The organism is Streptomyces sp. CB03234 (genome assembly GCF_001905885.1).
GTDB lineage: Bacteria > Actinomycetota > Actinomycetes > Streptomycetales > Streptomycetaceae > Streptomyces.
Genome location: NZ_LIYH01000007.1, coordinates 1 through 227536 on the forward strand (window position 1 = coordinate 1; position 227536 = coordinate 227536).

A 227536-nucleotide genomic window follows, 5' to 3' on the forward strand; every position below is an offset into this window, starting at 1 on the left:
CACAGCGTCCTCGCTGTGTTTTCTTCAAAGGAACCTCGACCATCCGAAGATGGACGGGGTATCAACTAATCTGGCGTTGATTTTTGGCACGCTGTTGAGTTCTCAAGGAACGGACGCTTCCTTCGTACTCACCCTCTCGGGCTTTCCTCCGGGCGCTTCCCTTCGGTATTTCGTGTTTCCAGCTTAGCAGATCCGTTTTCCGTTTCTGCCACCCGCCGGAGCGGGCTGCCGGACTGTTCTTCGCTTTCGCGTTTCCCTTTCCGGCGGTTCCGACTCTATCAGCCTTTTTCCGGCCTCCTGACCGCCACCTGCGGGACACAGAGGTGTAGTCCACAGGTGTAGACCAGTTAGGATCTCGGCTTGACAGTCGCTGCCGACCTACGACTCAGAGTCGCGTCGGGGTCAGGCAGGGATACGACCCTACCCGCCGTTGGTAGTTGAGGCAAATCGTTTCCGGTGGTCCCTAGGTCCGCCAACCCGGACCTCTCGTGCGGAACCCGGACTTCTTATGACATACGCTTCTGATCAGTACGCCGTCCAGGACAGGTAGTGACGGCGACGCAGAATCTCCACCCCTGGGAGGCCCCCCATGACCACCGTGACGTCGCCGCTCGAGGGCCGCGCCATCGGACTTGCCGCTGTACCCGACCCGGTTTTCTCCGGGGCGATGGTCGGCCCGGGTACCGCCATTGATCCCGTGCGCGAGCCCTCCACGGCTGTGTCTCCGGTCGACGGCATCGTCGTTTCTCTGCACCCGCACGCCTTCGTGGTCGTCGACGGCGACGGGCACGGCGTGCTGACGCACCTGGGGATCGACACCGTTCAGCTCAATGGCGAGGGCTTCGAGCTGCTGGTGAACAAGGGGGACACCGTGACGCGCGGGCAGGCCGTCGTGCGGTGGAACCCCGCTGCCGTCGAGGCGGCCGGCAAGTCGGCGGTCTGCCCGATCGTGGCCCTGGAGGCCACCCCCGAGTCCCTGAGCGAGCTCGTCGAGGACGGCGACGTGAAGGCCGGCGACGCGCTCTTCTCCTGGCGGTGATGTCAGTGCCGTCGTATTGACGGCAGCGGGTCGGGACATTCAACGTGGCGGCTCCGGCCGCCACTCAATCGGAGACAGGTGTAATGGAGACAACGCTGCGGGGCGTCGGCGTGAGCCACGGTGTGGCGATCGGCGAGGTGCGCCACATGGGCACGGCGGTCCTGGAGCCGCCGGCCAAGCAGATCCCGGCCGAGGAGGCGGAGCGCGAACAGGGGCGTGCTCGCCAGGCCGTCGAGGCTGTGGCGGCCGATCTGATCGCTCGTGGCAATCTGGCCGGTGGCGAGGCACAGCACGTGCTCGAGGCGCAGGCCATGATGGCTCAGGACCCCGAGCTGATGGCCGACGTGGACCGTCGTATCGCTGTGGGCAGCACGGCCGAGCGGGCCGTGTACGACGCGTTCGCCGCCTACCGGGCGCTGCTGGCCGGTGCCGGGGAGTACCTGGCGGGGCGGGTCGCGGACCTGGACGACGTGCGGAACCGGATCGTGGCGCGGCTGCTGGGTGTGCCGATGCCGGGCGTTCCGGACAGCGACGAGCCGTATGTACTGATCGCGCGGGACCTCGCTCCGGCGGACACGGCGCTGCTGGACCCGACGCTGGTGCTCGGTTTCGTGACCGAGGAGGGCGGGCCGACCAGCCATAGCGCCATCCTGGCGCGGGCGCTGGGTGTGCCCGCCGTGGTGGCGCTGCCGGGAGCCGGTGAGCTCGCCGAGGGCACCGTGATCGCGGTGGACGGCAGCACGGGTGAGATCTTCGTGGAGCCGAGCGCCGAGAAGCGGACCGAGATGGAGCGGGCCGCTGCCGAGCGCAAGGCGGCGCTGTCCGCGGCGACCGGCCCCGGTGCGACGTCGGACGGGCACAAGGTGCCGTTGCTGGCGAACGTGGGCGGGCCCGCGGATGTGCCGGCGGCGGTGGAGGCGGGGGCCGAGGGTGTCGGTCTGTTCCGTACCGAGTTCCTGTTCCTGGACGACAGCAAGCAGGCGCCGTCGGAGGCCAAGCAGGTCGAGGCGTACCGCAAGGTGCTGGAGGCGTTCCCCGAGGGCCGGGTGGTCGTGCGGGTGCTGGACGCGGGTGCGGACAAGCCTCTGGACTTCCTGACACCGGCCGATGAGCCGAATCCGGCGCTCGGCGTGCGGGGCCTGCGGACGCTGCTGGACCACCCGGAGGTGCTGCGGACGCAGTTGACGGCGCTGTCGAAGGCGGCCGAGGGGCTGCCGGTGTACCTCGAGGTCATGGCGCCGATGGTGGCGGACCGTACGGATGCGAAGGCGTTCGCGGACGCGTGCCGTCAGGCGGGGCTCCAGGCGAAGTTCGGTGCGATGGTGGAGATCCCGTCGGCCGCGCTGCGGGCGCGTTCGATCCTGCAGGAGGTGGAGTTCCTGTCGCTGGGTACGAACGACCTGGCGCAGTACACCTTCGCCGCCGACCGGCAGGTGGGTGCGGTGTCGAGGTTGCAGGACCCGTGGCAGCCCGCGTTGCTGGATCTGGTGGCACTGGCGGCGGAGGCGGCCAGGGCCGAGGGCAAGAGCTGTGGCGTGTGTGGTGAGGCCGCGTCGGATCCGCTGCTCGCGTGTGTGCTGACGGGTCTGGGTGTCACCTCCCTGTCGATGGGTGCCGCGTCGATTCCGTATGTGCGGGCGACGCTGGCCAAGCACACGCTGGCGCAGTGCGAGCGGGCGGCGGCTGCCGCGCGGGCCACGGATACCGCCGAGGAGGCGCGGCTGGCCGCGCAGGCGGTTCTGTCTGGCGAGTAGTGCCTGGTGAAGGCTGTGAGAGGGGCTTTCCCGCCGGTGGGCGGGGAAGCCCCTTTTGCTGGTTGCTCAGTGGTGGGTGGGCCAGGGGTCGTCGGGGGTGATGTCGAAGCCGGCGCGGTAGTCGACGTTGGGTTCGGGTGAGAGGGGTTCTCCGGTGTCGGCGTCGGTGCAGTAGGCGTTGAAGACCTCGGCCGCGGTGAGCGGGATGAGCCGGCCGTGGTCGAGGCGCCAGCCGTGGACACGGTCGGGTGCGGCGGGTGTGGTGGTGCGGAGGACGAGTCCTCCGGGCCTTTCGAGGGCGATGCCGGCCGCGAGGACGGTGACGAATTCGGCGCCTTCGGTGGGGTCGAGGAGGGCCGGGCCGGTGGGGGGCCGTTCGGCGTGGAGGACGGCGAGGAGCTGTTCGTCGGCGGGGACGCTGCAGACGAGGTGGTGGGTGCCGGGGCCGGCTTCTTCGAGGAGGCGCGTCAGCAGGTGCGAGGCCTGGTCGAATGCGGCGCGGCCGATGTCCTGCCCGCAGGTGGCGCACGCGCCCATGTCGGTGAGGAGCATCGTCGCGTACTGCCAGGTGGCGTGTCGTACCGCTCGGTGGATGAGGAGCGGGACGAGTCGGTCGATGGGCTGTCCCGTATAGGGGACGCAGGCGCCGGTGGCGGCGATCTCGGCGGTGAAGCGGCTGCGGCTGGCCGGGGTGTCCGGGTCGAGGCCGGTTTCGGTGCAGTACTCCGCGTAGTCCTCCGGGTCGAAGAGGGCGACGGTGGTGTGTCCGCCCTGGGTGGCGAGGGCTTTCAGGAGCTGCTCGACCTGGCGGAGGTAGATGTCGTGGTCGGCGAAGGTGAAGGTGCGGTAGCGGCTGCGCATCGCCGCGAAGTCCTGTTCGTCGGCGAGGACGCCGACGGTGCTCGGTACTTCGCGGCGGAGTGCGCGTCGCATGGTCGTGGTGTTCCTGGTGTGTGCCATGAATCCCCCTTGTTCATCAGTGCTCACTCAGAGTAATCGGCGGCACTGACAACGGGGGGCGGTCTCTCATTGGGTGCCTTGGGCGCGCCGACGGGCCAGGTCCTCGTAGAAGCGGAGCAGGTCGAGGTTGTCGACCGAGCCGGGGTTGACGGCCTTGGACAGGTCGGTGCCTTGGAGAAGACGCTTGACGGGGACCTCGATGCGCTTGCCGGTGAGGGTGTGCGGGACGCCGGGGACCTCAATGATCTCGTCGGGGACGTGGCGTGGGGACAGCTGCGTACGGATGGTCTGCTTGATGCGGGTGATCAGGTCGTCGTCCAGGGTGGCGCCTTCGGTGAGGTGGACGAAGAGGGGCATCCAGTAGCCGCCGTCGGGTTCCTCCAGGCCGATGACGAGGGATTCGCGGATCTCCGGGAGGCGTTCGACGGCCTCGTAGATGTCGGCGCTCCCCATACGGACGCCTTGGCGGTTCAGGGTGGAGTCCGAGCGGCCGTGGATGACGACCGACCCGCGGTCGGTGATGGTGATCCAGTCACCGTGGCGCCACACGCCCGGGTACATGTCGAAGTAGCTGTCGTGGTAGCGGCTGCCGTCGGGGTCGTTCCAGAAGTGGATGGGCATGGAGGGCATGGGGTTGGTGACCACCAGCTCCCCCACCTCTCCGACGACGGGCTTGCCCTGTGGGTCCCAGGCCTGGAGGTCGGTGCCCAGGCAGGGCGCCTGGAGTTCGCCGATGTGTACGGGGAGGGTGGGGACCGCGCCGGCGAAGCAGCTGCATACGTCGGTGCCTCCGCTGACGGAGGCGATCCACAGGTCGTCCCGTACCTCGTCGTGGAGCCAGCGGAAGCCGTCCGGGGGGAGCGGGGAGCCGGTGGTGGCGACGCAGGTGATGCGGGACAGGTCGTAATCGCGGGACGGATGGACGCCGGCCTTGCGGCAGGCCATGACGTAGGCGGCGGACGTGCCGTAGAGGGTGGCTCCGGTGAGTTCGGCGACACGCCACTGGGCGCCGGTGTCGGGGTGGCCGGGGCTGCCGTCGTACACGACGACCGTGGTTCCGGTGAGCAGGCCGGAGACGAGGAAGTTCCACATCATCCAGCCGGTGGAGGTGTACCAGAAGAACCGGTCCTCGGGGCCGAGGTCGCAGTGGAGGCCGAGCTGCTTGAAGTGTTCGAGGAGGATGCCGCCCTGGGACTGGACGATCGCCTTGGGCAGGCCTGTGGTGCCGGAGGAGTACAGCACCCACAGGGGGTGGTCGAAGGGGACCTGCTCGAAGACCGGCTCTGTGTCCCCCGCTGTGAGGGCGGACCATTCGAGGGTGCCTTCGGGGGCCTCCGTACCGAGGAGCGGGATGTGGACGACCGCGCGGAGGGTGGGCAGTTCGCGGCGGAGTTCGGCGACGGTGTCGCGGCGGTCGTGTTCCTTGCCGCCGTAGCGGTAGCCGTCGATGGTGAACAGGACGACCGGCTCGACCTGTTGGAAGCGGTCGAGGACGCTGCGGGCGCCGAAGTCGGGGGCGCAGGAGGTCCATACGGCGCCGACGGCGGCGGTGGCGAGGAGGGCGGCGGTGGCCTGCGGGATGTTGGGCAGGTAGCCGCTGACGCGGTCGCCGGGGCGTACGCCGAGGGCGCGCAGCTCGGCGGCGAGGGCGCCGACCTGGCGGCGCAGCTCGGCCCAGCTGACGGGGGTCACCTCGTGCGTCTCGTCGACGTGCAGCAGGGCGGGCGCGTCGGGGCGGTCGGCGGCGGCTCGGAGGGCGTGTTCGGCGTAGTTGAGGGTGGCGCCGGGGAACCATTGGGCGCCGGGCATGGAGCGGTCGCCGAGGACGCGCTCGTACGGTGTGGAGAAGCGGATGTCGAACCACTCGGCCACCGCCTGCCAGAAGGTGTCGAGGTGGTCGACCGACCAGCGGTGCAGTGCCGGGTAGCCGCCGTCGGCGGGTGCGCCGTGCCGCTGCGCCGCCCAGGCCTGGAAGCGGGTGACCGCGGCCGTGTCGACGCGGTCCTGGTCGGGCTGCCAGAGCGGCTCGGGCTGGGCGTGCTCTGTGGTCATGGGGCTGCTCCCTGGCTGTGCGTCCCTGTACGCGGGTGTGCGTGGGTCGCGCGCACGTGCGGGGGTGTGCGCGTGACGCGGCTGAGCAGGACGATGCCATGTGATCGTTGTTCGCACCAGGGTTCGCCGCCCATGGTCGGCGGGATGAATATGTGGTCTCACCACGGGTGAACGGCAGCTGAACGGGCCCTGCGGACCCTTGGGCGGGTGGCAGGGTGATCGGCATGGACGGTCGTGATCTGGTGCGTTCGGTGAGGATCTTCGGCACGGTGCGGGGGCTGCGGGCGATGCGGTCGGCGTGGCGGCAGCGGCGTACGGACGCCTGGGGGCTGCGGCCGCGGGGGGCGGAGCGGGCGCGGGTGCCGGGGCCGGTGGAGGGGGTCGAGCGGCTGCCGGGCGGGGGGATCGTCCGGTTCGCCCGGTCTCAGGTGCGGGTGTGCGTCTCCAGTGGCGGCACGGTGTTCCTGGGCTGGGACGGGGCGGAGCCGCTGCCCTCGTACGCGCTGGCGGGCCGGCCTCCGGAGCCCGATCCGCGGGCGGAGCTGGAGCCCGACAAGGGCGGTGGCTGGCGGGTGGTGTCGGAGCGGGTGACGGTCGCGGTGTCTCGCAACGGTGCCGTGGAGGTCCGTACGCCGGGCGGCGTCGTGTTGCGGCGGGACCTCCCGCCCAGGTGGTGGGAGCCGGTCGCCGGGGGTCCCTCGCGGTGGGTGCAGCGGTCGGAGGTGCCGGCCGACGCCCGGTTTTTCGGGCTGGGCGGGCGGGCGGCGGGGCCGCGGCTGCGCAGTGGGACGTACCGGCTGTGGAACACCGATCCGCGGGGCAGTTTCGCGCCCGGTGACGATCCGCTCTACATCACGATGCCGGTGCAGGTGGTGGTGTCGGACGCGGGTACGCACCTGGCGTTCCACGACAACTCCTGGGACGGGCAGGTGACGCTGCGGGAGGGCGAGGAGGGTGCGGGTTCCGGGCACGACCGGCCGGGCGCGAGCGAGGTGCGCGTCAGTGGCGGGCCGTTGCGGTGCTGGGTGATCGTCGGCACCCCCGCGCGCGTGCTGCACGGTTGGGCGGCGCTGACGGGTGCGCCCGCGCTGCCGCCGTCGTGGGCGCTGGGGCCGCAGCACGCGCGGTGGGGGTTCGGCAGCGAGGAGGAGGTGCGGCGGGTGGTGGCCGGCTACCGGGAGCGGGACCTGCCGCTGTCGGTGCTGCACCTGGACATCGACCACTACGACCGGCACCAGGTGTTCACGGTGGACAAGGAGCGGTTTCCGGACCTGCCCGGGCTCGCGCGGGAGCTGCGTGAGGAGGGGGTGCGGCTGGTGTCGATCGTCGACCCGGGGGTGAAGGCGGAACCGGGAAACCCGCTCTATGAGAGCGGTGCCGACGTCGGGTCCCATGGGGCGTTCGTACGGGATCCGAGGGGCGGTGAGGTGCGGGGCGTGGTGTGGCCGGGTGAGTGCGTGTACCCGGATTTCACGGATCCGGCGGTACGGGAGTGGTGGGGCGGGTTGTACGAGGAGCGGCTCGCGCAGGGGTTTTCGGGGGTGTGGCACGACATGAATGAGCCGGTTTCCTTCACGCCGTTCGGTGACATGACGCTGCCGCGCTCGGCGCGGCACGTACTGGAGGGCCGGGGCGGGGACCACCGGGAGGCCCACAATGTGTACGGGCTGGCGATGGCGAGGGCGGGGTACGAGGGGCTGCGGCGGCTGCGCCCGGACGAGCGTCCGTTTCTGTTCTCGCGCTCCGGCTGGGTGGGGATGCAGCGGTATGGCGGGACGTGGTCGGGCGATGTGTCGACCGGGTGGCCGGGGCTGCGTGCGTCGCTGTCGCTGGTGCTGGGGCTGGGTCTGTGCGGGGTGCCGTATTCGGGCCCGGATGTGGGCGGGTTCGACGGGAGTCCGTCGCCGGAGCTGTTCCTGCGGTGGTTCCAGCTGGGTGCCTGGCTGCCGCTGTTCCGTACGCACGCGGCGATCGACGCGGGGCGGCGCGAGCCGTGGGAGTTCGGTCCCGAGGTGCTGGAGTGCGCCCGTGCGGCGCTGGCCGAACGGGAGCGGCTGCGGCCCTATTTCGTGACCCTGGCGCAGTTGGCGCGGTTTACGGGGGCGCCTTATGTGCGGCCTCTTTGGTGGGGTTCCCCGGAGGACCGGGCGCTGCGGGACTGCGAGGATGCTTTCCTGCTGGGCGACGCGTTGCTGGTGGCGCCGGTGCTCGCGCGGGGGACGGACCGGCGGGCCGTGCGGCTGCCGCGCGGGCGGTGGTACGACACGGCGACGGGTGCGGCGTACGAGGGGCCCGGGCAGGTGCTGGTGGACGCGCCGCTGTCGCGTATTCCGGTGCTCGTGCGGGCGGGTGCAGTGATCCCGGTCCGGGACGGGGACGGTGGGGACGCGCTGGAGGTGTGGGCCCCGGCCGTGGGGCGCACTGGGGGCGGGCTGGTGGTGCGGGACGTCGGTGACGGCTGGGCGGAGGCGGAGATCGAGCGGTACACGTCCCGGCTGGTGGACGGGCGGGTGGTGGTGGAGCGGGTGACGGACGACGGGGCGGTGGAGGTGGGGGGAAGGGTCCGGGTGCGGGGGCTGGGCGCCGGGTGACGGCGGTCGCGGGTCAGGGGGTGTAGCGGCCCGCGAACCAGTGGGCGACCGCCGCCGTGTGGAGGGGGAAGGCCAGCTCTGCCGGCGCGTACAGCAGGTGGTGGCCGGCCGTTTCGTCCGTGGGGGCGGAGGGCGGGAGGGTGGCGGCCGGGCGTGCGGGCAGGAGGCCGAAGAGCAGCAGGTGGCCGGCGGGTGAGCTCATCGCGTCGGCCAGGCGTACGTCGGCGGCGGAGGCCTCGATGCCGGTCTCCTCCTTCAGTTCCCGTACCACCGCGTCCCGCCAGTCCTCGGCGTGGTCGATGAACCCTCCGGGCAGGGCGATGCCGCCGCGCTGCGGCTCGATGGCGCGGGTGATGACGACGAGCCCGGTGCCGTGCTCGCCGGTCACGGGCAGCAGGGCGACGGCGACCGGGAGCGGGTTGCGGTGGGCGACGGCGCCACAGGCCGGGCATGTGCGGGGCCATCCGGAGCCGGCCGGGTAGCGGGTGCCGCAGCTCGTGCAGTGGGAGTCCTTCACGGGGCGGACTGTACCGACCCGGCGGGGACCTGTAAGACGGTGCGCATGACAGGACTTGCTTCCGCTCCCCGCCTCCGCCGTGCCCTGGCTGCCATCGCCACGGCGCTCCTGCCGGCTGTTGCGGTGCCGCCCGCCGCGCAGGCCGCGCCCGAGCCGAAGGCTCCGAAGGAGTTCGTGGCGCTGCGCTCCGTCGACCCGACGATCACCCAGGAGATGCGCTACACCACCGAGCACAACTTCGTGGGCGAGCCGGTGGACGGCTACCGCCAGCCGGTGTGCATCCTGACCCGGCCGGCCGCGCAGGCGCTGCACCGGGCTCAGACGAAGCTGCTGCGGCAGGGCTATGCGTTGAAGGTGTACGACTGTTACCGGCCGCAGCGGGCCGTGGACCACTTCGTACGGTGGGCGAAAGACCTTCAGGACGAGGAGATGAAAGCGGAGTTCTATCCGCTTGTGGCCAAGTCTCGGCTCTTCGCTGACGGGTACATCGCGGAGAAGTCCGGACACAGCCGGGGTTCCACGGTCGACCTGACGATCGTGAAGCTGCCCGCTGCGCCGACCCGCCCCTATGTGCCGGGTGAGAAGCTGGTCCCTTGTTACGCCCCGCAGCACGAGCGGTTCCCCGACAATTCCGTGGACATGGGGACGGGTTTCGACTGCTTCGACACACTGTCCCATACGGACGACCCGCGCATCCAGGGTGCGCAGCGGTCGAACCGGCAGCTGTTGAAGGGCACGCTCGGCGCGGAGGGGTTCGTCAACCTTCCCGAGGAGTGGTGGCACTTCACGTACAAGCCGGAACTCTTCCCCGGCACGTACTTCGACTTCCCGGTCTCCCGGCGGTCGGTGGCGGGGCACTGACGCCGGGTGTCTCGCTTAGCGCCGCCGACGCGTGGCACACTTCTGACGTTCCGTCAGATCTGCTCGCTGGGGAGGGGCCTTGACGCGTACGCGCACACCTGTGGTGGCCGGGTGGTTCACCGATGACGGTGACGGGGCCGGCTTCCGGCTGCTGGGGACCCGCTGCTCGGCCTGTACGGCGGTCTTCTTCCCGCGCGAGGACGCCTTTTGCCGCAACCCGGCCTGCGGGGGCGGGGGCGAGCTGCGGGAGGTACCGCTGTCGAAGCGCGGGCGCGTCTGGTCGTACACGGACGGCCGCTACCGGCCGCCCGCGCCGTACGTCTCGGACCCGGCGGCGGTGTGGGAGCCCTACGTCCTGGTTGCCGTCGAACTGGCGGCGGAGGCCATGGTCGTGCTGGGACAGGCCGCCCCCGGGGTGGGCGTCGCCGACCTGGCCGTCGGCATGGAGGTGGAGGTGGTGCCGGGCGTCCTGGACGAGGACGGGGACACGGTGTGGACGACCTGGCACTGGCGGCCGGTGGTGACCCGGTGAAGGACGTCGCCGTACTGGGTGTGGGCATGCACGCGTGGGGGAAGTGGGGCCGCTCCTTCGTCGAGTACGGGACGGTCGCGGCCCGGGCCGCGCTCGCCGACGCCGGGGTCGACTGGCGGGACGTGGGGTCGGTGGTCGGCGCCGACACGGTGCGGGGCGGCTATCCCGGGTACGTGGCGGGCGCGACGTTCGCACGGGCGCTCGGCTGGCAGGGCGCGCGGGTGAGCAGCGTGTACGCGGCGTGCGCCTCGGGCGCCCAGGCCATCGCCACCGCGCGGGCACAGATCCTGGCCGGGCTGACGGACGTGGTGCTGGTGGTCGGCGCGGACGCGGCACCCAAGGGGTTCTTCGCGCCGGCCGGCGGCGACCGGCCGGACGACCCCGACTGGCTCCGGTTCCGGGTGCTGGGGGCGACGAACCCGGCGTACTTCGCGCTCTACGCCCGGCGCCGGATGGCCGTGTACGGGGACACGCCGGAGGACTTCGCGCTGGTGAAGGTGAAGAACGCGGCGGCGGGCGCGCTCAACGCGTACGCCCGCTACCGGAGGCCGGTGACCTCCGACGAGGTGGCCGCCTCGGCCGTGGTCGCCGACCCCTTGCGGCTGCTCGACATCTGCGCGACCTCGGACGGCGGCGCGGCGCTGGTGCTGTCGTCGATGGCGTACGCGCGCGTGCACGGGGCCACGGACCCCGTCCGTATCCGGGCGGTGTCGACCGTGACGCCCACCTATCCGCGCACAGTGCTCGATCTGCCGGACATCGCCACCGACTCGGCGGCCGGTGCACCCCCTGCGGCCCCCTTCCGGGAGTCGATCGCGGCCGCCGCGTACGAGGAGGCGGGCATCGGGCCCGAAGACCTGTCCCTGGCGGAGGTGTACGACCTGTCCACCGCGCTGGAGCTGGAGTGGTACGAGGACATCGGGCTGTGCGGCCGGGGCGAGGGCGCGGGGCTCGTACGGGAGGGCGCCACGGCGCTCGGCGGCCGGGTTCCGGTGAACGCGAGCGGCGGCCTCGCCTCCTTCGGCGAGGCGGTGCCGGCCCAGGCCATCGCCCAGGTCTGCGAGCTGACGTGGCAGCTGCGCGGTGCGGCGGGGGCGCGGCAGGTGCCGGGCGCCCGGTCCGGGATCACGGCGAACCAGGGCCTTTTCGGCCACGGGTCGGCGGTCGTGGCCGTGCGCTGAGCGGCGGCGCCCGGGCGGGGCGCCGGGCTTTACGTGTCGTACGGGCGTGTCCAGTGGCGCTGCGGAGGGCCGGTGCTGCCGGCGACCTTGACGCCCCCTCACAGCCGGAGAACACTGCCTGTTCGTCGACATCTCCGGTTCGCCTGTAACAGCACGCCATGCCCGTTCGGCACGCCGTGAAGCCATGGAGCCCAGGAGCCGCCATGAGCAATGGAGACATTTTCGCCGGTGAGGTCATCGGCACCGCGATCCTCATCCTCTTCGGTGCGGGCGTCTGCGCCGCCGTCACCCTCAACTTCTCCAAGGCGAAAGCCGCCGGCTGGGTCGTCATCGCCTTCGGCTGGGGCTTCGGCGTCATGGCCGGGGCGTACACCGCCGCTCCGCTCTCCGGAGGGCACCTCAACCCGGCCGTGACGGTGGGGGTCGCCGTCGACACGGGCGAGTGGGGCAAGGTACCGCTGTACCTGCTCGCGCAGATGGTCGGCGCGGTGCTGGGAGCCGTACTGGCCTGGCTGGTCTATTACGCCCAGTTCCGGGCGAACGCCGACGTGAAGACCGCCCAGCCCACGCTCGGGATCTTCTCCACCGCGCCCGAGATCCGCAATCCGGCCGCCAACCTCACGACCGAGATCATCGCGACCGTCGCGCTCGTCCTGCCGATCCTCGCGTTCGGGAAGAACGACGGCATCGGCGTCGGGCAGATCCCCGGCGAAAACGCGGGCATCTATGGGTCGGGTATTTCCATCCTCCTGGTGTCGCTCCTGGTGGTGGGCATCGGCATGTCACTCGGCGGGCCGACGGGTTACGCCATCAACCCGGCCCGGGACCTCGGGCCGCGCATCGCCCACGCGCTGCTGCCGATACCCAACAAGGGGACGTCCGACTGGGGTTACGCCTGGGTGCCGGTGGCCGGCCCGCTGATCGGGGGCGTGCTCGCAGGCGTCGTCTTCAACGGGGTCTACTGACACGGTTTACGGGTGCCGGCCTGTAGGTGCGGGCCTGCCAATGGGCGTGGCCTATGAACGTGGCCTATGGGAGCGGCTTGTGGGCGCGGCTTGTGGGCGCGGCCCATTGACTCCTCTCACTGAGGCGGCTCGGAGGCGGCTCGTCGGGCGTCTCGACCACGCGGCTCACCCGCACGGCTCTACTCACGCGGCTCTACTCACGCGGCTCTTACTCGCGACAAGGGGTTTCGTCATGACGGACAGGTTCGTCGCCGCAATCGACCAGGGCACCACCTCCAGTCGCTGCATCATCTTCAACCAGGACGGTGCCATCGTCGCCGTCGATCAGCGCGAGCACCGGCAGATCTTCCCCAAGCCGGGCTGGGTGGAACATGACGCCACGGAAATCTGGTCCAAGGTCCAAGCCGTGGTGGCGGGCGCTCTCGCCAGGGGAGGGCTGCGGGCGGAGCAACTGAGCGCACTCGGCATCACCAACCAGCGCGAGACGACCGTCCTGTGGGACCGGGCCACCGGAAAGCCCGTGCACAACGCGATCGTCTGGCAGGACACCCGTACCTCCGCGCTGTGCACGGAACTCGGGGGCGCGGACGGCCAGGACCGTTTCCGGGACACCACCGGGCTGCCGCTGGCCAGCTACTTCTCCGGGCCCAAGGCGGCCTGGCTGCTGGACAACGTGCCCGGGCTGCGCAGCCGCGCCGAGCGGGGCGAGATCGCCTTCGGCACCATCGATTCGTGGCTCATCTGGAACCTCACGGGAGGTGTCGACGGCGGCGTCCACGTCACCGACGTCACCAACGCCTCCCGGACCATGCTGATGAGCCTGGAGTCCCTGGACTGGGACCGCTCCATCCTCGAGGCGATGAACGTGCCGGAGGTGATGCTGCCGCGCATCCGCTCGTCGGCGGAGGTGTACGGCACCGCTGTCGGGCAGCTTGAGGGCGTGCCCGTCGCGTCGGCGCTCGGCGACCAACAGGCCGCGGTTTTCGGACAGGCCTGCTACGACACGGGCACCGCCAAGAACACGTACGGCACGGGAAGTTTCCTCCTGCTCAACACCGGGGAGCGGCCGGTTGCCTCGAAGAGCGGGCTGATCACCACGATCGGGTACAAGATCGGTGACCGGGCGCCGGTCTACTGCCTGGAGGGGTCGATCGCGATCACCGGCGCGCTGGTGCAGTGGTTCCGGGACCAGCTCGGCATCATCCGCAGCGCGGACGAGATCGAGACGCTCGCGGCGAGCGTGGAGGACAACGGCGGCGCGTACATCGTGCCCGCGTTCTCCGGGCTGTTCGCGCCGTACTGGCGCTCCGACGCCCGCGGTGTCGTCACCGGCCTGACCCGGTACGTCACCAAGGCACACCTGGCGCGTGCCGTCCTGGAGGCGACGAGCTGGCAGACGCGAGAGGTCGTGGACGCCATGTACCAGGACTCGGGCGTCCGGATCACGTCCCTGAAGGTGGACGGCGGGATGACCGTCAACGGCCTGCTGATGCAGCACCAGGCGGATGTGCTGGGCGTGCCCGTGATCCGGCCCAAGGTCTCGGAAACCACCTGCCTGGGCGCGGCCTACGCGGCCGGGCTCGCCACGGGCGTGTGGGCCGGCCTGGACGAGCTGAAGTCCCACTGGCAGCGCGACGCGGCCTGGGAACCGCGCATGGAGGCCGCCGTGCGGGAGCGCGAGTACGGCAACTGGCGCAAGGCGGTGGAGCGGAGCTTGGGCTGGGAGGGGGGCGACTGACGGGGGCGCCCTGCGGGAGCCGGCCTGCGGGCGATGGCCTGCGGGCGGATGGCCTGCGGGCGGATGGCCAGGACCGGCCTGGCGGGCCGGGCGTCGCAGCACGGCGCGTAGGAGCCGGGCCCCGTGGCGGGGGCCTGGCACTGGCCTGGGGCGGTGCCCTACGGCGGTGCCGTACAGGCGGGTGCCTGGAGGCGCGGCGATCCAGGCGGAGGCGTAAGCGCGTTGCCTGCGCGGGCCCAGGCGGTGGCGTACAGGCGGTGCCTGGAGGGGCGGGCCCGGGGCGGTCCGTATGCATGGTGCCTGGCGCGGGCCTCCGGGGGGATGTAGAGGGCCGCGTGAGGGCCCGCGGCCCGTGACCGTCCGTGGGGGCACGGGCCGCTGGTCGGTCAGGTGGTGACCGGCTCGCGGGTGCGGGCGGCGATGGTCAGGGCGTGTTCGACCACGGCGACCAAGACCTCCTTGACCGACTCCCGTTCGCGGGCGTCGCACATCAGCAGCGGCACCTCCGGGTCGAGGTCGAGTGCCGCCCGTACCGTCGCGGCAGGGAAGCGGGCCGCGCCCTCGAAGCAGTTGATGGCCACCGCGAAGGGGATGCCGCGCCGCTCGAAGTAGTCGATCGCAGCGAAGCTGTCCTCCAGGCGGCGGGTGTCGCACAACACCACCGCCCCCAGGGCCCCTTGTGCCAGCTCGTCCCAGAGGAACCAGAACCGGCCCTGTCCCGGCGTACCGAACAGGTACAGCACCAGGTCCTCGCGGAGCGTGATGCGTCCGAAGTCCATGGCGACCGTGGTGGTGGACTTGGCTTCGACGCCGTGCAGGTCGTCGACCGGACGGCCCGCCTCGCTGAGGGTCTCCTCGGTGCGCAGCGGCCGGATCTCGCTGACCGCGCCCACCAGCGTGGTCTTGCCCACCCCGAACCCGCCCGCGACCAGGATCTTCAGGGTCACCGGCTCGACCGGTCGCTTCTTGCGGCCGGTGCTAGAGCGCCCGAAGGCCATTGATCACCTCACGGAGGATGCTGACGTCCGGCAGTTCGGCCGGCGGAACGGGACGGGTCACATGGACGAGTTCGTCCTCGACGAGGTCACCGACCAGGACACGGACCACCCCTACGGGGAGGTCCAGCCCGGCGGCCAGCTCGGCGATCGACTGGGGGAAGTCGCTGCACCGCTCGACGATCTCCACGTGCTCCGGTGAGAGCGTCTGGTCGCGGCCGGGGTCGTCGGCCGCGGGTTCGGGGACGACGACCGCGATCAGGTCGAGGCGGTGGCGGGTGGCGCTGCTGGTACGGCCGCGTGTCATCGCGTACGGGCGGACCACCGGGCCCGCATCGTCGTCGAACCAGTGGTGCGGCTCCTGGCGGTCCCGGCGTCTGTGCCGGCTCTGCTGCCGTGCTGCGTCGCTCATCGCATCCCCCCTCACCCTCCTGCGGGCAGTCCGGTCCGAGGTGCTGTCGCGAGGTGGGCCCCGACGCGCTTGACCATCAGCGTCATCTCGTACGCGACGAGCCCGACGTCGGAGTCGGCGTCGGCGAGCACGGCGAGGCAGCTGCCGTCGCCCGCCGCGGTGACGAAGAGGAAGGCGTCCTCCAGTTCGACGACGGTCTGGCGGACGCGGCCCGCGTCGAAGTGGCGGCCGACGCCCTTGGCGAGGCTGTGGAACCCGGAGGCCACGGCCGCCATGTGCTCGCTGTCCTCGCGACTGAGGTCCTTGGACGCGCCCGTGGCCAGGCCGTCGCTGGAGAGCACCAGTGCCTTGCGGATGGAGCCGACCCGGTCGACCAGTTCGTCGAGGAGCCAGTTCAGCTCGCCTGTCGAGCCGGTCGAGTTGGGTGCTGCGGCGTTCGGTGCGGTCATCGACCGTCCCCCTCCGGTGTCGTTCCTGGTGCTGTTTCGCCGCGGCGGGCGTGCGGGGTGCTTTCGGCGTTCTGCCGGCGCCCTCGCTGCCAGCCGCGCTGTATCGCCGCCATACGGCTGCGTACTTCTTCCGCCTCGCGTTCGGTGTCGAGACCGGTGTCCTTGTCCACCACCACCGGCTGTCCGGCCGCCTCCCTCAGTTGGGGGGCGAGGCTCGCCTGGCGTACGCGGCGGGGAAGGCCGCGCAGCAGCATGGTCGCGTCGTCGGCGGGCGGCGCGGGGTCGGTGGGGGCGGCGGCACGCGTCGGCCTGGCTCCGGGCGCCGGGTGCGCGCGGCCGCGTTCGTCCAGGCGCCTGCCGCGGTCCGCGACGAGCGTGGGGGGTTTGCGGCGGGGCAGTGGGACGAGGCCGCCGGACGGGCGCCCGGGTGGCTGGTTGTCCGCGGCCTGCTGGTGCTGCTCGTGGTCGGTGTGGGGGCCGGCGACGGGGCGCAGTGGTGGCCGGGCGCGGAACAGTCCGCCGCGCTCGCTCTCCGTCTCTTCCAGGTCGCCGAGCCGGTCGTCGAGGTCGGAGAGGTCGGCGAGCCGGTCGTCGAGGCCGAGGGCGCCGACCGGGGCCTCCAGTTCGACCGGTCCGTCGAGGACGGACGGGCCGGTGGCGGCGGAGAGGCCGGAGTGCGCCTTGGAGAGCGCCGCGCGCCGGTGCGGGGCGTCCTTGCCGCCCTTGCGGTCCAGCCGGAAACCGGCGCCCTGGGTCTCGGGTGCGTCGGTGAGCAGCGCGGCCGGTATGAACACGACCGCGGTGGTCCCTCCGTACGGGGAGGGCTGGAGCGAGACGCGGACGTTCTGGCGCTGGGCGAGGCGGCTGACGACGAAGAGGCCGAGGCGGTCGGTGTCGGAGAGCTCGAACTCGGGGGTCTCCGCGAGGCGCAGGTTGGCGTCGAGGAGGGCCTCCGGGGCCATGCCGAGGCCACGGTCGTCTATCTCCAGGGTGAAGCCGTTGGCGACCCGTTCACCGTGGACGTGGACGGCGGTGTGCGGTGGGGAGAACACGGTGGCGTTCTCCAGGAGTTCGGCGATGAGGTGGGTCAGGTCGGCGACCGCGGGGCCGCCGACGCCGATGCGCGGCAGGCGCCGCACTTCTACGCGCTCGTAGTCCTCGACCTCCGCAACTGCGGCGCGTACGACGTCCATCAATTGCACCGGCTTGCGCCACTGCCGTGAGGGGGCCGCTCCGGAGAGGATCACCAGGCCCTCGGCGTGGCGGCGCATACGGGTGGTGAGGTGGTCCAGGCGGAAGAGGTCGGCGAGTTCCTCGGTGTCCTCGGTGCGCCGCTCCATGGTGTCCAGGAGGGTGAGCTGGCGGTGGAGCAGCACCTGGTTGCGGCGGGCGAGGTTGACGAAGACCTCCGACACGCCGCGGCGCATGTCGGCCTGTTTGACGGCGGCTTCCACGGCTGCCCTCTGGAGGGTGTTGAGGGCATGGCCGACCTCGCCCACCTCGTCCTTCTCGTACTTCAGGCGGGGCACTTCGGTCTCGACGTCGACGTGTTCGCCGGCGGCGAGGCGGCGCATCACGCTCGGCAGCCGTACGCCGGAGACTTCCTGGGCCTCCTTGCGCAGCCGCCGCAGGTCGCGCACGAGGCCGCGCCCGATGCGTACGGAGACGACGACCGAGACGAGCAGGGCGAGGAAGCCGAGCACTCCGGCGACGCCCGCCTTGAGCAGGACGCTGTGGGCGGCGGGTTCGACGCGGTCCTGGTAGCGGTTGCCGGCCTCGGTGTTCTCGCGGGCGAGCTCCTCGAGGACGGGGTTCGTCAGTTCCTGCCAGCGCGCGGCGTCGAGCGCGCGGGGGTCGTCGGTGGCGCCGGCGGCGAGCAGTTCGTCCTCGGCGTCACGCAGGGGTTCGGTGTCGTGGCTGCGCCAATAGGCCTGGAAAACCTCGCGTTCGGAGCCGGGCATGAGCTCCAGGTTGACCTCGTAGAGCAGTTCGCGGTGGGCGACGAGGTCGGAGATCGCGCGGATCTCCTGGGCGGTGATCCTCTTGCTGATGAGCGAGGACACCACCAGGGCGTCCTCGCGGGACAGCATCTCGCGGGCACGCACGATGCCGACGAGGGCGCGGCCCTGCTTGTCCATCTCCACGTTCTCCAGGGCGTGGAGATTGGTGAGGAAGCTGTAGCAGGGGTCCACGAGGCGGTTGTAGAAATCCAGCGCCTGGATGCGGCCGACAGCGCGGTTCTCCACGGAGCGGCGCAGTGAGGTGAGGTCGTCGAGGGCTTCGAGGAGGCGGGTGAGCCTGCCGGCCGCCTGGGTGTTCAGGGCGTCGACGACACCGGGGTCGTTGGCGTTCGCGCGGATCCTGGCGATGGCCCGGTCGGTGGCGGCGCGGTCGCGGCGGAGCGTGGGGAGGGCGTCGGAGGCGCGGGGGTCGGCCAGGTAGACGAGGGTCTGGCGGCGTTCCTTCTGGATGACGCGGACGGTTTCCTCGAGGGGGTGGCCCACCTTGTCGACGATATAGCCGACGTCCAGGAGTTGGCCGGCCTCGCGGCCGGTGATGAGTGTCGCGAATCCCCATAGGCCGGTGAGGGAGAGGAGCGGCACCAGGAGCAACGCCACGATCTTCCTGCGGATCGACTTCCCGCGAAAGCGCATGGCCTCCCCCACTCGCACCCGCCCTGCCGTCCGGCGTGGGTGAACACATCAACACATCAATAAACGGCGTGAGCCTACTACTGCATCACGGACAACTCGAAGGGACGTCCGGGCGATTTTCAGCCGGACCGTGCGGCGCAGATCATGAGTTGTCCTGGTATTCGGGGAGTTGACAATTGGCGGTGTGGTGGATGACACCTGGCAGAGCGTCACTGCGGACTGGGCGGCGGTTGGCTGGAATTGCCCGTTCCGGGGGAATCTTCACCGTCGGTCGTTCGTCTTTCTGTACGGGGAGGCAAGAACTGTCGGCGTAAAGCGGCTCAAGACGGGCAGCCACCCTGAAGACGGTCAGTGGTGGGGAGTGGCGGTTCGATGGAGACGGCACGGCGCGAACTGTGGGTGGAAGAGCCGGTGGGGAGGAGCAGGCTCCCCGACCCGGTGCGTACGGCGGCGGTGCGTGCCGTGATCATCGCGGCGCTGACGCTGATACAGGCGGTGGTGGCGTTCTTCTGCACGCTCACGGCGTCCTGGCTGGCTTTCCCGATGGTGCTGTGCAGTGTCGGCAGCACGGTGGTGGCGACGTGGGCCGTGCTGGATGTGTGGGTGACCCGGCAGGTGTGGAACCAGCGCCACGGTGTCGTGTCGACGCCCAGCAGTACGGCGCGCCAACTGCGGCGGGAGCGGCGCCGGGCGCGGCGGGTGGCCCGGGCTGAGGCCCGGGCGGAGGCTCGCGAGGCGGCGCGTATACGGGGCCGGCGGGGCGCGGGCGACAACCGGCTGTCGCGAGCCTGAGGCGCGACACCCGGGGGCTCTCGGGCCCGATGTCGGGCTCGTTGTGGGGGCGGCGGGCGAGCGGCGCCGGTGCTCACGAGCCGGCTCCCCGATGGGGCGCGTGCGCGGCGGTCTGCTCGCGTCGCGCCGTTTGAGGGGCTCGGCGGCCGCACCGCTCGCGAGGGCCCGCTCGCGGGGGACCGCTCGTACACCGGCGCGCGGGCGGGGCCCGCGGGCGCTGCGGCCCCGCCGCGCCGGTCACCTAGTCGGCGATCGCCGCCTCCGGGTCCGGGGTGCGCTTGAACATGCGGGTGGCGGTGATCTCGCCGTGGACCACCGTTTCGCCGTCGGCGGGCGGCTGCGGCAGTCCGGGGCGCAGGTGCTCCTCCACGCTGATGTACTTCAGGCCCGCCCGCAGGTCCGCGTCGTTGCGCAGCCGGATGACCAGCGGGAACTCGGCGAGCGCGGTCGTGTCGAAGAGGCCGGTGGTGTAGAGCAGCTGCACGCCCAGCGCGTCCGAGACCGCCCGCTGGAGTTCCAGCAGGTACGTGGCGTTGGCGCGGCCGATGGGGTTGTCGAGGAACAGCGTGCCGGCGTGCCGGTGCTTGTCGCGGCCCCGGTCGTTGCTGCGGAGGGCGGCCATCGTGCAGTACAGGGCGATGGCGGCGGTGAGCAGCTGGCCGCCGGAGAAGACGTCGCCCATCTGCCCGACCGGGACCCGCTCGGCGCGCAGCACCGCGTCGGGCTTGAGGATCTCCACGGCCACGCCCCTGGGCTGGAGGGCGGCCTGGACGCCGCGCAGCAGCAGGGACATGCCGTCGCGGCGCAGGTCGGAGTTCTTCTTCACGGCGGCGCGGGTCGCCTCGTCGATGACCTCGCCGAGCCGCTCGACGAGCGTGGCCTGGTCGGGCTCCTCGAAGCGGATCCGCAGGAACTCCTGCCCCGACCATTCGCCGAGGCCCTCGGGGAGCCGGGACAGGCGCTGTGCCGAGCGGAGAGTGGTCAGCGCGGACTCGACCAGGCCGCGCAGCCGGTCGACGATCGAGTCGCGGTTGCGCTCCAGCTGCGCCAGTTCGTCGGTGAGGACGCGCAGCCGGGGCGCGAAGGCATCGGCCCACTTGGCGGCGTGCTCCGGCAGGGCCGAGGCGGGCAGTTCGCGGATCTGCTGCCGGGCGGGCGTGCGGACCTGCTCGTAGCGGGTGGAGTTGGCGTGCCGTACGAGGATGTCGCAGGCTTCGCGTACGGCGGCGTCGGCGGCCGACAGGTCGGCGGAGCAGCCGCGCAGGGAACGCCGCGCCTCGGCGGCGGACTGGCGCGCCTCGTCCAGGCTGCCGGGGTACGTCTCGGGGGTCTCCTGGTCCTCGTCGGTGTGCTCCCTGAGCAGGTCGCGGAGGAGGGCGGCCGTCTCGTCGAAGCCGCCCGCCGCGTCCTCGGCGGCGCGGTGGGCATGGAGGAGCCGGGCGTGGACGGCGCGGGCGGTTTCCAGCGCGTCGGTGCGGGTGGCCAGTTCGGTGGTGGCCGTGCGGAGGAGCGACTGGGCGTGGTCGGCGTCGGCCGGCACCAGTTCCTCGGGCAGGTCGGTGTGCGACTCGCCGTCCACGGGGGCCAGGCGCTCGGCCTCGCCACGCAGCCGGCCGAGCTTCTCGCTGGCCTCCGAGGCGCGGGACTCCAGCATCTGGACCAGGGACTCGGCGCGGGCGGCGGCGGCCTGGCGGGACGGGCCGTCGGCGCCGTCGGGGCTCTCCAGGAGCTGGGCGGCGCGGGTACGGACCTTGTTGGTGAGCCGGTCCAGCTCGGCGAGGGCGGCGCTCTCGTCGCTCTCGGCTCGGGCCTGCTCGGCGCGCAGGTCGGCGCCGACGCCGACCTTCTCGTACAGCTGGGAGGCGGCGCGGTATGCCTCGCGGAGGGCGGCGAGCGGTACGCGCGGGGCGTCGGCGTCCTCCTCCGGAAGGTTTTCGGGGGCGCCGGCGATCTCGGCGCGCTCGGCGCGCAGCGCGCGGGCGGTGCGGTGCGCGTCGTCGGCGGCGCGCTGGGCGGCGCGGCGGTCCTCGTCGGCGGCGCGGGCGCGCTCCAGGCAGGTCTGGGCGCGGGCCTCGTACTCGGCGGCCTCGTCGGCCAGTTCGCGGAGCCTGGCCTGCCAGCCGGCCCGCTCGCGGAGCCGGAACGCCAGGCCCGCGAGGGCGTCGGCGACGCGGCGGGCCCGCTGGGCGGCTTCCTGCCGCTCGTCACGCACGCGGGCGGTGTCGGCCGCCGCCTCGTCCGCCTCGGCACGTACGGTGCGGGCTTCGGCGAGCGTGGCCTCGGCGGCTTCGGCGGCCACGCGCGCGGTGGCGGCGGCTTCCGCGAGTTCGGTCAGCATGCCGGGTGGGCAGTCGGCGCGCCAGGAGCCGATGCGGGCGGCGAGCGACCGGTCGCCGGTGAGCCGGGCGGCGAGGGTACGGATCTCCTCGTCGCGGGCCGCGGCACGGGCGCGCAGGGCCTGGCGCTCCTCGTCGGCGGCGTGCTCGTCGTGCATGGCCGGGTTCGGCGGGACGAGGAACACGTCCGTGTCCGTGTCCGTGCCGGCCGACCTCGGTACGGGCGCCAGGAGTGCGGCGGCGGTGCCGACGGCCACGGCGGAGCGCGGCAGCAGGGCGGCGCCGGCGAGGGCCTCGCGGGCCCTGGCGTAGGAGACGGGGTCGGTGATGACGACACCGTCGACCAGCTCGGGGCGGGCGGCGAGCACGGCGGCGTGGTCGGCGGGGTCGACGGCCTGGGCGAGGTAGCGCCAGCCGGGGAGGGCGGGGATGCCCTGCTCGCCGAGGTACTCGACGGTGGCGAGGACGTCGGGGCCGGGTGGCAGGAGCCCGCCGTCGCCGAGGGCGCCGAGGATGCGGGAGTCGTCGGCGGCGGCGGTGCGCAGCTCGAAGAGCTTGCGTTCGGCGGAGGCGATGCCCTGGTCGAGGAGGTCGCGCAGTTCGTCCGCGTACCGGTCGAACTCCTCGACCGTGAGGGGGCCCTGGGCCGCCCGTACGGGCGCGGCCGCCGCCTCGTCCGGCTCCCCGCCGTGGCGGGGCTGGGGCACGGCGGGCTTGGCGGCGCCCGGCAGGCTCAGCAGCTCGGCGAGGCGTTCCTCGGCGGCGAGGGACTCGGCGGCGCGACGCTCGGCCTGGTAGGCGTTCTCGGCGGCCTGGGCGGCGTCGGCGGCGCGGGCGGCGGCCAGTTCGGCGCGGGACTCGGCGGCGGCGGCCTCGCGGGCGCGCTCTGCCGCCGCGCGGGCGGCGTCGCGGGCCGCGTCCCAGGCGGCGACGGTGGTCTTCTCGGCGTCGCTGGCGGCGAGCGCGGCGCGGGCCGGGTCGGCGTCCGGGGCGGTGTCGTCGAGCCAGCCGGCCCGTACCGCTTCGGCGGTCTCCTGCTCCACCTCGGCGAGACGCTGGCGCAGGTGGCCGGCCTCGCTTCGGGCGCGCTGGGCCTCGGTGGCGGCGGCGGTTGCGTCGCGGTGGGCGGTCTCGCCGGCCTCCTGGAGGGCGGCGGAACGCTCCTCCTCCTCGCCCGCGTGCCGCTCGCCCTCCTCGGCGGCCGCGTGCAGCGCCCGCACGAGGTCGGCGGCGGCCTTGGCGCGGGCGGCGAGCGCGGGGGCGGCGTCCCGCTCGGCCTCGCGGATGGCGGCGGCCACGCGCGCGGAGCGGTCGGCTGCGGCGCGGTGCCTGAGGACCGCCTCGGCGGCCTGCCACGCGGCATGGAGGGTGCGGGCGTCGGACAGCTCGCGGCGCTGGGCGGCGGCGCCCTTCTCGGCGGCGGTGAGGGCCAGGGAGGCGTGTCGGTAGGCGAGTTCGGCGGCGATCAGTGAGGCGCGGGCGCGGGCCTGCTCGGCCTCGGTGACGGTGTGGGCGGCGGCGGTGACCTGCTGGGCCAGTTCGGCGGTACGGCCGCGTTCCTCGGCGGCGCGGGCGGAGAGGCGGCGGGCCAGGGTGCGGGTGCGGCGCTCGGCGCCGGCGTGGATGTCGCGGGCACGCGCGCGCGTGTCGGCCGCTTCGACGATCCGTCCGAGGAGGTCGACGGAGCCGGCGGTGAAGTCCCGTTCGGCGGTCAGTTCGGCGCGGCGGCCGAGCTTGTTGCCGAAGCCGCTGACCAGGTCGGCGAGGCCGTCCGTGTCCCGGGTGTCGGTGACGGCGCGCAGCAGCAGGTCGGTGAAGTCGGAGTCCTTCTTGACCGCGAAGAGGCCGGCGGCCTCACCCTCGTCGGCGTTCATCTCCCGCTGGTAGCGGAACAGTTCGGGGTCCAGCCCCAGGTCCCCGAGGTGTTCGTTCCAGCGGTCGTGGATCTCCTCCCAGTACACCTCCAGGTGCGGGTACGCCTTGCCGGCCTCCGTGATGGCGTCGCGAAAGCCCTTCATGGTGCGGCGGCGGCCCTGGGCTCCGGAGATGCCTTCGGCGGGCGGGCGTACGGAGGTGGCCTCGGCGACGGGCAGGTTGTCCAGGCTCAGCCCTGGCCCCGGCCGGAAGGAGTACCACGCCTCGGCGAACTTGCGCGGGTCGTTGGAGACCTGCCTCCCCCGCCATTCGCTCACCTTGCCGACGACGACGAGTTCGCCGGTCAGCGTGTGCTGCCACTCCAGAGCGACGTGCCCGCAGTCGTCCGCGAGCAGGAACTTCCGCAGCACACCGGAGCTGGCGCCACCCAGCGTGTTCCGGTGACCCGGCAGCATCACCGAGAAGATCAGCTTGAGCAGGACGGACTTGCCGCCGCCGTTCTCCAGGAACAGCACGCCCGCGGGCGCGGGGCGGCGCGGCGGACCGACCGGCTCCTCCTCGAAGAACTCCGCCTGGGTGGGGGCGGGGTTGGGCACGGGCGCACCCACTCCGCGCAGGTCCAGCACGGTGTCGGCGTAACGCGCACCGGCGGGCCCGATGGAGTAGAGGCGGACCCGGGACAGCTCGTACATGGCGGCGGACTCTCAGTCGTGTTCTGTCGTACTTACGCGTGGAAGGGCAGGCCCGCGTCGGCGGCCAGCTCCAGGTCGTCGCCCTCGGGCGGCGGCAGGAGGGTGGCGGAGCCGTCGGTGACGGGGACGACACCCAGCTCCAGCAGCTCGGCCATGGCGGCGCTGCCCGCCATGTCACGGACCTGCAGCTGATAGCGGGCGGTGGTGCGGTACGAGCCGCCGCCCTCGTCGCCGGTGCGCTGGAGGAACCCCGAGTCGGTGAGGAAGGCGACGGCCTTGCCGATGATGCCGGTGGTGGACCCGGCGAGCCGGCGGGCGTCCTTGGTGGCGCCGGTCGCGCTGCGCCGCGCGTAGATGCGCCAGGCGGCCTCCAGCCCGGGGGCGTCGGTCACGGGGTCGGTGTTCTCCCCCTGCTCCTCCGCGCGCTCTTCCAGCCTCCGGCAGGCCTGGCGTACGAAGGCGTCGACACCGTTCACGGTGATGCGGCCGATGTACCCGTCGTCGGCCAGGTCCTCGGGGCGCGGGAACGCCATGGCGGCGACCGCGAGGTGGGCCAGACCGTGCAGGAACCGGTCGCCGGAGTCGGTGGATGCGCGGCGGGCGTAGTCGCCCATGCGGACGGCGAAGACCGAGTCCTCGGCGGCGGTGACGGCCATCCCCGCGCGCGGGGACACCTCCAGGACGATGAGGCCCAGGCCGGTGGCGACGGCGTCGGCGACGCGCGCGAAGGCGGGTTCCTCTCGGTAGCGGCGGAGCAGGTCGGCGTACTCGGCGTCCCGTGCGGGCAGCAGCTTGGGCTGGAGCCCGAAGGCGACCAGGCGTGCGGCGTCGGCCGCGTCGGCGGGCGTGACGGTGCCCGACGCGGCCGGCTGGGGCGCGTCCGGCTCGCTCCACGCGTCGGTGTGCTCGGCGTGGTGGTCGCTCACGGCTGGGGCTCCTTGGTACGGGTGGGGATGGTGTGGACGGTCCGCGTCACGCGGGGCATCAGGGACTCGCCGCCCGCGCCCGGCATCCGGCCGGGGTGGGGCAGTGCAGGGTCGCCCCCGCACAGGTTGGCGGCGAGGTTTGGGCTCCCCGACTCGAAACCCAAGGCCACCGGCCTCGAGGAGGTGAGCCCGGAGGGGCCCCGCCCCCACCACCGGGCATGGCCGCCCGCCCCGGCCGGGCGCCGCCGCCGCCCGGGGCGAACCCGGAACGGCACGGCCCCGAACCCGGAACGGCACGGCCCCAGGGCGAACCGGGAAAGGGCACCGCCCCGGTCCCGTTGTGACCACCCTGCCCCGAGCTCTCGGCTTCGCTCGAGCAGGGGACCCCCACGCCGTGCGGGACGACTGCCCACAACGGGCCCCGAGCGGGCCGACTGCCCCACAACGAGGGGACGCGCGCCATAGCCGGACGACTGGCCACAACGCGAAACGGCGTACGACGGACCCGGCCGCAAGAACCGACGTGTCCCAGGGCTGGCGGGCGCGGGCGGCGAGCGGGCCCATGCTCCCGCCGGCCCGCACGGGCGGCCGCGCGCGTCATGCCGCGTCCGTGCGGTCGGCGGCCATGCCTGCCGCGTCCAGCAGGGCGGTGCCGACGATCAGGTCGGCACCGCCGAACTCCGGGTCGTCCAGTTCGGTGCCGTCGTCGACGGCGAACAGCAGGCGCTCCTCGCCCTGCCGGTAGGCCGTACCGACCGGCGGGCTGGCCGCGTGTACGGCCAGCAGGGCGACCAGGTAGGGCAGTTCGGGGTCGCGGCGGCGGGCCTCGGCGAGCAGGCCGGAGAGCCGGCGGGGCGCGTCGTGCTCCAGGTCGAGCAGCTCCATGGCGCTCGCCAGCTGCTCCTCGCTGAACCGGCTGTCGTCGGGTGTCGCGATCAGGTCGGGCTCGGGCATCTCGGCGCCCAGGTGTTCCCGCTCCACCGGCGGGGTCAGCAGCAGGTCGACCAGGTCTCCCATCCGTACCGCTCCGGGGGTACGCAGGCCCGTGCCGTGGGCGAAATACGCGTCGGTGACCTTGATCGCCCGCTCCACCGGCAGCGGCAGGACGGGGGCGACCAGCTGGCCGTACAGGTCGAGTCCCGCGCGGGCGGTGGGCTGAGCGAAGGCCTGCCGGTCCTGTTCGGCCCGGAACAGCGGTCCGGCTTCCAGGAGCCGGGACTGGAGCTGGGTGTGGCGGCGGATGCAGTCCTTGACGATGTCGACGAGCTCGGCCGCGCGCCGCTTGTGTTCGTGGTCCTCGGCCTCGTCGCGCGCCTTGCGGATGTTGGTGAGGATGGCGTTCTCGTGGCGGTAGCGGTCGGCGACGTGGTCGAGCGCCTCGTCGATCATGTCGGGGACGGCGCTGAGCCAGTCGACGGCGCGGACATTGCGCCGGGTGGCTTCCAGGGTCTTGCGGAGCGTTTCCGCGTACTGCACGGTGCGGTACCGGGCCTGTTCGGCGGCGAGCTGGGCGTCGGCGAGCCGGCCGCGGCTGATGAGCACCTCCAGCTTCACCTCGGCGGCGATCTGGGCGCTGGTGACATCGGTGTCGAGGGCGCCGACGAGGACGTTGACCGCCTCGTCCGTCGTACGGAGGTAGACGGCGCCGCCGTACCCGGGGACTTCCTCGATGAGCTTGAAGTCGTAGTCACGACGCACGTACACACCGTCGGTGCCGAACGTGCCGTACACGGCGCGGAAGCCGCGGTCGACGCTGCCGACGTTGATCAGGTTCTCCAGCACCCAGCGGGCCACCCGCTCGTGTTCGGCGGCGGGCCGCTGCGGGGCCTGGGCGGCGACCCTGGGCAGCAGCCGGGCGACGATCTGCTCGTGGTCGGCGCCCGTGTCGAAGTCCATGTTGAGCGTGACGAGGTCGATCGCGGCGAGGGCGACCTCCGCCATGGCGTACGTCGAGTACTCCCCCGCCAGGTTCGCCTTGCGCGCGTCCAGGTCGTGCAGGGGCGCGGTGCACGCGAGCGCGCGCAGCCGCCGCGCGAGCCCTTCGTCGGCGGCCGGGCCCTGTGCGGGCCGCGGCCCCGCGCTGAGCTGGGGCGGAACGAATTCCGTCGAGGCAGGCGAAGTCACGCTGCACAGATTAGGTCCTCGCACTGACAACGGTCGAAACGGCGCAGATGGCCCCCTTGGGCCTGCCGGCCGGCCCTCGCACGGGGCGGTCGTGTGTCAGCCGGTGTCAGCCAGTGACCGTCGGTGGGTCGGTTTCGACCAGATGAGCATAAACCTGGACCAACTGCTCGCGGGAGTCGTCCAGGTAGTCCGCGAGCAGCCGTTCGGCCTTGGTCCGCTCCCCCGCCCGCAGAGCGTCCAGAATCTCCCGGTTTCGAATGAGATAGGGCTCATGCAGCGCGTGCGGGTCGTCCACCACGTGGAAGACGAGGCGGAGTTCGGCGAGGACGCCGCGCATCAGCTCGTCCATGCGGGCGCTGCCGGCGAGCGCCACCAGCTCCCGGTGGAAGTGGATATTGGCGGTGGAGACGCCCTTCCAGTCACCCTCGCGCGCGTCCCGCTCCCCGTCGGCCACCGCCCGGGTCAGCCCGTCGAGCGGGAACGGCGGCTCGCCCAGGTCGTGCACGACGGAGCACTCGACGAGCCGCCGCGTGCGGTAGATGTCAACGACGTCGTCGACGGCGAGGACGCGTACGAACACCCCGCGGTTCAGCTCGTGGACGAGCAGCCGCTCGTGCGTGAGCAGCCGGAACGCCTCGCGCAACGTATTGCGCGACACCCCCAGCGCGCCGCCGATGCTGTCCTCCGAGAGCCGCGTGCCGGGCCGGAAGAAACCCTCGGCGATACGGGTGCGCAGGATGTCCGCGACCCGCTCCGCGGTGCTCGTACGCCCCAGCAGCGCCCGGTCGTCCGCCAGTCCGCCGCCCCGCTCGCTCTCGGAGCCCGTCGTGCCCACAACGCCCTCTTCCCGTCCGTCCGCTGCCACCCCGCTCATCGTAGAAGAAACCGTGGAAGCAAGAACGAGGGAACGAATCCCTTGTCGGATCGTTCAACAATCCTTACCGTGGGGACACCGTACGGTTCCCGCTCTCCTCTGCGAGGTGCAGATGAGCACGACCCAGACCCCCCGGACCTCCCCCGACGAAGTGCCCGAAGACACCGGCGCGTTCGCCTGGCTGCGTGCGCTCGGCCCGCGCGGCCGGCGCGCCTTCGGCGGCGCGTTCGGCGGCTACGCCCTGGACTCCTACGACTTCTTCACCCTGCCCCTGAGCATGGTGGCGATCTCCGCCTACTTCAGCCTCAACAGCGGCCAGACCGGCCTGCTCACCACCGTCACACTCGTCGTGTCGGCCGTCGGCGGCATCCTCGCGGGCATCCTCGCCGACCGGATCGGCCGCGTGAAGGCGCTGATGATCACGGTCATCACGTACGCGCTCTTCACCGTTCTGTGCGGCTTCGCGCCCAACTACGAGACGCTGCTGGTCTTCCGTGCCCTTCAGGGCGTCGGCTTCGGCGGCGAGTGGGCGGTCGGCGCGATCCTCGTCGCCGAGTACGCCTCCGCCAAGCACCGCGGCCGTACGCTCGGCGGCATCCAGAGCGCCTGGGCGGCCGGCTGGGCGCTCGCCGTCATCGTCTACACGCTGGTGTTCCACTTCCTCGACCCCGACACCGCGTGGCGCGTGATGTTCTGGACCGGCGCCCTGCCGGCCCTGCTCGTGATCTGGGTCCGCCGGAACGTCGAGGACGCGCCGCACGCCGCCGAGGTACGCAAGTCGAGCAGCGAACGAGGCTCCTTCACGGCCATCTTCCGGCCTGGCCTGCTGCGGACGACGCTGTTCGCGACGCTGCTCTCCACCGGGGTCCAGGGCGGCTACTACACGCTCGCCACCTGGGTGCCGACGTACCTGAAGACCGACCGAGGGCTGACCGTCATCGGTACGGGCGGCTACCTGACGTTCCTGATATCCGGGGCGTTCCTCGGGTACCTGACGGGTGGTTACCTCACGGACCGGCTGGGCCGGAAGCGCAACATCGTCATCTTCGCGTTCCTGTCGGCGGTGTGCATCCTCGCGTACACGAACATCCCCGCCGGGGCGAACGGTCTCGTCCTCGTCCTGGGCTTCCCCCTCGGCTTCTGCATGTCGGCCATCTTCAGCGGGTTCGGCTCCTTCCTCGCCGAGCTCTACCCGACGGCGGTACGCGGCACGGGCCAGGGATTCACGTACAACACCGGCCGGGCGGTCGGGGCGTTCTTCCCGACCCTGGTCGGCTTCCTCGCGGACAGCTGGGGCGTGGGCGGCGCGCTGGTCTTCGGCGCGGTCGGCTACGGCATCGCCGTCCTGGCCCTGCTCGGCCTGCCCGAGACACGCGGCCGCGAGCTCGCGTAACGCATGCGGAAGGAGACACCACCATGACCTGGGCCTCGATCGACCTGAACGCCGACCTTGGAGAGGGTTTCGGGCGCTGGCAATTGACGGACGACGAACAGCTCCTGTCGGTCGTCACCAGCGCCAATGTGGCCTGCGGCTTCCACGCCGGGGACGCCGTCACCATGCGGCGCGTCTGCGCGCTGGCCGCCGAGCGCGGGGTACGGATCGGTGCCCAGGTCTCCTACCGGGACCTGGCGGGCTTCGGACGGCGCTCCATGGACGTGCCGTACGACGAGCTGGCCGCGGAGGTGGCGTACCAGATCGGCGCCCTGGAGGTGTTCGCCAGGGCGGCCGGTGTACGGGTGTCGTACGTGAAGCCGCACGGGGCGCTCTACAACCGTGTCGTCCACGACGAGGGGCAGGCGCAGGCGGTGGTGGACGGCGTGCTGCTGACCGGCGAGCGGCTCCCACTGCTGGGCCTGCCCGGCTCCCGGCTGCACGAGGTGGCCGAGAAGGCCGGGCTCCCGGTCGTCACCGAGGCCTTCGCGGACCGCGCGTACATCGCCGACGGCACGCTCGTGCCGCGCCGCGAGGAGGGCGCCGTCGTCACCGACCCGGCGGCCGTCGTGGAACGGTCCGTGTCCATGGCCCGGTTCGGCGTGGTCACCTCCCGCTGCGGACGCTCGGTGGCCGTGCGCGCCCGCTCACTGTGCCTGCACGGCGACACACCGGGTGCGGTGGACCTGGCCCGGCGCGTCCGGGCCGAGCTGGAGGCCTCGGGCGTCCGCGTGGGGGCCTTCGTATGAGGACCCTGGCGGTGGGCGAGCGGGCGCTGCTCGTCGAGCTCGACAGCGGCGAGGAGACCGAGGCCTTCCACGCCGAGTTGCTGCGCCGCCGGGCGGCCGGTGCCCTGCCCGCCGTGACGGAGATCGTTCCGGCGGCACGGACGGTGCTGCTCGACGGCGTGGAGGAGCCCGGGCGGCTGGCGGCGCTCGTCTCCGGGTGGGAGGTCGAGCCGCTCCACGCGCGCGTGGAACCGGCCGTCGAGATACCTGTCCGGTACGACGGGCCCGATCTGCCGGATGTGGCGGCCCTGTGGGGCGTGACGCCGGAGGAGGTGGCGCGGATCCACTCGGCGGCCGGTTTCCGGGTGGCGTTCTGCGGGTTCGCGCCCGGCTTCGGCTATCTGACGGGCCTTCCGGCGGCGTACGAGGTGCCCCGGCGGGCCACTCCCCGCACGGCCGTCCCGGTGGGCTCGGTGGCGATGGCCGGCCCGTACACGGGCGTGTACCCACGTGCGTCGCCCGGCGGGTGGCAGCTGATCGGGACGACGGACGCGGTGCTGTGGGACCCCGCGAGGGAGCCCGCCGCACTGCTGTCCCCGGGGACGCGGGTGCGGTTCGTGCCGCAGGGCGTGGAGTGCCGATGACCGACCGGGCCTTCGCCGTCGTACGGGCCGGGGCGCTGACGACCGTGCAGGACCGGGGCCGTTTCGGTCACGCGCACCTGGGCGTGCCCCGCTCCGGCGCCCTCGATCCGTACGCGAGCGGCCTCGTCAACCGGCTGGTCGGCAACCCGGTGGACGCCGCCGTGCTGGAGACGACCGTCAACGGGTGCGCGGTGCGCCCGCGCCGCGCGGTGACCGTCGCGGTGGGCGGCGCGCCGTGCCGGGTGACGGTGGACGGACGGCCGGTGGCGTGGGGCGCTGCGGTACGCGTGCCCGCGGGCGCCGTGCTGGAGGTGGGCGCCGCGGTGCGCGGCCTGCGCTCGTACGTGGCGTTCGCCGGGGGTGTCGCCGCCGAGCCGGTGCTGGGCAGCCGCTCCACGGACCTGCTGTCGGGGCTCGGGCCGGCGCCCCTGACCGACGGCGCCGTGCTGCCGCTGGGGCCGGAACCGTCCCGAAGGGCGCCCGCGTGCGACACCGTGCCCTGGCCGGGGCCGCCCGGCGAGCTGGTGCTCCACGTCCGACTGGGCCCGCGCGACGACTGGTTCACCAGGTCGGCGCTCCGTACCTTCGCCACGCGCGCGTACCGGGTGTCACCGGCGAGCAACCGCATAGGGCTGCGCACCGAAGGCCCACCCCTGGAGCGGGGCGTGGCGGGCGAGCTGCCCAGCGAGGGCATGGTCCTGGGCGCCGTCCAGGTGCCGCCGGACGGGCGCCCGGTGGTGTTCCTCGCGGACCATCCCACGACCGGCGGCTATCCGGTGGTGGCCGTCGTCCGGGAGCGGGACCTGGCGGCGGCCGCCCAGGCCGTGCCGGGGACGCCCGTCCGGTTCATCCCGATCCGGTAGATCCGGTAGTCCCGGTAGGACCGGCGGAACCGGCAGGGCGCCCGTAACCGCCGCCCCCCGGAGTCATGACGACCAGGACGTCTCCGGGGCCGACGTCCACCACGTCCACTCCGTCCAGCCTCTGGACGGTGCCGTCCGCCCGCTCCACCGCGTTCTCGCCGAGCGCCCCCGGAGCGCCGCCCGCCATGCCGTACGGGGGGATCCTCCGGTGCCCGGTCAGCAGGGCCACCGTCATGGGCTCCAGGAACCGGATACGCCGTACGACGCCGTCGCCGCCCCGCCACCGGCCGCGTCCGCCGCTGCCGTCCCGTACCGCGAAGGCGTCCACCCGGACCGGGTGGCGCCACTCCAGGATCTCGGGGTCGGTGAGCCGCGAGTTGGTCATATGGGTCTGTACGGCGTCGGCCCCGTCGAAGCCGTCCCCGGCGCCCGAGCCGCTCGCCACGGTCTCGTAGTACTGCACACGCTCGTTACCGAAGGTGACGTTGTTCATGGTGCCCGAGCCCTCCGCCTGGACGCCCAGGGCGGCGTACAGGGCCCCGGTGACGGCCTGCGAGGTCTCGACGTTGCCCGCGACCGTGGCGGCCGGGTAGGCGGGGGCGAGCATCGAGCCGTCCGGCACCCGTACGTCCAGTGGCTCCAGGCAGCCGCTGTTGAGGGGGATGTCGTCGTCGACGAGCGTGCGGAACACGTACAGTACGGCCGCCATGACCACGGACGTGGGCGCGTTCGCGTTCCCGGGCTGCTGCGGTGAGGTGCCGGTGAAGTCCAGGACGGCGCCGCGGCGCTCGCGGTCGACGCGGACGGCCACCTGGATGACCGCGCCGCCGTCCGTCTCGTACCGGTAGGAGCCGTCGTGGAGGGTGGCGACGATCCGGCGTACGGACTCCTCGGCGTTGTTCCGGACGTGCCGCATATAGGCGTGGACGACGTCGAGACCGAACTGGTCGACCATGCGGCGCAGTTCTTCGATGCCCTTCTCGTTGGCGGCGATCTGGGCGCGGAGGTCGGCCAGGTTGGTGCCGGGGTCACGGGACGGGTACGGGGCCTCGGTGAGCAGCCTCCTGGTCTCGGCCTCGCGCAGCCGTCCGTCCCGGACGAGCAGCCAGTTGTCGAAGAGGACGCCCTCCTCGTGGATCGTGCGGCTGAAGGCGGGCATGGAGCCGGGGGTGATGCCGCCGATCTCGGCGTGGTGGCCCCGTGAGGCGACCAGGAAGCGGAGGTCGCCGGACGGTCCGAAGACGGGCGTCACGACCGTCACATCGGGCAGGTGGGTGCCCCCGTGGTAGGGGTCGTTGATCGCGTACACGTCGCCGGGGCGCATGGTGCCCTCGTTGCGCCGCAGTACCTCCTTGATGGATTCCCCCATGGAGCCGAGGTGGACGGGGATGTGGGGCGCGTTGGCGATCAGGTTGCCATCCGCGTCGAACAGGGCGCAGGAGAAGTCGAGCCGTTCCTTGATGTTGACGGAGTGGGCGGTGTTCTCCAGCCGTACGCCCATCTGTTCGGCGATCGCCATGAAGAGGTTGTTGAACACCTCCAGGAGGACCGGGTCGACGTCCGTGCCGACGGCGCTACGGCTCGGCCTGGGGCGGGCCCGGGTCAGGAGCAGGTGGCCGGTGCGGGCCGCGACGGCCTGCCATCCGTCGTCGACGACGGTCGTGGCGTCGGCCTCGGCGATGATGGCGGGCCCCGGCACGGTGTCGGAGGGCCAAAGGTCCTCCCTCCGGTAGAGCGGGGTGTCCCTGGGCTCGCCGTCCACGACCATCGCCACGGTCGCGCGTGGCCGCAATCCCTCTTCCCTGGGCGGTGGTTCGGCGCCGACGGGTCCGTGCGGCCCGGCGCGGCCCACCGCCTCGACCGTTACGGCCTCCACCACCAGGGGCTTGTCCATGGTGAAGCCGTACCGCGCGCGGTGGGCGGCCGTGAACGCCTCGCTCATCGCCTGGGCGGAGGCGAGCGGTACGGGCAGGCTCGCGTCCGTCCCGGCGTAACGGATGAGCACGCGCGCGTGAGTGCCGATGGCGCTGTCGGGCAGCCCGTCGGCGCGCAGTTCGTCACTGGTGCGGGTGGCGAGCCGGTCGCACAGATCCGCCACGCGCGCGTGGAGGGTGCCGTCCAGTTCCGCCTCGACCGACTGCTCCCGCATGGCGGTGGCATCGGCGAGCCCGATGCCGTACGCGGAGAGCACACCGGCCAGCGGCGGCACCAGGACCGTGTCGACGCCGAGGGCGTCGGCGACCGCGCACGCGTGCTGGCCGCCGGCGCCGCCGAAGCCGGTCAGGGCGTAGCGCGTGATGTCGTGGCCGCGCTGTACGGAGATCTTCTTGACGGCGTTCGCCATGTTGAGGACGGCGATCTCCAGGAAACCGGCGGCGACTTCTTCCGGCGTGCGCGCCGTGCCGGTGTGCTGCCGCACCTCCTCGGCGAGCGCCGTGAAGCGGGTGCGCACCACCTCCGTGTCGAGCGGCTGGTCCCCGTCCGGCCCGAACACGGCGGGGAAGTGTTCCGGCTGTACGCGCCCGAGCATCACATTGGCGTCGGTCACCGTCAGCGGCCCGCCGCGCCGGTAGCAGGCGGGCCCCGGGTCCGCGCCGGCCGAATCGGGGCCGACCCGGTAGCGCCGGCCGTCGAAGTGGAGGACCGAGCCGCCGCCCGCCGCCACGGTGTGGATGTTCATCATCGGCGCGCGCATCCGCACGCCCGCCACCTGCGTGCCCAGCTCCCGCTCGAACTCGCCCGCGTAGTGCGACACATCGGTGGACGTGCCGCCCATGTCGAAGCCGATCACCCGCCCGAAGCCGGCCTGCTCCGACGTACGCGCCATGCCGACGACCCCGCCCGCGGGTCCGGACAGTACGGCGTCCTTGCCGCGGAAGTGGGCGGCCTCGCGCAGTCCGCCGTTGGACTGCATGAACATCAGCCGTACCCCGGCGAGTTCGCCGGCGACCTCGTCGACGTACCGCCGCAGGATCGGCGAGAGGTACGCGTCGACGACCGTGGTGTCGCCGCGCGGCACCAGCTTGATCAGCGGGCTGACCTCGTGCGAGCAGCTGACCTGTGTGAACCCTGCCACGCGGGCGGCCTCGGCGACGCGCAGTTCGTGGCCGGGGTGGCGGTAGCCGTGCATGAGGACGACGGCGGCGCTGCGGAAGCCGTCGCCATGAGCGGCTTTCAACCGCTCCTCCACGGTGACCGGGTCGAGCGGCCGGACGACGGTGCCATGGGCGTCGATACGCTCGGGCACTTCGACGACCCGGTCGTAGACCGCTTCAGGGAGCAGGATGCGGCGGTCGAAGATCCGTGGCCGGTTCTGGTAGGCGATGCGCAGCGCGTCGCGGAAGCCGGCGGTGATCACCAGGACGGTGGGTTCTCCGCGCCGCTCCAGGAGGGCGTTGGTGGCGACGGTGGTGCCCATCTTGACGGAGGCGATCCGGTCCGCCGGTACGGGTTCGTCCGGCGCGAGCCCGAGGAGGAGCCGGATGCCCGCGACGGCCGCGTCCCGGTAGCGCGCGGGGTCGTGGGAGAGCAGCTTGCGGGTGACCAGGCGCCCGTCGGGCCGCCGGGCCACGATGTCGGTGAAGGTGCCGCCACGGTCGATCCAGAACTCCCAGCGCCCTGTCATTCCCCCATTCTGGCAAGGGGAACCTCCGGGGACACGGCGGCGAGCGCGGCGGACAGGGCGTGTTCGGCGCACTGGTCGAGCCGTGCGCTGGTGCCGCGTGCCCAGTGCCGTACCTCCGCCCCGGCGAGCCGGAGCAGTTGGGGCAGCAGGTCGTGGCAGCGCCGCACCACCCAGCCGGTACCGGCCGTGGCCAGCCACAGCAGCGCGTCGGCGCGGCTCGGCGGCGGCTGTTGTGGCTCACGGGCCGGTGGGGTGCCGGTCGCGAGGCCGCGTTCGGCGAGCAGCGCGTGGAACCGGGCCGCGATAGTCCGGTGCCCGCGCTCGCCGGGGTGCAGCCGGTCGGCGCTCCACAGGGTGCGGTCGGCGACCCAGGCGGCGTCCGCCATGTGCAGGTGGACCGCGCCGTACCGGGCGGACAGGGCGTGCACGACGGCGTTGACCGCCCGCTGGCGGCGGGCGAGGGGCCGCGCGAGCGGCGGAGGAAGGCCCAGCATGGCGCCCGGGTCGGGCAGGCAGGCTGTCAGGAGTACGGCGCCCTGGGCGGACAGCAGCGCGCAGACCCGGTCCAGGGCGAGGGCGAGGGCGGCGATGTCGAAGGTGCGGCGCAGGGTGTCGTTGACGCCGACGACGACGGAGACGACGTCCGGGCGGTACGCGAGGGCCAGGGGCAGCTGCGATTCGGCGACGTCCCTGGTCAGGGCGCCGCTGACGGCGAAGTTACGGAACTCCACGGCTCCCGCGGCCCCCGCGGCGCCCTCGGCCCCCACGTCCCCCTCGGCGTCCACGGCTCCGTCGGCCGCGAGCCCGCCCGTGAGCCCGCCCGCGAGCAGCGCCGCCCACCCGCGCCCGACCCCGCCGACGGGGTCCCCGACTCCCGCGGTCAGCGAGTCCCCCAGCGCGGCGAACCGCCGCACCACCGTCGCCCCGGCGCGCCTGGGACCGGGACCGAGTCCGCCCACCGTCCCGTGCTCGTCGGCGCGCCCGTCACCGGCCGGCGGCGCCGCCGGATCGGGCCGCGCTTCCGCCGGGACCCGGAGCCCATCGGGCGGGCCGGGTCTGCGGACCGGGCCGGGAAGCGGCGCCACGCGCGCGTGGAGCGCCCGCGGCAGCGGGGCCTCTGTGGCGGGGCCTTCCAAGGCGTCCGTAGCGAGGCCCTCGGGGGCGTCGGGAGCGGGGACCGCCACGGTGGTCATGCCGGGACCTCCGGTCCGGGGGTGCGGGCCGGGTGTACGGGGGCGTCGTGGGCCGTGAGGAACGCCGCCACCGCCCGGTCCCAGCCGAAGAGTTCCGCCCGCGCGCGGGCCGCGGCGCGGCGGTGCTCCTCGGGACGGGCCAGGACGTCCGTCACGGCGTCGGCGAACGCGGCCGGCGTGTCCTGGGCGGCCGCACCGGCGTCGCCGATGACCTCGGGGAGCGCGGAGGTGGCGCTCGCGACGACCGGGGTGCCGGAGGCCAGCGCCTCCAGGGCGGACAGCCCGAACGTCTCCGCCGGTCCCGGCGCCAGGCACAGGTCCGCCGACGCCTGGAGGGCGGCGAGTTCCTCGCGGTCCGGGACGTGCCCGAGGAACCGGACGGGAAGCCCCCGCGCCCGCCGCTCCAGGCCGCCGCGCAGCGGCCCGTCCCCGGCGACCACCAGGGCCGCCCGGACGCCCCGTGCGCGCAGCTCCGCGAGGGCCTCCAGGGCCGTGCCGGGCCGCTTCTCGACCGACAGCCGTGAGCAGAGCAGGAGCAGCACGCCGGCGCCGGGCGGCGCGTACCGGGCACGTAGGGCCGCGCTGCGCCGGCCGGGCCGGAACCGGCGCAGGTCCACACCGAGCGGCGCGCGCACCACGTTGCGCGCCCCGATCCGTACGAACTCGCGCTCCGCCCACTCGGTGGTGCACACGATCCGGGTGTACGCCCACGCGCTGCGGCGGTTGAGCCGGTCGGCCGCCCGCGCGGCCAGGCCGGACGGCACCCCCCAGGTACGCAGGACCCCGTCCGCCGTCTCGTGGGACACCATCACGGCGGGCACCCTGGCGCGCCGGGCCCACTCGCCCGTCCAGCGCAGGGTGGTGCGGTCGGAGACCTCCAGACGGTCGGGGGCCAGTTCCTCCAGGAGCCGCCGCAGCCGCCGCCGGTCGGCCAGGACGCGGTAGCCGCCCGTACCGGGCAGGACGGGCCCGGGCAGGGTGATGACGCGGCCCTGCGGGGTGGTCCGGTCGCTGTCGTCCTCCCCCGGCATCACCAGGACGGGTTCGTGACCGGCGGCGAGATAGCCGCGCCCGAGCTCGTCGAGCGCGGTGCGCAGACCGCCGGACGAGGGGGTGACGAAGTTCGTCAGCCGTACGATGCGCAGGCTCATGCCGCCACCACCGTCCGCTCCCCCAGCACCTCGCCGTAGTGGGCGATGAGCTGGTCGCCCACGGCGGCCCAGGTCCTGTCCCGGACCGCGGCCCGCGCGGCGCGCCCGTACGCGGCACGCAGGGCGGGGTCGGCGGCCAGGGTGGCCACGGCGGTACGCAGGGCACCCGTGTCGTGCGGGGGCACAAGGAGGCCGGTCCGGCCGTGGCCGACCAGGTCCAGGGGGCCGCCGGCGGCCGGGGCTATCACGGGTACTCCGCCGGCCATCGCTTCCTGGACGGTCTGGCAGAACGTCTCATAGGGGCCGGTGTGCGCGAACACGTCCAGGGAGGCGAAGATCCGGGCCAGTTCGTCGCCCGTACGGCGCCCCAGGAAGACCGCGCCGGGCAGGGCGGCCCGCAGCGCGCCCTCGCTCGGCCCGTCGCCGACGACGACCACCCGTACGCCGGGCAGGCCGCAGACCCCGGCCAGGAGCTCCACCCGCTTCTCGGGCGCGAGCCGCCCCACGTACCCGACGAGCACCTCTCCGCCGGGCGCCAGCTCCCGGCGGAGCGCCGCGTCCCGCAGCTCGGGCCTGAAGCGCAGGGTGTCGACGCCGCGCGGCCAGAGCCGTACCCGCGCCACGCCGTGTTCCTCCAGGTCACGGACGGCGGCCGTGGAGGGGGCCAGGGTCCGGTCGGCCGCGCCGTGCACGGCGCGCAGCCGCCGCCATGCGGCGCCCTCGCCCGCCCCCATGTAGGTGCGGGCGTAGCCGGCGAGGTCGGTCTGGTAGACCGCGACGGCCGGCAGCCCGAGCCGCGTGGCGGCCGCCATGCCGCGTACCCCGAGCACGAAGGGGCTCGCCAGGTGGACGAGGTCGGCCCGGTGGGCGGCGATCGCGGCGGCCACCCGCCTGCTGGGCAGCGCCACCCGGACCTGGGGGTAGCCGGGCAGCGGCAGGGAGGGGACGCGTACGACCGGGCAGGGGGCGTCCGCGTCGACGGCGCCCGGGGGGACGGTGGGGACGGTGGGGACGGCCGGGGCTATGACGAGCGGGTCATGGCCGCGTGCGGCGAGGTGCCGGGCGGTCTGCAGGGCGCAGTGCGCCACACCGTTGATGTCGGGAGGGAAGGATTCGGTGACGATGACGACACGCATACGGGTGTTGTCGTCGCGCCCGGCGTGGCTCCGCCGACTTGGATCTTTCCGTGCGGGGAACGTCCCATGAGCGTTTGCCCGCACGTGCCCCGAGCGGCGTCAGATCGCGGGCAGGTCCGGTCCGATCCTGCTCCGTACGGCGGTCTGCACCTCGTCCTCCTCGGCGGGGTCGGCGGCGAGGCGGCGCAGCCGCTCGGCCACGCGTACGTCACCGGTCTCGGCGTGCAGGGCGGCGATCTCCCTGGTGGTCTCCTCGCAGTCCCACAGGCACTCGACGGCGAAACCGGTCGGGAAGGAGGGGTCCGTGGCGGCGAGGGCACGGGCCGTGCGCCCGCGCAGCTGGGAGGAGGCGGTTTCGCGGTAGATGTGGCGCAGTACGGGCGCGGCGCAGGAGACGCCCAGCCTGCCCGTGCCGTCGACGAGCGCGTAGAGCGACGGCGCGTCGGGGCCGTCGGCCCGTACCGCCTCGCGCAGCGCGCCCAGCACGAGCCCCGCGTCTCGGGCGTCGCCCCGGCAGGCGAGCACGCCCGCCGCGGAGGCGCCGAGCGCGTCGGGGCGGTGCACCCAGCCCCGCGCGCGGTCGACGGCCTCGTCGCCGCACATGCGCTCGAAGGCGGCGACGGCGGCTTCGGCGACGGTACGGGAGTCACCGGTCGCCGCGGCCTCGATGAGGTCCAGCACGGCGGGGTCGCGCGCTTCGGCGAGGTAGTGCAGTGCGGCGCAGCGGGCGCCGTCCGGGCCGCCGCGGGCCGCCTCGACGATCAGCGAGCGGTCGCCGGGGCCGGCGACGGCGGTCAGGCAGCGCGCGGCCGGCACATGGAGCGGGGAGCCGCGGTCCAGGCCCTCCTGTGCCCACTCGAAGACAGCCTGGACGCTCCAGCCGGGGCGGGGCCCGGTGGGACGCAGCTGGCGCTGCCAGCGGTCGAACGAGCCCTGCTCCCGGGCCGCGCGCACGCGGCCGCCGATCGTCTCCCGCCGGTCCTCGGCCCACAGCCGCCATGGGCGCGGCTCGAAGGCGTCCCGTACGGCGGCGGCCAGCTCGGCGTCGCCCTCCGGGGTGGCGGGGAACCTGGCCAGGATCGGGGCGGCGAGGCCGCGCAGCGCGGAGTCGTCGTCGCGCAGGGCGAGCTCGTCGAGGGCCCAGGCCCAGTTGGCTCCGGTCGTGGCGTACCTGCGCAGCAGGACGAGGGCGTCCCCGCGGCCGTACGCGGCGAGGTGGCCGAGGACGGCGAGGGCGAGGCCGGTGCGTGACTCCTCGGTGTCGAGGATGTCCTCGGCGCCGAACAGGTGGGCCTCGATCTCCTCGAGTCCGCCGTGCAGATCCAGGTAGAGGCGTGCGTAGTAGAGGGAGCGGTTCTCGACCTGCCAGTCCTGGCGGGGGTCGTGGAGAACACAGTGGTTGAGGGCCGCGAGGGCTTCCGCCCGTGGCGCGGCGAGCGCGTGCAGCGTGCCGTCGCCGCGACCCCTCTGCAGCAGGCCGAGCAAGGTACCGCTCGGCGCTATGACTGGATCGAACATGGAAAATGCCTCACATCAAGCTGTCGACGCACCCGGAGGACACCGGGGATCCCGGGGTGACCGGGGAACGGTGATGACCTAGGCCGCGCAGCAACATGTGGAGCCGCCCGTCGTCTTCCGCTTGGTGTTGACCATCTTCCTCTGCCTCTCGTCGGTGGCCCCCTGCGGGCCCGACGTCATGATGACCCAGCCATTTCGCCACCGCGACCACATTTACGGCGCCGCTCTCACCTGGCGTTCAGCACGCGTTCACCGGGACTCGAACAGCTCCAGGAGATGTGCCTTCCCAAACATCCTCGCGGTATCCGCCGCGGACGGAGTTCCGGCTTCCGGATCGGCGCCGGCGGCGAGGAGGGCGCGGACGATGGCGTCCTCGCCCTTGAAGACGGCTCCGGCGATCGGGGTCTGGCCCCGGTCGTTGACGCGGTTGGGGTCGGCACCGCGCTGGAGGAGGGCCGCCACCGCCTGCTCGTGGCCGTGGTAGGCGGCGAGCATCACCAGGGAGTCGCCCTTGTCGTTGGTGAGGTTCGGGGGCACACCGGCGTCGAGGTAGGCGGCGAGGGTGTCGGCGTCGCCCTGCCGTGCCAGATCGAAGACCTTGGACGCCAGCTCGATCACCTCGGGGTCCGGGGTTTCACTCATCGGACGTACCGCCTCTCGCTTCGTTGACGCGCCATGGGCACATGGACGCGCGCGGCCACGACAGCCGCGTTGACCTGCATGGACCCGGTTGTACCGGTACGCACGGCGAGGGCCGCCGTACGAGTGAACCGACAGGGTACTGCCCGGGCGCGCACATGACCCGGTCCGGCGGTGGCAAGGGATGTGCCGCGGCCGACGGACGGGCCGCCACGCGGGCACCCTGTCCGCCAGTGAAGTGAAAAGAGCATAATTTCACCCATTTGCACCTTTTATCACATAGATACTTGCTGTGAGGCTGGAAGTACTGAAGGTGACTGTCCCCTCACCCAGGAGATCCCCTCATGATCCTGTCCATCTCAGGCGTGGTACTGCTCGGCATCATCGTCTTCCTCTTCTTCAGGAAGGACGGGCTCAAGGCCTCCCACGCCCTCGTCTGCGCACTCTTCGGCTTCTACCTCGCGGGTACCGCGATCGCACCCAGCATCACGGCGGGCGGCGCGAGCCTGGCCAGCCTGCTGGGCGGGATCAAGTTCTGACGCCCCGCGGCCCCTTCCACGACCTCAGGATCAGGAGTACGACGTGGCCCGGCGCCCCCTTCTGCGCATCCCGCACCTTCCGAGCATCCCGAGCAGCCGGAGCATCCGCAGTATCCGGAGCCTTCCGAGCAGCGCCGGTGCCCGGATCGCCCGCGGTCGGGAGATCGCACGGACGGCGGCCGACGGCGCCACGGACGTCCTCCATCCGCTGATCACGATCACCCGTGGCCTGCGGAAGCTGGCCGGGGCCGGGCGCGCCAAGTGGGCCGCGACCCCCAAGGAACGGCGCGGTCCCGCGCTGTTCCTGGTCGCGGCCTGCGTGCTGGTCGTCGCGCTCATCCCCTACGGGCCGATGCTGGCCCTGGTGTCGCTGATGGGCGCGGCGGCCTGGCAGGGACGCGAACGCCCGGCCGTGAAGACGGGGCCCGACGAGGCGGAGGCCGAGCGGCTGCGGGCGCTGTACGAGGCGCTGGTGCCCTACTTCTCCGTCGCGGAGGACCCGAGCCCGTTGTTCACCCACGGCGGCGACTGGGCGAAGGCCTTCAGCGACTTCGAGTTCGACGGCGACGGGCGGCCGACGCGGCTGCGGATCACCTACCCGGCGTACTTCACCGACGGCGAAGCCGCGTCCCGCGCGAGGATCGAGCAACTGCTGCACACCAAGTCCGGGCGGGGCCGGGAGTACCTCTTCGACTGGGACGAAGAGGGAAACCAGCTCCTTATGCGGGTGCTCGCGCCCCTCTCCACTGAGGTGGCCGCCCAGCGTTTCGTCACCGTACCGGGCGAGACGGTGCTGGGTTTCACGGACCCCGAGGCGGTACAGCGGACCGTCCCGGTGCGGGACGGGGACGAGACGCGGGACGCGCCGCCCGTGGTGTGGCGCACGGGGCCGCGCTCGACGGAGCCGCACCTGCTGGCGGTCGGACAGCCCGGCAGCGGCACCACCACACTGCTGCGGTCGGTCGCGCTCCAGGCGCTCCAGCACGGTGACGTACTGATCGTCGAGGGCAGCGGGACCGGGGAGTACGCCTGCCTCACCGGGCGCGCCGGCGTCCTGGCGGTCGAATGCGGGCTGGCGGGGGCGCTGGCGAGCCTGGAGTGGGCGGCGCACGAGACCGAACGGCGGCTGATCGCGGCGAACCGGGCCCGGCAGGCCGGGCACCCGGCGCCCGAGGACACCAGGCGGCCACTGTGGATCCTGCTGGACCGGCCCAGCGTCCTGGGCCACCTGGCGGCGGCGGACGGGCGGACGGACCCGCAGTCGCTGCTCCAGATCCCGCTGCGGCACGGCCGGGCGGCCCATGTGACCGTGGTGGTGGCCGAGCAGTTCGACAGCCTGGACACGCTCAGCGAGGCGGTCTGGGCGCACACCCGCGCCAGGGTCGTGCTCGGACCCGCCACGGCGGACCAGGTGCGGTGCGTCCTGGACGCCGCCCCGCACACCACGCCCATCCCGTACGTCCCGCCCGGGCGCGGTTACGCCCGGCTGGGCACGGGACCGGTGCTCCGGCTCCAGGTCCCGGCGACGCCCGACCCGTACGACGACGCGACGGCGGAAGCGCACCGGCAGGCCGTCCTGGACCTGCTTCCGGAGCGCCACACTCCGCCCATGCCGCCCGGGCCGGCCGCGCCACCGGCCGTCGCCGTCGAGCCCGGCCCGGACGCGGCCGGGCTGCCGGTGGCCCCGGGGCCCGGCCCCGTCGGGGAGACCGGCCCGCTCCCCGGGCCGGCGCTCGGGCCCGCCCCGGGACCACAGCCGGCTCCCGACCCGGCACCGGACCCGGCGGCGTCGGCCCCGGCACCGGGTTCCCCGGCCGGCCGCCCGCAGGCCGCGCCGGCCGGCAGCTGAACCAGCGGCCCCCACCCTGCCCCCAGCCCCGGACGCCTACGCCTACGCCTACGCCTACGCCACGAACGTCCTCGGCGCCTCGCCCGAACCGGCGCTCGCGCCCGCCCTCACCAGCCGCGCCGCCGCCGCGAGCCGTACCGCGGCCTCGTCGGCGACCGGGCCGGCGACGGTGAACGGCAGCCTTACGTACCCCTCGAAGGCACCGTCCACACCGAAGCGCGGCCCCGAGGGCACCCGTACGCCGACCCGTTCGCCCACCTCGGCCAGCCGGGAGCCGGACAGGCCGCCGGTGCGCACCCACAGGGTCAGGCCGCCGCGCGGGACGTCGAACTCCCAGTCGGGCAGCTCCCTGCGTACCGCGGCGACCAGCGCGTCACGGTTCTCCCGCGCCTGGGCACGCCGCAGGGCGACCGCCTCTTCCCAGCCGCCGGTGCGCATCAGCCAGTTGACGCCGAGCTGCTCCAGTACGGGCGTCCCCAGGTCGGCGTACGCGCGGGCGGCGACCAGCGAGCGGATCACGTCGGGCGCCGCCCGCACCCACCCGATGCGCATGCCCGCCCAGAAGGCCTTGCTCGCCGAACCGACGGTGAGCACGGTGCTCCCGGCCGGGTCGAAGGCGCACACCGGCCGGGGCATGTCGAGCCCCTCCTCCAGGTACAGCTCGGTCATGGTCTCGTCGACGACGAGCACCGTCCCGGCCGAGCGGGACGCGTCGACCAGCGCGCGCCGCCGGTCATCGTCCGCGAGGGCGCCGGTCGGGTTGTGGAAGTCCGCGACGACGTACGCGAGCCGGGGCGCGGCGTCCCGCAGCACCTGACGCCAGCGCGCGATGTCCCACCCCTCCAGCCCCTCCGCCATCGCGACGGGCACCAGGCGGGCGCCGGCCTCCCGCATCAGCTGGAGTATGTTGGCGTACGACGGCGACTCCACGGCGATGCGTTCACCGCGACCGGCGAACAGGTGGCAGATGGCGTCGATCGCGCCCATCGCGCCGGTCGTCACCATGATCTGCTCGGGCATCGTCGGGATGCCCCGTTCCGTGTACCGGTCGGCGAGCATCTGGCGCAGCGCGGGAAGACCGGCCGGGTAGTCCCCATGCGTGTGGGCGTAGGGCGGCAGCTCTTCGAGAGCGCCCTGGAAGCCCCGGGTCAGCCAGGGTTCGGGCGCGGGCAGGGAGGCGCAGCCCAGGTCGATCATGGAGCCGAGGGACTCCGGGGGGAGCGGTTCGAGGCCGCGCGCGGGCAGCGGGTTCCCGGCGGGCACGGCCGTCCAGCTTCCGGCGCCCCGCCGCGACTCCAGGAACCCTTCGGCGCGCAGCGCCTCGTACGCCGCCGCGACCGTCGTGCGGCTCACGGACAGGGCGAGGGCCAGCTCCCGCTCGGCGGGGAGCCGGGCGGCGACCGGGACACGCCCCTCCAGCACCAGCAGCCGGATGCCGTCGGCGAGCGCGCGGTAGGCGGGTGGCTTGCGGGTGCCGGGGCCGGCCGGCCGGGGCTGCTGCGCTTTCAGCTGCCGGGCAAGCTGGGCGGGGCCCACTGCCGAAGTCCATTCAGCCATGGAACTCAGTCCACCTTCCTCGAATTGGACCTGGTTGGAGTCCAAATCCCTGCCACAGAGTGACATGAGTCAGTCCACCACCACCACTTCGGGGGGCACAACGTGTCGACGACATCCGGCACACCGGATACGCGTTCGCACCGCACGCAGCGTCGGCTCGGCCGCCGGCTGCTCCAGCTCTACAGCGGCCTGACCCTGTACGGCGTGAGTTCGGCCCTGCTCGTCCGCAGCGGTCTGGGACTGGAGCCGTGGAACGTCCTGCACCAGGGCCTGGCCGAGCTGACCGGCCTGACGATCGGTGTCGTCTCGATCGTCGTCGGCGCCGCCGTGCTCCTCCTGTGGATCCCGATCAGGCAGAAGCCGGGCCTGGGCACCGTCTCCAACGTGTTCGTCGTCGGTGTCGCGATGGACGCCACCCTGTGGCTCGTCCCGGACGCGCGAGGACTGATCGCGCGGATCTCCCTGATGGCCGCCGGAATCCTCCTCAATGGGGTGGCGACCGGCCTCTACATCGCCGCCCGCTTCGGCCCCGGCCCGCGCGACGGGCTGATGACGGGCCTGCACCGGCTCACCGGCCGCTCCGTCCGTCTGGTCCGCACGACGATCGAGGTCGCCGTCGTCGCCGGCGGATTCCTCCTGGGCGGCTCCCTGGGGGTGGGGACCGTGCTGTACGCCCTGGCGATCGGCCCGCTCGCCCAGGTCTTCCTGCGTGTCTTCGCCATCCCCGGTCCGGGCGGCGGCAGCACCGTGGTCGCTTCCGGGAAACCCGGGCAGGCCATACTGCGGCGGTGACTCGCGTACGCCATCCCTATCTGGACCACCCGTCCCCCCTCATACCCTTCGCCCATCGCGGCGGGGCGGCGGACGGGCTGGAGAACACGGTGGCCGCCTTCCGGCGCGCCGCCACGGCCGGTTACCGCTACTTCGAGACGGACGTGCACACCACCGCCGACGGCCGGCTGGTCGCGTTCCACGACGCCACGCTGGACCGTGTGACGGACTCCCGCGGCCGGATCCGGGATCTGCCGTGGAGCGAGGTGCGCCACGCGCGCGTGGCGGGCAAGGAGCCGCTGCCGCTCTTCGAGGAGCTGCTGGAGGAGTTCCCGGACGCCCGCTGGAACGTGGACATCAAGGCGGAGCCCGCCCTGGAACCGCTCGTCGAGGCCGTGCGCAAGGCGGGCGCCTGGGACCGGGTGTGTGTCGGCTCGTTCAACGAGGGCCGGGTGGCACGGGCGCTGCGGCTCGCGGGCCCGCGCCTGGCCACCTCGTACGGGGTGCGCGGGGTACTGGGCCTGCGGCTGCGTTCGTACGGGATCCCGGCGGCGCTGCGCGCGGGCGCGGTGGCGGCCCAGGTGCCGGAGGCCCAGAGCGGTATCCGGGTGGTGGACCGGCGCTTCGTGAGGGCCGCGCACGAACGGGGTCTCCAGGTCCATGTGTGGACCGTGAATGATCCGGACCGGATGGCCGCGCTCCTCGACCTCGGGGTGGATGGCATCATGACCGATCATCTGGAGACGTTGCGCACGGTACTGACCGACCGGGGTGTCTGGGTCTGAACGTGCCCCCGTCTCCCACCACGGGGACGAACGAGGGGGCGGGCGTGAGCGACGCCGAAACCGCCGACAGGACCGCCGGTGAAGCCGGGCCGCCCGACCGCCGACGTGAGCAACGCGGCTGGTATTTCTACGACTTCGCGTGCTCCGTCTACTCCACGAGCGTGCTGACGGTGTTCGTCGGGCCGTATCTGACATCGGTCGCCAGGGCCGCCGCGGACGCCGACGGCTTTGTGCACCCCCTCGGAATCCCGATCCGCGCGGGATCGGTTTTCGCGTACGCGGTGTCCCTTTCCGTCGTCCTGGCGGTACTGGTGATGCCGCTGGCGGGGGCGGCGGCCGACCGTACGGGCCGCAAGAAGCCGCTGCTGGCGGCGGCCGCGTACCTGGGGGCGGCAGCGACGGCCGGCATGTTCTTCCTCGACGGGGACCGCTATCTCCTGGGCGCCTTCCTCCTGATCGTGGCGAACGCCTCACTCGCGGTGTCCATGGCGCTGTACAACGCCTATCTGCCGCAGATCGCCGAGCCGGAGGAACGCGACGCCGTGTCCTCGCGCGGCTGGGCGTTCGGCTATACGTCGGGTGCGCTCGTCCTCCTCCTGGACCTGGCCCTGTACACGGGCCATGAGTCGTTCGGGCTCTCCGAATCGGAGGCGGTACGGATCTGCCTGGCCTCGGCCGGTTTGTGGTGGGGCGCCTTCACCCTCGTACCGCTGCGGCGCCTGCGTGACCGGAAGGTGGCGCCCGGTGGCGAGGGCGCGGTCGGTTCGGGCTGGCGTCAGTTGCTGGCGACGCTGCGCGACATGCGCCGGCATCCGCTGACGCTCTCCTTCCTCCTCGCGTACCTCGTCTACAACGACGGCGTACAGACGGTGATTTCACAGGCGTCCATCTACGGCTCCGAGGAGCTGGGCCTGGAGCAGGCCACGCTCATCACGGCCGTGCTGCTGGTCCAGGTGCTGGCGGTCGCGGGGGCGCTGGGCATGGGGCGGCTGGCGCGTACGTACGGCGCGAAGCGCACGATCCTCGGTTCGCTGGCCGTGTGGACGCTGATCCTCGCGGCCGGGTACTTCCTCCCCGCCGGGGCGCCGGTGTGGTTCTACGCGCTGGCGGCGGCGATCGGGCTGGTTCTGGGCGGCAGCCAGGCGCTGTCGCGTTCGCTGTTCTCGCACCTGGTGCCGCGCGGCAAGGAGGCCGAGTACTTCTCGGCGTACGAGATGAGCGACCGCGGGCTGAGCTGGCTGGGACCCCTGGTGTTCGGGCTGGGGTACCAGCTGACCGGCAGCTACCGGGACGCCATCCTCTCGCTCGTGGTCTTCTTCGTGCTCGGGTTCGTCCTGCTGGCGCGGATACCCGTTCGCCGCGCGGTGGCCGCCGCGGGCAACCCGGTACCGGACCGGATTTAGACGCGGAAGTGAAAGGCCGGTAGTGTACGCCTTTGGCCTGCCAGGCGGACCGTTACTGCGTGCTCTGTAAGCAAAGACGCTGGGTGACATCTGCTGCCAGATGTGACAAACCGGGCACTGGTGGGTACAAAAAGGGGCGGCACGACGGGCGACGCATGACCCGCAACGGGAATCTTTACCGCCGACCGGACGTTGACCGGATGACGACGACAGCGACACCTGTCCTGTGGGCGACAAGCCCGGGAGGCACGATTCATGAGTGAGCGAGCTCTTCGCGGCACGCGCCTCGTGGTGACCAGCTACGAGACCGACCGCGGCATCGATCTGGCCCCGCGCCAGGCGGTGGAGTACGCATGCGAGAAGGGGCATCGGTTCGAGATGCCGTTCTCGGTCGAGGCGGAGATTCCGCCGGAGTGGGAGTGCAAGGTCTGCGGAAGCCAGGCACTCCTCGTTGACGGGGACGGCCCCGAGGAGAAGAAGGGCAAGCCGGCGCGTACGCACTGGGACATGCTCATGGAGCGGCGCACCCGCGAGGAGCTCGAGGAAGTGCTGGCCGAGAGGCTGGCGGTCCTGCGTTCCGGCGCCATGAACATCGCCGTGCATCCGCGCGACAGCCGGAAGTCCGCGTAAGCGCACAACACGGGCGCGTGCGCCTGAAGCAGAAGCCGCGGGGCGGCGGTACACCTGGTGTACCGCCGCCCCGCGGCTTTCGCGTCAGCGGGGTCAGTGGGGTCAGCGGGTCAGTGGCGGGCGGGGGCCCTCGTCGTCGTACGGACCCGGCCGGCCGGGCGAGTCGTCGCGGACGACCTCACCCCGCACGACCTTGCCGTCGGGGCGGTGCATACGAGCCTGCTGGAAGGCGTCGCCCAGGGAACCGTAACCGGGCACGGCCACGGCCCGCATACGCCGCTCCAGGGCCCTCTCCGCGTACCGCCCGGCCATGGCGCGCACGCCGGGGACGAGGAGCAGCAGACCCGCCACGTCGGAGATCAGGCCCGGCAGCATCAGCAGCAGCCCGCCCAGCATCAGGAAGCCGTTTCCGGTGCTCGCCCGGTCAGGAGCGGGCGAGGGCACCGCACCCGCGCCCTGTTGCTGTTGCTGTTGCTGTTGCTGTTGCTGTTGCTGTTGCTGTTGCTGGAGCGTCTCGGTCAGCGTACGGAAGGCCCGCCGCCCCGCACGCTTGATCACCGCGGCACCGAGCACGCCGCCGCCGACGAGCAGGGCGAACACGGTGAATCCGCCGGCCGCACCCGCCACGAGGGTCAGCAGCCAGATCTCGAGCACCAGCCAGGCGGCGATGGCGAGAGGAGCGAGGGTGCGAGCGCGTGAGCGTGTTCTGGGGGCAGGAGGAGGCGGTGCGCCGGTCATCATGCTCCCAGTGTGCCTGGGAGCGTGCCAGGGCGGCGTAAAGGGCCGCGCAGGCGGACGGGACGCCCCGACGCCCAGGAGGCCGCCGCGGGACCGACGAGCGAGAACGCTGCGTACCGGGGCCCAAGGGACCTGAGGCCCCGGAGGGCTCCGGAGCGGCCCGCAGGGTCCGGCGTGCCGGAGGGCGTCACGCACCAGCGCTGCCCGACGCTCGACGAACCCGAGGACCTCAGGCTCCGGACGGGCCAGACGGGTCGGAGGACCCGGAGGCCCCCGACGGGTGGGACGAGTCCGACGGGGCCGAGGGACCCGGGCCGGCGGCGGGTTTGCGGTTGAGGAGGCGGCCTGCGCGGGAGCCGACGCCCCAGGCGGTGACCCGCCACAGCGCCTCGACGACGATGTCCCGGCTCATCTTGGAGTCGCCGAGCTCCCGCTCGACGAAGGTGATGGGCACCTCGACGACGTGGTACCCGGCGGCGACGGCGCGGCGGGCGAGGTCGACCTGGAAGCAGTAGCCCTGCGACGCGACCTCGTCGAGCCCGAGGCCCTCCAGGGTCTCCGTGCGGAAGGCGCGGAAGCCGCCGGTGACGTCCCGGATGGGGACGTCGAGAAGGAGCCGCGAGTAGGTGCTGCCGCCCCGGGAGAGGAACTCGCGGGACTTGGGCCAGTTGACGACCCGGCCGCCGGGCACCCAGCGGGAGCCGAGGACGAGGTCGGCGCCCTTGAGGGCGGTCAGCAGCCGGGGCAGTTCCTCGGGCTGGTGGGAGCCGTCGGCGTCCATCTCGACGAGGACGCCGTAGCCGTGCTCGATGCCCCAGCGGAAGCCCGCCAGGTAGGCGGCGCCGAGCCCTTCCTTGCCCTTGCGGTGCAGGACGTGGACGTGGTCGTCCTCGGCGGCCAGTTCGTCGGCCAGCTTGCCGGTGCCGTCCGGGCTGTTGTCGTCGGCGACGAGGACGTCGACATCGGGCACGGCGGCGCGCACCCGGGACACGATCGGCTTGATGTTCTCGGCCTCGTTGTAGGTCGGGATGATCACCAAGGCTCTGCCGAGCGGGCCGTAGCGCCTCTGGCCACCGTCGTTCACTGCTGCCCCTTACGTCCGTACACGGATCACCACCATAGCGAGCCCCGGTTGGAGCCCGTCGCGGCGGCGGTACGGAACGGGGCCTGACCGGCGGGAACCGGCACAGGCGCGAGTGGGGGCCCGACGTCCTTCGGGCCGACCTGGGGCCCGCTGGCTGCGGGTCGACCGAGAGCCGTTGTCTACTGAACGTCCGGGCCCCACCCGGGTCGCACCTCCCCCGAGCTCCTGTGGAGCAGGCGGGGACCTCCAGCCGGCAAAAACCTTCCCTCGCCCCCGAGGCGCGGGCGCTGAACCTGGCTCCCAGTGGTGGTGCGCCGGTGCGGCACACCGCCCCATGACCCAGCGGCGGTCGACGACTGCGTGAAGGTCGACCCGGTCGGACGTCCTGTGGTGGACCCGCCGAACCTACCGGCCGCCGACCGCTCGCTGTCAACAGTCGCCCCACCTGCGGCGATTGACAGAAACAGCAGGTCAGAGGGGAAGATCCGCAGGTCGCGGGCGACCCTCCGGGAGCCCGGCGGGGATGCGGAATGTCCTTACGTCACTCGTTCGGTCGTACGAAGACCGTGCGTCCGGAGACGACGGTCCGCAGGCAGACGGGCAAGTCGGCACCGGGAGTGAGATCGGGCAGGCCGGGCGTCCCGGAGCGCGGGTCGGTGGACCAGCGGGCGACGCGGTCGTCGGGCGCCTGGACGACCAGTTCGGCGGCGCGCCAGACCGCGTAGTCGGCGGGAGCCCCCGGTACGAGGGTCCCCGCGTCGTCCCGGCCGGTGGCCCGCCAGCCGCCCCGCGTGTGGGCCGTGAAGCCCGCCCGTACCGAGATCCGGTGCTCCGGCGTGCGGTGGAAGGCGGCGGCCCGGACCGTGCCCCAGGGGTCCAGCGGGGTGACGGGGCTGTCGGAGCCGAAGGCCAGGGGTACGCCGGCGCGCAGCATGGCGGCGTACGGGTTGAGCGTGCGCGCCCGCTCGGCGCCCAGGCGCTGGGCGTACATACCGTCCTCGCCGCCCCAGGCCGCGTCGAAGGCGGGCTGTACGGAGGCGGTGAGGCCGAGCTCGGCGAAGGCGGCGATGGTCTCGGGGGTGAGCATCTCGGCGTGCTCGACGCGGTGGCGGGCGGCACGCACGCGTGCCAGGCCGACCGTCTCGGCGGCCGCCCGTACGCCCTCGACGACCGTACTGACGGCGGCGTCCCCGATGGCGTGGAACCCGGCCTGGAGCCCGGCCTCGGTGCAGGCGGTGACGTGCGCGGCGACGGCGGCCGCGTCGAGGTGGGCGGTGCCGGTGTGGCCGGCGTCGGCGTACGGCTCGTGCAGGAAGGCGGTGTGGGAGCCGAGGGAGCCGTCGACGAAGAGGTCCCCGGCCGCGCCGATCGCGCCCAGCTCGCGGATGCGCCGGACGTCCTTCTCCCCGGTCACGGCCTCGGCCCAGTAGCCGACGACCCGGGGGCCGGGCTCCTCGGCGGCGAGCGCCAGCAGGGCGGTGAAGTCGTCCTCGTCGGAGATCTCGGGACCGGCGCACTCGTGGACGGTGCCGATGCCGAGGGAGGCGGCCCGGCGGAGCGCGGCGCGCTGGGCCTCGGCCCGCTGGCGGGGCGTGACGGCGGCGTGGGCGGCCGCCCGTACGGCGTGGTGGGCGGCGGCGGTGAGCGGCTGGTCCGGGTGGTACCCGGGCAGGTCGGTGACGCCGGGGACGAGGTCCAGGAGGGCGGTGGTGACGACCGCGGAGTGGACGTCGACGCGCGGCAGGTAGAGCGGGCGCCCTCCGGTGGCCTCGTCGAGTTCGGTACGCGACGGAGGGCGCTGTTCCGGCCAGCGGGCGGCGTCCCACCCGTGGCCGAGGAGGACCCGGTCGGCGGGCCGGGCGGCGCTGTGCGCCCGTACCCGCTCCAGGGCTTCGGCGAGCGTACGGGCGTCCGACAGGTCGAGGCCGGTGAGGGCGAGCCCGGTGGCCGTGGTGTGGACGTGCGCGTCGGTGAAGGCGGGGGTCACCAGGGCGCCTTCGAGGTCGATCACCTCGTCCACGCCGGAGGCGAAGGCGTCGGCGGCGCCTTCGGATCCCACCCAGGCGACATGGCCTCGTTCGACGACCATCGCGGTGGCGAAGGGGTCGGCGGGGCTGTGGACGTCTCCACCGCGCAGGAGCACGGTGCGGTGTTCGCTCTCGGTCATGGTGACCAGCCTAGATACGGCGTCACACCCGTGGTGGCCGGGCCTCGTACGGGGTGGAGAGCACCACGGTGGTACGGGTGGAGACGCCGGACTGCGAACGGATCCGGGTGAGCAGGTGCTCCAGCTCCAGGGGGGTCGCCACCCGCACCTTGAGGATGTAGTTCTCCTCGCCGGCGACGCTGTGGCAGGCCTCGATCTCGGGGATGTCGGCGAGCCGGTCCGCGATGTCGTCGGGGGCGCTGGGGTCGAACGGTTTCACCGAGATGAACGCGGTCAGCGGCAGGCCGACCGCCTCGGGGTCGACGACGGCGGCGTAGCCGCGGATGACTCCGCGCTGCTCGAGGCGCCGGACGCGCTGATGCACCGCCGACGTGGACAGGCCCGTGGCCTTGCCCAGGTCGGTGTAGCTCATGCGCCCGTCCTTGACGAGCAACTCGACGATCTGACGATCCAGCTCCTCCATGCGGTCAACCTATTGCCCCCGGTGCCTCGCGGCACAGTCAGAGGCACCTCGGAGGGGCACCTGCGGGCGGCATGTGACGAAGACCACAGGTTTGCGACCGGGGTCGGCCGTGACCGGATGGTTATTCGGCCGGGCGGAAGGGAATTGCTTGCTGTGGTCGAGGCCGCAAGAGCCTGGTCGGCCCACCCGAGGGGGAGATTCTCCATGCAGGAGCCTGTTGATTCGGTCGTATCCCACGAGGACGACGAACTCGACGCATACGACACTTTCGAGATGGTCCGGGTGATCTGCCCGGACTGCGCGCAGCCCATCGCGCTGCTGGCGGACGAGGATGTGCTGCCGGAGCACGCGCTGTGCCCCACGCCGTGGAACCCGTTCGTACTGACGGTGTGCACCGGCACGGGGCGGGCGGCGTCGGACGCGCGCCCCGCCGACGAGTCGCTGGAGCTTCAGGAGCAGGACACGGCCCTGCTGCTGACCCTCCCGCAGGGGCTCGACTGGCGCACGCAGCCCTTCTCCCATGTGGGCGGCCCCGGCTCGCGGCCCATCAAGGTGCCGCGCCCGGCCCCCCGCAAGGTGTCGAGGGTGCGCCGCGCGGCCTGACACACCGCCCGACCCACCGATCATCGGCACCGATCACCAGTAACGGTCCTGCACCATCGCCCTGAGCGTGGCGTGGTGCAGGATCAGGGTGTCCGGGTCGCCCGGCATGTCCGCCTCGCCGAAGTGCACCTGCCGGTAGGCGATGCGGAGCATCACGATGGCGTGGCGCAGTGCGGCGTAGAGGGTGTGGAAGTCCATGTCGCGCGGTGTGTGGCCGGTGAGTTCGGCATAGCGCCGCTCCACGGCGTCGCGGCGCAGGAAGTCCGGCAGACCCGGCTGGCCGAAGCTCACGGTCAGGTCCTGGAAGAACCGGTGCAGGTAGATGGTCCAGCCCAGGTCGACCTCGCGCGGGGCGCAGCCGGCCATTTCCCAGTCGAGCACGGCGGCGGGTTCGAAGCCGTCGTAGACGATGTTCCCGATGCGCGCGTCGCCCCAGTTGAGCACGGCCGGGCCTTCGTCGGCGGGCCAGGTGGCTTCCAGCCGGTCGAAGGCCGACTCGATCAGCGGCGAACGGGGCCGCCCGTCGGTCACCCAGGCGTAGTAGGCGCGTTGGGCGTCGACATGGCGGCGCAGCGGGCTGCCACCGCGGCCCGCCGGCATCAGGAACTCGGCCTCGGCCACCGGGAACTGGTCATGGAGCCGGGCCAGCACGGAGACGCTGGCGGCTTCCAGCCGGGCGCGCTCGGCGTCGGTGGCGGCGTGCAGCCAGTTGCCTTCGTACGTGTACGGCATGACGTCCGGCGGTACGCGTCCGTCGGCGCGCGCCATGACGAAGAAGGGCGCGCCGAGCGGCGCGGGGTCCCGCTCCAGCCACAGGACGCGGGGCACGGGCACGTCGGTGTGTTCCGCCACCAGACGCATCACGCGGTACTGCCGCGCCATGTCGTAGACGGGGAAGACCGTGTACGCGGCGGGGTCGGCCGCCAGGCGCAGCGCGCAGGCGCGGACGGGCGCGTGCGGGTGGTCGATGGTGAAGAGGAGCGTCTCGCTGGACATGCCGTTCGACGTCGGTACGGCGACGTCGGCGACGCGTGCGCCGGGCAGCCGGGCGCCGAGCCAGACGGTGAGGCGGCGGGCGAGTTCCCCGGGGTCTCGGGTGGTGGTGCGGGGGCGTGGCGCCGTGGTCATGACGGTGCTCCTCATTCCGGTACGGGGCGGGGGGCACGGCTACGAACGCGTCAGCGGAAGCAGAAGCGGACAGCGCCCGGGGCGGGGGCCGGGGGCGGGTCGGGGCGGGGGCGGGGCCGAGACCGGGGCCGGGGCCGGGGGGCCAGGCCGGGGCCGGGGGGGGCAGACCGAGGCCGGGGGGCCAGGCCGGGTTCAGCGGTCGGGCAGCCGGCCGGCGACCGAGTCGTAACCGGTGAAGCCGCTCGGGTCGTGTCGGCCGAAGCTTCCGTGTTCGAAGATCCCGTAGCCGGTGCGGCCGTCGAGGGTGAAGCGGGCGGCATGGTCGGTGACCCCGAAGGCGGCCACCGGGTGGGCGGCCGGATCGGACAGGTCGTAGCCCCGCCGGTCGGTCCAGCCCCTGCCCTGCCAGGTGCCGTGCTGCCAGTCGGTCGCCGGGGGATAGCCGGCGCCCAGGGCGAGAGGGGAGGAGGTGAGGACGTCGACGCCGATCTCCAGGGGCTTGCGTGCGGGGTCCGTGAGGTGGATGACGGCTCGCTCGGGGTGGCGGGTTCCGGGTCGGTAGGTGATGTCGGTGTGGGACCGGCCGAGCTGGGTGTCGCGCCGGTCGTTGCGTACGAGCAGGGCTTCGTCGAGGCTGCGGTAGCCGTCGGCGTCCTCCTGGGCGATGACCATCACGAAACGGTCGTCGAACCGCATGGGGATCCAGAGCCAGTGGAAGCCCTCGGGGCGGAACTCGTCGGCGCGGCCCGGCTCCTCGCCGGGGATGGGGCGCACGCCCCAGCTGCGGTCGCGGGTCCCGGTCCACTCCCCCGCCGTCACGGGTATCTCCTCGCCGGCGACGCGGATGACGCCGGTGCAGTGGCCGGCCTGGACGTAACGGCGGGCTTCGAGGGTGAGTCGGCCGCCGCGGCGCTGCGTGTGGTGCGGTTCCCAGACGGCGGGGAAGTCGGCGGTCCAGGTGATGTCGTACGAGAAGGAGTCGGGGTCGGCCGGATCGGGGGCGCAGTGCAGGGTCAGGCGGCGCAGCGGTTCGTCGACGGTGATGCGCAGCGGGCCGACCGAGAGGGCGAGGCGGTCGTCGGTCAGGGCGTCGGAGGCGCGGACGGCGCGCAGCCGGTCGCCGGTGCGGAGGGTGGCATACGCGTCGATGACCCCGGTGTTGGGATAGACGCCGAGTCCGGTGATCAGCAGAGCCCGGCCCCGGTGGTCCAGGACGTGGAAGATGCAGCGGTCGTAGGCGTTGCGGTCACCGCTGATGTGGTGCTTCATCGACAGCGGCGCCTGGTGGACGGGGTACTCGTCGAGTGCGATCGGTCGGTCGTCGGGCGACACGCTGACCTCCGGTGACGGCGACGGGATTTGACGGTACGTCAGTTGTCGTGCCGTGGCCAGACGCGTGCCGGCACCGGGGCCGGGCGGGCGGGCGGGGCGGGTAGCCCGGCGAACTGGCGCCCGAATCCGGAGGGGGGTGACCAGGCCGGGCCGCCCCGCGTTGGCCGGGCATGACCTCGACGTACTCGACGTACTCGACGTACCCGACGAGCGGCTACGGCGTGAGCCGGATGTTTCCCGGCTCGGCAGAATCGGTTCCGCAGCCGGTCGACCCGCCCATCTACCAGGCGCTGGTCCGCCACTGGGCCAGCAGCGGCAGGACCGTGCCGGGCCGCCGCGACCAGGAGTGGATCAGGCTCACGGCGGCTCCGGCGTGGACGTTCCCCGGGGCGATCTCCGGCGAGACCCCCGGGCAGATCCCCGGACAGTTCGGCGGGCAGATCAGCGGCTCTCGGGGCCCACGATTCGACGGGCGATGACCATCCGCTGGATCTGGTTGGTGCCCTCGACGATCTGCAGCACCTTGGCGTCGCGCATATAGCGCTCGACCGGGAAGTCGGTGGTGTAGCCGTAGCCGCCCAGCACCTGCACCGCGTCGGTGGTGACCTTCATCGCCGCGTCCGAGCAGAACAGCTTGGCCATCGCCGCCTCCCGGGAGAACGGCCGGCCGGCGTCGCGCAGCCGGGCGGCGGCCAGGTACAGGGCACGCCCCGCCTCGATCTGGGTGGCCATGTCGGCCAGCATGAAGCGCAGCCCCTGGAAGTCGGCGATGGGACGGCCGAACTGCTGCCGCTGAGCGGCGTACGCGACGGCCTCGTCCAGCGCCGCCTGCGCGACGCCGACCGCGCACGCCGCGATGCCCAGACGACCGGAGTCCAGCGCGGACAGGGCGATCGCGAAGCCCTGCCCCTCGTCGCCGATACGGCGCGCGTCGGGGACGCGTACGCCGTCGAAGTGCACCTGGGCGGTGGGCGAGCCCTTCATGCCCATCTTCTTCTCGGGCGCCGCGGCCGAGAGCCCCTCGGCGTCACCCGGCACCAGGAAGGCGGTGATGCCCCGGGCGCCCTCGCCGCCCGTCCGGGCCAGGACCGTGTAGAAGTCGGCGACCCCGCCGTGGGTGATCCACGCCTTCGTACCGGTGATGACCCAGTCGTCGCCGTCGCGGACCGCCTTGGTGCGCAGGGAGGCGGCGTCGGAGCCGGACGAGGGCTCGGAGAGGCAGTACGCGCCGAGGAGACCGCCGCTCAGCATGGCCGGCAGGTGCTCGGCCCGCTGCTCCTTGGTGCCGTACCCGGCCAGGGCGTGGCAGGCCAGCGAGTGGACGCTGGTGCCGAGGCCCACGGTGAGGCGGCAGGCGGCGAGCTCTTCGATCACCTGGAGGTAGACCTCGTACGGCTGGTCGCCGCCGCCGAAACCGGAGTCGTACGGCAGGCCGAGCAGGCCGGATTCGGAGAGCAGGGAGAAGACCTCGCGCGGGAAGCGGCCGGCGTCCTCCTCCTCCGCCGCGCGCGGAGCGATCTCCCGCTGGACGATGTCACGCACCAGGGCGATCAGATCCCTGGATTCCTCGGTGGGCAGCTGACGTTCCACCGGCTGCGGGGCGCGGTCGGGCATGGGGGCGCTCTCCTCCCTGTCGGGCGCTGCGGCGGACGCGCGCGAACGGGTGGGCGGCGCCGCCGGGTCTCACTGCTTCGCCGATGCTGCCTTCCCGGATCACGGAACCGGCTGACCAGCGGCTGTGGCGGGTTGAGTATGCCCGATCGGGGGGCTCCCGTCACGGGGTGCCAGTGATCGTTCCTTCACGGACCAGCCGCTGCGCGGCAATTTCAACCCGGCCGATGTGTTCGACGCCATCGACATCGTCTGGGAGTACCCCAACGCCTGTGGCCTGACCTGCGACAGCAGCGGCCGGGACGCCTTCATCGCCCTCACGTCGATGACGTACGACCCGTCCCGCAAGCTGCTCCCGGTCGGCGGGACGGTCGGCGTGACGGTCTGAGGGACCGCGTACGCGCACTGCGGCACCGAGTGGTGGAGCTACGACACCCCCGCCACCCTCGCCGGGAAGATGGCCTACAGGACGCGGCGGGGCGAGCCCAGCGGCGACACCGCCAACGGCGAGCTGATCAAGGCGATCAGGTAGTCGCCAGAACCCAGGGACGTGTCACAGCAGGCCGACCTGCGTGACGAGCATCGCGAAGACGACGACGAGCACCCAGCCCAGGACGTGTTCCAGCAGCTGGGGGCCGTCGTCCTTCGGGCCTCCGGTACGGACACGGGGGGCGGCGGCAGCGGCGGCGTTCGTGGTCATGGCTTCTCGCTCTGCGGTCTGGTCGACGGACGTCCCCCCCGGGTGACCAGACCACAGTGCCAGCACGGACGGGCCCCGGGGTAGAGACGTTCATCACGCCCGCCGACCGCTCACCGGGCGCTCAGTGGATGCCGACCGCCGCCAGAGCCGTGCGCTGCGCGGTCGTGGGGTGGGCGGGCCAGTACAGGTAGCAGACACCGCCTGTGCCGGAGACCACTTTGCCGGAGGCGTTGTAGCGCTTGGTCCGCAGCCAGATGTTCTCCCACTCGCGGCGCCGGTAGACCCGGCGTACGGCCTCGTTGCTCGGGGACGCCGGGTCGTTGGCGATCACATCGCCGTCGGCCGTGAACCCGATCACGGTCATCAGGTGCCCGGCCGTGCCGTATCCCGCGCCCGTCAGCTCCTCCGCCCGGAAGGACTGCGACGTGATGGCCGGGATTCCGGCCCGGATCAGGGTCTCCAGCTCGGTCAGCGACCGCAGCCGGGTCACGACCGCGCTCAGGTCGTCGTACGTGGCGGCGTAGGCGGCGTTGAAGGGCCAGTTGCCGCAGCCGTCGTACTGGAAGTCGAACGTGAAGCGCGCGGCGTGGCAGACCTGGGGGTCGGCGAAGGCGGGGTTGACCCAGGCCAGGTCCTCGGCGGTCGGCTTGCGGCCCCAGTACTCGATGATCATCTGGGAGGAGGTGGGGCTGCACCAGGCCTCGCCGCCGTTGTCGTACTCGGGGTACTGCCCGATGTGCGTGTTCTGCGAGTAGCGCGGGACGATCAGTTCGCGGGCGAGGCCGGGCTCGGAGGCGGGCACCGTGAAGCGGTCCGGAATGTCCGACGCCATCGCGCCCACCCGCCACACGGCCGGCGTGAGCCGGGTGCCGGGCCTGCGGTGGAGGGTGAGCCGCAGCCGGTACGAGGCCAGGCGGAGCCCGCTCGCGGTGTCGTCGATCGCGAAGGTGTCGGTCCAGACCGTGCTGCGGCCGTCCTTCTGGCCGTCGACCGACGTGCGCCGGATGTCGCCGTCGCCGGCCGCCCAGCGGCCCATCACGTACCAGGGCGTCTCGGCGCCGTCCGTGTAACGGCCCTTCAGCTCGACCGCGATCCAGGTGCCGGCCGGGGTGTGGGCGTTCCAGGAGGCGACGACCTCGGTCGCCGAGACGGTGGAGACGTGCTCGGGCGAGGTCCAGGTCCCGTACTCCCAGGTGGCCTTGGTGCCGGTGTGCGGATCGGTGTAGTCGGTACGCCCGGCGGGGGCGTCGATCGTCAGCGCGGGGCGGTGGCCGGAGACGGCGCGGGTGCCGGCGCAGGTGCCGGAGCGCCAGTCGGTGTACGAGGTCCAGAAGCGGTTGTCGACGAGGCCGCTCGCCCGCTGCTCCGGGCCGGCGGTCGCGGGCGCGGAGGTGGCGGCGGTGCCGGCGGCCGCGGCGGTGGCGGCTGTCGCCGGCGGAGCGGTCCCCGGCGCGGCGGCGACCGTGGCGGAGGGCGCCACCGCGCTCCCCGCGACGCCGAGCACGGCCGCGAGCACGGTCCGGCGAGGCGTGGACGGCGGCGCGGACTGCGGCGCGGACGGCGCGGACTGCGGCGGCGCGGATGAGGGGGTGGGCGGCGGCGTGGAGTCGGTCATGGCGGTGTGACCCCCAGACGGGTGTACGGACGGGGCGACAAGTGCACGACGGGTGCGCCCACTATCCCGGTCCGGGCGCGCCCCGGCCAGCAACCCGGCGTCGCGTCGCCCCACCAATATTGGTCTCCACCTGTGGCTTTGTAGGGTGGTCGGCATGAACGACCTCGACCGCCACGCCGCCGCGCTGCGCGCGCTGCCGCCCTCGTGCGGCCCCGTCCGGCTGGTCGCGGTCGACGGCCACGCCGGTTCGGGCAAGTCCACCTTCGCGGGCCGGCTCGCGAGGGCGCTCGGCGGCGCCCCGGTGCTCCACCTCGATGACATCGCCACGCACGACGAGCTGTTCTCCTGGACGGACCGGCTCAGGGCGGAGGTACTCGAACCGCTGAGCCGTGGCGAGGTCGCGCACTTTCACCCGTACGACTGGAATCTCCGCCGCTTCGACCCGCCCCGGCCGCTCCCCCCGGCCCCGGTCGTCCTCATCGAGGGTGTGGGCGCCGGCCGCCGTGCGCTGCGGCCCCATCTGGCCCGGCTGCTGTGGATGGAGCGGGGCGCCGAGGAGTCCTGGGAGCGGGGGCGTCACCGGGACGGACCTGCGCAGTACGCGTTCTGGGACGGATGGACGGCGGCGGAGACTCGCCATTTCGCGGCGGACCCTTCCCGGCCCTTCGCCGACGTGCTGGTACGGGAGTGCCCATCGGGATACGAGTGGCTCCCGGGCTCTCCTGCGACAGCAGGCCCGAACCAGATCATCACCTAGCGTGACCGACTTTCGCCCCCGTCCCGGCCCCCCTACTGAGCAGTCGGAAATCAGCCTTCAGAGTGCCCCAACTTCGCTTGACCGACGGGGCGTACAGGTCTTACGTTCTCAATGTGCGGCTTTCCGGAGCCGCCGCATACGCGAAGCCCCCGGTTGTTCCCCCGTGATCGGGGGCTTCGTTCTGCCCTCACGCACCTCCCCCAGCGCCGCTCGAGCACCCGACGCTCACCGTCGGTCACCGTCCCCGGAACGCTCGCGGATCGCTCGCGGCACCTCGCGGCACCCTTAAGCGCACACTCCCCGTGCAGGTACGATGCCTCTCGGTGCGGTCAAATCCCGTTCATGAGAGGGCGATTGGGAACGCTTCCGGCGGGCGGCCGCCCGGCGGACAGGTACGGGGCACGGTTTGTGGGGGACCCGATGGACATCGGCACGCAGGGCACGCACGCCCCGGCCGACCTCGCCTGGCTGCGCGGCGTGGACGCCTACACCATGGGCGCATATCCGCAGGCGGAGGAGGAGTTCCGGGCGGCGGTGCGGATCGATCCCGGAATGGCCGACGGCTGGCTCGGACTGCACGCGCTGCGCGTCGACACGACGACCGCGCTGCTGCGGATGTACCGCAACCGGGACCGCTTCGGTGAGCAGCGCGCCCGCTACCGCCACACGCTGAACTCCTGGTACTGGCTCGGCTGGTGGGTCCAGCCCGTGCTGGAGAGCCCGCGCGACCTGCTGCTCGCGCACGCCTCGCACTGGCTCGACGGCCGGCACGTGCCGGAACTGGACCGGGCACTGGCCGGTCTGCCGCCCGTCGACACCGACCCGCAGGTCCGCTTCCTGCACGCCTGCCGGGCCTACCTGGTCAAGGACTGGGACCAGCTCGTGCGCCACACCGAGCCGCTCGTGAACGATCCGCTGCTCGGCATCGAGGCCGGGCTGTTCGGGGGCATGGCACGGGTACGGCTGGAGATGTACGGGCAGGCCGAGCCGCTGCTGTCCGCCGCCCTGATGCGCTGCCGCAGCGAGCAGCCACAGCGCAAGGAGCTGCGCTACTGGCTGGCCCGCGCCCGTGAGGGCACCGGCCGCAGCGCCGCCGCGCTCCCCCTGTACCGGGCCGTGCACCGGATCGACCCGGCCTTCATGGACACCGCCGCGCGGCTCGCGGCGATCGCCGAGTACGACGGGTTCGACGGCTCCGACGATCCGGCGGCGGACCTGGCCTCGGCCTCCGTGACCTTGGCCGGCGTCGGTCAGGACACCATGGACCTCCCCGACGTCCCGGAAACCCCGCCCGGCGACGGGCTCCGCCTGGGCGGCGAGCCGCAGCCGCCGGCTCAGCCCCCGCCTGTCGTCCCCCATGGCGTACGGGAGAAGGCGCCCGGGCCCGGCCGCCGGTCGCGCCCCGCGGCGTTCCCCGCCGGTCCCACCGACCCGGCGCTGCTGGCGGAGGCGCTCGCCGAGCTGGAGCGCATGGTGGGCCTGGAACCGGTGAAGCGGCAGGTCAAGGCGCTCTCGGCACAGCTGGAGATGGCGCGGTTGCGCGCCGGGCAGGGCCTTCCGGTGCAGCCGCCGAAACGTCACTTTGTCTTCTCCGGTCCCTCCGGCACCGGTAAGACGACGGTCGCCAGGATCCTCGGCCGGGTCTTCTACGCCCTCGGGCTGCTCGGTGGCGACCATCTCGTGGAGGCCCAGCGCTCCGATCTGGTCGGGGAGTTCCTCGGCCAGACCGCCGTGAAGGCCAACGAGCTGATCGACTCGGCGCTGGGCGGGGTGCTGTTCGTCGACGAGGCGTACTCCCTGTCCAACTCCGGATACAGCAAGGGTGACGCGTACGGCGACGAGGCGCTTCAGGTGCTGCTCAAGCGTGCCGAGGACAACCGTGACCACCTGGTGGTCATCCTCGCCGGCTACCCGGAGGGCATGGACCGGCTGCTGGCTGCCAACCCGGGCCTGTCGTCCCGCTTCACCACGCGGGTCGACTTCCCCTCGTACCGGCCGCTCGAACTGACCGCGATCGGCGAGGTGCTGGCCGCGGCGAACGACGACGTGTGGGACGAGGAGGCCCTGGAGGAGCTGCGGTCCATCAGCGGCCACGTGGTGGACCAGGGCTGGATCGACGAGCTGGGCAACGGCCGGTTCCTGCGCACGCTGTACGAGAAGTCGTGCGCGTACCGCGACCTGCGGCTGTCCGGCTACGCCGTGACGCCCACCCGCGAGGACCTCGCCACGCTGCGCCTGCCGGACCTGATGCAGGCGTACGGCGAGGTCCTCTCGGGCCGCGGCCCCACCCCGCGCGGCCCCCAGGACCCCCCGGGCGCGCCCGGCTCCCCCGGCCCGACGGGCTACTGACCGCACGGAGGAACCCCACCCGGGCCGGCCCATGACCCGACGCCCGACGGGCGGCGCGCCACGACACGCCCCGGCCCGGGCACCCCACGACACGGCGTGCCCCCGGCTGCACGGCCCCGCCCGACCGGCAAACCGACACAAGCGCGGCATGGCGCGAGCGCGTCACGGGCACGCCACGGGCACGGCACAGGTGCGCGCGCGGGCGCGGCACGGCGCAGGTGCGGGCGCGGCCCAGTGCGGCACGGAAGCCGGCGCGGCACGGGCACGGGCACGGCGCGGGCGCCGCACGGTCCAGTGCGGCGCGGGCGCGGCACGGCGCGGGCACAGCGCGGGCGCAGGCACAGCGCGGGCGCAGGCACAGCGCGGGCGCAGGCACAGCGCGGGTGCGGGGCACACCGCGGGTGCGGGGCACACCGCGGGCGTGCGGTGAGTGCCGCAGGGTGCGCACCGGTTGCGGCGGCGCCGGGCCGGCCGGTGGTGACCGGCGGCCCGGGCCGATCGGCGCGGCGCCCGGGCAGGAGCCGCGCCGCCGGTCAGGCGGTGAGGACGCCCTGGGCCGGGCCCGGGTCGGCGGTCGGCTCACGGATACCGGCCGGGGCGGCAGCGGTGGACCGGTCCGTGGCCGGGCCCGCGGCGGGCGGGGTGACCGCGGGGGCCAGGGGCGTGGCCGCGCGGTGCGCGGGGTCGCGGACCTCGCCGACCAGCATTTCCAGGACGTCCTCCAGCGCGACCAGGCCCAGGACCCGCCCCGACGCGTCGGCGACCTGGGCCAGGTGCGTGGCCGCACGGCGCATGACCGTAAGGGCGTCGTCGAGCGGCAGCTCGGCCCGCAGCGTGGCCATCGGGCGCCACACGTGCTGCGGTACGGCCCGGTCGGCGTCCTCCAGGTCCAGCACGTCCTTGACGTGCACGAAGCCCATGAAGACGCCGCCCCCGCCCTCCGCGCACACCGGGAAGCGGGAGTACCCGGTGCGGACGGTGAGCTCCTCGACCTCGGCCGGGGTGACCGACGGGGTGACCGTCACCAGGGACGTACGGGGGATGAGGACGTCGGAGACGGGGCGGCTGCCCAGTTCCAGGGCGTCCTCCAGCCGCTCCTGCTCGGCCGGGTCGAGCAGCCCGGCCTGGCCCGCGTCCTCGACGAGCCGGCCGAGCTGGGCGCTGGTGAACACCGCCTCCACCTCGTCCTTCGGCTCCACCCCGAAGGCCTTCAGCACCAGCCGGGAGCACGCGCCGAGCGCCGCCGTCACCGGGCGGCACAGCCGGGCGAAGCCGACGAGCCCGGGGCTGAGCCACAGCGCGGTCTTCTCCGGCGCCGCCATGGCGAGGTTCTTCGGCAGCATCTCGCCGATGACGAGGTGCAGGAAGACCACCACGGCCAGCGCGATGACGTAGCCCAGTGGATGGATCAGGCCCTCGGGCAGGTGCACGGCGTGGAAGACGGGTTCCAGCAGGTGCGCCACCGTCGGTTCGGCGACCGCGCCGAGGGTGAGGGAGCAGACGGTGATGCCGAACTGCGCGGCGGCCATCATCTGCGGCAGGTTCTCCAGGCCGTACAGGACCTGGCGGGCCCGCTTGGATCCGGGGCCGAGCGGCTCGATCTGGCTGCGGCGTACGGAGACGAGGGCGAACTCGGCGCCCACGAAGAAGCCGTTCGCGAGCACCAGCAGCCCCGCGAAGAGCAGTTGGAGGACGCTCACCGGGCCGCCTCCAGCACGGCGTCGGCCGTACGGACCAGGCGGACGCGCTCGGCGCGGTACCGGTCCACCTGGCGTACGGAGAGACGCCAGCCGGGCAGTTCGGCGCGGTCGCCCGGGGCCGGGATGCGGCCGAGCAGGTCGGCGACGAGCCCGGCGACGGTCTCGTACGGCCCGTCGGGGACGTCGAGGCCTATCCGCTTCAGGGTGTGGACGCGGCAGCTGCCGTCGGCCTCCCACGCGGGGTGGCCGTCCTCGGCGGCGACGGCGGCCAGTTCGGGCAGGTCGTCGCCCTCGGCGTCGTGCTCGTCGCGGACCTCGCCGACGAGCTCCTCGACGATGTCCTCCAGGGTGACCACGCCGGCCGTGCCGCCGTACTCGTCGACGACGACGGCGATCGGCTGCTCGCTGCGCAGCCGCTCCAGGAGCGCCTGGGCGGGCAGCGTCTCGGGGACGAGCAGCGGCGGGACGGCGACCCGGCCCACCGGCGTACGCAGCCGCTCGTGCGCGGGCACGGCGAGCGCGTCCTTCAGGTGGACCATGCCGACGATCTCGTCGATGCGTTCCCGGTACACCGGGAAGCGGGAAAGGCCGGTGGCCCGGGTCAGGTTGACGACGTCGGCGGCGGTGGCGTCGGTCCGCAGCGCGTTGACCTTCACGCGCGGGGTCATCACGTGCTGCGCGGTCAGCCCGCCCAGAGACAGTGTCCGTACGAAGAGGTCGGCCGTGTCCTGTTCGAGGGCGCCGGCCCGCGCCGAGTGCCGGGCGAGCGAGACCAGCTCGCCGGGCGTACGGGCGGAGGCGAGCTCCTCGGTGGGCTCGACGCCCAAGCGCCGCACGAGACGGTTGGCGGCGGCGTTGAGCAGGGTGATGACCGGCCGGAAGGCGGACGAGAACAGGGTTTGCGGCCCGGCGACGAACCGCGCGACCTGCAGGGGCCGGGAGACGGCCCAGTTCTTGGGGACCAGCTCGCCGATCACCATCTGGACGGCGGACGCGCCCAGCATGCCGATGGCCACCGCGACGCCGGAGACGGCCCCTTCGGGCAGTCCGGTCGCGGTGAGGGGCCCGTCGAGGAGCTGCGCGAGCGCGGGCTCGGCGAGCATGCCGACGACGAGTGAGGTGATGGTGATGCCCAGCTGGGTGCCGGACAGCTGGAACGACAGCTCCCGCAGGGCCTTGACGACCGTACGGGCCCGGCGGTCGCCCTCGGCGGCGGCGCGTTCGGCGTCCGCCCGCTCCACGGTGACGAGCCCGAACTCTGCCGCCACGAAGAAGCCGTTGGCGAGGATCAGGAGGAATGCCGCGGTGAGCAGCAGGAGGGGGGTGGTCATGCCGCCGCCTCCTCGGAGGGGGCGGCGCAGGTACTACCGGACGATCCGTCCATTGCTGGAGGGAATCACTCCTCGGGTCGCAGGTGCCTCGCCGGCCTGGTGGTGCGTGTGCTGCCGTATGCGCGAGGCGGTGGCGCGCTCGGCGCCACCGCCATAAGAGTAATCACGCCTGCCCCTGGTGGGGCAGAGGGTCGGCGCCCGAACGGGCGACATGCCCGGTCGTGGGACCGCCCGCTCAGGCGGCGTCGGTGCCGGTGCCGCGGGCCTCCGCGAGCGCGCGCAGCGCCCGTGCGTCACGGATGGCCTGCTGCTTGCCGATGCCGGGCTGGATGCCCAGCGCGGGCATGCTGGTGCCGTCGCTCAGGTCGAGGAAGACCCAGGGGTCGCCCTCGCGCAGGTTCACCTGGAGGATCTCGGCCCATGCCAGGCGGCGCGTCCGGGTGAGGTTGACGACGGTGACGCCCTCGTCGTCGGCGACGACCTTGGGGCGGCTGAGGAGCGCCAGGACGCCGAAGAAGAGCGCCGCGGTGAAGACGAAGCTCACGCGCTCCCCCGCGCCGAGCTTCTCCAGCATCAGGGCGACGGCCGTGATGGTCACGAACATCACCGTGCCCACGGTCAGCAGGACGGCCCGGGTCCGGGTCGGCCGGAAGGTGACCGGCAGGGCGGGGACGTGGGGGTCGGACATCTGTCGGTACCGATTCCGCTTCTGGTTCTGGCTCTGGCTCTGGCTCTGGTACGGGCTCTGGTTCTGGCTCTGGCTCTGGCTCTGGTACGGGCTCTGGTTCTGGCTCTGGTTCTGGCTCTGGTTCGGGCTTGGGAGCCGGGTCCTAGAGGCGGCAGGCGTGGATCTCGGTCGTCAGGATGGCGCGCGCCCCCAGGGCGTACAGGTCGTCCATGATCCGCTGTGCCTCCCTGGCGGGGACCATCGCGCGGACGGCGACCCAGCCCTCGTTGTGCAGCGGCGAGACGGTCGGGGACTCCAGGCCGGGGGTGAGGGCGACGGCCTGCTCCAGGTGCTCGGCGCGGCAGTCGTAGTCCATCATCACGTACGAACGGGCCACCAGGACGCCCTGGAGGCGGCGCAGGAACTGCTGCACCTTCGGGTCGTCGGCGGGGGCGCCGGTGCGGCGGATGACGACGGCCTCGGACTTGAGGATCGGCTCGCCGATGACCTCCAGGCCCGCGTTGCGCAGCGAGGTGCCGGTCTCCACGACGTCGGCGATGATCTGGGCGACGCCGAGTTCGATGGCGGTCTCGACCGCGCCGTCGAGGTGGACGACGGACGCGTCGATCCCCTGGTCGGCGAGGTGCTTGGCGACGATGCCCTCGTAGGAGGTGGCGATCGTCATGCCGCCGAAGTCGGCGGGGCCGCTCGCGGTGCCGGGCTTGGTGGCGTACCGGAAGGTGGAGCGGGCGAAGCCGAGCTGGAGGATCTCCTCGGCGTTGGCGCCGGAGTCCAGCAGCAGGTCGCGGCCGGTGATGCCGATGTCGAGCTTGCCGGAGCTGACGTAGATGGCGATGTCGCGGGGGCGGAGGTAGAAGAACTCGACCTCGTTCTCCGGGTCGACCATCACCAGCTCTTTGGACTCCTTGCGCTGCTGGTAGCCGGCCTCATGGAGCATCGCCGACGCAGGTCCGGACAGTGAACCCTTGTTGGGGACGGCGATGCGCAGCATGGGGTGGGCTTCCTAACTGTGAAAAGGAGGTTCTGGGTGGAAGGGGGTGGGCTCAGAGGTGGGCGTAGACGTCGTCGAGCGAGATCCCGCGGGCGACCATCATCACCTGGACGTGGTACAGCAGCTGCGAGATCTCCTCGGCGGCGGCTTCCTTGCCCTCGTACTCGGCGGCCATCCAGACCTCGGCGGCCTCCTCGACGACCTTCTTGCCGATGGCATGGACGCCCTTGTCCACCAGCTCGGCGGTGCGGGAGGTGGCGGGGTCGCCGGTCTTGGCCTTGAGCTCCAGCTCGGCGAAGAGCTCTTCGAAGGTTTTGTTCGCCATGATGGTCCTAAGAGTACGGGGTGGGGCGTGCCCACTCAGCGCCAGGGTTCGCTGACCGTGCGCAGTGTGGTGGCGGTGGCGACGGCGGCGGTGACCGCCTCGTGGCCCTTGTCCTCGTTCGAGCCCTCCAGGCCGGCCCGGTCCAGGGCCTGCTCCTCGGTGTCGCAGGTGAGGACGCCGAAGCCGACGGGGACGCCGGTGTCGACGGAGACCTGGACGAGGCCCTGGGTGACGCCCTGGCACACGTACTCGAAGTGGGGGGTGCCGCCCCGGATGACGACGCCGAGCGCGACGATCGCGTCGTAGCCGCGGCCGGCGAGGACCTTGGCGACGACCGGGAGCTCGAAGCTGCCGGGGACCCGGAGCAGGGTCGGCTCGTCGATGCCGAGCTCGTGCAGGGCGCGCAGGGCACCGTCGACGAGGCCGTCCATGATCTTCTCGTGCCACTGCGCCGCGATCACGGCGACCCGGAGGTCGCCGCAGTTCTTCACGCTCAGTTCGGGTGCGCCCTTGCCGCTCACGTGCGTACTCTCCTCGGTGCTCTTGCTTGCTCGGACTTACTGGTTGTTGCAGGGCGACGCGCCGGCGACGGCGTCGAGCCAGGGAAGGTCGTGGCCCATCCGGTCGCGCTTGGTGCGCAGGTAGCGGAGGTTGTGCTCGCCCGCCTGGACGGGCATGGGCTCGCGGCCGGTCACGTCCAGTCCGTACCGGACCAGCGCGGCGACCTTGTCGGGGTTGTTGGTCATCAGCCTCAGGCTGCGTACGCCGAGGTCGGCGAGCATCTGGGCGCCGGCGGCGTAGTCGCGGGCGTCGGCGGGCAGGCCGAGCTCCAGGTTGGCGTCGAGGGTGTCGTGGCCGCGCTCCTGGAGTTCGTAGGCGCGCAGCTTGGACAGCAGGCCGATGCCGCGGCCCTCGTGGCCCCGGAGGTAGACGACGACGCCGCGGCCGGCCTCGGTGATCCGCTCCATGGAGGCCTGGAGCTGGGGGCCGCAGTCGCAGCGCAGGGAGTGGAAGATGTCGCCGGTCAGGCACTCGGAGTGGACGCGGACGAGGACGTCCTCGCCGTCGCCGATGTCGCCGTGGACGAGCGCGATGTGCTCGACGCCGTCGACGGTGGAGCGGTAGCCGTACGCGGTGTACTCGCCGTGCGCGGTCGGCAGCCGCACCTCGGCCTCGCGGCGGACGGTGGGCTCGCTGCTGCGCCGGTAGGCGATGAGGTCCTCGATCGAGATGATCGTCAGGCCGTGCTTGCGGGCGAAGGGGACCAGTTCGGGCAGCCGCAGCATGACGCCGTCCTCGCCGGCGATCTCGACGATCGCGCCGGCCGGGCGGAGCCCGGCGAGCCGGGCCAGGTCGACGGCGGCCTCGGTGTGGCCGTTGCGCACGAGGACGCCGCCGGGCTGGGCGCGCAGCGGGAAGACGTGGCCGGGGCGGACGAAGTCGGTGGGCTCGGCGTCGCCGCTCGCGAGGAGCTGGAGGGTGGTGGCGCGGTCGGCGGCGGAGATGCCGGTGGTGACGCCGTGGGCGGGGGCGGCGTCGACGGAGACGGTGAAGGCCGTCTTCATGGACTCGGTGTTGTCGCCGACCATCTGCGGGAGCTGGAGGCGGTCCAGTTCGTCGCCCTCCATGGGGGCGCAGATCAGGCCGCGGCACTCGCTCATCATGAAGGCGACGATCTCGGGGGTGGCCTTCTCGGCGGCGATGACGAGGTCGCCCTCGTTCTCGCGGTCCTCGTCGTCGACGACCACGACGGGGCGGCCGGCGGCGATGTCGCGGATGGCCTGCTCGACGGGGTCGAGGGCGAGGTCCGTGGCGTCCCAGATGGGGAGGGCGGTCATGCGGGTGCTCCTTCCAGGGCGGACTCGCTCGCGCGGGAGCGCAGCCACCAGTCGCGCAGGCCCCACAGGACGAGCGCACCGTAGATGACGTAGACGAAGCCGGAGAAGGCGTAGCCGTTGGCGAAGTTGAGCGGTACGCCGACGAGGTCGACGAGCAGCCAGGCGAACCAGAACTCGACCATGCCGCGGGCCTGGGCGTACATGGCGACCAGCGTGCCGACGAAGATGTACGCGTCGGGCCACGGGTCCCAGGACAGCGTCGGGTAGGCGGTGAACAGGCCGCCGACGGCGAGGGTGCCGAGGAGGGCGCCGCCCGCCATGATGCCGCGCTCGCGCCAGGTGGCGAAGCGTACGGTGATCGAGCCGTCGTCGTCCTTCTGCCGGCCGCGGGTCCACTGCCACCAGCCCCAGGCGGCGACCGCCATGACCACGACCTGCTTGCCCGCGCTGCCGGTGAGGTGGCCGGCGAAGGCGGCGAAGAGGATGAGACCGGCGGCGAACTGCGCGGGCCAGGTGAGGACGGAGCGGCGCCAGCCGAGGGCGAGGGCGATCAGGCCGATCGTGTTGCCGATCATGTCGGACCAGATGATGTGCTGGCCGAACGCGGTGAAGGCCTCGGAGTTGAGCCAGTTCACTTGGCCGTCTCCCCGGTCCGGTCGCCGAGCAGGCGCTCGACGTACTTGGCGATCACGTCGACCTCCAGGTTGACCGGGGCGCCGGGCTCCTTGGTGCCGAGGGTGGTCAGGGCGAGGGTGGTGGGGATGAGGCTGACGGTGAAGTAGTCGGGGCCGGCGTCGACGACGGTGAGGCTGACGCCGTCCACCGTGATGGAGCCCTTCTCGACGACGTACCGGCGCAGGGTGTCGGGGAGGGAGACCGTGACGATCTCCCAGTTCTCGGAGGGCGTGCGCGCCAGGATGGTGCCGGTCCCGTCGACGTGGCCCTGGACGATGTGGCCGCCGAGCCGGTCGCCGACCGCCATGGGCCGTTCCAGGTTGACCCTGGAGCCGGTGGTGAGCGCGCCCAGGCTGGAGCGGTTCAGCGTCTCGGCCATCACGTCGGCGGTGAACTCGCCGTCGGCGGTCTCCACGACCGTGAGGCACACGCCGTTGACGGCGATCGAGTCGCCGTGCTTGGCGCCTTCGGTGACGAGGGGGCCGCGCAGGCGGAAGCGGGAGGCGTCACCGAGGGTCTCGACGGCGGTGACCTCGCCCAGCTCTTCGACGATTCCGGTGAACACGCTCAGCGCTCCTTGTCGGGGGTGGTGGGGACGGCGGTGATACGGAGATCGGGGCCGATGCGTACGGTCTCGGTGATGTCGAGCCGCAGCGCTTCGGTGAGGGTGGTGATCCCGGCGTCGGCGAGGGCGGCGGGGCCCGCGCCGAGGACCACCGGGGCCAGATAGCCGACGACCTTGTCGACGGCTCCGGCGGCGACGAAGGTCCCGGCGAGGGCCGGGCCGCCTTCGAGGAGCACGGAGCGGACGCCGCGCTCGTGCAGGGCGGCGAGCAGGGCGGGTACGGACAGGCCGCGGTCCGCCCTCGGCAGGCGTACGACGCCGGGCAGGTCCGTCTCGGCGTCCTCGGCGACCGCGATCAGGGTCGGCGCGGCGTCGTCCAGGACGCGGGCGCCGGGCCGGACGGCGGTGGCCTCGGTGTCGACGACGACGCGCAGCGGCTGGACGGCGCCTTCGATGCCGCGTACGGCGAGGTGCGGGTCGTCCGTACGGGCGGTGCCGGAGCCGACGATCACGGCGTCGGCCTCGGCGCGCAGCCGGTGGACGTCGGCGCGGGACTCGGGGGAGCTGATCCAGCGGCTGGTGCCGTCCTGGGCGGCGACGCGGCCGTCGAGGGTGGCGGCGTACTTCCACAGGACGTAGGGGCGGCCGAGGCGTACGGAGGTGAGCCAGGCGGCGTTGCCGGCCTCGGCCTCCGCCTCCAGGACTCCGGCGACGACCTCGACGCCGGCCGCCCGGAGGGTGTCGGCGCCGCCGGTTGCCTGCGGGTTCGGGTCGCCGACCGCGTACACGACGCGGGCGATCCCGGCCTCGATGAGTGCCTGGGCGCAGGGGCCGGTGCGGCCGGTGTGGTTGCAGGGTTCGAGGGTGACGTAGGCGGAGCCGCCGCGGGCGAGGACGCCGGCCTGGCGCAGGGCGTGGACCTCGGCGTGCGGGCCGCCGGCACGCTCGTGCCAGCCGGCGCCGACCTCGTGTCCGGAGGCGTCGAGGACGACGCACCCGACGACCGGGTTGGGGCTGGTGGAGCCGAGGCCGCGGGCGGCGAGCGCGACGGCGCGGCGCATGGCGGCGATGTCGGCCGCGGCTGCCGTGCCGGGGGTGTCCGCTGCGGTGGCCACCGGGTCCTCCTGCCTCTTCGGGCGCGGACTCCGGGGCCTGTCGATGACGACAGGGAGCGGGAACGACACCACCGCACAGGGGGACGCGAGGCCGACGGCACCGGTCGCCGGACGTCGGCGACCAGCGGACATACGGCCGGTCGCCCCATGGAGGGGTCACCCGCCGCGCACTGCCTCCCATCCGGACTTTCACCGTCGGTCCAGGAATTTCACCTGGTCAACCGGCCACTGGATGCGGCCGGGTCGCGGACTGTAACCGCCGGTTCGGAATTACACCGACCCCGGAGTGCGCTGCTGCTGATACAGGGCCAGTGTGCCACGCCCGATCGTCACCCATGCGGGCGAAGAATGTGTCCTGCCTCACACGCCGACCGGACACCCGGCCTGGTCCGGACCTAGTGGTCCAGACCTATTGACCACTTGGTCTAGTCCTTTTAATGTCTGCGTCACCTCCACGGAGTCGGCCCGAGGGTGTGCGCACACCAGGGCCAACACGACCCATGCCCTTGCCAGTTGTGTGCCCCTCAGCCTCCCCAGGAGGAACCGACCGTGCTGTCCCCCACACACAGACGAGCCACCCTGCTCGCGTCCGGCGCCGCCGTCGCCGGTCTGCTGCTCGGCTCGCTCTCCGGTGGCGTCTCGCACGCCGCCACCGACCACCAGGCCTGTCGCCCCGACGGTCTCCACACGACGCCCGGTGTCGGCGTCCCGTACTGCTCGGTCTACGACACCGAGGGCCGCGAGAAGATGGGCGCGGACCATCAGCGCCGCGTCATCGGCTACTTCACCGGCTGGCGCACCGGCAAGGACGGGACGCCCGCCTACCTCGCCCCGAACATCCCGTGGGACAAGGTCACCCACATCAATTACGCCTTCGGGCACATCGACTCCGCGAACAAGCTCTCGGTGGGCACGGACGGCCCGGCCAACGCCGCCACCGGGATGACGTGGCCCGGCGTCGCGGGCGCCGAGATGGACCCCTCGTACACGTACAAGGGGCATTTCAATCTGCTGAACAAGTTCAAGAAGCAGCATCCGGACGTCAAGACGCTGATCTCGGTGGGCGGCTGGGCGGAGACCGGCGGATACTTCGACGACAGCGGCAAGCGGGTCGACTCCGGGGGCTTCTACACGATGGCCACCAACGCCGACGGCTCGGTCAACCAGGCGGGGATCAACACCTTCGCCGACTCGGCGGTCGCCTTCATCAAGAAGTACGGCTTCAACGGCGTCGACATCGACTACGAGTACCCGACCTCGATGAAGGACGCGGGCAACCCGCTCGACTACCCGGTCGCCAACGCCCGCCGCGCGGGGCTCGTCAAGGGGTACGCGGCCCTGATGAAGACCCTGCGCGAAAAGCTGGACCGGGCGGGCGCGGCCGACGGCAGGCACTACCTGCTCACCGTCGCGGCCCCCTCCTCCGGCTACCTGCTGCGCGGCATGGAGACCTTCCAGGTCCAGAAGTACCTGGACTACGTCAACATCATGTCCTACGACCTGCACGGCGCCTGGAACGAGTACGTCGGCCCGAACGCCTCCCTCTTCGACGACGGCAAGGACGCCGAACTGGCGGCGGCGAACGTCTACGGCAGCCAGCAGTACGGCGGCATCGGCTACCTCAACACCGACTGGGCGTACCACTACTTCCGCGGCTCCATGCCGGCCGGCCGGATCAACATCGGCCTGCCCTACTACACGCGCGGCCACAAGAACGTGCAGGGCGGCACGGACGGACTGTGGGGCAAGGCGGCCGCGACCACCTGCCCGGCCGGCTCCGGCCTGACCAAGTGCGGTGACGGCGCGGTCGGCATCGACAACCTGTGGCACGACAAGGACGACAACGGCAAGGAGTCCCCGGCCGGCTCCAACCCCATGTGGCACGCCAAGAACCTGGAGAAGGGCGTCGCCGGCGACTACCTGACGAAGTACGGCTTCGCCGCCGGGACCAGGCTGACCGGCACGTACGCCCGCCGTTACGACTCCACCCTGGTCGCGCCCTGGCTGTGGAACGCGGAGAAGAAGGTCTTCCTGTCGACGGAGGACGAGCAGTCGGTGGCCCGCAAGGCCGACTACGTGGTCGACAAGGGCATCGGCGGCACGATGGTGTGGGAACTGGCCGGTGACTACGGCTGGAACGCGGCCAAGGGGCAGTACGAGGCCGGCTCCACCCTGACCTCACTGATGTACGACAAGTTCAAGGCGGCCACGCCGTACGGCGCGAAGGTCTCGAACAAGGCACTGCCCACCAAGGCGGTGAACATCGGCGTGGAGTTCGGCGACTTCAAGCTCGGTGACTCCAACTACCCGATCACCCCGAAGGTGAAGATCACCAACAATACGAGGACGACGCTGCCGGGCGGTACGGAGTTCCAGTTCGACTACTCCACGGCCGCGCCGGGCAATGCCTCGGACCAGTCCGGCTTCGGTACGAAGGTGATCAGCAGCGACCACACCGGAAGCAATGTGGGCGGCCTCAAGGGCGACTTCCACCGCGTCTCGCTGAAGCTGCCGGCCTGGCAGAGCCTGGCCCCGGGTGCATCGGTGGACCTGTCGTTCAACTACTACCTGCCGGTGTCGACGCCGTGGAACTGGACGGTGAACATCGGCGGCACGACGTACGCGCTCGCCGGTGACCTGGCGCGGGGCGTGACCGTGGTGGAGCCGGGCTCGGGTACGAACCCGACGCCGACCCCGACGAACCCGACGCCCACGCCCACGCCCACGCCCACGCCGGGTGCGTGCACCGCGCCCGCGTGGAGCGCGTCGGCCGAGTACGGCGGCGGTTCCACGGTGTCCCATGCGTCCCGTACCTGGAAGGCGAAGTGGTGGACCAAGGGCGAGGAGCCCGGCACCACCGGCGAGTGGGGTGTCTGGCAGGACCTCGGCGCCTGCTGACCTTGTGACGGGACGGAGCCCGGCGGTGGAAAACGGCCCTTGCCACCGCCGGGCCTCTCGGCGTGTTGTGCCAGGCTGTGCGCGTGACGACCGCGCTTGCCGATGAGGCCGATGAGTTCGAGAGCCACCGCCGCCGCATGTTCGGGCTCGCCTACCGGATGCTCGGCTCCGCCGAGGAGGCCGAGGACACCGTGCAGGACGCGTACGTCCGCTGGAGCGGCGCGGACCGGGCGGCGATCGGGCACCCGGCGGCCTGGCTCGCCAAGGTCGTCACCAACCTGTGCCTCAACCGGCTCACCTCCGCCCGTGCCACCCGCGAGGCATACCCGGGGCCATGGCTGCCGGAGCCGGTGGTCACGGCGGACGGGGCGCTCGGTCCGCTGGAGTCGGCCGAGCAGCGCGACGCGGTGTCGACGGCGCTGCTGGTGCTGCTGGAGCGGCTGACGCCGACGGAGCGGGCGGTGTACGTGCTGCGCGAGGCGTTCGCGTACAGCCATCGTGAGATCGCCGGGGTGCTGGAGCTGACCGAGGCCAACTGCCGCCAGCTGTACCGGAGGGCGGCGGGGCGCATCGCCGCTCCGGAGAACCGTTTCCCGGCCGGACCCGAAGAGCATCGGGTGCTGGTCGAGTCCTTCATCGCCGCCGCCCGGGAGGGCGACCTGGCCGGACTGGAGAAGCTGCTGGCGGCGGACGTGACGTGGTCGTCCGACGGCGGTGGTGTGGTGACGGCTGCCCAAAGGCCCATTCTGGGGCGGGAGAAGGTGCTGCGGTTCCTGGCAGGGGCGTTCCAGGGCTTCGCGGCCTCGCTGCGCCTCACGGTCGTGGAGGTGAACGGCACGCCGGCGCTGGCCGCGTGGGACGGTCCCTCGCTGGTCTCCCTCGCCTCGTTCGAGGTCCGGGACGGGGCCGTCCGCCACGTACGGGCGGTGGCCAATCCGCACAAGCTCGCGTTCGCGGCGCGGCAGCTGTCACATTGCGGGAGGCTCGCCGGTTCTTTGCGCATGACTACGTCATGAGGAGCTGAGGATGACCACGATTCTGGTGACCGGTGGGACCGGCACGCTCGGCAGGCACGTCGTCGCGCTGCTGCGGGCGGACGGGCACGAGGTGCGGGGCTTGAGCCGGCACGCGGAGCCGTACGCCGTCGATCTGCGCGAGGGCGGTACGGGGCTCGACACGGCCCTCGCGGGCGTGGACACCGTCGTGCACTGCGCGTCCTCGCTGCGCGGGGGCGACGAGCGGGCGGCACGGAACCTGATCGACGCGGCGAGGCGGGCCGGAGTCGCGCATCTGGTCCACATCTCCATCGTCGGCGTGGACCGGGTGCCGCTGGGCTACTACCGGTCGAAGCTGGCCGTGGAACGGCTGGTCGAGGAGTCGGGGCTCGGCTGGACGGTGCTGCGGGCCACGCAGTTCCACGACCTGGTGCTGACGCTGCTGGAGGCGGTGGCCAAGCTGCCGGTGATGCTGCTGCCGGCGGGCGTGAGCGATCAGCCCGTCGAGGTCACGGAGGTCGCCGCCCGCCTCGCCGAGCTGGCGGTGGGCGCGCCTGCCGGCCGGGTCGCGGACATGGGCGGCCCCGAGGTGCGGACGTTCCCGGAGCTGGCCCGCGCCTACCTGCGGGCGTCGGGCCGCCGGCGCCCGGTGGTGGGCGTGCCGCTGGCGGGCAAGGCGTACCGGGGCATGCGGGCGGGCGGGCATCTGACGCCGGAGCGCGCGGTGGGCAAGGGTACGTTCGAGGAGTTCCTGGACCGGCGCTTCAGCGGGGCGTAGGGGCGGTCGGCGCGAACAGCTCGTCCTGGGCCACGTCGCGGGCCGTCAGCAGCGCCCCGCGCAGCACCGCCGCGCCGCCCAGCGCGCTGGCCCGTACCTCCGTGCGCAGCGGGGACAGCCCGGCCAGCCGGGCCTCGACGCGGGCCGCCAGCCCGGGGCCGCCCGCGTGGCCGACTTCGCCGCCCAGGACGACGCAGCCGGGGTCGAGTACGGCGCTGACGGCGGCCGTCCCGAGGGCGAGGCGGTCGGCGAGGACGTCCAGGAAGTCCTCCGCCCCGGTGGCCGCCGCCGTCCGCACCGCCACCGCGCCGGCCGGCTCCTCGCCCTGGTCGGCGGCCTCGATGCCGTACCCCGCCGCCAGGGAGCGGATCGCCGCCGACCCGGCCAGGGCGTGGAACCCGCCGTCGCAGCCGGTCGCCGACGGCAGGCCGCCCGTCCCCGGCACCGGCAGGAACCCGATCTCGCCGGCGCCGCCCGACGCGCCGCGCCGCAGCCTGCCGTCCAGGACGACGGCGGCGCCGACGCCATGGCCGAGCCACAGCAGTACGAACGTGTCGCGGTCGCGCGCCGCGCCCTCGCGCTGTTCCGCCACGGCCGCGAGGTTGGTCTCGTTCTCGACGAGGACGGTCGCGGGCAGCCGTTCCTGCAGGACGGTGACGAGCCGCCGGTGCCAGGTGGGCAGGCCCGTCGAGTCGCGCAGCTCGCCCGTGGCGGGGTCGATCAGGCCGGGCGCCCCGATGCCGACCGTGTGCAGCCGTCGCGTACCGGCCTCATCCACCGTCCGCTCCAGCAGTGCCACCGCGCGCTCCACGGCCGGGCCGTCGCTGAGGCCGTCCATGGGCAGCGACGCCTCAGCGAGCGTGGCACCGAGCAGGTCGCTGACGACGACGGAGACGCTGGTGGTGCGGACGTCGAGGGCGGCCAGGTGCGCGCGATCGGCGACGATCCCGTACAGCCGGGCGTTGGGACCACGCCGTTCGGCGCCCGCCTCCCCGACCACCTGGATCAGTCCGGCGCTCTGGAGCCGTTCGACGAGGTCGGCGACGGTGGGCCGGGAGAGACCGGTGAGGTTCTTGAGCTGACCGGCCGTCAACGGGCCCTGCTCCTGGAGGAGTCGCAGGGCGAGCCGGTCGTTGATGGCCCGTGCGGTGCTGGGCGATGCGGGCATGCCGTGATCCTCTCAGAACTCGTCTTGTGGCAGCTTACTATCAGGCAGGGTTCCTGATAATTTACGGATCGCCGGTACGACGAGACCAGGGAGGGCCCGTGACGTCGCACGACGTGGTGTTCGGCAAGGAGCGGCTGAGGCGGGCCCGGTTCGCCGTGGCCGCCGTGTTCTGCGTGCACGGCGCCGTGACCGGCAGCTTCGCCACCCGCATTCCGTGGATCCAGGACCATGCCGGCGTCAGTGCGGGCCAGTTGGGCCTCGCGCTCGCCTTCCCCGCCCTGGGCGCGTCGGCGGCGATGCCGCTCGCGGGCGCGATCAGCCACCGCTTCGGCGCCCGCGGCGCGCTGCGCGGGCTGCTCGCGCTGTGGACGCTGTCGCTGGTCCTGCCCGCCCTCGCGCCCAACGTCTACACGCTGTGCGGCGCGCTCTTCGTGTACGGGGCCACCGCCGGGATGTCCGACGTGGCCATGAACGCGCTGGGCGTCGAGGTCGAGAACCGGCTCGACAAGTCGATCATGTCGAGCCTGCACGGCATGTGGAGCGCCGGCGCCCTGATCGGCTCGGCCTCCGGCACGCTCGCCGCGCACCTGGGCAGCGACGCCCGGCTGCACCACGTGATCGCGGCGCTCGTGCTCACCGTCGTGGGCGCGCTCGCCTGCCAGGGCGTGCTGGACCTGCGCAGCGCGCCGGACGAGGAGCCTCCGCCCCGGTTCGCGCTGCCGCCCAGGTCGGCACTGGTGATCGGGGCGATCGGGTTCTGCGGGGTGTTCGCGGAGGGCGCGAGCCTGGACTGGTCGGCGGTGTACCTGCGCGACCAGCTCGGTACGTCGCCGGGCCTCGCGGCCGCCTCGACCACCGCGTTCGCCCTGACGATGGCGGTGGCGCGGCTGGTGGGCGACAAGGTCGTGGACCGGTTCGGCGCGGTGCGTACGGTACGGGTCGGCGGCGTCGCGGCGACGGCGGGCGGCGCCCTAGTGGTCGTCGCGCCGCACCCGGCGACCGCGATGGCGGGCTTCGGGCTGATCGGGCTGGGCGTCGCCGTCGTCGTACCACTGGCCTTCGCGGCGGCCGGGCGCAGCGGCCCGAACCCGAGCCAGGCGATCGCGGGCGTCGCCACCATCACGTACACCTCGGGCCTCATCGCGCCGTCGGCGATCGGCGGAGTGGCCGACGTGACGTCCCTCACGGTCTCCTTCGGACTGGTCACCCTGCTGGCCTTCGGCCTGGTACTGGGCGCGAGCGTCCTGCGCACGGGCGACCGGACGACGCGCACGGCAGCGGGCGCGGAGGCCGCGGAGGCCACGGAGAAGAGCCGGCGCTGAGCCCCGCGCCCGCCGCACCGGCGCGTGTTGGGCCGGCTCCGCCCCCTCCCCGAACGGACGCGCCCGCCACGCGGGGCAGCCCCGGCACAGGCGTACAGGGCGCTCACCCGGGCGGATCGTTCCCCCGTTTCGGGGAAGCCCGGCGCGATGACGCCACCGGGAGCCCGTCTACTGGAACGCTGCCCCCATGGCGCAGATCGAGCAGTTCCCGTCGGCCCCGTCGGCGGTCGACCCGGTCGTGGCGCGGATGCGCGCGTTCCGGTCGCTGTGGCCGGCGACGGACGGGGTGGCGGTCTTCAACCGGATCTACCTCACCGTCACGGAGGAGATCGACCGGCGCATCGACGCGGGCGAGTTCGCCGACCGGCGGGCGGCCGCCACGCTGGACGTCCGGTTCGCGGAGCGCTACCTCGCGGCGGTCGACGCGGTCGCCGCGGGCGGGCGCCCGCCGGCGTGCTGGCGGCCGCTGTTCCAGTACCGGCGCCATCCCGGCGTACGGCCGCTGCAGTTCGCCCTGGCCGGTGTCAACGCGCACATCGGGCACGACCTGGCGCTGGCGGTGGTGGACACCTGTCGTACGCTCGGCTGCGAACCGGCCGACCTGGAGGGGGAGTTCGACCGGGTGGGCGACATCCTCACGCTGCTGGAGGAGCGCGTCCGCGAGGAGCTGATGCCGGGGCCGGACCTGCTGGAGATCGCCGACCCGCTGACGCATCTGCTGGGCTGCTGGAGCCTGGAGCGGGCCCGGGACGGGGCGTGGCTCGCGGCCCGCTCACTGTGGCAGCTGCACCGGCTGGGGAACCTGCTCCCGGAGCTGGCCGAGGAGTTCACCGAACGCCTCGACCGCTCCGTGGGCCTGGTGGGCCGGATGCTGCTCACCCCGCTGGTGGGTCAGTCCTCCGGGAGTTCCACCGGGGCGATCTCGTCGTAGACGTCACCCGGGCCGGGGTTCGTCGCGTCCGTGCCGCCGCCGAAGTGGTGCATGACGCCCCACACCGCGTTCAGCGCGGTCTGGACGGCGCCCTCGGCCCAGCCCGCCGTCCAGGAGATGTCGTCACCCGCGAGGAAGATGCCCCGCTTGTCCTCGGGCAGCCGGTCCTGCATGAAGTGGGTGAACAGGCGCCGCTGGTAGCGGTAGTGGCCCGGCAGGTTGGCCTTGAACGCGCCCATGAAGTAGGGCTCGTTCTCCCAGGACACGGTCACCGGGTTGCCGATGATGTGCTTGCGGATGTCGACCTTCGGGTAGATCTCGCCGAGCGACTTGAGCATGACCTCCATACGCTCGTTCGCCGACAGCGGCAGCCACTTCAGGCTGTCGTCGCACCACGTGTACGACAGGCAGATGACGGCCGGCTTGTCCGGGCCGTCGTCCAGCAGGTACGTGCCGCGGGTCATCCGGTCGGTGAGCGTCATCGACATGACGTCACGGCCGGTCTCCTCGTCCTTGTCCAGCCAGAAGGGCCGGTCGACCGGGACGAACAGCTTGGACGACTCCATGTAGTGGGTGCGCTCCATCGCCGTCCAGTGGTCGATGGGGAACAGCGAGTCGTCACACGCGATCTTGGACAGCAGCATCCACGACTGCGCGGTGAAGATCGCCGCCTGGTACGTACGGATGTCGCCGTTCGCGTCGGTGACGGTGATGCGGTTGCCGGCGGTGCGGTGCAGGCGGGTCACGGCGGGCTTGGGCTCGCCGCCCTCGTGCAGCGACTTCAGCGACGTACCGAGCGGCCAGTGGACGATCTTCTCCGGCTCCCGCTCCCACAGGCGCAGCGGCAGCTGCTGGGAGCCGCCGACGATGCCGCGGTGGTGGTCGTCGGCCTCGGTGTAGACGACGCGGAGGATCTCCAGGATGGAGTTGGGGAAGTCGGTGTCCCAGCCGCCGGTGCCGAAGCCGACCTGGCCGAAGATCTCGCGGTGCCGGAAGGACTTGAACGCCTCGGACTCGCACAGGAAGCCGTAGAAGGTCTGGTTGTCGAGCTTCTCGACGAGCTTGGCCCAGATCTCGCGGATGCGCGGGACGTCACGCTCGCGCATGGCGCGGTTCATGTCGGAGAAGTCCGCGCCCTCCTCCAGGCACTCGTTCCACGCCTTGGCGACGTCGCGGTAGACCTGCGGCAGGTCGTCGATCGTCTCCGCGTAGTGCGACTCGCCCTTCAGGTCGACGACGGTCGACGGGGTGGCCTCGGCCAGCGGGTTCGGGAACGGCCGGGTCTCCAGGCCCACGAGGTCGATGTAGTGCTGGAGCGCGGTCGAGGAGGGCGGGAAGCGCATGGCTCCCATCTCGGCGGTCAGGCCCTCCGTACCCGTGCCCTCGAAGCCGACGGTCCGCAGCCGGCCGCCGATCTGGTCGGCCTCGTACACGACGGGCTTGAGGCCCATCTTCATCAGCTCGTACGCGGCGACGATGCCCGACAGCCCGCCACCGATGACGGCGACCTCGGTGCCTTGCTCGGTCGCGGGTATCTGGCCGAGCCCGGCCGGGTGGGCCAGGTAGTCGTCGTAGGCGTACGGGAAGTCCGGTCCGAACATGGTGATCGGCGGCTGCGCGTCGGTGTGCTGGACGGCGGTGGGCACCGTGGACGTCATGGGGTACGGACTCCTTGCGGGGAAAGCTGGTGAGGGGAGGCTCAGGTCAGGGAGGTGTAGAGGCCGGGGCGGCGATCGCGCAGGTACGGGTTCGCCTCGCGCGAGGCGGTCAGCAGCTCCGGGTCGGCGTCGCCGACGACCAGTTCCTCGCCGCGTCCGGCGCGGGCGCGGGCGGTGCCGTCGGGGCCGGCCAGGGCGGACAGGCCGACGAACTCGAAGTCGCCCTCCTGCCCGGTGCGGTTGGCGTAGGCGACGTAGATCTGGTTCTCGAAGGCGCGCACCGGTACGACGGACTCGGCGACGACCTCGGCGGGGTGCATCAGCGCGGTGGGCACCAGCAGGAGCTGGGTGCCGGCCAGGGCGTGCGCCCGGACGTTCTCGGGGAATTCGACGTCGTAGCAGATCATCAGGCCCACGCGCAGCCCGCCGAGCTCGGCCTGGACGACCGGCTGGTCGCCGGGGGTGAACGAGTCGGTCTCGAAGCCGCCGTAGAGGTGGGTCTTGCGGTAGTTGGCGAGCCGGGCGCCGTCGGGGCCGATGAGCTGGGCCGCGTTGTAGACGGTTTCACCGTCGCGCTCCGGGTAGCCGTACGCGATGCCGAGGCCGTGGCGTACGGCGATGTCGGCGACGGCGTCGGCGCAGTCACCGTCCGCGGGCTCGGCGAGCCGGGCGACGTCGTCCCCGATCGCGTACCCGGTCAGGAACATCTCGGGGGCGACCAGCAGGCCGGCGCCGGTGGCGGCGGCGCGGGCGGCGGCCTCGTCGAGGACCTTGAGGTTGGCGGCGACGTCACCGGGCTGTCCGGAGCTTTGGAGCAGGGCGGTGCGCATCGGCGGCATCGGCAGACCTCTGTCGGGGTGCGTGACGGGGCGGGGAAGGCGTCGAGAAGACGTTCAAAACGGTACGGTCCGGTGTTCTTCCGGGACAAGGCGTGACCGTTGCGGACCGACGAGTGATCCGTTGCGCGAAGAACCCTCTTGGCGGCGATTCGTTGCGCGGCCCTGCCTCCGGGGCCGTACGGGCCTCCACATCACCCGCGGGAGGGTGGACGCGCCGCGGTGCGAGGTTGCGGGAGGGGCCGGGCGGAACAGTGGTGGGCGCCGGCACGGCCCTGCTGTTCACCGCGGGGGCGGCGGGCTCAGCCGTCGCTGCGGGGCCGGGCCGGGCCGGGCGCCGGCGGGTACCGGGTCCCGCCGTGGCAGCCGGAAGTACCCGAAGGGCCGGCTAGGCCGGCGAGCCGGACGAGAAGCGCCGCAGCAGCGGCGAGAGCACCAGCACCGACTTGGTGCGCTCCACGAACGGCTCGCCCGCGATCCGCTCCAGCACGCGCTCGAAGTGGCGCATGTCGGAGGCGAAGACCTGGACGATCGCGTCCGCGTCACCGGTGACGGTGGACGCGGACGCGACTTCCGGGTACCGCTCGAGGCCACGCTGGATGGTCTCGGGCGACGTGTTGCCGCGTGCGTAGATCTCGATGAAGCCCTCGGTCTCCCAGCCGAGCGCCGCCGGGTCCACCCGGACGGTGAACCCGGTGATGGCGCCCTCCGCCCGCAGCCGGTCCACGCGCCGCTTGACGGCGGGCGCGGACAGACCGACGAGCGAGCCGATGTCGGCGTAGGAACGGCGGGCGTCCTCGGCGAGGGCGTGGACGATGCGTTCGTCGAGATCGTTCAGTCGCACTACGGGTGGGTCACTTCTCTGCTGTGGCCAGTCGGGAGCGGCTCATGCCGTACAGGAAGTAGACCACGAGACCCACGGCCATCCAGACACCGAAGTAGACCCAGGTGACGGTGTCGAGCTTGTACATGCTGTAGCCGCAGCAGAGGAAGCCCAGCACCGCGAACACCGGGCCGAACGGCACCTTGAAGCTGCGCTCCATGTCCGGCTTGGTGAACCGCAGCACCACGACCGCGACGTTGACCAGGGCGAAGGCGAAGAGCGTGCCGATGCTGGTGGCGTTGACCAGCTCGCCGAGCGGGACGGCCGCGGCGAGGACACCGCAGAACAGCGACACGATCACGGTGTTGGCGCGCGGCGTGCCCGTCTTGGGGTTCACCTTGCGGAACACCTTGGGGACCAGGCCGTCGCGGGACATCGCGAAGAGGATGCGGGTCTGGCCGTAGAGCACGGTGAGGACGACGCTGGCGATGGAGATGACCGCGCCGGCGGCGAGGAGGGTGCCCCAGAAGCTCTGGCCGGTGACATCGTTCATGATCGCGGCGAGCGACGCCTCCGAGCCCTCGAACTTCTTCCAGTCCCAGGCGCCCACGGCGACGGCCGCGACCAGCACGTACAGCGCGGTGACGATGACCAGCGAGAGCATGATCGCCCGCGGCAGGTCCTTCTTGGGGTTCTTGGCCTCCTCACCGGCGGTGGAGGCGGCGTCGAAGCCGATGTACGAGAAGAACAGGATGGCGCCCGCGGCGCCGATGCTGCCGACGCCGAGCGGCATGAAGTCCGCGTAGTTGCCGGACTTGAAGCCCATGAAGCCCACGGCGCAGAACAGCACGAGCGCGGCGATCTTGACGCCCACCATGATCGTGTTGGCGCGGGCCGACTCCTTGGCTCCGCCGAGCAGGAAGACCATCGCCAGCACGACGACGATGAGGGCGGGCAGGTTGAATATGCCGCCGTCGCCGGGGGGCGCGCTGAGCGCCTCGGGGAGGGTCACCCCGATGGTGCCGTCGAGGAGCTCGTTGAGGTAGTCGCCCCAGCCGACCGCCACGGCGGCGACGGACACGCCGTACTCCAGGAGCAGACACCAGCCGCACACCCAGGCGACGAGTTCACCCATCGTTGCGTACGCGTACGAGTACGAGGAGCCGGCGACGGGGATGGTGCCGGCCAGCTCGGCGTAGGAGAGGGCCGAGAAGAGCGCCGTCAGTCCGGCGAAGACGAAGGCGAGCGTGACGGCCGGGCCGGCCAGCGGGACGGCTTCGCCGAGGACGACGAAAATGCCCGTGCCGAGCGTGGCGCCGATGCTGATCATGGTCAGCTGCCACATGGAGAGCGAGCGGCGGAGCGAACCGCCCTCACCCTGCCCACCCTCTGCGACCAGCACATCTACCGGCTTACGCCGGGTGAGAGCGGAGAGCCCGGACGCCTTGGGCGCGGACGGTTCGGTGGCGGGAGGGGCTGTGCCTTGGTCCAGCACTGCGGGGGCTCCTTCATCGCTGCGGGTCGGACGGAGGGCGACCTGCGGCGGCTCGTGGGCGTCGGGGACAGCCCACGGGGGAAGGTGAAACCGCCGAGCAGGCGGTCACCGCCACTCCTGGTACGGGGCACGAGCCTAAAGGTCGCGCTTCGCGCTCGTAATGCAGGGTTGTTGCGCATCCGCGAATGATCATTGCGCTCTTGGGGCACAGACGGGGAAACATTGCGCCCCGCCGCACGAATCGACACATTGGGGGCCCCGAGCAGCTTTTTCACCGACCGGAGGAGACCCGTATGACCTGGCAGGACCCGGTGCCTTTTCTGCGCGGTACGGCCTGGCTCGACGCCCACGGCCGCGCCGTGCGCGCGGACCCGGCGGACCTGGCCCGGCTGCCGTGGGACACCGCCGAGCGGGCCGCGCTGCCGATCGGCGTACGGCTGGAGTTCACGGCGTCACCGGGCACCCGCGCCGTGCAGATCCGCTACCGCGCCGCCGTCCCGGACGGGACCGAGCCACTGCGTGAGCTGGCTCACTGCTTCGCCCTGTGGGCGGGCGACCGCTGCGTCCACGAGGCGTTCACCCACCCCGCCGAGGAGACGATCATCACCCTCCCGCTGCCGGGAGGCGGGCGGTGGGGTGCGCGGGCACACCGGTGGGCGGGGGCGGAGGCGCGTGCGGGGTCGCGTGAGGCGCGTGCGGAGGCGCGTGCGGTCGCCGGCATGGTCCCGGCGACGGGCGCGGGGGCGACCGGCGGCACGGCAGGCGCGGCCGGGGTCGCGGGTCCGGGCATGGGCACGGGCCCAGCCGTCGCCCCCGCCGGCGCTGCTCCGAGCCCGACGGGCACGGAGGCGGGCACGGCGGGTGGGGGGTTCGGTGGGCCGTTCAGCGTGCATCCGCCGGAGAGCCAGGCGCCCGTGGTCCTCGGGCTGCGGGGCGTCGGCGGCACCCTCTTCCCCGCTCCCCCGCGACCTCGCTGGCTGGTGCACGGCGACTCCATCACGGAGGGCTGGTGGTCCACCCGACCCGCCCACTCCTGGCCGGCCGTCGCGGGACGGGCCCTCGGGCTGGACACGGTCAACCTCGGCTACGCGGGCTCGGCGCGGGGCGAGCTCGCCATCGCACAGCAGCTTGCCGCCCTCCCCGCCGACCTGCTCACCCTCGCCTTCGGCACGAACTGCTGGTCCGGCGTCCCGCACACCGCGCCACTGCTCTACGAGACGACACGGGCCTTCATCACCCTCGTGCGCCAGGGCCATCCGGACACGCCCCTGCTGCTGGTGTCTCCCCTGCTGCGCCCGGAGGCGGAGGCCACGGCCAACGACCTGGGCGCGACGCTCGCCGAGCTGCGGACGGCCATGGAGGAGGCCGCCCGGGACCTGATCGCGGCCGGTGACGCACGGCTGTCGCTGCTGCCCGGCCGGGACCTGCTCGGGCCGGGGCATCTCGCGGACGGCCTGCACCCGGACGACGCGGGCCACGCGCGGGTCGCGGCGGCGGTCGTGGCGGCGGTCGCGGCAGCCGTACGCGACGCGCCGTCGCCCCTCGCTCGGCCGGCGACCTCGACCTGACGGGGAGGAATGTCCTGGCGAAGGCGGGGTAGGGGCGCCTCGGTCGGTGACATCGTTCCGAGTTCCGAAGGAGGTTCTGTCGTGCTGATGGCGCACCCGTCGATGCTGCGCAAGCTCGTGGCCAGGTATGAGGAACTGGCCGCGCACGGTGCGGAATCGGTGGACCCGAAGATCGTGCGTCAACGGGAGGACACCGCCTACACCCTCTGCGTGTCCACCGGTACGCGTGACATACGCGACGCGTTGCGGGTGGCCAGACACGCCATCGCGGCCGCCGGAGAACCGGCGGCCGTTTCGGCGGCGTCGGCCTCGGCATAAGCGGACGGGGAGGGCGGCGACCGGCACTCTCCGGTCGCCGCCCTCGGCGTCCGCACGGCGGCATACCGTGGAGTCACGTTTCTTCCCGGTCCCGTGCGGCCATTACGATCCAACCGCCGTTGAACATGAGAAACCGGCCGGGCGGTCAACTCGACGATGTTTCCGGCGCCTTGCCTCGGAAACCCGCCCGTCCAGTTTCCGATTGCGAGAGGTGCTTGTGAACACCAGCGAATCGAGCGTGCGGGACCGCCTCTGCGAGGCCCTGCGGGAGCGCGAGGAGGAGATCGCGGACCGGTGGGTCCGGCTCCAGCTGGAGCAGGCGGTGCTCAGTACCGACATGAGTGAGCACGAGGTGCGCGAGGAAGCCGACCTGCTGATCTCCGCCCTCGCCGCGGGCCTGGCCAGCGACGTGCCGGTGGAACGGCTGGTGGCGTCCCGCAACGAACTGCGGCAGACGGTGATAGAGCTGTCGCTGCGCCGCGCGCGGGCGGGCGCCTCGCCGACCGCCACGTCGATGGCCGTGCTGTCGCTCAAGGAGGCGCTGCTGTCCGCCGTACAGCACACCACCCGCGACTCGGCGGAGCTGTTCTCCGCCGCCATCCTGGTCAACCGGTTGCTGGACGCGGCCGGGGTGCTCTCGTTCGAGACGTACGTGGAGGGGCGCGAGGAGATCATCCAGCGGCAGAGCCGTCAGCTGCTCGAAGTCTCCACGCCCGTGGTCCGGTTGTGGCGGCACGTCCTGGCCGTACCGCTGATCGGCACGCTGGACACCGCGCGTACGCAGGTGGTCATGGAGAGCCTGTTGCAGGCGATCCAGGACAATGAGGCACAGGTCGCCATCATCGACATCACCGGCGTGCCTGCCGTCGACACCGCGGTCGCCCAGCATCTGATGCACACCGTCAACGCGGTACGGCTGATGGGCGCCGACTGCGTCATCAGCGGGATCCGGCCGCCCATCGCCCAGACCATCGCGCAGCTGGGCATCGACCTGTCGACCATCCTGACCCGGGCGACGCTGGCGGACGCCCTGGCGGCCGCCATCCAGCTGACCGACCAGCCCGCCGTCGGCCAGGACGCCGGCGCGGCTCGGCCGGTGACCGCTCGGCCGGTGACCGCGTGACGGCCCCTCGCGCCACCGGCGTTCCCATCCTGCGGCTCGGCGACGTACTGATCACCGGGCTGCTCAACGAGCTGGACGACCAGTCGGCCGTGGCCTTCACCGACGAGCTCACCGAGCGGATCGCCGGTGACGGCGCCCGGGGCGTCCTGATCGACATCTCCCGGCTGGAGATCATCGACTCGTTCGTGGCGCGCACGCTGATGGAGCTGACCACCATGGCCCGCCTCCTCGGAGCCCGGGTGATCGTGGCCGGGATGCGGCCGGCGGTCGCCATCACCCTGGTCGAGCTGGGGCTGCAGCTGACCGGCGTGGAAACCGCCCTCAACGCGGAGCAGGGCCTGACCGCGCTCGGCTGGCACCGCATGCCCCAACCCGCGGGGGAGGTCCGACGTGACGCTCCACGGTGAACGGGTGGCGACGCCGGGCTCCGAGCTCATCGCCCAGCGCTCCCCCGCGACCGGCGGCGGCCCCTACGGCGTGCCCGCCTCCTCCGGCACAACGGGCACGACGGGCACGACGGGCACGACGGGCGCATCGAGCACATTGAGCACGTCCGGCCGGTCCGGCGTCCGGTCCGGCACGTCCGGCGACGCGTACGGGGACCCCGAAAGGCACCCCGACGGCCACGGCGGCGGCTCCCGCTACGCCGTCGCCTCGGAGGAGGACCTGCTGACGGTACGTCATGCCGTACGGGCCGCCACCGTGGAAGCCGGCTTCGGGCTCGTCGACCAGACCAGGATCGTGACCGCCGCCAGTGAACTCGCCCGCAACGCCTACGTCCACGGCGGAGGCGGCGCCCTGGAGATCCGGATACTGACCCGGTCCGGGCGCAAGGGGCTGCGGCTCACCGTCCGGGACGACGGCCCCGGCATCCCCGACGTGGAGGAGGCCCTCACCGACGGGTACACCACCGGCACGGGGCTCGGCCACGGACTGGGCGGAGCCCGGCGGCTGATGCACGAGTTCCAGGTCCACAGCGCACCCGGCCAGGGCACCACCGTGGCGCCCTGCCCGACCAGGCCGCCGTGCTGGCCAGCGAACTGGCCGGCAACGTCGCCAAGTACGCCCTGAACGGCTCGCTCTACATCCAGCCGCTGCCGCTGCGCACCGGCGTGGAGATCCTCGCCGTGGACCGGGGACCGGGCATGGCCGACCTGGAGCGGTGCCTCACCGACGGGTACACCACCAGCAGCACGCTGGGCTCCGGCCTCGGCGCGGTACGCCGCATCGCGGACGAGTTCACCGTACGTACGAAGGAGGGCGCGGGCACCGTCGTCTCCGCCCGCCTGGGCACACCGGGAGACAGCCCCGGCGAGGGGACGCCGGGCGTCGGCGCGGTACGCGTCCCCGCCGACGGGGAGAGCGCCTGCGGGGACTCCTGGGGCCTCGCCGTCACCGGGGACGTACGCACCGCCCTCGTCGTGGACGGGCTCGGTCACGGCGGGCCCGCGTCCGAGGCGGCCGAGCTGGCCGTGCGCGCGTTCCACCGCGACCCCGCTCAGCCACTGCCCCAGCTGCTGCGCGCGATGCACCGCGCGCTGCGCCGCAGCCGGGGCGCGGCGGTCGGGCTGCTGCGGCTGTCGGCCGACGGCATCGAGCAGTGCTCGGTGGGCAATGTGCGCACCCTGCTGCTGGCGCACGACGGCGTCCGGCAGCGCTTCGGCGGCCAGCCGGGTGTCGTCGGCTGGAACATGCCCGAGCCGCGGGTGCAGCGCGTACCCGCCGAGCCGGACGCCGTCGCCCTGCTCCACAGCGACGGCATCGACGCCCGCTGGACGCACACCCTGACCCCGTTCCTGACCGGGCTGCCCGCGCCGCTGCTCGCCGGAGCCCTCGCCCACGAACACCGGCGCAGCCGGGACGACGCCACCGTCCTCGCCCTCGGTCCGGTGCGGAGAGAGCCATGAAACCGCAGATCACGACCCTGCACTCGCTCGCCGGACTGCGCAGCGCCCTGCGTCGCCTGGCCCACCGGGCGGGCCTGCCCGTCGAACTGCGCTACCGGCTCGCGCTGTCGGCGACCCGGGTGGCCCGCGCCGAGCTCGCCGCCGGCCGGCCGGTTCTGCTGGAGACGGTGCCGCCGCAGCCGGCCGGCGGGGCGGACGGCCGGCTGACCGTACGGCTCCACCTCCCGCACGCGCCGCGCCGGCCGTCCCTCGAAGGGCTCCCGCTGCCGGCGGAGCGGCTGCCCGGCACGGCCGCCGTGTGGCGGGTGCCCGCGCCCGTCCCGCCCGCCACGGACGCGGGCGGGGACGATCCGCCCGGCCTGGTGGAGCTGCTGGAGGAGGAACTGAGCGCGGCGGTCGACCGGATGGACGCGCTCTCCGAGGACCACCAGCGGCTCAAGCACGAGCTGGCCGAGACGAACAGCGGCGTGCTGGCCCTCTACGTACAGCTGGAGGAGCGCGACGAGCAGCTGCGCCAGGCCCACGGCCGGATACTGCGCCAACTGGAGGACGCCCTGCGCCCGCCGCCGGTCCGGGTCCCGGGCCTGGAGATGGCCGTCCACTACGAGCCGGCGGAGAAGCACGCCCCGACGGGCGGCGACCTGTACGACTGGTTCGTCCTGCCGGACGGCACCGTGCACATCACGGTGGTCGACGCGCTCGGGCACGGGCTGACCAGTACGCGCAGCGCGCTCAACGTCACCCACGCCGTACGCACCCTCGCTCTGGAGGGCCATCCGCTGGAGTCGATCGTCGCCCGCACGGACGAGGTGCTGGCGACCTTCGACCACGAGCTGATGGCCACCGTGCAGCTCGTCCGGCTCGACCCGGACAGCGGAGAGCTGGTCCTGGCGAACGGCAGCCACCCGCCCGCCCTCCTCGTACGGGAGGACGGGGAATCGTGCCTGCTGGAGGTGCGCGGCCGGGGCATCGGCTTCCCGCTGCCCGGCAGCGAGCGGCTGCTGCGCGACCGCCTCGGCCCCGGCGATCTGCTGGTGCTCTACACGGACGGGCTGACCGAGAGCCGCCGCGACCCGCGCGAGGGCGAACAGCGGCTGGCGCGTGCGGCACGCCGGCACCGGCACCGTCCGATAGAGGAGATCCCGGCGGCCATCGCGGACGACATGCACACGGTCATCCTCCACCCGGACGACACCGTGGCCCTGACCGTACGCCGGGTCCGCGGCTGATCCTCGCCACATCGATGGTTAATGCACGAGGGCTGGGTATGCGAGCGGTGATGACTGAAGGAGCCGCTCGTGGTTGTCATGATTTCGCCGTACGCCGACTGCGCCTCGGCCCGTGACACGGCCGCCCGCTTCGTGGCCGAGCACTGCCCGTGGGCGGACCTGGACGCCGTCCAGGTGGTCGTCACCGAGCTGACGGCCAACGCCCTGCGCCACACCGACGGCTGGTGGCGGCTGCGGCTGCGCGCCGAGCGCGGGGAGCTGACGGTGGAGCTGGACGACTCCAGCCCGGCCCTCCCCGAGGCGCGCACCCCTGACTTCACGGGCGGTGGCGGCGGCTTCGGCTGGCCCATGGTCCTGAGCCTCGCGGGCCGCGTGGAGGTCCACCGGACCGGGACGGGCAAGACGGTACGAGCGTCCTGGTCACGCCGACCGGAAGCAGCCTGAGACGCGTCCGCCGGCAGCGGCCCGCCCCGTAGCCACCGACGCCCCGTAGCCGCCGACGCGCGGCGGTTGCCCCGGCCCCCGGTCCGCGCGCCCGGTCCGCGCGACGCCCGGGGCGGTGAGCCCCGGGCGTCGCTTCGAGCAGTCGGCTTGCGCCGGGCGGCGGGCTCACTCCACCGCCAGTAGGCCTTCCCTCAGCCGCGCGGTGATCCGTGACAGCAGCCGGGACACGTGCATCTGGGACACGCCCAGCTCCGCACCGATCTCGGACTGGGTCATCTCGTCCACGTACCGCATCTGCAGAATGCGCCGGTCGCGCTCGTCGAACTCCTCGATGAGCGGCTTCAGCGCCTGGACGTTCTCGACGATCTCCAGCTCGCGGTCCGGTTCGCCCAGCCGGTCCACGAGGGTCTCGGAGGAGCTGTCGCCGCCGCTGTCGTCGAGCGGCAGGTCGATGGAGCCGGCGGTGTACCCGTTCGCGGCGACGAGCCCTTCGACGATCTCGTCCTCCTCCATGCCGAGGTGTTCGGCGAGTTCGGCGGGGGTCGGGGAGCGGTCCAGGCGCTGGAAGAGTTCGTCGGTCGCGCGGGCGATGTCGATGCGCAGCTCCTGGAGCCGCCGGGGCACGTGCACCGACCAGCTCGTGTCGCGGAAGAAGCGCTTGATCTCGCCGATCACGCACGGCATCGCGAAGGTCGTGAACTCGACCTCGCGGCTCAGGTCGAACCGGTCGATCGCCTTGATCAGGCCGATGGTGCCGACCTGGATGATGTCCTCCATCTGGTCGGACCGATTGCGGAAGCGCGTGGCCGCGTACTTGACGAGGGAGAGGTTGAGTTCGATGAGGGTGTTGCGTACGTACTGGTATTCCGCAGTCCCCTCCTCGAGCACAGCCAGCCGGTCGAAGAACTGCTTCGAGAGCTCCTTCGCGTCCTTCGGAGCCACCTCGCCGGGGTTCCGGACCTCCGGCAGATCAGCCGTCGTCTGCGGGGTGGTACCGGTCGAGATCGTGGTCGCCATGGACACTGCACCCTCCCTTTCATTTCCGTACGTTCGCAAGGGCGCGTGTACCCGTCTCGTCCCGGAGCACGCGTGGGAACGCGGACTGGCTTGAAAAATGCGGAGGGACCGCTTCCCGCGCACGGCGGGAAAACGGCCCCTTCGGCGGCCTTGGCCTGACGAGGCGTCAGCTCCAGCTGGCGTGCAGCGGCTTGCCCTCGGCGTAACCGGCGGCGCTCTGGATGCCGACGATGGCCTTCTCGGCGAACTCCTCCAGGGAGCCCGCACCGGCGTACGTGCAGGACGAACGGACGCCCGCGATGATCGAGTCGATCAGGTCCTCCACGCCCGGGCGGGCCGGGTCGAGGAACATCCGCGAGTGCGAGATGCCCTCCTCGAAGATCGCCTTGCGGGCCCGGTCGTACGCGGACTCCTCGCTCGTACGGTTGCGGACGGCGCGCGCGGAGGCCATGCCGAACGACTCCTTGTAGAGCCGGCCGTTGGCGTCCTGCTGGAGGTCGCCCGGGGACTCGTACGTACCGGCGAACCACGAGCCGATCATCACGTTGGACGCGCCGGCGGCGAGCGCCATGGCGACGTCGCGCGGGTGACGGACACCGCCGTCGGCCCAGACGTGTTTGCCGTACTTCTTCGCCTCGGCGGCGCACTCCAGGACGGCGGAGAACTGCGGGCGGCCCACACCGGTCATCATGCGGGTGGTGCACATGGCGCCGGGGCCCACACCGACCTTGATGATGTCCGCGCCGGCCTCGACGAGGTCGCGTACGCCCTCGGCGGCGACGATGTTGCCGGCGACGATCGGCACGTGCGGGTCCAGGCCCCGGACGGTCTTGATCGCGGCGATCATCGACTCCTGGTGGCCGTGCGCGGTGTCGATGACGAGCGTGTCGACGCCCGCGTCCAGCAGCTGCTTGGCCTTGCCCGCCACGTCGCCGTTGATGCCGACGGCGGCGGCGATGCGCAGCTTGCCATTGGCGTCGACGGCCGGGGAGTAGAGGGTCGCGCGCAGGGCGCCCTTGCGGGTCAGGATGCCGGCGAGGCGGCCGTCGGCGTCCACGGCGGGCGCGTACCGGCGGTTGTGGTGGTCGAGGGTGTTGAACGCCTCGCGCGGGTCCATGTCCGCGTCGAGGAGCAGCAGGTCCGTGGACATGACCTCGGACAGCTGCGTGAAGCGGTCCACCCCGTTCAGGTCCGCGTCGGTGACGACACCGACCGGCCGCTGGTCGGCGTCGACGACGACGCCCGCGTTGTGCGCGCGCTTGGGCAGCAGCGACAGCGCGTCGGCGACGGTCTGGTGGGGGTCGAGCACGATCGGGGTGTCGAGCACGTGATGACGGCTCTTGACCCAGGTGATGACGTCGGTGACGACCTCGATCGGGATGTCCTGCGGGATGACGACGAGGCCACCGCGCCGGGCGACGGTCTCGGCCATCCGGCGGCCCGCGATGGCGGTCATGTTCGCCACGACGAGCGGGATGGTGGTCCCGGTGCCGTCGGGGGAGGACAGGTCGACGCCCTGGCGGGAGCCCACGGCCGAGCGGCTAGGCACCATGAATACGTCGTCGTACGTGAGGTCGTACGGCGGCTTCAGGTCATTGAGGAAACGCACGTGCTGAACATCCCAGTCGTTCGGAGTTGGCCCCCGGGCATTTCAGCCGGGGGGAAAACGCACGTACTTCATTGTCCCATGCCCGCACACACGTACGCCCCAGGCGAAACGCACAGGCCGCGGAGGACTCACTCGTAGATTCCTCCAACCAAGCCCTGGGGCCACGCCGCGACCCTCCGTGCGCCCCGGCACCGGGCCGTGGCCGAGGCACTGAACCCCTTCGGCGGTGGATTGGGCGGGGGCCGGTTACTCGTCCGGGTCCGCGCGGTCCAGGGCCGGGCGGGGGCCCGGGGTGAACTCGGTGAGGAGGTAGTCCGCCGCCATGGTGTCCGTGACCAGGCTCGTGACGAGCCCCGACCGCAGCACCGCACCGATCGCCGCCGCCTTGCGCGCGCCGCCCGCGATGGCCACGACCTCGGGGATACGCCGCAGCCGGTCGGCCTCGACCGTGATGCACCGCTCGCCGAGGTCGCGCCCCACCCGGCGGCCGTTCGCGTCGAACAGGTGGGCCGACATCTCGGCCGCGACGCCCAGCGAGGCGTAGTGCGCCCGCTCCTCGTCCGTGAGCATGTCGTGGACGGTGGAGATGCCCGGCTCCCAGGAGCCGATGGACACCGCCGCGACCGTCACCTTGTCGAAGTACTCGAAGGCGCGGGCGATCCCGGTCTGGCTGCGCAGCGCCGCCGCCGTCGCCGGGTCGGGCAACAGCATCGGCGCGTAGATGGGGTGCGCCTCGCCCCCGGAGACCTGGGCGGCACGCCGTACCGCCTCCACCGAGCCGCGCTCGGCCGTGCCCGCGTCGTAGACGCCCGTGAGCTGGACGACCGTGCAGGGCGGCAGCCGGTCGAGGGCGGCCGCCATGTGGATGGTGGAGCGGCCCCACGCCAGGCCCAGGACGTCCCCCTCGGCCACGAGCTCGCCGAGCAGGTCGGCCGCGACCTCGCCCAGGTTCTCGGGGTCGGGCGAGGCGTCCTCGCCCTCCGGCGGGGACTCGACGACGACGGCGTGACGCAGCCCGTAGCGGGCGCGGAGCGCGTCGGAGCGCTCGGCGTCGAGCTCGGCGGGTACGCGGATCTCGATGCGTACGAGGTCACGCTCCAGAGCGGTTTCCAGGACCCGCGCGACCTTGAAGCGGCTGACGCCGAACTCCTCCGCGATCTGGATCTTGGACTTGCCCTCGAGATAGAAGCGACGGGCCATGGCCGCCGCCTGCACGAGCTCCGCGGGTCCCATCCGCAGGGCTGGCCGTCCCGCCGACATAGCAGACACCGCGATCTCCTCACTGCTGTTCACACTTCGGATCGCCATCCTCGCAGATGTGGCGGTCCTTGATCGGTCCTGTTGGGCTGCGTTCATCTGCCCGTGGTTCACCCGTGGCTCAGTGGCCGCACGCCCAGGCGGCCGTGGCGGTCGCCGCGGTGGCCTGTTCGCGCAGGGCCCGCACCGCGGCGGCCGGGTCCTCCGCTCCGTACACGGCGGAGCCGGCGACGAAGACGTCGGCGCCCGCCTCCGCGCACCGCTCGATCGTGGACGCCGAGACACCGCCGTCGACCTGGAGCCACAGCTGGAGGCCGTGCTTGGAGATCAGCTCCCGGGTGCGGCGGATCTTCGGCAGCATGATGTCGAGGAAGGCCTGGCCGCCGAAGCCCGGCTCCACGGTCATGATCAGCAGCATGTCCAGCTCGGGGAGCAGGTCCTCGTACGGCTCGATGGGGGTGGCGGGCTTCAGTGCCATCGAGGCCCGCGCCCCCTTGGCCCGGATCTCGCGGGCCAGCCTGACCGGGGCGGCGGCCGCCTCGACGTGGAAGGTGACCGAGCCGGCCCCCGCCTCCACGTACTGCGGGGCCCAGCGGTCGGGGTCCTCGATCATCAGGTGGCAGTCCAGCGGGGTGTCCGTCGCCCGCGCGAGCGACTCCACGACGGGCACGCCCAGGGTGAGGTTGGGCACGAAGTGGTTGTCCATGACATCGACGTGCAGCCAGTCGGCACCGTCGACGGCCTTCGCCTCCTCGGCGAGCCGGGCGAAATCGGCGGACAGAATGCTGGGGTTGATCTGGGCCATGAGCCAAGCCTGCCATGCCCCATGGGGTTTCTTTTACCCGATGCCCGCTTGACCTTCGCCGGACCCGGCACACTTGCCGCATTCCCGGCCTATCACGCCGTCCGCCGCAGCAGCGCCAGGTACATCGCGTCCGTGCCGTGCAGATGCGGCCACAGCTGTACGTCGGGCCCGTCGCCGAGCGCCGGGACGCCCGGCATCAGGGGTCTGGCGTCGATCAGCTCCGCGCCGCCGTGCTTCTTGAGGACGTCGTCGACGACGACCCGGGTCTCCGCCAGGTGCGGCGAGCAGGTCGCGTACCCGACGATCCCGCCCACCCGGACGGCCTTCAACGCCTCGGTGAGCAGGGCGCGTTGGAGCGGGCCGAAGCTCTCCAGGTCCTCCGGGCGGCGGCGCCAGCGGGCCTCGGGTCGGCGGCGCAGCGCGCCCAGGCCGGAGCACGGGACGTCCACCAGGGCGCGGTCGAAGGAGCCGGGGCGCCAGGGCGGGCGGGTGCCGTCGGCGGTGATGACCTGGTACGGGCCGGGGTTGCCGGCCAGCGCCCGGTCGACCAGCCGGGCGCGGTGCGGCTGCTTCTCGGAGGCGAGCAGGGCGGCGCCGCGCTCGGCGGCCAGCGCGCCCAGGAGGGCCGCCTTGCCGCCGGGGCCCGCGCAGCCGTCGAGCCAGCGCGCGTCGGGGCCGTCGAGCGGGGCATTGGCGAGGGCGATCGCGACGAGCTGGCTGCCCTCGTCCTGGACGCCCGCCCTGCCCTCGCGTACGGCGTCGATGGCGCCCGGCTCGCCGCCCTCGGCCAGCCGTACGGCGTAGGGGGACCAGCGGCCCGGCAGGCCGGCCTCGTCGCCCAGCACGTCCAGCAGCTCGCCCGTGCTGGACCGACCGGGGCGGGCCACCAGCGTGACCTCGGGCCGCTCGTTGTCGGCCTCCAGGAGGTCCTCGATCCCGGCGCGGCCGCCGCCGAGCGCGTCCCACAGCGCGGAGACGATCCAGCGCGGGTGCGAGTGCACGACCGCCAGGTGGTCCTCGGCGTCCTCGTCGTAGGGCGGGGCCACCTGCCGCACCCAGGCGTCGAGGTCCTGCTGCGCGATCTTGCGGAGTACGGCGTTGACGAACTTGGCCCGCCCGTCGCCGAGCACCACCCGCGCCAGCTCCACGCTCGCCGAGACGGCCGCGTGCGTGGGGATCCGCGTCCCGAGCAGCTGGTGCGCGCCCAGCGCGAGCACGTCGAGCACCGGCGGGTCGACCTCGCGCAGCGGCCGGTCGATGCACGCCGCGATGATCGCGTCGTACGTGCCCTGGCGGCGCAGCGTGCCGTACACCAGCTCGGTGGCGAGGGCCGCGTCCCGGTTGTCGAACCCCTCCTTCTCCCGCGCCTTCTTCAGCAGCGGCGGCAGGACGAGGTTGGCGTACGCGTCCCGCTCGTCGACGGCGCGCAGCGCCTCGAACGCCAGGATCCGCACCGGGTCCTTCTTGGGGCGGCGGTACGGCGTGGGGGGACGGCGACGGGACTGCTCGCTCACAAGGTGCTCCGCTTTTCGGTGAGGCTCGTACCCTTTCAGCCTACGTCGGCCCCGCCGGCCTTCTCGCCGGGGGCGATCCGCACGCCCCGCGCCCAGTCGGCGCCGCGCATCGGCTTCTTGCCCTGCGGCTGGACCCACAGCAGCTCCACCGCGTGCGACCCGGTGCCGACGTACACGTTGTTCTTGGCCGCCGCGAGCTCCCCGGGGGCGAGATCCGTACGGTCCGGGACGAGGGCCGCCTGGATGACTTTCAGCCGCTCGCCGCGGAAGACGGTCCAGGCGCCGGGGGCGGGGGTGCAGCCGCGGACGACACGGTCGACGCGCAGCGCCGGGGCCTTCCAGTCGATGTGCGCGTCCTCGACGGTGATCTTGGGGGCGAGGGTGACGCCTTCGGTGGGCTGCGGTACGGCCTTGAGGGTGCCGTCCTCGATGCCGTCCATCGTCGCGGCGAGCAGGCCCGCGCCGGCGAAGGCGAGCCGGGTGAGCAGGTCGCCGCTGGTGTCGGTGGGCCGCACCTGCTCGGTGATGACGCCGTACACCGGGCCGGAGTCCAGGCCCTCCTCGATCTGGAAGGTCGACGCGCCGGTCACCTCGTCCCCGGCCATGATCGCGTGCTGCACGGGCGCGGCGCCGCGCCAGGCGGGCAGCAGGGAGAAGTGCAGGTTCACCCAGCCGTGGGCGGGGACGTCGAGGGCCACGCGCGGCAGCAGGGCGCCGTACGCGACGACGGGGCAGCAGTCGGGGGCGATCTCGCGCAGCCGGGCCAGGAAGTCCTCGTCCCGGGGCTTCGCCGGCTTGAGGACCTCGATCCCGGCCTCCTCGGCGCGCTGGGCGACGGGGCTGGCGACGAGCCTGCGGCCCCGCCCGGCGGGGGCGTCGGGCCGGGTGACGACGGCGGCCACCTCATGCCGGTCCGAGGCGATCAGGGCGTCCAGGGCGGGTACGGCGACCTCGGGGGTGCCTGCGAAGACGAGCTTCATCAGTGGCTGACTGCCTGTCTGTTCGGTGGCGGTGGCGGGCGACGCACCAGTTTAGGGGCCGGTGGGGAGCGGGGGCGTACGTCGCCTTGCGCGCCCTGCGCATATGCGGATACGCCCCCGCAGCGTGACCCCGACCACGGGTGGCGCGTTGGTCAAGGCAGATTGACCGAAACGGGCCGCCGCCTCGGAGCGGCCCACCCCTTTCAACGCCGGTTCGAGAGGCTTGTAAATGGCCGACCACGCAACCCACGACGCCCAAGCCCGGGCGAGCCTGCACCTGCTGGTGCGGGACATCGAGCGGGTCCGCCGGCAGGTGGACGCGCTGCGCACGCTCACCGCCCAGCTCGGCAATGTGTACCGCCCGCGGCGATCCGGCCCGTCCACGGGCTTCGTCGTCTACGGCAGGGCCCCGGCCCCCACCGTCCGGCTGGCGCAGGAGCTGCGGGACAGCGTCGAGACCCTGGTGACCGCGGCGGTGGACTTCGACCGTTCGCTGGGCTTCTCGTGGGACGCGGTGGGCTCGGCCCTCGGGGTCACCAAGCAGGCGGTCCACCGCCGGTACGGCGCCCGGAGGGCGGCGGCCCAGCAGACGGCCACCACGGAGGCGGACCACGTCGTCGAGCCGGGCGGCGGTACGCGGACGGTGCCCTCGGTCCCGGCCGCGCGCTCGATGCCGCCCCAGCCCACCTCCGGCTCCCAGACCCTCCGCGACGAGGTCCGCCCGAGCGCCTTCCCCGGCCCGCGCAACGGCTGACCCCCACGCGGCCGCCCGGCCCCCTCGCCGCAGGGAAAGCCGGGCGGCCGCCCCGTGCGGCACCCCCGTGTCCGCCAAGCCCCGAAGCCTCCCGCAGCGCCCGGCCCGAACCGCGCCGCACCAGGACGCCCGCCCCAGCCGCTGCGACACCGGCCCTTCCGGTCGGCCCGGAAGCCCCCGCGAGTGCGCAGCCGCCCGTGCCCAGGGCGGCCCGTACCGGCCCGCGAATCCGCCCCGCCCTCGGGTTCCGCGCAGCACGCAGCCGCCCGCGCCCAGCCCCGGTGAACCGCCCCGCCCCGAGGGGCCCGCGTGGCACCAAGCTGCCGCGTTCCGGGGGCGGGGGGCGTCGGCCCCCGTGGGACTCCCGGGGGTCCGGGGGCGGAGCCCCCGGTTTCGGGGAGGGGCGGCCCCACACGCACCCTCAGCCGATGTCCGGCGGGTCCACCCGCACCCGCACCGGTTCCGTGCCTCCGCGCGCCAGCCGCGCCGCCTGCGCCGCCTTCAGCGCGGCCGCCAGCGCCGCCCCGCTCCCCGGCGGGACCCGCAGCAGCGCGCGCTCCCAGACCTCACCCGGTGGGGCGTCCCCGGGGCGGCGCGGCGCGCCCGGGGGTGGGGGCGGGAGCGGCACGGGGCCGAGGACCTCGGCGGTCGGCGGCAGCTCGGCGGCGGCCAGGAACGCCGCGACCGCCTCCGCCCGCCCGGTCACCGACGCCATCCGGGAGACCGGGGGGAAGCCCAGCTCCGCCCGCTCGGCGAGCTCGCGCTGGGCGTGGCCGACCGGGTCCCACCGCACCAGTGCCTGCACGGGCCGCAGCGTCGGCTCGGCGACGATCACGACGGTGCCGCCCTCGTCCTGGCCGCGCACCAGCGACGCGGCGTCCATCCAGCGCCGCAGCGCCTCCTCGCCCGCCCGCAGGTCGGCCCGCCCGAGCATCGCCCAGCCGTCCAGCAGCAGCGCTGCCGCGTACCCGCCCTCGGCGACCGGCTCGGCGCCCGGGGTGCTCACCACCAGCGCGGGGCGCCCCGGCACGGTGTCCAGGACGTGGTCCCGCCCCGACGTCCGTACCGGCACGGCCGGGAACGCCCGCCCCAGCTCCTCCGCCGTGCGCCGCGCGCCCACCACCTGGGCCCGCAGCCGGACGGACCCGCACTCGGCGCAGTGCCAGTCGGGCGCGCCCCGCCCGCACCAGCCGCACCGCAGCTCCCGCTGCTCCGGCGCCTCCAGCGGCCCCGCGCAGTGCCGGCACCGCGCGGGCGTCCGGCACCGCTCGCACGCCAGCCGGGGTACGTACCCCCGCCGGGGCACCTGGACCAGCACCGGCCCGGACTTGAGGCCCTCCCGTGCCGCCTGCCAGGCCAGCGACGGCAGCCGGGCCGCCCGCGCCGCCTCGTCACGGGCCAGTTCCCCGTCCCCCACGGTCCGTACCAGCGGCGCGGCGGCCCTGACCCGCTCCCGGGGCGCCACCAGCGGCCGTGCCCAGCCGGTCTCGACGAGCTGGGCGGCCTCGACCGTGCAGCTCGTACCGCCCAGCAGGAAGCCGCACTTGTCGTGTGCGGCGCGCAGCAGCAGCACCTCGCGCGCGTGCGGCAGGGGCGCGTGCTGTTCGCTGTGGCTGGAGTCACCGTCGTCCCAGATGGCGACGAGCCCCAGGTCCCGCACCGGGGCGAACATCGCCGCCCGCGTCCCGACGACCGCGCGTACGGCCCCGCGCCGCACGGCGAGCCACTGCCCGTACCGCTTCTCGGGCCCGGCCTCGGCGGTCAGCACCGCGTGCCGCCCCTCCCCCAGCACGGCGGTCAGCGCCGCGTCCACCCGCCCGGCCGCCCGCCCGTCGGGCACCACGACGAGCGCGCCGCGCCCCGACGCGAGCGTGGCGCCCACCGCCCTGGCCAGCTCCTCCGCCCAGTACGGCCCGGGCAGCGCGTTCCACACGGCCCGCGGCGACCGGCCGCCCGCGAGCGCCGCCAGGAACGCCGGCCCCTGTGCGTACCGCTCCCACGTCCCGGGCTCCGGCGCGGCGGGCGGCGGCAGCGGCTCGGGCGACGGCTTCCGCTCGGCCTTCACGTTGCGCGGCGGGACGGCCAGCTGGAGCACATCGGCAAGGCTCCCGGCGTACCGATCGGCCACCGCCCGCGCCAGGTCCAGCAGCTCGGCGCTGAGCACCGGCTCCGGCGACACCACGTCGGCGAGCGCCGCCAGTGGCCCCGAGTAGTCCGACTCGGCGCGGCGCTCCACCAGGAACCCGTCTATGAGGCGCCCGCCCTCGCGCCGCCCGTCCCGCACCTGGTGCGCCCCGGCCCCGAACCGCACCCGCACCCGCACCCCCGGCTGCGCGGCGGCGTCGAGCTCCTCGGGCACGGCATAGTCGAAGAACTGGTCCAGGTGCAGCACGCCCTTGTTCACGACGACCCGCGCGACCGGCAGCTCCTTGGCCAGCGCGGCTCCCCGCCACGTCCGTGGCTTGGCGCGGGGCACCTTCGCCTTGCGCACGGTCTCCCGTATGAGCGCGAGCTGCTCGGGCGGCTCGGCCCCCCGGCCGCCGCCACCCTCCGGCTTCCCGTTCTCGCTGCTCACAGCCCCATTCCTACCAGAGCCCACTGACAACGCCCGCGGTCGGCGGCGGGACATCGTGGCCGTCCGCCATCCCGGCCACGGCTGCTGAAACGCCGAAGTCCGGCGCCCCGGAAAAGGGCGCCGGACTTCGGAAGAACACAGGGCGGCTTACAGCCCCGCGGCCTTGCGCAGCGCGTCGACGCGGTCGGTGCGCTCCCAGGTGAAGTCGGGGAGTTCGCGGCCGAAGTGGCCGTAGGCGGCCGTCTGGCCGTAGATGGGGCGCAGCAGGTCGAGGTCGCGGATGATGGCGGCCGGGCGGAGGTCGAAGACCTCGCTGATCGCCGTCTCGATCTTCTCCACCTCGACCTTGGCGGTGCCGAAGGTCTCCACGAACAGGCCGACCGGCTCGGCCTTGCCGATGGCGTACGCGACCTGGACCTCGCAGCGCGAGGCGAGCCCGGCCGCGACGACGTTCTTCGCCACCCAGCGCATCGCGTAGGCGGCCGAGCGGTCCACCTTGGAGGGGTCCTTGCCGGAGAACGCGCCGCCGCCGTGACGGGCCATACCGCCGTACGTGTCGATGATGATCTTGCGGCCGGTCAGGCCGGCGTCACCCATCGGGCCGCCGATCTCGAACCGCCCCGTCGGGTTGACCAGCAGCCGGTAGCCCTCCGTGTCCAGCTTGATGCCGTCGTCCAGGAGCTGCCCCAGCACATGCTCGACGACGAACTCGCGGATGTCGGGCGCCAGCAGCGACTCCAGATCGATGTCCGAGGCGTGCTGCGAGGAGACCACCACCGTGTCCAGGCGGACGGCCTTGTCACCGTCGTACTCGATGGTGACCTGGGTCTTGCCGTCCGGGCGCAGGTAGGGGATCGTGCCGTTCTTGCGGACCTCGGTCAGACGCTTGGACAGCCGGTGCGCCAGGTGGATCGGCAGCGGCATCAGCTCGGGCGTCTCGTCCGACGCGTACCCGAACATCAGACCCTGGTCGCCCGCGCCCTGCTTGTCCAGCTCGTCCTCGTCGCCCTCGACACGCTTCTCGTACGCCGTGTCGACGCCCTGCGCGATGTCCGGCGACTGCGCGCCGATCGAGACGGAGACTCCGCAGGACGCGCCGTCGAAGCCCTTCTTCGACGAGTCGTAACCGATCTCCAGAATCTTGTTGCGCACCAGCGTGGGGATGTCGGCGTACGCCTTGGTCGTCACCTCGCCGGCCACATGCACCAGGCCGGTGGTGATCAACGTCTCCACGGCCACACGGGAGGTGGGGTCCTCCCGCAGCAGCGCATCGAGAATCGTGTCGCTGATCTGGTCAGCGATCTTGTCGGGGTGACCCTCGGTCACGGACTCCGAGGTGAACAGACGACGGGACACAACGCTCCCTGGGTTTGCAGCGGCTGCTGGCTGATCATTTGCGGACCGGCAGGGGGCTGCGCCCCGCGTCGTTCCGAGGACAGTTTATCGGGCGCTCTCGGCCGTTGGACCAGGTGTCTCGCACGTTGGGAGCCGGATCGGCCACATCTGCCGTATCGGCGGTAGGACGATCAGCTCTCCCCGCGGACCGGAACGCCGGTTTTCCTGGGGTTTCATCCGCCCAAAGGGCGAAATGAGAGATTCATCCAGATGTATCCGAGTCGGTGGTGTCCGAGGCCCGCAGCCGGGGTGCGACGAGGTCCCACACAGTCTCCGCGAGGGCCTCCTTGGGCCCGTACGGTACGGGGGTTTCCGCGCCGTCGGCGGCCAGCACCACGGCCTCGTTCTCCTCCGAGCCGAAGGTCTTGCGCTCCCCCACCTCGTTCACCACGAGCAGGTCACACCCCTTGCGGCGGAGCTTCTCCCGACCATTGGCCAAAACATCATCGGTCTCGGCGGCGAAGCCGACGATCACCTGCTCCGGACGGGCGCGTTCCGCGGAGATCTCGGCCAGGACGTCCGGGTTGCGGACCAGCACGATGGGCGCCGGCTCCTGGCCGTCCTTCTTCTTGATCTTGCCTTCGGCGTACGTGGCGGGGCGGAAGTCCGCGACGGCCGCGGCCATCACCACGGCGTCCGCGTCGGCCGCCGCCTTGAGCACCGCCTCACGCAGCTGGACGGCGGTGCCCACGTGGACCACGTCGACGCCCGCCGGGTCCGGCATGCCGGTGTTGGCCTCGATCAGCGTCACCCGGGCACCCCGGGCGGCGGCGATCCTGGCGAGGGCGTACCCCTGCTTGCCGGAGGAACGGTTCCCCAGGTACCGCACCGGGTCCAGCGGCTCGCGCGTGCCGCCCGCGCTGACCACGACATGGCGGCCCGCGAGGTCGGGCTCGGCGGCGGCGCCGCGTGCGAGGACCCGGCGGCAGATCTCGAAGATCTCGTCCGGGTCGGGCAGCCGGCCCTTGCCGGTGTCGACGCCGGTGAGGCGGCCGACGGCCGGCTCGATCACCACGGCGCCCCGGCGGCGCAGCGTGGCGACGTTCTCCTGGGTGGCGGGGTGCTCCCACATCTCGGTGTGCATGGCGGGCGCGAAGACCACCGGACAGCGGGCGGTGAGCAGCGTGTTGGTCAGCAGGTCGTCGGCGAGGCCGTGGGCGGCCTTGGCCAGCATGTCGGCGGTGGCCGGGGCGACGACCACGAGGTCGGCGTGCTGCCCGATGCGTACGTGCGGGACCTCGTGGACGTCCGACCAGACCTCGGTCGAGACGGGGTTCCCGGAGAGCGCGGACCAGGTGGCGGCGCCCACGAAGTGCAGGGCGGCGCCGGTCGGGACGACCCGTACGTCATGGCCGGACTCGGTCAGCCGCCGCAGCAGCTCGCACGCCTTGTAGGCGGCGATGCCACCGCTGACTCCGAGGACGACCTTCGGCTTGTCCACTCAATGCCTCCCGGCTCCGGCCCGTTGCTGTCGCTACTACGGTCTCCATGACACACCACAGGCCCGGCGGAGTGTCCACCGGGCCTGTCATGACTTGTGCAGTGGGGCGCCTACTGGGCCGGGCCCTCGATGGCCTCGGAGGTCAGCAGACCCGCGTTGATCTCACGCAGGGCGATCGAGAGCGGCTTCTCGTGGACGTGGGTGTCCACCAGCGGACCGACGTACTCCAGCAGGCCCTCACCGAGCTGCGAGTAGTACGCGTTGATCTGACGCGCACGCTTGGCCGCGTAGATCACGAGGCTGTACTTCGAGTCAGTGGCCTCGAGCAGCTCGTCGATCGGCGGGTTGATGATGCCCTCGGGCGCGGTGATGGAAGAGGACACGCTCTACCTTCCGAAAAACTTCTGGAAAATGGGACAAAGATCAAACAACTTGCATCAAGGCTAGCAGCTCACGGGCTACGTCCTCGACGGAGGTGTTGACGAGGGTGGTGTCGAACTCGGATTCCGCCGCGAGTTCGATCTTGGCTGTTTCGAGGCGCCGCTCGATGACCTCCGGCGGCTCCGTGCCGCGGCCGGTCAGCCGGCGGACCAGCTCCTCCCAGCTCGGCGGGGCCAGGAAGACCAGCTGGGCCTCCGGCATCGACTCGCGGACCAGCCGCGCGCCCTGGAGGTCGATCTCCAGCAGCACGGGCTCGCCCGCCTCGATCCGCTCCAGCACCGCACGGCGCGGGGTGCCGTAGCGGTTGCCGGCGAACTCGGCCCACTCCAGCAGTTCGCCGTTGGCGACCAGCTTGTCGAACTCGTCGTCGCCGACGAAGTAGTACTGCACGCCGTCCCGCTCGCCGGGTCGCGGCTTGCGGGTCGTGGCGGACACCGACAGCCAGACCTCGGGGTGGACCTTGCGCATATGAGCGACGACCGTGCTCTTGCCGACCCCGGAGGGGCCGGAGAGCACGGTCAGTCGCGGACGTACGTCCGGGGGCTCGGGGGCGGTCCCCCGGGATGTTGCAGCCATGGGGCGATTATTCCAGGTTTACTCCGGTGCCCCGGACGTCAGGCCCCGGTGCTGCCGAACTCGCGCTCCAGGGACGCGATCTGGTTGGAGCCGAGACCCCGCACACGACGGCTCTCGGAGATGCCGAGCCGCTCCATGATCTGCTTGGCGCGGACCTTGCCCACGCCGGGCAGGGACTCCAGGAGTGCGGAGACCTTCATCTTGCCGATGACCTCGTTCTCCTGGCCCTGCTTGATGACCTCCTGGAGCGAGGCGCCGGAGTGCTTGAGTCGATTCTTGACCTCGGCCCGCTCCCGGCGAGCCGCGGCGGCCTTTTCGAGCGCGGCTGCGCGCTGTTCAGGGGTAAGGGGCGGAAGAGCCACGCCTACGTCACCTCGGATGTCGAACTGTCGGATACGGACCGGTGAGGAACCTAGTCGGCCCACACCAGGGGAGCAACGAGCAACGCAGTGCACGTTGGCTCTGCGACGGAGACTAGCGGCCATGGCCGCCAGAGTCAGCGAGAACGAAGGAAAAGTCCTGGTCAGCATCGACCTACCCAGACATTTAAGACATAACGACTCCGTTTTGCGCGCAGATTCCGACGGTGGCGAGCACAGGCCGCTCGAACGTGAGCCGCATCACACCTCGAAGCCGCCCCGAACGCCGGAACCCACGGTCACCTCGGGGTGACCGTGGGCTCCGGCCGTACGGGTGGCGTGCGGCGTCAGGCGCCGACCGCCGCCCGCACCTCGTCCGCGTACCGCCGCGCCGCCTCGCGCAGCGCCGCAGCGTCCGGACCGTGGCGCAGCACGCCACGGCTGACGCTGGGCACGACATTGCGCACGGCCGCGCCGAAGACGCCCGGCAGATCGGCCGGGGTCGCGCCCTGGGCACCGATGCCGGGGGCGAGCAGCGGGCCGTTGATGTCCAGGTCGTACGAGGAGAGGTCGCCGAGCGTGGCGCCGACGACCGCGCCGAAGGAGCCCAGGGGGCTCTCCCCCGCGTTGTCCTCGGCGAGGTGGGCCAGCATGGTCGCGGCGATGGTCCGGCCGTCCTCACGGCGCGCGCCCTGCACCTCCGCGCCCTCCGGGTTGGACGTGAGGGCGAGGACGAACAGCCCGGCGCCGCTCTCGCGGGCCAGGTCGACGGCCGGCTTGAGCGAGCCGTAACCGAGGTACGGGGAGACCGTCAGCGCGTCGGAGAAGAGCGGGGAGTCCTTGCGCAGGTACGTCTCGGCGTAGGCGGCCATGGTGGAGCCGATGTCGCCGCGCTTGGCGTCCATCACGACCAGCGCGCCCGCGTCCCGCAGGTCCGCCACGGCCCGCTCCAGGACGGCGATCCCGCGCGAGCCGAACCGCTCGAAGAAGGCGCTCTGCGGCTTGAAGACGGCCACCCGGTCGGCCAGCGCGTCCACGACCGTACGGGTGAAGCGCTCCAGGCCCGCCACGTCGTCGTTCAGGCCCCAGGCGGACAGCAGGGAGCCGTGCGGGTCGATACCGACGCACAGCGGGCCCCGGGCGTCCATGGCGTGCCGCAGACGGGCACCGAAGGGTTCCAGCGGGCTCATACGGCGGCCTTTCGGGTGTCGGCGCCGACGGCCTCGGCGAGGGTGGCGTACGGGGAGGCGTTCAGCCGGGCGGCGAGGCCCTTGTGGATGGCGCGGGCGTAGCAGGGGCCCTCGTAGATGAAGGCGCTGTAGCCCTGGACCAGGGTGGCGCCGGCGAGGATGCGCTGCCAGGCGTCCTCGGCGTTCTCGATGCCGCCGACGCCGACGAGCGTGATGCGGTCGCCCACGCGCGCGTAGAGGCGGCGCAGCACCTCCAGGGAGCGCTCCTTGAGCGGCGCCCCGGACAGGCCGCCGGTCTCGGCCACCAGGGCGGGGGCGGACTTCAGGCCCTCGCGGGCAATGGTGGTGTTGGTGGCGATGATGCCGTCCAGGCCCAGCTCCACGGCCAGGTCGGCGACCGCGTCGACGTCCTCGTCGGCCAGGTCGGGCGCGATCTTGACGAGGAGCGGGACGCGGCGGTCGGTGACCGTGCGGTCGGCGGCCTCGCGGACGGCCGTGAGGAGGGGCCGGAGGGACTCGGTGGCCTGGAGGTTGCGGAGGCCTGGGGTGTTCGGCGAGGAGACGTTGACGACCAGGTAGTCGGCGTGGCGGGCGAGCCGCTCGGTCGACTTCACGTAGTCGGCGGCGGCGTCGGCCTCCGGGACGACCTTGGTCTTGCCGATGTTGACGCCCACGACCGTCCTGAAGACCGGCACGCGCGCGTGGAGGCGGGCGGCGACGGCCGCCGAGCCGTCGTTGTTGAAGCCCATGCGGTTGATCAGGGCGCGGTCCGCGACGAGGCGGAAGAGGCGCTTCTTGGGGTTGCCGGGCTGCGGCTCGCCCGTGACCGTACCGATCTCGACGTGGTCGAAGCCGAGCATCGCCATGCCGTCGATGGCGACGGCGTTCTTGTCGAAGCCGGCGGCGAGCCCGAAGGGGCCGTGCATGCGCAGGCCGAAGGCCTCGGTGCGCAGCTCCTTGTAGCGGGGGGCCAGGGCGGCGGCGACGAACGTGCGCAGCACCGGGATGCGGGCGGCCAGACGGATCCAGCGGAAGGCCAGGTAGTGGGCCTGCTCCGGGTCCATCCGGGAGAAGAACAGCCGGAAGAAGAGCTTGTACATGGTGGTGGTGTCCTCATGAGGAGGGGGACACCGTTCGACGGTGTCCCCCTCGTGGGCTGCTAGTCGCGGGCCGCGATCAGGTGTTCCGCGTGTTCCTGGAGGGAACGTACGCCCACTCCGCCATGGTTGAGCGCGTCGATGCCCTGGACGGCGGCGGCGAGCGCCTGGACCGTCGTCAGGCACGGGACGCCACGGGAGACGGCCGCGGTGCGGATCTCGTAGCCGTCGAGGCGGCCACCGGTGCCGTACGGGGTGTTGACGATGAGGTCCACCTCGCCGTCGTGGATGAGGCGCACGATGGTCTTCTCGCCGCCCGGGCCCTCGCCCTCGGACTGCTTGCGCACGACGGTGGCGTTGATGCCGTTGCGCTTGAGGACCTCGGCGGTGCCGGAGGTGGCCAGCAGCTCGAAGCCGTGGGCGACCAGCTCGCGCGCCGGGAAGATCATCGAGCGCTTGTCGCGGTTGGCGACCGAGATGAAGGCACGCCCCTTGGTGGGCAGCGGGCCGTAGGCGCCGGCCTGCGACTTGGCGTAGGCCGTGCCGAAGACAGCGTCGATGCCCATGACCTCGCCGGTGGAGCGCATCTCCGGTCCGAGGACGGTGTCCACGCCACGCCCGTGCACGTCGCGGAAGCGCGACCACGGCATGACGGCCTCCTTGACGGAGATCGGCGCGTCCAGCGGCAGGGTGCCGCCGTCGCCGTTCTTCGGCAGCAGGCCCTCGGCGCGCAGCTCGGCGATGGTGGCGCCCAGCGAGATGCGGGCGGCGGCCTTCGCCAGCGGCACGGCGGTCGCCTTGGAGGTGAAGGGAACCGTACGGCTGGCGCGCGGGTTGGCCTCCAGGACGTACAGGATGTCGCCGGCCATCGCGAACTGGATGTTGATCAGGCCGCGGACACCGACGCCGCGCGCGATCGCCTCGGTGGAGGCGCGCAGCCGCTTGATGTCGTGGCCGCCGAGCGTGATCGGGGGCAGGGCGCACGCCGAGTCGCCGGAGTGGATGCCGGCCTCCTCGATGTGCTCCATGACGCCGCCGAGGTAGAGCTCGGTGCCGTCGTACAGCGCGTCGACGTCGATCTCGATGGCGTCGTCGAGGAACCGGTCGACGAGGACCGGGCGGGTCGGGGAGATCTCGGTGGACTCGGCGATGTACGCCTCCAGGCGCGCCTCGTCGTACACGATCTCCATGCCCCGGCCGCCGAGCACGTACGACGGGCGTACGAGGACCGGGTAGCCGATCTCGTCGGCGATGGCCTTGGCGCCGGCGAAGGTGGTCGCGGTGCCGTGCTTGGGGGCGGGCAGCCCGGCCTCGGCGAGGACCTGGCCGAAGGCGCCACGGTCCTCGGCGGCGTGGATGGCCTCCGGGGAGGTGCCGACGACCGTCACACCGTTGTCCTTGAGCGCCTGGGCGAGGCCCAGCGGGGTCTGGCCGCCGAGCTGGACGACGACACCCGCGATGGGGCCGGCCAGGGACTCGGCGTGGACGATCTCCAGCACGTCCTCGAGCGTCAGCGGCTCGAAGTACAGGCGGTCGGAGGTGTCGTAGTCCGTCGAGACGGTCTCCGGGTTGCAGTTGACCATCACGGTCTCGTAGCCCGCCTCGCTGAGCGCGAAGGAGGCGTGGACGCACGAGTAGTCGAACTCGATGCCCTGGCCGATGCGGTTCGGGCCGGAGCCGAGAATGATCACCGCGGGCTTCTCGCGCGGCGCGACCTCGCTCTCCTCGTCGTACGAGGAGTAGAAGTACGGGGTCTTGGCGGCGAACTCGGCGGCGCAGGTGTCGACCGTCTTGTAGACCGGGCGGACGCCGAGGGCGTGCCGGACCTCACGTACGACGTCCTCGCGCAGGCCCCGGATCTCGGCGATCTGGACGTCGGAGAAGCCGTGGCGCTTGGCCTCGGCGAGCAGCTCGGGCTCGAGCTTCTCGGCGGCGGCCAGCTCGTCGGCGATCTCCTTGATCAGGAAGAGCTGGTCGACGAACCAAGGGTCGATCTTCGTCGCGTCGAAGACCTCCTGGGGCGTCGCGCCGGCGCGGATGGCCTGCATGACGGTGTTGATGCGGCCGTCGGTGGGGCGCACGGCCTCGCGCAGCAGCTCGTCCTTGTCGCCGGGCTCGCCGGTGAAGGTGAACTGGCTGCCCTTCTTCTCCAGGGAGCGCAGCGCCTTCTGCAGGGCCTCGGTGAAGTTCCGGCCGATGGCCATGGCCTCGCCGACCGACTTCATGGTGGTGGTCAGCGTGGAGTCGGCGGAGGGGAACTTCTCGAAGGCGAAGCGCGGCGCCTTGACGACGACGTAGTCGAGGGTCGGCTCGAAGGAGGCCGGGGTCTTCTCGGTGATGTCGTTGGGGATCTCGTCGAGCGTGTAGCCGACGGCGAGGCGGGCCGCGATCTTCGCGATCGGGAAGCCGGTGGCCTTGGACGCGAGCGCCGAGGACCGGGAGACGCGGGGGTTCATCTCAATGACGATGACCCGGCCGTCCTCGGGGTTGACCGCGAACTGGATGTTGCAGCCACCGGTGTCGACGCCGACCTCGCGGATGATCGCGATGCCGACGTCACGGAGGATCTGGTACTCGCGGTCGGTGAGCGTCATGGCCGGGGCGACGGTGATCGAGTCACCGGTGTGGACGCCCATCGGGTCGAAGTTCTCGATCGAGCAGACGACCACGACGTTGTCGTGCTTGTCGCGCATCAGCTCCAGCTCGTACTCCTTCCAGCCGAGGATGGACTCCTCCAGGAGCACCTCGGTGGTCGGAGACAGCGTCAGGCCCTGGCCGGCGATGCGGCGCAGCTCCTCCTCGTCGTGCGCGAAGCCGGAGCCGGCGCCGCCCATGGTGAAGGAGGGACGGACGACGACGGGGTAGCCGCCGAGCGTCTCGACGCCCTTGAGGACGTCGTCCATGGAGTGGCAGATGACCGAGCGGGCGGACTCGCCGTGCCCGATCTTCTTGCGGACCTCCTCCACGACGCCCTTGAACAGGTCGCGGTCCTCGCCCTTGTGGATGGCCTCGACGTTGGCGCCGATCAGCTCCACGCCGTACTTCTCCAGCACACCCTGCTCGTGCATGGAGATGGCGGTGTTGAGCGCGGTCTGGCCGCCGAGGGTGGGCAGGAGCGCGTCGGGGCGCTCCTTGGCGATGATCTTCTCGACGAACTCGGGGGTGATCGGCTCGACGTACGTGGCGTCGGCGATCTCCGGGTCGGTCATGATCGTCGCCGGGTTGGAGTTCACCAGGATGACGCGCAGGCCCTCGGACTTGAGGACGCGGCACGCCTGGGTGCCGGAGTAGTCGAACTCGGCGGCCTGGCCGATGACGATCGGGCCGGAGCCGATGACCAGGACGGACTGGATATCGGTGCGCTTAGGCACGCTCGGCCTCCATCAGGGATACGAAGCGGTCGAAGAGGTACGCGGCGTCGTGCGGGCCGGCGGCTGCTTCGGGGTGGTACTGGACGCTGAAGGCCGGCTGGTCGAGCAGCTGGAGGCCCTCCACCACGTTGTCGTTGAGGCAGACGTGGGAGACCTCGGCGCGGCCGTAGGGGGTGTCGGACACCTTGTCGAGGGGAGCGTCGACGGCGAAGCCGTGGTTGTGCGCGGTGACCTCGACCTTGCCGGTCGTACGGTCCTGCACGGGCTGGTTGATGCCGCGGTGGCCGTACTTGAGCTTGTAGGTGCCGAAGCCCAGCGCGCGGCCCAGGATCTGGTTGCCGAAGCAGATGCCGAACAGGGGCGTCTTGCGCTCCAGGACGGCCTGCATGACGGCCACGGGGCCGTCGGCGGTGGCGGGGTCGCCGGGGCCGTTGGAGAAGAACACGCCGTCGGGGTTGACGGCGTAGACGTCCTCGGCGGTGGCGGTGGCGGGCAGCACGTGCACCTCGATGCCGCGCTCGGCCATCCGGTGCGGGGTCATGCCCTTGATGCCGAGGTCGACGGCGGCGACGGTGAACTTCTTGCTCCCGATCGCGGGGACGACGTACGGCTCCCTGGTCGCCACCTCGGCGGCCAGGTTCGCGCCCTTCATCTGCGGGGCGGCCTGGACCTTGGCGAGCAGGGTCGTTTCGTCGGCGATCGCGTCGCCGGAGAAGATGCCGACGCGCATGGCGCCGCGCTCGCGGAGGTGGCGGGTGAGCGCGCGGGTGTCGATGCCGCTGATGCCGACGACGCCCTGGGCGGCCAGCTCGTCGTCCAGGGTGCGGCGGGAGCGCCAGTTGGACGGGATGCGGGCGGGGTCGCGGACCACGTACCCGGAGACCCAGATCTTCTTGGACTCGGGGTCCTCGTCGTTGACGCCGGTGTTGCCGACGTGCGGCGCGGTCATCACGACGACCTGGCGGTGGTACGACGGGTCGGTCAGGGTCTCCTGGTAGCCGGTCATGCCGGTGGAGAACACGGCCTCGCCGAAGGTCTCCCCCACGGCCCCGTAGGCACGGCCGCGGAAGGTGCGGCCGTCCTCCAGGACGAGTACGGCGGGAGTCTTGGCGGCTCCCCTGGTGGAGGTCGTCATCGTGCGGCGCCTTCCGTCGTAGTGATCATGGTGTTCAGGTTGTCGACCCAGGCGGGGTGCTCCGCCGCCCGGTCGGAGCGGAAGCCGGAGTCGATCAGGGTGTCGCCGTGCTTCCAGGTGACGACCAGCAGGCCGCCCTCGGTGAGGACCTTGCCCGCGATGCCCTTGTCGAGCCGGGCGCCGCGCAGCCGCTCGGCCGGGACGAAGAAGTCGGTGGCCCCGGGGCGTACGACTTCCAGGCCCTCGTCGGTGAGCGTCAGCTCGGCGCGGCTGCGGGTACCCAGGCCGTGGGCGACGATCCGGTCGAGCCACTGCCCGGCGGTGGTGGACCCGTGGTAGCGGCCGGTCATGGTCAGTTTGGCCGTGCCGGAGCTTTCCGGCATTCCCGGCAGATCGGGCAGGTCCGACTGGAGGCTGCCGCGCCACTTCCATCCCTGGCGCATCAGCCAGTAGACGAGCGCGACGAAGAGCAGCAGCCCGGCGACCCAGCCGAGCCGGGCGGCCCAGTCGGTCACCTCGGCGGATTTCTGCTCCACAGCAAGTTCGATGAGTGTCACGCCAGCTTCCCGTCCATGAGCGTCGCCCGGCCCCGCAGGAAGGTGTGGGTGACGCGCCCCGGCAGCTCACGGCCCTCGTAGGGGGTGTTGCGGCTGCGGGAGGCGAAGCCCGCGGGGTCCACGGGACCACGGTATGCCGGATCGACGAGGGTGAGGTTGGCGGGCTCACCAGCCGAGACGGGGCGGCCGTGGCCGGTGGCGCGGCCGATCTTCGCGGGCTTGAAGGACATCCGGTCGGCGACGCCGGCCCAGTCCAGCAGCCCGGTCTCGACCATCGTGTGCTGGACGACGGAGAGCGCGGTCTCCAGGCCGACCATGCCCATGGCGGCGGCGGCCCACTCGCAGTCCTTGTCCTCGTGCGGGTGCGGGGCGTGGTCGGTGGCGACGATGTCGATCGTGCCGTCGGCCAGCGCCTCGCGCAGCGCCATCACGTCGCGCTCGGTGCGCAGCGGCGGGTTGACCTTGTAGACCGGGTTGTACGAGCGGACCAGCTCGTCCGTCAGGAGGAGGTGGTGCGGGGTGACCTCGGCGGTGACGTCGATGCCGCGCGACTTGGCCCAGCGGACGATCTCGACGGACCCGGCGGTCGACAGGTGGCAGATGTGCACGCGGGAGCCGACGTGCTCGGCGAGCAGCACGTCACGGGCGATGATCGACTCCTCGGCGACGGCCGGCCAGCCGCCCAGGCCCAGCTCGGCGGAGACGACGCCCTCGTTCATCTGGGCGCCCTCGGTGAGGCGGGGCTCCTGGGCGTGCTGGGCGACGACGCCGCCGAAGGCCTTCACGTACTCCAGGGCGCGGCGCATCATCACGGCGTCGTCGACGCACTTGCCGTCGTCGGAGAAGACGGTGACGCCGGCGGCGGACTCGTGCATGGCGCCCAGCTCGGCGAGCTTCTTGCCCTCCAGGCCGACGGTGACGGCGCCGATGGGCTGGACGTCGCAGTAGCCGTGCTCCTGGCCGAGCCGGTAGACCTGCTCCACGACGCCGGCGGTGTCGGCGACCGGGAAGGTGTTGGCCATGGCGAACACGGACGTGTAGCCGCCGGAGGCGGCCGCACGGGTACCGGTGAGGACCGTCTCGGAGTCCTCGCGGCCCGGCTCGCGGAGGTGGGTGTGGAGGTCGACCAGGCCGGGCAGCAGGATCTGCCCCTCGGCCTCGACGACGGTCGCGCCGTCGGCCGACAGGCCCGTACCCACCTGGGCGATGGTCTCACCGTCGATCAGAACGTCCTGGGCCTCGCCGCCGAGCACCTTCGCACCACGGATCAGGATCTTGCTCATGCTTACTTGCTCTCCTCGGTACGGGTCTGGCTGACGGCGGACTCATTGCCGCCCAGGAGCAGGTACAGGACGGCCATGCGGATGGAGACGCCGTTGGCGACCTGCTCGACGACCGTGCAGCGGTCGGAGTCGGCGACCTCGGCGGTGATCTCCATGCCACGCACCATCGGGCCGGGGTGCATCACTATGGCGTGCTCGGGCATCTTCGCCATGCGGTCGCCGTCCAGGCCGTAGCGGCGCGAGTACTCCCGCTCGGTCGGGAAGAACGCGGCGTTCATACGCTCGCGCTGGACGCGCAGCATCATCACGGCGTCGGACTTCGGCAGGGTGCTGTCGAGGTCGTAGGAGATCTCGCACGGCCACGTCTCGACGCCGACCGGGACCAGGGTCGGCGGGGCGACCAGGGTGACCTCGGCGCCGAGGGTGTGCAGCAGGTCGACGTTGGAGCGGGCGACCCGGCTGTGCAGGACGTCCCCGACGATCGTGATGCGCTTGCCGGCGAGGTCCTGGCCGAGCCCGGCGTCCCGGCCGACCAGGCGGCGGCGCATGGTGAAGGCGTCCAGCAGCGCCTGCGTGGGGTGCTGGTGGGTGCCGTCACCGGCGTTGATGACGGCGGCGTCGATCCAGCCGGAGGTGGCCAGGCGGTACGGGGCGCCCGAGGCGCCGTGCCGGATGACGACGGCGTCGACGCCCATCGCCTCCAGGGTCTGGGCCGTGTCCTTGAGGGACTCGCCCTTGGAGACCGAGGAGCCCTTGGCGCTGAAGTTGATGACGTCGGCGGAGAGGCGCTTCTCGGCGGCCTCGAAGGAGATGCGGGTACGGGTCGAGTCCTCGAAGAAGAGGTTGACGACGGTGCGGCCGCGGAGGGTGGGCAGCTTCTTGATCGGCCGGTCGGCGACCCTGGCCATCTCCTCGGCGGTGTCGAGGATGAGGACGGCGTCGTCGCGGGTGAGGTCGGCGGCCGAGATGAGGTGGCGCATCATCGGGGGGTGTTTCTCCGGTTTTGTGGAGGTCGGGGGCCGGGAGATGACCTGTTCGCGGACAGGCCCAGCAGGCGTGCGGGCGTGCGGCGGCGGCACTCCGTACGAAGGGGGCGTACGGCGGTGCTACTGCCCGCCCGCCGGGGCGGTGGGGGCGGTCTCCCGGACACCGAGCAGCACGGTGTCGCGACCGTCCTCCTCGGCGAGCTGGACCTTGACCGTCTCCCGCAGCGACGTGGGGAGGTTCTTGCCGACGTAGTCGGCGCGGATGGGGAGTTCGCGGTGGCCGCGGTCGACCAGGACCGCGAGCTGGACGGCGCGCGGGCGGCCGATGTCGCCGAGCGCGTCGAGGGCGGCGCGGATGGTGCGGCCGGAGAAGAGCACGTCGTCGACGAGGACGACGAGGCGCCCGTCGATGCCGTCGCCGGGGATCTCGGTGCGGGCGAGCGCGCGGGCGGGCCGCATCCGGAGATCGTCGCGGTACATGGTGATGTCGAGCGAGCCGACCGGCACCTTGCGGCCGGTGATCTGCTCGAGCTTGTCGGCGAGGCGGCGGGCGAGGAACACGCCACGCGTGGGAATGCCGAGGAGGACCACGTCGTCGGCGCCCTTGGCGCGCTCGACGATCTCATGGGCGATGCGGGTCAGTACCCGCGCGATGTCGGGGCCCTCGAGGACGGGGCGCGCGGCATCGGACTGCTGAATGGCGTCCATACGAAACGGACCTCCTTCTCCGCCTCACGGGACGGACCTTAAAGGACGTCGGAATTGCGCCACCCACGGTACCAGGCCCCGGCGGCTGCTCCGGTCCGGGATGTGGAAGACCGTCGGTACGGACCATTCGGCTTGACGCAGCCAAGTAACGCTGCGTAACCTCACAGTGAGTTACCAGCCTTCGTCCCGGGAGCTATATGTCCAGCGAATACGCAAAACAGCTCGGGGCCAAGCTCCGTGCCATCCGCACCCAGCAGGGCCTCTCCCTCCACGGTGTGGAGGAGAAGTCCCAGGGCCGCTGGAAGGCCGTGGTGGTCGGTTCGTACGAGCGCGGCGACCGTGCCGTGACCGTACAGCGCCTCGCCGAGCTGGCCGACTTCTACGGCGTCCCGGTGCAGGAGCTGCTGCCGGGCACCACGCCGGGCGGGGCCGCCGAGCCGCCGCCGAAGCTCGTCCTGGACCTGGAGCGCCTGGCTCACGTCCCCGCGGAGAAGGCGGGCCCGCTGCAGCGGTACGCCGCGACGATCCAGTCGCAGCGCGGTGACTACAACGGCAAGGTGCTGTCGATCCGGCAGGACGACCTGCGCACACTGGCGGTCATCTACGACCAGTCGCCCTCGGTGCTGACCGAGCAGCTGATCAGCTGGGGCGTGCTGGACGCGGACGCGCGCCGCGCGGTGGCGCACGAAGAGGCCTGATCTCCGGGCCTGCCACAGCAGAAACGTTGCCGCCGCCGGGTGCGGGGCCGCCCCCGGGCGCCCCACCGCACCCGGCGGTTTCACGTACGGGGCGGTTCGCGTGCCAGGCGGTTTCGCGTACGGAGCGGCTCGCGCACCGGCCGGTCCTCGTACGGGGCGGTTTCGCGTACGAAGCGGCTCGCGTACCGGACGCTCGCGGTCGGCTTCCCTGCTCGGCAGGGCCGGGCGGCTCGGCGCGGGCATGCCGAAGGGCCCGCCGCGCGGGGGCGCTGCGGGCCCTTCGTACAGGCTCGGTCAGTCTCGGCGGAGCTTCGGCTTGAGGTCCTTGAAGCGGGCCAGCATGCCGTTGACGAACGACGGGGACTCGTCGGTGGAGAACTCCTTGGCGAGCTGTACCGCCTCGTCGATCGCCACCGCGTCCGGGGTGCCGTCCACCCACACCAGCTCGTACGTACCCAGGCGCAGGATGTTCCGGTCGACGACCGGCATCCGGTCGAGCGCCCAGCCCTCCGCGTAGGTGGCGATGAGCTCGTCGATCCGGCCGGCGTACTGCGCGTACCCCTCGACGAGCTCCATCGTGTAGTCGCTGACCGGCGGCTGCCGATCGTCGGACCGGGCGTGCCGGACCCAGTCCGCAAGGACCTCCTGCGTGGGCACCCCACGCTGGTCGGCCTCGAAGAGGATCTGGAAGGCGCGCTTACGGGCCTTGTTCCGGGCAGCCACGGTTAGCTGTTCACCCGGCCGAGGTAGTCGCTCGAGCGGGTGTCGACCTTGATCTTCTCACCGGTGGTGATGAAGAGCGGGACCTGGATCTGGTGGCCGGTCTCCAGGGTGGCCGGCTTGGTGCCGCCGGTGGAGCGGTCGCCCTGGACGCCCGGCTCGGTCTCCTGGACGGTCAGCTCGACGGCGGCCGGGAGCTCGACGTAGAGCACCTCGCCCTCGTGCGTGGCGACGGTGGCGGTGAAGCCCTCGACCAGGAAGTTCGCGGCGTCGCCGACGGCCGCCTTGGAGACGAGCAGCTGGTCGTAGGTCTGCATGTCCATGAAGACGAAGTACTCGCCGTCCATGTACGAGAACTGCATGTCGCGGCGGTCGACGGTGGCCGTCTCGACCTTCACACCGGCGTTGAACGTCTTGTCGACGATCTTGCCGGAGAGCACGTTCTTGAGCTTGGTGCGCACGAAGGCCGGGCCCTTGCCGGGCTTGACGTGCTGGAACTCGACCACGGACCAGAGCTGGTCGTTGTCGAGCTTGAGCACCATGCCGTTCTTGAGGTCGTTCGTGGAAGCCACGGTTGCGGAATCTCCTGGACTGACGCTGGTGGACGACCGAGGCGTGGTGCGTCACGCGCTACAGCGCGAGCAGCTCCTTGGTCGTGATGGTGAGTAGCTCGGGTCCGCCGTCCGCCTCCTGGCGTACGACGAGCGTGTCATCGATCCGGACGCCGCCCCGGCCCGGGAGGTGGACCCCCGGTTCGACGGTGACCGGCACACAAGCGTCCAGTTTACCCATGGCGCCGGGTGCCAACTGCGGGTCCTCCTCGATTTCGAGCCCGACGCCGTGTCCGAGGAAGGGCGCGACGCACTCGCCGTACCCCGCAGCGTCGAGGATCTGCCGGGCCGCGCGGTCCACGTCGCGGTACGCGGTGCCGGGGGCCAGGGACTCGCGGGCGGCGCGCTGAGCGGCGAAGACGAGGTCGTACAGCTCGATCTGCCAGTCGGCGGGCGAGGTGCCGATGACGAAGGTGCGGCCGATCTCGCAGCGGTAGCCCCGGTAGTTGGCGCCCAGGCAGACGGAGAGGAAATCGCCTTCCTCAACCCGGCGGTCGGAGGGCCGGTGGCCGCCGCGGCCCGCGTTGGGGCCGGTGGCGACGGAGGTGGTGAACGCCGGGCCGTCGGCGCCGTGGTCAACCAGGCGGCGTTCCAGTTCAAGGGCGAGGTGGCGTTCGGTACGGCCGACGAGGATCGATTCGAGGAGCTCGCCGAGCGCCTGGTCGGTGATCTCCGCCGCGATCCGGAGGCAAGTGATCTCGTCCTCGTCCTTGACGATCCGCTCCTGCTCGATGGCGGTGCCCAGGTCCGCCAGGCGTACGTGTGGGGCGACCGAGCCCATGGCGCGGTGGCGGGTGACGGTGAGGTGGTGCTCCTCCACCGCGAGGGTGTCCGCTCCCTCCTTGCCGGCGATGTCGACGGCCGCGACCGCCGGGTCACCACCGGACGCGGGGAGGACCAGCTGGCGCAGCTGCTCGTCGAGGCGGCCCTCGACCGGGTCGCCGGAGGGCGGGCGGGGGCAGAGCAGGACGTCGTCGCCCGCGCCCAGCAGCAGGACGGCGCCCGGGGGCGCGCCGCCCGCGAGATACCGGACGTTGGCGGGGCGGGAGACCAGGGCCGCCGCAGAGCCGGACGCCGCGCACCGGTCACGCAGCCGCCCTCGGCGGTCCGCAAACACCTCTGACATGCCCCGAGCCTACGAGCGTGCGCGCCTACCGGCAGTTCGGGCAGGTCCGGACGGGGTCGCCGACGGCCTTGAGCCACATTGCGGGCCCCGCGGTGCGGGGGGAACGCCCTACGCGCTGGTCTTCGCCGTCCGATCGCCGCGCATGGCGCGGGCAGCCAGGGCGCGGAGGAATCGGACGTACGGCGACCATCGGGCCGGGCGGGCCACTGTGCCGGTGCAGGCGAGTTCGGCGCGGTCCAAGCTGTCCTCCATACAGGCGTCGTGCATCGGGCGCCAGACCAGGGGCCAGGTGACGCGGGCCAGGCCGCTGGTGGACATCGTGAGGGTGTGGTGGAGCAGGGTGCGTTCCGGGCCGACGGGCAGTACGACCATCTCGTGGAAGCCGTGGAAGCCCCGTGGGCCGGTGAACCGGAAGCGGATCCAGCGGCTCGGCGCGTACCCGGAGACGCTGTAGCGCACCGGTCCGTGTCCACCCACCGCGCCGGCTCCCAGCGGACGGTCGAACTCCATGGCCCCCCAGTCGGCACCGGGCCACAGCAGGTCGCCGTCCCCGCTCGCCAAGGTGTCGAGGAGCGCGCCCACCTCGCTCTCCCTCACCGGCAGCAGGCGCTCGTGCACGTTGTAGACGCCCATGGCGTCCTCCTCCCCATCGTATTGGAGACCACTCTCCAATAAATTGGAGGGTACTCTCTGATTCATGGCGAGACCACCCCGCTTCACCACCGATCAGCTCCTCGACGCCGCCGTACGCCTCGCGGCCGCGGGCGGACCGGCCGCCGTGACCATGTCGGCGGTCGCCCAGGCCGTCGGCGCGCCGAGCGGCTCGGTCTACCACCGCTTCCCCGGGCGCACGGCGCTGCTGGCGGAGGTGTGGCTGCGGAGCGTGGAGCGCTTCCAGGAGGGTTACTTCGCCACCCTGACCAGCGGCGCCGAGCCACGTCGGGCGGCGCGCGCCGCCGCCCGGCACGTCGTGGCCTGGAGCCGGGAGAACCCCGATGAAGCCGCCGTCCTCCTGTACGGCCCGGCTGAATTCGGCCGCGCCGAATGGTCCGAGGAGCACACCCGGCGCGCGGACGCCGGCAACGAGCGGGTGTTCGCCTCCCTGAGCGCCCTCGCCGGGGCCCTCGGCGCCACGGACGAGCAGGCCCGGGACCGCGTCACCCTGGCCCTGATCGATCTGCCGCTATCCGTGGTCCGCCGCCACCTGCGCGCCGGCGCGCCGCTGCCGCCGCACGCCGAGGACATGACCGAGGAATGCACGGCCGCCCTGCTGGGCGACGGCCACAGCGGGGCGGCGTAGGAGGAGGTATCCGTCGAAACGGCCCTACAGCCCCTAGTAGGCCGGGGGGCTCGCGATGGCGCGGGCCAGGACGTCGTCCAGCGCGCGGGCGGTGGTTTCCACGTCGTACGTCGAGTTGTCGATGATCGGCAGGCCGGAGCCGTACCAGCCGGCCATCCGGCCGTGGATGCCGGCGACCTCCTCGTCGGAGAGGCGGCGGTTGCCGGTGCGTTCGGCGTTGCGCTCCAGGACGATTTCGAGTCCGGGGAGCAGCACGACGGGGAGGAGGCCGGGGCCCACGTGGCGTTTCCAGCCGCCGAGGCCGACGACGGGGCGGTCGGGGAACACCGCGTCGTCGAGGATGCAGGAGATGCCGTTGGCGAGGAAGTTCCGCGCGGCGAAGCCGCAGGTGCGGCGGGCCAGGCGGTACTGCGCCTCGGACTGGTCGTTCCAGCCGGACTGGGGGTCGGCGAAGCCGGCGCAGACCCATTCGCGTACGTCGTCCAGGCTGATGTGCGCGGTGGGTACGCGGCGGCTTTGCGCCCAGTGCCGGGCGACCGTGGTCTTGCCGGCGCCCGCCGGGCCGATGAGGAGGACGGCGAGCGTCGCGGTCCCGGTGCCGTGTTCGGCGGGCGGCGGCGGGGCCGGGGCGGCGACCGGGCCGCCGGGCGGGAGGTGGATGTGGCCGGTGGTGTCGCGCGGGGGCGGGGCGGCGGACGGGTGGTGCGGACCGGGCGCGGCCCAGCCGGGCGCGGGCGGGGGGCCCTGCGGCGGCGGGCCCGGGTGGTGGGCGGCCTGGTTCATCCACCCGGTGGCTGCGTGCCCCGGCTGGTGGGGCGGCGGCAGCGGAGCCCCCACTGCGTGCTGCATCCGGTGCCACTCCGTCTCGTGCGACTGTCACTGGTCGGGCGCCCGTTCGGGCCGCCCGTTACCGAACCGTACCCTCCCCGGCCGGTTGTATGGGAACGGCCGGGGACGGTACGGAGTGCCCGTCAGCCGAGTTCGTCGGCGAGGGCGCGCAGGGCGAGCCGGTAGGAGCCGATGCCGAAGCCCGCGATGGTGCCGCTGGCGACCGCCGCGACGACGGAGGTGTGACGGAACTCCTCGCGCGTGTACGGGTTCGAGATGTGCACCTCGATCAGAGGGGCCGTGCGCTGGGCGGCGGCGTCGCGCATCCCGTACGAGTAGTGGGTGAACGCGCCGGGGTTGAGGACGACCGGCAGCTGTCCGTCGGCCGCCTCGTGGAGCCAGCGGATCATCTCGCCCTCGTCGTTCGTCTCGCGTACGTCGACGTCGAAGCCGAGCTCCTTGCCGAGGGACTGGCAGGCGGTGACGAGCCCGGTGTAGGAGGTGGAGCCGTAGACGTCCGGTTCGCGGGAGCCGAGGCGGCCGAGGTTGGGGCCGTTGAGGACCAGGACCTTGCGGGTCACGCGGAGACCTCCCCGTACGCCGCGACGAGGACGGCCGGGTCGGGTCCCTCCAGGACGGTCGGCTTGGCGAGGCCGTCGAGGACGATGAAGCGCAGCAGGTCGCCGCGGGACTTCTTGTCGACCTTCATGGTCTCCAGCAGCTTGGGCCACTGGTCGCCGCGGTAGGTGAGGGGCAGGCCGACGGCCTCCAGGACGGTGCGGTGCCGGTCGGCGGTGGCGTCGTCCAAGCGGCCCGCGAGGCGGCCGAGTTCGGCGGCGAAGACCATGCCGACGGAGACGGCCGCGCCGTGGCGCCACTTGTAGCGCTCGTTCTTCTCGATGGCGTGGGCGAGGGTGTGGCCGTAGTTGAGGATCTCGCGGAGGCCGGACTCCTTGAGATCGGACGAGACGACGTCGGCCTTGACGCGGATCGCCCGTTCGATCAGCTCCTGGGTGTGGGGGCCGGTCGGGGTGCGGGCCGCGGCCGGGTCCTGCTCGATCAGGTCGAGGATGACGGGGTCGGCGATGAAGCCCGCCTTGATGACCTCGGCCAGCCCGCTGACGTAGTCGTGGACCGGGAGGGAGTCGAGGGCGGCGAGGTCGCACAGGACACCGGCCGGGGGGTGGAAGGCGCCGACGAGGTTCTTGCCCTCGGCGGTGTTGATGCCGGTCTTGCCGCCGACGGCCGCGTCCACCATGGCCAGGACCGTGGTGGGCACCGCGATCCAGCGCACGCCGCGCAGCCAGGTGGCCGCGACGAAGCCGGCGAGGTCGGTGGTGGCGCCGCCGCCGACGCCGACGATCACGTCGGTGCGGGTGAAGCCGGACTGGCCGAGCGCCTTCCAGCAGTAGGCGGCGACCTCGGCGGTCTTGGCCTCCTCCGCGTTGGGCACCTGGATCGCGACGGCCTCGTAGCCCTGCTCGGCGAGGTCGGCGCGCAGCGCCTCGCCGGTCTCGGCGAGCGCCTCGGGGTGGATGACGGCCACGCGCTTGGCCCGGTCGCCGACGAGGCCGGGCAGCTCGGCGAGCAGCTGCCGGCCGACCAGCACCTCGTACGGGTCAGTGCCGGCCGAGCCGCCGACCTGGATACGGGTCACTGCCTGGTCAGTCACTTCTTCAGCTCCAGTGCGTCGAGGACCGCCTCGGCGACCTCTTCGGGGGTCTTGTCGTCGGTGGCCACGACCACCCGGGCGACTTCGGTGTACAGGTGGCGCCGGGCCTCCATCAGCTCGCGCCACTGGCGGCGCGGGTTGACGGCGAGCAGCGGGCGGGCGGTGTTGAGGCCGACGCGGCGGACCGCTTCCTCGACGTCCATCGAGAGGTAGGCGACCGGCAGCCCGCTGAGCAGCTGCCGGGTGCCGTCGTCGAGGACGGCACCGCCGCCCAGGGCGAGGACGCCCGGGTGCTCGGCGACGGCGGCCCGTACGGCCGCGCGCTCCAGGGCACGGAAGTGCTCCTCGCCGTCCTCTATGAAGATGTCGGAGATCTCGCGCCCCTCGGCGGCCACGATGTCGGCGTCCGTGTCCCGGTAGGGCACGCCGAGCCGCTCGGCGAGCAGCGTGCCCACGGTGGACTTGCCGGAGCCCATCGGCCCGACCAGGACGATCAGGGGGCCGGTGCTCACCGGATGTGGAGGTTGTCGAGGTACGAGCGGACGTTGCGGCGGGTCTCGGTGACGCTGTCGCCGCCGAACTTCTCCGCGACCGCGTCCGCGAGGACGAGGGCCACCATGGCCTCGGCGACGATGCCGGCGGCCGGGACCGCGCACACGTCGGAGCGCTGGTGGTGCGCGGCGGCGGCCTCGCCGGTGACGACGTCGACGGTCCTGAGCGCCCGGGGCACGGTCGCGATGGGCTTCATGGCGGCGCGTACCCGCAGCAGCTCGCCCGTGGTCAGGCCGCCCTCGGTGCCGCCGGAGCGGCCGGAGGTGCGCTTGATGCCCTCGTCGGTGGCGACGATCTCGTCGTGCGCCTTGGAGCCGGGTACGCGGGCCAGGTCGAAGCCGTCGCCGACCTCGACGCCCTTGATGGCCTGGATGCCCATGAGGGCGGCGGCCAGGCGGGCGTCCAGGCGCCGGTCCCAGTGGACGTGGGAGCCGAGGCCGACGGGTACGCCGTACGCGAGGACCTCGACGACGCCGCCGAGGGTGTCGCCGTCCTTGTGGGCCTGGTCGATCTCGGCGACCATCGCCTTCGACGCGTCCGCGTCCAGGCAGCGCACCGGGTCGGCGTCCAGCTTCTCGACGTCGGCCGGGGTCGGGTAGACGCCGTACGGGGCCTTGGCGCTCGCCAGCTCGATCACATGGCTGACGATCTCGATGCCGGCCGTCTCCTTCAGGTACGAGCGGGCGACGGCACCGAGCGCGACGCGCGCGGCGGTCTCGCGGGCGCTGGCCCGCTCCAGGATCGGACGGGCCTCGTCGAACCCGTACTTCTGCATGCCGGCCAGGTCCGCGTGGCCGGGCCGGGGCCGGGTCAGCGGGGCGTTACGGGCCAGTTCGGCGAGCTCGGCCGGGTCGACCGGGTCGGCCGCCATGACCTTCTCCCACTTGGGCCACTCGGTGTTGCCGACCATCACGGCGACCGGCGATCCCATGGTCAGGCCGTGGCGTACGCCACCGAGGAAGGTCACCTCGTCGCGCTCGAACTTCATGCGGGCGCCGCGCCCATAGCCGAGGCGCCGACGGGCCAGGTGGTCCGCCACCATCTCCGTGGTGATCGGCACACCGGCGGGAAGACCCTCCAGCGTCGCCACCAGTGCGGGGCCGTGCGACTCCCCGGCGGTCAGCCAGCGCAACCTGCTCAACGGTGCTCCTCATGCTCGCGCCTCGACTGCGACGGCGCGACCGGGTGCGCGGCCCTGGCCCGCCTCATCACGATCCTCCCACGACCTGCTACTGGACCGGTCGACCGGTCCAGTAGTCGGACTCGCGAGGTGTCAGGTCGGGTGCGCGCCGCACCTTCCCGGCGAAGCGGTTCTATCCGGCGGCGAGGGCCCGCTCCCCGGCGGCCCGCATCACGGCGAGCGGCGCCGGAGTGCGGCCGGTCATCTGTTCCACCTGGAGGACGGCCTGGTGGACGAGCAGGTCGAGCCCGCCCACGACCGCCCCGCCGCGCGCCGACCAGGCGGCCGCCAGGGCGGTCGGCCAGGGGTCGTACAGCACGTCGAAGAGGGTGCCCGGCCGGTCGGGGACCGCGCCGGCGAGCGCGTCGGTCGTCCCGGCGGGCGTCGTGGCGATGGCCAGCGGCGCCCGTAGCCCCTCGGCCGCGTCCGCCCAGTCGGCGGTGCGCACCTGGACGCCGAGCCGCTCGCCCCAGCCGCGCATCTCGGCGGCGCGGGCCTCGCTGCGTACGTATGCGGTGACGGGCCCCGCGCAGACGTGGGCCAGCGCGGCGAGCGCGGAGGAGGCGGTGGCGCCCGCGCCGAGCACGGCGGCGGTCTCGACCTTCTCCACGCCCCGCTCCCGCAGCGCGGCGATCATGCCGGGGATGTCGGTGTTGTCGCCGACGCGGCGGCCGTCCCCGGTGAAGACGACCGTGTTGACGGCCTCGACGGAGGCGGCCGTGTCGGTGATCTCGTCGAGCAGCGGGATGACGGCCCGCTTGAGCGGCATGGTCAGCGACAGTCCGGCCCAGGACGCGTCGAGCCCCTCCAGGAACCCGGGGAGCCGGGCCTCGTCCACCTCGTACCGGTCGTACGACCAGTCGGTGAGGCCGAGCTCCGCGTAGGCGGCCCGGTGCAGCACCGGGGAGAGGGAGTGGTCGATCGGCGACCCGAGCACGGCGGCCTTGCGGGCGCCGGACCCGGGGGCGTCAGTCGCTGCCCTTGCTGTCATTGAACTTGTCCTTCAGTTTCAGGAATTCGTCGTGCGTCTTGGCGAATTCCGTCTTGTGCATTCCGTCGGTCGCGACGAAGTACATCCAGCCGTCGCTCGTCGGTTTCAGGGCGGCTTCCAGGGCCACATGGCCCGGGTTGCCGATCGGTCCCGGCGGGAGACCCTTCTGGGTGTACGTGTTGTACGGGTCCTGGTTGCTGTTGATCTCGGATTCGCTGATGTCGATGTTGCTCTGGCCCTTGAGGTAATTGAAGGCCGAGTCGAACTGGAGCAGCTGGTTGGTCTCCGTGTTGGTGGGCTTGAGGCGGTTGTAGACCACTTCGCCCATCTTGCGGAAGTCGTCGGGGGTCTTGCCCTCGGCGTTCACCAGGCTCGCGACGGTGAGCAGCTCCCAAGGGCCCTTCAGGCCCAGGGTCTTGGCCTTGCCTTCGAGGTCGAGCTTCTCGTATTCGGCGTTGGCCCGGGTGACCATGTCCTTGAGGATGTCTTCGGGCTTCGCGTTCTTGGAGAGCGGATAGGTCGCCGGGTAGAGGAAACCTTCGAGCGGGTCCTTGAGATCGGGGTGACCGGTCGCCCAGGCGGGCAGGCCGAGATTCTTCGCATTGGCCTTGGCCACCGCCTCGGTGGCCCCCGGCTTCAGTTTGAGTTTCTTGTCGATCTGCTCGTAGACGTACGCGTTCCGCTTGCCCTCGGGAATGGTGAGGTTGTTGCGGCTGGCCGGACTGAGCATGGCCTTGACGGCATTGGCCGCCGACATCTGCTTCTTGAGGACGTAGACGCCGTCCTGAATGGCTTTGCCGTCGGGGTTGTCCTGGAGGGCCGAGACGAACGCCTCGGCGCTCTTCACCACGCCGGCCTGGGCGAGGATGGAGCCGATCTCGCCGCCGCCGGCGCCCTTGGGGATGGTGACCTCTGTCGTCTCGGCGATGCCCGCGCCCTCGAAGTCGGGGGCGGGGCCGAACTGCCCCTGCCAGAACTGGTAGCCGAAGTAGCCGACGCCTCCGGCGCCGCCCGCCAGGACGAGGGCGACGACCAGGCAGGCGAGCCCGTTGCGGCTCTTGCGCTTCTTCTGCTGCTTGCCGCCCCGGCGGCTCTGTCCGCCGCCGCGCCTGGAGGTGGGTCCCTCGTCGTCGTAGCCGTCGTCCCCGTCGTCGTCCGCGCCGCCCGCGCCGCCCGAGAAGAACGGGTGGCTCTCCTCCTCCGGCTCCGGCTCCTGGCGCACCGGCTCCGGCTGGTGCTGGGGCTCGGGCCGCCGCTGGCCCGGGGGCTGCGGCGGCGGGTACGCCTCGGGGGTGCCGTAGAGGTCGGGCGCCTGGTTGCCGTACGGGTCGGCCGGGGCCGGCGCCCCGTAGGGCATCGCCGCTTGCTGACCGGTGTCCCAGCCACCGGTGTCGTACGGCTGCCCGGCATAGGTCTGCTGGGCATAGTGCTGCTGGACGTGGTAGTCCTGCGCGGCCTGGTACTGCTGGTCGCCGTACCCCTGCTGCGGCTGCTGCTGGTACGGGTCCTGCTCGTTCCCGTACTGCGTCTGCTGGTAGTAGGCCTGCTGACCTTCCCACCCCTGGTTCCCGTGCGCCGGGTCCTCGGGGTGCCACGGTTCGGAGCCGGGGCTCCGGCCATACTCAGTCATCGATCCCCAAACAGCCGCGAGGCGTCCGGACGATCCGCCTCTACGTAGCGCGACGACTGTTCGAACACCGCCGCGTAGCGGGGAACGTTACCGTATCGCGATCAGATGACCACTTCGACGCTCTCTCCGGGCGGATTACCCGATACCCGTTCGGACTCAAGAGCGTTCTGAAGGATGATCACAGCGGCTGCCTGATCGATGACAGAGCGGCCCTTTCTGGACTTCACGCCCGACGCGCGCAGCCCCTGAGTGGCCGTCACTGTGGTCATCCTCTCGTCCACGAGCCGTACGGGGACGGGGGCGACGCCCCGGGCGAGCTCCTGGGCGAAGGCGCGGACCTTGACCGCGGCCGGGCCCTCGCCCCCGCTGAGGGAGCGAGGGAGCCCGACCACGATCTCGATCGGTTCGTACTCCTCGGTGATCTGCTTCAACCGTCGGTGGGCGGCCGGGACATCACGTCCCGGCACGGTCTCCACCGGTGTGGCGAGGACCCCGTCGGGGTCGCACGAGGCGACCCCGATCCGGGCGTCCCCGACGTCGATCGCGAGCCGGCGGCCCCGTCTCATCAGACGGTGTCCGCGACGAGCCGCTCGACGGCGGCGATGGCCTCGCCGATGGCCTCGGGGTTCTGGCCACCGCCCTGGGCGACGTCCGGCTTGCCGCCACCGCCGCCGCCGAGGGTCTTGGCGGCCGTACGGACCAGCTCGCCGGCCTTCAGGCCCCGCTCGCGGGCGGCCTCGTTGGTGGCGATCACCGTCAGCGGACGGCCGTTCGCCGTGGTGAACAGGGCGACGACGGCCGGACGGTCACTCGGGATGCGGCCGCGTACGTCGAGGACCAGCTTGCGCAGGTCGTCGGCGGAGGTGCCGTCGGGGACCTGTCCGGTCACCAGGGCCACACCGCGTACGTCCTGGGCGCCCTGGGCGAGACCGGCGGCGGCCTGGAGCACCTTCTCGGCGCGGAACTTCTCGATCTCCTTCTCGGCGTCCTTCAGCTTGCCGAGCATGGCGGAGATCTTGTCCGGCAGCTCCTCGGGACGGCCCTTGACCAGCTCCTGGAGCTGGGCGACGACCGTGTGCTCCTTGGCCAGGAAGTTGTACGCGTCGACGCCGACGAGGGCCTCGATACGGCGCACACCGGAGCCGATCGACGACTCGCCGAGCAGCTTCACCAGGCCCAGCTGGGCGGTGTTGTGGACGTGCGTACCGCCGCACAGCTCCTTGGAGAAGTCGCCGATGGTGACGACACGGACCTTCTCGCCGTACTTCTCGCCGAACTCGGCGATGGCGCCCTGCCGCTTGGCCTCGTCGATCGGCATCACCTCGGCGTGCACGTCCAGTTCGCGGGCGAGCACCTCGTTGATCTTCTGCTCGACGTCGGTCATGACCGTCTGCGGCACGGCGGACGGCGAACCGAAGTCGAAGCGGAAGCGACCGGGCTGGTTCTCCGAACCGGCCTGGGCGGCCGTCGGGCCGAGGGCGTCGCGCAGCGCCTGGTGGGTGAGGTGGGTGGCGCTGTGGGCGCGGGCGATGGCGCGGCGGCGCCTGACGTCGATCGTGGCGTACGCCGTGGAGCCGATCGTCACCTCGCCGACCTGGACGGAGCCCTTGTGGACGGAGACGCCCGGAACCGGCTGCTGGACGTCGCGCACCTCGATGACGGCGCCGCTGTGCAGCTTGATGCGGCCGGTGTCGGCGATCTGGCCGCCGCCCTCGGCGTAGAACGGCGTGCGGTCGAGGACGACCTCGACCTCGTCGCCCTCGGTGGCGGCGGGCGAGGACACACCGTTGACGAGCAGGCCGACGACGGTCGTCTCGCCCTCGGTGTTGGTGTAGCCCACGAACTCCGTGGCGCCGGAGGTGTCGGCGATCTCGCGGTAGGCGGAGACGTCGGCGTGGCCGGTCTTCTTGGCCCGGGCGTCCGCCTTGGCGCGCTCCCGCTGCTCCTTCATCAGGCGGCGGAAGCCGTCCTCGTCCACGGACAGCCCCTGCTCGGCGGCCATCTCCAGGGTGAGGTCGATCGGGAAGCCCCAGGTGTCGTGGAGCAGGAACGCCTTGTCGCCTGGCAGGACCTTGGCTCCGGAGGCCTTGGCCTCGGTGACGGCGCTGTCGAGGATGTTGGTGCCGGCCTTCAGCGTCTTGAGGAAGGCGGCCTCCTCGGCGAGCGCGACGGTCTCGATGCGCTTGCGGTCGGTCTCCAGCTCCGGGTACTGCTCGCCCATGGTCGTGATGACCGTGTCGACGAGCTCGCCGACGACCGGGCCGGAGGCGCCGAGCAGGCGCATGTTGCGGATGGCACGGCGCATGATGCGGCGCAGCACATAGCCACGGCCCTCGTTGCCGGGGGTGACGCCGTCGCCGATGAGCATCACGGACGTACGCATGTGGTCGGCGACCACGCGGAGCGAGACGTCGCTCTCGTGGGCCTGGCCGTAGCGCACACCGGTCAGTTCGGTGGCCTTGTCGATGACGACCTTCAGGGTGTCGGTCTCGTACATGTTCTGTACGCCCTGGAGGATCATCGCCAGGCGCTCCAGACCGAGGCCCGTGTCGATGTTCTTGCTCGGCAGGTCACCGAGGATCTCGAAGTCCTCCTTGGAGGTGCCCTCGCCGCGCTCGTACTGCATGAAGACCAGGTTCCAGATCTCCACGTACCGCTCGTCGTTGACGGCCGGGCCGCCCTCGACGCCGAACTCGGGGCCGCGGTCGTAGTTGATCTCCGAGCAGGGGCCGCAGGGGCCGGGGACGCCCATGGACCAGAAGTTGTCCTTCTTGCCCAGGCGCTGGATGCGCTCGGCCGGGACGCCGACGACGTCACGCCAGATCTGCTCGGCCTCGTCGTCGTCCTGGTAGACCGTGATCCAGAGCTTCTCGGGCTCCAGGCCGTAGCCGCCGTGCTCGACGGAGCCGGTCAGCAGCTCCCAGGCGAGCTTGATGGCGCCTTCCTTGAAGTAGTCGCCGAAGGAGAAGTTGCCGCACATCTGGAAGAACGTGCCGTGGCGGGTGGTCTTGCCGACCTCTTCGATGTCCGGCGTGCGCACGCACTTCTGGACGCTGGAGGCACGCTTGTACGGCGGCTTCTCCTCGCCGAGGAAGTAAGGCTTGAACGGCACCATGCCGGCGTTGACCAGCAGCAGAGTCGGGTCGTCCGCGATGAGCGACGCCGAAGGGACGACGGTGTGCCCGCGCTCCTCGAAGAAGCTCAGCCAGCGGCGGCGGATTTCAGCCGACTCCATCAGTGGTCCTCATTCCGGTTGTACGAGTGGTTGTTGGGGTGCGGGGGGCGGGGCGCCCCGCCGTCCAGGGCGGCCGCGCGCCGCGGTGCCGGCAGGGCGGGGTCGTCGACCGGTGCCTCCAGGCCCAGTGCCTCGCCCAGTTCGGCCTCGCGCTGGAGCATGCCCGCCCGGACGTCGAGCGCGAACTCCTTGAGCCGGTGGCCGGTTTCGACCGCCTTGTCGGCGGCCTGGGCGGCGAGGCTCTCGGGGGTCAGCTGCTTGAGCTTGCGGTTGACCTTGGTGGTGGCCCACACGCCGGCTGCGGCGCCCGCGGTGAACCAGAAAGCACGGCGGAACATCCCTTGCGTCAGCCCTTCCGCTTCCGGCCCCTGGCTCCCGGCACCGTACGGCCGACGATCACCGTACGCCGGGGCTGCTCGGCCGGCCTGTCGTTCTTGTTCCGGCTCATCGCCCGGCGTACGCCGTAGCCGAACGCCGCGACCTTGACGAGCGGTCCGCCGAAGGTGGAGGCGACCGTCGTGGAGAGCGCGGAGGCGTTCGACGTGACTTCCTGGACGTCCGACGCGATGGCGTCGACCCGGTCGAGCTGCGTCTGCGCGGAGCGCACGGTCGCGGACGCGTCGGCCAGCAGTGGGACCGCCTGCTCGGTCACCTCGGCCACGAGCCGGGTGGTCGCCCTGAGCGTCTGGGCCAGCCTCACCAGCACCACGGCCAGGAAGGAGACCAGGATCGCCCAGAAGACGGCGACCAGAATCCCGGCAACCTCTCCACCGGTCACTGCGCACCGCTCTCTGCTCGTCGGTCGTCGTATGTCGAACGCCTTGAAAAGTCGTCCTCCGAGCCTATCGCGCCGACGCTCGCTCCCCGTACCGCATTACGCGTGCGGGGCGCGACGCCCGCCGCCGGTGTGCCTCGGGCCCCGGCGGGGGCAGGCAGTGGGTGGGGGGCGTGACCCCTCCGGGCTCGTCTCTCCCCCAGAGGAGGAACCCCCCACGAGGCCGGCGGCCTTGGGTACGTGAGGTGGGAGCCCTTCCGTTTTCCGTCGCCGCCAACCTCTGCGGGGGCGACCCTGCACGGCCCCACCCCGGCCGTACGCCGGGTGCGGGCCGGTTCGCCGGCCGGGGCCCGGGGCGGTGCCCCGATAACGCGGAAGCCCGCCGGCTCCCTGCCCGGGAGGGCGGGGAACGGCGGGCTGGAAGCCGCGTGAGGGCTACGCCAGGGTCAGCGGGCGTAGTACTCGACGACCAGCTGCTCGTCGCAGATGACCGGGATTTCCTTGCGGTTCGGCTCGCGGTCGAGGCGGAAGGCCAGGGCCTTCAGGTTGACCTGCAGGTAGCGGGGGGTCTCGCCGTCGGGGGCGAAGCCGCCCTCACGCGCGACCTGGAACAGGGTCTTGGCGCGGCTGCGCTCGCGGACCATCACGACGTCGTCGGGACGGACGCGGAACGACGGCTTGTCGACCTTCTGGCCGTTGACCTCGATGTGGCCGTGGACGACCATCTGGCGGGCCTGGTAGATGGTGCGGGCGATGCCCGAACGCAGGACCAAGGCGTCGAGGCGGCGCTCGAGCTCGACGACCAGCGCCTCGCCCGTCTTGCCCTCGGCCTTCTTGGCGCGGTCGTAGGCGCGCGCCATCTGGCGCTCGCTGATGTCGTACTGCGCACGCAGACGCTGCTTCTCGAGCAGACGGACCTTGTAGTCCGAGTTCTGCTTGCGGCCACGGCCGTGCTCGCCCGGCGGGTAGGGGCGGGCCTCGAAGTACTTGACGGCCTTCGGCGTCAGCGCGATACCGAGCGCGCGAGACTTCTTGACCTTGGGACGCGACTGGTTAGGCACGTTCTCCAGACCTCCGATATAGGTTAGGTTAGGCTTACCTTAATCAAGGAGATCGCATGTCGAGCCCTGGGAACACCACGCGCATCACAGACAGCAGCACAAAGAGCGACGCTCCTGCTTCGCAGAGCATCGATGTGACGGAGGTCCGATCAGCTCATGGTCAGCCGCGTCCCAGCGGGCTTGAAACCGCCCGGATGCCGTCAGCAGCCGAGCGCACACGAACTCTCGTACAGAGTACATGCTCCGCGGTGCTCATCATCCCGGGGGCGGACGAGGCCGGTCCGGACGAGCTGATGCCGGAGGCCCGGACCGTGGGAACCGACGGCGCGGTCTTCCTGCTGTTCCCGGCCGGCGCCCCGCCCGTGCGGGCCGCCACCCACGCCCAGGACGACGAGCTGCCCGTGGTGCTGGAGCTCACCGATGTGGCCCCTGTTGCCGTGCCGCACCGCATCCGCGGGCGGGCGTGGGTCTCCGGGTGGCTGACATGCGCTCCCGGGGTCGCCGAGCCCGGGTACATGATGCTGCGGCTGGAGGTCGGCGAGGTGTACCTCGACGACCTGTGGGGCGATGCCACGGTCGGTCCCGAGGACTTCGCCGAGGCCGTGCCGGACCCTCTCACCGCGTACGAGACCGAACTGCTGCAGCACCTCGCCGCCGTGCACGACGACCATGTGCAGGGGCTGAGCGGCCTGCTCGGGCAGCGCACCGACGTACGGCGTGTGGTGCCGCTGGCGCTGGACCGGTTCGGGCTGCGGGTGCGCTGCCGGGACGCGGCGGGGTGTTCGTTCGACGCGCGCTTCGACTTCCCGGAGCCGGTGGGGGACATCCACGGGCTGCGGCGCGCGATGCACGCGCTCTTCGAGGCGGCCGGGCCGGCCGACTAGGTGGCCTCGCCGCCGCGCAGCCGCTCGCGTACCTTCTCGACCACGTCCGCGTACCTGGCCTCGGCGCCGTACCGCGTGGGTTGGTAGTACTGCTTGCCGTGGACCTCGTCCGGGGCGTACTGCTGGGCCGCGATACCGCCCGGGACGTCGTGCGGGTACACATAGCCCTGGGCGTGGCCCAGCTTGGCCGCCCCCTTGTAGTGCCCGTCGCGGAGATGGGGAGGAACGGGGCCTGCGAGGCCGTTCCGTATGTCCGCCTGGGCGGCCGCGATCGCCATGGTGGCGGCGTTGGACTTGGGCGCCAGTGCGAGCGCGATGGTGGCGTGGCTGAGGGTGAGGGCCGCCTCCGGAAAGCCGATCATGGCCACTGCCTGGGCGGCCGCGACAGCGAGGGGCAGTGCCGTCGGGTCCGCGAGGCCGATGTCCTCGCTGGCGGAGATCATCAGCCGGCGGGCGATGAAGCGGGGGTCCTCGCCGGCCTCGATCATCCTGGCCAGGTAGTGCAGGGCGGCGTCGACGTCGGAGCCTCGGATCGACTTGATCAGCGCGCTGGCGACGTCGTAGTGCTGGTCGCCGTCCCGGTCGTACTTCACGGCCGCCCGGTCGACCGTCTCCTCCAGTGTGGCGAGGGTGATCTCCGGCTCGTTCTTGGCGAGGGCCGCGCCGGCCGCCGCCTCCAGGGCGGTGAGCGCCCGGCGGGCGTCGCCGCCGGCGATCCGGAGGAGGTGGGCTTCGGCGTCCTCCGGGAGGGTGACCGCGCCGTTGAGACCGCGCTCGTCGACCAGCGCCCGCTTCAGCAGCCCGCGGATGTCGTCGTCGGTGAGCGGCTCCAGGGTGAGCAGGAGCGAGCGGGAGAGCAGCGGGGAGATCACCGAGAAGTAGGGGTTCTCGGTGGTGGCGGCGATGAGGGTGACCCAGCGGTTCTCCACGGCGGGCAGGAGGGAGTCCTGCTGTGCCTTGCTGAAGCGGTGGATCTCGTCGAGGAAGAGGACCGTCTCCTTGCCGAAGCCTCCGGTGGCACGGCGGGCGCCGTCGATGACCGCGCGGACCTCCTTGACGCCCGCGGTGATCGCGGACAGCTCCACGAAGCGCTTGTTGGTCGCCTTGGAGACGACGTACGCCAGTGTCGTCTTGCCCGTGCCGGGCGGGCCCCACAGGATCACGGACGAGGCGCCGGCCGGGCCGCCCGCGCCTTCGCCGACCAGTCGGCGCAGCGGTGAGCCGGGCTTGAGCAGGTGCTGCTGGCCGACGACTTCGTCCAGGGTGCGCGGACGCATCCGTACCGCCAGGGGACTGCTGGACGGGTCCTTTTCCTGGCGTTCTTCGGCTGCGGCGGTAAAGAGGTCGGGCTCCACATCGTGAAGCCTATGTCAGCCCACTGACAGTCCCGGCGGGGCCGGTCAGCCGGTCCAGAAATCCCACCAGCGGGTCAGGATGAGCATCCCGATGATCCCGATGTGCAGGACGGGAAGAACCCAGGTGAACTCGTCGAGGAAGTCACGGACCGGGCGGGGGGCGGGCAGCAGGCCGTTGCGCACGTTGTGCGAGGTGACGTACCAGAACATGACGATCGTGGCGACCCAGGCCAGGGAGCACCACAGGCAGAGCGCGTTGATCGTGTAGAGCGACTGGTACATGAGCCACATGCAGAAGCCCACGCCGAAGAGCGTTCCCGCGTTCAGCCCCAGCCAGTACCAGCGGCGGTAGCGCGCGCCCGCGAGGAGGGCCACGCCGATGGCGATCACCATGCCGTACGTGACCAGACCGAGCATCGGGTTGGGGAACCCGAGGGCGGAGGCCTGCTCGCTCTTCATGATGTTGCCGCACGAGACGATGGGGTTCAGGCTGCAGCCCGGGGTGAAGTTCGGGTCCTCCAGCAGCTTGAACTTGTCGAGCGTGATCACCCAGGCCGCGAGCAGCCCTGCCGCGCCGGTGACCACCAGCATCCACGCGAACGCCCGGCTGCTGCCGACCGTCGTCGCGCCAGGGCCGGAGGACACGTCGTCAACCGCTGCAGTCGTCATGTGGGCCGTTCCATCGCTCGGTCGGTGCGTGAGGCAGTGGTCATTCTGCCGCATGGGGGCCGCTGTCCGCCGTTCGGTGGACATAAGGACACCCCGGCCGGGGCCGGGGTGTCCGGAGGTCACGCGAGGCGCGAGCTCAGCTTCTCGACGATCCCGTCGAGCGCGACCGGCTCCTGCTCGCCGGACTCCATGTCCTTCAGCTGGGCCACGCCCTCGGCCAGGTCCCGCTCGCCCAGGACGAGCGCGTACCGCGCCCCGCTGCGGTTGGCGGCCTTCATAGAGGCCTTCAGGCCCCTGCCCCCGTACGCGAAGTCCGTCGCGACGCCCGCCTTGCGCAGCTCGGTGACCACGCCGAACAGCCGGCGCCGGGCCTCCTCGCCGATCGGTACCGCGAAGACGCTGGTGGTGGCCGGCAGGTCGAGCGTCACGCCCTCGGCCTCCAAGGCCAGGACCGTGCGGTCCACGCCCAGGGCCCAGCCCACCGACGGCAGGGCGGGGCCACCGATCATCTCGGACAGGCCGTCGTAGCGGCCGCCGCCGCCCACCGCGGACTGCGAGCCGAGGCCGTCGTGGACGAACTCGAAGGTGGTGCGGGTGTAGTAGTCCAGGCCGCGCACCAGCTTCTCGTCGTCCTCGAACGCCACCCCGGCCGCGGTCAGCAGCTCGCGCACCTCGGAGTGGTACGCCTTGCAGGCGTCGCACAGGTGGTCGCGCAGCAGCGGCGCGCCCACCAGCTGCTTCTGGACGTCGGCGCGCTTGTCGTCGAGGACCCGCAGCGGGTTGATGTCGACGCGGCGGCGGGTGTCCTCGTCCAGGTCGAGCCCGCGCAGGAAGCCCTGGAGGGCCTCGCGGTAGAGGGGGCGGCACTCCTTGTCGCCCAGCGAGTTCAGCAGGATGCGGAAGTTCCGCAGGCCGAGCGAGCGGTACGCCTGGTCGGCCAGGATGATCAGCTCGGCGTCCAGCGCGGGGTCCTCGGCGCCGATCGCCTCGGCGCCGACCTGCGAGAAGTGGCGGTAGCGGCCCTTCTGCGGGCGCTCGTAGCGGTAGTACGAGCCCGAGTACCAGAGCTTGACGGGGAGGTTGCCCGCCTTGTGGAGGTTGGCCTCCAGCGCGGCGCGCAGCACGGACGCGGTGCCCTCGGGGCGCAGGGCGAGCCTGTCGCCGCCCTTGGTCTCGAAGGCGTACATCTCCTTGGTGACGATGTCGGTGGACTCGCCGACACCGCGGGCGAACAGTTCGACGTTCTCGAAGCCGGGGGTCTCGACGTAGCCGTAGCCGGAGTTCTTCAGCGGCGCGGAGATCGCCTCGCGGACGGCGAGGTACGTCGCGGAACTCGGCGGCAGCAGGTCGTACGTGCCCTTGGGGGCCTGGAAGGTACTCACGGGACTTCTCTCGTCACATTCCTCGTCGGGGGGCGGGAGCCGCTCCCTGGCCGGTCGCCACCTCGCGGAGGTACGGGTTGGTGGCGCGCTCGCGGCCGATGGTCGTCTGGGGGCCGTGGCCGGACAGGACCACGGTCGAGTCGTCGAGCGGCAGGCACACGCGGGCCAGCGATTCGAGCATCTCGGCCATGTCACCGCCCGGCAGGTCGGTGCGTCCGATGGAGCCGGCGAAGAGCAGGTCGCCCGAGAAGAACACCGGCGGGATGTCCGCGGCCTCGGGCATGCTGAAGGTCACCGACCCCTTGGTATGGCCGGGCGCGTGCGACACGGTCAGCTCCAGGCCCGCGAGGCTCAGCTTGGCCCCGTCGGTCAGCTCGTGGACGTCGTCCGGCTCCCCCACGGTCAGCTCGCCCATCAGCGGCATGCCGATGGAGCGGCCGAGGGCCTTCTCCGGGTCGCTCATCATGTACCGGTCGGCGGGGTGGATCCACGCGGGTACGTCATGGGCACCACAGACCGGGACGACGGAGGCGACGTGGTCGATGTGGCCATGGGTGAGGACGACGGCCACGGGCTTGAGCCGATGCTTCTTGAGCGTCTCCTCGACACCCTGGGTGGCCTGGTGGCCCGGGTCGATGATCACGCACTCCTCGCCTGCGGCGGGGGCGACCAGGTAGCAGTTGGTCCCCCAGGCCCCGGCGGGGAACCCGGCAATGAGCACGATCGTCCTTAAAGAGTCGTCCGGCACGCGTGGTCCGGCGGAGGAATGCAGCAGATCAGAGCCTACCGGCGCTGCTCATTCCACAGCCAACCCGTATACGGTACGGGCACACTCGGCCAGGACAGGAACAGACGACCTACAAGGAGTAGACCCGGTGGTCACCAGCGATCAGCGGCGGCGCCAGCTCGCCCGGGAGAAGTTCGAGCGGCAGCAGAGGCGTCGTGAGGAGGCCCGTAAGAAGGCCAAGCGCCGCAATACGATCATCATCGCCTCGGTCGCCGTGGCGCTGGTGCTGGGAGCCGGCGCGTACACGAATCTCCGCACCGAGTCCGCGGCGGACGCGAAGAAGCCCATCGAATTCCCCTCGTCGTCGCCGGGCGCCGACTCCTCGCCGGAGCCGAAGGCGGACGAGCCGAAGATGGCGATCGACGCCAAGGCGAAGTACACGATGGCGCTGACCACCAACCACGGGGCCGTCTCGATCGCGATGGACGCCGCGAAGACGCCCCGTACGGTGAACTCGTTCAAGCACCTCGCCGACAAGAAGTACTTCGACAACACCAAGTGCCACCGGCTCACCACGCAGGGCATCTTCGTGCTGCAGTGCGGCGACCCCAAGGGCGACGGCACCGGTGGCCCCGGCTACACCATCCCGGACGAGAACCTGGGAGCGCTCGGCAAGGCGGGTGCGGACGGTGCGGTGACGTATCCGGCCGGGACGGTGGCGATGGCCAACACCGGGCAGCCCGGCACCGGCGGCAGCCAGTTCTTCCTCGTCTACAAGGACACCAAGCTGCCCCCGCAGTACACGCCCTTCGGCACGATGGACGCGGCCGGTCTGAAGGTCGTCCAGGACGTGGCCAAGGACGGGGTCGCGGGCGGCGCCACGGACGGTGCCCCCAAGAAGGCCGTCACCATGGAGAAGGCCACCGTCGACAAGGTGTGACACGGGGCGTGAACCGCGGAATTCGGTCGCGCTGAGTGCGGACAGCCGGGCGGCCGGTCGCCTAGATTGGCGTTGTGCAGCGCGACCTCGACTGTCGCGTTGTGGAGGGCGGGCGAGGCCCGTCAGGGAACTGTGGACGATGCCCGGGGGCCGACCGCCCTCGTCGGCATCATGTGGAGGAGGCGCTGTGAGCAGCGACCCGTGGGGCCGCGTCGACGAGACGGGCACCGTGTACGTGCGTACAGCCGACGGCGAGAAGGTCGTCGGATCGTGGCAGGCCGGATCTCCCGAGGAGGCACTGGCCTACTTCGAGCGCAAGTACGAGGGCTTGGTTGTCGAGATCGGCCTCCTCGAGAAGCGGGTGAAGACCACCGACCTGTCGGCCAAGGACGCCATGGCCGCGATCGACCACATCCGTCATCAGGTGGACGAGCACCACGCCGTGGGCGACCTCGACGCGCTGCGCAAGCGGCTCGACAAGCTGGTCGAGACGGTGGAGGCGCGGCGCGAGGAGCGCAAGGCCCAGAAGGCCAAGCAGACCGACGAGGCGCGGCACGCCAAGGAGGCGCTGGTCAAGGAGGCCGAGGAGCTGGCCCAGAGCGAGCAGTGGCGGGCCGCGGGCGAGCGGCTGCGGGCGCTGGTGGACACCTGGAAGGGCCTGCCGCGGCTCGACCGGAAGTCCGACGACGAGCTGTGGCACCGCTTCTCGCACGCCCGGTCGGCGTTCTCCAAGCGTCGCAAGGCGCACTTCGCGTCGCTGGACGCGCAGCGCGAGGAGGCCCGCAAGGTCAAGGAGAAGCTGGTCGCGGAGGCCGAGGCGCTGTCCGGTTCCACCGACTGGGGCGCGACGGCCGCCCGGTACCGCGAGCTGATGGCGGAGTGGAAGGCGGCGGGCCGGGCCCAGCGCGAGCACGAGGACGACCTGTGGAACCGTTTCCGCGGCGCCCAGGACGTCTTCTTCGCGGCGCGCAGCGAGGTCTTCGCGGAGCGTGACGCCGAGCAGGCGGAGAACCTCAAGCTGAAGGAGGAGCTCGCCGGCGAGGCCGAGAAGCTGCTCCCGGTGAAGGACCTCAAGGCGGCCCGTGCGGCCTTCCGGTCCATCAACGAGCGCTGGGAGGCGATCGGGCACGTACCGCGTGACGCCCGCCCGAAGGTCGAGGGCCGGATGCACACCGTGGAGCGGGCGATCCAGGAGGCCGAGGAGGCCGAGTGGCGTCGTACGAACCCGGAGGCACGCGCGCGTGCGGCGGGCCTGACGGGCCAGCTCCAGGACGCGGTCGACAAGCTGCACAAGCAGATCGACGCGGCCCGTGCGGCGGGCAACGACGCCAAGGCGGACAAGCTGGCGCGTGAGCTGGAGGGCCGGCAGGCGCTGCTGGACCAGGCGCTGAAGGGGCTGCAGGAGTTCGGCGGCTGACTCAAGCCATGCGAAAAGGGCCTCCCCTCGAAGGGAGGCCCTTTTCCGTGCGCCGTTACGGCCGGCGGGCCGAGGTCACGCGGTAGACGTCGTAGACGCCCTCCACGCCCCGCACCGCCTTCAGGACGTGCCCCAGGTGCTTGGGGTCGCCCATCTCGAAGGTGAAGCGGGAGGTGGCCACCCGGTCGCGGGAGGTCTGGACGGCCGCCGACAGGATGTTGACGTGCTGGTCGGACAGGACCCGGGTGACGTCCGACAGGAGCCGGGAGCGGTCCAGGGCCTCGACCTGGATGGCGACCAGGAAGACCGAGGACTGGGTGGGCGCCCATTCGACGTCGAGGATCCGCTCGGGCTGCTGGGAGAGCGAGTCGACGTTGACGCAGTCGGCGCGGTGGACCGATACACCGCTGCCGCGGGTGACGAAGCCGATGATCGGGTCGCCCGGCACCGGCGTACAGCAGCGGGCGAGCTTGACCCACACGTCCTCGACGCCCTTGACGACCACACCCGGGTCGGCCTTGGTGCGGCGCTTGCCGCGGCCGCGCGACGGCGGGGCGGACTCGGCGATGTCCTCGCTGGCGGCCTCCTCGCCGCCGAGGGCCTGCACCAGCTTCTGGACGACGCCCTGGGCGGCGACATGGCCCTCGCCGATCGCCGCGTACAGCGACGAGATGTCGGGGTAGCGCATCTCGTGCGCCAGCGTGACCAGGGAGTCGCCGGTGAGGATGCGCTGGATCGGCAGGTTCTGCTTGCGCATGGCGCGCGCGATGGCGTCCTTGCCCTGCTCGATCGCCTCGTCGCGGCGCTCCTTGGAGAACCAGGCGCGGATCTTGTTCCTCGCCCGCGGCGACTTGACGAAGCCGAGCCAGTCGCGGGACGGGCCCGCGCCCGCGGCCTTGGAGGTGAAGACCTCCACCAGGTCGCCGTTGTCGAGGGTCGATTCGAGCGGTACGAGCCGCCCGTTGACCCGCGCTCCTATGGTGCGGTGGCCGACCTCGGTGTGGACGGCGTACGCGAAGTCCACGGGAGTGGCACCCGCGGGCAGCGCTATGACATCACCCTTCGGGGTGAAGACGAAGACCTCGTTGCGGGACAGGTCGAAGCGCAGCGACTCCAGGAACTCGCTGGGGTCCTCGGTCTCCTTCTGCCAGTCCAGCAGCTGGCGCAGCCACGCCATGTCGTTGATGTGGTCGTCCTTGCCGGCCTTCTTCGGTACGTCGGTGCGCACCTTGGAGGCGCCGGCGACGGCCTCCTGCTTGTACTTCCAGTGCGCGGCGATGCCGTACTCGGCGCGGCGGTGCATGTCGAAGGTGCGGATCTGCAGCTCGACGGGCTTGCCGTTGGGGCCGATGACCGTCGTGTGCAGCGACTGGTACATGTTGAACTTCGGCATCGCGATGTAGTCCTTGAACCGGCCGGGGACCGGGTTCCATCGCGCGTGGACGGTGCCGAGGGCGGCGTAGCAGTCGCGGACCGTGTCGACGAGGACGCGGATGCCCACCAGGTCGTAGATCTCCGCGAAGTCCCGGCCGCGGACGATCATCTTCTGGTAGACGCTGTAGTAGTGCTTCGGCCGGCCGGTGACGGTGGCCTTGATGCGGGCGGCGCGCAGGTCGGCCTGGACCTCGTCGGTCACTATGGCGAGGTACTCGTCCCGCTTGGGGGCCCGCTCGGCGACGAGGCGGACGATCTCGTCGTACATCTTGGGGTAGAGGATCGCGAAGGCGAGGTCCTCCAGCTCCCACTTGATGGTGTTCATGCCCAGGCGGTGGGCGAGCGGCGCGTAGATCTCGAGGGTCTCGCGGGCCTTCTTCTCCTGCTTCTCCCGCTTGAGGTAACGCATGGTGCGCATGTTGTGCAGGCGGTCGGCGAGCTTGATGACCAGGACACGGGGGTCCTTGGCCATGGCGACGACCATCTTGCGTACGGTCTCGGCCTGCGCGGCCTCGCCGAACTTGACCTTGTCGAGCTTGGTGACGCCGTCGACGAGGAGCGCGACCTGGTCTCCGAAGTCCTTGCGCAGCTGCTCCAGGCCGTACTCGGTGTCCTCGACCGTGTCGTGGAGCAGGCCCGCCATCAGGGTGGCGGGGTCCATGCCCAGCTCGGCGAGGATGGTGGTGACGGCGAGCGGGTGCGTGATGTACGGATCGCCGCTCTTGCGCTTCTGGCCGCGGTGCCAGCGCTCGGCGACCTGGTAGGCCTGCTCGATCTGGCGGAGCGTCGACGTCTCGATCTTCGGGTCGTTGCCGCGGACTATGCGCAGCAGGGGCTCCAGGACCGGGTTGTACGGCGACGAGCGCTGCACGCCCAGGCGCGCGAGGCGGGCGCGCACGCGGTTGGATGAGCCGCCGGAGCGGGCGACGGCGGGCGGCGTGGGCTTCGGGGCCGAGACGGGGGCGGGGCCTTGTGCGCGCTGGGGCACCGTGGGGCCGGACGTGTTCCGCGCGGCCTTGTCGGGGGGCGTGGCTGTGGGCGCCGCGGCCTTGTCGGCCTGCTGCTCGGGCTTCGCGGCGGAGAGTGGCTGGGCCTCGTCTGGCAAGAGCGCTCCTCGTGCGGGTCCGGGTCCCCCGGTCAGGCCCGGAATCCCATGGTACTGACCTCGCGCCGACCGCTCGCCCCGGGACGGGGACGGTACGGCCGCGGAGCCGGGCACCGGACAACGCGAAACGGGCACCCGGTGTTCCGGGTGCCCGTTCCTGTCCCGTATGCGCGCTGGTCAGAGCGTGATCAGCGCCTCCAGCGGGGCGCCGGCCAGGGTCGGCTCCAGGCGGGCGCGGCCGCCCAGGAAGCCGAGCTCCATGAGCACGGCGACGCCCGCGACCTCGGCACCGGCCCGCCGGATCAGCTCCAGCGAGGCCTCGGCGGTGCCACCGGTGGCGAGGACGTCGTCGATGACCATGACGCGGTCGCCGGGGAGCAGGTCCTCGGCGTGCACCTCGATCTCGGCGGTGCCGTACTCCAGCTCGTACGCCTGCGACAGGGTCGCGCCGGGCAGCTTGCCCGCCTTGCGTACGGGGATGAAGCCCAGCTTCGCGGTGACGGCGACCGGGGCGGCGAGGATGAACCCGCGCGCCTCCAGGCCGACGATCTTCGTCGCGCCGTGCCGTACGCACAGCTCCGCCAGCGCCCCGGTGAGGGCGGCGAACGCCTCCGGGTCCGCGAGCAGCGGCGTGATGTCCTTGAACGTCACCCCGGGGATGGGGTGGTCCGCGACGTCCCGGATCCGGCTGAGCAGCAGCTCCTGCGTGGTGACGGTCATCGGCGCTTGCCCCGCCCGCGCGTGGGCTGGCGCCGCTGGCCGACCACCGCACCGGCGGGTGCGGCGTCCTGCGGCTCGTCGTCCTGCGGCTCGGCGGCCTCGGGGGCCGGGGCGTCCGGGGACTCGCCCTTCTGGGCGGCCTGGGCGCGCTTGGCCAGGACGCGTTTCTTCAGCGCCTTCATCTGCGGGTCGCGTTCCTTGAGGTCGGCGACGAGCGGCGTGGCGATGAAGATCGACGAGTACGCACCGGCCGCGAGACCCACGAACAGCGACAGCGAGATGTCGTTGAGCATGCCCGCGCCGAGGACACCGCCACCGATGAACAGCAGGCCTGCCACCGGCAGCAGCGCCACGACGGTGGTGTTGATGGAGCGGACCAGGGTGCTGTTGAGACTCCGGTTGGCGATCTCGCTGTACGTCCAGCGGGTCTGCTTGGTGATGTCCCGCGACGCCTCCTTCAGACCGTCGAAGACGACGACGGTGTCGTAGAGGGAGTAACCGAGGATGGTCAGCAGACCGATCACCGTGCCCGGGGTGACCTCGAAGCCCACCAGGGCGTAGATGCCGACGGTGATGGTGAGGTCGTGGATCAGGGCGATCAGTGCGGCGACGGCCATGCGCCACTCGAAGGCGATCGCCAGGTACACCACCACGAGGACCATGAAGACGCCGAGGCCCATCCAGGCCTTGTTGGCGATCTGCTCGCCCCAGCTGGGGCCGACGACATCGACGTTCAGGTCGTTCTTGGCGACCCCGAGCTCGGAGGACAGCTCCGACTTGATCTTGGCGGACTCAGCGGTGGTGACATCGCTGATCTGGATGCGGAGGCCACCGCTGCCGAGTTCCTGGACGATCGGGATGTGGCCGGAGATCTCCTCGGCGGTGTCCCGTGCCTGCTCGGTGGAGACCGAGAGCTTGGGCGTGGTGACGACGACGCCGCCCTTGAACTCGATGCCCATGTTGAGGCCCTGCACCATCAGTCCGGCGATGGCCGTGATGGTGATCAGGATGGAGACGCCGTACCAGAGCATCCGCTTGCCGACGAAGTCGTACCCGACCTCACCGCGGTACAGGCGAGCGCCCATGCTGCCGAGTCGTGACATCTCACGCCTCCTTCGGTTCGGTGATGGCGGAGACGCGCCGCGAGCGGCGCAGCGGGGGCTTGGCTCCGAGCCGCCTGGGGTCGAGGCCCGACCACGGGTGTCCACTGCTGAAGAACTTGGTGCGGGCCATGAGCGTCATCAACGGCTTGGTGAAGAAGAACACCACGACGACGTCCAGGAGGGTCGTCAGACCCAGCGTGAAGGCGAAGCCCTGCACCTTGCCGACGGTCACGATGAACAGCACGGCCGCGGCGAGGAACGACACGAAGTCGGACACCAGGATCGTGCGCCGGGCGCGCGGCCAGCCGCGTTCCACGGCGGGACGCAGCGTGCGGCCGTCGCGGATCTCGTCCCGGACCCGTTCGAAGTACACGATGAAGGAGTCCGCGGTGATACCGATGGCCACGATGGCGCCGCAGACGGCCGGCAGGTTCAGCGCGAAGCCGATGGCCGGGCCGAGCAGCGACATCAGCGCGTAGGTGAGGGCCGCCGAGACCAGGAGGCTGAGGAGCGCGATGATCGACAGGCCCCGGTAGTAGACCACCAGGTAGATCACGACCAGGGCGAGACCGATGGCGCCCGCGATCAGACCGGCCTTCAGCTGCTCGCCGCCGAGCGCGGCGGTGACCGTGGTGACGCTCTCCTTCTCGAACGAGAGCGGCAGCGCGCCGTACGACAGGACGTTGGCCAGCTCGGTCGCCGACTGCTGGTCGAAGCTGCCGGAGATCTCGGCGCTTCCGCCGCCGATGGCGCTGCTGACGGACGGTGCGGAGACGACCTGCCCGTCCAGCGAGATCGCGAACTGGTTCTGCGGCTGGACCTGGCTCGCCAGCTTGCCCGTGGTCGCCGCGAACTTCTTGGTGCCCGCGTCGGTGAAGCCGAGCTGGACGATCCACCGGCCGCGCTGCGGGTCGAAGACGCCCTGGGCCTCGTCGACGTCCGTTCCGGCGACCTCGGCCGGGCCGAGGATGTACTTGGCGTCGCCCTCGCTGCCGCAGGCGACGGTCGGCTTGGCCGGGTCGGAGTTGCGGGCCGGGTTGGGCACCTGCTTGGTCTTCTTGTCCGGCGTGCAGTCCAGGGCGGTGAACTGCTTCTCGAGCGCGGCGACGGCGGCCGCACCCGAGGCGGAGGGCTGCGGGGCCGGCGTGGTGGCCGGCTTGTCGGTCGCGGTCGGCTTCGGGGTCGGCGCCTTCTTCAGGGAGTCCGTGACGGCACGGCCCTGGGTGGTGGCGCTCGCCTTGGGGCTGGGCGGTGTCGAGGCCTTGCCGCTGGGCGTGGCGCTCGGTGAGCCGCTGGCGGAGGGCTCGGGCAGCGGAGCGCTGCCGGCGACAGCCAGGACGGGGCGGAAGTACAGCTCGGCGGTGGTGCCGACCTGGTTCTCGGCCGCTTCGGAATCAGTCGCCCGGGGGATGTTGACGATGATGTGCCGGTTGCCCTGCTGCTGGACCTCGGACTCCGAGACACCCAGACCGTTGACACGGCGCTCGATGATGCCGATCGCGGTCTGCATGTTGGTGTTGTTGATGGAGTCCGGCTTGCCGGGCTGGTTCTCGGCCCTGAGCGTGATGCTCGTACCGCCGGCGAGGTCGATGCCCAGGCGCGGGGTGGTGTCGCCCGACCAGAACATCCCGCCGATCAGGGCACCGATGGCGATCAGGATCACTGCCAGGGCGCGCCCCGGCTTGCCCTGCCCCCCCGTCGCCGGCCCTCGGCCCTTCTTGGGTGCTGCCACCTTCTCGTTTCTCCCTGTCCAACCGCCGCTACGCCGGGTGAGCGTCGGGGCGGCCACGAAGTGGTGTGGGGAATCCCCCGCGTGTGTCGGCACGGAACGGACCGCGTACGCCGGTCGGCGACGCGGTCCGTCTGCACGCCTTACTTCGCGTCGGTGTCGCCGTCGCTCTTCTCGTCGGCCTTGGCGTCCTTGGCCTCGGGAGCGGTGTCGCCCTCGTCGGCCGCGTCCTTCTTGCCGAGGTCGATCTTCGCGTCACCGTCGGCCAGGACGTCCGTCCCGGCCTCGGTGAGCGAGGAGGCGTCGTCCGGCACGACGGGGGTGTCGGTCTTCAGGTCACCGTCGCCGTGGACGATGCGGTTGTACTCCTCGTCGTCGAGGACGGCGCCGACGGCGTTCTTGGCGTACACGGCGTGGACGCCCGGAGCGACCTCCAGGAGGACCGTGTCCTCGCCGACCTCCTTGACGGTGGCGTACATCCCCCCGATCGTCCGTACGCCGGTTCCGGGCTGCATCTGGTTACGCATTTCCACCGCCTGCTGCTGCTTCTTCTTGGCAGAGCGGGTCATCAGGAACATGGCCCCGATGAGGACGATGAACGGCAGGAGAGTCACGATACTCACGGGACGACAAATCCTTCGCACGGTCGCGGGGAACCGCGGCCTGATCTTCGGGGGTGGGTACGCCGGCCTGAAGGGTCGGCATCGGCGGAGTCTAGGCGAGTCCGCATCAATGGAACAACGCCCAGCATGGCACCGCGGTTCCTCGCCCGGCGAGTCTCCTCGCCGTCACGCCCCGAAGAGCCCCTGTTGTCCCCTTCCCGGGCCGCCTGCCTGCGGCGGTACGAGGCCGAGATGCGCCCACGCGGCGGGCGTGGCGACCCGCCCGCGCGGCGTGCGGGCCAGCAGGCCCTCCCGTACGAGGAAGGGTTCGGCCACCTCCTCGACCGTCTCGCGCTCCTCCCCCACGGCCACGGCGAGGGTGGACAGGCCGACCGGTCCGCCGCCGAACAGCTTCAGCAGCGCCTCCAGTACCGCCCGGTCCAGCCGGTCCAGGCCGCGGCCGTCCACCTCGTACACCTTGAGCGCGGTGGCGGCGATGTCGCGGGTGATCAGGCCGTCCGCCTTGACCTGGGCGTAGTCGCGGACGCGGCGCAGCAGGCGGTTGGCGATCCGGGGCGTGCCGCGGGAACGGCCGGCGATCTCGGCGGCGCCGTCGGCCTCGATCTCGACGTCCAGCAGCTGGGCGGAGCGGTGGATGACGCGCTCCAGCTCGGCCGGGGCGTAGAACTCCATGTGGGCGGTGAAGCCGAACCGGTCGCGCAGCGGGGGCGGCAGGAGGCCGGCGCGGGTGGTGGCGCCGACGAGGGTGAAGGGCGGCAGCTCCAGGGGGATCGCGGTCGCGCCCGGTCCCTTTCCGACGATGACGTCGACCCGGAAGTCCTCCATCGCCATGTAGAGCATCTCCTCGGCGGGCCGGGACATCCGGTGGATCTCGTCGAGGAAGAGGACCTCTCCCTCCTGGAGGGAGGAGAGGATCGCGGCAAGGTCGCCGGCGTGCTGGATGGCGGGGCCGGAGGTGATGCGGATGGGGGCGCCCATCTCCGCGGCGATGATCATGGAGAGGGTGGTCTTGCCGAGGCCGGGGGCGCCGGACAGCAGGACGTGGTCGGCGGTGGCGCCGCGGGCCAGGGCGGCCTTGAGCACCAGGTCCAGCTGCTCGCGGACCCTTTCCTGGCCCACGAACTCGTCCAGCGACTTGGGGCGCAGGGCCGCCTCTACAGCCTGGTCCTCACCGTCGGCGGACGCCCCGACGAGCCGGTCGGCGGCGTCGGCGGCGGCGGCCGGCGTGCTGCTGGTGTCGTCGTACCGGTTCACTGCGGATTGCCTCGCGTGGTCATGGCGGCGGAGCCGCGCGGATGGTGGTCTGCCGGCCGGCCCGGCACGCCCAGCCGACGGGCGGGCGTCTGGCCGGCCCCGGGCCCGCCGCGCGCCCGTTCGCGGCCGGGCCGATGTGCGGCTGCCCCGCCGCGCGCCGTGACCGGCCGCCCCTGCCGGGCGCCCCCGTCCCCGCCCCCGCCGACCACGCGGCCGCTGCGGGAGCGCACGGCCGGGCGGGCCGCCCCGGGGCGCTGCCCTGTCGCCGGGACGGCCGGGCCGGTGCGCGAGCAGGGGGCGGTGCCGTCCCCAGCGGGCGAGTGGGCCACACCGGGGCGGCTCCCTCCGTCCGGGGCGGCCGGGCCGGTGCCGTGCCCCGCGGGCCGGCGGGCCGGGTCGGGTGCGGAGGTGACGGGGTTGTCGGGGGTCATCGGGTGCGGTTCAGGGTCTGGAGGGCGGCCTTGAGGAGCTGGCCGATCTGGGGGGCGGCGCCCGACGCCTCCGCCTGGGGGGTGACGGCGGCCACCGCCTCGTCGGCCTCGCGGGTGGCGTACCCCAGGCCGATCAGCGCGGCGTGCAACTGGTCGCGCCAGGAGGCGGTGACCGCCGTACCGACGCCCTGGCGGCCGATGTGGGCGGCGCCCACCGGTTCGCCGAGCCGGTCCTTCAGCTCCAGCAGCAGCTTCTGCGCGCCCTTCTTGCCGATGCCCGGCACCGCCGTGAGCGCCTTCTCGTCGCCCGACGCCACCGCGACGCGCAGCGCGTCCGGGCTGTGCACGGCGAGCATGGCCTGGGCGAGGCGCGGGCCGACTCCGCTGGCGGTCTGGAGCAGCTCGAAGACCTGCCGCTCATCGTCGTCGGCGAAGCCGTAAAGGGTCAGGGAGTCCTCCCGTACGACCAACGACGTGGCCAGCTTGGCTTCCTGACCCACCCTCAGCTCGGAGAGGGTGTTCGGCGTGCACTGGACGGCCATGCCGATGCCGCCGACCTCGATCACGGCGGTGGTCGGGGCGAGCGCGGCGACCGGGCCGGAGACAAAGGCGATCATGCGAGGTGGCCTTTCCTTGCGTGGTGTGCGGCGACCGCCTGCTGGAGGCGGTTTTGGGCGGGGGCCCGCCAGATGTGGCAGATGGCGAGGGCGAGCGCGTCGGCGGCGTCGGCCGGCTTCGGCAGGGTGTCGAGCCGGAGCAGCCGGGTGACCATGGCGCCCACCTGGGCCTTGTCGGCGCGGCCGCTGCCGGTGACGGCGGCCTTGACCTCACTCGGTGTGTGCAGGGCGACGGGGATGCCGCGGCGGGACGCGCAGAGCATGGCGACGGCGCTGGCCTGCGCGGTGCCCATCACCGTACGCACATTGTGCTGGCTGAACACCCGCTCCACTGCCATCCGTTCGGGTCGGTGCGCGTCCAGCCATTCCTCGATGCCGCGCTCTATCGCCACGAGGCGGTGGCCGATGTCCGCGTCCGCGGGGGTGCGGACGACGCCGACGCCGAGCATCGTCAGCGGGCGTCCGGCGACGCCTTCGACGACGCCGATTCCGCACCGGGTCAGCCCTGGGTCCACCCCGAGAACGCGCACGCCGCCCACCCTCCTTCGCTCAGCTGTTTGTGCAGGCTATCGGGTGGCACTGACAACGACGCGACGGGCCGACGGGGTGTGTTCCCCGTCGGCCCGTCGCGGTCGTGCGTGGCTCAGGCGTCGACCTTCGCCATGACGTCGTCGGAGACGTCGAAGTTGGCGAAGACGTTCTGCACGTCGTCGCTGTCCTCCAGCGCGTCGATCAACTTGAAGATCTTGCGCGCGCCCTCCTCGTCCAGCTCGACCTGCATGGTCGGGACGAAGTTGGCGTCGGCCGAGTCGTAGTCGATGCCGGCCTCCTGGAGGGCGGTGCGGACCGCGACCAGGTCGGTGGCCTCGCTGAGGACCTCGAAGCTCTCACCGAGGTCGTTGACCTCCTCGGCGCCCGCGTCGAGGACCGCGCCGAGCACGTCGTCCTCGGTCAGCTCACCCTTGGGGACGATCACGACGCCCTTGCGGTTGAACAGGTACGACACCGAACCCGGGTCGGCCATCGAGCCGCCGTTGCGGGTCATGGCGACGCGTACGTCGGAGGCGGCACGGTTGCGGTTGTCGGTGAGGCACTCGATGAGCACCGCGACACCGTTCGGGCCGTAACCCTCGTACATGATCGTCTCGTAGTCGGCGCCACCGGCCTCGAGGCCGGCGCCGCGCTTGACCGCGGAGTCGATGTTCTTGTTCGGGACCGAGCTCTTCTTGGCCTTCTGGATGGCGTCGAAGAGGGTCGGGTTGCCATCGGGGTCGGCGCCGCCGGTGCGGGCCGCGACCTCGATGTTCTTGATCAGCTTCGCGAAGAGCTTGCCGCGCTTGGCGTCGATCACGGCCTTCTTGTGCTTCGTCGTAGCCCATTTAGAGTGGCCGGACATCTGCCTGTCTCCTTCGCGTAACCAATTTCTGAACGAACCCCAGAGATCCTACCGGGGTCGGGTCAGGCCGCCGTGCGCACCATGTCGACGAACAGGGCGTGCACCCGGTGGTCGCCGGTCAGTTCGGGGTGGAACGACGTGGCGAGGGCATTGCCCTGCCGTACGGCGACGATGTGGCCGTCGTGCTCGGCGACGACCTCGGCCTGGGCACCGACCGACTCGACCCACGGGGCGCGGATGAAGACGCCCTCGACGGGGCCGCCGTCGATGCCGGCGACCTCGACGGCCGCCTCGAAGGACTCGTTCTGGCGCCCGAAGGCGTTGCGGCGGACGATCATGTCGATGCCGCCGAGCGTCTCCTGGCCCGAGCGCGGGTCGAGGATCTTGTCGGCGAGCATGATCAGGCCGGCGCACGTGCCGTAGACGGGCATGCCCGCCTTGATGCGCTCGCGCAGCGGCTCCATGAGGCCGAACAGCTCGGCCAGCTTGGAGATGGTGGTGGACTCGCCGCCGGGGATGACCAGGCCGTCGACCTCGGCGAGCTCCTCGGGGCGCCGGACCGGCCTGGCCACGGCGTCCGCCGCGGCCAGGGCGATCAGGTGCTCACGTACATCGCCCTGGAGAGCCAGGACACCGATGAGCGGAGTGGTCATTACCAGCCCCGGTTCGCGTAGCGCTCGGCCTCGGGGAGGGTGTCGCAGTTGATGCCGACCATGGCCTCGCCCAGGTTGCGGGACGCGTCCGCGATGATCTTCGGGTCGTCGTAGAAGGTGGTGGCCTTCACGATGGCGGCGGCGCGCTTGGCCGGGTCGCCGGACTTGAAGATGCCGGAGCCGACGAAGACGCCCTCGGCGCCGAGCTGGCGCATCAGCGCGGCGTCGGCCGGGGTGGCCACGCCACCGGCGGAGAACAGCACGACCGGCAGCTTGCCGAGCTCGCTGACCTCCTTGACGAGCTCGTAGGGGGCGCGCAGCTCCTTGGCGGCGGCGTACAGCTCGTTGTTGTCGAAGCCGCGCAGCTTGGCGATCTCGTTCTTGATCTGACGCAGGTGGCGGACGGCTTCCACCACGTTGCCCGTACCGGCCTCACCCTTCGACCGGATCATGGCCGCGCCCTCGGCTATGCGGCGCAGGGCCTCGCCCAGGTTGGTGGCGCCACACACGAACGGCGTGGTGAAGGCCCACTTGTCGGAGTGGTTGACCTCGTCGGCCGGGGTGAGGACCTCGGACTCGTCGATGTAGTCGACGCCGAGGGACTGCAGGACCTGGGCCTCGACGAAGTGACCGATGCGGGACTTGGCCATGACCGGGATGGAGACCGCGTCGATGATCTCCTCGATCATGTTCGGGTCGGACATCCGGGCCACACCGCCGTCCTTGCGGATGTCGGCCGGGACCCGCTCGAGGGCCATGACGGCGACGGCGCCGGCGTCCTCGGCGATCTTGGCCTGCTCGGCGTTGACCACGTCCATGATCACGCCGCCCTTGAGCTGCTCGGCCATGCCGCGCTTCACGCGCGCGGTGCCGGTCTCGGGGGACTGCGGGGTGGTGGTGCTGGACACGGATGGACCTCACTCAAGAAACGGGACGGTTTCAACTACACCGAGGAAACCCGGGCCACCCAGTCCACATCAAGGGCCAATAGTCACCCGGTGGCTCGTTTTCCCGAGGTCAGCTGCTCCCCGGCCGGTCCGCCAGGGCCGTCGGCGGCTCGTCGTCCATCTCGAACGCCAGCGGGAACGGGGCATGCCCCGCCAGCCGGAACCAGCGCACCGTACGGTGCCTGCGCAGCGCCCTGGCCGCGCGTACGGCGTCGTTGTGGAACCGGCGGGCCATCGGCACCCGGCGTACCGCCGCCGCGAGCTCCCCGGCCGCCTGCTCGCCGCCCGGGGCCTGACGTACCGCCTCGACCTGCTCCGGCTCGCCGAACACCGCCCGCAGGGCCTGGCTGAGCTCGCTCTCGGCGACCTCCCGCTGCTCCTCCTCCGCCTGCCGGGCCGCGTGCGCGGCCTCGTACAGCACGATCGACGCCGCCGGGTCGAGCACGCCGGACGTGGCCAGCTCCTGGGCCACTGAGGCACGGCGCAGCAACTGCGCGTCGAGCGCGGCGCGGGCCGCGTCGATCCGAGCGTGGAGCCGGTCGAGCCGCCCGGCGGTCCAGCTCAGGTACAGCCCGATGGCGACCAGGGCGACGACGATCCAGATGAGGGTTTCGATCACGGGCGCAAAGGCTACCGGGGCCCTGGCGGGTCCCCTTCCCAGACCGACCGGTCGTGCGCGAACAGGACGCGGCTCGGCCGGAACTCTGCGATCCGTTCAAGCCACGGCGGCCACGGCCCGCCCGCCCCGGCGCTGCGGGCCATCTCGTCCGAGGCGTAACCCGACGCGAAGTCGTACGCCTGTCCCGCGAGCACGACCGTGCCGCCGTCCCCGGACACGACCAGCGACTGGTGCCCGGCCGTGTGCCCCGGCGTCGGTACGACGTGGATTCCCGGCCACACCTCGGCCTCGCCGTCCAGCTCCTCGTAGCGGGCCCCGGGGTAGTCCACCAGGGCGTCGATCGTGTAGTCGCCCGCGCGGGCGGTGGCCAGTTCCGTGCGCTGTACGAGGACGGGGCGGTCGGCCAGGAGCGGGTTGCCGCCGCAGTGGTCGAAGTGGAGGTGGCAGTTCACGACGAGGTCGATGTCGTCCGGCGTGACGCCCTCGGCGGCCAGTGCCTCCGCGAGACCCCGCCGCCGCGGCCGGTAGTGCGCGTCCGCATCCGGATCCCCCTCCCCCAGCCCGGTGTCGAAGAGCAGCAGCCCCTCCTCGTGCCGTACGAGATACGCGAGCACGGGCTCCACGCGCGCGTGCTCGGTGCCCGCCTCGGCGGCAGGCCGGACGAAGTACCCCAGGTCCAATCGGCGAATGTCCATGCGGGCGATGCTGACGGTCCGCACCCGGCGTCCGGCAAGGGGTGGGGCCGTGCAGGGTCGTCCCCGCAGAGGCTGGCGGCGCCGTAACGGCTCCCGCGCCGGGGCCCAAGGCCGCCGACCTCGTGGGGGTGCCCCCTCTGGGGGAGAGACGAGCCCGGAGGGGCCACGCCCCCACCCACCGGGGGTGGCCGCCGCTCGGGCACCGCCCCGTGGGGCACCGGGAACAGGCGCCGCCCCTGGGGGAACCGTGAGAGGGCGCCGCCCCGTCCCGTTGTGCCCACCCTCCCCCAAGCTCTCGGCTTCGCTCGAGCAGGGGGTGCCCCCATCGCCCCAGCGGGACGACTGCCCACAACGGGGAGGGCGGACCCCGCCGGAGCGGGTCCCACAACGGCGGCCTACCGCACCGCCCCCGGCACCGACCCGCGCCCCCTCAGTCCCGCGCCAGGCCCCACCGGGCCCGCAGGCCCAGCCGCTCGTCGGTGGCGACCGACGCCGCGCCGTCCGTGACCGTCTCGTAGACCGCGAGGATGTCCGCCCCGACGGTCGACCAGTCGAAGCGCCGCACATGGGCGCTGCCCCGCTCGCGCAGCTCGGCGCGCCGCACCGGGTCGCCCAGCAGCCTGATCGCCGTCTTGGCGAGGGCGTCCGCGTCCTCGTTGGCGAAGAGCTCACCCGCCGCGCCCTGGTCCAGGACCTGCGCGAACGCGTCGAGGTCGCTGGCGAGCACCGGGGCGCCCGCCGACATGGCCTCGACCAGGATGATGCCGAAGCTCTCGCCGCCCGTGTTGGGTGCCACGTACACGTCGACGCTGCGCAGCAGCCGCGCTTTGTCCTCGTCGCTGACCATGCCGAGGAACTCCACGCGCCGCCGCATGTCGGCCGGCAGCGACGCGACGGCCTCCTCCTCGTCGCCCCGCCCCGCGACCAGCAGCCGGGTGTCCGGGCACGCGGCGAGGATCTTCGGGAACGCGTTCATCAGCACCGGCAGGCCCTTGCGGGGCTCGTCGATCCGGCCGATGAACCCCAGCGTGTTGCCCTGCCACTCCGCCTTCGGCTCGGCCTTGGCGAAGAAGTCGACGTCGACGCCGTTGGGGATGACGACCGCGTCGCCGCCCAGGTGCTCGACGAGGGTCCGGCGCGCGTACTCGCTGACCGCGATCCGCGCGCTGATCTTCTCCAGCGCGGGCTGGAGGATCGGGTACGCGGCGATCATCGCGCGCGAGCGCGGGTTGGACGTGTGGAAGGTGGCCACGATCGGGCCCTGCGCCGCCCAGCAGGACAGCAGCCCCAGCGACGGCGACGCCGGCTCGTGGATGTGGATCACGTCGAACGTGCCGTCGTGCAGCCAGCGCCGCACCCGCGCCGCCGACAGGAACCCGAAGTTCAGCCGGGCCACCGAGCCGTTGTACGGCACGGGCACCGCGCGCCCCGCCGAGACCACGTACGGCGGCAGCGGCGTCTCGTCGTCGGCCGGGGCCAGCACCGACACCTCGTGGCCCAGCCGGATCAGGTGCTCGGCCAGGTCCCGGATGTGGAACTGGACGCCGCCCGGTACGTCCCAGGAGTACGGGCAGACGATGCCGATCCTCACGCCGCCGGCCCCTTCTCGGGATCCAGGTCCGCCAGCCACAGCCGCTGCAGCATGTGCCAGTCCTCCGGGTGCTCGGCGATTCCGGTGGCGAAGGCATCGGCCAGCGCCTGCGTCATGGAGGACGTCTTCTCCTCGCGCGTACCCGTCTCGGGTACGTCGACGGGCGGGTGGACCCGCCCCGTCATCGTCGACTCGCCGTCGTACCAGAGCGTCACCGGCAGGAGCAGCGCGCCCGTCTGCTGCGCCAGCATCGCCGGCCCGGCCGGCATCCGCGCCGTCTCGCCGAAGAACGTCACCTCGACGCCCGACGCCGACAGGTCCCGGTCCGCGACCAGGCACACCAGCCCGCCCGCCCGCAGCCGCCGCGCCAGCGTCCCGAACGCCGACCCACCGGTGTGCGGCAGGACCTCCATGCCCAGCGACTCCCGGTACGCCACGAACCGGTCGTACAGCGTCTCCGGCTTCAGCCGCTCGGCGACCGTCGTGAACGGCACGCCCAGCGCCCGGGTGGCCCACACGCCCGCCAGGTCCCAGTTGGCCAGGTGCGGCAGCGCCAGGACGACGCCCTTGCCGGCGGCCAGGCCCTCGGTCAGGTAGTGCACGTCCTTGACGTCGAACGCGGCCTTGACGCGCTCCGCGCTCCACGTCGGCAGCCGGAACGACTCCATCCAGTAGCGCATGTACGAGCGCATCCCGGCCTTCGACAGCTCGGCCAGCCGCTCCGGGGAGGCATCCGGCACCACGCGCGCGAGGTTGGACTCCAGGCGCAGCACCCCCTTGCCGCGCCGCTTCCACGCCGTGTCCGCGATACGGCGGCCGAGCCCGGCCGCCACCGGCTCCGGCAGCTTCTTCACGGCGGTCCAGCCGAGCCCGTACAGCGCGTCGGTCAGCCGCTCACTCACCGCGTTCATGTCGCCTCACTCCCCCTCGGGCCGGAAGCACCGGAACCGCCCGACGCACCAGCCGCGTCCGCCTCCGCCGACTCGCGCCGCACCGTCACCACCCGCTGCCCCAGCGTCACCGCACTGCCCACGGCCACCGCCCACAGCGCGATCGGCAGCAGCACCTGGATGCCCGGCACACCGAACCCGTGCAGCCCGGCCAGCCCCGCCGCCACCAGCGAGACGACGAGCCGCTCCGCGCGCTCGACGAGCCCGTTCACCGCGACCGGCAGGCCGATCGACTCGCCGCGCGCCTTGGTGTACGACACGACCTGGCCGCTCGCCAGGCAGAAGATGGACACGGCACACAGCACATTGTCGTCGCCCCGGCCCGCGTACCACAGCGCGAAGCCGCCGAAGATGGCCCCGTCGGCGACCCGGTCCAGCGTCGAGTCCAGGAAGGCGCCCCAGCGGCTGGAGATACCGGCCTGGCGGGCCATGTTCCCGTCCACCAGGTCGGAGAACACGAACAGCGTGATGACGATCGTGCCCCAGAAGAACTCCCCCCGCGGAAAGAAGACCAGCGCGCCCGCCACCACGCCGGCCGTGCCGATGAGCGTCACGGCGTCGGGGCTGACCCCGCGGCGGAGCAGAAACGCGGCGAACGGTGTGAGAACACGCGTGAAAAATGCACGCGCGTACTTGTTCAGCATGGCCTTCCCGAGGGTCGGTGGGCCGTGCGGCCCCTACGGCCACCGGCTGGCCCATCGTAGCCAGGCAGGGGCACCCCCCACCGCCGGGCACCCTGCTCCCGTCGCGGTGTCGGACGTATGGACGCAACCTGGCCTGAGTGGAAAGCTCGAAAGACGACCGCGGGCACCGCCGGAGCTGCCCCAAGAGGGCTCCCCCGCGCCCGCGCCCCCCACCTCCACCGTGCACGCACCCCGTGCACTCGCGATCAGGAGGAAGAATCATGGGCGACAAGGCGAACGCACACCCCGGAGCCGCCGGCAGGGCAGTAACGGCCGACCAGCCCTCATCGGTACGGAATGTGGTGCTGGTCGGCCACAGCGGATCCGGCAAGACGACCCTGGTCGAGGCCCTCGCGCTGACCGCCGGAGCGGTCAACCGGGCAGGCCGGGTCGAGGAGGGCGGCACGGTCTCCGACTACGACGAGATCGAACACCGCCAGCAACGCTCCGTACAGCTCTCCCTCGTTCCGATCGAATGGGGCGGGTGCAAGATCAACGTCCTCGACACCCCCGGATACGCCGACTTCGTCGGAGAGCTGAGGGCCGGTCTGCGCGCAGCGGACGCGGCCCTCTTCGTCGTCTCGGCGGCGCAGGAGGCCGACGCGATCGCCGGTTCCTGCCGCATGGTGTGGGAGGAGTGCGCGGCGGTCGGCACGCCCCGCGCCATCGTCGTCACCCACCTCGACACCGCGCGCGTCGACTTCGACGAGCTGACCCGGGTCCTCGCGCGGATCTTCGGCGGCGACGACCCGGACGCCATCCTGCCGCTCTACGTGCCCGTGCTGGGCCCGCAGACCCCCGACGGACACGCCCCCGCGACCGGGCTCGTCGGCCTGCTCACGCGGAAGATCTTCGACTACGCGTCCGGTGAACGGAAGGAGAATCCGCCCGACGACGCCCAGCTCCCGCTCATCGACGAGGCCCGCAACCGCCTCATCGAAGGGATCATCGCGGAGAGCGAGGACGAATCGCTCATGGACCGCTACCTCGGCGGTGAGGAGATCGACCTCAAGACCCTCATCGACGACCTGGAGAAGGCCGTCGCCCGCGGCACCTTCCACCCCGTCCTCGCCGCCGCGCCCGCCGCACCGGGCGCGAAGCAGGGCCTGGGCACCGTCGAACTGCTGGAGCTGATCACCCGCGGCTTCCCCACGCCCCTGGAGCGCGAGGCGCCCGCCGTCACCACCCCCGACGGCAAGCCGCGCCCCCGGATCACCTGCGACCCGGACGGGCCGCTGGTCGCCGAGGTCGTCAAGACCTCCTCCGACCCGTACGTCGGCCGGATCTCCCTGGTACGGGTCTTCTCCGGCACGCTGCGCCCCGACGAGACCGTCCACGTCTCCGGCCACGGCCTCGCCGACCGGGGCCACGAGGACCACGACGTCGACGAGCGGATCGGCGCCCTGTCCGCGCCCTTCGGCAAGCAGCAGCGGCAGCTGAACCACTGCATCGCGGGCGACCTGGCCTGCGTCGCCAAGCTGTCCCGCGCCGAGACCGGCGACACGCTCTCCTCGAAGGACGACCCGCTCCTGATGGAGTCCTGGACCATGCCCGACCCGCTCCTGCCGCTCGCCATCCAGGCGCACAGCAAGGCGGACGAGGACAAGCTGTCCCAGGGGCTGGCCCGGCTCGTCGCCGAGGACCCGACCATGCGCCTGGAACAGAACCAGGACACCCACCAGGTCGTCCTGTGGTGCCTGGGCGAGGCGCACAAGGACGTCGCCCTGGAGCGGCTGCGCAACCGCTACGGCGTCCAGGTCGACGTCGTCCCGCACAAGGTGTCGCTGCGCGAGACCTTCGGCAGCAGGGCCGCCGGGCGCGGACGGCACGTCAAGCAGTCCGGCGGGCACGGGCAGTACGCCATCTGCGAGATCGAGGTGGAGCCGCTGCCGCCCGGCTCCGGCATCGAGTTCGTCGACAAGGTCGTCGGCGGCGCCGTGCCGCGCCAGTTCATCCCGTCCGTCGAGAAGGGCGTACGTGCCCAGGCGGCCAGGGGTGTCGCCGCCGGCTACCCCCTCGTCGACGTGCGCGTCACCCTCCTCGACGGCAAGGCCCACTCGGTCGACTCCTCCGACGCGGCCTTCCAGACGGCCGGCGCCCTGGCGCTGCGCGAGGCGGCGGCGGACGCCCGTATCGACCTCCTCGAGCCGGTCGCCGAAGTCCAGGTCCTCGTTCCCGACGAGTACGTGGGGCCCGTGATGAGCGACCTGTCCGGCCGGCGCGGACGGGTCGTCGGCACCGAACAGGCGGGCCCGGGACGGACCCTGGTACGGGCCGACGTTCCCGAGATCGAGATCGGACGGTACGCCGTAGACCTCCGCTCCATCTCCCACGGCACGGGCCGGTTCGACCGCTCCTACGCCCGCCACGAGGCGATGCCCCCGCAGGTCGCCGAGAAGATCCGAGAACGCACCGAAAGCTGAGGACCATTGGCCCCGCCGTCCGCCCAACTCGGTTGCGGCGGGCGGCATTCCGCCGTCCCCTGACGCACGGCCGGTGACCCCGATAGGCTGGAGAGCCCTGTTCAGCAGGTGTGCGGGGCGGGGAGGTTGGGAAGGCCGCAGTGCGGGAGACACGCGGCAGACGGGGACAGTCGGCACAGGTGGGGGCGGCGAAGTGACGATGGACAGTTTCAGCCCCGGAGCACAGGTCCCGCTCCAGGGCTCGGCCGGACAGACCGTGGCGACGCACGCGCTGGCCTCTGCCGCGTACCGGGAGAACGTCCCGGTGGACGAGATCCTCAAGGCCAACAACGAATGGCACGAGTCGACCGTCACCCAGGGCAAGTTCTCCCTCTTCAAACCCAACCTCGGCGAGGCGTTCTCCCGCGCCGTGCAGGTCCGGATGCTCGGCGGCGCCCGTAAGCCGCTCATCCAGTCCTTCGGCACCGAACCCCAGCCGATCGTCGAGCACTGCCTGGCCGCCACCCGCATCCGCAAGCAGCGCGACAAGGTGCTGACCCTGATCACCGTCGTCTTCGGCGTGCTGTTCCTGCCCGGCATGCTGGTGTGGCTGACCGTATTCCAGCTGCGCCGCACCCTGGCCGGCGCCTCCGGCAGGCGATCCGGCGCCCTGGGCACCCTGCTGCTCGTCGGGGTCGGCATCCTCGCCGTGCTGTTCCTCTTCCGGCTGCCGTTCACCGGCCTCCCGGCCCTCTACCTCCGCGCCATGTTCATCGCCCCGGTCATCGGCTGGTTCCTGGCCAAGCGGATCTGCGAATCCACCGCCAAGGACCTGCGCGCCCGCTGGGAGTCCCTCCTCAGCGGCGGTGGCGGCATGGGCCCCAAAATCCCCGAGGCTGTCCCGCACGACCCCAACGAGACCGCCGCCGAGGAACTGCGCCAGCAGCTGGAGAAGCTCACCGCCGAGCAGCGCTCCAACGTCGTCTTCTACGCCGGCCCCAAGGGCATCCTCGGCATGGGCACCCGCTGGGGCAGCTGGCACCTCGCCGAGGAGCTGATCCCCAAGGACGGCAAGGAGATCCACGCCTTCCGCACCTGGGACGTCATCCGCCCCATCCACGACCAACTCAAGCTGCTGGAACGCGGCACCCTCAAGACCGGCTTCCCCACCCCCTCCGTCACCCACTGGATCGTCACCCCAGTGGCGGAAGGGGCCACGGAGGTCGCCCGTCCCGAGGGCGAGGACATCATCGCGTACCAGGTCAAGCCCCACGAGATACAGCGCGTCTGCAACGAGAACCAGTTCGGCAAGGGCAACCGGCACTACCTGGGCGTGCAGTTCGTCCTCTGGGACGGCCAGCTGGTGCTCACCATGATGGTCACCGTCACGGCGCTCCTGCACACGCTCCGTATCGAGGTCACCGGCCACGCGCTGGGCCCCGTGCACGGCCTGTTCACGACGAAGCCGGAGCCGAAGAAGAAGACCGTCTCCAAGACCGTCCGGTTCTGGGAGACCAAGGAGGTCCTGCTGCCGCTGATCGACAACGACGAGGTGGTGCGCCTCGCCGTCCGGGCCCCGCTGACCTGGTTCCCGCCGGTTCTGGACTTCCTCGGCGGCAAGCTCGTCCTGCCCGAGCCCTTCGGCCTCCGCCACGCCTGGGCCTCCCAGCCCTGGCGCCACCGCTTCATGGCCGACGACGCCATCCGCGCGGCCACACCCGTCATGCGGGCCGTGCACACCGCGACCATCAAGATGCTCGACGAGCACGGCGTGGACACGGAGCGCTTCACCAACCGGTCGATGGTCCTCAGCGGCTTCGTCCAGGACCCGATGCCGAAGAAGGCGGACTCGTACGACGCGTGACAGGTACCGCGTGTGACGAAGCGGCGTGGCTGAGCGGCGTGGCCGGACGGCGCGGCCAAGCGGCGCGGCTAAGCGGTGGGCCACGCCTCGGCGAGCATCCGGCGCGTGTCACCGAGGAGCTGCGGCAGGACCTTGGTGTGGCCGACGACCGGCATGAAATTGGTGTCGCCGCCCCAGCGCGGCACGATGTGCTGGTGCAGGTGGGCGGCGATCCCGGCGCCCGCGGCGCTGCCCTGGTTGAGCCCGATGTTGAAGCCGTGCGCCCCGGACGCGGTCCGCAGCGCGGTCATCGCCTGCTTGGTCAGCAGTGCCAGCTCGGCGGTCTCGGCGTCGTCCAGCTCCGTGTAGTCGGCGACGTGCCGGAACGGGACGATCATGAGGTGCCCGCCGTTGTACGGGTACAGGTTGAGCACGGCGTACACGCTCTCGCCCCGGGCGACGACCAGGCCGTCCTCGTCGGACTTGGCCGGGATGGTGCAGAACGGACAGCCGTCATCGGCACCGGGGCCGGTGGGCTTGTTCTCCCCCTGGATGTACGCCATCCGGTGGGGCGTCCACAGGCGCTGGAACGCGTCAGGCGTCCCGACTCCGATCTGCTGCTCCGGCTCAGTCGTCATGCGGGTCAGCATATTCGCTGGCGGTGACACGGGAAGCGGCGAGGGGCGGCCCCGATACCGGGACCGCCCCTCGCCCGTACGTCACACCTGTACGCGGCGCTCCACCACGTCCACCAGCTTGGCGATGGCGTCCTCACGCGGGATGCCGTTCTCCTGGGAGCCGTCCCGGTAGCGGAAGGAGACCGTGCCGGCGTTCATGTCGTCGTCACCGACGATGATCATGAACGGGACCTTCTGCTTCTGCTGGTTCCTGATCTTCTTCTGCATCCGGTCCGAGGACGCGTCCACGTCCACCCGCAGGCCCTTCTTCTTCGCCTCGGCGGCGAACTCCTGCAGGTACGGGACGTGCGCGTCGCCGATCGGGATGCCGACCGCCTGGACCGGGGCCAGCCAGGGCGGCATGGCGCCCGCGTAGTGCTCCAGCAGCACCGCGAAGAACCGCTCGATCGAACCGAACAGCGCGCGGTGGATCATGACCGGCCGCTGCTTGGTGCCGTCGGGGCCGGTGTACTCCAGGTCGAACCGCTCCGGCAGGTTGAAGTCGAGCTGCACGGTCGACATCTGCCAGGTGCGGCCGATGGCGTCCTTGCACTGGACGGAGATCTTCGGGCCGTAGAAGGCCGCGCCGCCCGGGTCCGGGGTCAGCGGGAGACCCTGCTTCTCGGCGACCTGCTGCAGGACGGCGGTGGCCTCCTCCCACACCTCGTCGGAGCCGACGAACTTCTCCGGGTCCTTGGTGGACAGCTCCAGGTAGAAGTCGGTCAGGCCGTAGTCGCGCAGGAGGTCCAGGACGAAGGTGAGCGTCCGGTCGAGCTCCTCCGCCATCTGCTCCCTGGTGCAGTAGATGTGCGCGTCGTCCTGGGTGAAGCCACGGGCGCGGGTCAGGCCGTGCACGACGCCGGACTTCTCGTACCGGTACACCGTCCCGAACTCGAACAGGCGCAGCGGCAGCTCACGGTAGGACCGGCCCCGCGCGTCGAAGATCAGGTTGTGCATCGGGCAGTTCATGGGCTTGAGGTAGTAGTCCACGCCCTCGTCGAGCTGCATGGGCGGGTACATGCCCTCGGCGTACCAGTCCAGGTGGCCCGACTTCTCGAACAGCTTGCCCTTGGTGGCGTGCGGCGAGTAGACGAACTCGTAGCCCTCCTCCTCGTGCCGCTTGCGCGAGTAGTCCTCCATCGTCCGGCGGATGATGCCGCCCTTGGGGTGGAAGACCGCGAGGCCGGAGCCGATCTCGTCCGGGATGGAGAACAGGTCCAGCTCGTTGCCGAGCTTGCGGTGGTCGCGCTTCTCGGCCTCGGCGAGGAAGTCCAGGTGGGCCTTCAGCTCGTCCTTGGAGGGCCACGCGGTGCCGTAGATGCGCTGGAGCATCGGGTTCTTCTCGCTGCCGCGCCAGTACGCGGCGGCGTTCCGCATCAGCTTGAACGCCGGGATGTTCCGGGTGGTCGGCAGGTGCGGGCCCCGGCAGAGGTCCTTCCAGCACAGCTCGCCGGTCTTGGCGTCGAGGTTGTCGTAGATGGTCAGCTCGCCGCCGCCCACCTCGACGTTCGCGCCGTCGTCGGTGGACGCGGAGCCCTTGATGCCGATGAGCTCCAGCTTGTACGGCTCGTCCGCCAGCTCCTCGCGGGCGGCCTCGTCGCTCACCACCCGGCGGGAGAAGCGCTGGCCGCGCTTCTGGATCTCCTGCATCTTCTTCTCGATGGCCTTGAGGTCATCGGGGGTGAAGGGACGCTCGACGTCGAAGTCGTAGTAGAAGCCGTCCCTGACCGGCGGGCCGATGCCCAGCTTGGCCTCGGGGAACAGCTCCTGCACGGCCTGCGCCATGACGTGCGCGGTGGAGTGGCGCAGGATGTTCAGGCCGTCCTCGGAGGAGATCTCGACCGGCTCGACGGTCTCGCCGTCCTTGATCTCGTAGCTGAGGTCCTTCAGCTCGCCCGCGACGCGGGCGGCGACGATGGTGCGCTCACCGGCGAAGAGGTCGGCGGCCGTAGCGCCCGTCGTCACCACGCGCTCTTCCCGCTCGGAATCGCGTTGGATGATCACACGGACGTCTGACACCGGTCTCTCCTGACTGAAGGGGAAGCGCCGCGTTCACCTCGCGCACGCAATACCGCATGGTACCGACGTGCCGGGCCCGCCCGCGAAACGGTTTCCCCCTCTCCGGGCTTCAGTCGCCCGGCCCGCACGCCTCCCCGAAGAAGCCCAGGTTCTCGTGGAGGGCCTTCATCAGCCGGTCCCGCTCCGCCTCGTCGACCTGCACCGGTACGACCCCGGAGGCGTCCGTCAGCCGCCGGAAGCCGCCCCGGCTCTCCAGCCGCCCCGCCACCCGGATCGGCAGCCCGACCAGGTGCGCGTGGCCGGCCGTGCGGTACCCGTCCTCGTCCAGCGCCACCCGTACGTGCGGCACCTCCGCCCCGGCCAGCACCCGCAGCCGTACCGTGCCCGCCCCGCGCGGCCCCGACCGGCGCATCCGTACCACCGTCCCGGTGATGCGCACCGGCATGGACGGCTCGCCCCGGAGGTAGCGGGCGCCCGCCTCCCGCAGCGCGGGCAGGTCGCCCGGCGAGAACTCCACCGGCTCGGGCCGGGCCGCACACCCCTCCGGTACGCCGGCGGCGGGCGCCCACTCCAGGGCGATCCGGGCCCCTTCGGCGCCGCGTACCAGCGAGATGAGCGCCTCGGTCAGCTCCCGGCTCACGCCCGCCTCGACGGCCGAGTCGAACGCGTCCGGCCTGCCGGTGGCCCGCTGGTAGTCGACGGCCTCGCGGGCGGCGTACAGCGCGTGGTAGAGGCGGGTGGTGACCGCCCGGCCGGGGTCGACGGGGACGAACGCGGTGAGGCCGCGCCCGCCGTGCGCCGCCCCGACCAGGACGCCCTCCAGCGAGGCCTGCGCCTGCCGCCGGTGCCGGGCGCCGTGGTAGCCGGCACGGCCGCGCACCGCGAGGGCGCCGGCCAGGAGGACCTGCCGGGCGGCGGAGCGCAGCCGGTCCTGCACGGTCCACGGGACGGTGCCGGAGGGGCCCTGGGGGACGTCGCGCCACCAGCGGACCTCGTCACTCGGCACGGTCAGGCCGACCAGTACCTCGCGCGCGGAGGGCGCGGCGCAGCGGGAGAGGGCGGTGAGGGCCTCGCCGAGGAGGTCCTCGCAGTCGGGGAAGGCGCGGTTCTCGGGTACGAGGAGGCTGGGCGACCCGGCGCCGGGGCCGGGCGGGGTCCAGCGGCTGTAGCGCCCGGGTGTCCCGCCGCGCCGCCGCCAGCCGTGCCGGTCCAGCAGGGCGCCGAGGACGAGGGGGTCGATCTGGGCGGGGTCGAGGGGGCCGCCCCGCTCCGGGGGCGTGGTCGTGGGATGTGGCCGCATGGGCTCGTCGATCGGCCGGTGCATCAGGGTCTTCCTCCCGCCCCGACCCGGGTCATGATCTCGCAGAGCGCCCGGTCGTCGAATATCCGATTGGTGGGGATGCGCACGGTGGTGCGGCGCCTGCCGGTGACCGGGTGGCCCGCGAGGTTCGTCCAGTAGCAGCAGTGCCGCAGATCGAGACGGTCGTGGCCGGCGCGCAGCCACTCCTCCCGGGTCCTGGGCACGATCATCACGACCAGGATCTTGTGCACCGAGACGGGGGTGCGGGCCAGCTTCACCAGGTGGTCGTTGTCGAGCACGAAGGAGAACGCGGGTCCGGCCGGGCGCGGTGGGATCTGGTACGTGCACTTGAGCTGCACCTTGATGGTCACTTCGTCGTCCACGGTGTGCCCGGGGGCGCTGTGGCTGACGTGCCAGTCGATGCCGTTGTCGGGAAAGGGCTGTGACAGCGAGCATCCGGCCGCGGCGGCGACCGCGTGCAGGTAACCCACTTGGAGCGTCTCCATGCAGGCGGTGGTGGCGAGTGCGCCCCGCAGCGGTGCGGTCTGCTGGGGCAGCAGCCCCCCGTGTTCGGGCTGCGCGAGCGCCATGGCTCTTCGTGCCTTCCGGCTGGCTGTCGAGTGGGATCGCGTGGTCGACGGAGCGTCAGTTCGTACGCTCCTCACCTGTGTTGTCACCGCGTTGCGTACGGCGCAAACAGCCCGGGTATCACCGAATCGGGCAGGGGGACCACGCCATCTGCCAGCCATGTGCGAGGAGTTCGGGGATGACGCTCTGGTACGAAGGGCCCCTGGCCGCTTTTGACACGGAAACGACCGGAGTCGACGTCGAGGTGGACCGGATCGTCTCGGCCGCCGTCGTCGTCCAGGACGCGCCGGGCGGGCGGATCCGGGCCTCCCGCTGGCTGGTGAATCCGGGGGTACCGGTGCCGCCGGCCGCCACCGAGGTGCACGGCCTGACGGACGATCACCTCCAGCGCAACGGCCGTTGGCCGTCGCCCGTGATGGAGGAGATAGCGCGGGCGCTCGCCGAGCAGTCGGCGGCGGGCCGGCCCCTGGTGGTGATGAACGCGCCGTTCGACCTGACCCTCCTCGACCGGGAACTGCGCCGCCACCGCGCCTCCTCGCTGTCCCGGTACATGCAGAACGTCTCGTTGTGCGTGCTGGATCCGCGGGTGCTGGACAAGCATCTGGACCGGTACCGCAAGGGCCGCCGTACGCTGACGGATCTGTGCTCCCAGTACGGGGTGGAACTGCAGGGCGCGCATGACGCGGCGGCGGACGCGACGGCGGCGCTGGAGGTCGTCCGGGCGGTGGGGCGCCGGTTCGCGGCCCGCCTGGAGCGGCTGTCGCCGGCGGAGTTGCACACCTTGCAGGCGGTGTGGCACGCCGCGCAGGCGCGGGGCCTTCAGGCCTGGTTCGCGCGCAACGGTTCGGAGGAGGCGGTGGATCCGGCGTGGCCGCTGCGGCCGGAGGTGCCGGCGGCAGCCGCGTGACGAAGGTTCCCGCGTACAAGCCCGGCCTATAAGCCCGGCGTACCGGCCCGGCGTACAGGCCCGGCGCACAAAAAGGCCGACCCGTCGTCGACGGATCGGCCTTTCCCGGTGGGCGATACTGGGTTCGAACCAGTGACCTCTTCGGTGTGAACGAAGCGCTCTCCCACTGAGCTAATCGCCCGGGAACGCACTGAACCATACAGGTCCGGACCCGTTTCGTTCAAACCGTTTGCACGTGCGCTGTCAGCCCCCGGCGCCCCGCTCGCATCATCAGCGCGTGGTTGGCGAGGAAGAGCGGCCGGCCGGGGAGGGCGAGACGCCGCATCAGGGGGCGTTGGACGTCGACCTCCTGTTCGTAGAGGGCGCGGGTGCGGCCGCCGGCGGGCGAGGTGAGGGTCCAGCGGGCCCACCCTTCGAGGTCGCCCGCGAGCGCGGTCTCCAGGACCCGCGCGACGGGGTCGCGGCGCCGTTCGGTGAGGGTGACGACGATGTCGTACGGGAGGAAGGAGCGGAAGCGGGCGGTGCCGCTGCGCTCGTCGAGCCGGGTCACCTCGCGCACCTGCGGCCACCAGCGGGGGTAGTCGTCCGGCCGCTCCAGGACCGTGTAGACGGTGTCCGGCGGGGCGGGCAGATCCCAGACGCTGCGAAAGCGGTAGTGGCACCAGTTCATGGTCGTCAGTCTGCGCCGCCGGCGCGTACTCATGCCTCATCTGAGTACGTACGCTCATGCCGGGCGTTGTGGCCGGGGCCACACTCCGCTCATGAACAATGTGCCGTCACCGGCCGAGGAGCTGGTGATTCTGGACCGCGAGCTGGCTCGACTCGACGCCCGCCGCTCGCAGTTGCTCGCCCGCAGGGCGTGGCTGCTGAGCGTCCTGTACGCGCCGGGCGCCGCTTCCGCCCCCGCCCGTCCCGCGTCGCCCGCGTCGACGTCGGCCGTGGAGAGCACGCCGCGCAGTGCGCAGAACGTGCTGCTGACCCTGGGCGGTGTGCTGTTGGCGGTCGCCGCGATCGCCTTCACGCTGGTCAGCTGGGGCAGCATGGGCATCGGGGGCCGGGCGGCGGTACTGACCGTGGTGACGGCCGGGGCGCTGACGGCGCCGGTCGTGCTGCTGCGCCGCCGGCTGGTGTCGACGGCGGAGGCGGTGGCGGCGCTGGGCCTGTTGCTGATGGTGCTGGACGCGTACGCCGTGCACCGCGTGGCGTTGCCGAGGGCGGATTCGCTGGGGTACGCGGCGGGCGCGTCGGCGGTGCTGGCGGCGCTGTGGGCGGCGTACGGCGCGAGTGTCGGCGGGCTGCGGGTTCCGCTGCCGGTGGCGGTGGTGGCCGGGCAACTGCCGTTGCCGTTGTGGGCGCTGGCGTCGGACGCGGGCGCGCTGACCGTGTGCTGGGCCCTGCTGGCGACGGCCGGTCTCGACGTGGTGGTGGCGCTGTGGGCGCGCCTGGGGGCCGGGGTGCGGGTGGTGGCGTGTGTGTGCGCGTGCGTGACCGGCGGTTGGGCGGTGCTGGTCGCGGCCTGGTTCTCGGTGGTGGCCGACGGGGCCGAACCGGCCGTGCTGCTGCTGGTCGCGACGGGGCTCGCGCTGTACGGGGCGTGGCGTGCGCCGGCCGCGGCGGAGGCGTGGGCGGTGGTGGCCGGGCTGATGGCGGTCGCCGGTGGGGGCGCCCTGGTGCGGGAGGCGGTGCCGGAGACGTGGGCGGTGCCGGGCTACCTGCTGGTCGCGGTGGCGGTGTGCGCGGTGGCGGTACGCGGCGGGGTGCCGCGCCGGGTGGGCCGGGGCCTGGCGGGCGCGTCGGCGGGTGTGCAGGTGCTGGCGCTGGCGTGGGCGGTGCCGCAAGCGGCGGCCGTGCTGGCGGGCGTCCGGCCGGGTGTTCCGTGGGCGGTGGTGGCGGTGCCGGCGACGGTCGCCGGGGTTCTGGTGACCCTGCGGTCCGTGCCGGCGCGCTGCGGGGCGCTGGCCCTGGCCTGGGTGGCGGTGATGCCCCTGCCGGAGGCGCTGTCGCTGCCGTACGCGGCCGTGCTGGGCACCCAGCTGGTGTTGACGGGCGGGTTCCTGGCCCTGGCGGTGCGCCCGGCGCCGCTCGCGGTCGGCCTGTCGCCGCGGGTGCCGGCCGCGGGCGGCCACGGGTGGGACGCCCTGCTCCGGCCGGGCGCCGCCCCTTCCGCGCCCGGGGGCGCCGGTGACCGCGTGGGGCGTGACGCCCGGGAGGTCCTCGGGGACGCCGCCCTGGGCGGGGCGCTGCTGGGCGCGGTGGTCGTCGCCTTCGGCGCGTGGGGCACGGAGGCGGCGGCGGTCACCGTCCTCGGGGCGCTCACCGGGCTCTTCGCGGGCGCCGCGTTCCTCGCCAGGGGTACGCGGCGGACGGTCGCGGCCTGTGCCGCCACGGTGGCGCTGACCGGGTTCGTGGGCGCCGTCGCCGCCGCGGTGGAGCTGCCGGCGCACCTGACCGGCGTGGCGCTGCTGGCCGTGCCGGTGGTGACGGCGGCGCTCGGCGCGTGGCTGCGGCGCCACCCGGTCGCGGCGCCGGTCGAGCTGACGGGCGCGGCGGCCGGCGCCCTGGCGGTCGGGTTCGCCTCCGCACGCCCGGCGGTGCTGGCGCTGGTGCTGGCCCTGTGCGGTGTGGTCGCGGCGGCCACGGCGGTGCGCCCGGAGCGGCGCCCCGCGGCCGGGTACGCGGCCACGGCGCTGTTCGTGGCGGCGACCTGGGTGCGGCTGGCCGCCTCGGGGGTGTCCGCCCCGGAGGCGTACACGCTCCCGGTGACGGTGCCCGCGCTCGTCGTGGGCGTGCTGCGCAGGCGCCGCGACCCGGCGGCGTCGTCGTGGACGGCGTACGGTCCGGGGCTGGCCGCGACGCTGGTGCCGAGCCTGGCCGCGGCGTGGGGCGACCCGGACTGGCCCCGGCCGCTGCTGCTGGGGGTGGCCGCGCTCGCCGCGACCCTGGTGGGCGCCCGGCGGCGGTTGCAGGCGCCGCTGCTGCTGGGGGGCACGGTCCTTGCCCTGGTCGCGCTGCACGAGCTGGCGCCCTACGTGGTCCAGGCCGTGGGCGCGCTGCCCCGCTGGCTGCCGCCCGCGCTGGCCGGTCTGCTGCTGCTCGGGGTGGGCGCGACGTACGAGCAGCGGCTGCGTGACGCCCGGCGGCTGCGCGAGACGGTGGGCAGGATGCGCTGACGTACGCCGAAGGCCCCGGAGACGAGGAGTCTCCGGGGCCTTCGGTCCGGGTGGTGGGCGATACTGGGTTCGAACCAGTGACCTCTTCGGTGTGAACGAAGCGCTCTCCCACTGAGCTAATCGCCCGGGCGCACCGCAAACATTACCGCATGTCAGCAGGTGCCCCCGACCACGCGGGAGGTCGCCGTCAGATGCTCCAGGGCATGGCGAAGCCGTACTTCCAGAGGTACACACCGATCAGCGCCGCCATGATCACCAGACCGACCGTGGTCAGGATGAGGTTGCGACGGCGCACCTTGGGGTCGAGTGCTCGGTGCGCGGCCTCGGTGACTTTCCGCTTCGTCCAGCGCAGCACCAGCTGCGCCCAGACGAATTCGGTCGCCCAGATCGCCATGCCACCGAAGATCACGACCCAGCCCGGTCCCGGCAGGACCAGCATGGCGGCGCCGGCGGCCACCACCGCCAGGCCGACGACGAACACGCCGACCTGCCAGCTGATGTGCAGCGTCCTTCGCGCCTTGATGAACTCGGGCGCCCGCGAACCCAGTGGCGGTTCGACGGTCACCTCTTCCGTCACGTCCCCCGTGGCGGGTGCTGTGGTCACCGTTGGGGCGACCTTCCCCCGCTCGTCACTCTCCGCGTTCATAAGGCCCAACCTACCCGACGCGGGCCGGACACCGGAATGGCCGTATAACGTCCGGTTGCACACCGCCATACGAGGTACCTCAAGGGCCACAAAACAGACAGAGGGGTTTACAACGGCACCGTAGGTGGCATGTCGATTTCGCCGACGTGCGAATCCCCGAGCGCACACTGAGCGAAAGGCCCTGGCGCTTATGAACACCACGGTCAGCTGCGAGCTGCACCTGCGCCTCGTTGTATCGAGCGAGTCCTCACTGCCTGTACCGGCGGGCCTGCGGTATGACACGGCCGATCCCTATGCCGTGCACGCCACCTTCCACACCGGAGCCGAGGAGACGGTCGAGTGGGTGTTCGCCCGCGACCTCCTCGCCGAAGGGCTCCACCGCCCCACAGGCACCGGCGACGTCAGAGTCTGGCCGTCCCGCAGCCACGGCCAGGGCGTCGTCTGCATCGCGCTGAGCTCCCCGGAGGGCGAAGCCCTGCTCGAGGCCCCCGCGCGCGCCCTGGAGTCGTTCCTGAAGCGGACCGACGCCGCGGTGCCGCCCGGCACCGAGCATCGTCATTTCGATCTCGACACGGAGCTCTCGCACATCCTGGCCGAAAGCTGAGGCCAGGCCGAGAGCCGCACGGCGCCGTCCGACTCGGGGCGACGGCGCCGCGCGGAGAGCTCGTACGGCCGTGAGCGGCCGGATACGGCGACACCGGCGCCGTCACCGCGCGCACCAGCGCGGTGACGGCGCCGGTGCGTTTCCGGCCGCCCGGCGCCCCGCTCCCCCGGCGCCCGCCCCGGCGCCCCGCGCACGGGGCCGCTAGAGTCGGCCCACATCCGGCGGGCGCCCGCCCGCGGCAGGCCAGGGAGCGAATCGTGCTGATCCCCCACGACACCCGGATCGCGCTCGACACCGTCGTCGATCTGATGAACACCGCGCCCGACGGCGGACGGCGCGACGGGCTCAGGGACGTGGCGGCGCTGTACGCCTTCGTACGGAGCCACGACATCAGCGGTGTCGGTGAGCTCGGGGAGCAGGACCTGCGGGCCGTACGCGACGTACGAAAACGATTCGCCGAGGTGTTCTCGGCGCCCGACGCGCGTACCGCCGCCGAGCTGATCAACCAGCTGGTGGCCGCGGCGGGCACCACACCGCAGCTCACCGACCACGACGGCTACGACTGGCACGTGCACTATTTCGCGCCGGGCGCGTCGGTCGCCGACCACCTGGCCGCGGACTGCGGCATGGCGCTGGCGTTCATCGTGGTGGCCGGCGAGCAGGAACGGCTGCGCCGCTGCGAGGCGCCGGACTGCGGGCGGGCCTTCGTCGACCTGTCGCGCAACCGCTCGCGCCGCTACTGCGACAGCCGTACCTGCGGTAACCGGCTCCATGTGGCGGCGTACCGGGCGCGCCGCAAGGAGGCGGCGGCCGGCTGAGCGGGGCGCCTCAGCGCACGCTCACAGCACGAACAGATCGTGCACGGCGGCCATCAGCAGCAGGCAGCCGATCACCGCCAGGAAGATCATCAGTGGTGGCTGGGAGAGCGCGAACAGGCATCCGCGGCGCTCCTCGACGGTTTCGTCGGTGGCGGGGGACGATCCCCGCGAGGTTTCGAGCATCTCGGTGCCGATCATGGCGCAGCGGAGCACCCCGTGAACGGCGAACGCGGATGATCGGCAGGGTAGTTCACCCCATCCCGTGGCCCACGCCCCGGGAGACGGCTCAGATGCCGTGCCTCTTCAGGATGGCCTCGATGTCGCTGAAGTCGTCGGCGGGCTTGCCCTTGGGGCGGTCGCCGGCGCCGAGCGAGGGCGCGGAAGCGGTGGGCTCGGCCGCCCGAGGCCCCTGACGCCGCTCACTCGGCTCGTCGCGGGTGCCGCGGGTGCCGCCACTCCGGCGCCGTTCGACGGCCCGGGTCGTCATGAACAGCAGCCAGGCAAGGCCGAGGACGCCGAAACCGGCCCACGCCACCGGGCTGAACGCGGTCTCGGCCAGCCACTCCACGGCACCGGTCATCACCAGCCCGACCGGCACCAGCGCGTACGCGGCGATCCGGGCGGCGGCCAGGAACCTCTTGCGGTACGCGGTGATCGCAGCGATGCCCAGCCCTGCCGCGGACACGGCGGAGCAAATCGTCTCGGCAAGCATCCGGTCCTCCAGGCGTGCGGCAGGGCGATACGTCCCTTCCATCCTGCACCGCGCGGCCACGCGGCTGCCATGGCGCCGACCGATCTCGGGGAGATCTCCGGGACCCCCTCCTCCCCAGGTCCCGGTTGGGACACCGGCCGTCCTGCTGAAAGACTGCCCCCATGAGCGACTCCACCACCGACAGCACCGCCACACCCGTCGTTCTCGACGTCTGGTGCGAGCTCCAGTGCCCCGACTGCCACGCCGCCCTGGACGACCTGCGCGCCCTGCGCGCCCGGTACGGGGACCGGCTGGAGGTACGGCTGCGGCACTTCCCGCTGGAGAAGCACAAGCACGCCTACGCCGCCGCACAAGCCGCCGAGGAGGCCATCGCGCAGGGGCAGGGCTGGCCGTACGCGGAGGCGGTGCTGGCCAGGACCGAGGAGCTGGCGGCCGAGGGGGAACCGCTGCTGATCGACACGGCGCGCGAACTGGGCCTGGACGCCGAGGAGTTCGACACGGCGCTCATCGACGGCCGGCACCTGCTGATCGTGGACGCCGACCAGGCGGAGGGCAAGGCGATCGGCGTCACCGGCACCCCGACGTACGTGATCGGCGGCGAGCGCCTGGACGGCGGCAAGAGCCAGGCGGGGCTGCGCGAGCGCATCGAGGAGATCGCCGACCGCCTCCTGGCCGAGCCGGGCGGTCAGCTCTGAAGCGCTGAGGCGCTGAGGCGCGGCTCAGAGCAGCGGCTTGAAGCCGTGGACGCGGGTCGTCCGGTACCCGAGCGACTCATAGAGCCGGATGGCAGGGGCGTTGCCCGCGAAGACGTGCAGCCCGATCCGGCGCTCCCCCGCCTCCAGGGCGATCCGCTCGGCCAGCAGCATCAGGGCCCGCCCGTACCCCTTGCCGCGCTGGTCGTCGGCGACCTCGATGTCGTACACGAACGCGGCGTCCTCGCCGGGGGCCGGCTCCAGGCGGCCGGTCCACAGGTGCCCGACGGGCACGCCGTCCCGCTCGGCCACGCGGAACGCGGCGCCCTCCGTGGCGAGCCCGTCGGGCAGGTACTCACGGCGGCTCGCCTCGGCCCTCGCCCTGGCCTCCTCCTCCGGTACGCCGTGCTCGGCCCAGCTGCGCGCGAAGCGCTCCGCCGACCGGGCCTCCCACTGCCCGTACTCCGCCTCCGTCATGGGCCGGATCTCCACGTGCGCGGGCAGCTCGGGCGGCGGCCCGGTGAGGTCCTTGGCCATGTTGCGGCTGCGCTCGGTGTAGCCGAGGGCGGTCGCCATGCGCAGCGCGACCGTGGCACCGGCCGGTATGGAGACCGAGACCTGGTCGCAGCCCCAGCCGCGCAGCACCTCCTCGGCGGCGAGCGCGGCCACCGTGCCGCGGCCGCGCCGCCGGTCCGGCTCGTCGATGTGGAGCGACCGGATCACTCCGGCCGCCCGCCGCCCGGTCCCGGGAAGGGTGCCGAGCTCGACGGCGCCCACGCGGCGGCTGTTCACACAGACGTCGTAGGTGCGCGATCGGGCGCCGTCGGGGGTCTGCTGGAGCGGCCCGGCCGGCCGCAGGGTGGTGGTCATCGCCCCTCTTCTACCCACCCGGCGGCCACGGGCTCACATCTGCGCGGCGCGCTCCGCGAAGATCCGCATGGCCTTGGCGGTGACCGGCCCGGGGGCGCCGGGCAGTTCGCGCCCGTCGACGCGGTGGACCGCCTGGACGTCGCGGAGGGTGGAAGTCAGGAAGATCTCGTCGGCCTGCTGCAGCACGTCCAGCGGCAGGTCGGTCTCCTGGGCGCCGGTCCACTCGACGGTCAGGGCCCTGGTGATGCCCGCGAGGCAGCCGGAGGCGAGCGGCGGGGTGTGCAGCTGCCCGTCCAGGACGACGAAGACGTTCGACCCGGTGCCCTCGCAGAGCTGTCCCACGGTGTTGGCGAACAGCGCCTCGCTCGCGCCCTGCTCGTGCGCCCTGGCGAGGGCGACGACGTTCTCGGCGTACGAGGTGGTCTTCAGGCCCGCCAGGGCGCTGCGTTCGTTGCGGGTCCAGGGGACAGTGATCACAGCGGTGGTGTCAGGGCGGTGCCTGGTCTCGCCGAGGGCGACGACCAGGGTCGGGCCGGCGTCGCCGCGGTCGGAACCCAGCGGGGAGAGACCTCCGGTGTACGTGATGCGCAGCCGGCCCAGCGCCATGGGGTTGGCCTCCAGCACGGCGGCGCAGGCGCGGCGTACCTCGTCGAGGTCCGGGTCGGGCAGCCCGAGGCCGCGCGCGGACCGGGTGAGCCGGTCGAGGTGGAGGTCCAGCGCGAAGGGCCGGCCGTCCACGGCCTTGAGCGTCTCGAAGACGCCGTCTCCCACGGTCAGACCGTGATCCAGGACGGAGACCCTGGCGGCTTCCGCGTCGTGCAGCCCGCCGTCGACCCACAGCTTCATTTCCCGATGGTCCTTCCGCTCGCCTCGTACGCTCCCGACGCTACCGCGAGCAGCCGGGATGCCTTCAGTTCCGTCTCGTCCCACTCGCGCGCGGGGTCGGAGCCCCAGGTGATGCCGGCACCGGTGCCGAAGCGCAGCACGCCCCCGCCCTCGGTACGGTCGATCCAGAACGTGCGTATGCCGACGGCCAGCTCGCCGGTGCGGCGGTCGGCGTCGACCCAGCCGATGCCGCCGCAGTACGGCCCCCGGGGGGCGTTCTCCAGCGCCTCGATGATCCTCAGGGCGCTGGACTTGGGGGCGCCGGTGACCGAGCCGGGCGGGAAGGTGGCGCCGAGGAGGTCCTTCCAGCCCGCCTTGGGCGTCAGCTCGCCGCGCACGGTGGAGACCAGGTGCACGAGCCCCGGGTGCGACTCCAGGGCGCACAGCGCGGGTACGGTGACCGATCCCGTGGCGCAGACCCGGCCCAGGTCGTTGCGGACGAGGTCGACGATCATCACGTTCTCGGCACGGTCCTTGTCCAGGAGGTCCTGGGCGGTGCGGCCGGTGCCCTTGATGGGGCCGGACTCGACGGTGAAGCCGTCACGCCGCAGATAGAGCTCGGGGGAGGCGGTGGCGATCTCGACGCCGTGGGCGGGCAGGCGAATCGTTCCGGCATAGGGGGCCGGGTTGCCGCGCGCGAGGAGCGCCGTCAGCGCGTCCACATCGGCGGCGGCCGGGTCCGGCAGGGGCGCGGAGAGCACCCGGCACAGGTTCGCCTGGTAGACCTCGCCGGCCGCGATGTGCTCGCGGATCCTCCGTACGCCGGCGGTGTACGCGTCGCGGTCGAGCGAGGACGTCCAGTCACCGGCGGCGGGCCCGCGCCAGGCCCCGGGGACGGGCTCGGGCACCGGCGCGGGGCGGACGTCACCGAAGCGAGCGCAGGTCAGACGGCCTTCGAAGTCGGCGGAGACGGCCCAGAAGCCGGAGGAGTCGAGGGCCTCCGGGTCACTGGTGACATCCCGCAGGTCGGTTGCGACGAGGCCGCCGAAGCGGGCCAGAGGAGCGAGGTCGTGCACGGATGCGAGTCTATGGCGCGGGCGGACGGGACGGCGCGGACGTGCTCCGCACCTGGTGCGGAGCGGGGTCGGCGCAGCACGCTGGGCAAACGCGTTTTTGTACTGGCCCGGGAATCCGCTAGAGTTCAACACGTCGCCGGGACGCGGAAGCGGAACGGAAACGACAAGCGGACGTGGCTCAGTTGGTAGAGCATCACCTTGCCAAGGTGAGGGTCGCGAGTTCGAATCTCGTCGTCCGCTCGAAGTGGGGGATCATTTCCCGAACCCCTGCACTCCTGGTGGAGTGGCCGAGAGGCGAGGCAACGGCCTGCAAAGCCGTCTACACGGGTTCAAATCCCGTCTCCACCTCCAAGGACGATTAGCTCAGCGGGAGAGCGCTTCCCTGACACGGAAGAGGTCACTGGTTCAATCCCAGTATCGTCCACTGGATCTTCGGATCCCCCGCGCGATTAGCTCAGCGGGAGAGCGCTTCCCTGACACGGAAGAGGTCACTGGTTCAATCCCAGTATCGCGCACGCAGCACCATCATGATCTTCTGGGTCATGATCCCCGAGGACGATTAGCTCAGCGGGAGAGCGCTTCCCTGACACGGAAGAGGTCACTGGTTCAATCCCAGTATCGTCCACACGCACCGGAGCCCCGGCCGCATCACGCGGCCGGGGCTCCGTCGTCGTCTCCCCCCGGTCAGGAGGAGAAGAGCATCCGCCCGAAGCTGCGGCGGTGGCCGTGCCCGTGGTGGCCACCGTGGTGCGGGGCGCCCCAGGCGGGGGCGTGCGGGGCGGGAGCGGCCGGGTAGGCCTGCGGGGCCGGCGGCGCGGGCGGGGCCTGCTGGACCCACTGCGACTCCAGGCGGGTCAGGGCCTCCAGCTCGCCGTAGTCGAGGAAGATCCCCCGGCAGCCGCTGCACTGCTCGATCTGGACGCCATTGCGGTTGTAGGTGTGCATGGGCGCATGGCACTTGGGACACTGCATGCTCGGCTCAACTCCTCGCCGTACGGATGGTTTCCTCACCCTACGACGGAGCACCGGCGCCCAACTCAGGCGGGAGTGTCGCAATTCGGGCACAGGCATCGACGACGCTCACCTCGACGTCGTCCAAGTCCCGGTTCTCGGCGGTGCTCTTGGCGATGACCAGGGCCGCCGTCTGGACGGTCAGCGCACGGGCCGGCACGTCGAGCCGGGGCCACGGGTCCCGCTCGCCGTCGGCGGGTACGGCCGGGCCGCCCGCCTCCCGGTAGGCGCCGAGGAACCGGGCCCACACGTCCGGCGCCAGCAGCCCGGCCGCGTACCAGGCGGCGGGGCGGGCCAGGTCCCAGGCGGGGTCGCCGAGGCCGAGGTCGTCGACGTCGATCAGCAGCCAGGGGCCGGTGGCCGCCGGGTGGCGGACCAGCTGGCCGAGGTGGAGGTCGCCGTGACAGACCGCGCCCGCGCCGGGCCAGGGCGCCTCCTCACGGGCCCAGGCAGGCAGGCGGTGCCAGGCGGCACGTACGGGCGCGGCGGCCGGGTGCGGGCCGGCCGCCGTCATGCGTGCCACCGCCCGGGCCGCCTTGGCGGGGCCCCGCATGGGCGGCAACGGGCCGGGCAGCCCGGCGGGCGGTACGCGGTGGAGGCGGGCCAGCAGGGCGGCGGCCTCCTCCCACGGGGCGGCGTCCGGCTCGTCGGGGTCGACGGGGCTGCCGTAGGGCCAGGCGGAGACGGGACGGCCGTGCAGGTCCGGAGCGTGCAGGTCCGGGGCGGCCGCCGGGAGGGGCGGCAGCAGGATCCCCGCCAGCCGCGGGTGGGCGGCGAAGGCCAGGCGGACGCGGTGGGCGGCGGCCTCGGTATCCGCGGCGTGGGCCTTGGCGACGGCCCGGCCGTGCCGGACGACGGTGCCGTCGGGGCGGTGGGCCAGGACGGTGCCGCCGCCTGCCCCACAGGCTCGGCAGGCCTGGTGGGGCACGGCCCGCCGGGCCACGGCGTCGAGCTCCCGTACGAGGGCGTCGGTCTCCTGCTGCACGCCCCGACCTTACGGGTGCGCGTGCCTGGGCGTGGCCGGTTGCGGCCGGTGGGCCAAGGTCGGGGCCCCTCCGGGCTCACCTCCTCGCGGTCGGCGGGGTGCCCACCCGGTCTCGTCGCCGTATCTCGCCGCCAACCGCTGCGGGGGCGACCCTGCACGGCCCCTCCTCGCCGTCGTCGGAGCCAGCGCGCCCGATCTCGTGTGCACGCGGCCCCGGCCACCCGGCTTCCCTCGCCCCACCGGCCCGCAGACGGCGTACGACCGGGGCGGGGCCGTGCAGGGTCGCCCCCGCAGAGGATGGCGGCGAGGAGTGGGCTCCCGATTCGGCGTACCCAAGGCCGCCGGCCTCGAGGAGGTGAGCCCGGAGGGGCCACGCCCCACCACCCACCGGCCGTGACCGCCCACGCGGGCGGGCCCCCTCGGCCGGGCGGCGCGGGGGGGGCGGGCTTGGGCCCGGAGAGGCCACGCCCCCAGCCACCGGCAGGCACCGCACCCGCGCGGCCCGGGAAGCGGGCTCAGGCCCGGAGAGTCCACACCCACCACCCACCGGCGGGCACCGCACCCGGGCGGCGCGGGAAGCGGGCTCGGGCCCGGAGGGGCCACACCCAGCCACCCACCGGCGGGTACCGCACCCGGGGCGGCGGGACGCGGGAGCGGACAAAGCGGTGGCCGGCAGCTCCCCAGCTGCCGGCCACCGCTGCCGTCCGCCGCACCCCCGTCCCCACGGGGTTGTTGGCCGGATGTCCCCGACCCGGGCCGCTCTCCCGGGTCCGGGGCGCCGCTCAGCGCCCCAGCATCACGCCCACGGACGACGCCTGTGTGACCACCGCTTCCCAGCCGCCGAAGACGACCACCAGGAGCGCGGCCAGAGGGAGAACCATTGCCGTGGCCACCAGCGGGTGACGACGCCCCGACGTACGAGCCTGCGCGCGGATCATCGTCCGCGTTGCCGTGTCCGCCATGGTTCCTCTCCTGTCGTTTTTGGCAGCGGCGGGCGTCTGGCCTCGGGGGACGAGTGCTGCACCCGCCGCTTGACTTCAAGATTAGGGACGCGCAGGCCCCGGCACGTCATGCCCGCGTACCGATTGGCGGGCCTCCCGGAGGATGAGCCGCCCGTGGGTGGCGTACTCCCCTGGGTGGAGACGGGACCCGGGGGGTGAGGGTCTTCCCGGAGGGGCCGGTGGGGTGGGTGACGTCGCTCACGTCCGCTCCGGCTCTCCGTGTCGTCGGCCCGGGCCGCGGGCCAACGCCCTTTTCGGGGCGGGACATTGGGACATCACGCGGGTTCCGAGGGCGGATCGGCACTGACAATCGATCGGCCCGCGAGGGCGCGGCCTATGAGCGCGCCGGGGCGCGGGTACGTAAGCTGTGCCACGTCAAACGGACACCGGGTAGCGGGGATGGACATGGCGATGATGCGGCTCCGGCGCGAGGATCCGCGTGTCGTCGGCTCATTCAGGCTTCACCGGCGGCTGGGCGCGGGCGGCATGGGGGTCGTCTACCTCGGGTCGGACCGGCGCGGGCAGCGGGTGGCCCTGAAGGTGATCCGGCCGGATCTCGCCGAGGACCAGGAGTTCAGGTCGCGCTTCGCGCGCGAGGTGTCGGCCGCCCGGCGGATCCGCGGCGGGTGTACGGCACGGCTGGTGGCGGCCGACCTGGAGGCGGACCGGCCGTGGTTCGCCACCCAGTACGTGCCGGGTCCCTCCCTGCACGACAAGGTCGCCGAGGAGGGCCCGCTGTCGGCTGCCGACGTGGCCGCGATCGGCGCGGCGCTCTCCGAAGGGCTGGTCGCCGTCCACGAGGCCGGGGTCGTGCACCGGGACCTGAAGCCGTCGAACATCCTCCTCTCCCCCAAGGGCCCGCGCATCATCGACTTCGGGATCGCCTGGGCGACCGGCGCGTCCACGCTCACCCACGTGGGTACGGCGGTGGGCTCGCCCGGCTTCCTCGCGCCCGAGCAGGTCCGGGGCGCGGCGGTGACCCCGGCGACGGACGTGTTCGCGCTGGGCGCGACGCTGGCGTACGCGGCCATGGCGGACTCGCCGTTCGGGCACGGCAGTTCCGAGGTCATGCTCTACCGGGTGGTGCACGAGGAGCCTCAGCTGCAGGGCGTGCCGGACGCGCTCGCGCCGCTCGTACGGGCGTGTCTCGCCAAGGACCCGGAGGAACGTCCCAGCACCCTGCAACTGTCCATGCGGCTCAAGGAGATCGCCGCGCGGGAGGCGCAGGGGCTGTCCGACGGCCGCCCGCCGGCGCCGCGACCGGCCGCCCGGCCCCTGGACGACCGTCCCACGGGGCGGCTGACCGAGCGTTACACGGAGCGCGCCACGCGGGGTCACGCCCCGCGCACGCCCGCGCCCGGGGCGCGGGGCGCGCAGGCTCCGCGTGCCTCGTCGCCGCGCAACCCGTCACGGACGGGCGGCGGCAGCCGGACGGGCGGGGGGCGGACGGCGTCCAGGCCCGGCGGTGTGCGCACGGGCACGGGCGGCGGGCGCCGGCCCGCGAACCCGCGGCTGCTGCGCCAGCGGATCTTCGTCTTCGTGGTCGTGACGCTGATCGTGCTGCTGGGGATCGCGGCGGCGCAGGGCCTCCAGGGCTGACCGCCGGTCAGGACTCCGGGCGGCCGGTGGCCACCGCGTAGAAGGCGACCGCGGCGGCCGCGCCCACGTTGAGCGAGTCCACGCCGTGCGCCATGGGGATGCGTACCCACTCGTCGGCCGCCATCAGCGCCTTGGTGGTGAGGCCGTCGCCCTCCGCGCCCAGCATCAGGGCGACCCGCTCCAGGCGGTGCGGGGCCGCCGCGTCGATGCTGGTGGCCTTCTCGTCAGGGGTCAGGGCGAGCAGGGTGAAGCCCGCCTCCCGTACCGTCTCCAGGCCGCGGGGCCAGGTTTCGAGGCGGGCGTAGGGGACGGAGAAGACGGCGCCCATGGAGACCTTCACCGACCGGCGGTAGAGCGGGTCCGCGCAGTCCGGCGACAGCAGGACCGCGTCCATGCCGAGGGCGGCGGCGCTGCGGAAGATGGCGCCTATGTTGGTGTGGTCGTTCACGCCCTCCATGACGACCACCCGGCGGGCGTCACGGAGCAGTTCGTCCGCCGTGGGCAGCGGCTTGCGCTGCATGGAGGCGAGCGCGCCGCGGTGCACGTGGTAGCCGGTGACGCGTTCGGCGAGGTCCGGCGCAACCGCGTACACGGGCGCCGGGACCTCGTCGATGACGTCGCGCATGACGTCGACCCACTTGGCCGACAGCAGCATCGACCGCATCTCGTACCCGGCCTGCTTGGCGCGGCGGATGACCTTCTCGCCCTCGGCGATGAAGAGGCCTTCGGCGGGTTCGCGCTTGCGGCGCAGTTCGACGTCGGTCAGGCCCGTGTAGTCGCTCAGGCGCGGGTCGTCGGGATCGTCGATGGTGAGGAGATCGGCCACAGGGTGATACTGCCTTGTCCGGTGTGGGGTGCCAACAGGGGTTACGTGGTGCTCTTGTGCGGGCCCTCGGCGACGACGGGTCCGATGACGATCACGGCGGGCGGGCGTACGTCTTCGGCCCTGACCCGCTCGGCCACCGTGGCGAGGGTCGCGTCCACGCGCCGCTGGGAGGCCGTCGTACCCTCCTGGATCAGCGCGAGCGGCGTGTCGGGGGCCTTGCCGTGCGCCACGAGTGCCTCGGCGATCGCCCCGATCTTGTCGACGCCCATCAGGATCACGAGGGTGCCGGTCAGCTTGGCGAGGGACGCCCAGTCGACGAGCGAGCGCGGGTCGTCGGGCGCGACATGGCCGCTGACCACGGTGAACTCGTGCGCCACGCCCCGGTGCGTGACCGGGATGCCGGCGGCGCCGGGGACGCTGATCGAGCTGGAGATGCCGGGTACGACCGTGCACGCGATGCCCGCCTCGGCGAGCGCCTGCGCCTCCTCCATGCCCCGGCCGAAGACGAACGGGTCGCCGCCCTTGAGGCGGACGACGGACTTGCCGGCCTTGGCGTGCTCGATGAGCGCGTTGTTGATGGCCTCCTGCGCCATGAAGCGGCCGTACGGGATCTTCGCCGCGTCGATCACCTCGACGTGCGGCGGCAGCTCGTCCAGGAGGTCGCGGGGCCCGAGCCGGTCGGCGATGACCACGTCCGCCTCGGCGAGCAGCCGGCGGCCGCGCACGGTGATCAGGTCCGGGTCGCCGGGGCCGCCGCCCACCAGGGCGACGAAGGGGGTACGGGCGCGGTGGTGCGGCGCCGCGATGGAACCGTCGCGCAGCCCCTCCACGATCGCGTCCCGCACGGCTGCGGAGCGGCGCGGGTCGTGGCCGGTGAGCACGGCGACGGTGACGCCCTCGCTGCGGCCGGTCGCGGGCGTCCACGCCGTGGCCGCCTCGGCGTCGTCGGAGCGTACGCACCAGGTGCGGGTGCGCTCCGCCTCGGCGGACGCGCGGGCGTTGGCCTCCGGGTCGGTGGAGGCGATCAGGGCGTACCAGGCGTCGGCGAGGTCTCCGTCCTCGTACCGGCGCTTGATCCAGGTGATCTCGCCGGCTTCCGCCATGGCCTCGACGGACGGCGTCGCGGACGGGGAGACCAGGGTGATGTCGGCGCCGGCCGCGATGAGGGCGGGGAGGCGGCGCTGGGCGACCTGGCCGCCGCCGATGACGACGACGCGGCGCCCGGACAGGCGCAGTCCGACGGGGTAGGCGGGGTGCTCGGCGTTCTCGACCATGGCGGTGCGGCTCCTCGGCGGGGCGGTGGTGCGGTGTGCGGGGCCGCTGCGACGGTGAAGCGGCTGGTGGGGCGGGGGGTGGCGTGGGGGTGGCACGGCGGTGGGGACGCTGCCGACCACGATACGGTGCGGCCCGCCGGACGGGTCCGGGGGCCGTGCCTCTCCCCCAGGCCTCAGGAGCGCCGGCCCGCCGGGCGAGGTGAGGTACCCGAACCGCGGCGCCCCGGCCCGGCGAGGGCTTCACCCACGGGCGCCCGGGCGCCGCGAGAGGCCCAGGAGCTGCGGCGCCGGGGCTGTTGGGGACCAGCCCTCCGGTGAGGCTCCGGGCCCGGCCAGGGGTTTGCGAGGCCGATGCCGGGCCGCCCCAAAGGCCCCGCCCATCCCTTGGGAGAGACCCCGAAGCCGCGCCCCCCGTGAGAGGCCTCGCAGGCCCCGCTAGGGGCCTAGGGGGCCAGGCACGAGGCCGGCACGGGCCTGCGGCGGGGGCTGGAGGAGCCGTGGGAGGGCGGCAGGGGGCCGGTGGCCTGGTGCCGCCGGACCACCGTCGCCCCCCGGGTCACTTCTCGGTGACGCCCGCCGAGTCGAACGTCGCCACCTCGTGCATCGCGCGGGCCGCGCTCTGGATGACCGGCAGGGCCAGCAGCGCGCCGGTGCCTTCGCCCAGGCGGAGGTCCAGGTCCACCAGGGGGCGGAGGCCCAGCTTGTTGAGGGCGGCCACGTGGCCCGGTTCCGCGCTGCGGTGGCCCGCGATGCAGGCCGCCAGCGACTCGGGCGCGATGGCCCGGGCCACCAGCGCCGCCGCGCCCGCGCTGACCCCGTCGAGCACCACCGGCGTACGCAACGAGGCGCCGCCCAGGATGAAGCCGACGAGCGCGGCGTGCTCCAGGCCGCCCAGGGCGGAGAGGACGCCGATGGGGTCTGCCGGGTCCGGCTGGTGGAGGTCCAGACCGCGCCGGACGACGTCCACCTTGCGGGCGTGCATCTCGTCGTTGATGCCCGTGCCCCGGCCGGTGACCTCCGCCGCGTCGACGTCCGTGTACACGGAGATCAGCGCGGCCGACGCGGTGGTGTTTGCGATGCCCATCTCGCCGGTCAGCAGCGCCTTGTTGCCCGCGGCGACCAGGTCGCGGGCCGTCTCGATGCCGACCTCGACGGCCGCCAGGACCTCCTCACGGCTGAGGGCGGGGCCGGTGGTGAAGTCGGCCGTGCCGGGGCGCACCTTGCGCGGCAGCAGGCCGGGCGTGGCCGGCAGGTCACCGGCGACGCCGACGTCGATGACGCAGACCTCGGCGCCCACCTGGTTGGCGAACGCGTTGCACACCGCGCCGCCGCCGAGGAAGTTGGCGACCATCTGCGCCGTCACCTCCTGGGGCCAGGCGGTGACGCCCTGGGCGTGCACCCCGTGGTCACCGGCGAAGATCGCCACGGCAGCGGGCTCCGGGATGGGCGGCGGGCACATCCGGGACAGGCCGGAGAGCTGGGCGGAGATGATCTCCAGCATGCCGAGCGCGCCGGCCGGCTTGGTCATCCGCTTCTGCCGCTCCCACGCCTCCCCGAGCGCCTTGGCGTCCAGCGGGCGGATGTTGGAGACGGTCTCCTGGAGCAGGTCGTGCGGCTCCTCGCCGGGCAGCGCACGGCGGCCGTACGTCTCCTCGTGGACGACCCACGACAGCGGGCGGCGCTTGGACCAGCCCGCCTGCATCAGCTCCGGCTCCTCCGGGAACTCGTCGACGTAACCGACGCACAGGTACGCGACGACTTCGAGGTGCTCGGGCAGCCCGAGGGCACGGACCATCTCACGCTCGTCGAAGAAACTGACCCAGCCGACGCCCAAGCCCTCGGCGCGGGCGGCCAGCCAGAGGTTCTCGACCGCCAGGGCGGAGGAGTACGGCGCCATCTGCGGCTGGGTGTGCCGGCCGAGGGTGTGGCGGCCGCCGCGGGTCGGGTCGGCGGTGACGACGATGTTCACCGGGGTGTCGAGGATGGCCTCGATCTTCAGTTCCTTGAACTGCTTGGCCCGGCCCTTCGGCAGCGACTTGGCGTACGCCTCGCGCTGGCGCTGGGCGAGCTCGTGCATCGTGCGCCGGGTCTCGGCGGAGCGGATGACGACGAAGTCCCAGGGCTGCGAGTGCCCGACGGACGGTGCGGTGTGGGCCGCTTCGAGGACCCGGAGGAGGACCTCGTGCGGGATCGGGTCGCTGCGGAAGCCGTTACGGATGTCACGGCGCTCGCGCATGACGCGGAGCACCGCCTCGCGCTCGACGTCGTCGTAGGCGGGGGCCGGAGCGCTGCTTTGCGGGGCGTGCGTGCCGTCGTCGGTGGTGGTGACGGTGCTGTCGGCCTCGTCCGTGGCCTCTGCGGCTTCGGGAGCCTCGGGCGACTCGGGAGCCTCGGGCGACTCGGGAGCCTCGGGCTCGGCGGCTGCCGGCTGCTCGGCCACCGTGGGCTGTTCGGGCGCGGGCGCGGGTGCGGCCTGCTCGGCCACCGGCACCGGTTCGGCGGCCACCGGTTCGGCGGCCAGCGGCTGCTCCGCCACCGGCTCCGGGGCGATGACCTCCGCGGGCACGGGTTCGGCGGCCACCGGCTGCTCGGGTGCCGGCTCGGGCACCACCGGCTCGGCAGCGGGCTGCGGGGCGGGCTCCGCCGCGGCGGGGGAACCGCCGTCGCGAGGGGCCGGGACGGTCACGGCGACGTCCGGTGCGGGTTCCGGCGTCGGCTCCGGGGTGGGCGGCGTCGGGGCGAGGTGCGGCGCGGTCGGAACGGAGCCCTCGACCGGCACGAACTGCCCGACCGGCGCGGGCGCCGGTTCCGGAACGACCGTTTCTGCTGTGGCAGGCGACGGCATCTGGGGCTGCTGCGGCTGCGGCTGCGGCTGCGGGGACCACGGTTCCGCGTTCTGCGGCGGCAGCTCGCCGAGCTGCGGGCCGGGCAGCGCGGACGCCGCCTCCTCCTCGCGCGGCACGTCCAGGTACTCCAGGCCGCCGGAGGTCGCCGGACCCGGGTTCGCGGGACCGCGGTCGGCGAGCGAGCGGACCACGCCACCCGAGGCGTCGGGCACCGGCGGGCCCATGTGGAGCGGACGCCGTACGGTCGCCGGGGCCTGGGCGGCCGGGGCAGGCGCCGGAACCGGGGCTTGAGGCGCGGGCTCGGGCTCCGGTTGGACGTGGGGCTCCGGCTGAAGCTGGGGTTCCGGCTGGAACTGGGGCGCGGGCTCGGGCGCGGGCTGAAGCTGGGGCTGCGCGGGCTCGGGGACCGCCGCCTGGGCCGGTTCCGGCATCCGTACGCCGGTCAGGTCGACCGAGCCGGAGTCACGTCCACCGGCCTCGTGCGCGCCGACCTGCGCGCCGGAGTCGTGGGCAACAGGCTGGTGGGCGACAGGCTCGTGGACCACCGGCTCGTGGACCACCTGCTCGTGGACCGGCGCCTCGTACGCAGGAGCGGCGGCCTGCTCGTGCGCGACCGGCGCGACCTGCTCGGCCGGCTCGTACACGGGCTGCTGCGCCTGCTGCGCCTGCTGCTCGGCGACCACGGCCGCGCCCACCGGGTCCACCGCCGGAGGTTCCGGTGCGGGGGCCGCCGCGGGCATCGGCATCGGCGCGGGAGCCGGGGCGACGCCGGCGTGCGGCTCGCTCCAGGCTCCCTGCGACCCCGGCATCAGCAGCAGGTCGTCGTCCTCGGCAGCGTTCTCGGTGGGGTCGCCCATGGCGAAGCCCAGGGGAGGGTCCAGGAAGGTGTACGCGCCCGGAGCGGGGATGCCCGGCTGCTCCACCATGCCTGCGTTCTCCGGCTGCCCCTCGCCCGGGACCTGGCCGGTGTCAGTCATGCGTACCCCTCGCCCATCGGTTGTGCTCCTTCAGACCGTCGCCCGTCAACAAGAACGAGCATGCGCGCCGCGCGGCACGAACGGCGCGCGGACATCACGTATTGTCGCGGCCTTCGGCCGCCGTGGCAGCGGGATCCGCCACCGTCGGCTGTGGACTGCGCCACGTCGCGCAACCCCCCGGAAGCGCTGTACCACATCTCCCCCCTCAAAGGGGTCCCTTTTTCCGGACATTGGCGAAGAAACCGCCGAACGCCCGGCTGCGGTACAACGATCGGCCAGCCTACCTTCCGTCCCGTAGTGAGATGGTCACGGGGAGGGTGCCGGCCTGTGCCCGGACAGCAGGAAGACCACGGAGCGGTCGCGTTCGGTCCAGGAGCCGGGGTCGAGTTCCACGGACTGGAGGAGCGCGCACTCGACCGCGTACCCGCCGTCGCTCAGCGCCGCGCCGATGGCCTCCGCCTCGTCCCGGGTGGTGGCGTGTGTGACGATCCGCTCGGGGCGGCGGTCCGCGCAGGCGGTGACGACGGCCGCTCCCCCGCCCCCGACGCGTACGACGTCGGGCTCGGGCAGCCGCTCCAGCACGTGCGGCGCGCGGCCCGCCACGGTCTGGATCTGGACGCCGAAGTGGCGTGCGGCGGCCTCGGTGCGGGCGCACGCCGTCCGGTCCTCGTCGACCGCGATGACGGCGGCGCCGAACCGTGCGGCCTCCACGGCCAGCGCCCCCGCGCCGCAGCCGATGTCCCAGACGAGGTCGCCGGTGCGCGGCCCCAGGCGGGCGAGCTGGGCGGCGCGGAGGCCGGCCGACTCGCCGGTGCCGAGATCGTCGCCGTACGCGTGCGAGGGCAGCCCCCAGCCGCGTACCGTTCCCGGGTCGTGGCCCATCAGCCAGCCCCCGCCCTGCGTGCCCGTCGCCGCGGCGCCGCCGATGACGATGACGACGTTGGGGTCGCGCCAGGTGTGGTCGGCGGCCTTGTCGGAGGTGAGGACGGTGACCTGTTCGCGCTCGGTGCCGAGTTCCTCGCAGATGACGAAGGTGCGGTGGACGCCGTCGAGGAGGAGGGCGAGTTCGGCGGGGCCGGCGCCCGGGGAGGTGAGCACGGCGACCTTGGGGTGGGCGCGGCACACGTTGACGGCGCGGCGCAGCGTACGGCTGTGGGCGACGACGACGTGGGCGTCGTCCCAGGGCATGCCGGCGCGGGCGAAGGCGGCGGCGACGGAGGAGACGGCGGGCACCACTTCGACCTCCAGGCCGTACTGGGGTGCGCGCAGGGTGCGGACGACGCCGAAGAAGCCGGGGTCGCCGTCGGCGAGGACGACGGCGGTGCCGCGGTGGCCGGCGATGCGGCGGGCGGCGAGGTCGACGCTGCCGAGGCGGATGCGTTCGGCGGCGGGCGGGATCTCCGGGAGCGCCAGGTGGTGGCCGGCTCCGGCCACCAGGGTGGCGGCCGAGAGGGCGGACCTGGCGGCCGCGGTGAGGGGCGAACCGTCCCAGCCGATCACCGTGACCCGGTCGGCCATCTTCGTCTGTCTCCTGGAGTCTTGGTGCAGGTCGGGGCCGACCTGAGCGTACCTGGATTCAGTTCCAGTCGGTGAAGGAGGAGTATCCGGCATCGGCGAGCTGGTCGGCGGCGCCTTCGAGGTCCTCGGGGAGCAGGCTCCACACGATCAGGTCGGTCCTGATGTCGGTCCAGCCGCCGTCCTCCGTCGGGGTGCGCGCTATCCAGGCGTTGCGCAGGACGCCTTCGCTGATGCAGCCGATCTTCTGGGCGACCTGCTGGGAGGCGGTGTTGTCGGCGGCGGTGCGCAGTTCCAGGCGTTCGAAGCGCTGGTCGCGGAAGAGCCATTGGGCGACGGCGAGGACGGACTCGGTGGCGTATCCCTCGCCACGGGCCCAGGGGGCGGTGACGTAGGCGACTTCGGTGGCGCGGGTGCGCCAGTTGGTGTTCTGGAGGTGGATGGTGCCGACGAGGCGCTGGGTGAGGAATTCGGTGACGGCGAGGACGACGCCGCGGCCTTCCGTGCGTTCTGCAGGAGCGATCCTGCGCACCCATTCCTCGGCGTGGGCCGTGGTGTACGGGTGGGGTACGGAGGTCCAGGCGACGACCATCTCGTCGTTCATCATCTCGGTGTGCGCGGGGATGTCCGAGTCGTCGTAGGGGCGCAGCACCAACCGTTCCGTGCTGATGGAGATGTCCGGAAAGGTGGTAGTCATGCGCAGCTCCATGCCGGGGACCGTCCGTAAAGGCCGTGAACGCACAGCATGCAGCATGCAGTCGGTGGCGCGCATGGCCGGGTCGGTACGGATGCGTCGGTACGGGGGCGTCGGCACGGAAGCGTCGGTACGCCGGTACGCCGGTACGGGTCAGGCCCCGCTCACCGGACGGGGTGCGCGGGGCCTGGGGCCGGGAGGAAGGCGGCGTTACTTGACCGCGCCGAAGGCGGCGATGATGGAGCCGTCCTTGTAGGTGTCCTCGATGTACTTCTTCACCTCGGGCGAGTTGAGGAGCTTGGCGAGCTTCTGCACGCGGGCGTCGTTCTCGTTGCCCTTCTTCACGGCGAGGAAGTTGGCGTACGGGTTGCCCTCCGCCTTCTCCAGCGCCAGGGCGTCCGTGGCGGGGCTGAGCTTGGCCTCGATGGCGTAGTTGCCGTTGATGACGGCGGCGTCGACGTCGTTCAGGGCGCGGGGCACGGTGGCGGCCTCCAGCTCCTTGAACTCCAGGCCCTTCTTGTCCTTGATGTCGGACAGCTTGCCGTTGGCGCCGACGCCGTCCTTGAGGGTGATGACGCCGTTGTCGGCGAGGAGCTTGAGCGCGCGGCCGCCGTTGGTGGTGTCGTTGGGGACGGCTACGGTCTGGCCCGCCTTCAAGTCCTTGAGCGACTTCAGCTTCTTGGAGTAGAGGCCGAGGGGCTCCAGGTGGACGTTGACGACCGGGACGATGGTCGTCTTGTTCTTCTTGTTGAAGTCGTCCAGGTACGGCTTGTGCTGGAAGTAGTTGGCGTCGACCTGGCCCTGCTGGGTGGCGGTGTTCGGCAGGACGTAGTCCGTGAACTCCTTGACCTCCAGCTTGAGGCCGGCCTTCTCGGCCAGGTTGTCCTTGACGAAGGTCAGGATGTCGGCGTGCGGCGTGGGGGACGCCGCGACGACGAGCGGCTTGGACTCGTCGGCCTTGTCGGAGCCGCCCTTGGAGGAGGCCGGGTCGGAGGCCGTGCCGCAGGCGGTGAGGCCGAGGGCGAGGGCGGTGATGGTGGCGAAGGCGCCGGTGAGCTTGATGTTCTTACGCACGAAAAGTGCCTCTTTCTGGTGATGCGGACAACGCCCGGACAAGGAGTGCGGGTTGTGCTGAGAAGGGTCAGGAAGTCTGGAAGTCAGGTAGCGGTGCGGCCGCGGCGGGCGAGCAGGCGTACGGCCCCGTCGCCGATGAGCTGGACGATCGTGACGATGACGATCAGCAGCACCACGGTGATGAGCATGAACTCGGTCTCGAAGCGCTGGTATCCGTAGGTGATGACCTTGGAGCCGAGCCCCTCGCCGCCGACCGCGCCGGCCAGCGCCGAGTAGCTGATCAGCGTGATCACCGTGGTGGTGAGCGCGGCGACCAGGGAGGGCAGGGCCTGCGGGAGGAGCACCTTCCCCACGATCGTCGGGATGCCGCCGCCCATGGACTGGACGGCTTCGACAAGACCGTGGTCGACTTCGCGGATCGCGGTCTCGACCAGGCGCGCGAAGAAGGGGATGGCGCCGATGGAGAGCGGCACGATCATCGCCGTCGGGCCGATGAAGGTGCCGACGACGAAGGTCGTGAAGGGGATCAGGGCCACCAGCAGGATGATGAAGGGCAGTGAGCGGCCGACGTTGACGATCGCTCCGATGACCTTGTTCACCGGGCGGTTCTGCAGCAGTCCGCCCTTGTCGGTCAGGACGAGGAGAACGCCGAGCGGCAGACCGCCGATGACGGTGACGACGGTGGACCACAGCACCATGTAGAGCGTGTCGATGGTGCCCTGCTCGAGCAGGGGCCGCATTTCTTCCCAGGTCACTTCGCGGCCTCCTTGACCAGATCGTCGTCGGTGTGGTCGGCGTCGCCGGCGTGGTCGCCGTCGGAGGGGTCGAGGACCTCGACCTGGAGGCCCTGCTCGCGCAGGAACCCGACGGGGACGACGTTCTCCTCGTACCGGCCGGGCAGTTCGATGCGCATGCGCCCGATCTGCTTGCCGCCGACGGTGTCCATGGCGGCGCCGAGGATCGAGATGTCGACGTTGTACGTACGGGAGAGCTGGGAGATCACCGGCTGGGTGGCGGCCTCGCCGTGGAACGTGACGTCGATGACCGTACGGTCGGGGCCGGTGGCCCCGCCGGTCACCGGAAACAGTTCGCGGGCCAGCTCGGAGCCGGGGGTGGCGAGCAGTTCGGAGACCGTGCCGGACTCGATGACGCGGCCCTTCTTCATCAGGGCGGCGGAGTCGCAGATCTGCTTGACGACGTCCATCTCGTGCGTGATGAGCAGGACGGTCAGGCCGAGCTGCCGGTTGAGGTCGCGCAGCAGCTGGAGGATGGAGCGGGTGGTCTCGGGGTCCAGCGCGCTGGTGGCCTCGTCGGAGAGCAGCACCTTGGGGTTGCCGGCGAGCGCGCGGGCGATGCCGACGCGCTGCTTCTGGCCGCCGGAGAGCTGAGCCGGGTACGCCTTGGCCTTGTCGGCGAGGCCGACGAGGTCGAGGAGCTCCAGGGCGCGGCGCGAGCGCTCGGCGCCGGAGACGCCGAGGATCTCCAGGGGCAGTTCGACGTTGTCCTTGACGGTGCGCGAGGACAGCAGGTTGAAGTGCTGGAAGACCATGCCGATGCGGCTGCGCGCCCGGCGCAGGTCCTTCCCGGCGCGGCGGCTGCGTCCGGCGAGCGCGGTGAGGTCGGTGCCGTCGACCGTCACGGTGCCGGAGGTGGGGCGCTCCAGGAGGTTGACGCAGCGGATGAGCGAGGACTTGCCGGCGCCGCTCTGACCGATGACGCCGAAGACCTCGCCTTCGCGGACATGCAGGTCGACACCGTCCAGAGCGGTGACCTGACGGCCGCGCGACTCGTAGACCTTGGTCAGGCCCGTAGTGGTGATCACAGGGTTTCCGTCACTGTCGAGTGCACGGCGCGGTGTCCGCCGGGCACGGGGCATTCGTCATTCCGACGCGCGGCACGGCCGGCTCGGCCGGGTGGGCCAGGGGGTGGCGCGTGCGCGGGGCAGGCCGGTCCGTCGATGTGGATCGCGTACGGAACACGGCGCGGCTGTCGGGTCTCGCTTCGGGGCGCGAGGCTCACACGGGGGCCCTCAGAAGGCGCACATTCGACACATGCAACGAGCACCGGGCGTCGTCATCGCCTCGGTCGCAAGGGTGCGGTAGCTCATCGTGGTCATGCGGGTCAGTAAACCAGACGCCTCTTCGTACGCCGGGCGACTGTCCGAATAGTGGACAGTCGTTGACGGCGCGGGGGTGGTCAGGCCGCCGTGGTGGCCTTCACCGTGAGCTCCAGCGCACCGCCGGTGGCCTGTGCGGACACGGCCGACAGGTCCTCGACGACGGCGTCGGCGACGAGTTGGGAGCGGTCGTGCGTTGTGGCCAAGGCCACGGTCGTCATGCCGGCGGCGCGGCCGGCCGCCAGCCCGGCGGGGGCGTCCTCGAAGACCACGCAGCGCGCCGGGTCGACGCCGAGCCTGGCGGCGGCGAGCAGGTACGGCTCGGGGTCGGGCTTGCCGCGCGTGATGTCGTCGGCGGCGATCACCACAGGCGCGTCGATGCCGGCCTCGCGCAGCCGGGCCTCGGCGAGCGGCCGGGTGGCGGAGGTGACGACGGCCCAGCGGCCCTCCGGGAGGGAGGACAGCAGCTCCTTGGTGCCGGGCAGCAGGTCCACACCGCCGGGTACGTCCTCGACCTCCAGTTGCTCGATCCGGGCGAGGGCCTCGGGTATCCGGCCGGCGGGGAGCAACTCGGCGATGATCTCGACGGCGGGGCGGCCGTGCAGTTCGACGCGGGCGAAGTCCGCCGCCGCGATCCCGTACTCCTCGGCCCACCGGTTCCAGCAGCGGTCGACGGACGCGAGGGAGGAGACGAGCGTGCCGTCGTTGTCGAACAGGAGCGCTTCGGCGTGGAGCTTCATGGTCATGGGGCCTACGTTTCCGCTACCGGGGGCGGTCGCACCGGGTCTTTTGGCCCGTAATAGTCTCGGGCGCATGCTTGACGCCCTGACGGTCGCGGTCTCCGTGGCCGCGCTCGCCCTCGCCGCCTGGTGCGGCTTCGCCGCGTACCGGGACCAGCCGACGAAGGACTGGCACTTCATCGGCATGGCGGTGGTGACGCTGCTGGCGCTGGTGCAGCTGGTGGTGGGGATCGTGCGGCTGGCGGGCGGCGAGCAGGCCGACGAGGGTACGGCGATCTTCCTCGCGTATCTGGTCGGCGCGCTGTGCGCGGTGCCGGCGGCGGGGTTCATGTCGCTGGCGGAGCGCAGCCGCTGGGGCTCGGCGACGGTGGCGGCGGGCGCGGTGGTGCTGGCGGTGCTGGAAGTGCGCCTCTACGACATCTGGACGGTCTGAGATGGCGGGGCGCGGTCTGGCCAAGGGGCCCGGCATGCTGCTGGTGTGGCTGTACGGGGTGATGTCGGTCGGCGCGGTGTCGCGCTCGGTGCTGCAGATCGCGACCGAGTTCGACCGGGCGCCGCTGCCGTACACGCTGTCGGCGCTGGCGGCGGTGGTGTACGTGTTCATCACGTACACGCTGGTACGGGGCGGGGAGACGGCCCGCAAGGCGGCGCTGGTGTGCTGCGCCGCCGAGCTGGTGGGCGTGCTGACCGTGGGGACCTGGACGCTGGCCGATCCCGGCGCCTTCCCGGACGCCACGGTCTGGTCCGACTACGGATACGGGTACATCTTCATTCCGGTGCTGCTTCCGGTGACCGGGATCCTGTGGCTGCGGAGGGCTAAGCGGCCTTCTCCAGCGTGACGAGGGTCAGGCGCGGGCCGGCCTCGCGGGTGGCGACGGTCTCGTACCCCTTCTTGCGGTAGAGGCGCAGGTTCCCCTCGCTGCGGTGTCCGGTGAGGAGCTGGAAGCGCTTGGCGGCGGGGGAAGGGTCGGTGGCGAAGTGCTCCTCGATCGCGTCCAGGAGACGGCCGCCGAGGCCGTGGCGGCGCAGTCGCGGGTGGACGATGAGCTTGCCGATGGTGGCGGTGCCGGTGTCGTCGAGCTCTCCGCGTACGGAGGCGATGATCTCGTCGCCGAGCCGGGCGACGAGGGCGTGGCCGCGGTCGAGTTCGGCCTTGAGGTCGTCGAGTGACTGGGTGAGGGGTTCGATGCTGTAGTCGCCGTAGAGCTCGGCCTCGCTCTGGTAGCACAGGTACTGCAGCTTGAGGATGTGTTCGGCGTCCTGCGCGCTTGCCGCTGAGATGGTCACGCTCATGCCCATGTATGCATGCCTCCGGCTCACCTGGTCCGCCCTTGGGTCTACCGCTCCTTTCCCCGATGTTCAGGAACGGCAACCTCTGCCGTGAGCATTCTGCGCAGGCATCCCAGGCATCGGGAACGCATTGGTCCCAAACTGCCTTGTGAGATACCCAACTCCCCTGCGATTTCGCGGTAGGTGGGGTCGGTGGGCGACAACATCGCAGCCAGCAGGCGCCGGCAGTGGAGGGGGGCGCGGGCGATGGCGGTACGCAACGCCCTGTGCCGTTCGGCGACGAGCGCGGCGCGCTCGGGTTCGGCGTCCGACACGGGCTCGTGGGCGGTGTAGGGCAGTTCGCGCACGACGGTGCGCCGCGCGCGGCGGGCTTCGGCCCGGACGGCGCGGCGCAGCCAGTCGGCGGGGCTGCGGGGTACGCCGGGGCCGCCGTCGAGGCGCTCCAGGAGCCTGAGCCATACGGCTTGTTCGAGGTCGCCGGGCTCGACACCGGCGGCCGCGGCCTCCGCCTCGGACTCGGCGGCGAGCAGCGCGGTGAGGGTACGGACGAGTTCGGGGGCGGGGGCGGGGTGTTCGGGGGGTGTCATGCCGCCCACGACACGTCGTGGCCGCCCGCCGGTTGCCGCGCCGCCCTGAAACCGCCCGTCCGGGCGTCCCCCGAAGCGGCACGCTGACGCGGGCGCGCCGCCCCGACGGGCGGGACGGGGGCCGGGGCGGGGGCGGGGGCGGGACGGGTCCGTGACGCACGAGGCGTCGCGCCGAGCGGTGACGCGCGCCCTGGCGGGCGAGACCCGGGCAGGTGCACGAGCCGGGGCGCACGGGCGTGACGCCGGGCCCCCGCGCGCGGGGCAATACACCGAGCGGTAACGCGCACCCCGGCGTGAGGAGGCCACGGCAGGCGCACGAGCCGGGGCGCACGGGCGGGTGCACGGGCCGGGGCGCACGGGCGGGTGCACGGGCCGGGGCGCCGAGCGCGCGCGTCCCGGCGACGCGCGCCGCTCGGGGCCGGAGCCGACCGGGAGCCGGGCAGAGCCGGCGCCGCTACCGGCGCCGGAACGGCGGCAGGAACGGCGTTGGCCCGCGGCGCGCCCGGCGCCCTCCCGTCGACGGTCCCGCGCCCGCCCAGCGGGATGGCGCTGGCCCGGCGCCCACCTGGCCGTGGCGCGGCAGTGGCACGGGACCCCGCCCCCGGTGGACCGGCGGCGCGCCCCGTGGTGGGCCAGTGCCCCGCCCCCCCCGGTGGGCCGGCGGCGCGCCCCGACGGGGGCGGGAGGGGGGGTCAGGGGCGGGTGCGGAAGTCCGCGGCGGCCAGGAGGCCCGTGTCGGGCTGGTCGGTGAAGATGCCGTCGATGCCGGTGGCGAAGTACGCCTTGTACGCACCGAAGACGTCCCCGTACGCCGCCGGGTCCGTGCCGCGGCGGAAGTCGGCCGGCAGGAAGCTGTTCTCGTTGCGCAGCGTGTAGGGGTGGAGGACCAGTCCCTTGGCGTGGGCGTCGCGCACCAGCGTGGTGGGCTTGCCCAGCTTGCCGTCCTTGCCCTTCGGGATGACCAGGTCCAGCAGGGGGCCGATGCCCTGTGCGTACGACGCGATCCACTTCAGGCCCTCGGGAGTGATCAGGTCGGCGACCGTGCGCGGGTCGCCCGCCTCGCGGAAGTCCCAGGGGCGGTCGTCCGCCGTCCACAGCAGCACGACGCGCGGCGTGGAGACGAGCTTGGCCATCCGCTGCATGCTGGTCGGCTCGAACGACTGGAGGAACGTCGGCGAGTCGGCGCCGTGGCGTCCGTACCGGCGCAGCAGCTTCGCCAGCGGCTCCTCCAGGCCGAGGCCGAGGCCCCGGAAGTAGGTGGGGTGCTTGGTCTCGACGTACAGCCAGATCGGGCGGCCCCGGCGGCGGCCCTCCTTCTCGGCCCAGCGCAGCACCTCCTCGAAGGTGGGTATCGTCCAGCGCCCGTCGTAGACGGTGTTCTCCTGGCGCGTGCCGGGGATGCGCTCCTTGGCGCGCAGCGTCTTCAGCTCGGCGAGGGTGAAGTCCTCGGTGAACCACCCGGTCAGCGAGGTGCCGTCGACGGTCTTCGTCGTCTTGCGGGACGCGAACTCGGGGTGGTCGGCGACATCCGTCGTGCCCGTGATGTCGTTCTCGTGCCGGCAGACCAGGTGCCCGTCCTTGGTCGGGACGAGGTCCTGCTCGATGACGTCCGCGCCCATGTCGAGGGCGAGCTGGTAGGAGCCGAGGGTGTGCTCGGGGCGGTAGCCGCTGGCGCCGCGGTGCGCGATGACCGTCGGGACGGGCAGCTTGTACGAACCCGACGGGCGCCCCTGCGCCTGCGCCGCGGTGCCGGCCGCGCCGACGGAGAGGGCGGCGGCCGAGCCGAGTACCGCCGCTGCTCCCAGTACGGTCCGGCGGGCGGGGCTGCTGTGCGCACCCTGTGTCATGGAGGCTCCTTCGACGAGCGTGTTTCGGACTGACGAGCGAGGCCCGATCGTAGGCAGGGGTGCCTTACGTACGGGAGACCCCGGACGAACGCATGGAAAACACGGGTCAACACTGCGTATCGACTCGGTGAACCCGATGTGCGCCCGCGCCTGACCCGCGAGTATCGTCCTCACCTGCACATACTGGTCACGTACGTGGTCGGCTACTTCGACGGAGGACTCGTTGTCCCGCTTCGCGCTCATCAAGGCAGTGCTCGGCCCGGTCATGCGCCTGATGTTCCGCCCTCGCGTGGAGGGCGCCGAGAACATCCCCGGCACCGGGCCGGTCATCCTGGCGGGCAACCACCTGACGTTCATCGACTCGATCGTCCTGCCGATCGTGTGCGACCGTCAGGTGTTCTTCATCGGCAAGGACGAGTACGTCACGGGCAAGGGCCTCAAGGGCCGGCTCATGGCGTGGTTCTTCACGGGCGTCGGCATGATCCCGGTGGACCGGGACGGCGCCAACGGTGGCGTGGCCGCCCTGATGACGGGGCGCCGGGTGCTGGAGGAGGGCAACGTCTTCGGCATCTACCCGGAGGGCACCCGCTCCCCCGACGGCCGCCTCTACCGGGGGCGTACGGGTATCGCGCGCCTCACGCTGATGACGGGCGCGCCGGTGGTGCCGTTCGCGATGATCGGCACGGACAAGCTCCAGCCGGGCGGCGCGGGCCTGCCGCGCCCGGGCCGGGTGACGGTGCGCTTCGGTGAGCCGATGGAGTTCTCGCGCTACGAGGGCATGGACCGTGACCGGTATGTGCTGCGGGCGGTGACGGACTCGGTGATGGCCGAGGTAATGCGGCTGTCGGGGCAGGAGTACGTGGACATGTACGCCACGAAGGCGAAGGCAGCGTAGGCGCCTCCGGCCGCGGGACGTGAAACGGGGCGGCGCCCCGGTAGGGCAGGAGTGCCGTACCGGGGCGCCGCCCCATGTGCGAGAGGTGACCGTCCCGGTGGCCTGGGCCGGTTGCCGGTGACCACCCGCGTGGGGTCCGGAGCGCCGGCTCCGGGGCCTGCGCCTCCCGCCCGGTGCGTACGGACCCCCGTGGTGCGGGCCCACGCGTTGCCGGGGCCTGCGCCTCCCGCCCGGTGCGGACGGGCCTGTCCTCGGTGCGGGCGGGCCCACCGTGGAGCGGGGCCCCGCATGGCCGGGCCAGTGCCTCCCGGTACGGGCGGGGATTGGGCCGTTCGCGGGGTGGCCGGCCAGGTGGGCTACGGGTGCTCCGCGCCCTCCTCCAGCTTCTGGCCGCGCAGCAGGAACCAGGCCGCGACCGCCGTCGCCAGCAGGACCACCGCGCCGGCGCCGGCCGCGATGCGGAGGCCCTCGACGAAGGCGTCCTGCGCGGCGGTGACCAGCGCGCCGGCCGTCGCGTCCGGCAGGCCGGCGGACGCCTCCACCGCGCCGCCCAGCGATTGGTGGGCGGCCGCCGAGGTGGCCGCGGGGACGCCCTCCGGGGTGACGAAGTCGCTGTACACGCCGGTCACGACGGAGCCGAGGAGCGCGATGCCGAGCGCCGCGCCGAGTTCGTACGCCGTCTCGGACACCGCCGACGCGGCACCCGCCTGTTCGCGCGGGACGCTGGAGAGGATCACGTCGGCGGTCACCGTGAACGCGAAGCCCGCGCCGATGCCGACGACCAGCAGGGACGCGCCGAGCATCGGGTAGCCGGTGGACCGGTCGAGCAGGGTCAGCACGGCGAGCGCCAGGCCCACCGCGGCGAGGCCGGCCGACACCACGGACCGTACCGAGAACCGCCGGGCGACGACGCCCGCGATCAGACCGGCCGTCACGGCTCCGATGGCGGCGGGAAGTTCGGCGAGGCCCGCCTCCAGGGGAGAACGTCCTTGGACCAGCTGGAGGAACTGGGAGAGGAAGAACACGAGCCCGGACAGGCCCAGGATGGTCAGCAGGTCGGCGAGCACCGCTCCGGAGAAGCCCCGGTGGTGGAACAGCCGCATGTCGAGCAGCGGTGCGTCGAGCCGGAGCTGCCGCCGTACGAACCAGGTCAGGGCGGCCACGCCGATGACGGCGGCGACGCCCATGTCGAGGCGCAGTCCGTGCGCGGCGGCTTCCTTGACGGCGTATACGACGCCGATCATGCCGACGAGGGAGAGGCCGACGCTGGGCAGGTCCCAGGGACCGGGCGCCGGGTTCTTCGACTCGGGGATGAACTTGATGCCGACGAGGACGAGGACGACCATCACCGGCAGGTTGATCAGGAAGACCGAGCCCCACCAGTAGTGCTCCAGCAGGAACCCGCCGACGACCGGGCCGACGGCCGCGCCGGCGGACGCCATGGCGCCCCAGATGCCGATGGCGAGGCTGCGCTCGCGCGGGTCGTGGAAGAGGTTGCGGATGAGCGCCAGCGTGGACGGCATGAGGGTCGCGCCGGCGACGCCGAGCAGCGCGCGGGCGACGATCATCATCTCGGGGGTGGTGGCGTACGCGTTGAGCACGGAGACGGCACCGAAGGCGGCGGCCCCCACGAGCAGCAGCTTCTTGCGGCCGATGCGGTCGCCGAGGCTGCCCATGGAGACGAGCAGTCCGGCGATGACGAAGGAGTAGACGTCGCCTATCCACAGCAGCTGGGTGCCGGTCGGCTTGAGGTCCTCGCTGAGGAACGGGGTCGCGAGGCCGAGTACGGTGGCGTCGACCGCCACCAGCAGCACGGCCAGGACCAGTACGGCGAGTGCCAGCCACCGGCCCGGGCGGCGCAGAACCTCCGATTCCTTGGTCTGCTGATCGGTTCGGGTCATCTCTCCACGCTCCTGCGTGCTCCGCCGAGCAGCAACTCGGCGATCATGTACTGGAAGTCCTTGGCGGCGACCCGCCCGTCCTGCACGGCCCAGGCACAGGTGCCGATGAGGCCGTAGAGCGCCTCGGTGAGCCAGGCGGGCGAGAGGTCGATCCGGAACTCGCCCTGCTCCTGGCCGCGCCGGAAGAGCGCGGCGACGCGGGCGTCGAGGCGGGCCCAGCCCTCGTTCATCTGGTCGCCCTCGAAGAGCTGGTTCTCGGTGACGAGGAACGCGAGCAGCCCGGCTACCGGCTCCAGTCCGGCGATGAGCCGGCGCAGCGCCTCCTCGGCGGTGCCGTCGTCGAACCGGGCGGCCTCGATGGCCGCCTCGAATTCCTGGATCCCGAGCGCTTCCAGCGCCCTGACCAGCGCGTCCCGCCCGGCGAAGTGCCGGTGGAGGGTGGCCCGGCCGATGCCTGCGGCGCGGGCGACCTCGTCCATGGTGGCGGTCGCCTTGCGGGAGAGGAGGGCGGCGGCGGTGCGCAGCACCTGCTCACGGTCGACTGTCATGAGACAACGATAGCCCACGTGAGACATGAGTGTCTCATCCGAAATTCGATCGACTCACCAACGGAGGGACAGGATGCTGAGGCGCATGAAGCCGCTGCTGCTGATCGACGTGGACGGTCCGCTCAATCCGTATGCCGCGAAGGCCCAGCGACGACCCGAGGGGTACGGCACCCATCGGATGCGGCCGACGGGGTGGACGGACGGGAAGCCGCTGCGGGTGTGGCTCAACCCCGCGCACGGCGAGGAGCTCCGGGAGCTGGCACGCCTCTACGAGCTGGTCTGGGCGACGACCTGGAAGGGCGAGGCCAACGACTGGACAGGGCCGCGGCTTGGGCTGCCCGAGCTGCCGTACATCGACTGGCCCCGGATGCACGGAAAGGCCCCTCGCGGGACCTTCTGGAAGACGCAGTACATCCTTCAGTACGCGGCGGGGCGGCCGTTCGCCTGGGTCGACGACGACATCACTGCGTACGACCGCGAGTACGTCGAGCGGGAACACCTCGCCGCCGCCCTGCTGGTGCACGTCGATGAGCGTATCGGCCTGACGCGGCCGGACTTCGACGCGCTCGCGGAGTGGGCGGCGGCGCTGTGATCGTCGGTGTCAGTGCTTGGCGGTGGCCCAGGCGCGCTGGATCACCAGGTCGGCCTTGACCTCGGCCAGCTGGGTGGCGACGGCGGAGGGGGCCGTGCCGCCCCGGCCGTTGCGGGAGGCGAGAGCGCCGGGGACGTTCAGGACCGTCCGTACCTCGGGGGTGAGGTGCTCGGAGATCTTGGCGAACTGTTCGTCGGTGAGCTGGTCCAGCTCGATGCCGTGCGCCTCACACTCCTTGACGCACTCGCCCGCGACCTCGTGCGCCACCCGGAACGGCACACCCTGCTTGACCAGCCATTCCGCGATGTCCGTCGCGAGGGAGAAGCCGGCCGGGGCGAGCTCCTCCATCCGCTCCCGGTTGACCGTGAGCGTGGCCATCATGCCGGTGAAGGCGGGCAGCAGGACCTCCAGCTGGTCGCAGGAGTCGAAGACCGGCTCCTTGTCCTCCTGGAGGTCGCGGTTGTACGCGAGCGGGAGCGCCTTGAGGGTCGCCATGAGCCCCGTCAGGTTGCCGATCAGGCGGCCCGACTTGCCGCGTGCGAGCTCGGCGATGTCCGGGTTCTTCTTCTGCGGCATGATCGACGAGCCGGTCGAGAAGGCGTCGTGCAGGGTCACGAAGGAGAACTCCTTCGTGTTCCAGATGATGACCTCCTCGGCGATCCGGGAGAGGTTCACGCCGATCATCGCGGTGATGAACGCGAACTCGGCCACGAAATCGCGCGAGGCGGTGCCGTCGATCGAGTTGCCCGCGCTGCCGTTCTCGAAGCCCAGGTCCCTGGCGACCGCCTCCGGGTCGAGCCCGAGGGACGAGCCGGCGAGAGCACCGGAGCCGTACGGGGAGACCGCCGTGCGCTTGTCCCACTGGCGCAGCCGCTCGGCGTCCCGGGAGAGGGACTGCACATGGGCGAGCACATGGTGGGCGAAGAGCACCGGCTGGGCGTGCTGGAGGTGCGTACGGCCCGGCATGGCGACGTCCGGGTGCGCCTCCGCCAGGCCCACGAGGGCGTCCTGGAGGTCGGCGAGGAGCCCGCCGATGGTCCGGGCGTGGTCGCGCAGGTACATCCGGAAGAGCGTGGCGACCTGGTCGTTGCGGGACCGGCCGGCGCGCAGCTTGCCGCCGAGGTCGGGGCCGAGCCGCTCCAGCAGGCCGCGCTCCAGCGCGGTGTGGACGTCCTCGTCGGCGATGGTGCCGACGAAGGAGCCGTTCGCGACGTCCGCCTCCAGCTGGTCGAGGCCCGCGAGCATGCGCGTCAGCTCGTCGGCCGTCAGCAGTCCCGCCTTGTGGAGCACGCGCGCGTGGGCGCGCGAGCCGGCGATGTCGTACGGCGCGAGGCGCCAGTCGAAGTGCACGGACGCCGACAGCTTGGCCAGTGCCTCGGCGGGACCGTCGGCGAAGCGGCCGCCCCAGAGCCGGACGTCACCGTTGTTGCTGCTCAACTCTGCTCCTCAGGAGGGTGCGGATGTGCGGCCGCCTCCCCACCCCTGAGGTGAGGAGGCGGCTGTCGAACGAATCGGGGTCAGGCCAGGTCACGCTTGGCGGCGATCTTCGACGACAGGGCGAAGATGTCGATGAAGCCCTGCGCCTTCGACTGGTCGAAGGTGTCGCCCGAGTCGTACGTCGCGAGGTTGAAGTCGTACAGCGACTCGTCCGACTTCCGGCCGGTGACGACGGCGCGGCCGCCGTGCAGGGTCATCCGGATGTCGCCGGAGACGTGCTGGTTGGCCTCGTTGATGAAGCCGTCCAGGGCCCGCTTGAGCGGCGAGAACCACAGGCCGTCGTAGACCAGCTCGCCCCAGCGCTGCTCGACCTGCCGCTTGTAGCGGGCCAGCTCGCGCTCGACGGTGACGTTCTCCAGCTCCTGGTGGGCGGTGATCAGCGCGATGGCGCCGGGGGCCTCGTAGACCTCGCGGGACTTGATGCCGACCAGCCGGTCCTCGACCATGTCGATCCGGCCGATGCCCTGGGCGCCGGCGCGCTGGTTGAGCTGCTGGATCGCCTGGAGGACGGTGACGGGCTGCCCGTCGATGGCGACCGGGACACCCTCCTTGAAGGTGATGATCACCTCGTCGGCCTCGCGCGGGGTGGCCGGGTTCGAGGTGTACTCGTAGATGTCCTCGATCGGCGCGTTCCAGATGTCCTCGAGGAAGCCGGTCTCGACGGCCCGCCCGAAGACGTTCTGGTCGATGGAGTACGGGGACTTCTTGGTGGTCGCGATCGGCAGCTCGGCCTTCTCGGCGAAGGCGATGGCCTTGTCGCGGGTCATCGCGTAGTCACGCACCGGGGCGATGCACTTCAGGTCGGGGCCGAGGGCCTGGATGCCGGCCTCGAAGCGGACCTGGTCGTTGCCCTTGCCGGTGCAGCCGTGGGCGACGATCGAGGCGTCGTGCTTCTTGGCGGCGGCGACCAGGTGCTTGACGATCGCGGGCCGGGAGAGCGCCGAGACCAGCGGGTAGCGGTCCATGTACAGGGCGTTGGCCTTGATCGCCGGGAGGCAGTACTCGTCGGCGAACTCGTCCTTGGCGTCCGCGACCTCGGCCTCGACCGCACCGCAGGCGAGCGCGCGCTTGCGGATGACGTCCAGGTCCTCGCCGCCCTGGCCGACGTCCACGGCGACGGCGATGACCTCGGCACCCGTCTCCTCGGCGATCCAGCCGATGGCGACGGAGGTGTCCAGTCCGCCCGAGTAGGCGAGTACGACGCGCTCGGTCACGGGTTTCTCCTTACGGTGCATTCACTGACAGGTATAACTATGCAGAGCGCCGTATGTTTTGTCAACGCCGGGCCCGGACGGCCCGACGGCGGGGTGGCCGGTCCCGCGACGCCCCGGCAGGGGCCCCGGGGGCGCACCCGCCGCGCGACGCCGGCACCCGGCGCGGACACCGGGGGTTCGCGCACCCCCACCCCATCGGTGAATTTTCAACTCTGACGCCGTGTTATCGAGCGCCGGAAAGGAATTCACTTCACCTTTCGAGCAGTTGATCCCTCATCGAAGCTATTGAATGGGCAACCGTGTTGCAATACCGGTATCAACGTCTACGCTGGACAGTGAGATTGAGGATGTGAATGACAACAGAAAGGAGGTGTGCGAGATGCGCGTCTACGAACGTCCGACGCTGACCGCGGCAGGATCGTTCCGCAGGACCGGCCTGGGCACCACCAGGGGGCCGGAAAAGCACCTCGTCCTGAAGTTCAGCTTGTGAGCATTTCCGCATGGCGGCGGGTTGCGGCATCCATTCCCGCAGCCCCCGTCCTTTGATCTTTCCGCCCGGGGAGAGACCGTCATGGCGTGTGCCGACTGGTTCGTCGTCCTTCCGGACTCCGCTTCGGCGGCGCGGGTCGGAGCCGCGCTGCGCGGCCCGGCGGTCCAGGAGGTCAGCCACCCGTCGGGCCGGCCCTGGCTGCTCGGCAGCTGGGCCTCCCGGGACATGGCCGTCGGCGAGGCGGGCCGGGTGAGGATCGCGGTCGTCGGTGACCACGCGACCACCGCCGGACGGCTCACCGCGGCGGCCCGCCGGACGGACACGCTCGCCGGCCTCGACGCGTTGGCCGGGTCCCTGGTCGGAAGCGTGCACCTGGCCGCCTCGGTCGCCGGATGCGTACGCGTCCAGGGGACCGTCACCGGCCTCCGCCGGGTGTTCCACGCCCGGATCGGTGACGTCACGGTGGCCGCCGACCGGGCCGACGTCCTGGCCGGCCTGCTCGACGCGGAGGTCGACGAACAGCGACTGGCCGTCCACCTGCTGAACACGTCCGGACTGCACCCGGTGACGGGCGAGCCCGTGTGGCGCGGCGTGCACGCCCTGCCGCCCCGTCACTACCTGGCGCTGGACCCCGACGGGCAGCGGCCACGGGCCGTCGGCTGGTGGTCCCCTCCCGAGCCGGTGGTGCCGATGGCCGAGGGCGCGCACGCGCTGCGGGACGCGCTGGCGGCCGCTGTCGAGGCCCGCGTACGGGGCCGGGACGTGGTGAGCTGCGACCTGGGCGGGCTGGACTCGACCTCGGTGTGCTCCCTGGCCGCCCGCGACGGGGCGAAGGTCGTCGCGTACACCGCCGAAGGCCTCGACCCCATGGGCGACGACGTGACCTGGGCCCGCCGGACGGTCACCGCGCTGGGCGGTGTGGAGCACCACGTCATCCCCGGGGACCGCCTGCCCATGGTGTACGAGGGCCTCGGCGACGTGGACGACCGCTTCGACGAGCCGTGCCCGGTCGCCGTCCAGCGCGACCGCTGGATGGCCATCCCCCGGCTGGCCACGTCACGCGGATCGCGGCTGCACCTGACCGGCTTCGGCGGCGACGAGCTGCTCGCCGGCTCGCCCGCGCACCTGCACGCGCTGATGCGTACGCGTCCCAGGACCGCCCTGCAGCGGGTGCGCGGCTTCGCCGCCCAGCGCCCGTGGCCGTACCGGGAAACGCTCCGGCAGCTGTGGGACAACAGCACCTACCGGGCCTGGCTCGCCCGGGTCGGTGAACAGCTCACCGCCGTACCGCCCCCGTTGGAGACACCGACCCTGGACTGGGGCACACCGCCGCGCATGCCCCCGTGGGCGACGCCCGACGCGGTCGACGCGGTGCGTGAGCTGATCCGTTCCGCCGCCCGCGGCGCCGAACCGCTGGCGCCGACCCGCGGGCAGCACGTCGAGTTGGAGGCCATGGGCAGCACCTCCCGCATGGTGCGGCAGCTGGGTCAGATGGCCGCCCGCATCGGGCTCGGGCTCGCCGCTCCGTACTACGACGACCGCGTGCTCGAAGCGGGCCTGTCGGTGCGGCCGCAGGACAGGATCACCCCCTGGCGGTACAAGCCGCTCATCGTCGAGGCGATGCGCGGCATCGTCCCCGACGAGAGCCTGACCCGCCACACCAAGGACGGCGGGGACCAGGAGGTGGAGGCGGGGCTGCGGGAGAACCGTGGCGCGTTGCTGGCCCTGTGCGACGACTCCCGGCTTGCCCGCCTCGGCCTGATCGACGCGGACGCGCTGCGCGAGGTGTGCGCACGGCCGCTGCCCCCTGCCCTGCAATTCGACGCGCTGTACCAGACGGTGGCGTGCGAAATGTGGCTGCGCGCGCGGGAATCCGTCACCATTCCGGGCTGATTCCTACGGTCGATGTGGAGATGGTCATGACGTTCACTTTGCGCGACGGTGTGTTCACGGTCGAGACGGAGTACGGAATCGCACTCCTCGATGAGGACCGCGACCAGTATTGGACGCTCAATCCGAGCGCCGCCCTCATTCTGCGGACGCTGCTGGACGGCGGCAGCGCCGACGACGCCGTACGAACGCTCACCCAGGAGTACGCGGTCGAGAAGGACACCGCACACCGGGACGTCCAGGAACTGGTCGGTGAATTGAGCGCGGCGGGCCTGGCGGAGGAGGACACCGGACGCCCGCTCGTACGGCACGGCATACGCCGGTGGCGGCCGGAGAAGAAAAGCCGGTGAGGAAGAAAAGCCGATGAGTACGCCGGAAGCCATTTTCCACCGCCCGCGTTCGGTGCCCCTGCGGCGCCGGATCCTGGTCCGGCTCGTCGTGGGCGTCGCGCGGCTCCTCGCCACCCGGCGTCCCCGTCACATCCGTGCCGTACTGGACCGGCTCCGCCGCGGCGCCCGCCCGGCCACCGTCGAACAGACCCGGGCCGCCCGGGACGCCGTGGTCGCGGTCAGCCTGGCCTGCGGCGGCCGGGAAGGGTGCCTGCCCCGGTCCCTGGCCACCACGCTGCTGTGCCGGCTGCACGGCCAGTGGCCGACGTGGTGCGTGGGCGCGCGGCGCCTGCCGCCCTTCGGCGCGCACGCCTGGGTGGAGGCGGAGGGGGTGCCGGTGGGCGAGGACTATCCACCCGACTACTTCCGCCCGCTCCTCACCGTGCCCGCCGTGAGTGCCGACCGGTGAGCCCCCGAGCGGCCGGCGGGCGTCGCCGGATCGGCCTCCGGGGCGTCCTGCGTCTGCTGTACGGACACCGGCGGTGGGTCGGCCTCGCCGTGCTGCTGACGCTGAGCGCTTCGGCACTGAGCCTGGCCCAGCCCCTGCTGGTGAAGAAGGTGATCGAGTCGACCTCGTCCGGGAGCGCGGTCGGGCCGGTCATCGCGCTGCTGGTCGTCTTCTTCGTCGCACAGGTGCTGGTACAGGGCCTCGCCCAGTACGTCGTGGCCCGCACGGGCGAAGGCATCGTGCTGGGTATCCGGCTCCGCCTCGTCCGGCATGTGCTGCGGCTGCCGATGGCCGTGTACGACCGGCAGCGCATCGGCGACCTGATCTCGCGCGCCGGCACCGACAGCACCACCCTGCGGCTGCTCATCGCCGAGGGCTTCACGGACGCGGTGACCGGCGGCATCGCGCTGGCCGGCGTCGTGGCGCTGATGCTGTGGCTCGACTGGCTGCTGTTCCTCGTCGTGCTGGCCCTGGTGGCGGTCGCCTCGGTGGTCGTGGGCTCGGTCCTGCGCGGCATCGAGGCCGCCTCGGTGGTCACCCAGCGGGAGACGGGTGCGATGACCGCCGATCTGGAGCGCGCGCTCTCCGCCATCCGTACCGTCCGGGCCAGCCGCGCCGAGCAGCGCGAGACGGACCGCATCGCCGATCGGGCCCGGTCGGCGTACGCGGGGAGCATACGGATGGCGAAGCTCGACGCGGTGGTGGCACCGGCGATCGAGCTGGCCGTCAAGGGGTCGTTCATCGTCGTGCTGCTCGTCGGCGGTCTGCGCGTCGCCGACCGGCAGGGCTCGCTGGCCGATCTCGCCGCGTTCCTGCTGTACATGATCTATCTGGTGGGGCCGATCGGCATGCTGTTCCAGTCCCTCAGCACCATGGAGCAGGGCGTGGGGGCGTACCGCCGGGTCACGGACGTGATGGCCATGCCCACCGAGCAGGACACCGTTCGCGAGCCGGTCCCCCGGGCGGTGTCCGGGCCGCCGCGCGCGCCGGTGCTGGAGTTCCGTGACGTGTGGTTCGGCTACGAGCCGCACCGCCCCGTCCTTCGGGGGGTGAGTTTCGAGGTGCCGCCGAGGTCCCATGTCGCGCTGGTCGGCAACTCCGGCGTCGGCAAGTCGACCGTCTTCGCGCTCATCGAGCGCTTCTACGACCCGGATCGCGGCCGTATCCTCTTCGACGGCCAGGACGTCGCCGCGCTCGGCCGCGCCGAGCACCGCGCCCGTATCGGCCTGGTGGAGCAGCACGCCCCGGTGATGTACGGGACGCTGCGGGAGAACCTGATGTACGCCGCCCCCGACGCCGGGCCGGAGGAGCTGGAGCGGGTGCTCGAACTGGCGCATCTCACCGACCTGGTGTCCCGGTTGCCGCGCGGCCTGGACACCGACGCCGGTGAGCACGGCATGTCGCTGTCCGGCGGCGAACGCCAGCGGATCGCGATCGCCCGGTCCCTGCTGGCCCGGCCCGAGCTGCTGCTGCTCGACGAGCCGACGGCGCACCTGGACGCGGCCAACGAGGAGGCGCTGCGCCGGTCGATCCGGCACACCACGGCCGAGTGCGCGCTGCTGGTCATCGCCCACCGGTTCTCGACGATCCGCGCGGCGGACCTGATCGTCGTCCTGGACGGGGGGCGCGTCGTCGCCACCGGCAGCCATGACGAACTGCTGGACACCAGCGGCCACTACCGTCTTTTGTCGGACGCGCAACCGGCCGGACGATAATGCGCCCATGGGAAAAAGATACGAACGCATCGACGGCCGGATACGGGACTTCATCGAGCAGCAGCCGGTCTTCTTCACCGCCACCGCCCCGCTGACGGGCGACGGGCACGTCAACCTCTCCCCCAAGGGCCGCAAGGGCACGCTCGTCGTCCTCGACGAACTGACTCTGGCCTACCTCGACTTCGGCGGCAGTACCGCCGAGACCCTCGCCCACCTGCGCGAGCAGGGCAACGGCCGGATCACCCTCATGTGGTGCGCCTTCAGCGGCCCCCCGAAGGTGCTGCGCGTGCACGGGAAGGGCGAGGCCGTCTTCCGGGACGACCCACGCTGGGCGGAGTACATCCCGTACTTCAAGGAGGCCGACGGCCCGGCGGCCCGCGCCATCGTCGTGGTCCACGCCCAGCGGGTCAGTGACTCGTGCGGCTTCGCCGTGCCGTTCATGGACTACCGCGAGGAGCGCACCCAGCACGCCGAGCACTTCGCCCGCAAGACGGACGAGGAGTTCGCGGCGTACTGCGAGAAGAAGGAGCACCTCGGGGTGAGCCTGGACGGGTTGCCGGCCCTCCCGCTGCCGCTGCCGGCGCGTACGGACGTGCCCTAGAGCCCTGTCCGGCCCAGCCGTTCGGCCGCGTTCGAGGAGCGGCCGCCGCACGGTGCGCATACGGTCCGGGTCATGCGCCTCGCTCTCGTCCTCGCGTCCGTGCTCCTGCTGGCCCCCGCCGCGCCCGTGGACCGTGAACCGCTGCCCGCGCGGATGGCGGACACGGGCGGCGGTACGCAGCTGATCACGGCCGAAGCCCCGCACGCCCGGTCCACCACCGGGACGGTGACGTGGTGGGACCGGCGCGGCGGGCGGTGGGTGCGGGTGGGGTCGGCGCAGGCGCGGTTCGGCGCGAACGGCCTGGTGGAGGGGGCGCGGCGCCGCCAGGGCACGTCGACCACACCGACGGGCCTCTACCCCTTCCCGTACGCCTTCGGCATCGAGACCGCCCCGCCGGGCACGGCGTTCCCGTACCGCCGGGTGACGCGGGATTCCTGGTGGTGCCAGGACAACCGCTCGCGCGCGTACAACCGCTGGGTGGAGGGGCTGCCGGCCCACTGCCGGGCGGCGGAGGCGGAGCACCTCATCTCTTACGGGAGGCGGTACGCACACGCGCTGGTGATCGGGTTCAACTACGAGCGCCCGGTACGCGGGCGCGGCGCGGGCATCTTCCTGCACGTCAAGGGGCGTGGGCCGACGGCCGGTTGTGTGGCCGTGCCGGCGGGCGCGATGCGGCGGATCCTGGCGTGGGCGGAACCGGCGCGCCGACCGCACATCGCGATCGGTACGAGCGGGGGCGGCCGGACGGCGATCGTCCGGACCGGAGCGCGAGAGAGCGCCGCGCCGTGAGGAGAGCGCCGCTCTCGCAAGGGAGCGGCGCTCAGCCGGTAGGGCGGCGCCCCACCTTCACGCGGCGCTCCGCGCCGTGGCTGCCGCGGCTACCGCTCCTTCTGCGCCAGCCGCAGCAAGTGGTCCGCGAGCGCCTGGCCGCCGGCCGGGTCGCGGGAGATCAGCAGCAGCGTGTCGTCGCCGGCGATGGTGCCGAGGATGGCGTGCAGTTCGGCCTGGTCGATGGCCGAGGCGAGGAACTGGGCGGCGCCCGGCGGCGTACGCAGGACCACCAGGTTGGCGGAGGCCTCGGCGGAGATCAGCAGCTCGCCCGAGAGGCGCCGCATCCGCTCCTCCTTGGCCGACTCGCCGAGCGGGGCCTGCGGGGTGCGGAAACCGCCCTCGCTGGGCACCGCGTAGATCAGTTCGCCGCCCGTGTTGCGGATCTTCACCGCGCCCAGCTCGTCGAGGTCCCGGGAGAGCGTCGCCTGGGTGACGCTCAGCCCGTCGTCGGCGAGGAGCTTCGCCAGCTGGCTCTGGGATCGCACCGGCTGCCGGTTGAGGATGTCCACGATCCGGCGGTGGCGTGCGGTGCGGGTCTGCGGAACGGACGGCCCGCCGTGCTCAATGTCCTGCGCGTCGGTCATCGTCGTCTCATTCTCCGGATCGTCCTTCCCCGTGCACGCTGCTGAGGACGCCGGGCAGGGCCCGGAGGAAGGCGTCCACTTCGTCGTCACCGATGATCAGCGGCGGCATGAGCCGTACGACATCGGGAGCGGGCACGTTCACCAGGAGGCCGGCGTCCTGAGCCGCCTGCTGCACCTGGGGCGCGAGGGGCTCGGTGAGCACGATACCCAGCAGCAGGCCCGCACCGCGGACGTGGGAGACCAGCGGGTGGCCCAGGGCCTCGATTCCGTCGCGCAGCTTCTCGCCGAGGCGCTTGACCTGGTCGAGCGCCGAACCGGCACCGAGGGTGTCGAGTACGGCGAGCCCGGCGGCGCACGCGACGGGGTTGCCGCCGAAGGTGGTGCCGTGGTGGCCGGGCTTCAGCAGCTCGGCCGCCGGGCCGAAGGCGACGGTCGCGCCGATGGGCAGGCCGCCGCCGAGGCCCTTGGCGAGGGTGACGATGTCCGGCTCGACGCCGTGCGCCTGGTGCTCGAACCAGTGGCCGCACCGGCCGATGCCGGTCTGCACCTCGTCCAGGACGAGCAGTGTGCCGGTGGCGCGGGTGATCTCGCGGGCGGCCTTCAGGTAGCCGGGCGGCGGGACGACGACACCGTTCTCGCCCTGGATGGGTTCGATGATGACAAGAGCGGTGCTCTCCGAGACAGCCTCGCGCAGCGCGTCGACGTCTCCGTACGGTACGTGTGTGACGTCCCCCGGCAGGGGCAGGAACGGCTCCTGCTTGCCGGGCTGGCCGGTGAGCGCCAGCGCGCCCATCGTCCGGCCGTGGAAGCCGCCGCTCGTGGCGACCATGTGGGTCCGGCCGGTCAGCCGCCCGATCTTGAAGGCTGCCTCGTTGGCCTCGGCGCCGGAGTTGCAGAAGAAGACCCGTCCGGGGCGGCCGAGGAGCTGGAGGAGCCGTTCGGCGAGCGCGACGGGCGGTTCGGCGACGAAGAGGTTGGAGACGTGGCCGAGGGAGGCGATCTGCCGCGACACCGCCTCGACGACGGCGGGGTGCGCGTGGCCGAGGGCGTTGACGGCGATGCCGCCGACGAAGTCGACGTACTCGGTGCCGTCCGCGTCCCACACCTTGGCGCCCTCACCGCGTACGAGCGGGAGCCGGGGCGTGCCGTAGTTGTCCATCAGCGCGCCCTGCCAGCGCTGGGTCAGGTGCTCGTTCCCGGTCACGATTCCCCCTGTCCGTCCGGCACGACCATCGTGCCGATGCCCTCGTCGGTGAAGATCTCCAGCAGGATGGAGTGCTGCACCCGCCCGTCGATGACGCGGGCGGTGGTGACGCCGTTGCGTACGGCGTGCAGGCAGCCCTCCATCTTGGGGACCATGCCGCTGGAGAGCTCGGGCAGCAGCTTCTCCAGCTCGGTGGCGGTGAGCCGGCTGATGACCTCGTCGCTGTGGGGCCAGTCCTCGTAGAGGCCCTCGACGTCGGTCAGGACCATCAGGGTCTCGGCACCCAGCGCCGCAGCGAGTGCCGCAGCCGCCGTATCAGCATTGACGTTGTAGACATGTCCGTCGTCCTGGGAACGGGCGATCGAGGAGACGACCGGGATGCGGCCGTTGTCCAGCAGTGCCTCGATGGCACCGGTGTCGATCCCGGTGATCTCGCCGACCCGGCCGATGTCGACGAGCTCGCCCTCGATGCGCGGCCGGTGCTTGGTGGCGGTGATGGTGTGGGCGTCCTCGCCGGTCATGCCGACGGCGAACGGCCCGTGCTGGTTGAGCAGCCCCACGAGCTCGCGCTGGACCTGTCCGGCGAGCACCATCCGTACGACGTCCATCGCCTCGGGAGTGGTGACGCGCAGGCCCGCCTTGAACTCGCTGACCAGGCCCTGCTTGTCGAGCTGGGCGCTGATCTGCGGGCCGCCGCCGTGCACGACGACCGGCTTGAGGCCGGCGTGGCGGAGGAAGACGACGTCCTGGGCGAAGGCGGCCTTCAGCTCCTCGTCCACCATGGCGTTGCCGCCGAACTTGATGACGACGGTCTTGCCGTGATGGCGGGTCAGCCAGGGCAGCGCCTCGATGAGGATCTGCGCCTTGGGCAGTGCGGTGTGCTTCCGTGTCGTGCTCATGAGCTGTACGCGCTGTTCTCGTGGACGTAGTCGGCGGTGAGGTCGTTGGTCCAGATGACGGCGGACTCGGACCCGGCGGCGAGGTCGGCGGTGATCGTCACTTCCCGGTACCGCATGTCGACGAGGTCGCGGTCCTCGCCGACGGAACCGTTCTTGCAGACCCAGACGCCGTTGATGGCGACGTTCAGCCGGTCGGGCTCGAAGGCGGCCTTGGTGGTGCCGATGGCGGACAGGACGCGGCCCCAGTTGGGGTCCTCGCCGTGGATGGCGCACTTGAGGAGGTTGTTGCGGGCGATCGAGCGCCCCACCTCGACGGCGTCGTCCTCGGAGGCCGCGTTGACGACCTCGACGCGGATGTCCTTGGACGCGCCTTCGGCGTCGCCGATGAGCTGGCGGCCGAGGTCGTCGCAGACCTGGCGTACGGCTTCCGAGAAGTCGTCGTACGCGGGGGTCGTGCCCGAGGCGCCGGAGGCGAGGAGCAGGACGGTGTCGTTGGTGGACATGCAGCCGTCGGAGTCGACCCGGTCGAAGGTGACGCGGGTGGCGTCGCGCAGCGCCTTGTCGAGGGTCGGGGCGTCGACGTCCGCGTCGGTGGTGAGGACGACGAGCATGGTGGCGAGGCCGGGGGCGAGCATGCCCGCGCCCTTGGCCATGCCGCCGACGGTCCAGCCGTCCTTGGTGACGACGGACGTCTTGTGGACGGTGTCGGTGGTCTTGATGGCGATGGCGGCCTTCTCGCCGCCGTGCTCGGAGAGCTCCTTGGCGGCCTTCTCGACGCCGGGGAGCACCTTGTCCATGGGGAGCAGGATGCCGATGAGTCCGGTGGACGCGACGGCGACCTCGCCCGCGCCGATCTCCAGGACCTCCGCCACCTTCTCGGCGGTGGCGTGGGTGTCCTGGAAGCCCTTGGGCCCGGTGCAGGCGTTGGCGCCGCCGGAGTTGAGGACGACGGCCCGCAGCTCGCCGGTCTTCAGGACCTGCTCGGACCACAGGACGGGCGCGGCCTTGACGCGGTTGGAGGTGAAGACGCCCGCGGCGGCGCGGCGGGGGCCGGTGTTGACCACGAGGGCCAGGTCCGGGTTGCCGTTCGCCTTGATCCCGGCGGCGATGCCCGCGGCCGTGAATCCCTTTGCTGCCGTGACACTCACGGTGCGACTCCGATCGTGGAAAGACCCGTGTCCTCGGGGAGCCCGAGGGCGATGTTCATGCTCTGCACCGCGCCACCGGCGGTGCCCTTGGTGAGGTTGTCGATGGCGCTGATGGCGATGATGCGGCCCGCCACCGCGTCGTACGCGACCTGCACCTGAACGGCGTTGGAACCGTAGACGGACGCAGTCGCCGGCCACTGTCCCTCGGGGAGGAGGTGGACGAACGGCTCGCCGTCGTACGCCTTGGCGTAGGCGGCCCGGACGTCCTCGGCCGTGGTGCCCGGCCTGGCCTTGGCGCTGCAGGTGGCGAGGATGCCGCGCGCCATGGGGGCGAGGGTGGGCGTGAAGGAGACGGTGACCTTCTCCCCCGCCACTGCGCCGAGGTTCTGCATCATCTCGGGGGTGTGGCGGTGGCCGCCGCCGACGCCGTACGGGCTCATGGAGCCCATCACCTCGGAGCCGAGCAGGTGCGGCTTGAGCGCCTTGCCCGCGCCGGAGGTGCCGGTGGCGGCGACGATCACCGCCTCCGGCTCGGCGAGGCCGCCGGCGTACGCGGGGAAGAGCGCGAGCGACACGGCGGTGGGGTAGCAGCCGGGCACCGCGATGCGCTTGGACCCCTCCAGCGCGGCGCGGGCGCCCGGCAGCTCGGGGAGGCCGTAGGGCCAGGTGCCGGCGTGCGCGGAGCCGTAGAACCTCTCCCAGTCGGCGGCGTCCCTCAGCCGGAAGTCGGCGCCCATGTCGACGACGAGGACGTCGTCGCCGAGCTGCTCGGCGACGGCGGCGGACTGGCCGTGCGGCAGGGCGAGGAAGACGACGTCGTGCCCGGCGAGGACCTCGGGGGTGGTCGGCTCCAGGACCCGGTCGGCGAGCGGCAGCAGGTGCGGCTGCAGCGTGCCGAACGCCTGCCCGGCGTTGGAGTGGCCGGTCAGGGCGCCGATCTCGACCCGCGGATGGCCGAGGAGCAGACGGAGCACCTCTCCGCCCGCGTATCCGCTCGCGCCTGCCACTGCTGCTCGTACTGCCATCGGACCCTCCTCGTCGATGGCATGACTATACGCACCCTCGCACTTTTATGCAAAGCTGGCCGAATTTCCGTCCACCACCCCCGCCGCCTACCGCCGCCGCTTCCGCATCGGTACCCGCACCACCTGACGCTCCACTCTGCGAGGCCGCGCGGCTTCGCCATGCCCGATCGACGAAAAAGGTGCCTCATGAGTACGACCCTCCCGTCCCCGACCTTGCGCGACGTGATCGGCCTGGACAACTGGCCAGGCCGCCCGTGGCCGGCGAACCGGTCGTGGTCAAGCGCTTCCCCACCGGACGGAACCGTCCTGCCCGCCGCCACCCTCCAGACCGCCGCTCTGACCACCATCACCGACCTCTTCGGCACTGTCGTCCCCACCGCCGACGCCCTCCGCGACTGAGTCACCGAGCGTGGTACGTGGCCGACCAGGCCGAGTGCCACGCTCAGTCGCAGTCCCGAACGTCGATCACGACCACGGCGACCACCGCCGCGACCACCGCCCACACCGCGTACACGACCCACGACCCGGCGATCGAGGACGGGTACGCGGCCGGGGGTCCCGGCCAGTTGGCGACCTCGGCCTCGACCAGCCGGTCCCACGCGCCGTGGGGCAGCGCGTGGAGCACGGTGGCTGTCCAGTGGTCGCGGTCGGTGAAGAGGGACGGCAGCAGGAGGAGGAAGCCGGTGACCGCGACGATCGTCCCGGCCGTGTGCCGGATGACCGAGCCGAGCCCCATGCCCGCGAGCGCGCACACCGGCGCGAGCAGGGCGGACGCCACGACAACGCGCAGCGCGCCCGGATGGCCGAGGGACACACCGACGCCTCGCCCGGCGAGGATCGCCTGGGTCACGCCGAAGGACGTTCCCGCGACGACCGCGCCGTAGAGGGTCATGAGCACCGTGACCACGGACAGCTTGGCCGCCACCACCGAGCGCCGGGCGGGCACGGCCGCGAAGGTGGTACGGATCTGTCCGGTGCCGTATTCGCTGATGACGGCGAGGGCGCCGATGCTGCCGGTGGCGAGCATCAGGACCATGGACGACTCGACGGTGAAGGCGTCCCGCAACGACCACATCGGGACGAAGAAGTCCTTGATGCCCTGGGGGTAGCCCGGATAGTTGGTGTAGTCGGCGAGGGAGCCGTTGACGTTGATCCCGACGACGGCCAGGGCGCCGATCAAGAAGGCCCAGGGCGTTGACCGCAGCGACCACAGCTTGATCCACTCGGCGGCGAGGAGGTCGGTGAAGCGGGCGGTCATCAGTGGCCTCCCGCGAGGTGGTCGACGCTGTCGGCGGTGAGCTCCATGAAGGCCTCTTCGAGGGAAGAGGTACGGGTGGACAGCTCCAGCAGCGGGATGCGGTGCTGGGCGGCGAGTTCGCCGACGCGGGCCGCGTCCATGCCGGTCACCGTGAGCGTTCCGTCGGCGTGGGCGTCGGCGTGGGCGTGGGTCGAGGCGCCTTCGGAGGACAGGACGGCCGCCAGCCCGGACACGTCGGGCGTACTGACGGTCACGCTCCGACCGGTGCCGCGGGCCGCGAACTCCGTCACGCTCTCGGCGGCGATCAGCCGGCCCCGGCCGATGACGACGAGCTGCTCGGCGGTGTTCTCCATCTCGGACATCAGGTGGCTGGAGACGAACACGGTCCGCCCCTCGGCCGCCAGCCGCCGGAACAGGCCGCGCACCCACAGCACGCCCCCCGGGTCCAGGCCGTTGACCGGCTCGTCGAACAGCAGCACTGGCGGATCACCGAGAAGCGCGGCGGCGATACCGAGCCGCTGCCGCATCCCGAGGGAGAACCCGCCGATACGGCGTCGGGCCACGCTCGCCAGTCCCACCTCCTCCAGGACCTCGTCCACCCGGCGCCGCGGGATGCCGTTGCTCCGGGCCAGGGCGGTCAGGTGCGCGGCGGCGCGGCGCCCGCCGTGCACGTCCTGGGCGTCGAGGAGCGCGCCGACGTGGCGCAGGCCGCGCGGGTGGTCGCGGAAGGGGCGGCCGTCGATGGTGGCGGTTCCGGAGGTGGGCGTGTCGAGGCCCAGCAGCATGCGCAGGGTGGTGCTCTTCCCGGCGCCGTTGGGGCCGAGGAAGCCGGTGACATGGCCGGGGCGGACGGTGAAGGTCAGGCCGTTGACGGCGGTGGTGTCGCCGTATCGCTTGGTCAGTTCGTTGACTTCGATCACCCGGCCCACGGTGCCGTGCGGCTCCGGGGCAGGGCATCGGTCCGCAGGCCACACTCGCCGGGGCGCGGGTGGCCTGCGGGCGTACGCCTGTGGGCCAATGTCCCGCCGTACGCGGCCGATTACGATCGCGCCATGTCAGCCGCCGCCACCACGCCACGCACCACGCCAAGCCCCCCGTCGCCGGGCGAGCGCCTGCGGCCGGTCGTGTGGACGGCCCTGGCGTGGTGCGGGGCCCTCGCGTATCCCGTCGCGCTGTTGTTCGCCGTACAGGCCGGGCCGTACCGCTCCACCGTCCTGCGGTTCTGCCTGACGGCCGCCGTCACGGTGCTGCCCGTCGCGCTGCTGCGACGCCGGCCACTGCCGGCTCTGGCCCTGATACTCGGCGGGATGTTCGCCGCGGCGACCACGTGGCTCTCGCCGGAGATCGCCTATCTGCTGGTTCTCCTGACCGACGTCGCCGTCGGCCACGTCGTGGCCACGCGCCCGCGCCGCAGCGGGATCGCCGCCGCCGCGATGGCGCTCGCCGTGCAGCTGGGCTCCTCCTCGTACTACACGTCGGGGTCCGACGTGTTCACGATGAACGCCGTCCTCCTCGTCCTCGCCGTCGCCGCGGCCTGGCTGACGGGTCATTCGGTACGTGAGCGGCGCGAGCACGCGGCCGCGCTGCGCACGCAGACCGCGGCCCGGGCAGTCGCGGCCGAACGACTGCGGATCGCCCGCGAGTTGCACGACGTGATCGCGCACAGCATCGGCGTCATCGCCATCCAGGCGGGCGTGGGCAGACGGGTCATCGACACGCAGCCGGACGAGGCGCGCAACGCGCTCGCCACGATCGAGGCCACCAGTAGGGAGACCCTCGCCGGGCTGCGCCGCACGCTGGGCGCGCTGCGGCGTACGGACGGGGAGGCCGAGTCCGGCGCAGAGTCCGTCGGCGCGCCGTGCGACCCCGCGCCAGGGCTGGCGGACCTCGACCGGCTGACCGTCTCGACGCTGGACGCCGGGGTACGGGTCGACGTGCGGTGGCGCGGTGAGCGGCGGCCCCTGCCCGCGGACGTGGACCTGGCCGCGTTCCGGATCGTCCAGGAGGCGCTCACCAACGTCGTACGGCATGCGGGCACCCGCACCTGCCGCGTCATCGTCGACCAGCGGCAGGGCGAACTGTGCATCGAGGTCGAGGACGAGGGGCGCGGCGGGCCCGTCGCGGCCACCGGATACGGCCTCGTCGGGATGCGGGAGCGAGTGGGCCTGCTGGGCGGCGGATTCAGTGCCGGTCCGCGTCCGGGAGGCGGCTTCCGCGTGGCGGCCCGGCTGCCGCTGGCCGGGCCGCCCCTGACCGAAGGAGTCCACGTCCCATGACCGCCCGTACCGTGAGGGTCGTCCTCGCCGACGACCAGCCGCTGATCCGCACCGGCCTGCGCGTCCTGATGGCCGACACCCCCGACATCGTGGTCGTCGGAGAGGCCGGAACGGGCGCCGAGGCGGTCCGGCTGGTGCGGGACGCCCGCCCGGACGTGGCGGTGATGGACATCCGTATGCCCGGCATGGACGGCATCGACGCCACCCGGCTGATCACGGCGGACGACTCCGGCGCGACGCGGGTGCTCATCCTCACCACGTTCGACGACGACGAGTACGTGTACGCCGCGCTCCGCTCGGGCGCGAGCGGGTTCCTCGTCAAGGACATGGCGCTGGAGGACATCCTGTCGGCGATCCGCGTGGTCGCCGCCGGGGACGCCCTCATCGCGCCAAGCGTCACCCGGCGCCTGATCGAGGAGTTCGCCGCCCGTCCCGGGACACCCGAACCCGCCGCACGACGCCGACCGCTCGAAGGGATCACCGAGCGGGAACGCGAGGTCCTGACCCTCGTGGGGCGGGGCCTGTCCAACGGTGAGATCGCCGGGCAGCTCTTCATCAGCGTGGCGACCGCCAAGGCACATGTGGCGCGGCTGCTCAGCAAGCTGGGCGCCCGGGACCGCGTACAGCTCGTGATCCTCGCGTACGAGGCGGGCCTGGTGTCTCCGTACACTTCATGAACCCTACAAAGTCGCAGCGCCCGACACCGTTGATCACCGCACCCGGTCGACGGCAATTCCCCTGGCAGGGTGGGAGTTGAGCCGATCTCCCGGATGCGACTGGTCGTCCGGGAGGTTGTGTGCCTACGACAAAGGGAGTGCATTCGATGAGTGTCGCTACGGACGATGTGGTCGTCACCGGGCTCGGCGCCACGACGCCCCTCGGTGGGGATGTCGCCTCGACGTGGGAGGGGATGCTGGCCGGGCGGTCGGGGATCGGGGTGATCGAGGAGGAGTGGGCGGCGGAGTTGCCCGTACGGATCGCGGGGAGGCTCGCGGTGGAGCCGGCGGGCGTGCTGGACCGGGTGCGGGCGCGGCGGATGGACCGCTGCGAGCAGGTGGCGCTGGTGGCGGCGCGGGAGGCGTGGGCCGATGCCGGGGCGCCGGGGGTCGATCCGGAGCGGCTGGCCGTGGTGATCGGCACGGGCACCGGGGGTGCGCTGACCATGCTCGGTCAGGACGACGTGCTGGAGACCTCCGGGGTGCGCCGGGTGTCCCCGCACACGGTGCCGATGCTGATGGCGAACGGCCCGGCAGCCTGGGTGAGCATCGAGCTCGGCGCCCGGGCCGGCGCGCACACCCCGGTCAGCGCCTGCGCGTCGGGCGCCGAGGCGATCGCCATGGGCCTGGACCTGATCCGGCTGGGCAGGGCGGACGTGGTGGTGGCGGGCGGCGCCGAGGCGTGCGTCTGCCCGTTGCCGCTGGCCGGTTTCGCCCAGGCCCGGGCGCACTCCACCCGCAACGCCGAGCCCGAGCGGGCGTCCCGCCCCTTCGACGCCGACCGCGACGGCTTCGTCATCGGCGAGGGCGCCGCCCTGGTCGTCCTGGAGCGCGCCGGGTTCGCCGCCGCCCGGGCCGCCCGCGCCCACGCGACCCTCGCCGGGGCGGGCGTGACGTCGGACGCGTACCACATCACCGCCGCGCACCCGGAAGGCCAAGTGCGCGCCATGCGGCTGGCGTTGGACACGGCGGGGCTGTCGCCGCTCGACATCGGGCACGTCCACGCGCATGCCACGTCCACACCGAAGGGTGACCTGGCCGAGGCCGAGTCGATCGCGGAGGCCATCGGTACGCACCCGTCCGTCACCGCGACCAAGTCGATGACGGGCCACCTCTTCGGCGCGGCGGGCGCGGTCGGCGCGCTGGCGGCGATCCTGGCGGTACGGGACGGTGTCGTGCCCGCGACGAGCAACCTCGACAGGCTCGATCCCCGGGTGAAGCTGGACGTCGTCACGGGCGCGCCCCGGCGCGGCCCGCTCGATGCCGCGCTGACGAACGCGTTCGGCTTCGGCGGCCACAACGCCTCGCTCGTGTTCACGGCGGCGCCGGGCGCCTGAGGCGTCACATGAGGCGTACGGTGCCGAGGATCCGCCGGACCGTCGCGCCGGGCAGCTCGGCGGTGGCGGCGATGCCCCCTGGATCGCGCGGATCCGCGTACGCAGGCGGGTAGCATCCGCTTCCGCACGGTCCGGCACGGCCGGGCACACAGGGGCACACATGGGCGTACGTGGAGGAACGGGTGACGGGGAACGGGGACGCGGCGGTGCTGGCCCGGGCGGGCGAGCTGATGCGGGGCGCGCCGGCCGACCGGGGCGGGGCGCTGTGGCGGCTCGCGGCCGACGGGCGGCAGTTGGACGCCAACCTGGTCCGGGTCACGCCGGACACCCGGGTCCCCGCGCACGTGGAGCCCGATCTGGACGTGTTCCTGTACGTGGTGGACGGTGACGGGCGGCTCGACACGGGGGACGGGGAGCGGCCGTTGGACGCGGGGTGCGTGGTGTGGCTGCCGCGCGGGGCGCGGCGCGGTGTGGTGGCGGGCCCGGAAGGGCTGACGTACCTGACCGTGCACCGCCGCAGGCCGGGGCTGTCGATCCGTCCGGCCACGGCGCCCGGGGCCGAGGAGGCCGGCGAGGCGGCCTGCCTGCTCGACCGGATGTGCCCCGAGTGCGGGCGGCTCGCGTCCGCCGAGTCGGACGTCCGGTTCTGCGGGCGGTGCGGGACCCGGCTGCCGGCGGCGGAGACGGCTACTTCCTGACGGCTACTTCTTGACGGCTCTTCTTGACGGCTCTTCTTGACGGTTACTTCTTGACGGCCCGGAGGACGACGAACTTCGGGCCGCCGGCGACGACCTCGCAGTTGCCGAAGATCCGGCGCAGTGTCAGGTGGTGGCCGAGGTGCCGGTTGCCGACGACCCACAGCTCGCCGCCGCCGCGCAGGGCGCGCCGGGCGCCGGAGAACATCCGGCGGGCCGTGAGGTCGGTCATCGCCTGGTGGCTGTGGAAGGGCGGGTTGTTGAGGACCAGGTCGACGGAGTCGGCGGGTACGTCCGCGAGTCCGTCGCCGACCAGGAACTCCGCCTCGCTGCCGGTCGGGGCACTGGCCCGGAACGTCTCCTCGGCCGAGGCGACGGCCTGGTACGACTCGTCGGTGAAGAGCAGCCGCGCGTCCGGGTCGGCCAGCGCGACGGCGAGGCCCACCACGCCGTTGCCGCAGCCCAGGTCGACGACCCGGGAGCTGCCGAGCCCGCGCGGCAGGTGCTGGAGGAAGAACCGGGTACCGATGTCGAGGCGGTCGGCGCAGAAGATGCCCGCGTGGTTGACGACGGTCCGGCCGGCGACGGGGCCGGGGGCGTCGTCGGGCAGAGTGTAGCGGTGCGGCCAGGGGCTGGTGGTGCGCGGCAGGGAGGGGTCCGGCGTACTGAAGACGAGCCGGGCCTTCTTCACTGCCAGGGACGTGCGCGTCGGGCCGATGATCCGCTCGAAGAGCTTCAGCGTGGAGGTGTGGATCTCCTTGACCATGCCGGTGCCGACGACGACGGTCCCGGCGTGCAGGGCCGGGGCGAGGCGGTGCAGCTGGTCCTCCAGGAGCGCGAGGCTCTTGGGGACGCGTACCAGCAGCACGTCGACGCGCTCGGGCGGGGCGTCCCTGGTGGTCAGGAGCTGTACGGACGTCTCGTCGACCCCGTTGCGGGCGAGGTTGGCCCGGGTGGCCTCATGGGCGAGGTACGAGTCGGTGATCTGGACGAGCCGGGCGGGGCCGTGCCCGGCGAGCGAGGTGACCAGGGCGCCCCACCGGTCACCGACCGCGACCACGGTGCCGGAGAGCGGCCCGGAGGACTCCGCCAGGTGCTGGAGCAGGTACTCGTCGGCCGCGTCCCAGGCGCGCAGCCGGTCACGCGGGTCCTCGGGGAAGCGGGCGAGTTCGCGGGCGCCCCATGACGTGCTCAAACGGTTCATTGTGCCGCCCAGGCTAGCCGGTGGCCGGGAGGCTACGGGAACGGGAGTGCCATCCAGTGCTCCGGCACGTCCAGCGGCTTGAAGCCGACCTTCTCGTACACGCCGTGCGCGTCCTGCGTGGCCAGCACGACGCGCTTGACGCCGAGCGGGGCGAAGTGGTCGCGGACCGCCTCGACCAGCGCGGTGCCGAGGCCCTGGCCGCGCACCGGGCGGTCGACGTAGACGTCGCAGAGCCAGGCGAACGTCGCGTGGTCGGTGACGACGCGGGCGTAGGCGACCAGTTCGCCGGAAGCGGCGTCGTACGCGCCGAAGTTGAGCGACCCGTCGATGGCGCGGTCCTGCTTGTCGCGGCTGCGGCCGATGGCCCAGTACGCGTCGGTCGAGAGCCACTGGTGGACGCGGGCCCGGTCCAGGCGGGCGGCGTCCGTGGAGATCTCGTACGCGTCGAGGCGCGCGTCCTTGGCTGTGGTCGTCTCGTCCATGATCGAACTTTGGCAGGGCGGCGGGCCGGTTGTCAGTGGCGCGTGCCACGCTGGTTGCACGATCAACAGGCCGTGGACCCCGAACTCGGGTGACGCGGACCACACCTACGGACGTAGACTCCCCATACGGAACGACAATCAGGGCAAACCGTCGCGAGGAGGTCACTCGATGCACGCGACTGTGGGCGACACATTGCTGGTGCACGGCAGGACCGTCGGTCACCACGACAGGACTGCGGAGATCGTCGAGGTTCTCGGGCCGGACGGAACACCCCCGTACCGCGTCCGCTTCACCGACGACGGACACGAAGCCGTGATGTCCCCGGGCCCCGACAGCGTCGTACGACACAAGGAGCCCGGTTAGTCACGGGGAGCCCGCTCAGTCCGGCCCGTCCCTGCTAGCCCGGTGGGCGGACCGGCGTCGGGTAGTGGTCGGCCACGACCCTGGCCATCGCCCCGATGCGGTCCGTCACGACCTCCTTGGCCGAGAAGAAGACATGGCCGCGCACCCGTGGGTACTCACCCGCCAGCGTGAGGTGGCGTGACAGCTCGGCCGGGTCCTGCCAGGCGGCGGGCTGCGCGGGATCGCCGCACTTGTACAGCGCCTCGCCCACGTACAGGTCGACGTCCGTGCCGCGCGCGACCTCGTCCCACCAGGGCACCAGCTTGGCGTAGTCGGCGGCGGCGAAGCCGATGTGCCAGTACAGCTGCGGCACCACGTAGTCGATCCAGCTCTCCTTCACCCACTTCCGGGTGTCCGCGTGCAGATGGTCGTACGTCTGCACCCCTGCCCGGGTGTCCGAGCCGAGCGGGTCGGTCGCGATGTTGCGCCACACACCGAACGGGCTGATCCCGAAGCGGACGTCCTTGTCGATCTCCCGGATCGCCTCGGACATCTCCCGTACCAGCCGGTCGATGTTGTCCCGCCGCCAGGCGGCCTTGTCCGGGAAGCCCGCGCCATGGGCCGCGTAGGTGTCGTCGTCGGCGAAGGCCTGGCCGGCGACCGGGTAGGGGTAGAAGTAGTCGTCGAAGTGGACGGCGTCGATGTCGTAGCGGCGTACGGCGTCGAGCATGGCGTCCTGCACGAACCGCCGCACGTCCGGCAGTCCCGGGTTGTAGTAGAGCTTCCCGCCGTAGGGAAGGACCCACTCCGGGTGCACCCGGGCCGGGTGCCCGTCCGCGAGCCGCGCCGGGTCGGTGTGATTGGCCACCCGGTACGGGTTGAACCAGGCGTGCAGCTCCAGGCCGCGCGCGTGCGCCTCGGCCACCGCCGTGCCCAGCGGATCCCAGCCCGGGTCCCGGCCCTGTACGCCGGTGAGGTACTGCGACCACGGCTCGTACGGCGAGGGCCACAGCGCGTCGGCGGTGGGCCGCACCTGGAAGATCACCGCGTTCAGCCGCCGCTCCACCGCCTTGTCGAGGAAGGCCAGCAGTTCCGCGCGCTGCCGGTCGGCCGGCAGGCCCGGCTTGGAAGGCCAGTCGCGGTTGGCGACCGTCGCCAGCCACATGCCGCGGAACTCCCTGATGGGAGCCTTCCGCTTCTTCTTCCCGCGGTGGTGGCGGCCCTCCTGGTCAGGCCGGGCGGCCGGGACCCCCGGGGCCGCGGCGCCCGCGTCCGTCGTGGCCAACAGCGACGCCACCAGCCCGGCCGCGGCCGCCGCCAGGCTCCTTCTGCCGATATGCCGCATTCATATGCCCCTTCAACTGCGGTTTCTCCCGTTGTCTCCCTGTCCCGCAGAGCATGCCCGCCCCGGACCGCCCTCCACCCGCGCGAACGGAGTAACGTCGGGGGGTCGAGGCGGGCGCCGGAATCACACGGGGGTCCTGCCGCATGGAAGATCAGCGAAAGGCACGATGTGACCGACATCGAACGCGTCGGAGTGGTGGGCTGCGGCCAGATGGGCGCGGGCATCGCGGAGGTGTGCGCCCGCAGCGGCCTGGAGGTCAAGGTCGCCGAGACCACCGGCGAGGCCCTGGAAATCGGCCGTACCCGGCTGTACAACTCGCTCTCCAAGGCCGCCCAGCGCGGCAAGATCACCGAGGAGGAGCGCGACGCGACGCTGGCCCGGCTGAGCTTCACCACCGACCTCGGCGAGTTCGCCGACCGTGACCTGGTCATCGAGGCGGTCGTCGAGAACGAGCAGGTGAAGACAGAGATCTTCCAGGTCCTCGACCAGGTGGTGACCCGCCAGGACGCGATCCTCGCCTCCAACACCTCCTCCATCCCGCTGGTGAAGCTGGCCGTGGCGACGTCCCGCCCCGACCAGGTCATCGGCATCCACTTCTTCAACCCGGCCCCGGTGCAGCAGCTCGTCGAGCTGATCCCGGCGCTGACCACCTCCGAGGGCACGATCAGCCGCTCGCAGGCCGTGGTGGAGAAGGTGCTCGGCAAGCACGCGATCCGCGCCCAGGACCGCTCCGGCTTCGTGGTGAACGCGCTGCTGATCCCGTACCTCCTCTCCGCGATCCGGATGTTCGAGTCGGGCATCGCCAGCCGCGAGGACATCGACAACGGCATGGAGATGGGCTGCGCCCACCCCATGGGCCCGCTGAAGCTGGCCGACCTGATCGGCCTGGACACGGTCGCGTCGGTCGCGGACTCGATGTACGCCGAGTACAAGGAGCCCCTGTACGCCGCTCCCCCGCTGCTCCAGCGCATGGTGGACGCGGGGCGCCTGGGCCGTAAGACGGGCTCGGGCTTCTACCCGTACGCGTAACGCGGGGTGTGACGCACAGCGACGAACTTTCGCACGGGGTGTGCGGAGCGTGTTCGCATATGCCCTGCGCACACGCTCCCTCCTCCTCGCCTCGGGGAGTTGACTCGGACCCGATCAGTCAACGAAGAGCGAAGAGGAGGAGCGGAAAACCGTGACCACCGATCCCGAACACTTAACGGCCGTCGAGGAGTTCGCAGAGCTGCGCCGCTGTCTCGACGTCGGGCTCGCCCGGATCGACGGGCAGCTCGCGCTGCTCGCCCAGCGCCACGGCCAGATCGACCGTGATCTGACCGATCTGGCCACGCGTGTCACGGCACTGGAGCAGGCCAAGTGGCCGCTGCCCGCCGTCTCGGCGCTCACGGCCGTGGGCGCCCTCGCGGTGGCGGTCTGGCAGGCGCTGGGCAACTGATCCGCCCGGTCCGCGTCAGCCCAGCCGGAGATGGTGCAGCATCAGCAGCCCGGCCGCCATGTTGGCGGCCGGGACCTCGCCCCGGGCGATCATGTCCGGGATGAGCTTCAGCGGTATCCATTCGCGGCGGGAGGACTCGAAGTCGTCCTCGGGGTGGCCGATGTAGGTCGCGTCCTCCGCCCAGTACAGATGGTGGCGGGCGTCGGTCAGACCGTTGGACGGCTCGACGGTCAGGAGGTGCTGCAACGGCCCCGGGCGCCACCCGGTCTCCTCCTCCATCTCCCGGGCGGCCGCCGTCGCGATGTCCTCGCCGTCCTCGACCACCCCCGCGGCGAGCTCCCAGCCCCAGCTGTCGGTGATGAACCGGTGCCGCCACAGCATCAGCACCTCGTTGGCCTCGTTGACGGCGGTCGCGACGGCCACCGGGCGCAGCCGGATGAGGAAGTGGTCCAGGTGCCGTCCGTCGGGGAGTGCGACATCCGCCAGGTTGACCTTGAACCAGCGGTTTTCATAGATGGTTTGTTCGCTCAGGTTCGTCCACTGCACTTTTCTGCCACCTTCCGACAAGTAGATGGCAATATCGCAGCAGGCCTACGGAGCGGGCGGAACGTCGCACCGGAAGCACGGGACGGTCACAGCGGCACGCGCAGGGCCCCGTCGATGAGATCGGCCGCCTCCTCCGCCTCGCTGCACCCGCTCGCCACCAGGTGCTCCCGCACCTCACGCAACCGGTCCCGCAGCCGCTGCGACTCCATCCCCCTCGCCCGTTCCGCCATCTCGGCCGCCGTCCGCGCGGCCCGGTCCGCCTCGCCCTGCCGCAGCTCTATCTGGCTCAGCATGGCGAGCCGGTGCACCCGCCCCCGGTCGTGCGCCGGGGTGCGCACGGCGGCCGCGGCATGCTCCCGCGCGCCGTCCAGGTCCCCCAGGCTCAGCAGTGCTTCGGCCACCTGGACGTTGACCAGCCCCGGCTGCACGTACCCGGTCTCGTCCGGTTCATGGCCCGGCCGGATCCGCTCCGCCTCCGACTCCGCGCGCCGGATGCACCGCAGCGCCCCGGCGCCGTCGCCGAGATGGGCGTACGCCTTCGCCTGCATCGCGTGCAGGTCGGCGGCGAGCGCCGGGGTGATCTGCCGCCCCGCCGTGCGCAGCGCCGCCTCCGCGAACGCCACCGCCTGCCGGTACTCCGCCATGAACAGCGACTGGTTGACGAGCAGGGCGATCACATAGGCGCCGAGCCCCCGGTCGCCGCTCGCCTTCGCCAGCCGCAGCGCCTGGTGGAAGTAGCGCTGCGCGAGACCGTGCGCGTCCGAGTCGTACGCGCAGATGCCGGCGACCGCCACCAGCCCGCCGGTCGCCCGGTGCAACTGGCGGCCCAGGGCGTCGTTGTAGCCGCCGCGCAGCAGCGGGGCGGTCTCCGCGTTGAGGAAGCCGACGATCCGGGCGCGGGTGGCGATCCCGCCCGCCCGGCGGTACATCAGCTCGTAGTGGGCGCGGGCCGCGCGCAGCATGGTGATGTCGGACATGCTGACGCGCGTGTGGCCGTCGCGTGAGACGTCCGCGTCCTCCGGGGGGTTCTCCCACTCCCACACCGGCATGACGGCGGGCGTGCCGGTGACCGCCGGAGCGCCCAGTATGTG

At 72.3% G+C, this 227536-nt stretch carries 210 protein-coding genes, 7 tRNA genes, 1 pseudogene and 1 riboswitch (1 of these 219 cut by a window edge); of the genes and pseudogenes, 76 read left to right on the forward strand and 142 right to left on the reverse strand.

Annotated features, from left to right (window positions below):
• The 3 genes from AMK26_RS37520 to ptsP form a co-directional block, all read left to right on the forward strand.
• Window positions 1-187: hypothetical protein (locus tag AMK26_RS37520; RefSeq protein WP_206745199.1), on the forward strand; the 187-nt coding region annotated here is incomplete at its 5' end.
• Window positions 188-589: 402 nt separating this feature from the next.
• A complete protein-coding gene (locus tag AMK26_RS28555; protein WP_073757895.1) occupies window positions 590-1039 on the forward strand; it encodes a PTS sugar transporter subunit IIA in 450 nt (149 codons plus the stop codon).
• A gap of 83 nt (window positions 1040-1122) precedes the next feature.
• Window positions 1123-2793, forward strand: a complete 1671-nt coding sequence (gene ptsP, locus AMK26_RS28560) for a phosphoenolpyruvate--protein phosphotransferase (RefSeq protein WP_073757897.1) — start codon at window positions 1123-1125, stop codon at window positions 2791-2793.
• Window positions 2794-2859: 66 nt separating this feature from the next.
• Here ptsP and AMK26_RS28565 read toward each other — a convergent pair whose 3' ends face one another.
• The gene (locus tag AMK26_RS28565; RefSeq protein WP_073757899.1) at window positions 2860-3753 is read right to left on the reverse strand and encodes a hypothetical protein; all 894 of its coding nucleotides are present in this window, start codon (window positions 3751-3753) and stop codon (window positions 2860-2862) included.
• A 66-nt stretch (window positions 3754-3819) separates the two neighbouring features.
• Complete coding sequence (locus AMK26_RS28570; RefSeq protein ID WP_073757901.1) at window positions 3820-5805, reverse strand: acetoacetate--CoA ligase; 1986 nt, start codon at window positions 5803-5805, stop codon at window positions 3820-3822.
• 224 nt (window positions 5806-6029) lie between these two features.
• On the opposite strand from AMK26_RS28570, the gene AMK26_RS28575 reads away from it, so the two are divergent.
• The gene (locus AMK26_RS28575; protein ID WP_073758630.1) at window positions 6030-8396 is read left to right on the forward strand and encodes a glycoside hydrolase family 31 protein; all 2367 of its coding nucleotides are present in this window, start codon (window positions 6030-6032) and stop codon (window positions 8394-8396) included.
• 13 nt (window positions 8397-8409) lie between these two features.
• Here the strand turns inward: AMK26_RS28575 and AMK26_RS28580 are convergent, their stop codons facing one another.
• The gene (locus AMK26_RS28580; protein WP_073757903.1) at window positions 8410-8913 is read right to left on the reverse strand and encodes an NUDIX domain-containing protein; all 504 of its coding nucleotides are present in this window, start codon (window positions 8911-8913) and stop codon (window positions 8410-8412) included.
• A 45-nt stretch (window positions 8914-8958) separates the two neighbouring features.
• Between AMK26_RS28580 and AMK26_RS28585 the strand changes: the two genes are divergently transcribed.
• From AMK26_RS28585 to glpK, 5 genes are all read left to right on the forward strand, one after another.
• Window positions 8959-9774 (forward strand): M15 family metallopeptidase, encoded by an 816-nt coding sequence (locus AMK26_RS28585; protein WP_073757905.1) that lies wholly within the window; start codon window positions 8959-8961, stop codon window positions 9772-9774.
• 79 nt (window positions 9775-9853) lie between these two features.
• Window positions 9854-10306, forward strand: a complete 453-nt coding sequence (locus AMK26_RS28590; protein WP_073757907.1) for a Zn-ribbon domain-containing OB-fold protein — start codon at window positions 9854-9856, stop codon at window positions 10304-10306.
• The gene (locus tag AMK26_RS28595) at window positions 10303-11487 is read left to right on the forward strand and encodes a lipid-transfer protein (protein WP_198944206.1); all 1185 of its coding nucleotides are present in this window, start codon (window positions 10303-10305) and stop codon (window positions 11485-11487) included. The genes AMK26_RS28590 and AMK26_RS28595 overlap by 4 nt, the downstream gene beginning before the upstream one ends.
• A 203-nt stretch (window positions 11488-11690) precedes the next feature.
• Window positions 11691-12452: an MIP/aquaporin family protein gene (locus tag AMK26_RS28600; protein ID WP_073757909.1), complete on the forward strand. Its 762-nt coding sequence runs from the start codon at window positions 11691-11693 to the stop codon at window positions 12450-12452.
• A gap of 232 nt (window positions 12453-12684) precedes the next feature.
• Window positions 12685-14190, forward strand: a complete 1506-nt coding sequence (gene glpK / locus AMK26_RS28605; protein WP_073757911.1) for a glycerol kinase GlpK — start codon at window positions 12685-12687, stop codon at window positions 14188-14190.
• A gap of 386 nt (window positions 14191-14576) precedes the next feature.
• Here the strand turns inward: glpK and AMK26_RS28610 are convergent, their stop codons facing one another.
• From AMK26_RS28610 to AMK26_RS28625, 4 genes are read right to left on the reverse strand one after another with little or no spacing between them, the layout of a single operon-like run.
• The gene (locus tag AMK26_RS28610; RefSeq protein ID WP_073757913.1) at window positions 14577-15188 is read right to left on the reverse strand and encodes a GTP-binding protein; all 612 of its coding nucleotides are present in this window, start codon (window positions 15186-15188) and stop codon (window positions 14577-14579) included.
• Window positions 15169-15597 carry a DUF742 domain-containing protein gene (locus tag AMK26_RS28615; protein ID WP_073757915.1) on the reverse strand — a complete coding sequence of 143 codons (429 nt, stop codon included), beginning with the start codon at window positions 15595-15597 and terminating at the stop codon, window positions 15169-15171. The genes AMK26_RS28610 and AMK26_RS28615 overlap by 20 nt, the downstream gene beginning before the upstream one ends.
• A gap of 11 nt (window positions 15598-15608) precedes the next feature.
• On the reverse strand, window positions 15609-16046 hold the full coding sequence (locus tag AMK26_RS28620) for a roadblock/LC7 domain-containing protein (RefSeq protein ID WP_073757917.1): 438 nt from the start codon (window positions 16044-16046) through the stop codon (window positions 15609-15611).
• A complete protein-coding gene (locus AMK26_RS28625) occupies window positions 16043-18700 on the reverse strand; it encodes a sensor histidine kinase (protein WP_073757919.1) in 2658 nt (885 codons plus the stop codon). Before AMK26_RS28625 ends, AMK26_RS28620 begins: the two co-directional genes overlap by 4 nt.
• Before the next feature lie 372 nt (window positions 18701-19072).
• Between AMK26_RS28625 and AMK26_RS28630 the strand changes: the two genes are divergently transcribed.
• Window positions 19073-19492 carry a hypothetical protein gene (locus AMK26_RS28630; RefSeq protein WP_073757921.1) on the forward strand — a complete coding sequence of 140 codons (420 nt, stop codon included), beginning with the start codon at window positions 19073-19075 and terminating at the stop codon, window positions 19490-19492.
• Window positions 19493-19733: 241 nt separating this feature from the next.
• Here the strand turns inward: AMK26_RS28630 and AMK26_RS28635 are convergent, their stop codons facing one another.
• From AMK26_RS28635 to AMK26_RS28650, 4 genes are all read right to left on the reverse strand, one after another.
• Window positions 19734-24395 carry a hypothetical protein gene (locus AMK26_RS28635; RefSeq protein WP_073757923.1) on the reverse strand — a complete coding sequence of 1554 codons (4662 nt, stop codon included), beginning with the start codon at window positions 24393-24395 and terminating at the stop codon, window positions 19734-19736.
• A 32-nt stretch (window positions 24396-24427) separates the two neighbouring features.
• A complete protein-coding gene (locus AMK26_RS28640) occupies window positions 24428-25321 on the reverse strand; it encodes a hypothetical protein (RefSeq protein ID WP_073757925.1) in 894 nt (297 codons plus the stop codon).
• A 597-nt stretch (window positions 25322-25918) separates the two neighbouring features.
• A complete protein-coding gene (locus tag AMK26_RS28645; RefSeq protein WP_073757927.1) occupies window positions 25919-27445 on the reverse strand; it encodes a hypothetical protein in 1527 nt (508 codons plus the stop codon).
• 106 nt (window positions 27446-27551) lie between these two features.
• Window positions 27552-28280, reverse strand: coding sequence for a GntR family transcriptional regulator (locus AMK26_RS28650; RefSeq protein ID WP_073757929.1), 729 nt, complete (start codon window positions 28278-28280; stop codon window positions 27552-27554).
• A gap of 151 nt (window positions 28281-28431) precedes the next feature.
• On the opposite strand from AMK26_RS28650, the gene AMK26_RS28655 reads away from it, so the two are divergent.
• Genes AMK26_RS28655 through AMK26_RS28670 form a run of 4 tightly spaced genes read left to right on the forward strand, consistent with a single transcriptional unit; the run spans window position 28432 to window position 31986 of the window.
• Window positions 28432-29712: an MFS transporter gene (locus AMK26_RS28655; RefSeq protein ID WP_073757931.1), complete on the forward strand. Its 1281-nt coding sequence runs from the start codon at window positions 28432-28434 to the stop codon at window positions 29710-29712.
• A 23-nt stretch (window positions 29713-29735) separates the two neighbouring features.
• The gene (locus AMK26_RS28660) at window positions 29736-30500 is read left to right on the forward strand and encodes a LamB/YcsF family protein (RefSeq protein ID WP_073757933.1); all 765 of its coding nucleotides are present in this window, start codon (window positions 29736-29738) and stop codon (window positions 30498-30500) included.
• Window positions 30497-31123: a 5-oxoprolinase subunit PxpB gene (gene pxpB / locus AMK26_RS28665; RefSeq protein ID WP_073757935.1), complete on the forward strand. Its 627-nt coding sequence runs from the start codon at window positions 30497-30499 to the stop codon at window positions 31121-31123. Before AMK26_RS28660 ends, pxpB begins: the two co-directional genes overlap by 4 nt.
• On the forward strand, window positions 31120-31986 hold the full coding sequence (locus AMK26_RS28670) for a biotin-dependent carboxyltransferase family protein (RefSeq protein ID WP_073757937.1): 867 nt from the start codon (window positions 31120-31122) through the stop codon (window positions 31984-31986). Before pxpB ends, AMK26_RS28670 begins: the two co-directional genes overlap by 4 nt.
• Here the strand turns inward: AMK26_RS28670 and AMK26_RS28675 are convergent.
• The 6 genes from AMK26_RS28675 to AMK26_RS28700 form a co-directional block, all read right to left on the reverse strand.
• Window positions 31970-35611 (reverse strand): hydantoinase B/oxoprolinase family protein, encoded by a 3642-nt coding sequence (locus AMK26_RS28675; RefSeq protein ID WP_073757939.1) that lies wholly within the window; start codon window positions 35609-35611, stop codon window positions 31970-31972. The two genes, AMK26_RS28670 and AMK26_RS28675, sit on opposite strands and share 17 nt — an antisense overlap.
• Window positions 35608-36528 (reverse strand): SGNH/GDSL hydrolase family protein, encoded by a 921-nt coding sequence (locus AMK26_RS28680; RefSeq protein WP_443333197.1) that lies wholly within the window; start codon window positions 36526-36528, stop codon window positions 35608-35610. Before AMK26_RS28680 ends, AMK26_RS28675 begins: the two co-directional genes overlap by 4 nt.
• A 272-nt stretch (window positions 36529-36800) precedes the next feature.
• Complete coding sequence (locus AMK26_RS28685; protein ID WP_079277864.1) at window positions 36801-37955, reverse strand: glycosyltransferase; 1155 nt, start codon at window positions 37953-37955, stop codon at window positions 36801-36803.
• Window positions 37952-39091: a glycosyltransferase family 4 protein gene (locus tag AMK26_RS28690; RefSeq protein ID WP_073757943.1), complete on the reverse strand. Its 1140-nt coding sequence runs from the start codon at window positions 39089-39091 to the stop codon at window positions 37952-37954. The genes AMK26_RS28685 and AMK26_RS28690 overlap by 4 nt, the downstream gene beginning before the upstream one ends.
• 99 nt (window positions 39092-39190) lie before the next feature.
• Window positions 39191-40609: a hypothetical protein gene (locus AMK26_RS28695; protein WP_073757945.1), complete on the reverse strand. Its 1419-nt coding sequence runs from the start codon at window positions 40607-40609 to the stop codon at window positions 39191-39193.
• Between the two features lie 249 nt (window positions 40610-40858).
• Window positions 40859-41251 (reverse strand): ankyrin repeat domain-containing protein, encoded by a 393-nt coding sequence (locus AMK26_RS28700; protein WP_073757947.1) that lies wholly within the window; start codon window positions 41249-41251, stop codon window positions 40859-40861.
• Window positions 41252-41592: 341 nt separating this feature from the next.
• Between AMK26_RS28700 and AMK26_RS28705 the strand changes: the two genes are divergently transcribed.
• Together AMK26_RS28705 and AMK26_RS28710 are read left to right on the forward strand one after the other, a co-directional pair.
• Window positions 41593-41787 (forward strand): hypothetical protein, encoded by a 195-nt coding sequence (locus tag AMK26_RS28705; RefSeq protein ID WP_073757949.1) that lies wholly within the window; start codon window positions 41593-41595, stop codon window positions 41785-41787.
• A 103-nt stretch (window positions 41788-41890) separates the two neighbouring features.
• Window positions 41891-43636 carry a hypothetical protein gene (locus AMK26_RS28710; protein ID WP_073758636.1) on the forward strand — a complete coding sequence of 582 codons (1746 nt, stop codon included), beginning with the start codon at window positions 41891-41893 and terminating at the stop codon, window positions 43634-43636.
• A 54-nt stretch (window positions 43637-43690) separates the two neighbouring features.
• Here the strand turns inward: AMK26_RS28710 and AMK26_RS28715 are convergent, their stop codons facing one another.
• Complete coding sequence (locus AMK26_RS28715) at window positions 43691-45193, reverse strand: SCO1417 family MocR-like transcription factor (RefSeq protein WP_107421065.1); 1503 nt, start codon at window positions 45191-45193, stop codon at window positions 43691-43693.
• A 102-nt stretch (window positions 45194-45295) separates the two neighbouring features.
• On the opposite strand from AMK26_RS28715, the gene yczE reads away from it, so the two are divergent.
• From yczE to AMK26_RS28735, 4 genes are all read left to right on the forward strand, one after another.
• On the forward strand, window positions 45296-45985 hold the full coding sequence (gene yczE / locus AMK26_RS28720) for a membrane protein YczE (RefSeq protein WP_073757953.1): 690 nt from the start codon (window positions 45296-45298) through the stop codon (window positions 45983-45985).
• Entirely contained in the window at window positions 45982-46749 is a 768-nt protein-coding gene (locus tag AMK26_RS28725; protein WP_073757955.1) for a glycerophosphodiester phosphodiesterase, read from the forward strand. Before yczE ends, AMK26_RS28725 begins: the two co-directional genes overlap by 4 nt.
• Window positions 46750-46793: 44 nt before the next feature.
• Complete coding sequence (locus AMK26_RS28730; RefSeq protein ID WP_073757957.1) at window positions 46794-48152, forward strand: MFS transporter; 1359 nt, start codon at window positions 46794-46796, stop codon at window positions 48150-48152.
• A 255-nt stretch (window positions 48153-48407) separates the two neighbouring features.
• A complete protein-coding gene (locus AMK26_RS28735; RefSeq protein ID WP_026278069.1) occupies window positions 48408-48782 on the forward strand; it encodes an RNA polymerase-binding protein RbpA in 375 nt (124 codons plus the stop codon).
• 102 nt (window positions 48783-48884) lie between these two features.
• Here AMK26_RS28735 and fxsA read toward each other — a convergent pair whose 3' ends face one another.
• The 4 genes from fxsA to AMK26_RS28755 form a co-directional block, all read right to left on the reverse strand.
• Window positions 48885-49523, reverse strand: coding sequence for an FxsA family membrane protein (gene fxsA / locus AMK26_RS28740; RefSeq protein ID WP_073757959.1), 639 nt, complete (start codon window positions 49521-49523; stop codon window positions 48885-48887).
• Between the two features lie 226 nt (window positions 49524-49749).
• Window positions 49750-50604, reverse strand: coding sequence for a polyprenol monophosphomannose synthase (locus AMK26_RS28745; protein ID WP_073757961.1), 855 nt, complete (start codon window positions 50602-50604; stop codon window positions 49750-49752).
• A 541-nt stretch (window positions 50605-51145) separates the two neighbouring features.
• Entirely contained in the window at window positions 51146-52771 is a 1626-nt protein-coding gene (locus tag AMK26_RS28750; RefSeq protein ID WP_073757963.1) for an amidohydrolase, read from the reverse strand.
• A gap of 22 nt (window positions 52772-52793) precedes the next feature.
• Window positions 52794-53234, reverse strand: a complete 441-nt coding sequence (locus tag AMK26_RS28755) for an Lrp/AsnC family transcriptional regulator (protein ID WP_073757965.1) — start codon at window positions 53232-53234, stop codon at window positions 52794-52796.
• A 204-nt stretch (window positions 53235-53438) separates the two neighbouring features.
• Between AMK26_RS28755 and AMK26_RS28760 the strand changes: the two genes are divergently transcribed.
• Window positions 53439-53837 (forward strand): hypothetical protein, encoded by a 399-nt coding sequence (locus tag AMK26_RS28760; RefSeq protein ID WP_073757967.1) that lies wholly within the window; start codon window positions 53439-53441, stop codon window positions 53835-53837.
• A 33-nt stretch (window positions 53838-53870) separates the two neighbouring features.
• On the opposite strand, the gene AMK26_RS28765 is transcribed toward AMK26_RS28760, so the two are convergent.
• Window positions 53871-54965 (reverse strand): phosphotransferase family protein, encoded by a 1095-nt coding sequence (locus AMK26_RS28765; RefSeq protein WP_073757969.1) that lies wholly within the window; start codon window positions 54963-54965, stop codon window positions 53871-53873.
• A gap of 192 nt (window positions 54966-55157) precedes the next feature.
• A complete protein-coding gene (locus AMK26_RS28770) occupies window positions 55158-56234 on the reverse strand; it encodes a DUF7064 domain-containing protein (RefSeq protein WP_073758638.1) in 1077 nt (358 codons plus the stop codon).
• Between the two features lie 233 nt (window positions 56235-56467).
• On the opposite strand from AMK26_RS28770, the gene AMK26_RS28775 reads away from it, so the two are divergent.
• The gene (locus AMK26_RS28775; RefSeq protein WP_338015605.1) at window positions 56468-56776 is read left to right on the forward strand and encodes a hypothetical protein; all 309 of its coding nucleotides are present in this window, start codon (window positions 56468-56470) and stop codon (window positions 56774-56776) included.
• Here the strand turns inward: AMK26_RS28775 and AMK26_RS28780 are convergent.
• Complete coding sequence (locus AMK26_RS28780; protein WP_073757971.1) at window positions 56739-57911, reverse strand: acyl-CoA dehydrogenase family protein; 1173 nt, start codon at window positions 57909-57911, stop codon at window positions 56739-56741. The genes AMK26_RS28775 and AMK26_RS28780 overlap by 38 nt on opposite strands.
• Window positions 57912-58131: 220 nt before the next feature.
• On the opposite strand from AMK26_RS28780, the pseudogene AMK26_RS35885 reads away from it, so the two are divergent.
• A pseudogene (locus tag AMK26_RS35885) lies at window positions 58132-58440 on the forward strand (hypothetical protein); the annotation flags it as partial.
• A 21-nt stretch (window positions 58441-58461) separates the two neighbouring features.
• On the opposite strand, the gene AMK26_RS36460 reads toward AMK26_RS35885, so the two are convergent.
• On the reverse strand, window positions 58462-58608 hold the full coding sequence (locus AMK26_RS36460; protein WP_107418080.1) for an SCO1431 family membrane protein: 147 nt from the start codon (window positions 58606-58608) through the stop codon (window positions 58462-58464).
• A gap of 121 nt (window positions 58609-58729) precedes the next feature.
• Window positions 58730-60223 (reverse strand): peptidase C39 family protein, encoded by a 1494-nt coding sequence (locus AMK26_RS28785; protein WP_107421067.1) that lies wholly within the window; start codon window positions 60221-60223, stop codon window positions 58730-58732.
• A gap of 154 nt (window positions 60224-60377) precedes the next feature.
• On the opposite strand from AMK26_RS28785, the gene AMK26_RS28790 reads away from it, so the two are divergent.
• Both AMK26_RS28790 and AMK26_RS28795 read left to right on the forward strand, forming a co-directional pair.
• Window positions 60378-60980 (forward strand): uridine kinase family protein, encoded by a 603-nt coding sequence (locus tag AMK26_RS28790; protein ID WP_073757975.1) that lies wholly within the window; start codon window positions 60378-60380, stop codon window positions 60978-60980.
• 420 nt (window positions 60981-61400) lie between these two features.
• Window positions 61401-63329: an AAA family ATPase gene (locus tag AMK26_RS28795; protein WP_073757977.1), complete on the forward strand. Its 1929-nt coding sequence runs from the start codon at window positions 61401-61403 to the stop codon at window positions 63327-63329.
• 533 nt (window positions 63330-63862) lie between these two features.
• Here the strand turns inward: AMK26_RS28795 and AMK26_RS28800 are convergent.
• From AMK26_RS28800 to ribD, 10 genes are all read right to left on the reverse strand, one after another.
• Window positions 63863-65029, reverse strand: coding sequence for a hemolysin family protein (locus tag AMK26_RS28800; RefSeq protein WP_079277865.1), 1167 nt, complete (start codon window positions 65027-65029; stop codon window positions 63863-63865).
• Entirely contained in the window at window positions 65026-66360 is a 1335-nt protein-coding gene (locus tag AMK26_RS28805) for a hemolysin family protein (RefSeq protein ID WP_073757979.1), read from the reverse strand. The genes AMK26_RS28800 and AMK26_RS28805 overlap by 4 nt, the downstream gene beginning before the upstream one ends.
• A 235-nt stretch (window positions 66361-66595) precedes the next feature.
• Entirely contained in the window at window positions 66596-67048 is a 453-nt protein-coding gene (locus AMK26_RS28810) for a PH domain-containing protein (RefSeq protein ID WP_073757981.1), read from the reverse strand.
• A gap of 142 nt (window positions 67049-67190) precedes the next feature.
• On the reverse strand, window positions 67191-68039 hold the full coding sequence (gene hisG / locus AMK26_RS28815; protein WP_073757983.1) for an ATP phosphoribosyltransferase: 849 nt from the start codon (window positions 68037-68039) through the stop codon (window positions 67191-67193).
• A gap of 52 nt (window positions 68040-68091) precedes the next feature.
• Window positions 68092-68364 carry a phosphoribosyl-ATP diphosphatase gene (locus tag AMK26_RS28820; protein WP_031078175.1) on the reverse strand — a complete coding sequence of 91 codons (273 nt, stop codon included), beginning with the start codon at window positions 68362-68364 and terminating at the stop codon, window positions 68092-68094.
• 35 nt (window positions 68365-68399) lie between these two features.
• Window positions 68400-68885, reverse strand: coding sequence for a 6,7-dimethyl-8-ribityllumazine synthase (ribH, locus tag AMK26_RS28825; RefSeq protein ID WP_073757985.1), 486 nt, complete (start codon window positions 68883-68885; stop codon window positions 68400-68402).
• Window positions 68886-68921: 36 nt separating this feature from the next.
• Window positions 68922-70202: a bifunctional 3,4-dihydroxy-2-butanone-4-phosphate synthase/GTP cyclohydrolase II gene (locus AMK26_RS28830; protein ID WP_073757987.1), complete on the reverse strand. Its 1281-nt coding sequence runs from the start codon at window positions 70200-70202 to the stop codon at window positions 68922-68924.
• Window positions 70199-70837 (reverse strand): nicotinamide mononucleotide transporter family protein, encoded by a 639-nt coding sequence (locus AMK26_RS28835; protein ID WP_073757989.1) that lies wholly within the window; start codon window positions 70835-70837, stop codon window positions 70199-70201. The genes AMK26_RS28830 and AMK26_RS28835 overlap by 4 nt, the downstream gene beginning before the upstream one ends.
• Window positions 70834-71442, reverse strand: coding sequence for a riboflavin synthase (locus tag AMK26_RS28840; RefSeq protein WP_073757991.1), 609 nt, complete (start codon window positions 71440-71442; stop codon window positions 70834-70836). Before AMK26_RS28840 ends, AMK26_RS28835 begins: the two co-directional genes overlap by 4 nt.
• Window positions 71443-71444: 2 nt before the next feature.
• Window positions 71445-72503 carry a bifunctional diaminohydroxyphosphoribosylaminopyrimidine deaminase/5-amino-6-(5-phosphoribosylamino)uracil reductase RibD gene (gene ribD, locus AMK26_RS28845; protein WP_073758642.1) on the reverse strand — a complete coding sequence of 353 codons (1059 nt, stop codon included), beginning with the start codon at window positions 72501-72503 and terminating at the stop codon, window positions 71445-71447.
• Between the two features lie 217 nt (window positions 72504-72720).
• Window positions 72721-72851: riboswitch (FMN riboswitch) on the reverse strand.
• 255 nt (window positions 72852-73106) lie between these two features.
• Here ribD and AMK26_RS28850 point away from each other — a divergent pair.
• From AMK26_RS28850 to AMK26_RS28860, 3 genes are all read left to right on the forward strand, one after another.
• Window positions 73107-75455, forward strand: a complete 2349-nt coding sequence (locus AMK26_RS28850) for a chitinase C-terminal domain-containing protein (RefSeq protein ID WP_073757993.1) — start codon at window positions 73107-73109, stop codon at window positions 75453-75455.
• Window positions 75456-75538: 83 nt separating this feature from the next.
• The gene (locus tag AMK26_RS28855) at window positions 75539-76471 is read left to right on the forward strand and encodes an RNA polymerase sigma-70 factor (protein WP_073758643.1); all 933 of its coding nucleotides are present in this window, start codon (window positions 75539-75541) and stop codon (window positions 76469-76471) included.
• Between the two features lie 10 nt (window positions 76472-76481).
• Window positions 76482-77228, forward strand: a complete 747-nt coding sequence (locus AMK26_RS28860) for an SDR family oxidoreductase (RefSeq protein WP_073757995.1) — start codon at window positions 76482-76484, stop codon at window positions 77226-77228.
• On the opposite strand, the gene AMK26_RS28865 is transcribed toward AMK26_RS28860, so the two are convergent.
• Window positions 77215-78396, reverse strand: coding sequence for an ROK family transcriptional regulator (locus tag AMK26_RS28865; protein WP_073757997.1), 1182 nt, complete (start codon window positions 78394-78396; stop codon window positions 77215-77217). The two genes, AMK26_RS28860 and AMK26_RS28865, sit on opposite strands and share 14 nt — an antisense overlap.
• 98 nt (window positions 78397-78494) lie before the next feature.
• Between AMK26_RS28865 and AMK26_RS28870 the strand changes: the two genes are divergently transcribed.
• Window positions 78495-79718 carry an MFS transporter gene (locus AMK26_RS28870; protein WP_073757999.1) on the forward strand — a complete coding sequence of 408 codons (1224 nt, stop codon included), beginning with the start codon at window positions 78495-78497 and terminating at the stop codon, window positions 79716-79718.
• Between the two features lie 187 nt (window positions 79719-79905).
• Window positions 79906-80649, forward strand: coding sequence for a DUF5995 family protein (locus AMK26_RS28875; RefSeq protein WP_073758001.1), 744 nt, complete (start codon window positions 79906-79908; stop codon window positions 80647-80649).
• Here AMK26_RS28875 and AMK26_RS28880 read toward each other — a convergent pair.
• The 4 genes from AMK26_RS28880 to AMK26_RS28895 form a co-directional block, all read right to left on the reverse strand.
• Window positions 80610-82307 (reverse strand): flavin monoamine oxidase family protein, encoded by a 1698-nt coding sequence (locus tag AMK26_RS28880; protein WP_073758003.1) that lies wholly within the window; start codon window positions 82305-82307, stop codon window positions 80610-80612. The two genes, AMK26_RS28875 and AMK26_RS28880, sit on opposite strands and share 40 nt — an antisense overlap.
• 41 nt (window positions 82308-82348) lie before the next feature.
• Entirely contained in the window at window positions 82349-83146 is a 798-nt protein-coding gene (locus AMK26_RS28885) for a carbon-nitrogen hydrolase family protein (RefSeq protein WP_198944193.1), read from the reverse strand.
• A 385-nt stretch (window positions 83147-83531) separates the two neighbouring features.
• Window positions 83532-83987, reverse strand: a complete 456-nt coding sequence (locus tag AMK26_RS28890) for an Lrp/AsnC family transcriptional regulator (RefSeq protein ID WP_073758005.1) — start codon at window positions 83985-83987, stop codon at window positions 83532-83534.
• A gap of 10 nt (window positions 83988-83997) precedes the next feature.
• Window positions 83998-85461, reverse strand: coding sequence for an amino acid permease (locus AMK26_RS28895; RefSeq protein WP_073758007.1), 1464 nt, complete (start codon window positions 85459-85461; stop codon window positions 83998-84000).
• 293 nt (window positions 85462-85754) lie between these two features.
• On the opposite strand from AMK26_RS28895, the gene AMK26_RS38095 reads away from it, so the two are divergent.
• The 8 genes from AMK26_RS38095 (at window position 85755) to AMK26_RS28940 (ending at window position 92050) form a co-directional block, all read left to right on the forward strand.
• Window positions 85755-87029 (forward strand): GDSL-type esterase/lipase family protein, encoded by a 1275-nt coding sequence (locus tag AMK26_RS38095; protein ID WP_241838112.1) that lies wholly within the window; start codon window positions 85755-85757, stop codon window positions 87027-87029.
• An 87-nt stretch (window positions 87030-87116) separates the two neighbouring features.
• Window positions 87117-87347, forward strand: coding sequence for a DUF5133 domain-containing protein (locus AMK26_RS28910; protein ID WP_241838118.1), 231 nt, complete (start codon window positions 87117-87119; stop codon window positions 87345-87347).
• A gap of 217 nt (window positions 87348-87564) precedes the next feature.
• Entirely contained in the window at window positions 87565-88470 is a 906-nt protein-coding gene (locus AMK26_RS28915) for an STAS domain-containing protein (protein WP_073758011.1), read from the forward strand.
• Window positions 88467-88877, forward strand: coding sequence for an STAS domain-containing protein (locus AMK26_RS28920; protein ID WP_073758013.1), 411 nt, complete (start codon window positions 88467-88469; stop codon window positions 88875-88877). Before AMK26_RS28915 ends, AMK26_RS28920 begins: the two co-directional genes overlap by 4 nt.
• Before the next feature lie 259 nt (window positions 88878-89136).
• The gene (locus AMK26_RS28925; RefSeq protein ID WP_241838119.1) at window positions 89137-89541 is read left to right on the forward strand and encodes an anti-sigma regulatory factor; all 405 of its coding nucleotides are present in this window, start codon (window positions 89137-89139) and stop codon (window positions 89539-89541) included.
• A complete protein-coding gene (locus AMK26_RS28930; protein WP_073758015.1) occupies window positions 89496-90377 on the forward strand; it encodes a SpoIIE family protein phosphatase in 882 nt (293 codons plus the stop codon). The genes AMK26_RS28925 and AMK26_RS28930 overlap by 46 nt, the downstream gene beginning before the upstream one ends.
• Complete coding sequence (locus AMK26_RS28935) at window positions 90374-91606, forward strand: PP2C family protein-serine/threonine phosphatase (protein ID WP_073758017.1); 1233 nt, start codon at window positions 90374-90376, stop codon at window positions 91604-91606. Before AMK26_RS28930 ends, AMK26_RS28935 begins: the two co-directional genes overlap by 4 nt.
• A 78-nt stretch (window positions 91607-91684) precedes the next feature.
• Window positions 91685-92050 (forward strand): ATP-binding protein, encoded by a 366-nt coding sequence (locus AMK26_RS28940; protein ID WP_073758019.1) that lies wholly within the window; start codon window positions 91685-91687, stop codon window positions 92048-92050.
• 165 nt (window positions 92051-92215) lie between these two features.
• Here AMK26_RS28940 and AMK26_RS28945 read toward each other — a convergent pair whose 3' ends face one another.
• The 6 genes from AMK26_RS28945 to fmt all read right to left on the reverse strand — a co-directional run bounded on the left by AMK26_RS28945 (window position 92216) and on the right by fmt (window position 99232).
• Window positions 92216-93067: an RNA polymerase sigma factor SigF gene (locus AMK26_RS28945; protein ID WP_107421069.1), complete on the reverse strand. Its 852-nt coding sequence runs from the start codon at window positions 93065-93067 to the stop codon at window positions 92216-92218.
• 166 nt (window positions 93068-93233) lie between these two features.
• Window positions 93234-94676, reverse strand: coding sequence for a GuaB1 family IMP dehydrogenase-related protein (locus tag AMK26_RS28950; RefSeq protein WP_073758023.1), 1443 nt, complete (start codon window positions 94674-94676; stop codon window positions 93234-93236).
• 246 nt (window positions 94677-94922) lie between these two features.
• Window positions 94923-95969, reverse strand: a complete 1047-nt coding sequence (locus AMK26_RS28955; protein WP_198944208.1) for a sugar-binding transcriptional regulator — start codon at window positions 95967-95969, stop codon at window positions 94923-94925.
• A gap of 85 nt (window positions 95970-96054) precedes the next feature.
• On the reverse strand, window positions 96055-96738 hold the full coding sequence (gene rpe / locus AMK26_RS28960) for a ribulose-phosphate 3-epimerase (protein ID WP_073758027.1): 684 nt from the start codon (window positions 96736-96738) through the stop codon (window positions 96055-96057).
• A 92-nt stretch (window positions 96739-96830) separates the two neighbouring features.
• Window positions 96831-98252 carry an RsmB/NOP family class I SAM-dependent RNA methyltransferase gene (locus tag AMK26_RS28965; RefSeq protein WP_073758029.1) on the reverse strand — a complete coding sequence of 474 codons (1422 nt, stop codon included), beginning with the start codon at window positions 98250-98252 and terminating at the stop codon, window positions 96831-96833.
• 35 nt (window positions 98253-98287) lie between these two features.
• The gene (gene fmt / locus AMK26_RS28970; protein WP_073758031.1) at window positions 98288-99232 is read right to left on the reverse strand and encodes a methionyl-tRNA formyltransferase; all 945 of its coding nucleotides are present in this window, start codon (window positions 99230-99232) and stop codon (window positions 98288-98290) included.
• 229 nt (window positions 99233-99461) lie between these two features.
• Here fmt and AMK26_RS28975 point away from each other — a divergent pair, with 229 nt between their 5' ends.
• Window positions 99462-99986 carry a hypothetical protein gene (locus AMK26_RS28975; protein WP_073758033.1) on the forward strand — a complete coding sequence of 175 codons (525 nt, stop codon included), beginning with the start codon at window positions 99462-99464 and terminating at the stop codon, window positions 99984-99986.
• Between the two features lie 421 nt (window positions 99987-100407).
• Here AMK26_RS28975 and AMK26_RS28980 read toward each other — a convergent pair whose 3' ends face one another.
• The 14 genes from AMK26_RS28980 to pyrR form a co-directional block, all read right to left on the reverse strand.
• Window positions 100408-102561: a primosomal protein N' gene (locus AMK26_RS28980; RefSeq protein WP_073758035.1), complete on the reverse strand. Its 2154-nt coding sequence runs from the start codon at window positions 102559-102561 to the stop codon at window positions 100408-100410.
• 147 nt (window positions 102562-102708) lie between these two features.
• Window positions 102709-103917 carry a methionine adenosyltransferase gene (gene metK / locus AMK26_RS28985; protein ID WP_073758037.1) on the reverse strand — a complete coding sequence of 403 codons (1209 nt, stop codon included), beginning with the start codon at window positions 103915-103917 and terminating at the stop codon, window positions 102709-102711.
• Window positions 103918-104158: 241 nt separating this feature from the next.
• Window positions 104159-105397: a bifunctional phosphopantothenoylcysteine decarboxylase/phosphopantothenate--cysteine ligase CoaBC gene (gene coaBC, locus AMK26_RS28990; protein WP_073758039.1), complete on the reverse strand. Its 1239-nt coding sequence runs from the start codon at window positions 105395-105397 to the stop codon at window positions 104159-104161.
• Between the two features lie 110 nt (window positions 105398-105507).
• The gene (rpoZ, locus tag AMK26_RS28995; RefSeq protein ID WP_005319902.1) at window positions 105508-105780 is read right to left on the reverse strand and encodes a DNA-directed RNA polymerase subunit omega; all 273 of its coding nucleotides are present in this window, start codon (window positions 105778-105780) and stop codon (window positions 105508-105510) included.
• A gap of 40 nt (window positions 105781-105820) precedes the next feature.
• Window positions 105821-106414, reverse strand: a complete 594-nt coding sequence (gene gmk, locus AMK26_RS29000; RefSeq protein ID WP_073758041.1) for a guanylate kinase — start codon at window positions 106412-106414, stop codon at window positions 105821-105823.
• A gap of 38 nt (window positions 106415-106452) precedes the next feature.
• On the reverse strand, window positions 106453-106776 hold the full coding sequence (locus AMK26_RS29005; protein WP_064068014.1) for an integration host factor: 324 nt from the start codon (window positions 106774-106776) through the stop codon (window positions 106453-106455).
• A gap of 344 nt (window positions 106777-107120) precedes the next feature.
• Entirely contained in the window at window positions 107121-107963 is an 843-nt protein-coding gene (gene pyrF / locus AMK26_RS29010) for an orotidine-5'-phosphate decarboxylase (RefSeq protein WP_073758042.1), read from the reverse strand.
• Complete coding sequence (locus tag AMK26_RS29015; RefSeq protein ID WP_073758044.1) at window positions 107960-109063, reverse strand: quinone-dependent dihydroorotate dehydrogenase; 1104 nt, start codon at window positions 109061-109063, stop codon at window positions 107960-107962. The genes pyrF and AMK26_RS29015 overlap by 4 nt, the downstream gene beginning before the upstream one ends.
• 59 nt (window positions 109064-109122) lie before the next feature.
• Entirely contained in the window at window positions 109123-112431 is a 3309-nt protein-coding gene (gene carB, locus AMK26_RS29020; protein ID WP_073758046.1) for a carbamoyl-phosphate synthase large subunit, read from the reverse strand.
• Complete coding sequence (gene carA / locus AMK26_RS29025) at window positions 112424-113566, reverse strand: glutamine-hydrolyzing carbamoyl-phosphate synthase small subunit (RefSeq protein ID WP_073758048.1); 1143 nt, start codon at window positions 113564-113566, stop codon at window positions 112424-112426. Before carA ends, carB begins: the two co-directional genes overlap by 8 nt.
• On the reverse strand, window positions 113563-114123 hold the full coding sequence (locus AMK26_RS29030; RefSeq protein ID WP_073758050.1) for a PH-like domain-containing protein: 561 nt from the start codon (window positions 114121-114123) through the stop codon (window positions 113563-113565). The genes carA and AMK26_RS29030 overlap by 4 nt, the downstream gene beginning before the upstream one ends.
• Complete coding sequence (locus tag AMK26_RS29035) at window positions 114120-115406, reverse strand: dihydroorotase (RefSeq protein WP_073758052.1); 1287 nt, start codon at window positions 115404-115406, stop codon at window positions 114120-114122. The genes AMK26_RS29030 and AMK26_RS29035 overlap by 4 nt, the downstream gene beginning before the upstream one ends.
• A gap of 2 nt (window positions 115407-115408) precedes the next feature.
• The gene (locus AMK26_RS29040) at window positions 115409-116389 is read right to left on the reverse strand and encodes an aspartate carbamoyltransferase catalytic subunit (protein ID WP_073758054.1); all 981 of its coding nucleotides are present in this window, start codon (window positions 116387-116389) and stop codon (window positions 115409-115411) included.
• Between the two features lie 123 nt (window positions 116390-116512).
• A complete protein-coding gene (gene pyrR / locus AMK26_RS29045; protein WP_073758056.1) occupies window positions 116513-117100 on the reverse strand; it encodes a bifunctional pyr operon transcriptional regulator/uracil phosphoribosyltransferase PyrR in 588 nt (195 codons plus the stop codon).
• A gap of 197 nt (window positions 117101-117297) precedes the next feature.
• Here pyrR and bldD point away from each other — a divergent pair, with 197 nt between their 5' ends.
• Window positions 117298-117798 carry a transcriptional regulator BldD gene (gene bldD / locus AMK26_RS29050; protein ID WP_064068023.1) on the forward strand — a complete coding sequence of 167 codons (501 nt, stop codon included), beginning with the start codon at window positions 117298-117300 and terminating at the stop codon, window positions 117796-117798.
• A gap of 294 nt (window positions 117799-118092) precedes the next feature.
• Here the strand turns inward: bldD and nusB are convergent, their stop codons facing one another.
• From nusB to AMK26_RS29070, 4 genes are all read right to left on the reverse strand, one after another.
• Window positions 118093-118521, reverse strand: a complete 429-nt coding sequence (gene nusB, locus AMK26_RS29055) for a transcription antitermination factor NusB (protein WP_073758058.1) — start codon at window positions 118519-118521, stop codon at window positions 118093-118095.
• Window positions 118522-118523: 2 nt separating this feature from the next.
• Window positions 118524-119090 (reverse strand): elongation factor P, encoded by a 567-nt coding sequence (efp, locus tag AMK26_RS29060; protein ID WP_073758060.1) that lies wholly within the window; start codon window positions 119088-119090, stop codon window positions 118524-118526.
• Between the two features lie 58 nt (window positions 119091-119148).
• On the reverse strand, window positions 119149-120255 hold the full coding sequence (locus AMK26_RS29065) for an aminopeptidase P family protein (RefSeq protein ID WP_073758062.1): 1107 nt from the start codon (window positions 120253-120255) through the stop codon (window positions 119149-119151).
• Between the two features lie 108 nt (window positions 120256-120363).
• Complete coding sequence (locus tag AMK26_RS29070) at window positions 120364-120888, reverse strand: hypothetical protein (protein WP_073758064.1); 525 nt, start codon at window positions 120886-120888, stop codon at window positions 120364-120366.
• 64 nt (window positions 120889-120952) lie between these two features.
• On the opposite strand from AMK26_RS29070, the gene AMK26_RS29075 reads away from it, so the two are divergent.
• Window positions 120953-121555, forward strand: a complete 603-nt coding sequence (locus AMK26_RS29075) for a TetR/AcrR family transcriptional regulator (protein ID WP_073758066.1) — start codon at window positions 120953-120955, stop codon at window positions 121553-121555.
• A 33-nt stretch (window positions 121556-121588) separates the two neighbouring features.
• Here the strand turns inward: AMK26_RS29075 and AMK26_RS29080 are convergent, their stop codons facing one another.
• From AMK26_RS29080 to rpsD, 12 genes are all read right to left on the reverse strand, one after another.
• On the reverse strand, window positions 121589-122404 hold the full coding sequence (locus AMK26_RS29080) for a Pro-rich N-terminal domain-containing protein (protein WP_073758068.1): 816 nt from the start codon (window positions 122402-122404) through the stop codon (window positions 121589-121591).
• Between the two features lie 122 nt (window positions 122405-122526).
• On the reverse strand, window positions 122527-122964 hold the full coding sequence (aroQ, locus tag AMK26_RS29085) for a type II 3-dehydroquinate dehydratase (protein ID WP_073758070.1): 438 nt from the start codon (window positions 122962-122964) through the stop codon (window positions 122527-122529).
• Complete coding sequence (gene aroB, locus AMK26_RS29090) at window positions 122961-124055, reverse strand: 3-dehydroquinate synthase (protein ID WP_073758072.1); 1095 nt, start codon at window positions 124053-124055, stop codon at window positions 122961-122963. The genes aroQ and aroB overlap by 4 nt, the downstream gene beginning before the upstream one ends.
• On the reverse strand, window positions 124052-124567 hold the full coding sequence (locus AMK26_RS29095) for a shikimate kinase (protein ID WP_073758074.1): 516 nt from the start codon (window positions 124565-124567) through the stop codon (window positions 124052-124054). The genes aroB and AMK26_RS29095 overlap by 4 nt, the downstream gene beginning before the upstream one ends.
• Window positions 124564-125748: a chorismate synthase gene (gene aroC / locus AMK26_RS29100; RefSeq protein ID WP_073758076.1), complete on the reverse strand. Its 1185-nt coding sequence runs from the start codon at window positions 125746-125748 to the stop codon at window positions 124564-124566. Before aroC ends, AMK26_RS29095 begins: the two co-directional genes overlap by 4 nt.
• 172 nt (window positions 125749-125920) lie before the next feature.
• Entirely contained in the window at window positions 125921-126778 is an 858-nt protein-coding gene (locus tag AMK26_RS29105; protein WP_073758078.1) for a shikimate dehydrogenase, read from the reverse strand.
• Window positions 126756-128408, reverse strand: a complete 1653-nt coding sequence (gene mltG, locus AMK26_RS29110; RefSeq protein ID WP_073758080.1) for an endolytic transglycosylase MltG — start codon at window positions 128406-128408, stop codon at window positions 126756-126758. The genes AMK26_RS29105 and mltG overlap by 23 nt, the downstream gene beginning before the upstream one ends.
• 101 nt (window positions 128409-128509) lie before the next feature.
• Entirely contained in the window at window positions 128510-128974 is a 465-nt protein-coding gene (gene ruvX / locus AMK26_RS29115; RefSeq protein ID WP_073758082.1) for a Holliday junction resolvase RuvX, read from the reverse strand.
• On the reverse strand, window positions 128974-131643 hold the full coding sequence (gene alaS / locus AMK26_RS29120) for an alanine--tRNA ligase (protein ID WP_073758084.1): 2670 nt from the start codon (window positions 131641-131643) through the stop codon (window positions 128974-128976). Before alaS ends, ruvX begins: the two co-directional genes overlap by 1 nt.
• Entirely contained in the window at window positions 131643-131981 is a 339-nt protein-coding gene (locus tag AMK26_RS29125) for a DUF6167 family protein (protein WP_073758086.1), read from the reverse strand. The genes alaS and AMK26_RS29125 overlap by 1 nt, the downstream gene beginning before the upstream one ends.
• 8 nt (window positions 131982-131989) lie before the next feature.
• Entirely contained in the window at window positions 131990-132421 is a 432-nt protein-coding gene (locus tag AMK26_RS29130) for a DUF948 domain-containing protein (protein WP_064068038.1), read from the reverse strand.
• A gap of 443 nt (window positions 132422-132864) precedes the next feature.
• Complete coding sequence (rpsD, locus tag AMK26_RS29135; RefSeq protein WP_073758088.1) at window positions 132865-133479, reverse strand: 30S ribosomal protein S4; 615 nt, start codon at window positions 133477-133479, stop codon at window positions 132865-132867.
• A gap of 194 nt (window positions 133480-133673) precedes the next feature.
• Here rpsD and AMK26_RS29140 point away from each other — a divergent pair, with 194 nt between their 5' ends.
• Complete coding sequence (locus AMK26_RS29140; protein WP_073758090.1) at window positions 133674-134363, forward strand: DUF2470 domain-containing protein; 690 nt, start codon at window positions 133674-133676, stop codon at window positions 134361-134363.
• Here AMK26_RS29140 and AMK26_RS29145 read toward each other — a convergent pair.
• The 4 genes from AMK26_RS29145 to AMK26_RS29160 all read right to left on the reverse strand — a co-directional run bounded on the left by AMK26_RS29145 (window position 134360) and on the right by AMK26_RS29160 (window position 138490).
• A complete protein-coding gene (locus AMK26_RS29145) occupies window positions 134360-135718 on the reverse strand; it encodes a replication-associated recombination protein A (protein ID WP_073758092.1) in 1359 nt (452 codons plus the stop codon). The genes AMK26_RS29140 and AMK26_RS29145 overlap by 4 nt on opposite strands.
• 45 nt (window positions 135719-135763) lie before the next feature.
• Window positions 135764-136387, reverse strand: a complete 624-nt coding sequence (locus AMK26_RS29150; RefSeq protein ID WP_073758094.1) for a vitamin K epoxide reductase family protein — start codon at window positions 136385-136387, stop codon at window positions 135764-135766.
• 119 nt (window positions 136388-136506) lie between these two features.
• Window positions 136507-137769, reverse strand: coding sequence for a histidine--tRNA ligase (hisS, locus tag AMK26_RS29155; RefSeq protein ID WP_073758096.1), 1263 nt, complete (start codon window positions 137767-137769; stop codon window positions 136507-136509).
• Between the two features lie 13 nt (window positions 137770-137782).
• Complete coding sequence (locus tag AMK26_RS29160; RefSeq protein ID WP_073758098.1) at window positions 137783-138490, reverse strand: MBL fold metallo-hydrolase; 708 nt, start codon at window positions 138488-138490, stop codon at window positions 137783-137785.
• Window positions 138491-138644: 154 nt separating this feature from the next.
• Here AMK26_RS29160 and AMK26_RS29165 point away from each other — a divergent pair, with 154 nt between their 5' ends.
• Both AMK26_RS29165 and AMK26_RS29170 read left to right on the forward strand, forming a co-directional pair.
• Window positions 138645-139436: a peptidylprolyl isomerase gene (locus AMK26_RS29165; protein WP_073758100.1), complete on the forward strand. Its 792-nt coding sequence runs from the start codon at window positions 138645-138647 to the stop codon at window positions 139434-139436.
• 187 nt (window positions 139437-139623) lie between these two features.
• Entirely contained in the window at window positions 139624-140853 is a 1230-nt protein-coding gene (locus AMK26_RS29170) for a DUF349 domain-containing protein (RefSeq protein WP_073758102.1), read from the forward strand.
• 55 nt (window positions 140854-140908) lie between these two features.
• Here the strand turns inward: AMK26_RS29170 and AMK26_RS29175 are convergent, their stop codons facing one another.
• The 16 genes from AMK26_RS29175 to pgsA all read right to left on the reverse strand — a co-directional run bounded on the left by AMK26_RS29175 (window position 140909) and on the right by pgsA (window position 157364).
• Window positions 140909-143392: a RelA/SpoT family protein gene (locus tag AMK26_RS29175; RefSeq protein WP_073758104.1), complete on the reverse strand. Its 2484-nt coding sequence runs from the start codon at window positions 143390-143392 to the stop codon at window positions 140909-140911.
• 177 nt (window positions 143393-143569) lie between these two features.
• The gene (locus AMK26_RS29180) at window positions 143570-144112 is read right to left on the reverse strand and encodes an adenine phosphoribosyltransferase (RefSeq protein WP_073758106.1); all 543 of its coding nucleotides are present in this window, start codon (window positions 144110-144112) and stop codon (window positions 143570-143572) included.
• Window positions 144109-145215 (reverse strand): protein translocase subunit SecF, encoded by a 1107-nt coding sequence (gene secF / locus AMK26_RS29185; RefSeq protein ID WP_073758108.1) that lies wholly within the window; start codon window positions 145213-145215, stop codon window positions 144109-144111. The genes AMK26_RS29180 and secF overlap by 4 nt, the downstream gene beginning before the upstream one ends.
• Window position 145216: 1 nt before the next feature.
• On the reverse strand, window positions 145217-146947 hold the full coding sequence (secD, locus tag AMK26_RS29190; protein WP_073758110.1) for a protein translocase subunit SecD: 1731 nt from the start codon (window positions 146945-146947) through the stop codon (window positions 145217-145219).
• Window positions 146948-147087: 140 nt separating this feature from the next.
• A complete protein-coding gene (gene yajC / locus AMK26_RS29195) occupies window positions 147088-147567 on the reverse strand; it encodes a preprotein translocase subunit YajC (RefSeq protein ID WP_073758112.1) in 480 nt (159 codons plus the stop codon).
• Between the two features lie 165 nt (window positions 147568-147732).
• Complete coding sequence (ruvB, locus tag AMK26_RS29200; protein WP_073758114.1) at window positions 147733-148821, reverse strand: Holliday junction branch migration DNA helicase RuvB; 1089 nt, start codon at window positions 148819-148821, stop codon at window positions 147733-147735.
• Between the two features lie 427 nt (window positions 148822-149248).
• Window positions 149249-149869: a Holliday junction branch migration protein RuvA gene (gene ruvA, locus AMK26_RS29205; protein WP_073758116.1), complete on the reverse strand. Its 621-nt coding sequence runs from the start codon at window positions 149867-149869 to the stop codon at window positions 149249-149251.
• Window positions 149866-150399, reverse strand: coding sequence for a crossover junction endodeoxyribonuclease RuvC (ruvC, locus tag AMK26_RS29210; protein ID WP_073758647.1), 534 nt, complete (start codon window positions 150397-150399; stop codon window positions 149866-149868). Before ruvC ends, ruvA begins: the two co-directional genes overlap by 4 nt.
• Window positions 150400-150512: 113 nt before the next feature.
• Window positions 150513-151265 carry a YebC/PmpR family DNA-binding transcriptional regulator gene (locus AMK26_RS29215; protein ID WP_073758118.1) on the reverse strand — a complete coding sequence of 251 codons (753 nt, stop codon included), beginning with the start codon at window positions 151263-151265 and terminating at the stop codon, window positions 150513-150515.
• Between the two features lie 62 nt (window positions 151266-151327).
• Window positions 151328-151918 carry a pyridoxal 5'-phosphate synthase glutaminase subunit PdxT gene (gene pdxT / locus AMK26_RS29220; RefSeq protein WP_073758120.1) on the reverse strand — a complete coding sequence of 197 codons (591 nt, stop codon included), beginning with the start codon at window positions 151916-151918 and terminating at the stop codon, window positions 151328-151330.
• Window positions 151918-152826: a pyridoxal 5'-phosphate synthase lyase subunit PdxS gene (gene pdxS, locus AMK26_RS29225; RefSeq protein WP_073758122.1), complete on the reverse strand. Its 909-nt coding sequence runs from the start codon at window positions 152824-152826 to the stop codon at window positions 151918-151920. Before pdxS ends, pdxT begins: the two co-directional genes overlap by 1 nt.
• 109 nt (window positions 152827-152935) lie before the next feature.
• On the reverse strand, window positions 152936-153484 hold the full coding sequence (locus AMK26_RS29230) for a hypothetical protein (protein ID WP_073758124.1): 549 nt from the start codon (window positions 153482-153484) through the stop codon (window positions 152936-152938).
• An 11-nt stretch (window positions 153485-153495) separates the two neighbouring features.
• A complete protein-coding gene (locus tag AMK26_RS29235; protein ID WP_073758649.1) occupies window positions 153496-154179 on the reverse strand; it encodes an N-acyl homoserine lactonase family protein in 684 nt (227 codons plus the stop codon).
• 430 nt (window positions 154180-154609) lie between these two features.
• Complete coding sequence (locus tag AMK26_RS29240; protein WP_073758126.1) at window positions 154610-155770, reverse strand: glycosyltransferase family 4 protein; 1161 nt, start codon at window positions 155768-155770, stop codon at window positions 154610-154612.
• Window positions 155767-156681, reverse strand: coding sequence for a phosphatidylinositol mannoside acyltransferase (locus tag AMK26_RS29245; protein ID WP_073758128.1), 915 nt, complete (start codon window positions 156679-156681; stop codon window positions 155767-155769). The genes AMK26_RS29240 and AMK26_RS29245 overlap by 4 nt, the downstream gene beginning before the upstream one ends.
• Window positions 156678-157364, reverse strand: a complete 687-nt coding sequence (pgsA, locus tag AMK26_RS29250; protein WP_073758130.1) for a phosphatidylinositol phosphate synthase — start codon at window positions 157362-157364, stop codon at window positions 156678-156680. The genes AMK26_RS29245 and pgsA overlap by 4 nt, the downstream gene beginning before the upstream one ends.
• Window positions 157365-157624: 260 nt before the next feature.
• Between pgsA and AMK26_RS29255 the strand changes: the two genes are divergently transcribed.
• Complete coding sequence (locus tag AMK26_RS29255) at window positions 157625-159826, forward strand: elongation factor G-like protein EF-G2 (RefSeq protein WP_073758132.1); 2202 nt, start codon at window positions 157625-157627, stop codon at window positions 159824-159826.
• Between the two features lie 199 nt (window positions 159827-160025).
• Window positions 160026-161669, forward strand: coding sequence for a hypothetical protein (locus AMK26_RS29260; RefSeq protein WP_073758651.1), 1644 nt, complete (start codon window positions 160026-160028; stop codon window positions 161667-161669).
• Window positions 161670-161737: 68 nt separating this feature from the next.
• On the opposite strand, the gene AMK26_RS29265 is transcribed toward AMK26_RS29260, so the two are convergent.
• The 4 genes from AMK26_RS29265 to AMK26_RS29280 all read right to left on the reverse strand — a co-directional run bounded on the left by AMK26_RS29265 (window position 161738) and on the right by AMK26_RS29280 (window position 166234).
• A complete protein-coding gene (locus tag AMK26_RS29265) occupies window positions 161738-162298 on the reverse strand; it encodes an HIT family protein (protein ID WP_073758134.1) in 561 nt (186 codons plus the stop codon).
• A 69-nt stretch (window positions 162299-162367) separates the two neighbouring features.
• Complete coding sequence (gene thrS, locus AMK26_RS29270) at window positions 162368-164344, reverse strand: threonine--tRNA ligase (protein ID WP_073758136.1); 1977 nt, start codon at window positions 164342-164344, stop codon at window positions 162368-162370.
• Window positions 164345-164453: 109 nt separating this feature from the next.
• A complete protein-coding gene (locus tag AMK26_RS29275) occupies window positions 164454-165668 on the reverse strand; it encodes a hypothetical protein (protein WP_073758138.1) in 1215 nt (404 codons plus the stop codon).
• Entirely contained in the window at window positions 165668-166234 is a 567-nt protein-coding gene (locus AMK26_RS29280) for a DUF4365 domain-containing protein (protein ID WP_073758140.1), read from the reverse strand. Before AMK26_RS29280 ends, AMK26_RS29275 begins: the two co-directional genes overlap by 1 nt.
• A gap of 176 nt (window positions 166235-166410) precedes the next feature.
• On the opposite strand from AMK26_RS29280, the gene AMK26_RS29285 reads away from it, so the two are divergent.
• The gene (locus AMK26_RS29285; protein ID WP_073758142.1) at window positions 166411-167139 is read left to right on the forward strand and encodes a 3'-5' exonuclease; all 729 of its coding nucleotides are present in this window, start codon (window positions 166411-166413) and stop codon (window positions 167137-167139) included.
• Window positions 167140-167248: 109 nt separating this feature from the next.
• Here AMK26_RS29285 and AMK26_RS29290 read toward each other — a convergent pair.
• Together AMK26_RS29290 and AMK26_RS29295 are read right to left on the reverse strand one after the other, a co-directional pair.
• Window positions 167249-167320 (reverse strand) — tRNA-Val (locus AMK26_RS29290).
• Between the two features lie 39 nt (window positions 167321-167359).
• A complete protein-coding gene (locus AMK26_RS29295) occupies window positions 167360-167809 on the reverse strand; it encodes an SRPBCC family protein (protein ID WP_073758144.1) in 450 nt (149 codons plus the stop codon).
• Window positions 167810-167900: 91 nt separating this feature from the next.
• Between AMK26_RS29295 and AMK26_RS29300 the strand changes: the two genes are divergently transcribed.
• A complete protein-coding gene (locus AMK26_RS29300; protein ID WP_073758146.1) occupies window positions 167901-170309 on the forward strand; it encodes an SCO7613 C-terminal domain-containing membrane protein in 2409 nt (802 codons plus the stop codon).
• A 51-nt stretch (window positions 170310-170360) separates the two neighbouring features.
• On the opposite strand, the gene AMK26_RS29305 is transcribed toward AMK26_RS29300, so the two are convergent.
• Window positions 170361-170435: transfer RNA gene (locus AMK26_RS29305), tRNA-Val, on the reverse strand.
• A 61-nt stretch (window positions 170436-170496) separates the two neighbouring features.
• Window positions 170497-170955 carry a TIGR02611 family protein gene (locus tag AMK26_RS29310; protein WP_073758148.1) on the reverse strand — a complete coding sequence of 153 codons (459 nt, stop codon included), beginning with the start codon at window positions 170953-170955 and terminating at the stop codon, window positions 170497-170499.
• 190 nt (window positions 170956-171145) lie between these two features.
• Between AMK26_RS29310 and AMK26_RS29315 the strand changes: the two genes are divergently transcribed.
• Window positions 171146-171559 (forward strand): SsgA family sporulation/cell division regulator, encoded by a 414-nt coding sequence (locus AMK26_RS29315; protein ID WP_003959770.1) that lies wholly within the window; start codon window positions 171146-171148, stop codon window positions 171557-171559.
• A 257-nt stretch (window positions 171560-171816) separates the two neighbouring features.
• Complete coding sequence (locus AMK26_RS29320) at window positions 171817-172377, forward strand: CGNR zinc finger domain-containing protein (RefSeq protein WP_073758150.1); 561 nt, start codon at window positions 171817-171819, stop codon at window positions 172375-172377.
• 21 nt (window positions 172378-172398) lie between these two features.
• On the opposite strand, the gene AMK26_RS37110 is transcribed toward AMK26_RS29320, so the two are convergent.
• The gene (locus AMK26_RS37110) at window positions 172399-172575 is read right to left on the reverse strand and encodes a hypothetical protein (protein ID WP_158071155.1); all 177 of its coding nucleotides are present in this window, start codon (window positions 172573-172575) and stop codon (window positions 172399-172401) included.
• An 88-nt stretch (window positions 172576-172663) separates the two neighbouring features.
• A complete protein-coding gene (locus AMK26_RS29325) occupies window positions 172664-173089 on the reverse strand; it encodes a hypothetical protein (protein WP_073758152.1) in 426 nt (141 codons plus the stop codon).
• A 161-nt stretch (window positions 173090-173250) separates the two neighbouring features.
• Here AMK26_RS29325 and AMK26_RS29330 point away from each other — a divergent pair, with 161 nt between their 5' ends.
• Complete coding sequence (locus tag AMK26_RS29330) at window positions 173251-173784, forward strand: DsbA family protein (RefSeq protein ID WP_073758154.1); 534 nt, start codon at window positions 173251-173253, stop codon at window positions 173782-173784.
• Window positions 173785-173808: 24 nt separating this feature from the next.
• Here AMK26_RS29330 and AMK26_RS29335 read toward each other — a convergent pair whose 3' ends face one another.
• Genes AMK26_RS29335 through AMK26_RS29345 form a run of 3 tightly spaced genes read right to left on the reverse strand, consistent with a single transcriptional unit; the run spans window position 173809 to window position 176552 of the window.
• Entirely contained in the window at window positions 173809-174651 is an 843-nt protein-coding gene (locus tag AMK26_RS29335; protein ID WP_073758156.1) for a GNAT family N-acetyltransferase, read from the reverse strand.
• A 33-nt stretch (window positions 174652-174684) separates the two neighbouring features.
• Complete coding sequence (locus AMK26_RS29340) at window positions 174685-175497, reverse strand: aminotransferase class IV (RefSeq protein WP_073758158.1); 813 nt, start codon at window positions 175495-175497, stop codon at window positions 174685-174687.
• Window positions 175494-176552, reverse strand: coding sequence for a chorismate-binding protein (locus tag AMK26_RS29345; RefSeq protein WP_073758159.1), 1059 nt, complete (start codon window positions 176550-176552; stop codon window positions 175494-175496). The genes AMK26_RS29340 and AMK26_RS29345 overlap by 4 nt, the downstream gene beginning before the upstream one ends.
• Before the next feature lie 167 nt (window positions 176553-176719).
• On the opposite strand from AMK26_RS29345, the gene AMK26_RS29350 reads away from it, so the two are divergent.
• The 5 genes from AMK26_RS29350 (at window position 176720) to AMK26_RS29370 (ending at window position 177177) form a co-directional block, all read left to right on the forward strand.
• Window positions 176720-176792 (forward strand) — tRNA-Gly (locus AMK26_RS29350).
• A gap of 37 nt (window positions 176793-176829) precedes the next feature.
• Window positions 176830-176903, forward strand: a tRNA-Cys gene (locus AMK26_RS29355).
• 1 nt (window position 176904) lies between these two features.
• Window positions 176905-176976 (forward strand) — tRNA-Val (locus AMK26_RS29360).
• A 19-nt stretch (window positions 176977-176995) separates the two neighbouring features.
• Window positions 176996-177067 (forward strand) — tRNA-Val (locus AMK26_RS29365).
• Window positions 177068-177105: 38 nt separating this feature from the next.
• Window positions 177106-177177, forward strand: a tRNA-Val gene (locus tag AMK26_RS29370).
• A gap of 59 nt (window positions 177178-177236) precedes the next feature.
• Here AMK26_RS29370 and AMK26_RS29375 read toward each other — a convergent pair.
• The 3 genes from AMK26_RS29375 to AMK26_RS29385 form a co-directional block, all read right to left on the reverse strand.
• Complete coding sequence (locus tag AMK26_RS29375) at window positions 177237-177524, reverse strand: TFIIB-type zinc ribbon-containing protein (protein WP_073758161.1); 288 nt, start codon at window positions 177522-177524, stop codon at window positions 177237-177239.
• Window positions 177525-177564: 40 nt separating this feature from the next.
• Window positions 177565-178548 carry an aminoglycoside phosphotransferase family protein gene (locus AMK26_RS29380; RefSeq protein WP_079277867.1) on the reverse strand — a complete coding sequence of 328 codons (984 nt, stop codon included), beginning with the start codon at window positions 178546-178548 and terminating at the stop codon, window positions 177565-177567.
• A 782-nt stretch (window positions 178549-179330) separates the two neighbouring features.
• The gene (locus AMK26_RS29385) at window positions 179331-179510 is read right to left on the reverse strand and encodes a hypothetical protein (protein WP_073758163.1); all 180 of its coding nucleotides are present in this window, start codon (window positions 179508-179510) and stop codon (window positions 179331-179333) included.
• A 438-nt stretch (window positions 179511-179948) separates the two neighbouring features.
• Here AMK26_RS29385 and AMK26_RS29390 point away from each other — a divergent pair, with 438 nt between their 5' ends.
• A complete protein-coding gene (locus tag AMK26_RS29390; RefSeq protein WP_073758165.1) occupies window positions 179949-181148 on the forward strand; it encodes a serine/threonine-protein kinase in 1200 nt (399 codons plus the stop codon).
• A gap of 7 nt (window positions 181149-181155) precedes the next feature.
• Here the strand turns inward: AMK26_RS29390 and AMK26_RS29395 are convergent, their stop codons facing one another.
• The 9 genes from AMK26_RS29395 to AMK26_RS29435 form a co-directional block, all read right to left on the reverse strand.
• Window positions 181156-181974 carry a TrmH family RNA methyltransferase gene (locus AMK26_RS29395; RefSeq protein ID WP_073758167.1) on the reverse strand — a complete coding sequence of 273 codons (819 nt, stop codon included), beginning with the start codon at window positions 181972-181974 and terminating at the stop codon, window positions 181156-181158.
• Window positions 181975-182015: 41 nt separating this feature from the next.
• Window positions 182016-183248, reverse strand: coding sequence for a uroporphyrinogen-III C-methyltransferase (gene cobA, locus AMK26_RS29400; RefSeq protein ID WP_073758169.1), 1233 nt, complete (start codon window positions 183246-183248; stop codon window positions 182016-182018).
• Window positions 183249-183804: 556 nt separating this feature from the next.
• A complete protein-coding gene (gene cobT, locus AMK26_RS29405; RefSeq protein ID WP_073758171.1) occupies window positions 183805-187071 on the reverse strand; it encodes a nicotinate-nucleotide--dimethylbenzimidazole phosphoribosyltransferase in 3267 nt (1088 codons plus the stop codon).
• Window positions 187072-187377: 306 nt separating this feature from the next.
• The gene (gene cbiE / locus AMK26_RS29410) at window positions 187378-188589 is read right to left on the reverse strand and encodes a precorrin-6y C5,15-methyltransferase (decarboxylating) subunit CbiE (protein ID WP_073758173.1); all 1212 of its coding nucleotides are present in this window, start codon (window positions 188587-188589) and stop codon (window positions 187378-187380) included.
• 58 nt (window positions 188590-188647) lie between these two features.
• Window positions 188648-189295: a GNAT family N-acetyltransferase gene (locus AMK26_RS29415; protein ID WP_107421070.1), complete on the reverse strand. Its 648-nt coding sequence runs from the start codon at window positions 189293-189295 to the stop codon at window positions 188648-188650.
• A gap of 195 nt (window positions 189296-189490) precedes the next feature.
• The gene (locus AMK26_RS29420; protein WP_073758175.1) at window positions 189491-190354 is read right to left on the reverse strand and encodes a MetQ/NlpA family ABC transporter substrate-binding protein; all 864 of its coding nucleotides are present in this window, start codon (window positions 190352-190354) and stop codon (window positions 189491-189493) included.
• A gap of 83 nt (window positions 190355-190437) precedes the next feature.
• Window positions 190438-191109: a methionine ABC transporter permease gene (locus AMK26_RS29425; RefSeq protein ID WP_073758177.1), complete on the reverse strand. Its 672-nt coding sequence runs from the start codon at window positions 191107-191109 to the stop codon at window positions 190438-190440.
• Complete coding sequence (locus AMK26_RS29430) at window positions 191106-192176, reverse strand: methionine ABC transporter ATP-binding protein (protein WP_073758179.1); 1071 nt, start codon at window positions 192174-192176, stop codon at window positions 191106-191108. The genes AMK26_RS29425 and AMK26_RS29430 overlap by 4 nt, the downstream gene beginning before the upstream one ends.
• Window positions 192177-192550: 374 nt before the next feature.
• Window positions 192551-193210, reverse strand: coding sequence for an HAD-IA family hydrolase (locus tag AMK26_RS29435; RefSeq protein WP_073758657.1), 660 nt, complete (start codon window positions 193208-193210; stop codon window positions 192551-192553).
• Window positions 193211-193283: 73 nt separating this feature from the next.
• Here AMK26_RS29435 and AMK26_RS38100 point away from each other — a divergent pair, with 73 nt between their 5' ends.
• Together AMK26_RS38100 and AMK26_RS29445 are read left to right on the forward strand one after the other, a co-directional pair.
• Entirely contained in the window at window positions 193284-193643 is a 360-nt protein-coding gene (locus AMK26_RS38100; protein ID WP_073758181.1) for a hypothetical protein, read from the forward strand.
• A 1-nt stretch (window position 193644) separates the two neighbouring features.
• Window positions 193645-194049, forward strand: coding sequence for a hypothetical protein (locus AMK26_RS29445; RefSeq protein WP_073758183.1), 405 nt, complete (start codon window positions 193645-193647; stop codon window positions 194047-194049).
• Here the strand turns inward: AMK26_RS29445 and AMK26_RS29450 are convergent.
• The 3 genes from AMK26_RS29450 to AMK26_RS29460 all read right to left on the reverse strand — a co-directional run bounded on the left by AMK26_RS29450 (window position 194027) and on the right by AMK26_RS29460 (window position 196934).
• The gene (locus AMK26_RS29450; RefSeq protein ID WP_073758185.1) at window positions 194027-194509 is read right to left on the reverse strand and encodes a GNAT family N-acetyltransferase; all 483 of its coding nucleotides are present in this window, start codon (window positions 194507-194509) and stop codon (window positions 194027-194029) included. The genes AMK26_RS29445 and AMK26_RS29450 overlap by 23 nt on opposite strands.
• 38 nt (window positions 194510-194547) lie before the next feature.
• Window positions 194548-195087 (reverse strand): sigma-70 family RNA polymerase sigma factor, encoded by a 540-nt coding sequence (locus AMK26_RS29455; RefSeq protein ID WP_073758659.1) that lies wholly within the window; start codon window positions 195085-195087, stop codon window positions 194548-194550.
• A 692-nt stretch (window positions 195088-195779) separates the two neighbouring features.
• On the reverse strand, window positions 195780-196934 hold the full coding sequence (locus AMK26_RS29460) for a glycerophosphodiester phosphodiesterase (RefSeq protein ID WP_073758187.1): 1155 nt from the start codon (window positions 196932-196934) through the stop codon (window positions 195780-195782).
• 265 nt (window positions 196935-197199) lie between these two features.
• Here AMK26_RS29460 and AMK26_RS29465 point away from each other — a divergent pair, with 265 nt between their 5' ends.
• On the forward strand, window positions 197200-197829 hold the full coding sequence (locus tag AMK26_RS29465) for a lysophospholipid acyltransferase family protein (RefSeq protein ID WP_073758661.1): 630 nt from the start codon (window positions 197200-197202) through the stop codon (window positions 197827-197829).
• A gap of 356 nt (window positions 197830-198185) precedes the next feature.
• Here the strand turns inward: AMK26_RS29465 and AMK26_RS29470 are convergent, their stop codons facing one another.
• Together AMK26_RS29470 and AMK26_RS29475 are read right to left on the reverse strand one after the other, a co-directional pair.
• Window positions 198186-199730 (reverse strand): MFS transporter, encoded by a 1545-nt coding sequence (locus AMK26_RS29470; RefSeq protein WP_073758189.1) that lies wholly within the window; start codon window positions 199728-199730, stop codon window positions 198186-198188.
• A complete protein-coding gene (locus tag AMK26_RS29475) occupies window positions 199727-200278 on the reverse strand; it encodes a TetR/AcrR family transcriptional regulator (RefSeq protein WP_073758191.1) in 552 nt (183 codons plus the stop codon). Before AMK26_RS29475 ends, AMK26_RS29470 begins: the two co-directional genes overlap by 4 nt.
• Before the next feature lie 85 nt (window positions 200279-200363).
• Between AMK26_RS29475 and AMK26_RS29480 the strand changes: the two genes are divergently transcribed.
• Window positions 200364-200870, forward strand: a complete 507-nt coding sequence (locus AMK26_RS29480; protein WP_073758663.1) for an HAD domain-containing protein — start codon at window positions 200364-200366, stop codon at window positions 200868-200870.
• Between the two features lie 9 nt (window positions 200871-200879).
• On the opposite strand, the gene argH is transcribed toward AMK26_RS29480, so the two are convergent.
• Window positions 200880-202307, reverse strand: a complete 1428-nt coding sequence (gene argH / locus AMK26_RS29485; RefSeq protein WP_073758193.1) for an argininosuccinate lyase — start codon at window positions 202305-202307, stop codon at window positions 200880-200882.
• A gap of 80 nt (window positions 202308-202387) precedes the next feature.
• Window positions 202388-203581, reverse strand: coding sequence for an argininosuccinate synthase (locus AMK26_RS29490; protein WP_073758195.1), 1194 nt, complete (start codon window positions 203579-203581; stop codon window positions 202388-202390).
• A 349-nt stretch (window positions 203582-203930) separates the two neighbouring features.
• On the opposite strand from AMK26_RS29490, the gene AMK26_RS37115 reads away from it, so the two are divergent.
• The 7 genes from AMK26_RS37115 (at window position 203931) to AMK26_RS29520 (ending at window position 209903) form a co-directional block, all read left to right on the forward strand.
• The gene (locus AMK26_RS37115) at window positions 203931-204071 is read left to right on the forward strand and encodes a keywimysin-related RiPP (protein WP_158071156.1); all 141 of its coding nucleotides are present in this window, start codon (window positions 203931-203933) and stop codon (window positions 204069-204071) included.
• Window positions 204072-204152: 81 nt separating this feature from the next.
• The gene (locus tag AMK26_RS29495) at window positions 204153-205964 is read left to right on the forward strand and encodes a lasso peptide isopeptide bond-forming cyclase (protein ID WP_073758197.1); all 1812 of its coding nucleotides are present in this window, start codon (window positions 204153-204155) and stop codon (window positions 205962-205964) included.
• 26 nt (window positions 205965-205990) lie between these two features.
• A complete protein-coding gene (locus AMK26_RS29500) occupies window positions 205991-206311 on the forward strand; it encodes a lasso peptide biosynthesis PqqD family chaperone (protein ID WP_073758199.1) in 321 nt (106 codons plus the stop codon).
• 13 nt (window positions 206312-206324) lie between these two features.
• Window positions 206325-206759, forward strand: coding sequence for a lasso peptide biosynthesis B2 protein (locus AMK26_RS29505; RefSeq protein WP_073758201.1), 435 nt, complete (start codon window positions 206325-206327; stop codon window positions 206757-206759).
• Window positions 206756-208513 carry an ABC transporter ATP-binding protein gene (locus tag AMK26_RS29510; protein ID WP_073758203.1) on the forward strand — a complete coding sequence of 586 codons (1758 nt, stop codon included), beginning with the start codon at window positions 206756-206758 and terminating at the stop codon, window positions 208511-208513. Before AMK26_RS29505 ends, AMK26_RS29510 begins: the two co-directional genes overlap by 4 nt.
• A gap of 7 nt (window positions 208514-208520) precedes the next feature.
• A complete protein-coding gene (locus tag AMK26_RS29515; protein ID WP_073758205.1) occupies window positions 208521-209114 on the forward strand; it encodes a pyridoxamine 5'-phosphate oxidase family protein in 594 nt (197 codons plus the stop codon).
• 72 nt (window positions 209115-209186) lie between these two features.
• Entirely contained in the window at window positions 209187-209903 is a 717-nt protein-coding gene (locus tag AMK26_RS29520; protein ID WP_073758207.1) for a L,D-transpeptidase family protein, read from the forward strand.
• An 89-nt stretch (window positions 209904-209992) separates the two neighbouring features.
• Here AMK26_RS29520 and AMK26_RS29525 read toward each other — a convergent pair whose 3' ends face one another.
• Genes AMK26_RS29525 through argC form a run of 5 tightly spaced genes read right to left on the reverse strand, consistent with a single transcriptional unit; the run spans window position 209993 to window position 214805 of the window.
• Window positions 209993-210529, reverse strand: a complete 537-nt coding sequence (locus tag AMK26_RS29525) for an arginine repressor (protein ID WP_073758209.1) — start codon at window positions 210527-210529, stop codon at window positions 209993-209995.
• 7 nt (window positions 210530-210536) lie between these two features.
• Window positions 210537-211733 carry an acetylornithine transaminase gene (locus AMK26_RS29530; protein ID WP_073758211.1) on the reverse strand — a complete coding sequence of 399 codons (1197 nt, stop codon included), beginning with the start codon at window positions 211731-211733 and terminating at the stop codon, window positions 210537-210539.
• Complete coding sequence (gene argB, locus AMK26_RS29535; protein ID WP_073758213.1) at window positions 211730-212632, reverse strand: acetylglutamate kinase; 903 nt, start codon at window positions 212630-212632, stop codon at window positions 211730-211732. Before argB ends, AMK26_RS29530 begins: the two co-directional genes overlap by 4 nt.
• Window positions 212629-213780: a bifunctional glutamate N-acetyltransferase/amino-acid acetyltransferase ArgJ gene (gene argJ / locus AMK26_RS29540; protein ID WP_073758215.1), complete on the reverse strand. Its 1152-nt coding sequence runs from the start codon at window positions 213778-213780 to the stop codon at window positions 212629-212631. Before argJ ends, argB begins: the two co-directional genes overlap by 4 nt.
• Window positions 213777-214805: an N-acetyl-gamma-glutamyl-phosphate reductase gene (argC, locus tag AMK26_RS29545; RefSeq protein ID WP_073758217.1), complete on the reverse strand. Its 1029-nt coding sequence runs from the start codon at window positions 214803-214805 to the stop codon at window positions 213777-213779. Before argC ends, argJ begins: the two co-directional genes overlap by 4 nt.
• A gap of 186 nt (window positions 214806-214991) precedes the next feature.
• On the opposite strand from argC, the gene AMK26_RS38440 reads away from it, so the two are divergent.
• Window positions 214992-215204 (forward strand): hypothetical protein, encoded by a 213-nt coding sequence (locus tag AMK26_RS38440; RefSeq protein WP_073758219.1) that lies wholly within the window; start codon window positions 214992-214994, stop codon window positions 215202-215204.
• Between the two features lie 43 nt (window positions 215205-215247).
• On the opposite strand, the gene AMK26_RS29555 is transcribed toward AMK26_RS38440, so the two are convergent.
• Together AMK26_RS29555 and AMK26_RS29560 are read right to left on the reverse strand one after the other, a co-directional pair.
• Complete coding sequence (locus tag AMK26_RS29555) at window positions 215248-216063, reverse strand: ABC transporter permease (protein WP_073758221.1); 816 nt, start codon at window positions 216061-216063, stop codon at window positions 215248-215250.
• Window positions 216063-216983 carry an ATP-binding cassette domain-containing protein gene (locus AMK26_RS29560; RefSeq protein ID WP_198944194.1) on the reverse strand — a complete coding sequence of 307 codons (921 nt, stop codon included), beginning with the start codon at window positions 216981-216983 and terminating at the stop codon, window positions 216063-216065. The genes AMK26_RS29555 and AMK26_RS29560 overlap by 1 nt, the downstream gene beginning before the upstream one ends.
• A gap of 132 nt (window positions 216984-217115) precedes the next feature.
• Between AMK26_RS29560 and AMK26_RS29565 the strand changes: the two genes are divergently transcribed.
• The 4 genes from AMK26_RS29565 to AMK26_RS29580 all read left to right on the forward strand — a co-directional run bounded on the left by AMK26_RS29565 (window position 217116) and on the right by AMK26_RS29580 (window position 221090).
• The gene (locus AMK26_RS29565; RefSeq protein WP_079277868.1) at window positions 217116-218339 is read left to right on the forward strand and encodes a sensor histidine kinase; all 1224 of its coding nucleotides are present in this window, start codon (window positions 217116-217118) and stop codon (window positions 218337-218339) included.
• Window positions 218336-219016, forward strand: coding sequence for a response regulator (locus AMK26_RS29570; RefSeq protein WP_073758225.1), 681 nt, complete (start codon window positions 218336-218338; stop codon window positions 219014-219016). The genes AMK26_RS29565 and AMK26_RS29570 overlap by 4 nt, the downstream gene beginning before the upstream one ends.
• 146 nt (window positions 219017-219162) lie before the next feature.
• Window positions 219163-220392 (forward strand): beta-ketoacyl-[acyl-carrier-protein] synthase family protein, encoded by a 1230-nt coding sequence (locus tag AMK26_RS29575; RefSeq protein WP_073758227.1) that lies wholly within the window; start codon window positions 219163-219165, stop codon window positions 220390-220392.
• Between the two features lie 230 nt (window positions 220393-220622).
• Window positions 220623-221090, forward strand: coding sequence for a cupin domain-containing protein (locus tag AMK26_RS29580; protein WP_073758667.1), 468 nt, complete (start codon window positions 220623-220625; stop codon window positions 221088-221090).
• Window positions 221091-221133: 43 nt separating this feature from the next.
• On the opposite strand, the gene AMK26_RS29585 is transcribed toward AMK26_RS29580, so the two are convergent.
• Together AMK26_RS29585 and AMK26_RS29590 are read right to left on the reverse strand one after the other, a co-directional pair.
• Complete coding sequence (locus AMK26_RS29585) at window positions 221134-222291, reverse strand: methyltransferase (protein WP_073758229.1); 1158 nt, start codon at window positions 222289-222291, stop codon at window positions 221134-221136.
• A gap of 32 nt (window positions 222292-222323) precedes the next feature.
• The gene (locus AMK26_RS29590) at window positions 222324-222773 is read right to left on the reverse strand and encodes a GNAT family N-acetyltransferase (protein ID WP_073758231.1); all 450 of its coding nucleotides are present in this window, start codon (window positions 222771-222773) and stop codon (window positions 222324-222326) included.
• 169 nt (window positions 222774-222942) lie between these two features.
• Between AMK26_RS29590 and AMK26_RS29595 the strand changes: the two genes are divergently transcribed.
• Entirely contained in the window at window positions 222943-223137 is a 195-nt protein-coding gene (locus tag AMK26_RS29595; RefSeq protein ID WP_073758233.1) for a DUF1918 domain-containing protein, read from the forward strand.
• 34 nt (window positions 223138-223171) lie between these two features.
• Here the strand turns inward: AMK26_RS29595 and AMK26_RS29600 are convergent, their stop codons facing one another.
• Window positions 223172-224461: a glycoside hydrolase family 10 protein gene (locus tag AMK26_RS29600; RefSeq protein WP_073758235.1), complete on the reverse strand. Its 1290-nt coding sequence runs from the start codon at window positions 224459-224461 to the stop codon at window positions 223172-223174.
• 168 nt (window positions 224462-224629) lie between these two features.
• Here AMK26_RS29600 and AMK26_RS29605 point away from each other — a divergent pair, with 168 nt between their 5' ends.
• Window positions 224630-225490 carry a 3-hydroxybutyryl-CoA dehydrogenase gene (locus AMK26_RS29605; protein WP_073758237.1) on the forward strand — a complete coding sequence of 287 codons (861 nt, stop codon included), beginning with the start codon at window positions 224630-224632 and terminating at the stop codon, window positions 225488-225490.
• A gap of 151 nt (window positions 225491-225641) precedes the next feature.
• On the forward strand, window positions 225642-225899 hold the full coding sequence (locus tag AMK26_RS29610) for a hypothetical protein (RefSeq protein ID WP_073758239.1): 258 nt from the start codon (window positions 225642-225644) through the stop codon (window positions 225897-225899).
• Window positions 225900-225914: 15 nt separating this feature from the next.
• Here AMK26_RS29610 and AMK26_RS29615 read toward each other — a convergent pair whose 3' ends face one another.
• Both AMK26_RS29615 and AMK26_RS29620 read right to left on the reverse strand, forming a co-directional pair.
• Window positions 225915-226445, reverse strand: a complete 531-nt coding sequence (locus AMK26_RS29615; RefSeq protein ID WP_073758241.1) for an NUDIX hydrolase — start codon at window positions 226443-226445, stop codon at window positions 225915-225917.
• A gap of 86 nt (window positions 226446-226531) precedes the next feature.
• Window positions 226532-227536, reverse strand: the 3' portion of a protein-coding gene (locus tag AMK26_RS29620; RefSeq protein WP_073758243.1) for a transcriptional regulator. 336 nt of this gene lie beyond the right edge of the window; 1005 of the gene's 1341 nt are visible here — the last part of the coding sequence; its start codon lies off the right edge, out of view — the gene reads right to left on this strand; its stop codon occupies window positions 226532-226534.

Coding starts and splice junctions, on each gene's coding strand:
- AMK26_RS28555 (WP_073757895.1), top strand. CDS start 590: ATGACCACCGTGACGTCGCCGCTCGAGGGCCGCGCCATCGGACTTGCC.
- ptsP (WP_073757897.1), top strand. CDS start 1,123: ATGGAGACAACGCTGCGGGGCGTCGGCGTGAGCCACGGTGTGGCGATC.
- AMK26_RS28565 (WP_073757899.1), bottom strand. CDS start 3,753: ATGGCACACACCAGGAACACCACGACCATGCGACGCGCACTCCGCCGC.
- AMK26_RS28570 (WP_073757901.1), bottom strand. CDS start 5,805: ATGACCACAGAGCACGCCCAGCCCGAGCCGCTCTGGCAGCCCGACCAG.
- AMK26_RS28575 (WP_073758630.1), top strand. CDS start 6,030: ATGGACGGTCGTGATCTGGTGCGTTCGGTGAGGATCTTCGGCACGGTG.
- AMK26_RS28585 (WP_073757905.1), top strand. CDS start 8,959: ATGACAGGACTTGCTTCCGCTCCCCGCCTCCGCCGTGCCCTGGCTGCC.
- AMK26_RS28600 (WP_073757909.1), top strand. CDS start 11,691: ATGAGCAATGGAGACATTTTCGCCGGTGAGGTCATCGGCACCGCGATC.
- glpK (WP_073757911.1), top strand. CDS start 12,685: ATGACGGACAGGTTCGTCGCCGCAATCGACCAGGGCACCACCTCCAGT.
- AMK26_RS28610 (WP_073757913.1), bottom strand. CDS start 15,188: ATGGCCTTCGGGCGCTCTAGCACCGGCCGCAAGAAGCGACCGGTCGAG.
- AMK26_RS28615 (WP_073757915.1), bottom strand. CDS start 15,597: ATGAGCGACGCAGCACGGCAGCAGAGCCGGCACAGACGCCGGGACCGC.
- AMK26_RS28620 (WP_073757917.1), bottom strand. CDS start 16,046: ATGACCGCACCGAACGCCGCAGCACCCAACTCGACCGGCTCGACAGGC.
- AMK26_RS28625 (WP_073757919.1), bottom strand. CDS start 18,700: ATGCGCTTTCGCGGGAAGTCGATCCGCAGGAAGATCGTGGCGTTGCTC.
- AMK26_RS28630 (WP_073757921.1), top strand. CDS start 19,073: ATGGAGACGGCACGGCGCGAACTGTGGGTGGAAGAGCCGGTGGGGAGG.
- AMK26_RS28635 (WP_073757923.1), bottom strand. CDS start 24,395: ATGTACGAGCTGTCCCGGGTCCGCCTCTACTCCATCGGGCCCGCCGGT.
- AMK26_RS28655 (WP_073757931.1), top strand. CDS start 28,432: ATGAGCACGACCCAGACCCCCCGGACCTCCCCCGACGAAGTGCCCGAA.
- AMK26_RS28660 (WP_073757933.1), top strand. CDS start 29,736: ATGACCTGGGCCTCGATCGACCTGAACGCCGACCTTGGAGAGGGTTTC.
- pxpB (WP_073757935.1), top strand. CDS start 30,497: ATGAGGACCCTGGCGGTGGGCGAGCGGGCGCTGCTCGTCGAGCTCGAC.
- AMK26_RS28670 (WP_073757937.1), top strand. CDS start 31,120: ATGACCGACCGGGCCTTCGCCGTCGTACGGGCCGGGGCGCTGACGACC.
- AMK26_RS28675 (WP_073757939.1), bottom strand. CDS start 35,611: ATGACAGGGCGCTGGGAGTTCTGGATCGACCGTGGCGGCACCTTCACC.
- AMK26_RS28685 (WP_079277864.1), bottom strand. CDS start 37,955: ATGAGCCTGCGCATCGTACGGCTGACGAACTTCGTCACCCCCTCGTCC.
- AMK26_RS28690 (WP_073757943.1), bottom strand. CDS start 39,091: ATGCGTGTCGTCATCGTCACCGAATCCTTCCCTCCCGACATCAACGGT.
- AMK26_RS28695 (WP_073757945.1), bottom strand. CDS start 40,609: ATGTTCGATCCAGTCATAGCGCCGAGCGGTACCTTGCTCGGCCTGCTG.
- AMK26_RS28700 (WP_073757947.1), bottom strand. CDS start 41,251: ATGAGTGAAACCCCGGACCCCGAGGTGATCGAGCTGGCGTCCAAGGTC.
- AMK26_RS28705 (WP_073757949.1), top strand. CDS start 41,593: ATGATCCTGTCCATCTCAGGCGTGGTACTGCTCGGCATCATCGTCTTC.
- AMK26_RS28715 (WP_107421065.1), bottom strand. CDS start 45,193: ATGGCTGAATGGACTTCGGCAGTGGGCCCCGCCCAGCTTGCCCGGCAG.
- AMK26_RS28735 (WP_026278069.1), top strand. CDS start 48,408: ATGAGTGAGCGAGCTCTTCGCGGCACGCGCCTCGTGGTGACCAGCTAC.
- fxsA (WP_073757959.1), bottom strand. CDS start 49,523: ATGATGACCGGCGCACCGCCTCCTCCTGCCCCCAGAACACGCTCACGC.
- AMK26_RS28750 (WP_073757963.1), bottom strand. CDS start 52,771: ATGACCGAGAGCGAACACCGCACCGTGCTCCTGCGCGGTGGAGACGTC.
- AMK26_RS28755 (WP_073757965.1), bottom strand. CDS start 53,234: ATGGAGGAGCTGGATCGTCAGATCGTCGAGTTGCTCGTCAAGGACGGG.
- AMK26_RS28760 (WP_073757967.1), top strand. CDS start 53,439: ATGCAGGAGCCTGTTGATTCGGTCGTATCCCACGAGGACGACGAACTC.
- AMK26_RS28765 (WP_073757969.1), bottom strand. CDS start 54,965: ATGACCACGGCGCCACGCCCCCGCACCACCACCCGAGACCCCGGGGAA.
- AMK26_RS28770 (WP_073758638.1), bottom strand. CDS start 56,234: ATGAAGCACCACATCAGCGGTGACCGCAACGCCTACGACCGCTGCATC.
- AMK26_RS28775 (WP_338015605.1), top strand. CDS start 56,468: ATGACCTCGACGTACTCGACGTACTCGACGTACCCGACGAGCGGCTAC.
- AMK26_RS28780 (WP_073757971.1), bottom strand. CDS start 57,911: ATGCCCGACCGCGCCCCGCAGCCGGTGGAACGTCAGCTGCCCACCGAG.
- AMK26_RS36460 (WP_107418080.1), bottom strand. CDS start 58,608: ATGACCACGAACGCCGCCGCTGCCGCCGCCCCCCGTGTCCGTACCGGA.
- AMK26_RS28785 (WP_107421067.1), bottom strand. CDS start 60,223: ATGACCGACTCCACGCCGCCGCCCACCCCCTCATCCGCGCCGCCGCAG.
- AMK26_RS28790 (WP_073757975.1), top strand. CDS start 60,378: ATGAACGACCTCGACCGCCACGCCGCCGCGCTGCGCGCGCTGCCGCCC.
- AMK26_RS28795 (WP_073757977.1), top strand. CDS start 61,401: ATGGACATCGGCACGCAGGGCACGCACGCCCCGGCCGACCTCGCCTGG.
- AMK26_RS28805 (WP_073757979.1), bottom strand. CDS start 66,360: ATGACCACCCCCCTCCTGCTGCTCACCGCGGCATTCCTCCTGATCCTC.
- AMK26_RS28810 (WP_073757981.1), bottom strand. CDS start 67,048: ATGTCCGACCCCCACGTCCCCGCCCTGCCGGTCACCTTCCGGCCGACC.
- hisG (WP_073757983.1), bottom strand. CDS start 68,039: ATGCTGCGCATCGCCGTCCCCAACAAGGGTTCACTGTCCGGACCTGCG.
- AMK26_RS28820 (WP_031078175.1), bottom strand. CDS start 68,364: ATGGCGAACAAAACCTTCGAAGAGCTCTTCGCCGAGCTGGAGCTCAAG.
- AMK26_RS28830 (WP_073757987.1), bottom strand. CDS start 70,202: ATGACCGCCCTCCCCATCTGGGACGCCACGGACCTCGCCCTCGACCCC.
- ribD (WP_073758642.1), bottom strand. CDS start 72,503: ATGCGCCGCGCCGTCGCGCTCGCCGCCCGCGGCCTCGGCTCCACCAGC.
- AMK26_RS28860 (WP_073757995.1), top strand. CDS start 76,482: ATGACCACGATTCTGGTGACCGGTGGGACCGGCACGCTCGGCAGGCAC.
- AMK26_RS28865 (WP_073757997.1), bottom strand. CDS start 78,396: ATGCCCGCATCGCCCAGCACCGCACGGGCCATCAACGACCGGCTCGCC.
- AMK26_RS28875 (WP_073758001.1), top strand. CDS start 79,906: ATGGCGCAGATCGAGCAGTTCCCGTCGGCCCCGTCGGCGGTCGACCCG.
- AMK26_RS28880 (WP_073758003.1), bottom strand. CDS start 82,307: ATGACGTCCACGGTGCCCACCGCCGTCCAGCACACCGACGCGCAGCCG.
- AMK26_RS28885 (WP_198944193.1), bottom strand. CDS start 83,146: ATGCCGCCGATGCGCACCGCCCTGCTCCAAAGCTCCGGACAGCCCGGT.
- AMK26_RS38095 (WP_241838112.1), top strand. CDS start 85,755: ATGACCTGGCAGGACCCGGTGCCTTTTCTGCGCGGTACGGCCTGGCTC.
- AMK26_RS28910 (WP_241838118.1), top strand. CDS start 87,117: ATGGCGCACCCGTCGATGCTGCGCAAGCTCGTGGCCAGGTATGAGGAA.
- AMK26_RS28935 (WP_073758017.1), top strand. CDS start 90,374: ATGAAACCGCAGATCACGACCCTGCACTCGCTCGCCGGACTGCGCAGC.
- AMK26_RS28940 (WP_073758019.1), top strand. CDS start 91,685: ATGATTTCGCCGTACGCCGACTGCGCCTCGGCCCGTGACACGGCCGCC.
- AMK26_RS28945 (WP_107421069.1), bottom strand. CDS start 93,067: ATGGCGACCACGATCTCGACCGGTACCACCCCGCAGACGACGGCTGAT.
- rpe (WP_073758027.1), bottom strand. CDS start 96,738: ATGGCCCAGATCAACCCCAGCATTCTGTCCGCCGATTTCGCCCGGCTC.
- fmt (WP_073758031.1), bottom strand. CDS start 99,232: ATGAAGCTCGTCTTCGCAGGCACCCCCGAGGTCGCCGTACCCGCCCTG.
- AMK26_RS28975 (WP_073758033.1), top strand. CDS start 99,462: ATGGCCGACCACGCAACCCACGACGCCCAAGCCCGGGCGAGCCTGCAC.
- gmk (WP_073758041.1), bottom strand. CDS start 106,414: ATGGCTGCAACATCCCGGGGGACCGCCCCCGAGCCCCCGGACGTACGT.
- pyrF (WP_073758042.1), bottom strand. CDS start 107,963: ATGAGCCCGCTGGAACCCTTCGGTGCCCGTCTGCGGCACGCCATGGAC.
- AMK26_RS29015 (WP_073758044.1), bottom strand. CDS start 109,063: ATGTACAAGCTCTTCTTCCGGCTGTTCTTCTCCCGGATGGACCCGGAG.
- carA (WP_073758048.1), bottom strand. CDS start 113,566: ATGACGACCTCCACCAGGGGAGCCGCCAAGACTCCCGCCGTACTCGTC.
- AMK26_RS29035 (WP_073758052.1), bottom strand. CDS start 115,406: ATGAGCAAGATCCTGATCCGTGGTGCGAAGGTGCTCGGCGGCGAGGCC.
- AMK26_RS29040 (WP_073758054.1), bottom strand. CDS start 116,389: ATGATGCGCCACCTCATCTCGGCCGCCGACCTCACCCGCGACGACGCC.
- pyrR (WP_073758056.1), bottom strand. CDS start 117,100: ATGGACGCCATTCAGCAGTCCGATGCCGCGCGCCCCGTCCTCGAGGGC.
- bldD (WP_064068023.1), top strand. CDS start 117,298: ATGTCCAGCGAATACGCAAAACAGCTCGGGGCCAAGCTCCGTGCCATC.
- AMK26_RS29065 (WP_073758062.1), bottom strand. CDS start 120,255: ATGTCAGAGGTGTTTGCGGACCGCCGAGGGCGGCTGCGTGACCGGTGC.
- AMK26_RS29070 (WP_073758064.1), bottom strand. CDS start 120,888: ATGGGCGTCTACAACGTGCACGAGCGCCTGCTGCCGGTGAGGGAGAGC.
- AMK26_RS29075 (WP_073758066.1), top strand. CDS start 120,953: ATGGCGAGACCACCCCGCTTCACCACCGATCAGCTCCTCGACGCCGCC.
- AMK26_RS29080 (WP_073758068.1), bottom strand. CDS start 122,404: ATGCAGCACGCAGTGGGGGCTCCGCTGCCGCCGCCCCACCAGCCGGGG.
- AMK26_RS29105 (WP_073758078.1), bottom strand. CDS start 126,778: ATGACAGCAAGGGCAGCGACTGACGCCCCCGGGTCCGGCGCCCGCAAG.
- mltG (WP_073758080.1), bottom strand. CDS start 128,408: ATGACTGAGTATGGCCGGAGCCCCGGCTCCGAACCGTGGCACCCCGAG.
- ruvX (WP_073758082.1), bottom strand. CDS start 128,974: ATGAGACGGGGCCGCCGGCTCGCGATCGACGTCGGGGACGCCCGGATC.
- alaS (WP_073758084.1), bottom strand. CDS start 131,643: ATGGAGTCGGCTGAAATCCGCCGCCGCTGGCTGAGCTTCTTCGAGGAG.
- AMK26_RS29125 (WP_073758086.1), bottom strand. CDS start 131,981: ATGTTCCGCCGTGCTTTCTGGTTCACCGCGGGCGCCGCAGCCGGCGTG.
- AMK26_RS29140 (WP_073758090.1), top strand. CDS start 133,674: ATGCCGTCAGCAGCCGAGCGCACACGAACTCTCGTACAGAGTACATGC.
- AMK26_RS29150 (WP_073758094.1), bottom strand. CDS start 136,387: ATGACGACTGCAGCGGTTGACGACGTGTCCTCCGGCCCTGGCGCGACG.
- AMK26_RS29180 (WP_073758106.1), bottom strand. CDS start 144,112: ATGACCGTCACCACGCAGGAGCTGCTGCTCAGCCGGATCCGGGACGTC.
- secF (WP_073758108.1), bottom strand. CDS start 145,215: ATGTCACGACTCGGCAGCATGGGCGCTCGCCTGTACCGCGGTGAGGTC.
- ruvA (WP_073758116.1), bottom strand. CDS start 149,869: ATGATCGCCTTTGTCTCCGGCCCGGTCGCCGCGCTCGCCCCGACCACC.
- AMK26_RS29215 (WP_073758118.1), bottom strand. CDS start 151,265: ATGTCCGGCCACTCTAAATGGGCTACGACGAAGCACAAGAAGGCCGTG.
- pdxT (WP_073758120.1), bottom strand. CDS start 151,918: ATGACCACTCCGCTCATCGGTGTCCTGGCTCTCCAGGGCGATGTACGT.
- AMK26_RS29235 (WP_073758649.1), bottom strand. CDS start 154,179: ATGGACATTCGCCGATTGGACCTGGGGTACTTCGTCCGGCCTGCCGCC.
- AMK26_RS29245 (WP_073758128.1), bottom strand. CDS start 156,681: ATGAACGCGGTGAGTGAGCGGCTGACCGACGCGCTGTACGGGCTCGGC.
- pgsA (WP_073758130.1), bottom strand. CDS start 157,364: ATGCTGAACAAGTACGCGCGTGCATTTTTCACGCGTGTTCTCACACCG.
- AMK26_RS29255 (WP_073758132.1), top strand. CDS start 157,625: ATGGGCGACAAGGCGAACGCACACCCCGGAGCCGCCGGCAGGGCAGTA.
- AMK26_RS29260 (WP_073758651.1), top strand. CDS start 160,026: ATGGACAGTTTCAGCCCCGGAGCACAGGTCCCGCTCCAGGGCTCGGCC.
- AMK26_RS29265 (WP_073758134.1), bottom strand. CDS start 162,298: ATGCTGACCCGCATGACGACTGAGCCGGAGCAGCAGATCGGAGTCGGG.
- AMK26_RS29275 (WP_073758138.1), bottom strand. CDS start 165,668: ATGCACCGGCCGATCGACGAGCCCATGCGGCCACATCCCACGACCACG.
- AMK26_RS29280 (WP_073758140.1), bottom strand. CDS start 166,234: ATGGCGCTCGCGCAGCCCGAACACGGGGGGCTGCTGCCCCAGCAGACC.
- AMK26_RS29285 (WP_073758142.1), top strand. CDS start 166,411: ATGACGCTCTGGTACGAAGGGCCCCTGGCCGCTTTTGACACGGAAACG.
- AMK26_RS29295 (WP_073758144.1), bottom strand. CDS start 167,809: ATGAACTGGTGCCACTACCGCTTTCGCAGCGTCTGGGATCTGCCCGCC.
- AMK26_RS29300 (WP_073758146.1), top strand. CDS start 167,901: ATGAACAATGTGCCGTCACCGGCCGAGGAGCTGGTGATTCTGGACCGC.
- AMK26_RS29310 (WP_073758148.1), bottom strand. CDS start 170,955: ATGAACGCGGAGAGTGACGAGCGGGGGAAGGTCGCCCCAACGGTGACC.
- AMK26_RS29315 (WP_003959770.1), top strand. CDS start 171,146: ATGAACACCACGGTCAGCTGCGAGCTGCACCTGCGCCTCGTTGTATCG.
- AMK26_RS37110 (WP_158071155.1), bottom strand. CDS start 172,575: ATGATCGGCACCGAGATGCTCGAAACCTCGCGGGGATCGTCCCCCGCC.
- AMK26_RS29325 (WP_073758152.1), bottom strand. CDS start 173,089: ATGCTTGCCGAGACGATTTGCTCCGCCGTGTCCGCGGCAGGGCTGGGC.
- AMK26_RS29330 (WP_073758154.1), top strand. CDS start 173,251: ATGAGCGACTCCACCACCGACAGCACCGCCACACCCGTCGTTCTCGAC.
- AMK26_RS29335 (WP_073758156.1), bottom strand. CDS start 174,651: ATGACCACCACCCTGCGGCCGGCCGGGCCGCTCCAGCAGACCCCCGAC.
- AMK26_RS29340 (WP_073758158.1), bottom strand. CDS start 175,497: ATGAAGCTGTGGGTCGACGGCGGGCTGCACGACGCGGAAGCCGCCAGG.
- AMK26_RS29375 (WP_073758161.1), bottom strand. CDS start 177,524: ATGCAGTGTCCCAAGTGCCATGCGCCCATGCACACCTACAACCGCAAT.
- AMK26_RS29385 (WP_073758163.1), bottom strand. CDS start 179,510: ATGGCGGACACGGCAACGCGGACGATGATCCGCGCGCAGGCTCGTACG.
- AMK26_RS29390 (WP_073758165.1), top strand. CDS start 179,949: ATGGACATGGCGATGATGCGGCTCCGGCGCGAGGATCCGCGTGTCGTC.
- cobA (WP_073758169.1), bottom strand. CDS start 183,248: ATGGTCGAGAACGCCGAGCACCCCGCCTACCCCGTCGGACTGCGCCTG.
- cobT (WP_073758171.1), bottom strand. CDS start 187,071: ATGACTGACACCGGCCAGGTCCCGGGCGAGGGGCAGCCGGAGAACGCA.
- cbiE (WP_073758173.1), bottom strand. CDS start 188,589: ATGGCCGACCGGGTCACGGTGATCGGCTGGGACGGTTCGCCCCTCACC.
- AMK26_RS29415 (WP_107421070.1), bottom strand. CDS start 189,295: ATGGAGCTGCGCATGACTACCACCTTTCCGGACATCTCCATCAGCACG.
- AMK26_RS29435 (WP_073758657.1), bottom strand. CDS start 193,210: ATGAAGCTCCACGCCGAAGCGCTCCTGTTCGACAACGACGGCACGCTC.
- AMK26_RS38100 (WP_073758181.1), top strand. CDS start 193,284: ATGCTTGACGCCCTGACGGTCGCGGTCTCCGTGGCCGCGCTCGCCCTC.
- AMK26_RS29445 (WP_073758183.1), top strand. CDS start 193,645: ATGGCGGGGCGCGGTCTGGCCAAGGGGCCCGGCATGCTGCTGGTGTGG.
- AMK26_RS29450 (WP_073758185.1), bottom strand. CDS start 194,509: ATGGGCATGAGCGTGACCATCTCAGCGGCAAGCGCGCAGGACGCCGAA.
- AMK26_RS29455 (WP_073758659.1), bottom strand. CDS start 195,087: ATGACACCCCCCGAACACCCCGCCCCCGCCCCCGAACTCGTCCGTACC.
- AMK26_RS29460 (WP_073758187.1), bottom strand. CDS start 196,934: ATGACACAGGGTGCGCACAGCAGCCCCGCCCGCCGGACCGTACTGGGA.
- AMK26_RS29465 (WP_073758661.1), top strand. CDS start 197,200: ATGCGCCTGATGTTCCGCCCTCGCGTGGAGGGCGCCGAGAACATCCCC.
- AMK26_RS29470 (WP_073758189.1), bottom strand. CDS start 199,730: ATGACCCGAACCGATCAGCAGACCAAGGAATCGGAGGTTCTGCGCCGC.
- AMK26_RS29475 (WP_073758191.1), bottom strand. CDS start 200,278: ATGACAGTCGACCGTGAGCAGGTGCTGCGCACCGCCGCCGCCCTCCTC.
- AMK26_RS29480 (WP_073758663.1), top strand. CDS start 200,364: ATGAAGCCGCTGCTGCTGATCGACGTGGACGGTCCGCTCAATCCGTAT.
- AMK26_RS29495 (WP_073758197.1), top strand. CDS start 204,153: ATGGCGTGTGCCGACTGGTTCGTCGTCCTTCCGGACTCCGCTTCGGCG.
- AMK26_RS29500 (WP_073758199.1), top strand. CDS start 205,991: ATGACGTTCACTTTGCGCGACGGTGTGTTCACGGTCGAGACGGAGTAC.
- AMK26_RS29505 (WP_073758201.1), top strand. CDS start 206,325: ATGAGTACGCCGGAAGCCATTTTCCACCGCCCGCGTTCGGTGCCCCTG.
- AMK26_RS29515 (WP_073758205.1), top strand. CDS start 208,521: ATGGGAAAAAGATACGAACGCATCGACGGCCGGATACGGGACTTCATC.
- AMK26_RS29520 (WP_073758207.1), top strand. CDS start 209,187: ATGCGCCTCGCTCTCGTCCTCGCGTCCGTGCTCCTGCTGGCCCCCGCC.
- AMK26_RS29525 (WP_073758209.1), bottom strand. CDS start 210,529: ATGACCGACGCGCAGGACATTGAGCACGGCGGGCCGTCCGTTCCGCAG.
- argB (WP_073758213.1), bottom strand. CDS start 212,632: ATGAGCACGACACGGAAGCACACCGCACTGCCCAAGGCGCAGATCCTC.
- argC (WP_073758217.1), bottom strand. CDS start 214,805: ATGGCAGTACGAGCAGCAGTGGCAGGCGCGAGCGGATACGCGGGCGGA.
- AMK26_RS38440 (WP_073758219.1), top strand. CDS start 214,992: ATGAGTACGACCCTCCCGTCCCCGACCTTGCGCGACGTGATCGGCCTG.
- AMK26_RS29555 (WP_073758221.1), bottom strand. CDS start 216,063: ATGACCGCCCGCTTCACCGACCTCCTCGCCGCCGAGTGGATCAAGCTG.
- AMK26_RS29565 (WP_079277868.1), top strand. CDS start 217,116: ATGTCAGCCGCCGCCACCACGCCACGCACCACGCCAAGCCCCCCGTCG.
- AMK26_RS29570 (WP_073758225.1), top strand. CDS start 218,336: ATGACCGCCCGTACCGTGAGGGTCGTCCTCGCCGACGACCAGCCGCTG.
- AMK26_RS29575 (WP_073758227.1), top strand. CDS start 219,163: ATGAGTGTCGCTACGGACGATGTGGTCGTCACCGGGCTCGGCGCCACG.
- AMK26_RS29580 (WP_073758667.1), top strand. CDS start 220,623: ATGCGGGGCGCGCCGGCCGACCGGGGCGGGGCGCTGTGGCGGCTCGCG.
- AMK26_RS29585 (WP_073758229.1), bottom strand. CDS start 222,291: ATGAACCGTTTGAGCACGTCATGGGGCGCCCGCGAACTCGCCCGCTTC.
- AMK26_RS29590 (WP_073758231.1), bottom strand. CDS start 222,773: ATGGACGAGACGACCACAGCCAAGGACGCGCGCCTCGACGCGTACGAG.
- AMK26_RS29595 (WP_073758233.1), top strand. CDS start 222,943: ATGCACGCGACTGTGGGCGACACATTGCTGGTGCACGGCAGGACCGTC.
- AMK26_RS29600 (WP_073758235.1), bottom strand. CDS start 224,461: ATGCGGCATATCGGCAGAAGGAGCCTGGCGGCGGCCGCGGCCGGGCTG.